Source organism: Streptomyces sp. NBC_01294 (assembly GCF_035917235.1).
Lineage (GTDB): Bacteria > Actinomycetota > Actinomycetes > Streptomycetales > Streptomycetaceae > Streptomyces > Streptomyces caledonius.
This window is the reverse complement of record NZ_CP108423.1, coordinates 6756214-6983451: the sequence shown is the minus strand read 5'-3', so window position 1 is coordinate 6983451 and position 227238 is coordinate 6756214. Positions and strand designations below refer to the sequence as shown.

At 71.6% G+C, this 227238-nt stretch carries 207 protein-coding genes, 3 rRNA genes, 6 pseudogenes and 1 riboswitch (2 of these 217 cut by a window edge); of the genes and pseudogenes, 98 read left to right on the top strand and 118 right to left on the bottom strand.

From position 1 onward, the window contains the following. Positions 1-2226, top strand: the 3' portion of a protein-coding gene (locus OG534_RS31640; RefSeq protein WP_326592588.1) for an nSTAND1 domain-containing NTPase. Its footprint begins 1590 nt before the window's first position; only the last 2226 of its 3816 coding nucleotides appear in the window; its start codon lies beyond the left edge, outside the window; the stop codon is at positions 2224-2226. Positions 2227-2241: 15 nt separating this feature from the next. Here OG534_RS31640 and OG534_RS31635 read toward each other — a convergent pair whose 3' ends face one another. Then, the gene (locus OG534_RS31635) at positions 2242-2811 is read right to left on the bottom strand and encodes a helix-turn-helix domain-containing protein (protein WP_326592587.1); all 570 of its coding nucleotides are present in this window, start codon (positions 2809-2811) and stop codon (positions 2242-2244) included. Between the two features lie 136 nt (positions 2812-2947). Here OG534_RS31635 and OG534_RS31630 point away from each other — a divergent pair, with 136 nt between their 5' ends. The 7 genes from OG534_RS31630 to OG534_RS31600 all read left to right on the top strand — a co-directional run bounded on the left by OG534_RS31630 (position 2948) and on the right by OG534_RS31600 (position 10705). Then, positions 2948-3727: an ABC transporter permease gene (locus OG534_RS31630; RefSeq protein ID WP_326592586.1), complete on the top strand. Its 780-nt coding sequence runs from the start codon at positions 2948-2950 to the stop codon at positions 3725-3727. Next, on the top strand, positions 3724-4440 hold the full coding sequence (locus OG534_RS31625; RefSeq protein WP_326592584.1) for an ABC transporter ATP-binding protein: 717 nt from the start codon (positions 3724-3726) through the stop codon (positions 4438-4440). The genes OG534_RS31630 and OG534_RS31625 overlap by 4 nt, the downstream gene beginning before the upstream one ends. A gap of 73 nt (positions 4441-4513) precedes the next feature. Beyond that, complete coding sequence (locus OG534_RS31620; RefSeq protein WP_326592582.1) at positions 4514-5509, top strand: ABC transporter substrate-binding protein; 996 nt, start codon at positions 4514-4516, stop codon at positions 5507-5509. A 70-nt stretch (positions 5510-5579) separates the two neighbouring features. Beyond that, the gene (locus OG534_RS31615; protein WP_326592580.1) at positions 5580-6689 is read left to right on the top strand and encodes an aryl-sulfate sulfotransferase; all 1110 of its coding nucleotides are present in this window, start codon (positions 5580-5582) and stop codon (positions 6687-6689) included. Between the two features lie 186 nt (positions 6690-6875). After that, positions 6876-8078, top strand: a complete 1203-nt coding sequence (locus OG534_RS31610) for an LLM class flavin-dependent oxidoreductase (RefSeq protein WP_326592578.1) — start codon at positions 6876-6878, stop codon at positions 8076-8078. A gap of 26 nt (positions 8079-8104) precedes the next feature. Further along, on the top strand, positions 8105-9481 hold the full coding sequence (locus tag OG534_RS31605) for an NtaA/DmoA family FMN-dependent monooxygenase (protein WP_326592577.1): 1377 nt from the start codon (positions 8105-8107) through the stop codon (positions 9479-9481). A gap of 78 nt (positions 9482-9559) precedes the next feature. Beyond that, positions 9560-10705, top strand: coding sequence for an LLM class flavin-dependent oxidoreductase (locus OG534_RS31600; protein ID WP_326592575.1), 1146 nt, complete (start codon positions 9560-9562; stop codon positions 10703-10705). A 113-nt stretch (positions 10706-10818) separates the two neighbouring features. Here OG534_RS31600 and OG534_RS31595 read toward each other — a convergent pair whose 3' ends face one another. From OG534_RS31595 to OG534_RS31560, 8 genes are all read right to left on the bottom strand, one after another. Next, positions 10819-10986 carry a hypothetical protein gene (locus tag OG534_RS31595; RefSeq protein WP_326592574.1) on the bottom strand — a complete coding sequence of 56 codons (168 nt, stop codon included), beginning with the start codon at positions 10984-10986 and terminating at the stop codon, positions 10819-10821. A gap of 36 nt (positions 10987-11022) precedes the next feature. Beyond that, positions 11023-12588, bottom strand: coding sequence for a hypothetical protein (locus OG534_RS31590; protein ID WP_326592573.1), 1566 nt, complete (start codon positions 12586-12588; stop codon positions 11023-11025). Positions 12589-12717: 129 nt separating this feature from the next. Continuing rightward, entirely contained in the window at positions 12718-12912 is a 195-nt protein-coding gene (locus tag OG534_RS31585; RefSeq protein WP_326592571.1) for a hypothetical protein, read from the bottom strand. Between the two features lie 98 nt (positions 12913-13010). Beyond that, complete coding sequence (locus OG534_RS31580; RefSeq protein ID WP_326592569.1) at positions 13011-13670, bottom strand: ABC transporter ATP-binding protein; 660 nt, start codon at positions 13668-13670, stop codon at positions 13011-13013. Then, entirely contained in the window at positions 13663-14781 is a 1119-nt protein-coding gene (locus OG534_RS31575) for an ABC transporter ATP-binding protein (RefSeq protein WP_442807173.1), read from the bottom strand. Before OG534_RS31575 ends, OG534_RS31580 begins: the two co-directional genes overlap by 8 nt. Continuing rightward, complete coding sequence (locus OG534_RS31570) at positions 14778-15644, bottom strand: ABC transporter permease (protein WP_326592567.1); 867 nt, start codon at positions 15642-15644, stop codon at positions 14778-14780. Before OG534_RS31570 ends, OG534_RS31575 begins: the two co-directional genes overlap by 4 nt. Beyond that, on the bottom strand, positions 15637-16602 hold the full coding sequence (locus OG534_RS31565) for an ABC transporter permease (RefSeq protein ID WP_326592566.1): 966 nt from the start codon (positions 16600-16602) through the stop codon (positions 15637-15639). Before OG534_RS31565 ends, OG534_RS31570 begins: the two co-directional genes overlap by 8 nt. Positions 16603-16634: 32 nt before the next feature. After that, positions 16635-18236, bottom strand: coding sequence for an ABC transporter substrate-binding protein (locus tag OG534_RS31560; protein ID WP_326592564.1), 1602 nt, complete (start codon positions 18234-18236; stop codon positions 16635-16637). 191 nt (positions 18237-18427) lie between these two features. Here OG534_RS31560 and OG534_RS31555 point away from each other — a divergent pair, with 191 nt between their 5' ends. Continuing rightward, on the top strand, positions 18428-19411 hold the full coding sequence (locus OG534_RS31555; protein WP_326592562.1) for a fibronectin type III domain-containing protein: 984 nt from the start codon (positions 18428-18430) through the stop codon (positions 19409-19411). Positions 19412-19474: 63 nt separating this feature from the next. After that, positions 19475-21571 carry an ATP-binding protein gene (locus tag OG534_RS31550; protein WP_326592560.1) on the top strand — a complete coding sequence of 699 codons (2097 nt, stop codon included), beginning with the start codon at positions 19475-19477 and terminating at the stop codon, positions 21569-21571. 144 nt (positions 21572-21715) lie between these two features. Here OG534_RS31550 and OG534_RS31545 read toward each other — a convergent pair whose 3' ends face one another. Next, entirely contained in the window at positions 21716-21901 is a 186-nt protein-coding gene (locus tag OG534_RS31545) for a DUF5999 family protein (RefSeq protein WP_326592559.1), read from the bottom strand. Between the two features lie 320 nt (positions 21902-22221). Between OG534_RS31545 and OG534_RS31540 the strand changes: the two genes are divergently transcribed. After that, complete coding sequence (locus OG534_RS31540) at positions 22222-22497, top strand: hypothetical protein (RefSeq protein WP_326592557.1); 276 nt, start codon at positions 22222-22224, stop codon at positions 22495-22497. A gap of 62 nt (positions 22498-22559) precedes the next feature. Further along, on the top strand, positions 22560-23168 hold the full coding sequence (locus OG534_RS31535) for a hypothetical protein (protein WP_326592555.1): 609 nt from the start codon (positions 22560-22562) through the stop codon (positions 23166-23168). A gap of 80 nt (positions 23169-23248) precedes the next feature. On the opposite strand, the gene OG534_RS31530 is transcribed toward OG534_RS31535, so the two are convergent. Next, positions 23249-24478: an acyl-CoA dehydrogenase family protein gene (locus OG534_RS31530; protein WP_326592553.1), complete on the bottom strand. Its 1230-nt coding sequence runs from the start codon at positions 24476-24478 to the stop codon at positions 23249-23251. A gap of 216 nt (positions 24479-24694) precedes the next feature. Here OG534_RS31530 and OG534_RS31525 point away from each other — a divergent pair, with 216 nt between their 5' ends. Next, positions 24695-25339 (top strand): TetR family transcriptional regulator, encoded by a 645-nt coding sequence (locus OG534_RS31525; RefSeq protein ID WP_326592550.1) that lies wholly within the window; start codon positions 24695-24697, stop codon positions 25337-25339. A gap of 377 nt (positions 25340-25716) precedes the next feature. Here the strand turns inward: OG534_RS31525 and def are convergent, their stop codons facing one another. Further along, complete coding sequence (def, locus tag OG534_RS31520) at positions 25717-26262, bottom strand: peptide deformylase (protein WP_326592549.1); 546 nt, start codon at positions 26260-26262, stop codon at positions 25717-25719. 123 nt (positions 26263-26385) lie between these two features. Between def and OG534_RS31515 the strand changes: the two genes are divergently transcribed. From OG534_RS31515 to OG534_RS31490, 6 genes are all read left to right on the top strand, one after another. Further along, the gene (locus OG534_RS31515; RefSeq protein ID WP_326592547.1) at positions 26386-27624 is read left to right on the top strand and encodes a MurT ligase domain-containing protein; all 1239 of its coding nucleotides are present in this window, start codon (positions 26386-26388) and stop codon (positions 27622-27624) included. Positions 27625-27644: 20 nt separating this feature from the next. Beyond that, the gene (locus tag OG534_RS31510) at positions 27645-28373 is read left to right on the top strand and encodes a type 1 glutamine amidotransferase (protein WP_326592546.1); all 729 of its coding nucleotides are present in this window, start codon (positions 27645-27647) and stop codon (positions 28371-28373) included. Between the two features lie 215 nt (positions 28374-28588). Then, a complete protein-coding gene (locus tag OG534_RS31505) occupies positions 28589-29614 on the top strand; it encodes a 6-phosphofructokinase (protein ID WP_326592545.1) in 1026 nt (341 codons plus the stop codon). Positions 29615-29716: 102 nt separating this feature from the next. Beyond that, entirely contained in the window at positions 29717-30673 is a 957-nt protein-coding gene (locus OG534_RS31500) for a cytochrome c oxidase assembly protein (RefSeq protein ID WP_326592543.1), read from the top strand. 32 nt (positions 30674-30705) lie between these two features. After that, a complete protein-coding gene (locus tag OG534_RS31495) occupies positions 30706-30864 on the top strand; it encodes a hypothetical protein (RefSeq protein ID WP_326592542.1) in 159 nt (52 codons plus the stop codon). Positions 30865-30950: 86 nt separating this feature from the next. Beyond that, positions 30951-31661, top strand: coding sequence for a lysophospholipid acyltransferase family protein (locus OG534_RS31490; RefSeq protein ID WP_326592541.1), 711 nt, complete (start codon positions 30951-30953; stop codon positions 31659-31661). A 27-nt stretch (positions 31662-31688) separates the two neighbouring features. On the opposite strand, the gene OG534_RS31485 is transcribed toward OG534_RS31490, so the two are convergent. The 8 genes from OG534_RS31485 to OG534_RS31450 all read right to left on the bottom strand — a co-directional run bounded on the left by OG534_RS31485 (position 31689) and on the right by OG534_RS31450 (position 39170). Next, on the bottom strand, positions 31689-33356 hold the full coding sequence (locus tag OG534_RS31485; protein WP_326592539.1) for an alpha/beta hydrolase: 1668 nt from the start codon (positions 33354-33356) through the stop codon (positions 31689-31691). Between the two features lie 254 nt (positions 33357-33610). After that, on the bottom strand, positions 33611-34330 hold the full coding sequence (locus OG534_RS31480) for an urease accessory protein UreD (RefSeq protein WP_326593969.1): 720 nt from the start codon (positions 34328-34330) through the stop codon (positions 33611-33613). 74 nt (positions 34331-34404) lie between these two features. Beyond that, positions 34405-35100, bottom strand: a complete 696-nt coding sequence (gene ureG, locus OG534_RS31475; RefSeq protein ID WP_326592538.1) for an urease accessory protein UreG — start codon at positions 35098-35100, stop codon at positions 34405-34407. Positions 35101-35167: 67 nt separating this feature from the next. Beyond that, positions 35168-35842, bottom strand: coding sequence for an urease accessory protein UreF (locus tag OG534_RS31470; protein WP_326592537.1), 675 nt, complete (start codon positions 35840-35842; stop codon positions 35168-35170). 31 nt (positions 35843-35873) lie between these two features. After that, positions 35874-37595, bottom strand: coding sequence for an urease subunit alpha (locus OG534_RS31465; RefSeq protein ID WP_326592536.1), 1722 nt, complete (start codon positions 37593-37595; stop codon positions 35874-35876). Beyond that, the gene (locus OG534_RS31460; RefSeq protein WP_326592534.1) at positions 37588-37899 is read right to left on the bottom strand and encodes an urease subunit beta; all 312 of its coding nucleotides are present in this window, start codon (positions 37897-37899) and stop codon (positions 37588-37590) included. The genes OG534_RS31465 and OG534_RS31460 overlap by 8 nt, the downstream gene beginning before the upstream one ends. 18 nt (positions 37900-37917) lie before the next feature. Beyond that, entirely contained in the window at positions 37918-38220 is a 303-nt protein-coding gene (locus OG534_RS31455) for an urease subunit gamma (protein ID WP_326592532.1), read from the bottom strand. 500 nt (positions 38221-38720) lie between these two features. After that, positions 38721-39170 (bottom strand): ATP-binding protein, encoded by a 450-nt coding sequence (locus OG534_RS31450; protein ID WP_326592531.1) that lies wholly within the window; start codon positions 39168-39170, stop codon positions 38721-38723. Positions 39171-39366: 196 nt separating this feature from the next. On the opposite strand from OG534_RS31450, the gene OG534_RS31445 reads away from it, so the two are divergent. Next, positions 39367-40251: a helix-turn-helix domain-containing protein gene (locus OG534_RS31445; RefSeq protein WP_326592530.1), complete on the top strand. Its 885-nt coding sequence runs from the start codon at positions 39367-39369 to the stop codon at positions 40249-40251. A gap of 12 nt (positions 40252-40263) precedes the next feature. Beyond that, positions 40264-40485 (top strand): DUF397 domain-containing protein, encoded by a 222-nt coding sequence (locus OG534_RS31440; protein WP_326592529.1) that lies wholly within the window; start codon positions 40264-40266, stop codon positions 40483-40485. 6 nt (positions 40486-40491) lie between these two features. Here the strand turns inward: OG534_RS31440 and OG534_RS31435 are convergent, their stop codons facing one another. Continuing rightward, complete coding sequence (locus OG534_RS31435; protein ID WP_326592528.1) at positions 40492-41664, bottom strand: 8-amino-7-oxononanoate synthase; 1173 nt, start codon at positions 41662-41664, stop codon at positions 40492-40494. Positions 41665-41820: 156 nt separating this feature from the next. On the opposite strand from OG534_RS31435, the gene bioB reads away from it, so the two are divergent. The 5 genes and pseudogenes from bioB (at position 41821) to OG534_RS31410 (ending at position 46610) form a co-directional block, all read left to right on the top strand. Further along, positions 41821-43095 (top strand): biotin synthase BioB, encoded by a 1275-nt coding sequence (gene bioB / locus OG534_RS31430; RefSeq protein WP_326592527.1) that lies wholly within the window; start codon positions 41821-41823, stop codon positions 43093-43095. After that, positions 43088-44416, top strand: a complete 1329-nt coding sequence (locus OG534_RS31425) for an adenosylmethionine--8-amino-7-oxononanoate transaminase (RefSeq protein ID WP_326592526.1) — start codon at positions 43088-43090, stop codon at positions 44414-44416. The genes bioB and OG534_RS31425 overlap by 8 nt, the downstream gene beginning before the upstream one ends. A gap of 1 nt (position 44417) precedes the next feature. Then, positions 44418-45158, top strand: a complete 741-nt coding sequence (bioD, locus tag OG534_RS31420; protein ID WP_326592525.1) for a dethiobiotin synthase — start codon at positions 44418-44420, stop codon at positions 45156-45158. A gap of 10 nt (positions 45159-45168) precedes the next feature. Continuing rightward, a pseudogene (locus OG534_RS31415) lies at positions 45169-45582 on the top strand (ankyrin repeat domain-containing protein); the annotation flags it as partial. A gap of 344 nt (positions 45583-45926) precedes the next feature. Continuing rightward, on the top strand, positions 45927-46610 hold the full coding sequence (locus tag OG534_RS31410; protein ID WP_326592524.1) for a class I SAM-dependent methyltransferase: 684 nt from the start codon (positions 45927-45929) through the stop codon (positions 46608-46610). Here the strand turns inward: OG534_RS31410 and OG534_RS31405 are convergent. Beyond that, positions 46582-47016: a GNAT family N-acetyltransferase gene (locus OG534_RS31405; protein WP_326592523.1), complete on the bottom strand. Its 435-nt coding sequence runs from the start codon at positions 47014-47016 to the stop codon at positions 46582-46584. The genes OG534_RS31410 and OG534_RS31405 overlap by 29 nt on opposite strands. A gap of 211 nt (positions 47017-47227) precedes the next feature. On the opposite strand from OG534_RS31405, the gene OG534_RS31400 reads away from it, so the two are divergent. The 5 genes from OG534_RS31400 to mug all read left to right on the top strand — a co-directional run bounded on the left by OG534_RS31400 (position 47228) and on the right by mug (position 52479). Further along, positions 47228-48562: a hemolysin family protein gene (locus OG534_RS31400; protein WP_326592522.1), complete on the top strand. Its 1335-nt coding sequence runs from the start codon at positions 47228-47230 to the stop codon at positions 48560-48562. Beyond that, positions 48559-49584, top strand: coding sequence for a hemolysin family protein (locus tag OG534_RS31395; RefSeq protein ID WP_326592521.1), 1026 nt, complete (start codon positions 48559-48561; stop codon positions 49582-49584). Before OG534_RS31400 ends, OG534_RS31395 begins: the two co-directional genes overlap by 4 nt. A 65-nt stretch (positions 49585-49649) precedes the next feature. Next, entirely contained in the window at positions 49650-50432 is a 783-nt protein-coding gene (locus tag OG534_RS31390; RefSeq protein WP_326592520.1) for an SGNH/GDSL hydrolase family protein, read from the top strand. Positions 50433-50503: 71 nt separating this feature from the next. Then, positions 50504-51937 (top strand): adenylosuccinate lyase, encoded by a 1434-nt coding sequence (gene purB, locus OG534_RS31385; protein WP_326592519.1) that lies wholly within the window; start codon positions 50504-50506, stop codon positions 51935-51937. After that, on the top strand, positions 51934-52479 hold the full coding sequence (mug, locus tag OG534_RS31380) for a G/U mismatch-specific DNA glycosylase (RefSeq protein WP_326593967.1): 546 nt from the start codon (positions 51934-51936) through the stop codon (positions 52477-52479). Before purB ends, mug begins: the two co-directional genes overlap by 4 nt. Here the strand turns inward: mug and OG534_RS31375 are convergent. The 4 genes from OG534_RS31375 to OG534_RS31360 all read right to left on the bottom strand — a co-directional run bounded on the left by OG534_RS31375 (position 52476) and on the right by OG534_RS31360 (position 55156). Beyond that, a complete protein-coding gene (locus OG534_RS31375) occupies positions 52476-52871 on the bottom strand; it encodes a hypothetical protein (protein WP_326592518.1) in 396 nt (131 codons plus the stop codon). The genes mug and OG534_RS31375 overlap by 4 nt on opposite strands. A gap of 108 nt (positions 52872-52979) precedes the next feature. Beyond that, entirely contained in the window at positions 52980-53417 is a 438-nt protein-coding gene (locus OG534_RS31370) for a hypothetical protein (RefSeq protein ID WP_326592517.1), read from the bottom strand. 40 nt (positions 53418-53457) lie between these two features. Then, the gene (locus OG534_RS31365) at positions 53458-54207 is read right to left on the bottom strand and encodes an ABC transporter permease (protein WP_326592516.1); all 750 of its coding nucleotides are present in this window, start codon (positions 54205-54207) and stop codon (positions 53458-53460) included. 37 nt (positions 54208-54244) lie between these two features. Next, positions 54245-55156, bottom strand: a complete 912-nt coding sequence (locus OG534_RS31360) for an ABC transporter ATP-binding protein (RefSeq protein WP_326592515.1) — start codon at positions 55154-55156, stop codon at positions 54245-54247. A gap of 108 nt (positions 55157-55264) precedes the next feature. Between OG534_RS31360 and OG534_RS31355 the strand changes: the two genes are divergently transcribed. From OG534_RS31355 to OG534_RS31345, 3 genes are all read left to right on the top strand, one after another. After that, positions 55265-56440, top strand: a complete 1176-nt coding sequence (locus OG534_RS31355; protein WP_326592514.1) for a sensor histidine kinase — start codon at positions 55265-55267, stop codon at positions 56438-56440. A gap of 4 nt (positions 56441-56444) precedes the next feature. After that, positions 56445-57095 (top strand): response regulator transcription factor, encoded by a 651-nt coding sequence (locus OG534_RS31350; protein ID WP_326592513.1) that lies wholly within the window; start codon positions 56445-56447, stop codon positions 57093-57095. A 143-nt stretch (positions 57096-57238) separates the two neighbouring features. Further along, positions 57239-58396: an ROK family transcriptional regulator gene (locus tag OG534_RS31345; protein ID WP_326592512.1), complete on the top strand. Its 1158-nt coding sequence runs from the start codon at positions 57239-57241 to the stop codon at positions 58394-58396. A 156-nt stretch (positions 58397-58552) separates the two neighbouring features. On the opposite strand, the gene OG534_RS31340 is transcribed toward OG534_RS31345, so the two are convergent. After that, on the bottom strand, positions 58553-59323 hold the full coding sequence (locus OG534_RS31340; RefSeq protein WP_326592511.1) for a GntR family transcriptional regulator: 771 nt from the start codon (positions 59321-59323) through the stop codon (positions 58553-58555). Between the two features lie 288 nt (positions 59324-59611). Here OG534_RS31340 and OG534_RS31335 point away from each other — a divergent pair, with 288 nt between their 5' ends. The 4 genes from OG534_RS31335 (at position 59612) to OG534_RS31320 (ending at position 65853) form a co-directional block, all read left to right on the top strand. Next, on the top strand, positions 59612-60463 hold the full coding sequence (locus tag OG534_RS31335; RefSeq protein ID WP_326592510.1) for an alpha/beta fold hydrolase: 852 nt from the start codon (positions 59612-59614) through the stop codon (positions 60461-60463). Between the two features lie 273 nt (positions 60464-60736). Further along, positions 60737-62305 (top strand): alkaline phosphatase D family protein, encoded by a 1569-nt coding sequence (locus OG534_RS31330; protein WP_442807172.1) that lies wholly within the window; start codon positions 60737-60739, stop codon positions 62303-62305. Between the two features lie 142 nt (positions 62306-62447). Next, the gene (locus OG534_RS31325) at positions 62448-63929 is read left to right on the top strand and encodes a GNAT family N-acetyltransferase (protein ID WP_326592509.1); all 1482 of its coding nucleotides are present in this window, start codon (positions 62448-62450) and stop codon (positions 63927-63929) included. A gap of 220 nt (positions 63930-64149) precedes the next feature. Continuing rightward, complete coding sequence (locus OG534_RS31320; protein ID WP_326592508.1) at positions 64150-65853, top strand: DUF885 domain-containing protein; 1704 nt, start codon at positions 64150-64152, stop codon at positions 65851-65853. A 115-nt stretch (positions 65854-65968) separates the two neighbouring features. Here OG534_RS31320 and OG534_RS31315 read toward each other — a convergent pair whose 3' ends face one another. After that, positions 65969-66499 (bottom strand): rhodanese-like domain-containing protein, encoded by a 531-nt coding sequence (locus tag OG534_RS31315; protein ID WP_326592507.1) that lies wholly within the window; start codon positions 66497-66499, stop codon positions 65969-65971. A 94-nt stretch (positions 66500-66593) separates the two neighbouring features. On the opposite strand from OG534_RS31315, the gene OG534_RS31310 reads away from it, so the two are divergent. After that, a complete protein-coding gene (locus OG534_RS31310; RefSeq protein WP_326592506.1) occupies positions 66594-67040 on the top strand; it encodes an Lrp/AsnC family transcriptional regulator in 447 nt (148 codons plus the stop codon). Between the two features lie 54 nt (positions 67041-67094). Here the strand turns inward: OG534_RS31310 and OG534_RS31305 are convergent, their stop codons facing one another. The 3 genes from OG534_RS31305 to OG534_RS31295 form a co-directional block, all read right to left on the bottom strand. Then, positions 67095-70106 carry an SMC family ATPase gene (locus OG534_RS31305; protein ID WP_326592505.1) on the bottom strand — a complete coding sequence of 1004 codons (3012 nt, stop codon included), beginning with the start codon at positions 70104-70106 and terminating at the stop codon, positions 67095-67097. Continuing rightward, complete coding sequence (locus OG534_RS31300) at positions 70103-71272, bottom strand: exonuclease SbcCD subunit D (RefSeq protein WP_326592504.1); 1170 nt, start codon at positions 71270-71272, stop codon at positions 70103-70105. Before OG534_RS31300 ends, OG534_RS31305 begins: the two co-directional genes overlap by 4 nt. Before the next feature lie 85 nt (positions 71273-71357). Beyond that, positions 71358-71984 carry a YigZ family protein gene (locus OG534_RS31295; RefSeq protein ID WP_326592503.1) on the bottom strand — a complete coding sequence of 209 codons (627 nt, stop codon included), beginning with the start codon at positions 71982-71984 and terminating at the stop codon, positions 71358-71360. 618 nt (positions 71985-72602) lie between these two features. Here OG534_RS31295 and OG534_RS31290 point away from each other — a divergent pair. Continuing rightward, complete coding sequence (locus OG534_RS31290) at positions 72603-73019, top strand: CoA-binding protein (RefSeq protein WP_326592502.1); 417 nt, start codon at positions 72603-72605, stop codon at positions 73017-73019. Positions 73020-73123: 104 nt separating this feature from the next. On the opposite strand, the gene OG534_RS31285 is transcribed toward OG534_RS31290, so the two are convergent. After that, positions 73124-73885, bottom strand: coding sequence for an acyltransferase (locus OG534_RS31285; RefSeq protein WP_326592501.1), 762 nt, complete (start codon positions 73883-73885; stop codon positions 73124-73126). Positions 73886-74055: 170 nt separating this feature from the next. On the opposite strand from OG534_RS31285, the gene OG534_RS31280 reads away from it, so the two are divergent. Next, positions 74056-74601: a gamma carbonic anhydrase family protein gene (locus OG534_RS31280; protein ID WP_326592500.1), complete on the top strand. Its 546-nt coding sequence runs from the start codon at positions 74056-74058 to the stop codon at positions 74599-74601. On the opposite strand, the gene OG534_RS31275 is transcribed toward OG534_RS31280, so the two are convergent. The 5 genes from OG534_RS31275 to OG534_RS31255 all read right to left on the bottom strand — a co-directional run bounded on the left by OG534_RS31275 (position 74585) and on the right by OG534_RS31255 (position 79342). Further along, positions 74585-75199 (bottom strand): ankyrin repeat domain-containing protein, encoded by a 615-nt coding sequence (locus tag OG534_RS31275; protein ID WP_326592499.1) that lies wholly within the window; start codon positions 75197-75199, stop codon positions 74585-74587. The two genes, OG534_RS31280 and OG534_RS31275, sit on opposite strands and share 17 nt — an antisense overlap. Then, entirely contained in the window at positions 75196-75888 is a 693-nt protein-coding gene (locus OG534_RS31270; RefSeq protein WP_326592498.1) for a DedA family protein, read from the bottom strand. The genes OG534_RS31275 and OG534_RS31270 overlap by 4 nt, the downstream gene beginning before the upstream one ends. Before the next feature lie 58 nt (positions 75889-75946). After that, positions 75947-78472 carry a beta-glucosidase family protein gene (locus tag OG534_RS31265; RefSeq protein WP_326592497.1) on the bottom strand — a complete coding sequence of 842 codons (2526 nt, stop codon included), beginning with the start codon at positions 78470-78472 and terminating at the stop codon, positions 75947-75949. Positions 78473-78616: 144 nt separating this feature from the next. Further along, positions 78617-78817 (bottom strand): type II toxin-antitoxin system VapB family antitoxin, encoded by a 201-nt coding sequence (locus OG534_RS31260; RefSeq protein WP_326593963.1) that lies wholly within the window; start codon positions 78815-78817, stop codon positions 78617-78619. Positions 78818-78883: 66 nt separating this feature from the next. Beyond that, entirely contained in the window at positions 78884-79342 is a 459-nt protein-coding gene (locus tag OG534_RS31255; RefSeq protein WP_326592496.1) for a DUF4442 domain-containing protein, read from the bottom strand. 96 nt (positions 79343-79438) lie between these two features. On the opposite strand from OG534_RS31255, the gene OG534_RS31250 reads away from it, so the two are divergent. Together OG534_RS31250 and OG534_RS31245 are read left to right on the top strand one after the other, a co-directional pair. Then, positions 79439-80458 (top strand): hypothetical protein, encoded by a 1020-nt coding sequence (locus tag OG534_RS31250; RefSeq protein ID WP_326592495.1) that lies wholly within the window; start codon positions 79439-79441, stop codon positions 80456-80458. Between the two features lie 68 nt (positions 80459-80526). Next, the gene (locus OG534_RS31245; protein WP_326592494.1) at positions 80527-81858 is read left to right on the top strand and encodes an MFS transporter; all 1332 of its coding nucleotides are present in this window, start codon (positions 80527-80529) and stop codon (positions 81856-81858) included. Between the two features lie 162 nt (positions 81859-82020). On the opposite strand, the gene OG534_RS31240 is transcribed toward OG534_RS31245, so the two are convergent. The 5 genes from OG534_RS31240 to OG534_RS31220 all read right to left on the bottom strand — a co-directional run bounded on the left by OG534_RS31240 (position 82021) and on the right by OG534_RS31220 (position 87338). Then, positions 82021-82812 (bottom strand): spermidine synthase, encoded by a 792-nt coding sequence (locus OG534_RS31240; protein ID WP_326593962.1) that lies wholly within the window; start codon positions 82810-82812, stop codon positions 82021-82023. Between the two features lie 92 nt (positions 82813-82904). Then, entirely contained in the window at positions 82905-83762 is an 858-nt protein-coding gene (locus OG534_RS31235; protein ID WP_326592493.1) for a patatin-like phospholipase family protein, read from the bottom strand. A 112-nt stretch (positions 83763-83874) separates the two neighbouring features. Beyond that, entirely contained in the window at positions 83875-85056 is a 1182-nt protein-coding gene (tuf, locus tag OG534_RS31230) for an elongation factor Tu (protein WP_326592492.1), read from the bottom strand. A 306-nt stretch (positions 85057-85362) separates the two neighbouring features. After that, a complete protein-coding gene (locus OG534_RS31225) occupies positions 85363-86490 on the bottom strand; it encodes an endonuclease/exonuclease/phosphatase family protein (protein WP_326592491.1) in 1128 nt (375 codons plus the stop codon). Between the two features lie 110 nt (positions 86491-86600). Then, positions 86601-87338 (bottom strand): DNA alkylation repair protein, encoded by a 738-nt coding sequence (locus OG534_RS31220; RefSeq protein WP_326592490.1) that lies wholly within the window; start codon positions 87336-87338, stop codon positions 86601-86603. A gap of 49 nt (positions 87339-87387) precedes the next feature. Between OG534_RS31220 and OG534_RS31215 the strand changes: the two genes are divergently transcribed. After that, positions 87388-88116: a TVP38/TMEM64 family protein gene (locus OG534_RS31215; RefSeq protein WP_326592489.1), complete on the top strand. Its 729-nt coding sequence runs from the start codon at positions 87388-87390 to the stop codon at positions 88114-88116. A gap of 48 nt (positions 88117-88164) precedes the next feature. Then, on the top strand, positions 88165-89043 hold the full coding sequence (locus tag OG534_RS31210) for an undecaprenyl-diphosphate phosphatase (protein WP_326592488.1): 879 nt from the start codon (positions 88165-88167) through the stop codon (positions 89041-89043). A 317-nt stretch (positions 89044-89360) separates the two neighbouring features. Here the strand turns inward: OG534_RS31210 and OG534_RS31205 are convergent, their stop codons facing one another. The 3 genes from OG534_RS31205 to OG534_RS31195 all read right to left on the bottom strand — a co-directional run bounded on the left by OG534_RS31205 (position 89361) and on the right by OG534_RS31195 (position 94709). Further along, positions 89361-89930 (bottom strand): carbamoyltransferase N-terminal domain-containing protein, encoded by a 570-nt coding sequence (locus OG534_RS31205; RefSeq protein ID WP_326592487.1) that lies wholly within the window; start codon positions 89928-89930, stop codon positions 89361-89363. A gap of 626 nt (positions 89931-90556) precedes the next feature. Then, complete coding sequence (locus tag OG534_RS31200; protein ID WP_442807256.1) at positions 90557-91825, bottom strand: IS256 family transposase; 1269 nt, start codon at positions 91823-91825, stop codon at positions 90557-90559. Between the two features lie 103 nt (positions 91826-91928). After that, complete coding sequence (locus OG534_RS31195) at positions 91929-94709, bottom strand: ATP-binding protein (RefSeq protein ID WP_326592486.1); 2781 nt, start codon at positions 94707-94709, stop codon at positions 91929-91931. 701 nt (positions 94710-95410) lie between these two features. Here OG534_RS31195 and OG534_RS31190 point away from each other — a divergent pair. After that, on the top strand, positions 95411-95857 hold the full coding sequence (locus OG534_RS31190; protein WP_326592485.1) for a DUF5709 domain-containing protein: 447 nt from the start codon (positions 95411-95413) through the stop codon (positions 95855-95857). A 266-nt stretch (positions 95858-96123) separates the two neighbouring features. Here the strand turns inward: OG534_RS31190 and OG534_RS31185 are convergent, their stop codons facing one another. Beyond that, the gene (locus tag OG534_RS31185) at positions 96124-96273 is read right to left on the bottom strand and encodes a hypothetical protein (protein ID WP_326592484.1); all 150 of its coding nucleotides are present in this window, start codon (positions 96271-96273) and stop codon (positions 96124-96126) included. Positions 96274-96371: 98 nt separating this feature from the next. Between OG534_RS31185 and OG534_RS31180 the strand changes: the two genes are divergently transcribed. Next, positions 96372-96851, top strand: a complete 480-nt coding sequence (locus OG534_RS31180; RefSeq protein WP_326592483.1) for a hypothetical protein — start codon at positions 96372-96374, stop codon at positions 96849-96851. Positions 96852-96887: 36 nt separating this feature from the next. Here OG534_RS31180 and msrA read toward each other — a convergent pair whose 3' ends face one another. Continuing rightward, positions 96888-97400: a peptide-methionine (S)-S-oxide reductase MsrA gene (gene msrA / locus OG534_RS31175; protein ID WP_326592482.1), complete on the bottom strand. Its 513-nt coding sequence runs from the start codon at positions 97398-97400 to the stop codon at positions 96888-96890. A gap of 301 nt (positions 97401-97701) precedes the next feature. On the opposite strand from msrA, the gene OG534_RS31170 reads away from it, so the two are divergent. Both OG534_RS31170 and OG534_RS38755 read left to right on the top strand, forming a co-directional pair. Next, complete coding sequence (locus OG534_RS31170; protein WP_326592481.1) at positions 97702-98766, top strand: IS630 family transposase; 1065 nt, start codon at positions 97702-97704, stop codon at positions 98764-98766. Between the two features lie 591 nt (positions 98767-99357). Continuing rightward, a pseudogene (locus OG534_RS38755) lies at positions 99358-100445 on the top strand (IS630 family transposase). A gap of 91 nt (positions 100446-100536) precedes the next feature. Here the strand turns inward: OG534_RS38755 and OG534_RS31155 are convergent. Then, positions 100537-101085 carry a GNAT family N-acetyltransferase gene (locus OG534_RS31155; protein ID WP_326592480.1) on the bottom strand — a complete coding sequence of 183 codons (549 nt, stop codon included), beginning with the start codon at positions 101083-101085 and terminating at the stop codon, positions 100537-100539. Positions 101086-101173: 88 nt separating this feature from the next. Beyond that, entirely contained in the window at positions 101174-102361 is a 1188-nt protein-coding gene (locus OG534_RS31150) for an epoxide hydrolase family protein (protein ID WP_326592479.1), read from the bottom strand. 1146 nt (positions 102362-103507) lie between these two features. Between OG534_RS31150 and OG534_RS31145 the strand changes: the two genes are divergently transcribed. The 3 genes and pseudogenes from OG534_RS31145 (at position 103508) to OG534_RS38750 (ending at position 104988) form a co-directional block, all read left to right on the top strand. Further along, a complete protein-coding gene (locus OG534_RS31145; RefSeq protein ID WP_326592478.1) occupies positions 103508-103714 on the top strand; it encodes a hypothetical protein in 207 nt (68 codons plus the stop codon). A 24-nt stretch (positions 103715-103738) separates the two neighbouring features. After that, positions 103739-104197 (top strand): annotated as a pseudogene (locus tag OG534_RS31140) (CU044_5270 family protein); the annotation flags it as partial. A 407-nt stretch (positions 104198-104604) separates the two neighbouring features. Further along, positions 104605-104988: an SsgA family sporulation/cell division regulator gene (locus OG534_RS38750; RefSeq protein WP_442807255.1), complete on the top strand. Its 384-nt coding sequence runs from the start codon at positions 104605-104607 to the stop codon at positions 104986-104988. A gap of 42 nt (positions 104989-105030) precedes the next feature. Here the strand turns inward: OG534_RS38750 and OG534_RS31135 are convergent, their stop codons facing one another. Further along, positions 105031-106362 (bottom strand): aminotransferase class I/II-fold pyridoxal phosphate-dependent enzyme, encoded by a 1332-nt coding sequence (locus tag OG534_RS31135; protein WP_326592477.1) that lies wholly within the window; start codon positions 106360-106362, stop codon positions 105031-105033. 926 nt (positions 106363-107288) lie between these two features. Between OG534_RS31135 and OG534_RS31130 the strand changes: the two genes are divergently transcribed. From OG534_RS31130 to OG534_RS31120, 3 genes are all read left to right on the top strand, one after another. Continuing rightward, positions 107289-110120, top strand: coding sequence for an ATP-binding protein (locus tag OG534_RS31130; protein ID WP_326592476.1), 2832 nt, complete (start codon positions 107289-107291; stop codon positions 110118-110120). A gap of 288 nt (positions 110121-110408) precedes the next feature. Then, entirely contained in the window at positions 110409-110588 is a 180-nt protein-coding gene (locus tag OG534_RS31125; RefSeq protein ID WP_326592475.1) for a hypothetical protein, read from the top strand. 602 nt (positions 110589-111190) lie between these two features. Continuing rightward, the gene (locus OG534_RS31120) at positions 111191-112390 is read left to right on the top strand and encodes an epoxide hydrolase family protein (RefSeq protein ID WP_326592474.1); all 1200 of its coding nucleotides are present in this window, start codon (positions 111191-111193) and stop codon (positions 112388-112390) included. A gap of 185 nt (positions 112391-112575) precedes the next feature. On the opposite strand, the gene msrB is transcribed toward OG534_RS31120, so the two are convergent. Next, positions 112576-112983, bottom strand: coding sequence for a peptide-methionine (R)-S-oxide reductase MsrB (gene msrB / locus OG534_RS31115; RefSeq protein WP_326593957.1), 408 nt, complete (start codon positions 112981-112983; stop codon positions 112576-112578). A 521-nt stretch (positions 112984-113504) separates the two neighbouring features. Here msrB and OG534_RS31110 point away from each other — a divergent pair. Continuing rightward, complete coding sequence (locus OG534_RS31110; protein WP_326592473.1) at positions 113505-114692, top strand: epoxide hydrolase family protein; 1188 nt, start codon at positions 113505-113507, stop codon at positions 114690-114692. A gap of 311 nt (positions 114693-115003) precedes the next feature. Here OG534_RS31110 and OG534_RS31105 read toward each other — a convergent pair whose 3' ends face one another. Together OG534_RS31105 and OG534_RS31100 are read right to left on the bottom strand one after the other, a co-directional pair. Continuing rightward, the gene (locus OG534_RS31105) at positions 115004-115471 is read right to left on the bottom strand and encodes a hypothetical protein (protein WP_326592472.1); all 468 of its coding nucleotides are present in this window, start codon (positions 115469-115471) and stop codon (positions 115004-115006) included. 43 nt (positions 115472-115514) lie between these two features. After that, a pseudogene (locus tag OG534_RS31100) lies at positions 115515-116342 on the bottom strand (IS5 family transposase). A gap of 194 nt (positions 116343-116536) precedes the next feature. Here OG534_RS31100 and OG534_RS38745 point away from each other — a divergent pair. The 5 genes and pseudogenes from OG534_RS38745 to lnt form a co-directional block, all read left to right on the top strand. Continuing rightward, positions 116537-116632, top strand: a pseudogene (locus OG534_RS38745) (IS5/IS1182 family transposase); the annotation flags it as partial. A gap of 403 nt (positions 116633-117035) precedes the next feature. Next, positions 117036-117167, top strand: a pseudogene (locus OG534_RS31095) (undecaprenyl-diphosphatase); the annotation flags it as partial. A gap of 124 nt (positions 117168-117291) precedes the next feature. After that, positions 117292-117468 carry a hypothetical protein gene (locus OG534_RS31090; RefSeq protein ID WP_319729209.1) on the top strand — a complete coding sequence of 59 codons (177 nt, stop codon included), beginning with the start codon at positions 117292-117294 and terminating at the stop codon, positions 117466-117468. 70 nt (positions 117469-117538) lie between these two features. After that, positions 117539-118006, top strand: coding sequence for a nuclear transport factor 2 family protein (locus OG534_RS31085; protein WP_326592471.1), 468 nt, complete (start codon positions 117539-117541; stop codon positions 118004-118006). 250 nt (positions 118007-118256) lie between these two features. After that, positions 118257-119822 (top strand): apolipoprotein N-acyltransferase, encoded by a 1566-nt coding sequence (lnt, locus tag OG534_RS31080; RefSeq protein ID WP_326592470.1) that lies wholly within the window; start codon positions 118257-118259, stop codon positions 119820-119822. On the opposite strand, the gene OG534_RS31075 is transcribed toward lnt, so the two are convergent. After that, positions 119767-120672, bottom strand: coding sequence for a Gfo/Idh/MocA family protein (locus OG534_RS31075; RefSeq protein ID WP_326592469.1), 906 nt, complete (start codon positions 120670-120672; stop codon positions 119767-119769). The genes lnt and OG534_RS31075 overlap by 56 nt on opposite strands. Before the next feature lie 84 nt (positions 120673-120756). Here OG534_RS31075 and OG534_RS31070 point away from each other — a divergent pair, with 84 nt between their 5' ends. Both OG534_RS31070 and OG534_RS31065 read left to right on the top strand, forming a co-directional pair. Continuing rightward, the gene (locus tag OG534_RS31070) at positions 120757-121281 is read left to right on the top strand and encodes a DinB family protein (protein WP_326592468.1); all 525 of its coding nucleotides are present in this window, start codon (positions 120757-120759) and stop codon (positions 121279-121281) included. A gap of 159 nt (positions 121282-121440) precedes the next feature. Beyond that, complete coding sequence (locus tag OG534_RS31065) at positions 121441-121902, top strand: hypothetical protein (RefSeq protein ID WP_326592467.1); 462 nt, start codon at positions 121441-121443, stop codon at positions 121900-121902. 79 nt (positions 121903-121981) lie between these two features. Here OG534_RS31065 and OG534_RS31060 read toward each other — a convergent pair whose 3' ends face one another. The 9 genes from OG534_RS31060 to OG534_RS31020 all read right to left on the bottom strand — a co-directional run bounded on the left by OG534_RS31060 (position 121982) and on the right by OG534_RS31020 (position 129224). Continuing rightward, the gene (locus tag OG534_RS31060) at positions 121982-122596 is read right to left on the bottom strand and encodes a hypothetical protein (RefSeq protein WP_326592465.1); all 615 of its coding nucleotides are present in this window, start codon (positions 122594-122596) and stop codon (positions 121982-121984) included. 50 nt (positions 122597-122646) lie between these two features. Further along, complete coding sequence (locus OG534_RS31055) at positions 122647-123315, bottom strand: uracil-DNA glycosylase (protein ID WP_326593956.1); 669 nt, start codon at positions 123313-123315, stop codon at positions 122647-122649. 112 nt (positions 123316-123427) lie between these two features. Then, positions 123428-125011: an ABC transporter substrate-binding protein gene (locus OG534_RS31050; RefSeq protein WP_326592463.1), complete on the bottom strand. Its 1584-nt coding sequence runs from the start codon at positions 125009-125011 to the stop codon at positions 123428-123430. Positions 125012-125163: 152 nt separating this feature from the next. Then, positions 125164-125925 carry an SDR family oxidoreductase gene (locus OG534_RS31045; RefSeq protein WP_326592461.1) on the bottom strand — a complete coding sequence of 254 codons (762 nt, stop codon included), beginning with the start codon at positions 125923-125925 and terminating at the stop codon, positions 125164-125166. A gap of 28 nt (positions 125926-125953) precedes the next feature. Then, complete coding sequence (gene fabG, locus OG534_RS31040; protein ID WP_326592460.1) at positions 125954-126715, bottom strand: 3-oxoacyl-ACP reductase FabG; 762 nt, start codon at positions 126713-126715, stop codon at positions 125954-125956. A gap of 296 nt (positions 126716-127011) precedes the next feature. Beyond that, entirely contained in the window at positions 127012-127395 is a 384-nt protein-coding gene (locus OG534_RS31035) for a DUF3037 domain-containing protein (RefSeq protein WP_326592459.1), read from the bottom strand. After that, positions 127392-128231, bottom strand: coding sequence for a HipA family kinase (locus tag OG534_RS31030; RefSeq protein ID WP_326592458.1), 840 nt, complete (start codon positions 128229-128231; stop codon positions 127392-127394). Before OG534_RS31030 ends, OG534_RS31035 begins: the two co-directional genes overlap by 4 nt. Before the next feature lie 128 nt (positions 128232-128359). Further along, a complete protein-coding gene (locus tag OG534_RS31025) occupies positions 128360-128536 on the bottom strand; it encodes a CsbD family protein (RefSeq protein ID WP_326592457.1) in 177 nt (58 codons plus the stop codon). A gap of 145 nt (positions 128537-128681) precedes the next feature. Further along, positions 128682-129224, bottom strand: a complete 543-nt coding sequence (locus OG534_RS31020) for a type 1 glutamine amidotransferase domain-containing protein (protein ID WP_326592455.1) — start codon at positions 129222-129224, stop codon at positions 128682-128684. 182 nt (positions 129225-129406) lie between these two features. On the opposite strand from OG534_RS31020, the gene OG534_RS31015 reads away from it, so the two are divergent. Both OG534_RS31015 and OG534_RS31010 read left to right on the top strand, forming a co-directional pair. Continuing rightward, positions 129407-129760 carry a PRC-barrel domain-containing protein gene (locus OG534_RS31015; protein WP_326592453.1) on the top strand — a complete coding sequence of 118 codons (354 nt, stop codon included), beginning with the start codon at positions 129407-129409 and terminating at the stop codon, positions 129758-129760. 63 nt (positions 129761-129823) lie between these two features. Then, positions 129824-130051 carry a hypothetical protein gene (locus OG534_RS31010; RefSeq protein WP_326592451.1) on the top strand — a complete coding sequence of 76 codons (228 nt, stop codon included), beginning with the start codon at positions 129824-129826 and terminating at the stop codon, positions 130049-130051. A 77-nt stretch (positions 130052-130128) separates the two neighbouring features. On the opposite strand, the gene OG534_RS31005 is transcribed toward OG534_RS31010, so the two are convergent. Beyond that, a complete protein-coding gene (locus OG534_RS31005; RefSeq protein ID WP_326592449.1) occupies positions 130129-130743 on the bottom strand; it encodes a cysteine hydrolase in 615 nt (204 codons plus the stop codon). Positions 130744-130819: 76 nt separating this feature from the next. Here OG534_RS31005 and OG534_RS31000 point away from each other — a divergent pair, with 76 nt between their 5' ends. Beyond that, positions 130820-131278 (top strand): pyridoxamine 5'-phosphate oxidase family protein, encoded by a 459-nt coding sequence (locus OG534_RS31000; RefSeq protein WP_326592447.1) that lies wholly within the window; start codon positions 130820-130822, stop codon positions 131276-131278. A 96-nt stretch (positions 131279-131374) separates the two neighbouring features. On the opposite strand, the gene OG534_RS30995 is transcribed toward OG534_RS31000, so the two are convergent. Then, positions 131375-132277 carry a LysR family transcriptional regulator gene (locus tag OG534_RS30995; RefSeq protein WP_326592446.1) on the bottom strand — a complete coding sequence of 301 codons (903 nt, stop codon included), beginning with the start codon at positions 132275-132277 and terminating at the stop codon, positions 131375-131377. A 74-nt stretch (positions 132278-132351) separates the two neighbouring features. Here OG534_RS30995 and OG534_RS30990 point away from each other — a divergent pair, with 74 nt between their 5' ends. Beyond that, positions 132352-133326 (top strand): DMT family transporter, encoded by a 975-nt coding sequence (locus OG534_RS30990; protein WP_326592445.1) that lies wholly within the window; start codon positions 132352-132354, stop codon positions 133324-133326. A 52-nt stretch (positions 133327-133378) separates the two neighbouring features. Next, positions 133379-133630 (top strand): hypothetical protein, encoded by a 252-nt coding sequence (locus tag OG534_RS30985; RefSeq protein ID WP_326592444.1) that lies wholly within the window; start codon positions 133379-133381, stop codon positions 133628-133630. A 136-nt stretch (positions 133631-133766) separates the two neighbouring features. On the opposite strand, the gene OG534_RS30980 is transcribed toward OG534_RS30985, so the two are convergent. After that, positions 133767-135101 carry an aminotransferase class I/II-fold pyridoxal phosphate-dependent enzyme gene (locus OG534_RS30980; protein WP_326592443.1) on the bottom strand — a complete coding sequence of 445 codons (1335 nt, stop codon included), beginning with the start codon at positions 135099-135101 and terminating at the stop codon, positions 133767-133769. A 37-nt stretch (positions 135102-135138) separates the two neighbouring features. On the opposite strand from OG534_RS30980, the gene OG534_RS30975 reads away from it, so the two are divergent. Next, positions 135139-135855, top strand: coding sequence for a pyridoxamine 5'-phosphate oxidase family protein (locus tag OG534_RS30975; RefSeq protein WP_326592442.1), 717 nt, complete (start codon positions 135139-135141; stop codon positions 135853-135855). Here the strand turns inward: OG534_RS30975 and OG534_RS30970 are convergent. Together OG534_RS30970 and OG534_RS30965 are read right to left on the bottom strand one after the other, a co-directional pair. Then, positions 135837-136814 (bottom strand): DMT family transporter, encoded by a 978-nt coding sequence (locus OG534_RS30970; protein WP_326593954.1) that lies wholly within the window; start codon positions 136812-136814, stop codon positions 135837-135839. The genes OG534_RS30975 and OG534_RS30970 overlap by 19 nt on opposite strands. 199 nt (positions 136815-137013) lie before the next feature. After that, positions 137014-138012 (bottom strand): EamA family transporter, encoded by a 999-nt coding sequence (locus OG534_RS30965; protein WP_326592441.1) that lies wholly within the window; start codon positions 138010-138012, stop codon positions 137014-137016. A gap of 172 nt (positions 138013-138184) precedes the next feature. Here OG534_RS30965 and OG534_RS30960 point away from each other — a divergent pair, with 172 nt between their 5' ends. Further along, positions 138185-138613, top strand: coding sequence for a type II toxin-antitoxin system Rv0910 family toxin (locus tag OG534_RS30960; RefSeq protein WP_326592440.1), 429 nt, complete (start codon positions 138185-138187; stop codon positions 138611-138613). A 138-nt stretch (positions 138614-138751) separates the two neighbouring features. Here OG534_RS30960 and OG534_RS30955 read toward each other — a convergent pair whose 3' ends face one another. Further along, positions 138752-139378, bottom strand: a complete 627-nt coding sequence (locus OG534_RS30955) for a PadR family transcriptional regulator (RefSeq protein WP_326592439.1) — start codon at positions 139376-139378, stop codon at positions 138752-138754. A 287-nt stretch (positions 139379-139665) separates the two neighbouring features. Between OG534_RS30955 and OG534_RS30950 the strand changes: the two genes are divergently transcribed. Beyond that, positions 139666-140202 (top strand): DoxX family protein, encoded by a 537-nt coding sequence (locus tag OG534_RS30950; protein ID WP_326592437.1) that lies wholly within the window; start codon positions 139666-139668, stop codon positions 140200-140202. Positions 140203-140358: 156 nt separating this feature from the next. Further along, positions 140359-141201 (top strand): PhzF family phenazine biosynthesis protein, encoded by an 843-nt coding sequence (locus tag OG534_RS30945; RefSeq protein ID WP_326592435.1) that lies wholly within the window; start codon positions 140359-140361, stop codon positions 141199-141201. Positions 141202-141241: 40 nt separating this feature from the next. On the opposite strand, the gene OG534_RS30940 is transcribed toward OG534_RS30945, so the two are convergent. The 3 genes from OG534_RS30940 to OG534_RS30930 all read right to left on the bottom strand — a co-directional run bounded on the left by OG534_RS30940 (position 141242) and on the right by OG534_RS30930 (position 144618). Beyond that, a complete protein-coding gene (locus OG534_RS30940; RefSeq protein WP_326592433.1) occupies positions 141242-141985 on the bottom strand; it encodes a hypothetical protein in 744 nt (247 codons plus the stop codon). 86 nt (positions 141986-142071) lie between these two features. Next, on the bottom strand, positions 142072-142893 hold the full coding sequence (locus tag OG534_RS30935; protein ID WP_326592432.1) for a CPBP family intramembrane glutamic endopeptidase: 822 nt from the start codon (positions 142891-142893) through the stop codon (positions 142072-142074). 192 nt (positions 142894-143085) lie between these two features. Beyond that, the gene (locus OG534_RS30930; RefSeq protein ID WP_326592430.1) at positions 143086-144618 is read right to left on the bottom strand and encodes a glutamate-cysteine ligase family protein; all 1533 of its coding nucleotides are present in this window, start codon (positions 144616-144618) and stop codon (positions 143086-143088) included. 496 nt (positions 144619-145114) lie between these two features. Here OG534_RS30930 and OG534_RS30925 point away from each other — a divergent pair, with 496 nt between their 5' ends. Next, the gene (locus OG534_RS30925) at positions 145115-145735 is read left to right on the top strand and encodes a hypothetical protein (RefSeq protein WP_326592429.1); all 621 of its coding nucleotides are present in this window, start codon (positions 145115-145117) and stop codon (positions 145733-145735) included. A gap of 261 nt (positions 145736-145996) precedes the next feature. Next, entirely contained in the window at positions 145997-146185 is a 189-nt protein-coding gene (locus OG534_RS30920) for a DUF5999 family protein (RefSeq protein ID WP_030009772.1), read from the top strand. A gap of 111 nt (positions 146186-146296) precedes the next feature. On the opposite strand, the gene gcvP is transcribed toward OG534_RS30920, so the two are convergent. Beyond that, complete coding sequence (gene gcvP / locus OG534_RS30915) at positions 146297-149182, bottom strand: aminomethyl-transferring glycine dehydrogenase (RefSeq protein ID WP_326592425.1); 2886 nt, start codon at positions 149180-149182, stop codon at positions 146297-146299. A gap of 196 nt (positions 149183-149378) precedes the next feature. Next, a riboswitch (glycine riboswitch) is annotated at positions 149379-149477 on the bottom strand. A 112-nt stretch (positions 149478-149589) separates the two neighbouring features. On the opposite strand from gcvP, the gene OG534_RS30910 reads away from it, so the two are divergent. After that, on the top strand, positions 149590-149955 hold the full coding sequence (locus OG534_RS30910; RefSeq protein WP_326592423.1) for a PRC-barrel domain-containing protein: 366 nt from the start codon (positions 149590-149592) through the stop codon (positions 149953-149955). Positions 149956-150044: 89 nt separating this feature from the next. On the opposite strand, the gene OG534_RS30905 is transcribed toward OG534_RS30910, so the two are convergent. The 13 genes from OG534_RS30905 to OG534_RS30845 form a co-directional block, all read right to left on the bottom strand. Then, entirely contained in the window at positions 150045-151550 is a 1506-nt protein-coding gene (locus OG534_RS30905) for a DNA polymerase IV (RefSeq protein WP_326592421.1), read from the bottom strand. 43 nt (positions 151551-151593) lie between these two features. Then, positions 151594-152232, bottom strand: coding sequence for a MerR family transcriptional regulator (locus OG534_RS30900; protein ID WP_326592419.1), 639 nt, complete (start codon positions 152230-152232; stop codon positions 151594-151596). 181 nt (positions 152233-152413) lie between these two features. Continuing rightward, the gene (locus tag OG534_RS30895; protein WP_030009777.1) at positions 152414-152887 is read right to left on the bottom strand and encodes a bifunctional nuclease family protein; all 474 of its coding nucleotides are present in this window, start codon (positions 152885-152887) and stop codon (positions 152414-152416) included. A gap of 52 nt (positions 152888-152939) precedes the next feature. Further along, complete coding sequence (ftsR, locus tag OG534_RS30890) at positions 152940-153704, bottom strand: transcriptional regulator FtsR (protein WP_326592417.1); 765 nt, start codon at positions 153702-153704, stop codon at positions 152940-152942. Between the two features lie 20 nt (positions 153705-153724). Then, positions 153725-154669, bottom strand: a complete 945-nt coding sequence (locus tag OG534_RS30885; RefSeq protein ID WP_326593953.1) for an FHA domain-containing protein — start codon at positions 154667-154669, stop codon at positions 153725-153727. An 85-nt stretch (positions 154670-154754) separates the two neighbouring features. Further along, positions 154755-155543: a DUF881 domain-containing protein gene (locus OG534_RS30880; RefSeq protein ID WP_326592416.1), complete on the bottom strand. Its 789-nt coding sequence runs from the start codon at positions 155541-155543 to the stop codon at positions 154755-154757. A 5-nt stretch (positions 155544-155548) separates the two neighbouring features. Further along, positions 155549-155881 carry a small basic family protein gene (locus OG534_RS30875; protein ID WP_326592415.1) on the bottom strand — a complete coding sequence of 111 codons (333 nt, stop codon included), beginning with the start codon at positions 155879-155881 and terminating at the stop codon, positions 155549-155551. Then, positions 155878-156786 (bottom strand): DUF881 domain-containing protein, encoded by a 909-nt coding sequence (locus OG534_RS30870; RefSeq protein WP_326592414.1) that lies wholly within the window; start codon positions 156784-156786, stop codon positions 155878-155880. The genes OG534_RS30875 and OG534_RS30870 overlap by 4 nt, the downstream gene beginning before the upstream one ends. 110 nt (positions 156787-156896) lie before the next feature. Then, positions 156897-159392 (bottom strand): mannose-1-phosphate guanyltransferase, encoded by a 2496-nt coding sequence (locus OG534_RS30865; RefSeq protein WP_326592413.1) that lies wholly within the window; start codon positions 159390-159392, stop codon positions 156897-156899. 100 nt (positions 159393-159492) lie between these two features. Further along, on the bottom strand, positions 159493-160083 hold the full coding sequence (locus OG534_RS30860) for a CDP-alcohol phosphatidyltransferase family protein (protein WP_326592412.1): 591 nt from the start codon (positions 160081-160083) through the stop codon (positions 159493-159495). Between the two features lie 138 nt (positions 160084-160221). After that, positions 160222-160338 (bottom strand): 5S ribosomal RNA (gene rrf / locus OG534_RS30855). Positions 160339-160414: 76 nt separating this feature from the next. Continuing rightward, a 23S ribosomal RNA gene (locus OG534_RS30850) occupies positions 160415-163538 on the bottom strand. Between the two features lie 282 nt (positions 163539-163820). After that, positions 163821-165345: ribosomal RNA gene (locus OG534_RS30845) — 16S ribosomal RNA — on the bottom strand. The 16S, 23S and 5S rRNA genes sit together here, the layout of an rRNA operon. Before the next feature lie 745 nt (positions 165346-166090). Between OG534_RS30845 and OG534_RS30840 the strand changes: the two genes are divergently transcribed. Both OG534_RS30840 and ptsP read left to right on the top strand, forming a co-directional pair. Then, positions 166091-166540, top strand: a complete 450-nt coding sequence (locus OG534_RS30840) for a PTS sugar transporter subunit IIA (RefSeq protein WP_326592410.1) — start codon at positions 166091-166093, stop codon at positions 166538-166540. Between the two features lie 74 nt (positions 166541-166614). Next, positions 166615-168285 carry a phosphoenolpyruvate--protein phosphotransferase gene (ptsP, locus tag OG534_RS30835; protein WP_326592409.1) on the top strand — a complete coding sequence of 557 codons (1671 nt, stop codon included), beginning with the start codon at positions 166615-166617 and terminating at the stop codon, positions 168283-168285. 61 nt (positions 168286-168346) lie between these two features. On the opposite strand, the gene OG534_RS30830 is transcribed toward ptsP, so the two are convergent. Further along, positions 168347-169270 carry a hypothetical protein gene (locus tag OG534_RS30830; RefSeq protein ID WP_326592407.1) on the bottom strand — a complete coding sequence of 308 codons (924 nt, stop codon included), beginning with the start codon at positions 169268-169270 and terminating at the stop codon, positions 168347-168349. A 63-nt stretch (positions 169271-169333) separates the two neighbouring features. Further along, the gene (locus tag OG534_RS30825; protein ID WP_326592406.1) at positions 169334-171310 is read right to left on the bottom strand and encodes an acetoacetate--CoA ligase; all 1977 of its coding nucleotides are present in this window, start codon (positions 171308-171310) and stop codon (positions 169334-169336) included. Positions 171311-171611: 301 nt separating this feature from the next. Here OG534_RS30825 and OG534_RS30820 point away from each other — a divergent pair, with 301 nt between their 5' ends. Further along, a complete protein-coding gene (locus OG534_RS30820) occupies positions 171612-174032 on the top strand; it encodes a glycoside hydrolase family 31 protein (protein WP_326592404.1) in 2421 nt (806 codons plus the stop codon). A gap of 343 nt (positions 174033-174375) precedes the next feature. Here the strand turns inward: OG534_RS30820 and OG534_RS30815 are convergent, their stop codons facing one another. After that, positions 174376-174888 carry an NUDIX domain-containing protein gene (locus OG534_RS30815; protein WP_326592403.1) on the bottom strand — a complete coding sequence of 171 codons (513 nt, stop codon included), beginning with the start codon at positions 174886-174888 and terminating at the stop codon, positions 174376-174378. Between the two features lie 29 nt (positions 174889-174917). Here OG534_RS30815 and OG534_RS30810 point away from each other — a divergent pair, with 29 nt between their 5' ends. The 4 genes from OG534_RS30810 (at position 174918) to OG534_RS30795 (ending at position 177655) form a co-directional block, all read left to right on the top strand. Beyond that, positions 174918-175598, top strand: a complete 681-nt coding sequence (locus OG534_RS30810) for a M15 family metallopeptidase (protein ID WP_326592401.1) — start codon at positions 174918-174920, stop codon at positions 175596-175598. A gap of 13 nt (positions 175599-175611) precedes the next feature. Further along, positions 175612-175950 carry a DUF962 domain-containing protein gene (locus OG534_RS30805; protein ID WP_326592399.1) on the top strand — a complete coding sequence of 113 codons (339 nt, stop codon included), beginning with the start codon at positions 175612-175614 and terminating at the stop codon, positions 175948-175950. Positions 175951-176012: 62 nt separating this feature from the next. After that, complete coding sequence (locus OG534_RS30800) at positions 176013-176468, top strand: Zn-ribbon domain-containing OB-fold protein (RefSeq protein WP_326592397.1); 456 nt, start codon at positions 176013-176015, stop codon at positions 176466-176468. Further along, a complete protein-coding gene (locus OG534_RS30795) occupies positions 176465-177655 on the top strand; it encodes a lipid-transfer protein (protein ID WP_326592396.1) in 1191 nt (396 codons plus the stop codon). Before OG534_RS30800 ends, OG534_RS30795 begins: the two co-directional genes overlap by 4 nt. A 261-nt stretch (positions 177656-177916) precedes the next feature. On the opposite strand, the gene OG534_RS30790 is transcribed toward OG534_RS30795, so the two are convergent. Genes OG534_RS30790 through OG534_RS30775 form a run of 4 tightly spaced genes read right to left on the bottom strand, consistent with a single transcriptional unit; the run spans position 177917 to position 182246 of the window. Continuing rightward, positions 177917-178543 (bottom strand): GTP-binding protein, encoded by a 627-nt coding sequence (locus tag OG534_RS30790; RefSeq protein ID WP_398566322.1) that lies wholly within the window; start codon positions 178541-178543, stop codon positions 177917-177919. After that, positions 178524-178931, bottom strand: a complete 408-nt coding sequence (locus OG534_RS30785) for a DUF742 domain-containing protein (RefSeq protein ID WP_326593951.1) — start codon at positions 178929-178931, stop codon at positions 178524-178526. Before OG534_RS30785 ends, OG534_RS30790 begins: the two co-directional genes overlap by 20 nt. 55 nt (positions 178932-178986) lie before the next feature. Then, positions 178987-179427: a roadblock/LC7 domain-containing protein gene (locus OG534_RS30780; protein WP_326592392.1), complete on the bottom strand. Its 441-nt coding sequence runs from the start codon at positions 179425-179427 to the stop codon at positions 178987-178989. After that, a complete protein-coding gene (locus tag OG534_RS30775) occupies positions 179424-182246 on the bottom strand; it encodes a nitrate- and nitrite sensing domain-containing protein (protein WP_442807170.1) in 2823 nt (940 codons plus the stop codon). The genes OG534_RS30780 and OG534_RS30775 overlap by 4 nt, the downstream gene beginning before the upstream one ends. A 422-nt stretch (positions 182247-182668) precedes the next feature. On the opposite strand from OG534_RS30775, the gene OG534_RS30770 reads away from it, so the two are divergent. Then, a complete protein-coding gene (locus OG534_RS30770) occupies positions 182669-183121 on the top strand; it encodes a hypothetical protein (RefSeq protein ID WP_326592388.1) in 453 nt (150 codons plus the stop codon). Positions 183122-183271: 150 nt separating this feature from the next. Here OG534_RS30770 and OG534_RS30765 read toward each other — a convergent pair whose 3' ends face one another. From OG534_RS30765 to OG534_RS30755, 3 genes are all read right to left on the bottom strand, one after another. After that, complete coding sequence (locus OG534_RS30765) at positions 183272-187966, bottom strand: hypothetical protein (protein ID WP_326592386.1); 4695 nt, start codon at positions 187964-187966, stop codon at positions 183272-183274. A 65-nt stretch (positions 187967-188031) separates the two neighbouring features. Further along, positions 188032-188931, bottom strand: a complete 900-nt coding sequence (locus tag OG534_RS30760) for a hypothetical protein (protein ID WP_326592385.1) — start codon at positions 188929-188931, stop codon at positions 188032-188034. 397 nt (positions 188932-189328) lie between these two features. Next, entirely contained in the window at positions 189329-190834 is a 1506-nt protein-coding gene (locus tag OG534_RS30755; protein ID WP_326592384.1) for a hypothetical protein, read from the bottom strand. Positions 190835-190949: 115 nt separating this feature from the next. Between OG534_RS30755 and OG534_RS30750 the strand changes: the two genes are divergently transcribed. The 5 genes from OG534_RS30750 to OG534_RS30730 all read left to right on the top strand — a co-directional run bounded on the left by OG534_RS30750 (position 190950) and on the right by OG534_RS30730 (position 194921). Beyond that, the gene (locus OG534_RS30750) at positions 190950-191738 is read left to right on the top strand and encodes a LamB/YcsF family protein (RefSeq protein ID WP_326593950.1); all 789 of its coding nucleotides are present in this window, start codon (positions 190950-190952) and stop codon (positions 191736-191738) included. Continuing rightward, on the top strand, positions 191735-192358 hold the full coding sequence (locus tag OG534_RS30745) for a 5-oxoprolinase subunit B family protein (RefSeq protein WP_326592383.1): 624 nt from the start codon (positions 191735-191737) through the stop codon (positions 192356-192358). Before OG534_RS30750 ends, OG534_RS30745 begins: the two co-directional genes overlap by 4 nt. Further along, on the top strand, positions 192351-193217 hold the full coding sequence (locus OG534_RS30740) for a biotin-dependent carboxyltransferase family protein (RefSeq protein ID WP_326592381.1): 867 nt from the start codon (positions 192351-192353) through the stop codon (positions 193215-193217). The genes OG534_RS30745 and OG534_RS30740 overlap by 8 nt, the downstream gene beginning before the upstream one ends. Positions 193218-193290: 73 nt before the next feature. After that, entirely contained in the window at positions 193291-193863 is a 573-nt protein-coding gene (locus OG534_RS30735) for an RNA polymerase sigma factor (protein WP_326592380.1), read from the top strand. After that, positions 193860-194921: a hypothetical protein gene (locus OG534_RS30730; protein WP_326592379.1), complete on the top strand. Its 1062-nt coding sequence runs from the start codon at positions 193860-193862 to the stop codon at positions 194919-194921. The genes OG534_RS30735 and OG534_RS30730 overlap by 4 nt, the downstream gene beginning before the upstream one ends. A gap of 159 nt (positions 194922-195080) precedes the next feature. On the opposite strand, the gene OG534_RS30725 is transcribed toward OG534_RS30730, so the two are convergent. Together OG534_RS30725 and OG534_RS30720 are read right to left on the bottom strand one after the other, a co-directional pair. Then, complete coding sequence (locus OG534_RS30725; protein WP_326592378.1) at positions 195081-196481, bottom strand: HEAT repeat domain-containing protein; 1401 nt, start codon at positions 196479-196481, stop codon at positions 195081-195083. Between the two features lie 342 nt (positions 196482-196823). After that, entirely contained in the window at positions 196824-197246 is a 423-nt protein-coding gene (locus OG534_RS30720; RefSeq protein ID WP_326592376.1) for an ankyrin repeat domain-containing protein, read from the bottom strand. Positions 197247-197562: 316 nt separating this feature from the next. Between OG534_RS30720 and OG534_RS30715 the strand changes: the two genes are divergently transcribed. Together OG534_RS30715 and OG534_RS30710 are read left to right on the top strand one after the other, a co-directional pair. Beyond that, entirely contained in the window at positions 197563-197757 is a 195-nt protein-coding gene (locus OG534_RS30715; RefSeq protein WP_007262923.1) for a hypothetical protein, read from the top strand. 70 nt (positions 197758-197827) lie between these two features. Next, the gene (locus OG534_RS30710) at positions 197828-199459 is read left to right on the top strand and encodes an ATP-binding protein (RefSeq protein WP_326592373.1); all 1632 of its coding nucleotides are present in this window, start codon (positions 197828-197830) and stop codon (positions 199457-199459) included. 46 nt (positions 199460-199505) lie between these two features. Here OG534_RS30710 and OG534_RS30705 read toward each other — a convergent pair whose 3' ends face one another. Beyond that, positions 199506-201008 carry an SCO1417 family MocR-like transcription factor gene (locus OG534_RS30705; RefSeq protein WP_326592371.1) on the bottom strand — a complete coding sequence of 501 codons (1503 nt, stop codon included), beginning with the start codon at positions 201006-201008 and terminating at the stop codon, positions 199506-199508. Between the two features lie 226 nt (positions 201009-201234). Here OG534_RS30705 and OG534_RS30700 point away from each other — a divergent pair, with 226 nt between their 5' ends. The 3 genes from OG534_RS30700 to OG534_RS30690 all read left to right on the top strand — a co-directional run bounded on the left by OG534_RS30700 (position 201235) and on the right by OG534_RS30690 (position 204181). After that, positions 201235-202005 carry a glycerophosphodiester phosphodiesterase family protein gene (locus OG534_RS30700; protein ID WP_326592369.1) on the top strand — a complete coding sequence of 257 codons (771 nt, stop codon included), beginning with the start codon at positions 201235-201237 and terminating at the stop codon, positions 202003-202005. A 69-nt stretch (positions 202006-202074) separates the two neighbouring features. Further along, positions 202075-203493: an MFS transporter gene (locus OG534_RS30695; protein ID WP_326592367.1), complete on the top strand. Its 1419-nt coding sequence runs from the start codon at positions 202075-202077 to the stop codon at positions 203491-203493. A 313-nt stretch (positions 203494-203806) separates the two neighbouring features. After that, positions 203807-204181 carry an RNA polymerase-binding protein RbpA gene (locus OG534_RS30690; RefSeq protein ID WP_007262928.1) on the top strand — a complete coding sequence of 125 codons (375 nt, stop codon included), beginning with the start codon at positions 203807-203809 and terminating at the stop codon, positions 204179-204181. A gap of 104 nt (positions 204182-204285) precedes the next feature. On the opposite strand, the gene fxsA is transcribed toward OG534_RS30690, so the two are convergent. From fxsA to OG534_RS30670, 4 genes are all read right to left on the bottom strand, one after another. Beyond that, positions 204286-204867 (bottom strand): FxsA family membrane protein, encoded by a 582-nt coding sequence (gene fxsA / locus OG534_RS30685; protein WP_326592359.1) that lies wholly within the window; start codon positions 204865-204867, stop codon positions 204286-204288. A gap of 75 nt (positions 204868-204942) precedes the next feature. Then, complete coding sequence (locus tag OG534_RS30680; RefSeq protein WP_326592357.1) at positions 204943-205758, bottom strand: polyprenol monophosphomannose synthase; 816 nt, start codon at positions 205756-205758, stop codon at positions 204943-204945. Between the two features lie 305 nt (positions 205759-206063). Further along, on the bottom strand, positions 206064-207683 hold the full coding sequence (locus tag OG534_RS30675; protein ID WP_326592356.1) for an amidohydrolase: 1620 nt from the start codon (positions 207681-207683) through the stop codon (positions 206064-206066). A 290-nt stretch (positions 207684-207973) separates the two neighbouring features. Continuing rightward, complete coding sequence (locus OG534_RS30670; RefSeq protein ID WP_326593949.1) at positions 207974-208414, bottom strand: Lrp/AsnC family transcriptional regulator; 441 nt, start codon at positions 208412-208414, stop codon at positions 207974-207976. A 217-nt stretch (positions 208415-208631) separates the two neighbouring features. Between OG534_RS30670 and OG534_RS30665 the strand changes: the two genes are divergently transcribed. After that, entirely contained in the window at positions 208632-209111 is a 480-nt protein-coding gene (locus OG534_RS30665) for a hypothetical protein (RefSeq protein WP_326592354.1), read from the top strand. A 50-nt stretch (positions 209112-209161) separates the two neighbouring features. Here OG534_RS30665 and OG534_RS30660 read toward each other — a convergent pair whose 3' ends face one another. Further along, positions 209162-210253, bottom strand: a complete 1092-nt coding sequence (locus OG534_RS30660) for a phosphotransferase family protein (RefSeq protein ID WP_326592352.1) — start codon at positions 210251-210253, stop codon at positions 209162-209164. Between the two features lie 15 nt (positions 210254-210268). Continuing rightward, the gene (locus OG534_RS30655; RefSeq protein ID WP_326592351.1) at positions 210269-211402 is read right to left on the bottom strand and encodes a hypothetical protein; all 1134 of its coding nucleotides are present in this window, start codon (positions 211400-211402) and stop codon (positions 210269-210271) included. Positions 211403-211808: 406 nt separating this feature from the next. Here OG534_RS30655 and OG534_RS30650 point away from each other — a divergent pair, with 406 nt between their 5' ends. Next, positions 211809-212126 carry a hypothetical protein gene (locus OG534_RS30650; protein WP_326592349.1) on the top strand — a complete coding sequence of 106 codons (318 nt, stop codon included), beginning with the start codon at positions 211809-211811 and terminating at the stop codon, positions 212124-212126. Positions 212127-212231: 105 nt separating this feature from the next. Then, on the top strand, positions 212232-212849 hold the full coding sequence (locus tag OG534_RS30645; protein WP_326592347.1) for a GNAT family N-acetyltransferase: 618 nt from the start codon (positions 212232-212234) through the stop codon (positions 212847-212849). 117 nt (positions 212850-212966) lie between these two features. Here the strand turns inward: OG534_RS30645 and OG534_RS30640 are convergent, their stop codons facing one another. The 5 genes from OG534_RS30640 to OG534_RS30620 form a co-directional block, all read right to left on the bottom strand. Next, on the bottom strand, positions 212967-214139 hold the full coding sequence (locus OG534_RS30640) for an acyl-CoA dehydrogenase family protein (protein WP_326592345.1): 1173 nt from the start codon (positions 214137-214139) through the stop codon (positions 212967-212969). A gap of 147 nt (positions 214140-214286) precedes the next feature. Next, entirely contained in the window at positions 214287-214982 is a 696-nt protein-coding gene (locus OG534_RS30635; RefSeq protein ID WP_442807169.1) for a TetR/AcrR family transcriptional regulator, read from the bottom strand. A gap of 172 nt (positions 214983-215154) precedes the next feature. After that, the gene (locus OG534_RS30630; RefSeq protein WP_326592343.1) at positions 215155-215307 is read right to left on the bottom strand and encodes an SCO1431 family membrane protein; all 153 of its coding nucleotides are present in this window, start codon (positions 215305-215307) and stop codon (positions 215155-215157) included. Between the two features lie 143 nt (positions 215308-215450). Further along, complete coding sequence (locus OG534_RS30625; RefSeq protein ID WP_326592341.1) at positions 215451-215882, bottom strand: SPW repeat protein; 432 nt, start codon at positions 215880-215882, stop codon at positions 215451-215453. Positions 215883-215978: 96 nt separating this feature from the next. Further along, a complete protein-coding gene (locus tag OG534_RS30620) occupies positions 215979-217346 on the bottom strand; it encodes a peptidase C39 family protein (protein ID WP_326592340.1) in 1368 nt (455 codons plus the stop codon). Positions 217347-217455: 109 nt separating this feature from the next. Between OG534_RS30620 and OG534_RS30615 the strand changes: the two genes are divergently transcribed. Both OG534_RS30615 and OG534_RS30610 read left to right on the top strand, forming a co-directional pair. Then, positions 217456-218091 carry a uridine kinase family protein gene (locus OG534_RS30615; protein WP_326592338.1) on the top strand — a complete coding sequence of 212 codons (636 nt, stop codon included), beginning with the start codon at positions 217456-217458 and terminating at the stop codon, positions 218089-218091. Positions 218092-218480: 389 nt separating this feature from the next. Next, positions 218481-220397, top strand: a complete 1917-nt coding sequence (locus tag OG534_RS30610; protein ID WP_326592336.1) for an AAA family ATPase — start codon at positions 218481-218483, stop codon at positions 220395-220397. Positions 220398-220551: 154 nt separating this feature from the next. Here the strand turns inward: OG534_RS30610 and OG534_RS30605 are convergent, their stop codons facing one another. From OG534_RS30605 to OG534_RS30570, 8 genes are all read right to left on the bottom strand, one after another. Then, complete coding sequence (locus tag OG534_RS30605) at positions 220552-221595, bottom strand: hemolysin family protein (protein ID WP_326592334.1); 1044 nt, start codon at positions 221593-221595, stop codon at positions 220552-220554. After that, positions 221592-223031 (bottom strand): hemolysin family protein, encoded by a 1440-nt coding sequence (locus OG534_RS30600; protein WP_326592333.1) that lies wholly within the window; start codon positions 223029-223031, stop codon positions 221592-221594. The genes OG534_RS30605 and OG534_RS30600 overlap by 4 nt, the downstream gene beginning before the upstream one ends. A gap of 200 nt (positions 223032-223231) precedes the next feature. Then, positions 223232-223699 carry a PH domain-containing protein gene (locus OG534_RS30595; RefSeq protein ID WP_326592332.1) on the bottom strand — a complete coding sequence of 156 codons (468 nt, stop codon included), beginning with the start codon at positions 223697-223699 and terminating at the stop codon, positions 223232-223234. A 71-nt stretch (positions 223700-223770) separates the two neighbouring features. Continuing rightward, the gene (gene hisG / locus OG534_RS30590; RefSeq protein WP_326592331.1) at positions 223771-224619 is read right to left on the bottom strand and encodes an ATP phosphoribosyltransferase; all 849 of its coding nucleotides are present in this window, start codon (positions 224617-224619) and stop codon (positions 223771-223773) included. Positions 224620-224675: 56 nt separating this feature from the next. Beyond that, positions 224676-224957, bottom strand: coding sequence for a phosphoribosyl-ATP diphosphatase (locus tag OG534_RS30585; protein ID WP_326592329.1), 282 nt, complete (start codon positions 224955-224957; stop codon positions 224676-224678). Positions 224958-224992: 35 nt separating this feature from the next. After that, on the bottom strand, positions 224993-225478 hold the full coding sequence (gene ribH / locus OG534_RS30580) for a 6,7-dimethyl-8-ribityllumazine synthase (RefSeq protein WP_007262951.1): 486 nt from the start codon (positions 225476-225478) through the stop codon (positions 224993-224995). Between the two features lie 81 nt (positions 225479-225559). Next, the gene (locus OG534_RS30575; protein ID WP_326592319.1) at positions 225560-226849 is read right to left on the bottom strand and encodes a bifunctional 3,4-dihydroxy-2-butanone-4-phosphate synthase/GTP cyclohydrolase II; all 1290 of its coding nucleotides are present in this window, start codon (positions 226847-226849) and stop codon (positions 225560-225562) included. After that, positions 226846-227238: the 3' portion of a nicotinamide mononucleotide transporter family protein gene (locus tag OG534_RS30570; RefSeq protein ID WP_326592317.1), read on the bottom strand. The gene runs 264 nt beyond the window's last position; 393 of the gene's 657 nt are visible here — the last part of the coding sequence; the start codon falls outside the window, past its right edge; its stop codon occupies positions 226846-226848. The genes OG534_RS30575 and OG534_RS30570 overlap by 4 nt, the downstream gene beginning before the upstream one ends.

Genomic DNA, 227238 nt, shown 5'->3' with positions numbered 1-227238 from the left:
GACCCGTCGGCGCTCTACCGCGGGACCCGGCTGGACACCGCCCGCTCCTGGGCCGACGAACTCGACGGCAGGAGCCGGCTCGGCCCCCGCGAGGCCGCCTTCCTCCGGGAAAGCCGGATCGCGCAGGACAGCCGCGAGCGGCAGGCCGGGCGCCAGGTGCGGGTGCGGCAGCGGATGCTGGCCACGCTCGTCGTCCTGCTGGTCCTCGCCGTGGGCGCCGGGGGCCTTGCCTACCAGCAGCGCGCGGGCGCGCTCGGCCAGGAGCGCGTCGCGCGTTCGCGGGCGCTCGCCCTGCAGTCCGCTGCGCTGGCCGCGGGTCAGCCGGAGGCCTCCATGCTGCTCGCCGAGGAGGCGTACCGGACGGCGGAGACGAGCGAGGCGCGGGGGGCGCTGCTGAGCACGCAGTCCCAGCCGTTCGTCGCCCGCCTGGGCGGGCACGGCGGGCCGGTCAACGCGGTGGCCTTCGGGCCGGGCAACGGCATGCTGGCGACGGCCAGTTCCGACGGGACGGTGACCCTGCGGCGGGTGGCCGACCGCCGGACGACGGCGACCTTCACCATGCCCGGCCGGGTGCGCGCGGTCGCCGTCAGCCCCGACGGGCGGACCCTCGCGGCCACCTCCACGGACGGGCCGGCCCGGCTCTGGGACATCGACGGCCACCGCGTGAGGGCGGTCCTGCCCGCGAGTACGGCGGGCGCGCGGGCCGTGGCCTTCGCGCCCGACGGGCGGACGCTGGCGATCGGTTGCCCCGACGGCACGGTCCGGCTGTGGGAGACCGCCGGGGACGGCCGCGCCGGGGCGTCCCTCGCCGGCCACACCGGGCGGGTCAACGCCCTGGCGTACGCCGCGGACGGCCGCACGCTGGTCTCGGCCGGCGCCGACCGGACCGTACGGCTGTGGGATCCGGTGGACGGCCGTCCGCTGGCCGCCCTGACCGGACACACCGACGAGGTGCTGGGGGCCGCCTTCGCCCCGGACGGCCGTACGGTCGCCACGGGCGGCGTCGACCGGACCGTACGGCTGTGGGACGTGGCCGGCCGCCGGACGTCCGCCACGCTGACCGGACACAGCGACGACGTCAACGGCGTCGCCTACACGCCGGACGGGACGACGGTCGTCAGCGCGGGCGGCGACGGTACGACCCGGCTGTGGGACGTGGCCGGCGGCCGGCTGACGGCGACGCTCGCCGGGCACACCGACTACGTGCTCGGGGTGGCGGTGGACAACGGTGGCGCGATGCTGGCCACGGCCGGTTTCGACCAGTCGGTGGTGCTGTGGGACCTGCGGGGGCCGGTGCTGACCTCGCGGCCGTTCACGGAGATCTGGCACGCCGCGTACAGCCCGGACGGCAGACTGCTGGCCACCGCGGAGGCCGATCACGCGGTGCGGCTGTGGGACGTGGCGGAGCGCCGGGTCCTGGCCATGTTCTCGGGGCACGGCGAGACGGTGTTCTCGGTGGCCTTCGCCCCGGACGGGCGGACCCTGGCCTCGGCCGGCTCCGACGGCACGATCCGGCTGTGGGACACCGCGGCGCGCACCGCGTCCGCCACCTTGACCGGCCAGGGCGGGACCGTGTTCTCGGTGGCCTTCGCCCCCGACGGGCGGACGCTGGCCTCGGCCGGCTCCGACGGCACCGTACGGCTGTGGGACGTGGCCGAGCGCCGCCCGCTCGCCGTCCTCACCGGACACACGGACTTCGCCAACGACGTGGCGTTCAGCCCGGACGGACGCACCCTGGCGAGCGCCGGCGACGATCTGACGGTCCGTCTCTGGGACGTCGCCGGGCGCCGCGCGCTGGCCGCCCTCACCGGACACACGGGCGCGGTACGGGGGGTGGCCTACAGCCCGGACGGACGGACCCTCGCCAGCAGCGGCAACGACGGGACCGTACGGCTGTGGGACGCGCGCCGCCACCGCTTCGAGGCGGCGCTGGCCGGCCACACCGGCTCCGCGCGGGGCATCGCCTTCTCCCCCGACGGCCGCACGCTCGCCAGCAGCGGCAACGACCGCACGGTGCGGCTGTGGGACGTGGCGGGCCGGCGGACGGCGGCCGCCCTGTCCGGCCATGAGAACGCGGTGTGGGGCGTCGCCTTCGCCCCCGACGGGCGGACGGTGGCCAGCAGCAGCACGGACGGCACGGTGCGGCTGTGGAACCTGGACGTCGGGGCGCGCCTGAAGACGATCGACCGCCTGCGGAAGGGAGCCGGCCCGAAGGACACGCCCTAGGAGGCGTTTCGTCCGTCACGCATGGGCGATGACGAGCAGCGTGCGCGCGGCGGCCGGGCCCGACAGGCGGCAGCGGTGCGGGACTTCGCCCCGGTGGTGGGCGCTCTGGCCGGCGCGCAGGGTCAGTGGTTCCTCGCCCTCGACCTCCAGGACGATCTCGCCCTCCAGGACGTAGAGGAAGTCCTCACCAGGGTGTTCGAACCAGCCGCGCTCTCCCCGGCCGGGCTGGAAGTGGTGCTCGTACGCCTCCATCACGGCGCTGCGCCCGCCGGGAATGAGCACCTGCGCGATCTGGCCCCCGGCCTCGCTCACCCGGATCACCTGTGGGTCGCTCTCGTGGCTGACCGTGCCAGGCCGGCCGGGCGGTCTCAGGAAGGTGCCCGGGGTGACGTCCAGGGCCTCGGCGATCCGGTAGATCGAGCTGAGGCTGGGCGTGGCGAGTCCGCGTTCCAGCTGGCTGAGGAAGGGCTGGGAAAGGCCCGAACGGGTGGCGAGTACGGCCATGGAGACCCCGCGCTGCTTGCGGCAGTCGCGGATCACCCGTCCGACCTCGATCGCTTCGGGCGTGGGTTCGGGGCGAGACACGCAGGTGAACGTACCTCATCGCGCATCCCGGCCCGGGTGGCCGCGGGAGGTTTCGCACTCCCGCAACACTCCCTTCATAAGCGTGGTCAATTATTGACCTCACTTATCAACGAGCGGCAGAACCGAGGAGCCCCCTGTGCACGCCACCCCCTCCCCACCCGGCCGGGCCCTCGGCCGGCTCGGCCCGGCCCTGGGCGCGGCCGGCGTCGTGTTCGCGCTGTGGTACCTCCTCGCCCGGTCCGGTGCGGTGGCTCCGGGACTGCTGCCCACGCCCGCCGAGACCGCGGCCGCCTTCGCGGACAGCGCCCGCAGCGGGATCCTGGCCGACGACCTCGCCGCCAGCCTGGCCCGCGCCGGACAGGGCTTCGCCCTGGGCGCGCTGATCGGCAGCGCGCTCGGGTTCGCCACCGGCTGCCTGCCCGGGCTGTCCGCCGCCGTCACCCCGGTGGTCTCCTTCCTCCGCCCGATCCCGGCCATCGCGCTGGTGCCCCTCGCGACCGCGTGGTTCGGCATCGGCGAGACCGCCAAGCGCCTGCTCATCGCGTACGCCGTCCTGCTCGCCGTATGGCTCTACGTGCACGACGGGGTGTCCCGGGTGCCGGTCTCCCACCTGCGGGCGGCCCGGTCGCTGGGGGCGCCGCTGCACCGGCGGTTCACCGAGGTGCTCCTGCCCGCCGCCGCTCCCGCCCTGCTCGCTGCGCTGCGGTACGGGGCCTCGGTGGCGCTGCTCGCCCTCGTGGCGGCGGAACTGGGCGGCGCGGACAGCGGGTTGGCGTACCGCCTCCAGGTGGACGGCCAGTTCCTGCGGGTGGACCGGATGTTCGCGGGGCTGCTCGTCCTGGGGCTGCTCGGCGTGGCCGTCGACCTCGTCCTGGCCTCGGTGGGCCGCCGGTTCGTGCACTGGAGCGCGTCATGAGCGTGGCGGTACGCCTGCGGGACCTGTCGGTCGGCTACGGGGCCGCGCCGGTGCTGGAGCGCACCGACCTGGAGTTCCCGGCGGGCTCGTTCACGGCGCTGCTGGGGCCCAGTGGCTGCGGCAAGTCCACGGTGCTGAACACGGTGGCGGGCTTCGTGCGCCCCACCGCCGGGCAGGTGACGGCCGGTTCCGCTCCGGTGCGCGGGCCGGGCCCGGAGCGGGGCGTGGTCTTCCAGCACTACGCGCTGTTCCCCTGGCGCACGGCCCGCGGCAACGTCGAGTTCGCCCTCAAGCGGCTGGGCCTGCCGCGTGCGGAACGCCGCCGACGGGCCCTCGCGGCGCTCGCCGAGGTCGGGCTCGCGGACGGTGCGGAGAAGTACCCGGCGCAGCTGTCGGGCGGCATGCAGCAACGGGTGGCACTGGCCCGCGCCCTGGCCGCCGAGCCCGAAGTGCTGCTGATGGACGAGCCGTTCGGGGCGCTGGACGCACTGACCCGGACCCGGATGCAGACCCTGCTGCGGGAGCTGTGGCAGCGCCGCGGCACGACCGTGCTGTTCGTCACGCACGACATCGACGAGGCCCTCGCCCTCGCCGGGCGCGTGGTCGTCCTCGGCGGGTCCCCCGGGCGGGTGCTCGCCGACCACACCGTGCCCGCCGGGCCGCCCGACCCGGACCTGCGCTCGCTGATCGCACGCCACCTCGGCTCCGAATGACCCTGACCTGACCTGACCTGACCTGACCTGACCTGCCCTGCCCCTGCCCATGTCCACGGAAGGACTGCTGACCATGTTCAGACCCCGCGCGGTGGCCGCCGTACTGCTGGCCGCCCTGCTCTCCCCGCTCGCCACGGCCTGCGCCGGCTCCTCGGCCGGCCCGGCCGGCGCCCGCCCCGCCGTCACCCTGGCGGGCAGCGACCACCTCGGCGGCGCTCCCGTCTACCTGGCCCAGGAACGGGGACTCTGGTCCGCCGAGGGCGTCGACGCGGACGTCACCACCCAGCCCACCGGCCGTGACGCGCTGAACGCCGTGCTGGGAGGCCAGGCACAGCTCGGCGTCGTCGGCGACCTGCCCGCCGTGACGGCCGCGCTGGGCGGGCGCGAGCTGAAGGTCGTCGCCGACCTGTCCCGGTTCTCCGACTGGCGCCTGCTCACCCGGACCGACCGGCAGATCACGGGCTTCGCCGCGCTGAAGGGCCGGAAGGTCGGCGTCCCGCAGGGCACGAACGTCGAGTACGCGCTGTCGCGCATGCTCGCCTCGGCGCAGCTGACGGCCGCGGACGTGACCGTGGTCAACCTCGCCCCCAACCAGGTCACTTCGGCACTGGCCCGCGGGGACATCGACGCGGGGGTCACCTTCCCCAGCTTCTACGACGCCGCGCGCACCACGCTCGGCGCCTCCTACGCCGAGCTGCCCTTCACCGGATACACGGCCCGTACCCTCCTCGTCGCCGGCCCGTCCGCGACCGCGGAGAGCACCGCGGCGGTGCTCCGTACGCTGCTGCGCGCCCAGCGCGAGCTCGGCTCCGACCCGGCCGGCGCGCGCAAGGCCGTACTCGCCCAGTCGAAGGGCGCGCTCCAGGCCGGCTACGTCGATGCCTTCCAGCCCCGCTACACGTACGGCGCCACCCTCTCTCCCGAGCTGCTGACGCAGCTGGAGGAGGAGGCCGCCTGGGCCAAGGCCGCCCAGGGCCTGCCGGGCGCCGCCGACCCCGCCACGGTGCTGCGGTACCTGGACCCCGGCCCCCTCACGGCCGTCGACCCGGCCGCCGTCACCGTTCGCTGAACCACACCCCGCACACGTCACGCGCCGCACGCGCCGCACGCGCCCCACGCACCCCGCTCAAGGAGATCCCATGACCGTCGACCAGAACACCCTGCGGCGCCGCGGCGTCGGCCTGATCGCCCACGACCCCGAGCGCAGCCACGGCGGCTACACCCTCTACACGCCGATCACCAGCGCCGGCGAGATCCACCTCGTCGACATCGAGGGCCGGCCCGTCCACACCTGGAACTCCCCTCACCCGCCTGGCCGCCAGGCGCAGATCCTCCCCAACGGGAACCTCTTCTACGCGGCCAAGGACACAAGCGGCCCGACCCTCTTCCCCATCTGGGACGTCTACCACGGCGGCATCTTCCAGGAGCTGGCCCCGGACTCCACGGTGCTGCGCGAAGTCCGGCACCCCTTCCACCACCACGACGCCTCGATCCTGCGCAACGGAAACCTGATCATCACCGTCGTCGAACCGCTGGCCCCGGCCGACGCGGCCCGCATCCGGGGTGGCATCCCCGGCTCCGAGGCGGCGGGCGGGGTGATCTACGGGGACGTGGTGTACGAACTGACCTGGGACGGGGAGGTGGTGTGGCGCTGGGCCGCCATCGAGCACCTCGACCCCGAAGAGGTCCCGCTGAACCCGCACTTCGCCCGGGAGCACTGGCCGATGGCCAACACCGTCAACGAGCTCGCCGACGGAGGGATCGTGGTGGGCTTCCGCAGTGCGTCCACCACGGTGGCCGTCGACCGGACAGACGGCTCGGTCCGCTGGCGCATCGGGCCCGACGTGCTGGCGCAGCAGCACCACCCGCACGAGCTGGCCGACGGCAACATCCTGGTCTTCGACAACGGCACCTACCGCGACACCACCTCCGTGCCCTACTCCCGGGTGCTGGAGCTCGATCCGCGCACGGGCAAGGAGGTGTGGTCCTACGAGGACAACCCGCCGCAGAACTTCTACAGCCCGTACATGTCCAGCGCGCAGCGCCTGCCCAACGGGAACACCTTCGTCGCGGAGGGCTCCTTCGGGCGGCTCTTCGAGGTGACCCCCGGCGGGGACGTGGTGTGGGAGTTCATGGTCCCGCAGTTCCGGTCGTTCGGCGAGGGCGTGGGCCTGGAGTCCTCGGCCGGTGCCCAGAACTCGGTCTTCCGCGCCTACCGGTACGCCGCCGCCCAACTCCCCTGGCTGTGACCGGGGCAGGGCCCCCTTCCCGGGGAGGGGACCAGGGCAACACCGCTGCCAAATGCTCTTAATACTGCGGTCATTGTATGGCCCCGGTATCGGCCGTAGCGTTTTGAGGGACATGGACGGCGGGCCGAATTCGCGACGCCGCATCGGCTTCCTTTCCGCACGCCGAGCAGGAAGGCGCAATTCGACGTGTCCGTTTCCTCATCCTCCCCATCCTCCCCATCCTCCCCGCAACCCCTGCACCTCGCCGTCTCCCTCGACGGCGCGGGCCGGCACCCGGCCGCCTGGCGCGAGCCGGGTGCCCGGCCCGCCGAGCTGTTCACCGCCCGCTACTGGGCCGGCGTCGTCGCCGAGGCCGAGGCCGGCCTGCTCGACTTCGTCACCTTCGAGGACGCACTCGCCCTCCAGTCCGCTTCGCCCGCCGGACCCGACGCGCGCACGGACCAGGTCCGCGGGCGGCTGGACGCGGTGCTCACGGCCGCCCGTGTCGCACCGCTGACCCGGCGCATCGGGCTGGTCCCGGCCGTGACCGCCACCCATACCGAGCCCTTCCACATCTCCAAGGCGATCGCCACGCTCGACCACGTGAGCCGCGGCCGCGCCGGCCTGCGGATCCTCGTGTCAGGACTCCCCCACGAGGCGAGGCACTTCGGGCGCCGCTCCACCCCGATCCCCGCCGGGGAGCTGTACGAGGAGGCCGCCGACCACGTCGAGGTGATCCGGCGGCTGTGGGACAGCTGGGAGGACGACGCGGAGATCCGGGACGTGGCCACAGGCCGGTTCGTCGACCGCGACAAGCTGCACTACATCGACTTCGAAGGCCGGCACTTCAGCGTCCGGGGGCCGTCGATCACTCCGCGACCGCCGCAGGGGCAGCCGCTGGTGAGCGCCCTCGGGGACGGCGTCGCGGCGTACGACCTCATCGCACGGTCCGCCGACGTCGGCTACGTCGCCGCGCGCGACGACGACGAGGCCCGTACCGCCGTCGCGGCGATCCGCCGGGCCCGGGAATCCTCCGGACTCGCGGCGCACCCGCTGCACCTCTTCGGGGACCTCACCGTGTTCCTGGACGAGGACGCCGCGGCCGCCGAAGACCGCCTGGACCGCCTGGACACGCGCGCGGGCCACCCGTACCGCGATGACACCGCGGTCTTCACCGGCACCCCACGGCAGTTGGCGGACCTGCTCCAGGAGCGGCGGACAGCGGGCCTGTCGGGCTTCCGGCTGCGGCCGGGCGTGATCGCCCACGACCTGCCCGCCATCACCCGGGGGCTGGTGCCGGAGCTCCAGCGGCGCGGGGTCTTCCGCCGGGAGTACGAGGCGGACACCCTGCGCGGCCTGCTCGGGCTGGACCGTCCGGCCGGCCGCCACGCCGCCCGGCCCGCGGCCTGATCCCGGACCAGTCGGAAGGACGAACCATGAGCACCGCGCCGATCAAGCAGATCCATCTCGCGGCCCACTTCCCGGGCGTCAACAACACCACCGTGTGGAGCGACCCGGCGGCCGGCAGCCACATCGACTTCGACTCGTTCGTCCACTTCGCGCGGACCGCCGAACGCGCCAAGCTGGACTTCCTCTTCCTCGCCGAGGGCCTGCGGCTGCGCGAACAGGGCGGGAAGATCTACGACTTGGACGTCGTGGGGCGTCCGGACACCTTCACGGTGCTCGCCGCCCTCGCGGCGGTCACCGACCGGATCGGTCTGACCGGCACCATCAACTCCACCTTCAACGAGCCTTACGAGGTGGCCCGCCAGTTCGCCTCGCTCGACCACCTCTCCGAGGGCCGGGCCGCCTGGAACGTCGTCACCTCCTGGGACGCCTTCACCGGTGAGAACTTCCGGCGGGGCGGTTTCCTGCCGCGCGGGGACCGCTATTCCCGCGCCCGGGAGTTCCTGGCCACCGCGAACGAGCTGTTCGACTCCTGGGACGGCTCCGAGATCGTCGCCGACGCCGGGTCGGGCGCCTTCCTGCGGGACGCGCGGGCCGGCGCCTTCGCCCACCGGGGACAGCACTTCGACATCGAGGGCCGGTTCAACGTGCCGCGCAGCCCGCAGGGCCGGCCGGTGATCTTCCAGGCGGGCGACTCCGAGGAGGGCCGCGAGTTCGCCGCCGCCGGCGCGGACGCGATCTTCGGCCGGTACGGGACCCTCGACGAGGGCCGTGCCTTCTACACCGACGTCAAGGGACGGCTGGCGAAGTACGGCCGCACGCACGACCAGCTGAAGATCCTTCCCGCGGCCACCTTCGTCCTCGGCGACACCGACGCCGAGGCCCACGAGAGCGCCCACGAGGTCCGCCGGCTCCAGGTCAGCGGGCAGACGGCGATCAAGTACCTGGAGCACGTCTGGAACCGGGACCTGTCCGCCTACGACCCGGACGGGCCGCTGCCCGCCATCGACCCCGAGGTCGGCGAGAACACCATCGCCCTCGGGCGTGCGAGCGTCCGCCAGTTCCGCGACCCCCTCGAAACGGCCCGGCAGTGGCGCGAGCTCGCCCGGGCCAAGAACCTGTCGATCCGCGAGCTCGTGATCGCCACCACCGCCGACCAGACCTTCGTCGGATCGGCCGCCACGATCGCCGAGTCGATCAACGAACTGGTGCAGGCGGACGCGGCCGACGGGTTCATCCTGGTCCCCCACATCACCCCGGGCGGCCTGGACGTCTTCGCCGACACCGTGATCCCGCTGCTCCAGGAGAAGGGCGTCTTCCGCACCGAGTACGAGGGCGCCACCCTGCGCGACCACCTCGGACTGTCGGTCCCGGTCCCGGATCCGGCCCGGCAGCCGGCGCCCTGACGCCGACGCGCCGCGAGAGGCCCGACCACCCTCCCTCCCCTCCTCCCCCTCTTTCCCCGACCTTCAAGGAGCGCGGCCATGTCCGGCATCCCCCTCGGGGTCCTCGACCTCGTCCCGGTCCCGTCCGGCTCCACCGCCGCCGAGGCCCTGCAGCACAGCATCGACCTCGCCCGGCAGACGGAGGCGTTCGGCTACACCCGCTACTGGTTCGCCGAGCACCACCTCAATCCGGGGGTCGCCGGGACCTCCCCGGCCGTCGTCATCGCACTGACCGCATCCGCGACCTCGACCATCCGGCTCGGTTCCGGCGCCGTTCAGCTCGGGCACCGCACCGCGCTGTCCACGGTCGAGGAGTTCGGGCTGATCGACGCGCTGCACCCCGGGCGCCTCGACCTGGGCCTGGGCCGCTCGGCGGGCCGGCCCCAGCCGCCGGCCGCCGAGAGCGCGCCGCCCGTCACGCCGGTCGTGGACGGGTACGCCCCGAACGGACTGCGCGTCCCGGCCCGCTTCTCCTTCGCCCACCTGCTGGGCCATCCGCGGGTCGCGCTCCAGCAGAAGCTGTTGAACCTGCCCGGCGCCCAGCCGCAGGACTACGCGGAGCAGGTGGACGACCTGCTCGCCCTGCTGCGCGGCGAGTACCGTTCCCCGGAGGGAGTGGAGGCGCACGCCGTGCCCGGCGAGGGGGCCGACGTACAGGTGTGGATCCTGGGCAGCAGCGGCGGCGTCAGCGCGCAGACCGCGGGCGCCAACGGGCTGCGGTTCGCGGCCAACTACCACGTCAGCCCCGCGTCGGTGCTGGAGGCGGCCGAGGGGTACCGGGCCGCCTTCAAGCCGTCGGCCGAGCTGGAGCGGCCCTACCTGACGGTGTCCGCCGACGTCGTGGTGGCCGAGGACGAGGAGCAGGCCCGCGAACTGGCCACCGGGTACGCGCCCTGGGTGCGCGGCATCCGGACCGCCGAGGGGGCCATCCCCTACCCCACGCCCGCCGAGGCGCGCGCCCTGCCCTGGACCGACGCGGACCGGGACCTCGTGGCCGACCGGGTGGAGACGCGCTTCGTCGGTTCCGCCCGGACCGTCGCCGATCACCTGGAGCGGCTCCAGGAGGCCACCGGAGCGGACGAGTTGCTGATCACCACCATCACGCACCGCCACGAGGACCGCGTGCGCTCGTACCGGCTGCTCGCCGAGGAATGGCGGCGCCGAGGCCGAGTTGACGACGTGTAGACACTTGTCAACGGAGGATTGGGCCATCCCGTGCTCCCGGGACCGTGTCCGTGTCCGTGTCCGGACAACTCCGTTGGCCGGACAGCCGATTCACCGATGAAGCATCATCATGATCACAGCACCATCAGCACGGACAGCACCACGTACAGGGAGCCCGCAATGCCGCACGGAACATCTCTCACCGACACGCCGGGCCCCTGCACCGGCGGGTCGCACCCGGCCGCCCGCCCGGCCGCCCGCCGGGGCTCCCTGGCGGTGGGCGCGACCGTGCGGACGGACACGGGATGGACCTTCACCTCGCAGAGGCCGGCTGTGCGTCAGCTGTCGCGGACCGCGACGATGCCGTTGAAGACGCCGACGTACGCCGTGCCGTCGGGGCCGAGCGTGATCGGGGCCCAGTTGTTGTCGTAGAGCGGGCCGGTGCCGGTCAGCTGCCGCCAGCGGCGCTCACCGGTGCGGAAGTCGACGGCCGTCAGGTACCAGGCGTCGATGCCCCAGAAGTTGGGCTCCTTCTCGTAGAAGTACAGCAGCCCGTTCGCGGTGGAGAGCTTCGGGACCACGGAGGGCGCACGGATGGCGCTCTCCCACACCGTGTCGCAGCCGCTGCCGTCGGCGCGCACGTCGATGCGGGCCACGCCGCCCACGACGGACTTGCCCAGCAGCAGGGTCGTGGGGTTCTCGTAGCCGTAGTTGTTCTCGACGACGATGCTGTTGCCCCAGGTGATCAGCGAGTTGTCGGTGGTCGAGGCGCCGGAGCCGAACACCGGCACCTTGCACACGAGCCGCTGGTCCGCGCGGACGTCCGCGCCCCGCTTGTAGACGAGGACGTTCATCCGGTCATCGGCGTTGTCGGTGATGGCGACGTAGCCGTTGCCGAAAAGGTCCGGTGTGGTGCCCGAACCCTGGTTGACGGAACCGGGTTTGGCGGCGGTCCCGCGGTCGTAGGTCTGGCGCCACTGCACCTCGGGAGTGCCGTCGGCGGCGGCGCGGAAGCTGTAGAGCGCGTGGTCGGAGACGATGGAGACGCCGTCCTCGGCGACCGAGAAGGAGTTCTGGATCTCCTCGCCCGGCAGCCGCACGGAGCGGATCTGCGAGGTGGCCGGGTCCACGGTGCCGACCCGTCCCTGGCGGGTGACCCACCAGATGCGGCCGCTCCAGTCGGGCATCACGGAGGTGACCGGGTCACAGGTGCCGCTGGGCCGCAGGTTGGTCCAGGTCACGCAGTCGTGCGGCACGTGGCCGGTGAGGTCCCAGTCGTCGGCGACCGTGAACGTCCAGCTGCCGTCCGGCTTCTGGGAGTGCGCGAGCCGCAGGACGTGCTGGCGGGAGTCGGCCAGCACGGCCCGGTCCTGGTTGTCGAGGTAGAAGTAGGCGCCGCCCGACGTGTCCTTGAAGATCTTCGCGAAGTCGAGCGAGGTGATCGCCTCGACGGTCGAGGAGCGCTGCGGGAGCTGGTACTCCGCGAGCGTGGCGAGCGTGCGGGGCTCCAGGAGCTTGACCTTGAAGCCCGAGAAGGTCCCGCACACCGTGACGAGCCGGCCGCCCGTGTCGAAGGTGGCGGTGGCGCACTCGCCGCCGAGGGCGGCGATCTTCTGGCTGGTCACCTGTGGGTTCTTGCCGAGCGGCCCGGACCAGGGGGACGTGGCGCTGCCCGCCGCGTCGGAGTGCATGCCGCTGCGGCCGTTGGGCGCGAGGTGGGGGTGCTGCGGCGGCGCCTCGCCGGGCAGCGGGGCGGCGGCCGCGGGGCTGCCCTCGTAGTGGCTGACCAGGCGGTGCCCGGGGGCCTTGGGTATCTCCTCGGCCTGGGCCGCCGAGCCGCCGTACATCACCGTGAAAGCGGCGACGACAGGCACCACAGCGCAGTTCAGCGCTCTTCGGAACATCCGGACTTCCTCCATGTCTCCTCGACTCTATTGACATTGCGTCTGACATCGCGCCGCCGCCGACGCTAGATCGCACTGCATGAGGAGTCCATGGACGGGCCGGATGATTCACGAAGGCGCAACAGTCGATCAAGGGTGGAGGCTGGACACCACGTTCGCCGTGGCCGTCAGGCCGTTGTGGATGGTCGCGGCCATGCTGCTGCTCGCGAGGTAGAAGCCGAGCAGCGCGCAGACGACGGCGTGCGAGAACTTGAGCCCGCCGCTGCGCAGGAAAATCCACGCCAGGATGAGGAGCAGGACGACCACCGAGAGGGAAATCACCATAGAAACCTCCTTGCTCGCCGCCATCGTGGCGCAGGAGGGGGTGCCTTCGGGCGAAAGACGTGTCCGCCGTACGGGTGTTGACCGTCCGTGACGGGCGGTCAGTCCTTGACGATCTCGTCCCAGTGGGTCGTACGGTCGCACCAGCGGCCCAGCAGGACCGGGTCGTGGCCGACGGCGAGGAGTCCGGCCCCCGTCCCGGCGCGGTACTCCTCGACGACCGCCACCAGCGCCGCCGTGGTGGAGGCGTCCAGCATCGCGGTCATCTCGTCGCAGACCAGCCAGCGCGGGCGCAGCACCAGCGCCCGTGCCAGGCAGGCGCGTTGCAGCTGGCCGTCGCTGACCTCGTGGGGCCGGCGGGCGAGCAGGTCGGCGCCGAGGCCGACCCGCTGCGTCAACTCGGGGACGATCCGGTCCGCTTCCGTACGGCGCCCCGTCGCACGGAGGGGTTCGGCAACGAGGTCGCGCAGCGTCAGGCGGGGATCGGCGGAGAGCCGGGGCTGCTGGAAGACGACGCCGACCGCGGTGCGCAGCGAGCGCGGGGCCCGGTGCGAGAAGCCGGTCACGGCGCGGCCGTCGAGCGCGACGGTTCCGCGGTCCGGCCGGTGCAGCAGGGCGGCGACCCGGGCCAGGGTGGACTTGCCGCAGCCGCTCGGCCCGAGCAGGCCGACGGACTCGCCGGGGCGCAGGGTGAGGTGCGCCCCGCGGACGACGGGGGCGCGGCGGTCGTAGCCCGCGGTGATGTCCTTGAGCTCAAGCATGGTGGCAGGCCACCCCTTCGGTGAGCAGGGGCCGCCGGGTACGGCAGTCCTGGTCGGCGGCCGAGCACCGGGCGGCGAAGGCGCAGCCGGCCGGGAGCGCGCCGAGCTCGGGCGGAACCCCGGGCACGGGGACGAAGGCGCGTTCGGGCAGGGCGTCGAGGAGGCCGCGGGCGTAGGGGTGGCGGGGACCGGGGCTGCCGAAGAAGACGTCGGCCGGGCCGAGTTCGACGATCCGCCCGGCGTACATGACGGCGACGGTGTCGGCGATCCGCTCGGCCGCGGCGAGGTCGTGCGTGATCATCAGCAGCGCACGGCCGGCGTCGCGGGTGTGGGCGCGCAGCTCGTCGACGGTCCGCTGGACGAGGTCGCGGTCGAGGCCGGTGGTCGGTTCGTCGGCGAGCAGCAGCGGGGCGTCGCCGACGAGGGCGAGGGCGGTGGCGGCCCGCTGGGCGAGCCCGCCGGAGAGCTGGTGGGGGTGGTGGTCGAGGTGGGTGGCCGGGAAGGCGGCCCGCTCGGCGGCCGCCTCCGCCGCCGCGCGCAGGGCGGCCCTGCCGAACCGCTTGCGGCGGGCGGGCCGGCCGGACCCGCCGGGACGCGCCCCGGGCGCGGAGTCCTGCCCGGCCGGGCCCGGCGGACGGGACCCGTCCGCCGTGGCCGGACGCGCGCGGCCGGAGCCGCCGAGCAGGTCGCGCACGGTCTCCTCCAGGTGGGCGCGGACGGTGCGGACCGGGGTGAGGTGTGCGGCCGGGCTCTGCGGGACCAGGCCGATGCGCCGGCCCCGTACGGTGCGGGCGAGGGTGCGCTCGTCCGCGGCGAGCACGTCCAGGCCGTCGGCGAGCCGGGCCGACCCTGCGGTCTCGGCGTTGCCGGGGAGCAGGCCCAGCAGGGCGGAGGCGAGGACGGACTTGCCGCAGCCGCTCTCGCCGACCAGGGCGAGGCACTCTCCGGGCGCCAGGGCGAAGGTGGCGTCGGAGACGGCCTCGACGTACCGGCCCGCGGGCATGCGGAAGCGGACGGAGAGGCCGTCGACGCGCAGGACGGGCTCGGCCTCGGCGGGGCGGGGGCCGTCGGCTCCGGCGGCGCGTGCGGGGGCGGTGGACGGCAGGGTCACAGGGTCAGCTCCGAGCGGCGGCGGGGGTTGAGGCGGTCGCGCCAGGCGCCCGCGAGGCCGGCGATCGCCAGGGTCGGGACGATCAGGAGGAGGCCGGGGAAGAGGGTGGGCCACCAGTCCCCGGCGAGCAGCGAACCGCGGGCGCTCTGGACGAGGCTGCCCAGGCTGGCCTGGTGGGCCGGGAGCCCGAGGCCCAGGAACGACAGGGCGGACTCGTGCCACATCGCGTGCGGGACCATCAGCACCGCGGCGAGGCCCGCCTGCGGGAGGACCCCCGGCACCAGGTGCCGTACGGCGACCCGCCACCGCGAGGCGCCGCCCGAGATGGCCGCGTCCACGTAGGGGCGGCCGCGCAGCGACAGGACCTCGGCGCGGACGATGCGGGCCGTCGACAGCCAGTGGGTCACGGCCACGGAGACCACCACCGGCCAGACGCCGGGCCGGAACATCGCCACGATGAAGATGCCCAGCAGCAGGTGCGGGATCGAGGACAGCGTGTCCACCGCCCGCATCGCCACCCGGTCCGTCCAGCCCCCGAGCGCGCCCGCGGCCGCGCCCACCGCCGTGCCGATCACGGTGGCGGCCAGCGCGGCCACCAGGCCGACGAGCAGGGAGACCCGCAGTCCGTACACGCACCGCAGCAGCAGGTCGCGCCCCACGTCGTCGGTGCCGAAGGGATGGGCCCACGAGGGGGGCAGGAGCTTCGCCGACAGGTCGACCGCCTGCTGGTCCAGCTGCGCCAGCGGGGGAACGGCCAGCGCCGCCAGCACGATCACCGCCACCACCACGGCCGAGACGCGCACGCGCAGGGTGCGCGTGGAGCGCCGCGCGCGCCCCTGCGGGCGCCAGGTCACCTCAGCCATCGAAGCCCACCCTCGGGTCCGCGAGCCCGTACAGCAGGTCGGACAGCAGGTTCCCGGCGAGCACCGCCGCCGTGGCCAGCACCGTGAGCGCCGCCAGCAGCGGGAAGTCCACCGAGGTGGCCGCCTGTACGGTCGCCGCCGCGATGCCCGGCCAGCTGAAGACGGTCTCGACGAGCAGCGCGCCGGTGATCAGCTCGGGTACCCGGGAGCCGATCAGCGTGAGCATCGGCAGCATGCCGGAGCGCAGTCCGTGCCCGAGCAGGACGCTGCGCTCGGCCAGACCCCGCGCGCGGGCCCCGCGTACGGGGTCCTCCGCGAGCGCGTCGGCCACGCCCTGGCGCACGTACAGGAAGAACCACGGGAGTTGGGAGACGCCCAGCACCAAGGCGGGCAGGACCAGGTGCGAGGCGACCTGCCCGAAGGTGACCGTGTCGCTGCCCGCGTCCGTCAGGCCGCCCGAGGGCAGCACCCCGAGCCGTACGGAGAAGAACCAGATGGCCAGCAGCGCCAGCCAGAAGGCCGGGGCGGCCTCCAGGGTGTAGGCGAGCGCGGACACGGCCCGGTCCGGCAGCCCGCCCGGCCGGCGCGCGGCCAGGACTCCGAGCAGCGTGCCCGCCAGCACCGCGACGGCGAAGGCGCAGACCGCGAGCAGGGCCGACCAGCCGACCCGCTCCGCGATCACGTCGGTGACGGGCTGGCGCATGACGGAGGAGGTCCCGAGGTCGCCGGTGAGCGCCGCGGTCAGCCAGTCCCACCAGCGCGCGACCAGGGGCTGGTCCACGGCGAGGTTGACCCGCAGCTGGTCGAGTTCGGCCTGCGAGGCCGTGAGGCCGGCGGTGCCGGCGTAGGCCTTGACGGGGTCGAAGGGGGAGAGCGCGGCGATGGCGAACACGCCGAAGGTGACGGCGAGCAGGACCGGGCCGGCGGACAGGGTCCGCCGGCCCGCCATGCGCGCCATCGGCCCCCAGGGGAGGCCGGCATGGCGAAACGTCACTTCTGCTTCGGCTTCCAGTTCTCGACGTTCCACCAGGGGCCGGAGCCGAGGCCGTGGTCGTGGGGCTCGACCTGGGTGCCGGGGCCGTCCCACCGGTCGTTCACGACGTACACGTGGTCGATGTGGGTGAGGAAGACGTAGCCCGGGTTCTTCACGAGCTCGCGCTGCACGGTGTCGTACGCCGCCTTGCGCGCCGCCGGGTCGCCGCTCCTGCGGGCGTCGTCCAGGGCCTGGTCGACGGCCTGGTTGTCGTACCGGGCCATGTTGTTGAAGCCGTCGCCGCCGAGCGAGGACTTCAGCAGCAGGTACTGGTCGAAGTCGGGGTCGGCCGGGGAGCCGCCGCCCGCGAGGACCGCGTCGGTCTTCATCCGGGGCTCGATGACCTCCCAGGTCCCGGCCTCGGTCCTGACGTCGATGCCGGCCTTCTTGGCGTTGGAGGCGAAGGCGAGCGCGTGGTCCTGGCGGATCTTGTCGCCGGAGGTGTACCAGAGCGGGAAGGAGGCGCGGACCCCGTCCTTGACGCGGATGCCGTCCTCGCCCGCCTTCCAGCCGGCGTCGTCGAGGATCTTCTTCGCCCCGTCGAGGTCGTGGCGGCGCTCGGTGCCTGCCGTGAACCAGGGGCTGTCGGTCGGCACCGGGCCGTAGGCGGGCCTGCCCGCGCCTTCCAGCAGCTTGTCGACCATGGCCGTGCGGTCCACCGCCAGGTCGAGTGCCTGCCGCACCGCCACGTCACCGGTGACGTCGTGGTGCGTCGGCAGGGTCACGTTGCGGTAGTCGAAGGTCTTGGCCTCGTGGATCCGGCGCGTCGCGTCCTTCTCGAAGCCCTTGGCGAGGTTCGGCGGCAGGATCGCCCCGTCCAGCTCGCCGGACCGCAGCCGGGTGGCGCGTACGTCGTCGTCCTTGACGACGGCCATGGTGAACTTCTTCACCGCCGGCTCGCCGCCCCAGTAGCCGGGGTTGGCCTTGAAGCCGAGCTTCTCGCCCTTGGACCAGCCGGTGAGCACGTACGGGCCGGTGCCGACGGGCCGGGTGGTGAAGTCGCCGCTGTTGACGTCCTGCCGGCCCGCGATGTGCTCGGGGGCGATCGGCAGCACGGTCCGCTCGGCGAACGGCGCGTAGGGGTACTTCAGCGTGAAGACGACGGTGTCCTCGCCGCGCGCCTCGACGCTCTCGATCGCGTCGAGCTCGGTCTTGGAGGCGTTGTTCGTCTTCGCGTCGAGGATCGTCCGGTACGTGAAGACGACGTCCTTGGCGGAGAAGGGCGCCCCGTCGCTGAACTTCACGCCCTGGCGCAGCTTGTAGGCGTAGGTGCGCCCGTCCGCGGAGACCTCCGGCAGCGCCTCGGCCAAGGCGGGCTTCAGCTTCATGTCCGCGTCGTGCGTGAGCAGCCCGTCGAAGATCTTGGAGTTGCCGTCCTTGCCGTAGCCCAGCAGCGGGCTGAGGCTCTCCGGCTCGGTCGCGATGCCGACCACGACCGCATCCGCGCCGCCCGCACCGCCCGCGCCCGCCGCGCCGGGCTGGGAGCAGGCCGCCGCGCCCGTGATGAGTGCGGCGGCCAGCGTCGTCCTGGCCGCTGCTCGTACTGTCCGGGCCGTCATGCGCTGCACATCCCTGTTCACGATCATCCGCTATTGCAAAGAGCTGGCAATAATGCCAGATGCGATCAGAAAGAGACGAACCGGGCCACATCGCAGGCCCATCGGCCGCGGGGGCCGCAGGGGTCTTGTCGCGCTCGCGCCTGCCGTGCCATATATGTCTAGACCTTTACGGAAGCCGAGGAAGGCACCCCGTGCGACGCAGCGCCCCCACGCTCGCCCTCCGCCTGGCCGTCGCAGGCCTCACCGCCCTCGCCGCCCTCGCCGGTCTCACCGGCCTCACGGCGTGCACCGCGCCGGACACCGAGCCCCCGCCCGCCCCCGCCGGGCTCACCGCACAGGCCGGCAGCGCCACCAGCGTGCACGTCATGTGGGACGCGGCGGCGGACCGCGACGGGGTGACCGGCTATCAGGTCTTCGAAGCCGACCGCCTCGTCCGGGAACTCCCCGCCGGCAAGACCATGGTGGACATCGCCGACCTCACCCCGCAGACCGCGTACGCGTTCACGGTCCGCGCGAAGGACGCCGCCGGGAACCTCTCCGGACCCGGCCCGGCCGCCCGGGTGACCACCCCCGCCGCCCGGGCCGAGGACCACCGGGCCCCCACCGCCCCCGCCTCCACCACCGCCCGCGCGACCGGACCCCGGGCCGCCCGGGTGTCCTGGACACCGTCGACCGACGACACGGGCGTGACGGCGTACGACGTCTACCAGGGCGGCGTCCGGATCCACACCGCGGGCCCCGGCGAGAGCGGCACTTCCCTGAGCGGCCTCCTGCCGGACACCGTCTACACCTTCACCGTCCGGGCCCGGGACGGGGCGGACAACTCCTCCCCCGACGGGCCGGCGGTGGACGTGACGACCCCGCCCGCCTCCGGCGACGGGCCGGGCACCGCCCCCGCCGACTTCACCGCGGCCGCCGCTCCGGGCACGGTCACGCTCGCCTGGACCGCCCCGGACACCGGCCGCGAGACCGCCGAGTACGAGCTGTACGTCAACGGACGGCCCACGACCGTCATCCAGTTCGGCGCGGGCGCCGTGCCCAGCGGCCGGGTGGAGCACCGGCTCACTGTGGCCGAGCCGACCGGTACGGTGTGGGCCGTGAAACTGCGCGCCAGGCTTCCCGACGGCAACTGGGGATCCTTCTCCGCGGAGCGGCGGATCACCCTCGTAGCGTGAATTTCAGGCACCGATCCGGCTTGAACGGCACGGTCGGATAAGAAGATCACGCACAATACATCCGTGTTCGGTGAGTACTCGTTCCATGACAGTGAGGCAGACTCGGCGGAGGGCAACCCCCCGCCGGGCTCCGGCGCCGCGCCGGGAAACCTGCCGCCGGAACCGGCGAGCTTCATCGGCCGGGAGCAAGAACTCCGGTTACTCGGAGACCTGTTGCGCGAGCGGAGGCTGATCACCCTCACCGGGGTGGGCGGTGTCGGCAAGTCTCGGCTCGCCCTGCGGGCCGTCGCCGACGCCCGCCAGACGCGCCCCGACGGCGTCTGGTGGGTGGAGCTGTCGCCGCTGCGCGATCCCGGGCTGCTCACCGCGACCGTCGCCCACGCCGTCGGCCTCGCCGACCACTCCCCGCGCCCCCTCGACGAGGAACTGTGCGCGTGGATGGCCGACAAGGAACTCCTCCTGGTCCTGGACACCTGCGAGCACCTGGTCGCCGACTGCCGCCATCTGGTCGGTGAACTCCTGCAGTCCGCACCCGGGTTGACGGTTCTGGTGACCTCCCGGGAGCCGCTCGGCTGCGCGGTCGAGCAGGTCGTCGACGTCCGCCCGCTGCCCTGCGAGGGACCCGACAGCGACGCCCTCGCCCTCTTCCGCGCCCGCGCCCTCGCCGCGACCCCGCAGGCGGCGGCCGTCTTCGCCGACCCCGGACGCACCGCGGTCGCCGCCGAGGTCTGCCGGCGCCTGGACGGCATCCCGCTCGCCCTCGAACTCGCGGGCGCCCGGCTGCGGTTGTGGACGCTGGAGCAGATGGCCGAGCGGATGGGCGAACGCTTCGCCGTGCTGTCGGACGCCCGGGCCGCCCTGCCGCGCCGGCACCAGACCATGCGGACCACGATCGGCTGGAGCCACGAGCTGTGCGAGCCGCTGGAGCGGCTGCTGTGGGCCCGGCTCTCGGTCTTCACGGGCGACTTCGACATCGCCGCGGCCCGCGCCGTGTGCGCGGGCGGCCCGCTGTCCGCCGCCCGGGTGGAGCGGGTGCTCGCGGGCCTGGCCGCCAAGTCGGTGGTGCTGCGCACCGACGAACGGGGCGCCGGCGCCCGCTACCGCCTGCTGGACACGATCCGCGAGTACGGGCAGGACTGGCTGGGCGAGCTCGGCGAGGTGCAGATCGTCACCGACCGGCACGCCCACTGGTACGCGGCGCTCTCCCAGGCCGCCGACCGGGGCTGGCTGGGCCCGGGGCAGGTGGACTGGTACCGCAGGATCACCGCCGAGCACGCGCAGCTGCGTACCGCCCTGGAGCACCTGCTCGCCGCCGACCCGACGGCGGCGATGGAGATGGCCGGGGCCCTGTGGTTCTACTGGTTCGCCTGCGGGCACGGGCACGAGGGCCGGGCCTTCCTGGAACGGGCGCTGCGGGCCGCTCCGCGCACGGGGGCCGCGCACAACCAGGCGCTGTGGGCCCTCGGGCTCACGACCCTGCTCCAGGGCGACATGGACGTGGCCCAGCGGCACGCCGAGGAGTGCACGCGGGACGCGGCCCGGCTCGCGGACCCCGAGCGGGAGCTGCGCGCGGCCTATCTGCAGGCGGCGTCGGTCCTCATGCCCGGCAACCCCCTGCGGGCCCTGACCCTGGCCGGTCCGCGGGCCCGGGCCGGCCGCGGCGGGCGCACCAGCGGCCCCGGCTGGCTCCTGTGCAAGCTGGCCACCGCCTACGCCCTGTGCGACCTGCGGCGCTTCGAGGAGGCGACCGAGGAGGCGCAGTCCCTGCGGGAGGCCTGCGCGGAGCTGGGCGAGCGCTGGCTGCGGGCGTACGCGGACTACGTCCTGGCGGTGGCCGCGCTGGGCCTGGGCGACCACGGGGAGGCGGCCCGGCACGTACGGGCGATGCTCTCCGGGAAGCGGCTGCTCGGCGACCGCTTCGGCATCGCGCTGGGCCTGGACCTGCTGGCCACGGCCGTGGCCGGGCTGGGCGACGGGGAACTGGCGGCGCGGCTGCTGGGCACCGGGCACGCCTGGTGGCGCACGGTGGGCCGGCCGCAGATGGGCTCGCCCTCGCTGACGGCCCTGCGGGACCAGGGCGAGCGGCAGGCCAGGGCGGCGATCGGCGACGCCGCGTACGAGGCGGCGTTCCTGGGCGGCGCGGCTGCGTCCACCGGCTGAGATCCAGCCGGTGGACCCGGTAACTCCTGGGCTCCCGTCAGTACGGGAGGGGTCTGCCCGACGGTGTGCGCAGATCCAGGTCTCGGGGGGCGGGCTTGGGAACGGGCTTGCGGATCAGCTGCTGGCGCATGCTGCCTCCTCGGCTCAGACCAGGGCCGGGCGGCGGGGTTCCACCGTGCGGCTGTCGGGGAGCAGTTCACCGGTGTCGTCGAAGATGACCACGCCGTTGCAGAGCAGGCTCCAGCCCTGTTCGGGGTGGGAGGCCACAATGCGGGCGGCGTCGTGATCGGCGCTGTCGGCGGTTGGGCAGGGGGGCTGGTGGGAGCACATGGCGCACCTCCTCGCGAAGTGGGGCGGGAAGGCCGGTGGTCACCCGGTCGAATCCGCGATCCACGGTGGCGGTGAGTATTACTGATCGCCGCCCCCGGACGGAACCCATATTCGCCGTCCAGTTCAGGGTGTGTATGCCCGATTACCATGCGCTCATGCCCGCTATCCGGATCGTTCACCGCACGTCTCTGCCGGCGTCCGAGACGTGGCTTCGGCTCACGGACTGGGAGCGCCAAGGGGCACAGGTCCCCTTCACGCGGACGATCATCGACACCGCGCCCCCGACGCGCGTCGGAACGGCCTTCACGGCGCGCACGGGAGTGAGTAGGATCACGTTCGACGACCCCATGGAGGTCGTCGTCTGGCGGCCGCCCGCGGAGGGCGGCCCGCCGGGGCTGGTCCGGCTGGAGAAGCGCGGCCGGTCGGTGACGGGCTGGGCGGAGATCGAGATCCGTCCCCTCGCCGGGGGCGGGACGGAGGTCCACTGGCGTGAGGACCTGCGCCTGCGTGGCCTCCCCCGCGCCCTGGATCCCGTGGTCGCGGCGGCGGGCCGCTTCCTCTTCGGACGGGCCGTGGCCCGGCTGCTGGCCCCCTGAGGACGGGGGCCGGGGTGCCGTGATCACCGCGCCGGTGATCACGACGCGACCGAGGAGTCCCCGTGGCCACTCCGCCACTGCCGCCGCAGCAGCCGGGAGCCGGCCCGTACGGCCCCTCCGTACCGGGGCGGGCCGACGCGTCCGGCGGCCCCGTGTTCACGGGCCCGCAGCAGCCGTACGGCGCGTACGCCGCCCACCCGCGGCCGGGCCGGTACGGCTGCACCCTGTGCGGGGCCTGGCCCGCCGCGCCCGCGACCGTACGCGGCCACCAGGGCCTGATCGTGCTGATGCGGTTCCTGAGCCTGCGCGGGCGCTCTGCCGCGACCGCGGACTCGCCACCTACCGCCGCATGCCCTCGGACACCCTGTGGCAGGGCTGGTGGGGTCCGCTCCTTCTTCATCACGCCGGTGACCCTGCTGATGAACCTCGGCCCGCGGGCGGCCTTCCGCCGGCTCACGCCCCCGGCGGGCGGCTACCGGCCCGCTCTCGCCCCGGGCAGGCCGGCGCCGGGCCCCGGCGCTGCTCTTCCCTCTGCCGGTCCTGCTCGTCCTCCTGGCCGTGCCGACCTTCCTCGTGCTCGGCCTGGTGTTCGGCGAACCGAAGCCGGCCACGGGGCAGTGCGCATCTCCGACCTGAAGTACGGCCGGGACGAGTTCACCATTTCTGCCTGACCCGGCTGGGCTGAGGCTCGGGGTGCGGGCCCGGCACCCCGCACCCTCGCCGCCGAGGCCCAGCGCCCAGCGCCCAGCGCCTAGCGGATCGGCATGCCGGAGATCGTGCGGGCGATCACGAGGCGCTGGATCTCGCTGGTCCCCTCGAAGATGGTGTAGATGGCGCTGTCCCGGTGCATGCGCTCCACCGGGTACTCGCGGGTGAAGCCGTTGCCGCCGAGGATCTGTATGGCCTGGGCGGTGACCTTCTTGGCGACCTCGCTCGCGAAGAGCTTCGACATCGAGCCCTCCGCCGAGTCGAACGGCCGGCCCGCGACCGCCATCCAGGAGGCCCGCCACACCAGCAGCCGGGCCGCGTCGATCTGCGTCCGCATGTCGGCGAGCTGGAAGGCCACGCCCTGGTTGTCGATGATCGGACGGCCGAACTGTGTACGGGTCTTGGCGTAGTCGAGGGCGACCTCGTACGCGGCGCGCGCGGTGCCCACGGCCATCGCGCCGACCGCCGGCCGGGAGGCCTCGAAGGTGGCCATGGCCGCGTTCTTCACGCGCTCGCCGCCGCCGCTGCGGGCGCGCTCGCGGGACCGCGCGAGGCGCTCGTCCAGCTTCTCCTTGCCGCCGAGCAGGCAGGAGCCCGGGATCCGTACGTCCTCCAGGACCACCTCGGCGGTGTGCGAGGCGCGGATGCCGTGCTTCTTGAACTTCTGGCCCTGCGAGAGCCCCGGGGTGCCCGGCGGCACGATGAAGGAGGCGTGCCCCTTGGTGCCCAGCTCCGGGTCGACGACGGCCACGACGATGTGGACGTTGGCGATGCCGCCGTTGGTCGCCCAGGTCTTGGTGCCGTTGAGCACCCACTCGTCCTTGGCCTGGTCGTAGACCGCGCGGGTGCGCATCGCGCCGACGTCGGAGCCGGCGTCCGGCTCGGAGGAACAGAAGGCGGCGACCTTCACGTCGTCGGGGGTGCCGTACATCTGCGGGATCCAGGTGCCGATCTGCTCCTCGGTGCCGTTGGCGACGACGCCGATGGCCGCGAGCCCGGTGCCGACGATCGACAGGGCGATGCCGGCGTCGCCCCAGAAGAGCTCCTCCATCGCCATCGGGATGCCGAGGCCCGTCGGGTCGAAGAACTGCTGGGCGTAGAAGTCCAGCGAGTAGATGCCGACCTTGGCGGCCTCCTGGATGACGGGCCAGGGAGTCTCTTCGCGCTCGTCCCATTCCGCGGCGGCGGGGCGCATCACATCGGCGGCGAAGCCGTGGATCCAGTCCCGCACCTGCTTCTGGTCGTCGTTGAGCTCCATGGTGAACTCCGCCATGTCCCCTCCACCTGTTCTGTACTCGTCCCTGCGAAGGTTACTAGCGGTAACCTATACGGGGCCACAGTCTGTTACTGGCGAGTAAGCACTGTCAAGCACCGGCGATACCGGCGCGGGCGCCCGGCTCGGTACCCGCCGATTCGATCGCCGGGGTGCGCCGGGTGTTACGTTGCGTGGGCGTCACGCACATCGCAAGGGCGGGGAGAGAAACACGTCATGGAGACCACTCAGCAGGCCGGCGAACCGGGAGCGGCCGAGCGCCGCCGGCGGGAGCTGCTCGAAGCCGCCGACCGGGTCGTGCTCAGGGACGGCCCCAAAGCCTCCATGAACGCCATCGCGGCGGAGGCCGGCATCACCAAGCCCATCCTCTACCGGCACTTCGGGGACAAGGCGGGCCTCTACCAGGCACTCGCCGTCCGGCACACCGACGCCCTGCTCGACTCGCTGCGCGCCGCGCTCGACGCCCCCGCCGAGCGGCGCCGCCGGGTGGAGGCGACCCTCGACACCTATCTCGCCGCGATCGAGGCCCGCCCGCAGGTCTACCGCTTCCTGATGCACCCGGCCGAGGACTCCCACAGCGCCGAGCGCGGCTTCGACGTCGGCCTGCACTCGGCCCCGCTGCTGCGCCGGCTCGGCGAGGAACTGGCCCAGGTGATCGGCGAGCGGGTGGACCTCGGGCCGGGCGGCGAGCGGCTCGCCCGGGTCTGGGGCCACGGCATCGTCGGCATGATGCACGCGGCCGGCGACTGGTGGCTGGGCGAACGCCCCTGCGAGCGCGCGGACCTGGTCACCGCCCTCACGGACCTCCTCTGGGGCCGCCTGGCCACAGCCGGCAACCGCGTCAACGGCCCGGGCTTCTGACCGATCCGGCGTCGCCGAGGCCCTTGGGCTTCGCCCAGGCAGGTTTCAGCCCCGCCGGCGTTCGAGGCGCGGGTCCGGGCAGAGCCTCGGCCCACTCCAGCCCCGCCGCCGTTTGAGGCGCGGGTCCGGGCAGAGCCTCGGCCCACTCCAGCCCCGCCGCCGGGCAGAGCCTCGGCCCACTCCAGCCCCGCCGGCGTTTGAGGCGCGGGTCCGGGCAGAGCCTCGGCCCACTCCAGCCCCGCCGGCGTTTGAGGCGCGGGTCCGGGCAGAGCCCGGTGCCCGGCGGAGCCGGGTTCCTGGGGCTCCGCCCCAGACCCCGCTCCTCAAACGCCGGAGGGGCTGGGTTTTGGCCCGGCGCAGCCGAGAAGAGGGCGGGCCTAGCCGCGAGCCGACCACGGGGCCTTACGGATCGCGCGCCGCAGGCGACGGGCCCGCAGCCCGGTCACGCGGTCCGCGTAAACGGTGCCCGCCAGGTGATCGCACTCATGCTGCAGGCACCGCGCGAAGAACCCCGTACCGGAGATCCGCACCGCCGCCCCGTCCGACGTCACCCCCTCGACGACCGCGTGGTCGTAGCGGGCCGTCCCCGCCTCCAGCCCCGGCAGCGACAGGCACCCCTCGGGCCCGAGGAACTCGTCCCCGTCGGCCGTCACCAGGCGCGGATTGACGATGTGCCCGACGTGGCGGACGTCCTCGTCGTCGGGGCAGTCGTAGACGAACACCCGCTGCCCGACGCCGATCTGGTTCGCGGCGAGCCCGACGCCCTCCGCGGCGTACATCGTCGCGAACATGTCCTCGATGAGCCGGTCGAGGGCCGGGCCGAATTCGGTGACTTCCGCGCACGCCGAGTGGAGCACCGGATCACCGAGCAGGCTCATGGTGCGGACGAGTCCGGTGGTACCGGGAATGAGGCGCTGTCGCATGGCCGTAAGCCTACGACGGGCGACTATATGAGGAGATCCGAGGCGGGGCGGGGGCGCCGCGGTCAAGGCTCCGGCCGGTACTGGATAGGCTGGGGGCGACCGACGCAAGGAGGACAAGGGACGATGGCAGGCAACACAGAGCCGCTTTCGCCGCGGGCCAAGCTGGCCGTGACGGCGGGCAAGGCCGCGGCGGCGGTGTCGCGGGCCGCGGGACGCGGAAGCGGATCGGTGATCGGCGGCAAGGTCGCACTCAGGCTCGACCCCGATCTTCTCGGCGCGCTGGCGCAACATCTCGACGTCGTCCTCGTCTCCGCGACGAACGGCAAGACCACGACGACCCGGCTGATCGCGGAGGCCCTGCGGGCCAGCGGTCCGGTCGTCTCCAACGCCCTCGGCGCCAACATGCCGGCCGGCATCACCTCGGCCCTGGCGGGCGGCTCGGACGCCAAGTACGGCGTCATCGAGGTCGACGAGAAGTACCTGGCCGGAGTGGCCCGGGACGTCACCCCCAAGGTGATCGCCCTGCTCAACCTCTCCCGCGACCAGCTGGACCGCGCCGCCGAGACCCGCATGCTCGCGGAGAAGTGGCGCGAGGGCCTCTCGGGCTCCAAGGCGGTCATCGTCGCCAACTGCGACGACCCGCTGATCGTCTGGTCCGCCTCCTCCTCGCAGAATGTGGTGTGGGTCGCGGCCGGCCAGGAGTGGAAGGACGACGCCTGGTCATGCCCCTCCTGCGGCGGTGTCATGCAGCGCCCGGGCGACGACTGGTTCTGCGGCGAGTGCGGCTTCCGGCGCCCCACCCCGACCTGGGTGCTCTCCGGCGACCACGTGCTGGACCCGCACGGCTCGGCCTGGCCGATCCACCTCCAGCTGCCCGGCCGCGCCAACAAGGCCAACGCGGCCACCTCGGCCGCCGTGGCCGCCGTCTTCGGCGTCCCGCCGCAGGTCGCGCTGGAGCGGATGTACCAGGTGCAGGCCGTCGCCGGCCGCTACGACGTGGTGAACTTCCAGGGCCGTGAGCTGCGGCTGCTGCTCGCGAAGAACCCGGCCGGCTGGCTCGAAACGTTTTCGCTGATCGACCCGCCGCCGACCCCGGTGATCCTCTCGGTGAACGCGCGCGGCGCCGACGGCACCGACACCTCCTGGCTGTGGGACGTGGACTACCCGCGTCTGGCGGGCCACCCGATCTTCGTGATCGGTGACCGCAAGCTGGACCTCGCGGTCCGCCTCGAGGTCGCGGGCCTGGACTTCCGGGTGTGCGAGACCCTCGACGAAGCCGTGCAGCTCGCGCCGCCGGGACAGATCGAGCTGATCGCCAACTACACCGCCTTCCAGGACGTGCGCCGCCGCGTCGGCAACTAGTACCCATAGAGGACAAGAGCATGAGCGACAACAGCCTGCGTCTGGTGTGGGTCTACCCCGACCTGCTGAGCACGTACGGAGACCAGGGCAACGCCCTCGTGGTGGAGCGCCGGGCGCGTCAGCGCGGCCTGGACGTGCAGCGCGTGGACGTGCGCAGCGACCAGCCGATCCCCACCTCGGGCGACATCTACCTGATCGGCGGCGGTGAGGACCGGCCGCAGCGCCTGGCCGCGGAGCGCCTGCTGCGCGACGGCGGTCTGGAGCGCGCCGTGTCGAACGGGGCGATCGTCTTCTCCGTCTGCGCCGGGTACCAGATCCTCGGCCAGGAGTTCGTCAACGACCAGGGGCAGCGCCAGGAGGGTCTCGGCCTCCTGGACGTGGTCACCGTGCGCGGTGAGGGCGAGCGGTGCGTCGGCGACGTCCTCGCCGACATCGACCCCCGCCTGGGCCTGCCGCAGCTGACGGGCTTCGAGAACCACCAGGGCGTCACGCACCTCGGCCCGACGGCCAAGCCGTTCGCCCGGGTGACCATGGGCCGCGGCAACGGCACCGGCGACGGCACCGAAGGCGCGTACAACGACACGGTGTTCGGCACCTACATGCACGGCCCCGTGATGGCCCGCAACCCGCAGATCGCGGACCTGCTGCTGAAGCTGGCCCTCGACGTGAACGCGCTGCCGGCCATAGACGACCGGTGGTACGAGGCGCTGCGCGCGGAGCGCATCGCCGCCGCGACGCAGCCCGCGTAGCACCCCGCGGACCGCTCATCGGGGCGGCCCCGTCATCATCTGTTCGGCCCGGTTTTCCCTAGGGGGAACCGGGCCGACGTGGTTTCGTACGACGAGTGCGACCAGCATGTGGAGGATGGTTCAGCCGACCGCTCCACCGCTTGTAGGGTGGCCGTAGTTCCAACCGGACGACGTGGTCCGGTCGTCGGCCCACGTTGCAAAGGTCCGTTCCTGCCATGCGCATAGGTGTGCTCACTTCCGGTGGCGATTGCCCCGGCCTCAATGCCGTCATCCGCTCCGTCGTGCACCGCGCGGTCGTCGACCACGGTGACGAGGTGATCGGCTTCCTCGACGGCTGGAAGGGCCTCCTGGAGGCGGACTACCGCAAGCTCGACCTCGACGCCGTCGGCGGCATCCTCGCCCGCGGCGGCACCATACTCGGCTCCTCCCGCGTCCAGCCCGCGCACCTGCGGGACGGCGTGGAGCGCGCCCGCGGCCACGTCGCGGACCTGGGCCTCGACGCGATCATCCCGATCGGCGGCGAGGGCACGCTGAAGGCGGCGAACCTGCTCTCGCAGGCCGGTCTGCCCATCGTCGGCGTCCCGAAGACCATCGACAACGACATCGCCTCCACCGACGTCACCTTCGGCTTCGACACGGCCGTCGGCGTGGCCACCGAGGCGCTGGACCGGCTGAAGACCACCGCCGAGTCCCACCAGCGCGTGATGGTCGTGGAGGTCATGGGCCGCCACACCGGCTGGATCGCCCTGCACTCGGGCATGGCGGCCGGCGCGCACGCGATCGTCGTGCCGGAGCGCCCCTTCGACATCGAGGAGCTGACGGCGATCGTCGGCGAGCGCTTCTCCGCGGGCAAGCGGTTCGCGATCGTCGTGGTCGCCGAGGGCGCCAAGCCGCGCCCCGGCTCGATGGACCTCGCGGAGGGCGGCGTCGACATGTACGGCCACGAGCGGTTCGCCGGCATCGGCAACCGGCTCGCCGTGGAGCTGGAGCACCGCCTGGGCAAGGAGGCCCGTCCAGTGATCCTGGGCCACGTCCAGCGCGGCGGCACGCCCACCGCGTACGACCGGGTCCTGGCCACCCGCTTCGGCTGGCACGCCGTGGAGGCGGCGCACCGCGGCGAGTTCGGCATGCTGACAGCGCTGCGCGGCACGGACATCGAGATGGTGCCGCTCGCCGAGGCCACCTCGACGCTCAAGACGGTGCCGGCGGCGCGGTACGACGAGGCCCAGACCGTTCTCTGACGCCCTGTCGTACGCCCCTTTTGTCATGAGCCGCCCCCGCGCGCACGAGCGTACGGGGGCGGCACTACTGTGGTGGGGCACCACGGTCAAGGGAGTGAACAGATGGATCACAGCGGGCACGGCACGGTCATGGACATGGACCTGCCGCCGTTCACTCTCGGACGCGGGCTGGAGTTCTCCTTCGACGCCTTCTTCCTGGTCAGCTCGCTGGCGGCGCTCGCGCTGTACGGGTGGGGCGTGCTGCGGCTGCGCCGGCGCGGGGACTCCTGGCCGCCGGGCCGGACCATCGCGTTCACCCTGGGCGTGCTGACCGTGGTCCTGATGATGTGCACCAAGCTGAACGACTACGGCATGGTCATGTTCAGCGTGCACATGGTCCAGCACATGGTGATCAGCATGGTCACCCCGATCCTGGTGCTGCTGGGCGCTCCGGTGACGCTGGCGCTGCGCGCGCTGCCGCCCGCCGCCCGTGGCCACAAGGGGCCGCGCGAGGTGCTGCTGATGCTGCTGCACAGCCGGTACATGAAGGTGGTCACCCACCCCGCCTTCACGATCCCGATGTTCATCGCGAGCCTTTACGGCCTGTACTTCACCCCGCTCTTCGACTTCCTGATGGAGAGCCGGACCGGGCACATCGCGATGATGGTCCACTTCCTCGCCGTCGGCCTGATCTTCTTCTGGCCGATCATGGGCATCGACCCGGGTCCGCACCGTCCGGGCTACGTGATGCGGATGCTGGAGCTCTTCGCGGGCATGCCCTTCCACGCCTTCTTCGGCATCGCCCTGATGATGGCGAGCCAGCCGATGATCAAGACGTACGCGAACCCGCCGGCCTCCCTCCGCATCGACGCGCTGCTCGACCAGCAGTGGGGCGGCGGCATCGCCTGGGCGTTCAGCGAGATCCCCTCGGTGCTGGTCCTGATCGCGCTGGTCTACCAGTGGTACCACTCCGAGCAGCGGGCCGCGAAGCGCTCCGACCGGGCCGAGGACCGCAACGGCGACCAGGAGCTGGCGGCGTACAACGCCTATCTCGCCTCGCTGCAAGCGCGTGGCCAGTAGCGGAACACCGCCTTCGCGCGTCACCATGGGGCATGACCGGATCCGTTAAGGCGATGGCCGTCATGACCTTCGCCGCACTGGTGGCCGTGGCCACGTATTCCGTGGTCCTCGGCAGCAACGGCTGGCTGTGGTTCGGCTGGGTGGTGCTGGGGCTGCTGACCGCCGGGATGGCCGCCTCGCGCAGCGTGTGAGGAAGGTTCCCGCCGCCCTCTGCCGGCCCGCGACTCACCGTCCGTAAAATGTCGGTGACAACGGGATATCGACAGGGAGCGGCCTGGTGTTCTACCACTTGCTCAAGCACGTGTTGCTCGGACCCCTGCTACGGCTGCTGTTCAGGCCTCGGATCGAGGGCCTGGAGAACATCCCGGCAGAGGGTGCCGCGATCGTCGCGGGCAATCACCTGTCGTTCTCCGACCACTTCCTGATGCCCGCGATCCTCAAGCGGCGGATCACCTTCCTCGCGAAGGCCGAGTACTTCACCGGCCCCGGGGTCAAGGGCCGGCTCACGGCCGCCTTCTTCCGCAGCGCCGGGCAGATCCCCGTGGACCGCTCCGGCAAGAACGCCGGGCAGGCGGCGCTGCGCGAGGGGCTGGCGGTGCTGGCCAAGGACGAGCTGCTGGGCATCTACCCGGAGGGGACCCGCTCGCACGACGGCCGGCTCTACAAGGGCAAGGTGGGCGTGGCCGCGATGGCCCTGGGCGCCGGGGTGCCCGTCGTGCCCTGCGCGATGGTCGGCACCTTCGAGATCCAGCCGCCCGGGCAGAAGATCCCGAACATCCGGCGGGTGACGATCCGCTTCGGCCGCCCGATGGACTTCTCCCGGTACGCCGGGATGGAAGGCGAGCGGGCCGTGCTGCGGGCGGTCACCGACGAGATCATGTACGCGATCCTCGAACTGTCCGGCCAGGAGTACGTCGACCGGTACGCGGCCGAGGTCAAGGCCGAGGAAGAGGAGGAACGGAAGAAGGCCCGGCGCAGGTCGCGCTGAGCCTCCTCCCGTACGAGCGGGCCGGACCTAGCGGACGGCCGGCAGCTCCTCACGCGCCGGCCAGCCGGCACCGGAGCCGTGGTCGAGCGAGAGCGCGGCGACCGGGGCCGGGACCGGGGCGACGGGGGCGGCGTGCGGGGCGCACGTCACGTCCTGGGCGTCGACCTTGCCGGTCAGCAGGTAGGTGTCCACCCGCGTGTTGATGCAGGGGTTGACCAGGCCCGTGACTCCGTGCGAGCCGGCGTTCTGCTCGGTGATCAGGCGCGAGCCCGCGAGGCGGCGGTGCAGCTCGACCGCGCCCTTGTACGGCGTGGCCGCGTCCCGCTCGGACTGGACGATCAGGACCGGCGGGATGCGCTTGGCGCCGACCGCGATCGGAGTGCTCTGCTTGGACTTCCAGGTCGCGCAGGGCAGGTTCATCCACGCGTTCGACCAGGTCAGGAACGGGTACTTCTCGTGGAGCCGGGTGTTGTCCCGGTCCCACTTGGCCCAGCTGGTGGGCCACTTGGCGTCCGCGCACTCGACCGCGGTGTAGACGGCGTTGCCGTTCTCCGAGGCCGCGTTGCCCTTGATGTCGCTCATGTCCGGGGCGATGGCGTCGACGAGCGCCTGCTCGTCACCGGCGGCGTAGGCGGCCCAGGTCCGGGCGACGGGCACCCAGGAGGAGTCGTAGTACGGGGCGCCCTGGAAGAAGCCGATGAGCTCGGCCGGGCCGACGACCCCGCCGATCGGGGCGGCCTTGGCCTTGCCCCGCAGCTCCTGCCACTTGGCCTCGACCTTGGCGCGGGTGTCGCCGAGGTGGAAGACCCCGTCGTTCTTGGCGACCCAGTCCTGCCAGTCGTTCCAGCGCATCTGGAAGGCGACGTCCTGGCCGAGGTTGGCCTCGTACCAGATGTTGTCCTGCGACGGGTCCACCACGCTGTCGACGACCATGCGGCGCACGTGGGTCGGGAACAGGGTCGCGTAGACCCCGCCGAGGTACGTGCCGTAGGAGACGCCGAGGAAGTTCAGCCTCGCCTCGCCGAGGGCGGCGCGGATCACGTCGAGGTCGCGCGCGGTGTTCGGCGTGGTCATGTGCGGCAGCATCTCGCCGCTGCGCTCCTTGCACCCGTCCGCGTACTCGGCGGCGAGCTTGCGCTGGGCGCGCTTGTCGGCCTCGTCGTCCGGGACCGGGTCGGCCTTGGGAGCCTTGACGAACTCCTGCGGGTCGATGCAGGAGATGGGCGCGGAGTGGCCGACACCGCGGGGGTCGAAGCCCACGAAGTCGTACGCCTTGGAGGTGTTGACCCACAGCGGGCTCTTGGTGGTCACGCGGCGCGGGAAGCGCATGCCGGAACCGCCGGGGCCGCCGGGGTTGTAGACGAGCGCGCCCTGGCGCTCCTGCCGGGTGCCCGTGCTGCCGATCCGGTCGACGGCGATCTCGATGGTCTTGCCGTACGGCTTCGCGTAGTCGAGCGGGACCTTCACCCAGCCGCACTGGATGGGCTTCTCCAGGCCCCAGTCCTCGGGGCAGTCCTTCCAGTCGATCCCCGTGCGGGCGGCGCGGGCGGCGGCGAGCTGCACGCCCAGCACCTCCGGCATCCGGAAGCCGGGGTCGGACGGGGCCGCCGCGGCCGGCGGGGCCAGCAGCAGGCTCGCCGCCAGCGTGCCGGTGATCAGTGTGGCGGCGCTCCCCAGCGCCGCGTTGCGTATCACGTGGTTGTTCCCCCTGCGTCAGATGCCGCCGTGGGCGGCCGGGTTGGTCGGGTTCGGTCGTCGGCGTGCAGGGGGATCCTGTCGTCTGACCCGGACCCGGCGACAGAGCGGGAGGGACTTCTTTGCCAACCCGATAACCGGCAACGCCTGTACCGCTGAGCGGTGTCCGACGCCCCGTTCCTCCGTTCCTCCGTTCCTCCGTCCCGCCCTTCCCCTTCCCTCCCCTCCCCTCCTCCTCGTCTCACTGCCCCGGTTCACCGGTGGTAGGTACGGCAGGCCGCGTCGAGCAGCTCGCGCAGCCGCAGGGCGTCCGGGGCCAGGGCCGTCACGAGGACGGCCGGACCGGCCAGCGGCGTCACCGCGGCGAACTCCCCCAGCACCGCCGCCGCGGGCGGGTCCTCGGCGAAGGCGGGGTCGACGACGAGGAGCTGGCCGAGCGCCCGGTGGCCGGCCAGGCCCGCCGGGCCGTCCCAGCCGCCGGGCGCGCCGGGTCCGCAGGCGAGTTCCTGGTCCAGCAGCGGACGGCCGCCGCGGGTGACGGTGAGGCGGCTGCGCAGCAGGCCCGGGGCCTCTCCGCACCGTCCCAGCACCTGTTCCTCGCGCAGCAGCAGGCGCGCCGTGGGGGCGACGTGGACGCGGGTGCGCACCCGCAGGTCGCTGCCGCGCACCGAGACCAGCGGTTCGGGCAGCCATCGCACCGACGCCCCGTCCTCCAGGGTCAGGTCCACGTCGTACCGCGCGGGCGCGCCGCCCCGGCCGGGCAGCGCCAGGGTGGCCGCCGCCGAGGCCAGGGCGAGGTTCGCCCCGGGCCCGGCGGTCGCCTCGACGGTGAGGTGGTCCCCGCCCAGCGGGGCGCTCATCGCACCGACCAGCATGACCCCGGCCTCGGCCGCGGACCCGCGGGTGCGGCGCAGCGCGAGCGGTCCCTCCCCGGCGAGCAGCGGCAGGGCGGTCCCGCCCCGGCCGTCGGCCATCGCTCGGATGCGGGCGGTGGCCCGCAGGCCCGCCAAAGGCGCCCCGGCGATGGCGGTCGTCGTGGCCGCGCTGGTCACCGTACGGACCAGGCGGCGATCCGCTCGCGCACCCAGGCGGCGACCGGGGCCACCCCGTCGGGGCCGCGCAGCGACTGGAAGGCGACGGGGAGTTCGCCGCGCTGCTCGGCGGCGTCGCGCGCCATCCGGTCGAGGTCGGAGCCGACGTGGGGGGCGAGGTCGGTCTTGTTGACGACGAGCAGGTCGGCGGTGGTGACGCCGGGGCCGCCCTTGCGGGGGATGTCGTCCCCGCCGGCCACGTCGATGACGAAGATCTGCGCGTCGACGAGGCCGCGGGAGAAGGTGGCGGTGAGGTTGTCCCCGCCGGACTCGACGAGGATCAGGTCGAGCGGGCCGCTCTCCCGGAAGGCCTCCTCCAGTTCCTCGACGGCCTCCAGGTTGGCGGAGATGTCGTCGCGGATTGCGGTGTGCGGGCAGGCGCCGGTCTCGACGGCGGTGATCCGCTCGGGCGGCAGGACGGCCTCGCGCAGCAGGAACTCGGCGTCCTCCCGCGTGTAGATGTCGTTGGTGACGACGGCCATCGAGAGCTCGGAGCGCAGGAGCCGGCACAGGGCTGCGACGGTGGCGGTCTTTCCGGAGCCGACCGGTCCGCCGAGCCCGATGCGCAGGGCGCGCCGGCTGCCGTCGGGCCGTACGGGCGCGGCGCTGTGGGTGTGCCGGTGGGGGTAGGTCACGGCGTGGTCGAGGTGCATGGGAGGTCTCCCTTGGGGGCGTTCAGGAGTGGGGGTTCGGGAAGGGACGAGGACGTGACGGTGGCGTTCAGGAGGCGAACAGGCGTACCGGCCAGTCGGCATGGGCCTGCGCCGAGATGTCCAGCAGCGGGGAGGAGGCCGCGGGCAGCGCCTGCGCCCCCTCGGCGCGGGCGCGCAGCGCGGCCCGCTCCGCCTCGGCGGCGACGGCGTCGAGGTCGGGGGCGAGCCGGGCCAGGACCCCGCTCGCCTCGAAGGGGTCCAGGCCGAGCAGCCGAACGGTGGCGGTGGCGGGCCCTCCGACGCTCTCGTACGCCGCCACGTGCGCGGCGTCGAGCGGCCCGAGTCCGGCCGCCCGGGCCGTGACGCCGAGCACCACGGGCTGGTGGGCCCCGCGCGGGAACGCCGCGGCCAGCGCCTCCAGTTCGGCGGCGGGCCAGGTGGCCCGGGCGGCCCGCAGCAGCTGCCGGCCCAGCCGCCGGGCCGCGGTGCGCAGCGCGGGCGACGGGGTGCGGGCGTCGGCGGCGGCGTCCAGCTCCGCCGGGTCGAGCCCGAGGGCGGCGGCCGCGGCGAGGCCGGCCGCGGTGAGGCCGGCGGTGTGCAGCCTGCCCCGGCAGAAGTCCTCCAGGGTGGCGGCGTCGTGGATCCGGCCCGCCTTGCAGGCGGCCTCGGCCCCGCCGGAGTGGGCGTGGCCCCCGGCGGGGAAGCGGCCGTCGGCGAGGACGAGCAGCGCGGCGCGGCTCATCGGCAGTGGCCTCTCATCAGGCTGCGCCCCATCAGAAGAGGAAGTAGCGCTGGGCCATGGGCAGTTCCGTCGCGGGGGCCGGTTCCACGGCCTCCCCGTCGATGGTGACCGTGAAGGTGTCGGCGTCGACCTCGACCCTCGGCATGGCGTCGTTGTTGCGCATGTCCGCCTTGGTCACCTTGCGGGTGTTCTCGATGGCCACGAACTCCTTGCCCAGTCCGAGCCGTTCGGGCAGTCCGTCGTCGAGCGCGGCCTGTGCGGTGAAGTTCAGCGAGTTCAGGCCGGGCGCGCGGCCGTGGCTGCCGAACATCGGCCGGGGCAGGACGGGCTGCGGGGTGGGGATGGAGGCGTTGGCGTCGCCCATCTGCGCATAGGCGATCTGTCCACCCTTGATGACGAGTTCGGGCTTGACCCCGAAGAAGGCGGGGTTCCACAGCACCAGGTCGGCGAGTTTGCCGGTCTCGACCGAGCCGATCTCGCGGGCGAGCCCCTGGGCCACCGCGGGGTTGATCGTGTACTTGGCGACGTAGCGGCGGGCCCGGTGGTTGTCTGCGGGTCCGTCGCCGGGGAGGGAGCCGCGCCGCTTCTTCATCACGTGGGCGGTCTGCCAGGTGCGCAGCACGACCTCGCCGACCCGGCCCATGGCCTGGGAGTCGGAGGAGATGATGGAGATGGCCCCGAGGTCGTGCAGGACGTCCTCGGCGGCGATGGTCGAGGGCCTGATCCGGGATTCGGCGAAGGCGAGGTCCTCGGGTACGGCCGGGTTGAGGTGGTGGCAGACCATCAGCATGTCGAGGTGTTCCTCGACGGTGTTGACGGTGTGCGGCCGGGTCGGATTGGTGGAGCTGGGCAGGATGTTGGGCTCGGAGACCACGGTGATGATGTCGGGTGCGTGCCCGCCGCCGGCGCCTTCGGTGTGGTACGAGTGGATGGTCCGCCCGGCGATGGCGGCGAGGGTGTCGGCGACGAAGCCGGCCTCGTTGAGGGTGTCGGTGTGGATGGCGACCTGGGCGCCGGTCTCCTCGCAGACGCTCAGGCAGGCGTCGATGACGGCAGGGGTGGAACCCCAGTCCTCGTGGATCTTGAACCCGAGTGCTCCGCCGCGCAGTTGGGAGTGCATGCCCTCGCGGGACATGGTGTTGCCCTTGCCGAGCAGGCCGATGTTGACCGGGTAGGCCTCCAGCGCCGCGAACATCCGGGCCAGGTGCCAGGGCCCCGGTGTGACGGTGGTGGCCTTGGTGCCTTCGGCCGGTCCGGTGCCGCCGCCGACCAGGGTGGTGATCCCGGAGGCGAGCGCCTCCTCGATGATCGTCGGGGAGATGAAGTGCACGTGGGCGTCGATGGCGCCGGCGGTGACGATCTTCCCGTTGCCCGCGATGATCTCGGTCTCGGGGCCGATGACCAGCGCGGGGTCGACCCCGTCCATGGTGTCGGGGTTGCCGGCCTTGCCGATGCCGCAGATCCGGCCGTCGCGGATGCCGAGGTCGGCCTTGACGATGCCCCAGTGGTCGAGGACGACGACCCCGGTGATCACGGTGTCCGCAGCGCCCTCGGCCCGGGTGGTGCGGGCCTGCCCCATGGATTCTCGGATCACCTTGCCGCCGCCGAAGACGGCCTCGTCGCCGGCCCGGCCGGGGCCGCCGCTGAGGTCCTGCTCGATCTCGACGAAGAGGTCGGTGTCGGCGAGCCGGATCCGGTCCCCGGCCGTCGGCCCGAAGAGGTCGGCGTACACCGGGCGGGAGATCTCAGCCATCGAGCGGCCCTCCGGTCTCCCCGCGCAGCCCCGGTACGGTGCGCAGGCCCCCCAGCGGTACGAGTTCCACCGCGACGGGGATGCCCGGCTCGAAGCGCACGGCCGTACCGGCGGCGACGTTCAGGCGCAGCCCGCGGGAGGCGGAACGGTCGAAGTCGAGGCCGGGGTTGGCCTCGGCGAAGTGGTAGTGGGAGCCGACCTGGACGGGACGGTCGGCGGTGTTGAGCACGGTGAGGCGGGTGACGGGACGGCCCTCGTTGAGGAGTACCGGGCCGTCCCCGTAAGCGATCTCGCCGGGGATCATGGGGGGTGGCACTCCCTTTCAGACGATCGGGTCGTGGACGGTGACGAGTTTGGTGCCGTCGGGGAAGGTCGCCTCGACCTGGACGTCGTGGATCATCTCGGGGATCCCCTCCATGACCTCGTCGCGGCCGAGGACGGTACGGCCGGAGGCCATCAGCTCGGCCACGGTCCGCCCGTCGCGGGCCCCTTCGAGGATGTGCGACGTGATCAGCGCGACCGCCTCCGGATGGTTGAGGCGGACCCCGCGCGCCCTTCGCTTCTCGGCCACGTCGGCGGCCACATGGATGAGCAGTCGCTCCTGCTCGTGCGGTGTCAGTTGCACGCGTATCACCAAGCTTCCGGGACAAGATCGACTTCGCGCCGAGGCGACCATAGCGGTGCTCAACACTCTGTTGACCTGCGCATATACGACCCAAGCGTCTCTTGCCCAACGCAGAGGAAGGCTTTTCGTTCCGACCACCGCCGCTTTACCGGATCATGGATGATCGTTGGTGGTCGCACGTGCCCGCCACGCTAAGGGCCGCTCTTTTCCGCTGAGTTAACGCACGTTTCGGGAAGGCACCCGGTTCGAACCCCGCGGTACCTCGGGCCCGACTTCCGTATACGGATTCGCCAGGCCGGGAATGGGCAGCCCTGCGTTCACGGACTGTTCAGCGGCACGTCGGGCGCGGCATCGCCGGGAGCGTGGCATCGCGCGGAGCGTGGGACACCCGGAGCGCGGCATGACCCGGAGCGCGGCATCGCAGAGAACCGCATGACCCGGAGCGCGGCATAGCGGAGGGCGCCCCGTCCGGGGCGCCCTCGTCCAGGTCCCCGGAGGGATCAGCAGCCGCGGGCGGTCGCGGCCGGGGCTCCGACCGTCCAGGGCAGCGCGATCGACACCGTCTTGCCGCCGTCCTCGGTCGGGGTGACCGAGAGCCGGCCGCCCGCCTCCGCGGTGAGCCAGCGGATGATGACCATGCCCCGGCCGTTGTCCTGCTGCACGGCGGCCGGGAGTCGCTTGGGCCAGCGCGGGTGGCTGTCGGTCACCCCGACGCGCAGCCACTCCTGGCGTTCCAGCCGGAGGTCGACGGTGAAGGTGGGCGACTGGCCGAATGTGTGCTGCACGGCGTTGGTGGCGAGCTCCGAGACGATCAGCCGGACGCTGTCGGCGGTCTCGGCGTCATCGGGGAGTCCCCATTCGCCCAGCACCTCCGCCACGTAGCGTCGGGCGGCGGCGACCGAGGCGGGATCGCTCGGCAGAGTGACGGATGCTTCCTGGTGGTCTGCCATGGCGACGGTCCCTTTCCCACCGGGGCGAAACGTCCCGGATCTGTGCTGGACGCCAGAGTGCCACTCATCGTGCCGCCGGATCCGCTGTTCCCCCAAGATATGCATATATCTGTCGCTCGATGCGGTGAACTCTGCTACGGAAGAGCGTATTTGGACGGCAGACTGGTGCGAGCTGTGCCGGTGGAAGGAGGCGGGTGTGCAGCACGGTCCCGCGGTGCGTCGGCGCAAGCTCGGCGAGGAACTGCGTGCCCTGCGTGACCGGTCCGGACTCACCAGTGGTGAGGCGGCCCGGATCATGGGATGGCACCAGTCGAAAATCAGCCGCATCGAGACAGGCCGCAGTGGCGTGAAACCGGAGGACATCCGGCTGCTCCTCGACGTCTACGGGGAGATCGTCAGCCCGGAGCAGCGCGCGCTGCTGGAGGCGCTGTCGGCCTCCGCCGCCGGCCCCGGACCGGGCGGCGACACCGGGCGGGGCCGCCAGTGGTGGCACGACTACCGGGGGCTGCTGCCGCAGGAGTACCGGGACTTCATCAGCCTGGAGGCGGGCGCCCGGTCGGCCCGCACCGTGGAACTGTCCGTGGTACCGGGGCTGCTGCAGACCCCCGAGTACGCGCGGGCCGTGACCCGGGCCGCGCTGGGCGGGCTGCCGGAGCCGAAGGTGGACGCGCTGGTCGACGTACGGCTGGCCCGGCAGTCGGTGCTGCGGGCCGATCCGCCGCTGGAGCTGAGCGCGGTGCTGGACGAGGCGGTGCTGCGCCGGCAGATCGGCGGGCCGGGGGTGATGACGGAGCAGTTGCGGCACCTGGCGCAGGTGGCGCGGCTTCCCCAAGTGCGCCTGCAGGTGCTGCCGTTCAGCGTGGGGGGACATCTCGGCCTCACGGGGCCGTTCGTCATTTTCTCATTTCCGAACATCGCCGATCTGGATGTGGTGGTACTCGACCATTTGACGAGTAGCCTCTATCTGGAGCGGAAGGAAGACCTTGAGGCGTACGGCGCCGCGTTCCGCACCATCCAGGCGCACGCCCTTTCGCCCCAGGACTCGTCGGATCTCATCAGCTCACTCGCTGACGACGCGTAAGGAGGCACCCCCGTGTCCGCAACCCCCTTATCCACCAGCGGACTTCTGATCGGCGCGCGGTGGCGGCGGAGCAGCCGCAGCACCGGAATGAACAACTGCGTGGAAGCGGCCGTCCTCGGCGGCGGCCTGCTGGCCGTCCGTGACTCCAAGCGGACGGACGGCCCGGCCGTGCTCTTCACCGGGCCCGCCTGGGACGGCTTCCTCGCCTCGGTACGGGCGGACGCGCGCGCGTGATCCCGCCTACCGGTCCGTGGCTCCGGCGGGCGCGGTCGCAAGGATCGTCCCGACCGCCCGGTTGATCTCCTCCCCCGTGAGATCGGCCCGAGCGGTCAGCCGCAGCCGGGAGATGCCGTCCGGCACCGACGGCGGGCGGAAGCACCCCACGGACAGACCTGCCTCGCGGCAGTCGGCGGCCCAGCGCAGTGCCGCCGAAGCCGACGGGGCCCGCACCGACACCACGGCCGCGTCCGGCCGGGCCGCGGTCAGGCCGGACGCGGTGAGCCGCTCGTACAGTTCGGCGGCCACCTCACGGGCGCGGCCCGCGCGCTCCGGTTCCCGCCGGAGCAGGCGCAGGCTCGCCAGTGCCGCGCCGGCGGCGGCCGGGGCCAGCCCGGTGTCGAAGATGAAGGTGCGCGCCGTGTTGACCAGGTGTCTGATCACCTTGGCCGGGCCGAGCACGGCTCCGCCCTGGCTGCCCAGGGACTTCGAGAGGGTCAGGGTCGCGACCACGTAGGGCGCCCCCGCGAGCCCGGCGGCGTGCAGCGCGCCGCGGCCTCCCTCGCCCAGCACGCCCAGCCCGTGGGCGTCGTCCACGAGCAGGACCGCGCCCTCGTCCCGGCAGACCCCGGCGTAGCCGGCGAGCGGGGCGGCGTCGCCGTCCACGGAGAACACCGAGTCGCTGACCAGCAGGCCCCGGCCCTCGTGCGCGGCCAGCGCCTTGCGCGCGGCCTCCGGGTCGGCGTGCGGAACCACGGCGGTCTCGGCGCGCGCGAGCCGGCAGCCGTCGACGATCGAGGCGTGGTTCCCGGCGTCGGAGACGACCAGCGTGCCCCAGGCGCCGAGCGCCGTGACGGCGGCGAGGTTGGCTGCGTACCCGGAGGACAGGACCAGCGCGGCCTCGAAACCGCAGAAGGCGGCGAGCTCCCGTTCCAGCTCCGCGTGCAGCTCGGTCGTCCCCGTGACAAGACGGGAACCGGTGGCTCCGGCGCCCCAGCACTCGGCCGCCTCCCGTGCCCCCCGGATGGTCTCGGGGTGCCGGGACAGCCCGAGGTAGTCGTTGCTCGCCAGGTCCAGCAGCGGCGACACCGGCGGGCGCGGGCGGAGCGTACGGACCAGACCGGCCTGCTCCCGGGCGCTCTCCGCGGCGTCGATCCAGGCGAAGACGTCCGCGGGGTCGGGAGTGTGCTGGGGCATGGGCATGTCCTCGTGTTTTGTCGGCAGTCCACAGACCTGCCCGACCCTAGCCGCCGTGACTTGTGCGCCAGGTGTGGTGATACACACACACCCATCCGGCCATGTTGTGCGATCTCTCCTTGGCCGGGAGTGGTCGTGTGGGACAGGATCGGGTCCATGGACCTGCTGAACACCCTGGTGGACAAGGGGCTGCGGCGCGAGCTGCCGACCCGCGAAGAGGCGCTCGCCGTACTGGCGACTTCTGACGACGAACTGCTCGACGTGGTGGCCGCTGCCGGCAAGGTGCGCCGCCAGTGGTTCGGGCGTCGCGTCAAGCTGAACTACCTGGTCAACCTGAAGTCGGGGCTGTGCCCCGAGGACTGCTCGTACTGCTCCCAGCGCCTGGGGTCGAAGGCCGAGATCCTCAAGTACACCTGGCTGAAGCCGGAGGAGGCCTCCCAGGCCGCCGCCGCCGGTGTCGCGGGCGGCGCGAAGCGGGTCTGCCTGGTCGCGAGCGGCCGCGGGCCGACGGACCGGGACGTGGACCGGGTCGGCAAGACGATCGCGGCGATCAAGGAGCAGAACGAGGGCATCGAGGTCTGCGCGTGCCTCGGCCTGCTCTCGGACGGCCAGGCGGAGCGGCTGCGGGACGCGGGCGCGGACGCCTACAACCACAACCTCAACACCTCCGAGGCGACGTACGGGCAGATCACCAAGACCCACACCTACGCGGACCGGGTCGACACGGTGGAGAAGGCGCACGCCGCCGGCCTGTCCGCGTGCTCCGGCCTGATCGCGGGCATGGGCGAGACCGACGAGGACCTGGTCGACGTCGTCTTCTCCCTGCGCGAACTGGACGCGGACTCGGTCCCGGTCAACTTCCTGATCCCCTTCGAGGGCACCCCGCTGGCCAAGGAGTGGAACCTCACCCCGCAGCGCTGCCTGCGGATCCTGGCGATGGCGCGCTTCGTCTGCCCCGACGTCGAGGTCCGGCTCGCGGGCGGGCGCGAGGTGCACCTGCGCTCGCTGCAGCCGCTGGCCCTGCACGTGGTCAACTCGATCTTCCTGGGCGACTACCTGACCAGTGAGGGCCAGGCCGGCCAGACCGACCTCGACATGATCGCGGACGCCGGTTTCGAGGTGGAGGGCGCCGGTACGACGACCCTTCCCGCGCACCGCTCCGACGTGGCGGCCGCGGCTCCCTCCGGAGGCTGCGGTTCGAACGGCGGCGCCTCCCTCTGCGGTTCGGGCGCCTCCACCGCCGAGGACGCCCCGGCCGCCGGCTGCGGCTCGGCGTGCGGCGGCTGCTCCGGGCACGAGCACGCGCAGGCGGCGCCCGTGGCGGCCCAGGCCGTGCCCCTGGCAGCCCAGGCCGTGCCCGGCGAGGTCCGCTCGGACCTGGTGGCGGTGCGCCGCCGCGGCGCGGGAACGGACATCGCGCCCAATGCCTGACCGGCTCGCACCCCCGTCGTCGGGCGCTTGCGAACTGCTCGCCCTGGACCGGCAGCACGTCTGGCACCCGTACGGTCCGATGCCCGGACGGCAGGAGCCGCTGGTCATCGCCTCCGCCTCGGGGGTGCGGCTGCGGCTCGCCGACCCGTCTCAGGGAGAGGGCGGCCACGAGGAGCTCGTCGACGGCATGTCCTCCTGGTGGTCGGCGATCCACGGGTACAACCACCCGGTGCTCAACGAGGCCGTGACCGCGCAGCTGGGCCAGATGTCGCACGTGATGTTCGGCGGGCTCACCCACGAGCCCGCCGTCCGGCTCGCCGCGAAGCTCGTCGAGATCACCCCGCCGGGACTGGAACACGTGTTCCTCTCCGACTCGGGCTCGGTCTCGGTCGAGGTCGCGGTGAAGATGTGCCTCCAGTACTGGCGTTCGGTGGGGCGCACCGGCAAGACCCGGCTGCTGACCTGGCGCGGCGGCTACCACGGGGACACCTGGCAGCCGATGGCCGTCTGCGACCCCGAGGGCGGGATGCACGAGCTGTGGCAGGGTCACCTGCCGCGGCAGGTCTTCGCGGACGCCCCGCCCGGTGGTTTCGACACGCCCGTGGACCCGGCGTACGCCGACCACCTGCGCTCCCTGATCGCCGCGCACGCGGACGAGCTGGCCGCCGTCATCGTGGAGCCGGTGGTGCAGGGCGCGGGCGGCATGCGCTTCCACAACCCGGCCTACCTCCGGGTGCTGCGCGACCTGTGCGACGAGTACGGCGTCCTCCTCATCCTGGACGAGATCGCCACGGGATTCGGCCGTACGGGTGCGCTCTTCGCGGCGGACCACGCGGGCATCACCCCGGACGTGATGTGCCTGGGCAAGTCGCTGACCGGCGGTTACCTCACGCTGGCGGCGACCCTGTGCACCGAGCGGGTGGCGGACGGGATCTCCCAGGGCGACGTCCCCGTACTCGCCCACGGTCCGACCTTCATGGGCAACCCGCTCGCGACGGCCGTGGCCCTCGCCTCCGTCGACCTCCTCCTCGGCCAGGACTGGACGACCGAGGTCAAGCGGATCGAGGCGGGGCTGCGCGAGGGCTTGGCGGCCGCGGCCGCGATCCCGGGCGTGCGGGACGTACGCGTGCTCGGCGCGATCGGCGTGGTCCAACTGGACCACGACGTCGACGTGGTGGCCGCCACGCGGGCGGCGGTGCGCGAGGGCGTGTGGGTGCGCCCGTTCCGGGACCTGATCTATGTCATGCCGCCGTTCGTCACCGGCGATGCGGACGTGACCCGTATCTGCCGTGCGGTGTGTGCGGCGGCGCAGGAAGGCTGACATGTCCGTGTTGATGGTGTCCGGGACGGGCACGGAGATCGGCAAGACGGTGGTCACGTCGGCGATCGCGGCCGCCGCGGTGGCGGCCGGCCGCAAGGTGGCGGTGCTCAAGCCCGCGCAGACGGGTGTCGGCCCGCAGGAGCCGGGGGACGCCGCGGAAGCGGTCCGCCTGGCCGGCCCGTCCGTCACGGCGGTCGAACTGGCCCGCTACCCGGAGCCCTTGGCCCCGGACACGGCGGCCCGCCGCGCGGGGCTGGCGACGCTCGCCCCGGCAGACATCGCGGAGGCCGCCCTGCGGTTGTCCGAGGACCACGACCTGGTCCTGGTGGAGGGCGCGGGCGGGCTGCTCGTCCGCTTCGACGAGGCGGGCCACACGCTGGCCGACGCGGCCCGCCTCCTGGACGCCCCGACGCTGATCGTCGCCCCGGCGGGACTCGGCACCCTCAACTCCACCACCCTCACGGCGCAGGCCCTGCGGGCACGGGACCTGACCGCGCTGGGCGTGGTGATCGGCAGCTGGCCCGAGTCCCCGGACCTGGCGGCCCGCTGCAACCTGGCGGACCTCACGAAGTCCTCGGGCCTCCCCCTCCTGGGCGCGGCCCCGGAGGGCGCGGGCACCCTCCCGCCGGACCGCTTCCGCACCGCGGCCCCCTCCTGGCTGGCCCCACCCCTGTCGGGCGCCTGGTCGGCGGACCGGTTCCTCGCCACCTGGGCCCCTCCGGCCTTCGCCCTGCAGAGCTGACCGGGCGACCGTGAACCGAAGACGGCAGAAGAAACTGTCGAGGCGGCTGGTCGCCGCCTCGGCGTTCGGGCGCACCGACCGTGTCCGAGCGCTGCTGCTGGCCGGCGCCCACCCGGACACGGCCGACCCCGAGGGCACCACTCCCCTGTACGCGGCGTCCGTTCAGGGATCCCTCGACACCGTCCGCTGCCTCCTGGCAGCGGGCGCCTCCCCGAACACGGAAAGCGGACACGGCACCGAGGGCACGCCATTGTGCGCGGCCGCGTCCTGGGGCCACACCGACACGGTCCGCGAACTCCTGGCCCACGGCGCCGACCCGAACCTCCCCGAAGACCAAGGCGCGGGCCTCACCCCCCTGGCCTGGTCCCTGAGAGCCCCCCACCCGGAAACAACCAAAACCCTCCTCACCGCAGGAGCCCTCCCCCCAACCCAACCCACCTCGCCGCGCAACTCCAGCCCCGCCGGCCCAATCCAGCCCCGCCGGCGTTTGAGGCGCGGGGCCCGGGGCAGAGCCCCGATCCTTTCCTGACACCGCCCCATCCAGCCCCGCCGCGCAACTCCAGCCCCGCCGGCGTTTGAGGCGCGGGGTCCGGGGCGGAGCCCCGATCCTTGACGTCCGCCACCCACCGGCCCCACCGACCCTCACGGCGCGCGCCCCGCCCCCCGCCCCCACCGGCGGAGCCACAGGCGGAGCCACCGGCCCAGGGATGACCCGCCACCCACCGGGCACCCTCAGGTACGGGAACGTCCGCCCCCGGGAGGTCCGTCATGCCACTGCCCCGCCGCCGCACCACCAGCACCACCACACCCCACGACCCCGTCCACCACCCCCTCTTCGCCCGCTTCTACGCCCGCGCCAGCACCGCCGCCGAGACCCGCGCCGGCATCGCCCCCCTCCGCCGCGAGCTGCTGCACGGCATCTCCGGCCGCGTCATCGAAATCGGCGCAGGCAACGGCCTGAACTTCCCGCACTACCCCCGCGCCGTCTCCGAAGTGGTCGCCGTCGAACCGGAGCGCACCCTCCGCCGCCTCGCGGCCTCCGCCGCCCTGCGCTGCGAGGTCCCCGTGGACGTCGTACCCGGCGCCGCCGAGGCCCTCCCCGTCAAGAGCGAGGCCTTCGACGCCGCCGTCGCCTCGCTGGTGCTGTGCACCGTACGGGACCTGCACCGCTCCCTCGCCGAACTGCACCGCGTGCTCCGCCCCGACGCCGAGCTGCGCTTCTTCGAGCACGCCCGCGCCCCCGGCCCTGGCATGGCCGCCCTCCAGCGCACCCTGGACCGCACCGTCTGGCCCCACCTCTTCGGCGGCTGCCACACCGCCCGCGACCCGCTCGCCGCCATCGAGGCCGCCGGCTTCCGGATCGTCTCGCAGCGCAGCCTCCGGCTGCCGGAGCGCGGCCCGGCCCTCCCCACCTCCTACTGCGTCATCGGGTCGGCCCGTCGAGTGGCTTGACCCAGCGCGTCCACTGCTCCTGGGGCCGGTAGCCCACCGCGTCCCACACCCGGTGCGCCCGCTCGTTGCGGTCGAGCACCATCGCGTCCCCGCGCCGCCCGCCGAGCGCCACGAAGCGGTCCTCGGCGGCGGCCAGCAGCGCGGCGCCTATCCCCCGCCTGCGGTGTCCGGGGTGCACGGCGAGCCGGTACAGGTGACAGCGCCAGCCGTCGAACCCGGCGATCACGGTCCCGACGAGCTCGCCGTCGCGCCGCGCGAGCAGCAGCGCCTCCGGATCGCGGGCGTGGAGCCGCTCGACCCCGGCCAGGTCGTCGCTGATACTCGTTCCCTCTGCGGCGCTCTTCCAGAAGTCCAGCACGGCGCCGAGGTCGGCGGCCGCCGCGGGGCCGATGTGAAGATCAGTCATGTCCGGATCCCATCATCCGGCCGCGCTCCGCCAAAAGAATGACCCGTTCCCTTTGCCCGTCCTTTACCATGTGTGCAAAGCGAAAGCCCCTCTCAAGTGAAAGGTGTGAGCGTCCGCCCATGGGCGAGCCTCCCAGTCCACGGCATACCCGTTCGCGACATCGCGCGGTCCCCCTCCTCCTGGCCGATCATGGGACGGAGGTGATCGACCGATGACCGAAGTGCTCCTCCTCGTCGTGGCACTGCTGCTCTGCATCACCTGCGGGGTCTTCGTCGCGGCCGAGTTCTCGCTGACGACCGTCGAGCGCAGCGAACTCGAGCGGGCCGTCGAGCGCGGCGAGCGCGGCGCCGAGAGCGCCCTGGCCGCCGTCCGCACCCTGACGTTCCAGCTCTCCGGCGCCCAGCTCGGCATCACGGTGACCGGCCTGGTCATCGGCATGATCTCCAAGCCGTCGATCTCCGCCCTGCTCCAGGGCCCGTTCGAGGCCATGGGCCTGTCCGCCGAGACGGCCTCCTCCGCCGCCCTGATCCTCGGCACGGCGGTCTCGACCGTCGTCCTGATGGTCGTCGGCGAGCTGGTGCCCAAGAACTGGGCCATCTCCTCCCCGCTGGCGATCGCCAAGCGGGTGGCGACGATGCAGCGGGTCTTCAGCCGGGCCTTCAGGCCCCTGATCAGCCACCTCAACACCACCGCGAACCACATGGTGCGCCGCTTCGGCATGGAGCCGACCGAGGAGCTGGCCTCGGCGCGCACCCCGCAGGAGCTGGTCGCCCTGGCGCGGCACTCCGCGAAGGCGGGCGCCCTGGAGAAGGACACCGCCGAGCTGTTCGTGCGGACCCTGAACCTGGCCGACCTGACCGCGGAGAACGTGATGACCCCGCGCGTGCAGGTCACGGCACTCGACGTGCAGACCACCGCCGAGGACGTGGCGAACGCGACGCTGGCCACCGGTCTGTCCCGCTTCCCGGTCTACCGGGGAAGCCTCGACACCGTCGTCGGCACCGTCCACATCAAGGACGTGCTGGCGCTGCCCGCCGAGGAGCGCCGCCGCCGGCCGGTGTCGCAGCTGCTGCGCGAGCCGCTCCTCGTACCGGAGTCGCTGACCGTGGACCGGCTGCTGGACCGGCTGTCCGGGAAGCAGACGATGGCCGTGGTCATCGACGAGTACGGCGGCACGGCCGGTGTGGCCACGCTGGAGGACATCGTCGAGGAGGTCGTCGGCGAGGTCCGCGACGAGCACGACCCGCACGAGACCCCGGACCTGGCCCCGGCCGGTACGGACGCCTCCGGGCGGGTGCTCTACTCGGCCGACGGCGCGGCCCGCACCGACCAGCTCCGGCGGATCGGGCTGCGGGTGCCGGACGGCCCGTACGAGACCCTGGCCGGCCTGATAGCGACCGAGCTGGGCCGCATCCCGGCCGTCGGCGACAGCATGGAGCTGGACGGCTGGCGGCTGGACGTGGTGGACGCGGTCGGGCGACGGGCCTCGCGGGTGCTGCTGCACGCCCCGACCGAGCCCGCCGACGGAACGGAGAAGGCCCGATGACCGCGGTCCAGCTGCTGATCGGCCTGTTGACCCTGGTCGTCAACGCCTTCTTCGTCGGCGCGGAGTTCGCGCTGATCTCGGTCCGGCGCAGCCAGATCGAGCCGTACGCCGAACAGGGCGATCGGCGGGCCCGCTCCGTCCTGTGGGGGCTGGAGCACCTGTCGGCGCTGATGGCGGCGGCCCAGCTGGGCATCACCCTGTGCACCCTTGTGCTGGGTGTGGTGGCCGAGCCGGCCATCGCCCATCTGCTGACCCCGCTGCTCGACCTGGTCGGCGTACCGCACGGAGTGACGCACGCGATCTCCTTCGTGGTGGCGCTGGCGCTGGCGACGTACCTGCACATGCTCTTCGGCGAGATGCTGCCGAAGAACGTGGCACTGTCCGAGCCGGTGCGCACCGCGCTGCTGCTGGGGCCGCCGCTGGTGACCCTCACGCGGGCGCTGCGGCCGGTGATCTTCGCGATCAACGCCTTCGCCAACGCCCTGCTGCGCCTGCTGCGGGTGGAGGTGAAGGACGAGGTGGGGGCGACCTTCTCGGACGACGAGCTGGCCCGCATGGTCAAGGACTCCAGTGACGCGGGGCTCCTCGACGACCGGGCGAGCGAGCGCCTGCACGACGCCCTGGAGCTGGGCCGACGGCCCGTGACCGATGTGGTGCTGCCGGCGGACCAGGTGGTTCCGGCCCGCGAGGGCATCACGCCGGCCGGACTGGAGCGCTTGTCGGCCGAGTCCGGGTACTCCCGGTTCCCGATGATCGACGCCGAGCACAGGATCCTGGGCTACCTGCACGTGAAGGACGCCCTGGACGCGGACGGGGAGGCGCGCGACGAGCCGTTCCCCCTGGCGTCGCTGCGGCCGATCGCGCAGGTGCGGGCGGAGACCCCGCTGGACGACGTGCTGACCGCCATGCGGCGCAGCCGTACGCACCTGGCGGCGGTCCTCGGGACGGACGGCGCCATGACGGGCCTGGTGACGATGGAGGACGTGCTGCGGGAGCTGTTCGGCAGGCCGACCTCCGCGTGATCCGTCGGGACGTGTGGTCCCCGGCCCTGCGGAGCCGGGGTACCGCGCGGTAACATCGCTCCGCCATGGAAATGAATGCCTCTTACACCAGTTTCGTCGCGGTCGGCGACTCCTTCACCGAGGGCATGTCCGACCTGCTCCCCGACGGCTCCTACCGGGGCTGGGCCGATCTGCTCGCCGCCCGCCTCGCGGCGCGCGAGCCGGGCTTCCGCTACGCGAACCTCGCGGTCCGCGGGAAGCTGATCGCGCAGATCGCCGAGGACCAGGCCCCGGTGGCGGCGGCGATGTGCGCCGACGTGGTGACCCTGGTGGGCGGGCTGAACGACACGCTGCGCCCCAATGTGGACATGGGCCGGGTCCGGGACCACCTGGAGTCGGCGGTGGAACTCCTCGCACCCTCCTGCAAGCGCCTCGTGCTGATGCGCTCGCCCGGGCGCAACGGGCCGGTGATGGAACGCTTCCGGCCCCGCATGGAGGAGCTCTTCGTCACCATCGGGGAGCTCGCCGACCGGCACGGCGCACTGGTGGTGGACCTGTACGGGGCCCCCGCCCTCGCCGACCCCCGGATGTGGGACGTCGACCGGCTGCACCTGACGGCCGAGGGCCACCACCGGGTGGCGGAGGCCGTCTGGCAGGCGCTGGGGCTGCCCGCCGAGCAGGACTGGCGCACCGCGCTGCCCGACACCGCACCCCTCGGCTGGACGGTGCGCCGGGCCCAGGACCTGGGCTTCGCCCGGCAGCACCTGATCCCCTGGATCGGCCGCCGCCTGACGGGGCGCTCGTCCGGGGACGGCCGCCCGGCCAAGCGCCCGGAGCTGCTGCCGTACGGGGACGCGCCGCTCTCGTAGCAAGCCACAATCACGAGCGGTGGCCCTACCTGCGTAAACACACAGCGGCGGCCCAAGTAGAATCCCTCCACGTGACTGCCAAGCCCCGCATCCCCAATGTCCTGGCCGGCCGCTACGCCTCCGCGGAGCTCGCCGTCCTGTGGTCCCCCGAGTACAAGGTGACGCTGGAGCGGCGGCTGTGGCTCGCCGTGCTGCGTGCCCAGAAGGACCTCGGTATCGAGGTCCCGGACGCGGCCCTCGCCGACTACGAGCGCGTCCTGGAGACCGTCGACCTCGCCTCCATCGCCGAGCGCGAGAAGGTCACCCGGCACGACGTGAAGGCCCGCATCGAGGAGTTCAACGCCCTCGCCGGTCACGAGCACGTCCACAAGGGCATGACCTCCCGCGACCTGACCGAGAACGTCGAGCAGCTGCAGATCCGGCTCTCGCTGGAGCTGGCCCGGGACCGCACGGTCGCCGTCCTGACCCGCCTCGGCAAGCTGGCCGGCGAGCACGCCGAGCTGGTCATGGCCGGCCGCTCCCACAACGTGGCCGCGCAGGCGACCACGCTGGGCAAGCGCTTCGCGACGGCGGCCGACGAGCTGCTCGTGGCCTACGACCGCCTGGAGGACCTCCTCGGCCGTTACCCGCTGCGCGGCATCAAGGGCCCCGTCGGCACCGCCCAGGACATGCTCGACCTGCTCGGCGGCGACGCCGCCAAGCTCGCCGACCTGGAGCAGCGGATCGCCGCCCACCTCGGCTTCGCCCAGGCCTTCACCTCGGTCGGCCAGGTCTACCCGCGCTCGCTCGACTACGACGTGGTCACCGCGCTGGTGCAGCTGGCCGCCGCTCCCTCGTCGATCGCCAAGACGATCCGCCTGATGGCCGGCCACGAGCTGGTCACCGAGGGCTTCAAGCCCGGCCAGGTCGGCTCCTCCGCGATGCCGCACAAGATGAACACCCGCTCCTGCGAGCGCGTGAACGGCCTGATGGTCATCCTGCGCGGCTACGCGTCGATGACCGGTGAGCTGGCCGGCGACCAGTGGAACGAGGGCGACGTCTCCTGCTCCGTGGTCCGCCGCGTGGCCCTGCCGGACGCCTTCTTCGCCTTCGACGGTCTGCTGGAGACCTTCCTGACGGTCCTCGACGAGTTCGGCGCCTTCCCGGCCGTCGTCGCCCGCGAGCTGGACCGTTACCTGCCCTTCCTCGCGACCACCAAGGTCCTGATGGGCGCGGTGCGGGCCGGGGTCGGCCGCGAGGCCGCCCACGAGGTCATCAAGGAGCACGCGGTGGCCTCGGCCCTCGCCATGCGCGAGCAGGGCGCCGAGCGCAACGAGCTGCTGGACAAGCTGGCCGCCGACGAGCGGATGCCGCTGGACCGGGCCCAGCTCGATGCCCTGATGGCCGACAAGCTGTCCTTCACGGGCGCCGCGGGCGACCAGGTCGCGGCGGTGGTCTCGCGCATCGAGGCGATCGCCAAGCAGCACCCGGAGGCCGCCGGGTACGCGCCGGGGTCGATCCTCTGACCCCCGACGAGCTGAACGCCGCCCGCGACCGCGTCCTCCCGGACGTGGTCGCGGGCGGTCTGCGTGTGCTGTTCTGCGGTATCAACCCAGGACTCCTCTCCGCCGCGACGGGCCACCATTTCGCCCGCCCCGGCAACCGGTTCTGGCCCGTCCTGCACCTTTCGGGCTTCACCCCGCGGCGGCTGGATCCCGCGGAGCAGGAGGAGCTGCTGACCTACCGTCTCGGCATCACCAACGTCGTGGCCCGCGCCACGGCCCGGGCCGACGAGCTGAGCGCCGAGGAGTTCCGCGAGGGCGGCCGTCTCCTGTCGGCCAAGGTGGAACTGCTGCGCCCCCAGTGGCTGGCCGTGGTCGGAGTCACGGCGTACCGCACCGCGTTCGGCGAACGCAAGGCCCAGATCGGCCCGCAGGAGCGCACCATCGGCTCCACCCGCATCTGGGCGCTGCCCAACCCCAGCGGGCTCAACGCCCACTGGACCGCCGAGTCCATGGCCCTGGAGTACGCCCGCCTCCGCGCAGCCGCCGAGTCCCCCGACCGTTAGGCGTCCTGTGGGCATGCCCGTCGTGCGCCGCGGGTGATGCGTCGGAGCGGCGACAGCGCGTACCCGGCCGTCACGTACCCCGCGGCGATCGACAGGAGGCCGAGCGCCACCAGGGCGAGCGGTGTGGACGACACCAGCGCGTCCCGGGTCTGCTGCTGCTGCGTCACGCAGGGGCTCATCCCGCTGCCGGCCGGCGCCGGCCCGACGCCGGACCCCGGCTCCGGACACACCGCGGACAGCAGCACACCCGAGGATTCCGAACCCAGTTGGAGGACCGGCTCGTTGCCCTTGTTCACGGCGTGCACCGCAAGCAGGGAGACGACTGCGAGCAGCACCGTCCCGGCCATCATGAACACCGCACCGTAGAGGCAGGTCAGTCGCAAGCGGGTCACGGAACGCCGCTGCGGCGAAGGCCACTCTGGGACTCGGATCGGCATCGGCACTTCCCCCCTCAAGGCGTGACAGCCCCCACTCTCTCCTGACCACCCCTAAGCGGCGCGTCAGGGCGGGTCGACGACCGTGACCCCTGCCATCAGCAGGTAGGGGTCCTCCTCGTTCCACTGCGTCACATAGGCCACCAGCCAGTGGGCCCCGGCCCGCCACAGGTGCACGTGGTCGGTGCTGTCGCTCAGCTCGTCCCACGGCGCCGGTATGTCCTCCCCGGCGAATCCGCGGTCCCGCAGCGTCCCCAGGCTGAAGATCTGCGGGTCCCCCCACCGGTCGGTCACGGCCTGGGCGAGCGCCCCGTACTCGGCGCCGATCTGGTCGACCGCCTCGATGCGGCCCGATCCGTCGTCTTCCCAGAAGTCCCGCGTCCGGGCCAGCCGGACCAGATGAAATCCCGGACCGCTGCTGCTGCCGACGGTCCGGACCGGCTCGGACGGGAATTCCTTCGCCCGGAGCCGGTCGATCGTGTCGAGGTGCTCTGCCGTGGTCATACCGTCAGTATCCCGAGGGGCACTGACAACTGGCCTGCCGTCACGTGTCGCGTCGCCGCACTGCGATCCAGCCGCAGACGAGCGCCGCCGCCGCCCACAGCGCCAGCACGCCCAGCCCGGTCCACGGGCCGAGGTCGCCGTACTGCTCGCTGCGCATCATCATCTGCCCGGCCCGGTCCGGCATGAACTGCCCCACTCCGGTCGCCGCCGCACCAACGACGAAGGACACCATGAGGACGAAGGGTATGAGGATGCTCAGGACGGCCACTCCGCTGCGCAGCACCGCCGTGAGCCCGGCCGCGAACAGGGTCATGAGGGTCAGGTAGAGACCGCAGCCGACCATGGCCCGCACGGTGCCGGGGGCGCCCGGTTCAAGGGCGTACGGGCCCATGAACGCCTGGCCGGCCAGGAAGGTCAGGAAGCCGGTGAGCTGGCCGACGACGAGGGCAAGTGCGCCCAGCGTCGAGATCTTCGACAGGTAGAACCGGGTGCGGTCGGGCACGGCGGTGAGGCTGGTGCGCAGGCCTCCGTTGTGGAACTCGGCGGAGAAGGCGGTCGCGCCGAAGGCTATGGCGGCCACCTGGCCGAAGTTGAGTCCGTAGAAGGCGGCGAGGAGCGGGTCGTCTCCCATGCTGCCCTCCTCGGCCTGGCCTATCGCCGCGGCCGTCAGCGCCTGGATTCCCACGGTGGCGACGAGGATGGATATCAGGGACCACAAGGTGCCCCGGAGAGACCGGATCTTGATCCATTCCGAGTGCAGTACGGGGGTTGTGGGCAGAGCGGCGCTCATGGCGAAGCCTCCTGAAAGAACCGGAACCGGTGGACGGTCAGTGGGTTGCGGTGAACTGGGCGTGGTCGGCGGTGAGATCCAGGTAGGCCTGCTCCAGCGAGGCGCGCTCGTCGGAGAGCTCCAGCATGGGGATGCCCTCACGGGCGGCCATGCCGCCGAGCTGTTCCGCCTGTATGCCGTCGACGGTCCAGCGCCCGCCGTCGGCGCCGACCATCTCGAAGCCGTCCCGTGCCAGGGCGGCCCGCAGGCGTATCGGATCCGAGGTCCGCAACCGCACGCGGGGGGTGCTGCGCGCGTCGATGAACTCCTCCGTCGAGGTGTCGGCCAGCAGCCTGCCCTGACCCAGCACGACCAAGTGGTCGGCCAGCGCGGCGGTCTCGGCCATGAGGTGGCTGGAGACCAGGACGGTCCGCCCCTCGGCGGCCAGTGCACGCATCAGCTCGCGGATCCAGATGATGCCCTCGGGGTCGAGGCCGTTGGTCGGCTCGTCCAGCAGGAGCACCCCGGGGTCGCCCAGCAGTGCGGCGGCTATGCCGAGGCGCTGGCGCATGCCGAGCGAGAAGGACTTGATCCGCCGCCTGGCCACGGAGGCTATGCCGGCCTGCTCCAGGACCTCGTCCACCCGGCGCACCGGAATGCGGCCGGCGGCGGCGAGGAAGCAGAGGTGGTCCCGGGCGGTGCGACCGCCGTGGGCCGACTGGGCGTCCAGCAGGGCGCCGACCCGGTGCAGCGGGTCCGGCAGGTCCAGGTAGCGCAGGCCGCCCAGGGTGGCCGCTCCGGAGGTGGGCCGGTCCAGGCCCAGCAGCAGACGCATGGTGGTGGACTTCCCGGCGCCGTTGGGGCCGAGGAATCCGGTGACCCTGCCGGGCAGGACATCGAAGGTGAGGCCGTCCACCGCACGGTGGGTGCCGTACTGCTTGGTGAGTTCTCGGATCTCGATGCTGTTCATGGCTCAAGACTCGCCGCCGGCCCCACCCCTCTCCCTCCCCCATGCGAGGGTGCCGTCTCCCCCACGTGGGGGAGACGGCCGCGGACAGGGTGCTGCCACCATGGAGTCATGTACCGACTGCTCAGGGCCCCGCTCCAACCAGTGACCTATTCACGCTGGTTGCACCTCTGCGTGCCCGCCCTGCTGCTGGCGCTCTGGATGTTCATAGAGCCCGCGGCGCCGTGGGCTCCGCTGCTCATCGTCATCCCGCTGGGTCTGGTGCCCTGGGTGCGGCTGGCGGAGGGGCTGCAGGCGCGGTTCCTGCTCACCCCGCACGACTGGGACCGCGAGGAGAGCACCATCAGCGCGGTCCCCTCCGCAGGGTGGAGCGACCGGTGGCGGACCCTGCTGTGGCTCGAGGTGCGGCTCGTCTTCACGGGGGCCGCCTGGGCCCCGACCGTGTGGCTCCCGATGATGACGGTCGAACTGGTCACGCTCGCGCTCGGGCACCCGCTGGAAAGCGATCCCATGCTGCCCTTCGTGCCCCCGCGGTGGGCCGCCGCACTGCTCGTGCCGGTGCCGCTCATCCTGCTCTTCGCCATGGTGATCGTGCTCGGGCAGCTGATCACCGCGGTCGCCCAGCGGTTGCTGGGGCCTTCGGCGGCCGAGCGGCTCACCGCGCTGGAGGCCCGGACCGAACAGCTGCTGGAGCGCACCCGGATCGCGCGGGAGCTGCACGACTCCATCGGGCACGCGCTGACGGTGGCGGTGGTGCAGGCCGGGGCCGCCCGGGCCGCCGGCGATCCGGAGTTCACCGACCGGGCGCTGTGCGCGATCGAGGAGACGGGCCGGGCCGCGCTGGAGGATCTGGAGCGGGTGCTGGGCGTACTGCGGGAGTCCAAACGGCCACCGTCCCAGGGGCCGACACTGGCGGAGGCGGACCGGCTGCTGGAGTCGGCCCGCGCCTCCGGTGCCGCCGTCGACGCACAACTGACCGGACCACTGGAGAAGTTGCCCGGACCGGTCACCCGGGAGGGGTACCGGATCCTGCAGGAGGCGCTGACCAACGTGCTGCGCCACTGCGGCCCCGTACCGGTCAGGGTGCGGGTGGAGATGACCGCGGGCCGGCTGGACCTGGAGGTGACGAATCCGCTGCCGGAGCGTTCCGGCGTCACGCTCGGCGGCGGCAGCGGGCTGCGCGGGATGCGGGAGCGGGCCGCGCTGCTCGGCGGCGAGACGGAGACCGGACCGCACGAGGGGGGCTGGAGAGTGCACGCACGGCTTCCGTTGGAGCGAATACGCTGACCGGATGCCGGTTACCGTACTGCTCGTCGACGACGAACCCCTGGTGCGCGCGGGTCTGCGCGCCGTCCTGGATGCCCAGCCCGACATCGAAGTGGTGGGTGAGGCAGCCGATGGCGCCTCCGTGATTCCGCTCGTACGGCAGTTGCGGCCGGACGTCGTGGCGATGGACGTGCGGATGCCGCTCCTCGACGGGATCGAGGCGACCCGTGCGGTCCTGCGGACGGTGGACTCCCCGCCGAAGATCCTCGTGGTGACCACCTTCGAGAACGACGAGTACGTCTACCAGGCGCTGCGGGCCGGGGCGGACGGGTTCCTGCTGAAGCGGGCCCGGCCGTCGGAGATCGTGCACGCGGTACGGCTCGTGGCGGAGGGCGAGACGCTGCTCTTCCCCGCGGCCGTACGGGCCCTGGCCGCGGAGTACGGGAACCGGCAGGCCCGGACGGTGCTGGAACGGGCCGCCCTGACCGAGCGGGAGGAGGCGGTCCTGCGGCTCATGGCGCGAGGGCTCACCAACGTGGAGATCGCGGCCGAGCTGATCATCGGCACCGAGACGGTCAAGTCCCACGTCAGCGCGATCCTCGCGAAGCTGGGGGCGCGGGACCGCACCCAGGCGGTGATCACGGCGTACGAGTCGGGCTTCGTCTCCCCGGCCTGAGGAGTGTCCGGCCGGTCCGGCCCCCTCGGCCGGACACTCCTCAGGGAGGGGCTGATTCCGGACGTTGGGGGGCTGCTTCTCGCCGCGGCACCGGGCGGGCAGTACGATCCGGCTGACAGGCTCGCTAGCTGGGAGGACACACGTTGGGGCAGCTGACCGGCGGGGACCCCTCCCTGCTCCGGCGGATCAACTCCGCCGTGGTGCTCCGGGCCCTGCGCTCGGCCGGATCGCCGACCCTCACCGACCTCACGCGGCTGACCGGGCTCTCCCGGCCGACCGTCGAGGGGGTCGTGGAGGGGCTGATGGCGACCGGGCTCGTCGTCGAGGCCGATGCCGAGGAGGGCGCGCGGCGGCAGGGCCGTCCGGCCAGGCGGTTCCGTTTCCGGGCCGAAGCGGGACATCTGCTCGGCATCGAGATCGGCTCGCACCGGATCGCGGTGCTGCTGTCCGGACTGGACGGACGCGTCATCGGCGCCGGCACCAAGGACGTCGCGGAGGCGGCGTCCGCCGACGAGCGGCTGGAGCGGGTGCGGGCGGCCGTCGCCGATCTGCTGCGCCGCGCCGGGGTGCCGCGGGACTCCCTGCGGGCGGTCGGGGTCGCCAGCCCCGGGATCGTGGAGGCGGACGGCACGGTCCACCTGGGCACCGCGCTGCCCGGCTGGACCGGGCTGCCGCTCGGGGAACGGCTGCAGCGCTCGTTCCGCTGCCCGGTTCAGGTGGAGAACGACGCCAATGCGGCGGCGGTCGCCGAGCACTGGAAGGGTGCCGCGCGGGACACCGGCGACATGGTGTTCGTGATGGCGGGGCTCAGTCCCGGCGCCGGTTCGCTGATCGGCGGCCGGCTGCACCGGGGCTTCGGCGGGGCGGCCGGCGAGATCGGCGCCCTGCACCTGCTGGGCCGCGAGGTCACGCCCGAGCGGCTGCTGTCGACCACCGGTGAACCGCTGCATCCGCTGGACGAGCCTGCCGTCGCCGAGGTCTTCGCGATGGCCAAGCGCGGCGACGAGCGGGCGGTAGCCGCCGTGGAGCGGTTCCTGCAGCGGCTGGTGCACGACGTGGCCGCGCTGGTCCTGGCGATGGATCCGGAGCTCGTGATCGTCGGCGGCTGGGCGGCCGGCCTGGACGGGGTCCTGGAGCCCCTGCGCCACGAGCTGGAACGCTACTGCCTTCGCCCGCCGCGGGTGGCCCTGTCGATGCTCGGCGAGGCCGCGGTGGCGACCGGGGCCCTGCGGCTCGCGCTGGACCACGTGGAAGAGGAACTGTTCGCCGTGGAGAAGACGGTCACGGCCCGCCCCCGCTGACCCCGCCACGACCGCGCGCGGTCGTGGCGGGGCCGGCCGCGCGGGCCCGGCACAACCCGAAGGGCACGCCCCGGACGCGAGACGGCCCGGGTCCGGCAGTTGCCGGACCCGGGCCGTACCCGAGCGCTCAGAAGCGACAAGCCCACCCTGGCAGTGTCAGGAGGCGACGCGGGGTTCGTGGGTGATCTCGACGTTGCCGGAGTCGCCGAAGGTGAGGCGGCAGGTGTCGGCGCGGTAGGTGGCCACCGAGACGGCGGCGGTGCCGGCGGCGGTGAAGTAGCGCGTGGTGACCAGGAGTACCGGGGCACCGGGCAGCCGGTCCAGTTCCTTGGCGTCGTCGGCGCGGGCGGATCCGAGCTCCACCGAGCGGTCCTGCCCGTCGAGGACCAGCCGCTGCAGTTCGCGCAGGACGGCGCGGGCGCGGGCGGGGCCGGCCGGGGCCTCGATGGCGGGGAGTCCGGGCACCGAGGCGGCCGGGACGTAGAGCAGTTCGGCGGCGACGGCCTGGCCGTGCGTGACCCGGGTGCGGCGCACCGTGTGGACCGGCTGGTCGGCGGCGAAGGCCCCGCCGGTACCGAGGAGCTTCAGGACCGCGACGGGCGGCAGGCTCTCGGCCGCGTCCAGCGGCTCCCAGCCGTCGGCGCTCTCGCCGGGCCAGCTGTGCTGCGCGGTGCCGACGGCGACGCCGACGCGCGGCGGGGCGACGGTGGTGCCGACGCCGCGGCGACGCTGCAGCCGGCCTTCGAGCTCCAGCTGCTCCAGCGCCTGGCGCAGGGTCGCGCGGGCGACTCCGAAACGGGCGGCGAGCTCACGCTCGTTGGGCAGCACCTCGCCGACGGCGAAGTCCTGGTCGAGCGCCTCGCTGAGGACGGTCTTCAGGTGCCAGTACTTCGGCTCCGGCGCCGTTTCGAGCTGCGTGGTCCCCACCCTGACTCCTCCTGCCATCGCTGCACTCGCCGTGTGTTCCAGCGGCAGTTCCGCGCCTTTGTTTATTAAAGGTTCCTGCACTATCCCTGCGACGATAGGACGGCGCACCCCCTTGGTCAAGACCAATGCTCGTACCTTTGCCGGGCAGATCGGGCATACGTATCAAGCCGTTCACGGGATGTTCTCGCGGGCCCCGAAGGCTTGTAGTCAAGGGCTACCGGACGGTAATCATGGCGGTAGGCACTACTGACAACCTGTCTCGCACGCGTCCAACCGACGAGGAGCAGCATGACCGCCACGGTCTCCTTCACGATCGATTCGCCGCTCGGCCCCCGCACCGCCACCGTCGCCTACGAGCGCAAGGGCGCGGGCGAACCGCTCCTCCTGCTGCACGGCATAGGCCACCACCTCCAGGCCTGGCACCCGGTGATCGACATCCTGGCCGCCGAGCACGACGTGATCGCCATCGACCTGCCCGGCTTCGGCACCTCGGCGCCGCTGCCCGAAGGGGTCCCGTACGACCTGGCCACCGTCGCCCCGGCGCTCGGAGCGCTCTGCACGGCCCTCGGCGTCGAACGCCCGCACGTCGCGGGCAACTCCCTCGGCGGGCTGCTCGCCCTCGAAATGGGCCGGACCAACCTCGTCCGCTCCGTCACCGCCCTCTCCCCCGCCGGGTTCTGGACGGAGGCCGAGCGCCGCTACGCCTTCGCCGCGCTCCTCACGATGCGCGCCGGCGCCAGGGCGCTGCCGGTCCCCGCGGTGCAGCGGCTCTCGCGCAACGCCGCCGGCCGCGCCGCGCTCACGGGCACCATCTACGCCCGCCCGTCCCGCCGTTCGCCCGAGGCCGTGGTCGCCGAGACCCTCGCCCTGCGCCACGCCACCGGCTTCGAGAACACCCTGGCCGCGGGTGGTTCCGTACGCTTCACCGACGACGTGCCCGGCCTGCCGGTCACCATCGCCTGGGGGACCCGCGACCGGCTGCTGCTGCGCCGCCAGGGCGTCCGCGCCAAGCACACCGTCCCCGGCGCCCGGCTGGTCCGGCTGCCGGGCTGCGGCCACGTCCCGATGAGCGACGACCCCGCCCTCGTCTCCCGGGTGGTGCTCGACACGGCCCGCAGCGCGAGCCCGGTGACCGCCTGAACGGGCGGGCGCCGCAACGGACGAGCACGGAGAGGGACGGGCGCCGACCCGATGAGCGCTCGCCCGGACGAGCGCCCGCCCGGACGAGCGCTCGCCCAGACGAGTGCCCGCCCGGATGTGCGGCTGACCCAATGAGCGCCTGACCGGACGGGCGTCCGACCGGATGAGCCGCTGACGGCTGTTCATCCGCGGTTCGCGTGGGCGACGCGGCCGGGCCGGTGTGCGGCGGCACGCTGGTCCGACCCGTCCTCGCCGGCCCCTGGAGACGCACCGATGGCATCGATGCCGCACACCCGACGGTCCCTCATCGGCGGTTCCCTCGCCCTGTCCTCCGCGCTGCTCGCCTCCCCGGCCCTCGCCGCCCCCGCGTTCGCCCGCTCCGGCCGGCCGAACGCGACCTGGGGCGTCCAGTCCGGCGAGATCACCGCGCACGCGGCCACCATCTGGACCCGTTCCGACCGCGTGGCGCGCATGTACGTGGAGACCTCCCCGAGCGAGGGGTTCCGCTACGCCGTGCGCCGCCACCGCGGGCCGCTCCTCGGCCCGTCGAGCGATTTCACCGGGACCACCGTCCTGCGCGACCTCCCGCCCGGACAGCAGATCCACTACCGGGTCGTCCTAGCCGACCCCGACGACCCCCGCCGCACCGGCGCGCCGGTCCACGGCACCTTCCGCACCGCCCCCGTCTCCCGCCGCCACGACGTGCGCTTCGTGTGGTCCGGGGACCTGGCGGGCCAGGGCTGGGGCATCAACCCCGACCTCGGCGGCTACCGCGTCTTCGAGGAGATGCGGCTGCGCAACCCCGACTTCTTCCTCTTCAGCGGCGACACGATCTACGCCGACGGACCGATCGCCTCCTCCGTGCCCCTGCGCGACGGCAGCCTCTGGCGCAACGTCACCACCGAGGAGAAGGCCAAGGTCGCCGAGACCCTCGCCGAGTTCCGCGGGAACTTCCGCTACAACCTGCTCGATCGCAACCTGCTCGGCTTCAACGCCCAGGTCCCGGTCCTCGCCCAGTGGGACGACCACGAGGTGCGCAACAACTGGTACCCGGGCCAGCTGATCGACGACCCCCGCTACACCGTCAAGGAGGCCGACACCCTCGCCGCCCGCGCCCGCCAGGCCTTCGGCGAGTACTTCCCCGTCACCGACCTGCGCGGCGGCCGCGCCGAGGGCCGGATGTACCGGGTGATGCGGTACGGCCCGCTGCTCGACGTCTTCGTGCTCGACATGCGCACCTACCGGGGCGCCAACTCCCCCGGTACCCAGACCGAGGACCCCATCGGCATCCTCGGCCCCGAGCAGCTGGCCTGGGTCAAGCGCGAGCTCTCCCGCTCCCGCGCCACCTGGAAGGTCATCGCCGCGGACATGCCGCTGGGCATCGTCGTCCCCGACGGGGCCGTGAACTTCGAGGCCGTCGCGCAGGGCGACCCCGGCGCCCCGCTGGGCCGCGAACTCCAGATCGCCGAGCTCCTGCGGCACGTCAAGCACCGGCGCATCACCGGCACGGTCTGGCTCACCGCCGACGTGCACTACACCGCCGCGAACCACTACGCGCCCGAGCGGGCCGCCTTCACCGACTTCGCGCCGTTCTGGGAGTTCGTTTCCGGCCCCATCGGCGCCGGCGGCTTCCCGGCCGGGCGGCTCGACGCCACTTTCGGCCCGCGGACGGCGTACGTCCAGTCGGCTCCCTTCGCCAACATGTCGCCGTCGGAGAACCCTCCGTACTACGGCGAGGTCGACATCGACGGCGGCAGCGGGGAACTCACCGTCCGGCTGCGCCACCAGGGAGGCGGCGTACTGTTCACCAAGACCCTCCAGCCCGGCCGCGTCGGCCAGTAGGACACCGGGAACCTGGGCGCCGGGTCGGGCCCGATCGGCTCGCCTTTCCGGAAAACAGGGTGAAATCGGCCAGATGGACACTTAACCAGTCGGTCACAGATCGTTCGTGATCACGCAACACCCCTGCGCCACAGTGGTGTGCATGACTGACCGTAACCCCACCTCCGCCCAGCGTTCCCACCGTCACCACTGGCGCCGCGACGTCGTCGAACTCGCCGCGCTGTTCTGCGCCGTCGCGGTCGCCGACGCCATCGCCAATCTCGTCGTGCACGGACCGAGGGGCCCGGTCCTGCTGGTCGCCTCGGCCGTGGCACTCCTCGTCACCGCGGCCTTCCACACCTGGTGGGCACGGCGCCACAGCCATGCGCCGCCGCCGGGCAGCACAGCGCCCGGCGATACGACGCCGGCGCCGCTCCCGCACGCCGCCCCCGGAGCCACCGGGAGCACCACCACGAGTACGACCACGACCACCACGACCACCACCGCCCTGTGGCGGATGCGCACGACCGTACGGGACGAACCCGGCTCCCTGGCCGCCCTCTGCACCGCCCTCGCCCGTAACGGCGTCGACATCCTGACCCTCCAGACGCATCCGCTCCCCGAGGGCGGCACCGTCGACGAGTTCCTGCTGCGCGCCCCGCAGCAGCTGCCCTCCGCCGACCTCACCCGTGCCATCGCCCGGTCCGGCGGCCACAGCACCTGGATCGAGCGCGCCGACGCCCACGACCTGGTCGACACCCCGACCCGGGTCCTCGGCCTGGCCACCCGCACCGCCCTGGACGCCGCCGAGCTCCCCCTCGCCCTGCGCCAGCTGCTCGGCCGCTGCACGATCCACTCGATCCCGGCGACCACCCTCTCCGGCCGCCCCAACGCCGGCGCGGACGCCCCGGTCGAGGGCGTCCTGGAGGCCACGGTCATGCGGCTGCGCGACCCCTCAGGCGGTGCGATCACCGTGGAGCGGCCCTACCTGCCCTTCACCCCCACCGAGTTCGCCCGCGCCCGCGCGCTCGTCGAGCTCGACGCCCGGCTCGGCCCGCGCGTCCCGCGCAGCCAGGACGTGCTGACCCTGCCCGAGGGCAACGAGATCACCGTGCGCCGCGCCGACGGCTCCGACCAGGCGGCGGCCCGCGCCATGCACGACCGCTGCTCCGAGCGCACCCTGTCGCTGCGCTACCACGGGCCCGTCTCCGACGCCGACCGCTACCTCGGCCACCTGCTGAGCCCCCGCTTCGGCCGCACCCTCGCCGCCACCACCGCCTCCGGGAAGCTCGTCGCCCTCGGCCACCTGCTGTGGGACGGCGACGAGACCGAGATCGCGCTGCTCATCGAGGACGACTGGCAGCGCCGCGGCATCGGCTCCGAGCTGCTGCGCCGGCTCGTCGCGATGGCCGTCGAGGCCGGGTGCGACAGCGTGTACGCCGTCACCCGCGCCGCCAACACCGGCATGGTCGCCGCGATGCGCGGCCTCGGCCTCCCCCTCGACTACCAGATCGAGGAGGGCACCCTGGTGATCACGGCCCGGCTGGACGCGACCCCGGTCCCCTCGCGCCTGCCCTGCGAACTCCCCCGCGAGCGCCCGCACGAGCTTCCGCACGAACGGCAGGCTCCGCGGCTCGGCCACTGAGCACCCGGGCCGGTTCCCTCCACCGGAACCGGCCCGGCCTGTTCCGGCCAAACTCCGGGCGCCCACCCCCGCACACTTCCCCTGCCGACCGCGAACTCGCCTGCACAGAAGGCAGGTTGGTGCCCTCCGTCGAGGGCGGCGGACCCGCCTCCGGCCCACGTCAGCAGCCCGGCGGCAAGGGGTGATGACGGGAGCCCGTCCCACAGACGAAGATGGCCGCATGTCAGAGATCCTCCACAACGGCAGCGCATCCCGGCTGCCCCGCCAGGTGGCCGACGCGTACGTCGACGACCTCATCGCCCTCGACCCGATCACGGGCACCTACCTCGGCGTCGCCGCGAGCTCCGGCAGGCTTCCGGACTTCTCCCCGGCGGGCCGGGAGGCCGTCGCCCGGCTCTCCCGCGAGACCCTCGCCCGCCTCGACGCCGCCGAGTCGCTGCCCGGCGCCGACAGCGACACCGAGCGCCGCTGCGCCCGCCTGCTGCGCGAGCGCCTCACCGCCGAGCTCGCGGTCCAGGAGGCCGACGAGGACCTGTGCGCGGTCAGCAACATCCACAGCCCCGCGCACTCCGTCCGCGACGTCTTCAGCCTGACCCCCGCCGACACCGACGAGGACTGGGCGGCGATCGCCGAGCGGCTGCGCGCCGTACCGGCCGCCTTCGAGGGCTACCGCGAGAGCCTGCGACTCGGCCTGGAACGGGGCCTGTACGGCGGCCCCCGCGCCACGGTCACCATGATCGGCCAGCTCACCACCTGGGCCGGCCAGGACGACGCCGGCACCGCCTTCTTCGAGGACTTCGCCTCCGCCGGCCCGGACGCCCTGCGCTCCGAGCTGGACGCGGCGGCCGCGGGCGCGACCGCCGCCGTCGTCGCGCTGCGCGACTGGATGAGCTCCGTGTACGCCCCGGCGGTCGAGGGCAGGCCGGACACCGTGGGCCGCGAGCGGTACGCCCGCTGGTCCCGGTACTTCAACGGCACGGACCTGGACCTGGACGAGGCGTACGCCTACGGCTGGTCGGAGTACCACCGGCTGCTCGCCGAGATGAAGACCGAGGCGGCCAAGATCCTCCCGGGCGCCGGCCCCTGGGAGGCGCTGGCGCACCTGGACGAGCACGGCACCCACATCGAGGGCGTGGACGAGGTCCAGGCCTGGCTGCAGGGCCTGATGGACGAGGCCATCGAGAACCTCGACGGCACCCACTTCGAACTCGCCGAGCGCGTCCGCAAGGTGGAGTCCCGGATCGCCCCGCCCGGCGGGCCCGCGGCCCCGTACTACTCCTCCCCCTCGGAGGACTTCTCCCGCCCGGGCCGCACCTGGCTGCCCACCATGGGCCAGACCCGCTTCCCCGTCTACGACCTGGTCTCCACCTGGTACCACGAGGGCGTGCCGGGCCACCACCTGCAGCTCGCGCAGTGGACGCACGTGGCGGACCAGCTCTCCCGCTACCAGGCCACCGTCGGCTGGGTCAGCGCCAACTGCGAGGGCTGGGCCCTGTACGCGGAGCGGCTGATGGACGAGCTGGGCTACCTCAAGGACGCCGAGCAGCGCCTGGGTTACCTGGACTGCCAGATGATGCGCGCGGCGCGGGTCATCGTGGACATCGGCATGCACCTGGGCCTGGAGATCCCGGCGGACTCGCCGTTCCACCCGGGCGAGACCTGGACGGTGGACCTGGCGCAGGAGTTCTTCGGCCTGCACAGCGGCCGGCCGGCGGACTTCATCGAGAGCGAGCTGACCCGCTACCTGTCGATGCCGGGGCAGGCGATCGGCTACAAGCTGGGCGAGCGCGCCTGGCTGCTGGGCCGCGACAACGCGCGCGCCGCGCACGGTGATTCCTTCGACCTGAAGGCCTGGCACATGGCGGCGCTGTCGCAGGGTTCGCTGGGACTGGACGACCTGGTGGACGAGCTGTCGAAGCTCTGACGGCACGGCCGCCGCACCACGAACGACGGACGGGCCGCTCGTCCCCCTGGGGATGAGCGGCCCGTCCGCGCCGGTCCGGTGTTCCGCGTCAGGTGCTCCTCGTCAGGCGCACACGTCAGCAGCCGCAGTCGTCCGAGTCGGTCGGCGCGGTCAGCGGGTCGGCCTCGGCGCGCTGACGGCTGCCCTCCCAGGTCTCGACCTCGAAGCCCTCGCGGATCCAGTACTCGATGCCGCCGAGCATCTCCTTGACCTGGAAGCCGAGTTCGGCCAGGGCGAGGGCGGAGCGGGTGCCACCGTTGCAGCCGGGGCCCCAGCAGTACGTCACCACGGGGAGGTTCTTGTCCAGGAGCCGCTCGGCCTGCTCGGGGACGAGGGCGGTGGGCAGGTGGACGGCGCCGGGCACGTGGGCCTGGTCCCAGGACGGGGTGGAGCGGGAGTCGACGAGCTGGAAGCCCAGCTCGGCACCCTGCTCGCGGTGGGCCTTGAAAGCGCTCGCCACGTCCGACACGTCGGCGTGGAAGGCCAGGCTGGCGGCGAAGTACGCGGCGGCCGCGGCCGGGGAGGCCGGCGGCACCCGGAGCACGGGGTTGGCGGGGGCGGGAGCGGTCGAGCCAGGCTGGTTCATGGGCGTCTGCGTCGTCGTCATGGCCAAAAATCTACGATCTGTTGATCATCGCCGGAAGTGACTTTCCCCGGCCTTTCTCTTGTCCGGCCGGGGATTTCCCTGCTAGTCCTGACACATGACCGACTATTCCCCTGACGCCACCGACTGGCGGATCCTCGAAGCCCTCCAGCGGGACGGGCGCGCCAGCTTCACCGAGCTCGCCCGCTCCGTGTCCATGTCCGCGAGCGCCGTCACCGAGCGGGTCCGCAGGCTGGAGGAGGTCGGCATCATCACCGGCTACACGGCGGTGGTGGACCCGGAGAAGCTCGGGAAGTCGATCCTCGCCCTGGTGCGGTTGCGCTATCCGCACGGCAACTACAAGCCGTTCCACGACTTCCTGGACGCCACCTCGGAGATCCTGGAGGCCCACCATGTCACCGGCGACGACTGTTTCGTGCTCAAGGTCGCGGCGCGTTCGATGGCACACCTGGAGGAAGTCACGGGCCGGATCGCGGGCCTCGGGCCGGTGACGACGAGCATCGTCTACTCCTCCCCACTGCCCCGCAGGCCGCTCAGCCCCTGAGCGCCAGCCCTGAGCGCCCGCCCTGACAGCCCTGAGCGTCGCCCCTGGAGGACCTCAGTCCGTGAACGCCGCCGTCCGGTGGCGCACCACGGAGCCGCCGCGCTGCTTGACGATCTCCAGCTGGGCCTGGACCCGGGTCCGCAGGTCGGCGACGTGGCTGACGATGCCGACGCTGCGGTCCCGCTCGCGCAGCGAGTCCAGGACGTCGAGCACCTCGTCCAGCGCCTGGTCGTCGAGGCTGCCGAAGCCCTCGTCGATGAAGAGGGTGTCCAGGCGCATGCCGCCCGCCTCGTCGGTGACCACGTCGGCGAGGCCCAGCGCGAGGGCGAGCGAGGCGAAGAAGGTCTCGCCGCCCGACAGGGTGGCGGTGTCGCGCTCGCTGCCGGTCCAGGCGTCGACCACGTGCAGTCCGAGGCCGGAGCGCCCCCGTCCGCTCGCGCGCGCGTCGGAGTGGACCAGGGTGTAGCGGCCGCCCGACATGCGCAGCAGCCGTACCGTCGCGGCGGCGGCCACCTGCTCCAGGCGTGCGGCCAGGACGTAGGCCTCCAGGCGCATCTTGCGCTCGTTGTCGGCGGAGGTGCCCGCGGTGAGTCCGGCCAGCCGGGCGACCCGGTCGTAGTCCTCCCGCAGCGGGCCGAGCGCGCGCAGTTCCTGCTCCGCCTGCCGGGAGAGCCGGTCCAGCTCCGTGCAGCGCACCCGGGCCGCGTCGGCCGCCGACCCTGCCGTACGAAGCTTCGCCGCGGCCGAGACCTCGTACGCCCCGGCCGCATCCGGTGCGGCCGGAGGCAGGGCTGCCGCTTCGGCGGTGCCGGTTTCGCCGCGGCGGTCCGCCAGCAGGGCCTCCTCCGTCTGCCAGGCGTCCAGCCGGTGTTGGAGCGCGGTGCGTTCGTACTCGGGGAGCACCGCGTCGGCGGCGTCCTCGATCGTGTCGAAGCCCGCCTTGAAGGCGGCGTCGGCGAGCTGGTCGTCGGCCTCCTTGAGCCGGCCGGCGGTGCTCTCGGCCCGGCGCAGCGAGACGGCGGCGGCCGAGACCATCCGGACCCGGTCCTCCAGGGTCCGGGCGCGGGCCGCGACCGTGGGCGCGCCGTCCCGCACCAGGGCGAGCTCGGCCTCCAGCCCGGCCTGTTCCCGGTCCAGGCCCTCACGGCGCGAGGCCCGGGCGGCGGCCCGGGTCTCGGCGCCCTGCCGGTCGGCGCTGCGCGCGGCGTGCTCCCGCTCGGCCCGGGCGAGCTGCTCCCGGGCGGCGTGCAGCCCGGCGGCCGCGGCGTGGGCGGCGGCGTGCCGGGCGCTGAGGTCCGAGGTGAGGGCGAGGAGTTCGCCGGTGGTGGCGTCCCCGGCGGCAGCCGCGGCCTCGGCGCGGGCCTCCTGGGCGGCGGCGAGCCGGCTCTCGACGGCGGCCCGGGCCCGCTCCGCCTGTTCGAAGAGCGCGTGGGCGGCGTCCTCGGCCGCGCGGTCCACGTGGCCGGGGGCCGGGCGGGCCGGGGCCGGGTGCTGCGCGGACCCGCACACGGTGCAGGCCTCCCCCGCCACCAGTGCCTCGGCGAGCTCGGCGGCGATGCCGCGCAGCCGGGCCTCCTTGAGCTCCAGCCAGCGCTCCCGGGCGGCCGTCGACTCCTCGCGCAGGGTGAGCAGTTCGGCCGCGGCGCGGTCCGCCTCGGCCGCGAGCTCGTCCCGCCGGCGGGCGGCCTTCAGGTGCATCCGGGCCGGTTCCAGCCGGCCCGCGAGCTGCTCGGCCAGGGTCGCGGCCTGCTGGGCGGCGTCCAGGCGGTCCTGCAGCGCGGTCCGGGTCGCCTCCCAGCGCTCCAGCCACTCGGCGGACTCCTGGTGCTGCTCCTCGGCGGCCCGGGACTCCCGTTCCAGGTCGGCGCGCTCGCGGCCGATCTCGGCGCTGCGCTGCTCGGCCCGGTGGGCGGCGCCCAGCGCGCCCAGGTCCTCGCGCAGCCGCTGCTCGACGGCGGCCAGCTGTTCGGTGCCCGCCTCCTTCAGCGGGAGCGGCAGCTCCGCCCGCGCGGCGGTCTCGGCGTGCGCGGCGGCGAGGTGCGCGGCGGAGGCCGCTCCGCGCAGTTCCAGTGCGGGGGCCACCAGGGCGCCCCGCCGGGCCCGGTCCAGCAGGCCGCGCACCCTTTCGCGCTCGGGCCCGGCCTCGGCGAGCAGGGCGGCCCGCCGGGTGGTCTCCGCGTGCCTGCGCTGGAGCCGGTCGAGCTCCCGCGCGTCCTCGGCGGCCCGCCGGGCGGCGGCGTGCCTGCTCTCGACCGCGGCCAGCGCGTACTCGGCGACGTCCAGCCGCTCCCGGGCCGAGCACCGGGCGACGGCCGCCCAGGCCCGGACGGCCGAGGCGAGCCCGGGGTCTCCCGGCTGGTGTGCGGGCAGCGGCCAGGCCCGCAGGTCGGCACTGTCCCCGGCGGCCTGGGCGAGCCGCTGCGCGGTGTGCAGCACCATCTCGTCGCCGGCCCGGACCTTGGCCTCGGCGGCCCGGCGGCGCTCCCCGAGCAGGGTCTCGACGGCGGCGAAGCGGCGGGTGTCGAAGAGCCGGCCGAGGAGCCGGCCGCGGGCCGCCTCGTCGGCCCGCAGAAACTTCGCGAACTCCCCCTGCGGCAGGAGCACGACCTGGCAGAACTGCTCACGGCTCATCCCGAGCAGCTGCTCGAGCTCCTCGCCGATCTCCTGGTGGGAGCGGCTCAGCGCCTCCCAGCCCGCGCCGGTGTGCTCCCGCAGCCGGCTCTGGGCCTTGTCCCTGGTCGTTCCGGTGCCGCGCTTCTTCGGGCGCTCCTGTTCGGGGCGCCGGGTGATCTCCAGGCGGCGGCCGCCCGCGGTGAGTTCGAGGGTGACCTCGGTCGGGGTGCCGGTGGAGGCGTGGTCGCTGCGCAGGCTGGTGCCGGGGGCCTGGCGGGGGCCGGGGACGGACCCGTAGAGCGCGTAGCAGACGGCGTCGAGCACGGAGGTCTTCCCCGCACCGGTGGGTCCGTGCAGCAGGAAGATCCCGGCGCCGGACAGCGCGTCGAAGTCGATCTCCTGGGGCTCGGCGAACGGCCCGAAGGCGGTGACCTTGAGCCGGTGCAGCCTCATCGGTGGGTCTCCTGACGGCTGTCGTCGGCCCGTACGTCGTCGAAGGCGCCCTGCAGCACGGCCCGTTCGGCCTCGTTCGCGTGACCGCCGCCGCGCACGTGGGCGACGAAGTCCTCGGCGATCTGCTGGTCGCTGCGGCCCCGCAGGCGCTGGGCGTAGGAGGCCCCGTCCTCCTCCTCGCGGCCCTCGGGGTCGAAGGCGAGGCTCAGGGTGTGCGGGAAGCGGACGGCGAGCCGGGCCATGGGGTCGTCGGGGCGGACGGCGTCGGTGAGGGTGGCCTCCACCCAGGCGTCCTCGTGCACGGCGTGCGCCGGGTCGTCCAGCAGGTCGTCGAGGCGTCCGCGCAGCCGCGCGAGGGCCCGCGGCACAGGAGTGCCGATCCGCTCGGCGCCGGCGATCTCCCCCTGCGCCCCCAGCTCGATCAGCCACATCGTCTTGCGGTGGTGGACTTCCGAGAAGGAGTAGGCGAGCGGGGAACCGGAGTAGCGGACCCGGTCGTTGATCGTCTGGCAGCCGTGGAGGTGGCCGAGGGCGGCGTAGTCCACCCCGTCGAAGACGGAGGCGGGCACGGCCTCGACCCCGCCGACGGTGATGTCGCGCTCGCTGTCGCTGGCCTGCCCGCCGGTGACGAAGGCGTGCGCCAGGACGATGGAGCGGGTGCCGGGCGGGCGGGTGGCCAGGTCGGCCCGGATCCGGTCCATGGCCGCGCCGAGGACCGCCTCGTGGCTGACCTTCTCCGCGCCGAACTCGTCCTTGACCAGCGCCGGTTCCAGGTACGGCAGCCCGTAGAGCGCCACCTCGCCGTGTACGTCGGCCAGCACCACCGGGTCGGCGCAGCCGGCCGGGTCGGTGCGCAGGTGGATCCCGGCCCGGTCGATCAGCCCGGCGCCGACCCCGAGCCGGCGGGCGGAATCGTGGTTGCCGGAGATCATCACGGTGGGCACGCCGAGGTCGGCGAGCCGGTGCAGGGCCCGGTCGTACAGGTCGACGGCGGGCAGCGGGGGCACGGCCCGGTCGTAGACGTCACCCGCGACGAGGACGGCGTCGACCTCGCGCTCGCGGACGGTCTCGACGAGGTGGTCGACGAAGGCCGCCTGGGCGCCGAGGAGGTTCACGCGGTGGAAGGCACGGCCGAGGTGCCAGTCGGAGGTGTGCAGGAACTTCACTCGCCGGCCCCGCCGCACATGCCGTCTCCCCCTGGTCGTCTCCCGCTCGCTGAACCCCTCTACGCTAACCCGTCCCCGAGGTCCCTCAAGGCGCGTACGTCTCTCCGCCGAGGGTGAGGACGGCGCTGCCCGCCGTGCTGTCGGCGAGCCAGGCCTCGAAGGCGGGCAGGTCCGCCTCCGGGAGGGCGACCTCGATCTCCACCGCGGACCCGTAGCGCAGGTCCACCACGATCCGGCCGGTGGCGCGCAGATCGTTCTGGGTCTTGCCGGCCCGCTGGTGGTCGACGGTGACGGTGGCCAGCCGGTAGCGGCGCCGGGTGACGGTGCCGAGCTCGTCGAGGGCCTCCCCGACGACCCCGCCGTAGGCCCTGATCAGCCCGCCGGCACCGAGCTTCACACCGCCGTAGTAGCGGGTGACCACGGCGACCGCGTAGCGGATGTCGCGGCGCATGAGCATCTGCAGCATGGGGACCCCGGCGGTGCCGCCGGGCTCGCCGTCGTCGCTGGCCTTCTGGACGGAGGCGTCGGCGCCGATGACGTAGGCGAAGCAGTTGTGCGTGGCGGTGGGGTGCTCCTTGCGGATGCGCGCGACGAACTCCTGCGCCTCCTGCTCGGTCGCGGCGGGCGCGAGCGAGCACAGGAAGCGCGAGCGGTTGATCTCCGACTCGTGCACGCCCTCACGGGCCACCGTCACGTACTGGTCTGCCTTCACCGCCCCACCCTAATCCGTGGTCGAGGACGGGCCGGCCGACCGCAAGGCGAGCAGACTGGTCGCGGCCGAGGCCATCACGTGATCGACTGCTGACTCCCGTCAGGCAACGTGCAGGTGGATTCCCTGTACGGGTTGTCCTTGACCTGTCCACCCGCGGCCGCGCACTCCTCCCCTGGTGATGGTCGGAGACGCGGCGGCCTGAGCGCTGACAGCACCGACCGCGCTCGCGCCGGCCAGGGTGGCTGCAGCCAAGGCGAGCCCCGGCATTCTTCTCATACGCATGACTTCCTCCTCTCAGCCGCCCCCATTCGGCCCTTTCAAGGACAAGTCCCGGGCCGACAGCGCCCTCCTCCTCAGCATGGGCGATGCACAGGAGGCCCGCGAGGCGAGTCCGGTGCCGCACTCTGCGCACCGTGATCTCCCCCGGCGAGGATTCGACGCGTTGGAGCCCTGAGGAGTCCACGGGGAATCGGGCATGTGTCTTTTCCGTTGACGCGGCAGAGCGACAGAGCGGCAGCGGAAGCACCGGTCCGAGCCGACCGTCCGAGGCAACGGTGCGAAGCGGCAGTGCGAAGCGGCAGACATGACAGCAGACGAGAACATCAGGAGGCGGCGCGCGTGTACGGCGATCCGGCAACCATCCGCAAGATCCTCACCGAGCTCGGCGACACCTGGGCCGTGGTGGGCCTCTCGAACAACAGGGACCGGGCGGCCTACGGGGTGGCCCGCGTGCTGCAGCAGTTCGGCAAGCGCGTGATCCCCGTACACCCGAAGGCCGAGACGGTGCACGGTGAGCCCGGGTACGCCTCGCTGGAGGAGATCCCGTTCAAGGTGGACGTGGTGGACGTCTTCGTGAACAGCGAACTGGCCGGACCGGTGGCCGACCAGGCGGCCGCCATCGGCGCCGACGCCGTCTGGTTCCAGCTCGGCGTGATCGACGAAGCAGCCTTCGACCGCACCCGCGAGGCCGGCCTGGCGATGGTCATGGACCGCTGCCCGGCGATCGAGATCCCCGCGCTCCAGGCCGTGTCCTAGCCACCCCTGCCCCGCGACCGCGCCGCTGTGCGCGGCCGGGGCCAGGCCGGCGCGCCGGCCTGGCCCCGGCCGGAACGGTTCTCCTGGTCGCGGGCCGACCGTCCCTACGCCTGCTCGGCCTCCGCCAGCTCGGCCTCCGTGAGCTCGGCCAGCCCGCGCAGCTGCTCCGGGGTCATCCCATCGGGGATCGGCACCGGCGTCGGCGTACGCAGCGGCGGCTGCCAGCCCGTCTCCGGCTGCCAGCGCCGTACGATGCGCGCCGGCGCCCCCGCCACCACGGCGTGGTCCGGCACCTCGCCCCGTACGACGGCCCCCGCGGCCACCACGACGTTGCGGCCGAGCCGGGCCCCCGGCAGGATCACCGCGCCTGTGCCGAGCCAGCACCCCGGGCCGATCTCCACCGGCGCGTTGCGCGGCCACTGCCGGCCGACGGGCTCGTGCGGGTCGTCGTAGCTGTGGTTCGTGGACGTGATGTAGACCCCGGGACCGCAGAACGTGTTCGCCCCGATCGTGATCCGGGCGTCGGCGATGACATGGCTGCCGCGTCCGATGACCACCCCGTCGCCGAGCACCAGCATCGGCTCCGCGCCCAGGTCGAGGTCCGGCATCATCCCGGCGGTGAGGGTGACCTGCTCGCCGATGATGCAGTGCCCGCCGAGCCGGATCCACGACTCGTTGAAGATCGTGCCCTGCGGGAAGGCGAGCCGGGTGCCGTGCCCGATCGCGCCGAACCGCAGCCGCCCCGGGGTCTGCGCGGTGACCGCACCGGCCTGCTGCATCCAGCGCCAGCCGGTGTGGACCACGCGGCTCGCCAGCCGGCGGCGCAGGGCCGTCAGAGATGAGAACGTGTTCTGTTTCTTCGGCACCCGGCCACGGTAGTGCGCCGGACCCCGGTCGTCCGGACCACGATCCTGTGATCTTCACCCCATCGCCGGTGCGGCGGGCCGCGTGCCCTACGGTGCCGTTAGCGCGCGGCACCCGGACGACGTACGGCGTACGACACGTACGGCGGACCACGACGACAGAGGAAGAGAACATGACGCACCAGGCGGCCCAGGCATTCGTGGCGGGTGTCGGCGGCAAGAACCCGGACATCGACCCGACGGCCTTCACGGCTCCCACCTCGGTCGTGGTCGGCGAGGTGACCCTCGCCGCCGGCGCGAGCATCTGGTACTCGGCGGTGCTGCGCGCCGACTGCGGCCCGATCACGCTCGGCGCCGACAGCAACGTGCAGGACAACTGCACGGTCCACGTGGACCCTGGCTTCCCGGTCTCGATCGGCGAGCGCGTCTCCATCGGGCACAACGCCGTCGTGCACGGCTGCACGGTCGAGGACGACTGCCTGATCGGCATGGGCGCGACCGTGCTCAACGGCGCGGTGATCGGCGCCGGTTCCCTGGTGGCCGCGCAGGCGCTGGTCCCGCAGGGCATGGTCGTGCCGCCCGGCTCGCTCGTCGCGGGCGTGCCCGCCAAGGTGCGCCGCGAGCTGACCGACGAGGAGCGCGAGGGCATCAAGGTCAACGCCCTGATGTACGTGGACCTGGCCAAGCAGCACAGCGCCCCGCTCACTCCGGAGGCGTAGCCCTCACCTGTCTCCAGGCCGCGAGCCGGAGGGCTTCGAGGACGGCCTCGTGCCGTCTCCCGTCCGACGCGGCCGCGCTCGTCTGCCGGACGAACCGCACGAGCGGGGGACTGACTGCGGCGCCCCGTGCGAGGAGGTGCTGCACCATGTCCAGCTGCGCGAAACCGGCCGCCCAGGCGAGCGTGGTGTGGCCCTTGAAGGCCGCCTCCAGGTCCGCGCCGCGGTCCAGCAGGAAGTCAACCGTCTCCGGGTGTCCGGGGCTGGATGTGGCCGCGAGGAGGAGCGCCGGGTACTCCGGCCTGCCGCACTTTCGGTTCGGGTCGCCCCCCGCGTCAAGGAGCACCGCGACCACGGCGGTATGACCGCGCATGGCCGCCAGGGCCATCGCGTCCAGCTCGTGGTAGGGGCCCGCGTCCGCCATCGGGTCGGCGCCGGCCTCCAGGAGCAGCCGGACGACCTCGGCGTGCCCGGCGTCCACCGCGAGGTCGAACGCGGTGCGCCCCTCCGGGCTCCGCTCGTCCGGCGCGGTGCCGGCGGCCAGCAGCTCGGCCACGCGCGCGGCGTCCCCGGCCCGCGCCGCCGGTATGAGCTCCGTCATGCGCGGGTGCGGGCCGCCTCGACGGGCTCCGGGAGCGCCGCCCCGGCGTCCGGTGCCGCATCCGCCGTCTCCGTGCGGACCGCCTCGGCCGCCTTCTTCATCCGGCTGCGCACCACCAGCGTCACCGCGAGCCCGAACACCACGGCGAGCCCCAGCGCCAGCCAGGAGAACCGCTTCAGCCACGGCTCCGCGACGATCCCGACCGAGTAGATGACGGCGGTGGTGCCGCCCGCCCAGAGGATCCCGCCGAGGATGTTGGCGATCAGGAAGCGCCAGTACGGCATGTGCAGCACGCCCGCCAGCGGCCCGGCGAAGATCCGCAGGAGCGCCACGAACCGCCCGAAGAAGACGGCCCACATGCCCCACTTCTCGAAGGAGCGTTCCGCCAGCGCCACCTGGTCCGGCCCGAAGTGCTTCGGGAAGCGCCGTCCCAGCCGCTCCAGCAGGGGCTTGCCGCCGCGGCGTCCGATCGCGTAGCCGATCGAGTCGCCCACGATCGCCCCGGTGATCGCGCAGAGCCCCAGGACCACGGGGTCGATCTCCCCGTGCTGCGAGGCCAGCAGAGCCGAGCTGACCAGGATGATCTCTCCCGGCAGCGGGATGCCGAGGCTCTCCAGCCCGATGACCAGTCCCACCAGGAGATAGATGCTGACCGCCGGAATCGTCTCCAGCCATTCCTGGATGTGCACCGGTTCGTCCTCCCGAGTCGTCCCCGGCGCGCCCCCTGTGACACGCCGAACGGGCAGCCTATCGGCTCGCCACCACGACCTTTGACCTCAGCGGCAGGTCGCGCGACGAACGGCCCGCGAAGACCTCCCGGCGGCCGGTGCCCAGCACCCAGGCGTGCCGCTCGGGGTCCCAGGACGACAGGGCCCGGGCGTCGACGTCGACGGTGACCCGCTGCGCCTGGCCCGGTGCCAGGGTGAGCCGCCGGTAGCCGGCGAGCGCGCGCACCGGCTGGTCGAGCTGCAGCTCGGGGGACGGGCCGACGTACACCTGGGCCACTTCGGTGCCCTTGCGGCGGCCGGTGTTGCGGACGGTGAACTCCACCCGCAGTGAGCCCCGTTGTCCACGGGCGCCGCCCGGCCGGACGGCGAGCCCCTCGTAGTGCCAGGTCGTGTACGAGAGCCCGTGCCCGAACGGGAACAGCGGGGTGACGTGCTGGGCGTCGTACCAGCGGTGGCCGACGTGGATCCCCTCGGAGTACTCCTGGCGGCCGCCCACGCCCGGGTAGCGCCGCGGGTCGCCGCCGACCGGCGTCGCCCGCTCGTCGGCCGGGAAGGTCTGGGTGAGCCGGCCCCCCGGGTCCACGTCCCCGAAGAGGAGGTCGGCGGTGGCTCCCGCGCCCTCCTGGCCCGGGTAGTACATCTGGAGGACCGCGCCGGTACGGGAGAGCCACGGCATCGTCGTACCGGAGGAGGTGTTGAGCACGACCGTCGTACGGGGGTTCGCGGCGGCCACCGCCTCGATCAGCCGCTCCTGCCCGCCCGGGAGCGCCAGCGAGGTCCGGTCCCTGCCCTCGGTGGCGTCCTCGTAGGCGAACAGGACCACGCTGCGGGCCGACTTCGCGGTCTTCACCGCCTCGGCGAGGTCCGCGGCCCGGATCGCACCGGTGATGTGCCGCAGCCGGAAGCGCTGCCCCTTGTCCCCGCCCGCGGCGGTCACGGCGAGCCGGTGGGTGCCCGCCTTCAGGGCGAGGGTGCGGCGGCGGACGGCCATACCGTCGGGTGCGGAGCCCAGCAGTCCGCCCGCGTAGTGCTCGGTGATGCCCTGGCGGACGGGGAACAGCTCCTCGCCGTCGAGGCGCACGCCGGGCCGCTGCCCGGTGTAGTGGACGAGCAGGGTCCACTCGTCGTCCGCCGCCAGGCGGAATTCGCCCTCGTGACGCCAGCCGCGCCCGGGGGCCACGACCCGGTGGTCCAGGTCGGCGGCCGGGGTCAGCAGCGTCGCCGGGAGCGGTCGCCCGTACAGGTCCTCGCCGAGGGCGTAGCGCACGGTGGAGCCGTTCCCGGCCCGCTGCCGGATGGCGGAGAGCGGGGCGGGCGCCCCGTCGGGGACCACGTGCGCGCTGCCCCCGCCGCCGACGAAGGGGACCTGGCCAGTGGGACCGATCACCGCGATCGAGCGGGCGGCGGCGCCGCTCAGGGGCAGGGTGCCGTGTTCGTTGCGCAGCAGCACGGCCCCGGCGGCGGCCACCTTGCGGGCGACCCGGGCCCCGGCGGCGGCGTTGCGCGGGGGCCGGGCGGCGGGCCGGGCCGCGAGCAGCCCGAAGCGGTCCATGGTGGTCAGGATCCGGTGGACGGCGAGGTCGACGGCGGCCTCCGGCACGGTCCCGCCGCGCACCGCCTCGCGCAGCGGCCGGCCGAAGTGGGTGCCGCCGGGCATCTCCATGTCGAGGCCGGCGCCGATGGCCGCGACGGTGCTGTGGGCGGCGTCCCAGTCGGACATCACCCAGCCGTCGAACCCCCAGCTCCCGCGCAGCAGTTCGTCGAGCAGCGGCTTGTTCTCGCAGGCGTGGACGCCGTTGACCCTGTTGTACGCGCCCATCACGGCGCCCGCTCCGGCGGCCACGGCGGCCTCGAAGCCCCGTAGCTCGGTCTCGTGCAGGGTCTGCTCGGCGGCGATCACGTCGACGGTGTCGCGGCCGTGTTCCTGGTTGTTGAGGGCGAAGTGCTTGACCGTGGCGATGAGGCCCTCTTCCTGGATCCCGCGGACCATCTCGCCCACCAGGTCGGCGGTCAGGCGCGGGTCCTCGGCGAAGGCCTCGAAGTTCCGGCCGGCGTACGGGGTGCGGATGAGGTTGGCCATCGGCGACAGCACGACGTCCTGGCCGAGCGCCCGGCCCTCTCGGCCGACGACCCGCCCGTACTCGCGGGCCAGCGCCGGGTCGAAGGCGGAGGCGAGCAGGACCGGTGCGGGCAGCGCGGTGGCGGTTTCGGTGACCCGCACGCCGGCGGACCCGTCGGCGAGGCGCAGCGCCGGGATGCCCAGGCGCGGTACGCCGGGCAGATAGCCGGCCTGCCCGAGGGAGGCGGGGTCCCGGGCGCCGTGCAGCAGGGCGGTCTTCTCGTCGAGGGTGAGCCGCTCCAGCAGGGCGTCGATCCGGTTCGCGCCCCCGGGCTCGGCGTCGGCCGGTGCGGCGGGGGCCGTCGAGCGGAGTCCCGCGCCCGGGGGCACGGTGGGGGCGCAGGCGCCTGCCCCGAGGGCCCCGCCCACCACGCCTGCCGCTCCGATCAGCCGCATCGCGGAACGTCTGGACACGGCCTCGTTCATGGGCGCTCCCTGCGCTGGGGGCACCCCCGGACGGAGTCTGGGGGAGGGTCGGCGGGAGCGGCCCCGCGCCGGACCGCTCCCGCGCCCACTGTGCGCCGCGCGCCCGCGGGTGCCCGCCGGGACGCGCCACCGGGGAGCCCAGGTTCAGCCCTCCGGCAGCGGGGGCACGCTGTCGGCGGTGCGCTTGAGCTCGTCCTGGCGCTGCACGCGCGCCTCGGTGCGGTGCCCGCGCGCGATGTAGTCCCGTACGACGGCTTCCACCGCGTCCTGCGGCGAGCCGACGCCGGCGAGCACCATCACCTCCACCACGAGCTCGGCATCGAGGCTGATGTTGACCTTGGCCACGGGCGCTCCCTCCATCGTCGTGTGACGGACTCTAGGGGGTGCCGGCCCGTGGCCGCAGTCCTTGACTCAAGCCGTCTGGTTGGGGCGCAGCGTCCAGACGACGGTCATCTCGCCCGTGACGGCCTCGTCCTCGCGCTGGATGGCGATGGTGACGGGGAACTCGGGGCGGCCGCCGGCGTCGAGTTCGGCGATGACCTCCGCCGCGGGGCGGCCGAGGGTGGCGGTGGCGGTGACGACGCCCTTGGCGAGCTTCTTGTAGCCGATCTCGGCCTTCACGGCGAGGGGCACGGCGCGCGAGAGCTGGTCGCCGAAGGCGGCCAGGACGATCGCGCCGCTCGCGGACTCGGCGAGGGTGAACATGGCGCCGGCGTGCGGGCCGCCGACGTGGTTGTGGAAGTCGGGCTGGTCCGGAAGCCGGACGACCGCGCGCTCGGGGGTGGTCTCCAGGAACTGGAGGTTCAGGGTCCGGGCCATCGGCACGGTCGCGGCGAGCAGTTCGCCCACGTTCATCTGATCTGCGCTCATGGACGGCGATGTTACCCGCGAGTAGACCCCCTTGGCCAGAGCTCCCACGGGGGCGGCCGTGGCTCCCGGGGGCCGCTCCCACTATCGTTACCGGCCATGTGGCCAGGACAGCAGCAGCCGCCCGGGGGCGAACAGAACCCTCAGGACGCGCATCAGAACCCGTACCAGCAGCAGCCGGGACAGCCGGGGCAGCCGAACCCGTACCAGCAGCAGCCCGGTTACGGATACCCGCAGCAGTCGGCGTACCAGCAGCCTCAGGGCGCTCCCGGCCAGCCGTGGGGTCCGCCCCAGGCGCCCCAGCAGCCCCAGGGCGGCGGGAGCCCGTACTCCACCAAGACCGTCGCCATCGTCGCGGCGGCCGCGGTCGTCGTGGCGGCCGCCGGAACCGGCGCGTTCGTCCTGACCCGGGACGACAAGAAGACCGAGGCCAACGACAAGCCGCCGGCCTCCTCCGCGCCGCCGGCCTCCAGTGAGCCCGCCCCGGCCGGGACCAGCCCCAACCCGCGGGCCGGCGGCGACGCGAAGCCCGTCATCCCGGGCTGGAAGGTCGTCGTCAACACGAAGTACGGCGTCGCCTACGACGTGCCGCCCGAGTGGAACGTCAACGAGTCCGGCGTGGTCCTCTTCTACGACGACGAGGTCAAGAACGACGGCAAGCCCGTCATCACGATGTCCGGGACCGCCACCTTCAAGCAGGAGTGGTGCACGGTCGACAAGGAGGCCGACGGCAGCCTCGAGAAGTTCTCGATCGCGGACGCCGGTGTCAAGGGTGCCCAGGGCGCCAAGGACACCGGCCAGGCGGCGACCGACAACACCGGCACGTGGGTCTGGGCGGGATTCGCCCAGAAGGAACCCAAGGGCACGGTCAAGGTGACCGATCCCAAGGAGTTCACGACCACCTCCGGCCTCAAGGGCCACATGGTGGTCGCCACCGCTCCGAACGTGAAGAAGGAGCACAAGTGCTCCACCGACGGCAAGGCGGTCGGCTTCGCCTTCAAGAACGCCGTCGGTGACTTCGCCAGTTTCGCCATGATCACTGCGGCGGGCGTGAAGGAAGAAGTTCCGACCGACGTCTCCGACAAGATCCTCAGCTCCATCCGGCTCTCCACCGGCTGATCACCACGTCCGTCGCCCGGGCCGGCAATCCGTTTGGATTCTCGGCCCGGGGCGGGGATAGTCCGGGGGTGAGTTCTCCCTTCGCCGCACCGCCCGGGTCACCCGCACGCCGTCGCCGACCCGCCTGGGCCGGCCGCAACTACACCCTGCTGACGGGCGCGGCGGTGGTCACGAACCTCGGCAGTCACGGAGCGCTCATCGCGGCCGCCTTCGCGGTCCTGGAGGCCGGCGGATCCGGCGGCGACGTCGGCCTGGTCGCCGCCGCCCGCACCCTGCCGCTCGTCCTCTTCCTCCTCGTCGGCGGCGCCATGGCCGACCGGTTGCCGCGCCACCACGTGATGGTCGCGGCCAACGCCCTGAACTGCGTCTCGCAGGCCGCCTTCGCCGTGCTCGTCCTCGCCGGCGACCCGCAGCTGTGGCAGATGATGCTGCTGACCGCGCTGTGCGGCACCGGAACGGCCTTCTTCAATCCCGCGGCCGAGGGCATGCTGCTGTCCACGGTCTCCGGCGAACACGCCAACCGCGCCTTCGCGCTCTTCCGCATGGCGATGAACGGCGCCGGCATCGGCGGCGCGGCCCTCGGCGGCGCGATGATCGCCGCGATGGGACCCGGCTGGGTGCTGGCCGTGGACGCGGCCGCGTTCGCGATCGCGGGTGCCCTGCGCGCCTTCCTCGACGTCAGCCACGTCACCGACCGGGCCCCCGGCGGCGGCCTGCTGGCCGACCTGCGCGAGGGCTGGGTGGAGGTCCGTACCCGCCCCTGGCTGTGGAGCATCGTGCTCCAGTTCTCCGTCGTCGTCGCGGTCGTCGGCGCCGCGGACGCGGTCTACGGACCGCTGGTCGCCCGGGACCGGTTGGGCGGGCCGGCACCCTGGGGCCTGGCCCTGGCCTTCTTCGGGGTCGGCACCATCGCCGGGGCCTTCCTGATGATGGCGTGGAAGCCGCGCCGGCTGCTCCTGGTCGGCACCCTGTGCGTGTTCCCGCTGGCGCTGCCGTCGGCGGGCCTGGCCGTGCCGCTGCCCGTGTGGGGGCTGTGCGTGGTGATGTTCGTCAGCGGAGCCGCGATCGAGGTCTTCGGCGTGAACTGGATGACCACGATGCACCAGGAGATCCCGGAGGAGAAGTTCTCCCGGGTCTCCGCCTACGACTGGTTCGGCTCGGTGTCGATGCTCCCGCTGGCCACCGCCCTGGCCGGCCCGGCCGAATCGGCCTTCGGCCGCACCACGGCCCTGTGGGGCTGCGCGGCCCTGGTCGTCCTGGTCACCGCCCTGGTCCTCCTGGTCCCGGACGTCCGCCGCATGACCCGCGCCCCCCACACCAAAACCACCACCCCCACCTTCCCCAGCCCGACCCCGTCCAGCCCCACCAGCCCCACCAACTCCAGCCCCGCCGGCGTTTGAGGCACTCTTCCAGCCCCGCCGGCGTTTGAGGCGCCCTTCCAGCCCTGCCGGCGTTTGAGGCGCGGGGTCCGGGGCGGAGCCCCAGGGTCCTTCAGCCCCGCCGGCGTTTGAGGCGCGGGGTCCGGGGCAGCGCCCCGGGAAGCGGCGCGCCCGCCAAGCTGCTCACCCCAGGCTGAACGCCCCCTCCGGCGGAGCCGGCGAGGCCACCGCGTCCGCGTCAGCCACCGGCACCGCCCCCTTCATGAACCGCACCACCCCGTCCCCGTACTCCACCCTGGCGGGAAACGCATCGGCCGCGCACCGCCGAGCCAACGCAGCCACCGGAAGCTCTCCATCGGAGGCCAGGAGCAGCGCGTTCCCGAACCGCCTCCCCCGCAGCACGGCCGGTTCCGCGATCAGCGCCAACTCCCCGAACGCCTCCGCGAAGTTCGCCACCTGCGCCCGCAGGAAGCCGAACGGCGCCCCGTCGGCCAGATTCGCCGCGTACAGCCCCCCGGGCCGCAGCACCCGCGCGGCCGCCCGCGCGTACTCCACCGACGTCAGCTGCGCCGGCACCCGCGAGCCCCCGAACACGTCGGCCACCACCACGTCCGCGCTCGCCGCGGGCGCCGCCTCCAGCCAGGCCCGGGCGTCGGCGGTGTGCACCGTGATCCCGGACCCCTCCGGCAGCGGCAGGTGTTCGGCGACCAGCTCGACCAGGCCCGCGTCGAACTCGACGACGGTCTGCCGGGAGCCGGCCCGGGTCGCCGCGGCGTACCGCGGCAGGGTGAGCGCGCCGCCGCCCAGGTGCAGGAGGTCCAGCGAGAGCCCCGGCTCCGCCGCGCAGTCCAGGACGTGCCCGAGGCGGCGTGCGTACTCGAATTCCAGGTGCTGCGGATCGTCCAGGTCCACGTACGACTGCGGGGCCCCGTCGACGGTCAGCAGCCAGGCCCGTTCGCCGTCGACGTCCGGCATCAGCTTGGCGGTGCCCTGGCCCACGTCCCGGACGACCGGGATCTGTTCGTCGCTCACCGCTCCATTGTCCGCCAGACGTCCGGCGGCTCCCCCTACCGGGCCGCCCCGTCCGACCAGACCTCGGCGGCCTCGGCGACGTGCTCCGCGGCCTGCGCCAGGCCGGCCCGCGCGGCCGGGTCGCGCCGGGCGGGGTCCAGTACGTTGCGCCCGAAGACCTTGCGGGCGGCCGCCGACGGGGTGATGAGCAGCACGCGCGCGCCGGCCTCCCGCAGCCGTGCGGCCTGCGCGGCCGGTGAGGGGACGAGTCCGGATCCGAGCGAGATCGGCGCGATGATCACGACGCGTTCGTGGCCGGCGGCGAGGTCGGCGTTGGTGGCGGAGCGGACGCCGCCGTCGATGAACCTTCGTCCGCCGACCGTCACCGGCGGCCAGACCCCGGGCACCGCGCAGCTCGCGGAGACCGCGTCGACGAGCCCGGCGCCGCTGTCCCGGTCGAAGTCGGCCGGCTCACCGGTGAGCGCGTCCACGGCCGTGACCACGAACCGGCGCTCGGGCCATTCGTGCGAGACCAGCCGGGCCGCCAGCACCTCGCGCCGCTGCGCCTCCGCCCCGGTGTCGGCGGCCAGTGCCATGGCGCCGACCCGCCGGCGGTAGGCCGTCGCGTTGCGGGAGCGGGCCATCGCGACGGCGTACCGGGCGATGACGCCCGCCCCCAGTTTCGCGGCGTGCTCCCCGGTGGCGGCGCCGAGCTGGCGTTCGTACAGCTCCTGGACGGAGAGCCGTCCGGAGGTGAGCTGGGCGCCGACCACCGAGCCGGCCGAGGTGCCGATGACGAGGTCGGCGGTGGTGAGGTCGACACCCGCGCGGGCGAGCCCGTACAGGATGCCGCACTCCCAGCCGATGCCGGTGAGTCCCCCGCCGCCCAGCACCAGTGCCGTGTCGCCGCCCATCGCCGTCCACCCCTCTGTCCCGCGCATGCCTGTGGTGACGGCAGTCTGACGCAGCAGCTCCGCCGTCACCACAGAGGGGTCCGGGTCGGATTCGGTCCGGGTCAGACCCGGGTCACCCGAGTACGGCCGTCACCGTCCCGGCGCCGACGGTCCGCCCGCCCTCGCGGATCGCGAAACCGAGGCCGGACTCCAGCGGGACGTCCCGCCCGAGCTCGACGGTCATCGTGACCGTCTCGCCCGGCCGGGCCGCGCCGGCCTCCCCCAGGTCCACGTCCCCGACCACGTCGGCGGTGCGGATGTAGAACTGCGGGCGGTAGCCGGTGGCGACCGGCGTCGTACGGCCGCCCTCGCGCCCGGAGAGCACGTACACCTGCGCCCGGAAGCGCCGCTTCGGCGTCACGCTGCCGGGAGCGGCCACCACGTGCCCGCGGCGCACGCCGTCGCGCGGCACCCCGCGCAGCAGCAGTGCGACGTTGTCCCCGGCCTCGGCGGACTCCATCGGCTTGCCGAAGGTCTCCAGGCCGGTGACGACCGTCTCGGCCGGCTCGCCGTCGGCGCCCAGGATCGCGACGCGGTCGCCGAGGCGTACGCTGCCGCGCTCGACGGCGCCGGTCACGACGGTCCCGCGGCCGGTGATGGTCAGTACGTTCTCCACCGGCAGCAGGAACGGCGCGTCCGTGTACCGCACCGGCGTCGGCACGTACGTGTCCACCGCGTCCAGCAGCGCCTCGATCGCCCCGGTCCACCGCGGGTCGCCCTCCAGCGCCCCGAGCCCGGAGACGCGGACGACCGGCGCGCCGTCACCGCCGTATCCGTGCGCGGTGAGCAGCTCGCGGACCTCCAGCTCGACCAGGTCGGTCAGCTCGGGGTCCCCGGCGTCGGCCTTGTTGAGCGCCACCACGATGTGGTCGACGCCGACCTGCCGGGCGAGCAGCACGTGCTCGGCGGTTTGTGGCATGACCCCGTCGAGCGCGGAGACGACGAGGATCGCCCCGTCGAGCTGCGCGGCCCCCGTGACCATGTTCTTGATGTAGTCCGCGTGACCGGGCATGTCCACGTGGGCGTAGTGCCGGGTGTCGGTCTCGTACTCGACGTGCGTGAGGTTGATGGTGATCCCGCGCCGGGCCTCCTCGGGCGCCCGGTCGATGCGGTCGAACGGCACGAAGGAGGCGCCGCCGCGCCCGGCGAGGACCTTGGTGATGGCGGCGGTGAGGGTGGTCTTGCCGTGGTCGACGTGACCCATGGTGCCGATGTTGAGGTGCGGCTTGGTGCGCACGAAGGCCGTCTTGGCCATGATTCTTTTCCCGTGTCTCGAAGCTGGAACGGGACCCCTGAACCGAGCCGACCCTCCCCCTGCGGGGTCCGCCGGACGATCCGGGAAGGGTCAGCTTCGTGCGCCGTCGAATGCGGCGAAGAGGGGTGCTTCTGCGAACACGGCAGCCTTCGGCGCGTCCGCGACTGCGGACGGCGCTGCGGGGAAGGCGAACCGGGACATGCCCCTGATCCTGCCGAACCGGTCCCGGACCGTCGAATGGTTTTCCGCGGGCGTGCCGATGCCTCGGGCGCCCGAACCGTCAGGTCACGGGGCCCGGTTCGCCGCTCACCGCAGTCGCAGCACGCTCCTGACACCCGCGTGGTCGGAGGGCCACAGGCCCGACGGGGTGCGGTCGGCCCGGGACTCGCCCAGTCGGTCGGTCGCCACTGCGGTGATCTTGCCGCGGTGGAGCACGTAGTCGATGCGCTGGCTGAGGCTGGAGGTGAGGTTGCGCAGGTCCGGGGCCTGGCAGCAGGTGAAGCCGGGGTTGCGGGGGCGGGTGCGGCTCCAGCCGTCCGTGAAGCCCGCGGCCAGGAGCTTGTTGTGGCTCTGGGTGGCGGTGCCCGGTGTTGCGCCGACGCCGCCGGCCGCGGAGTTGAGGTCGCCGAGGAGCACGGTGGGCAGTGTGGTGTTCAGCGGGCCGGCGAGCAGTTCGTCGGCCTGTGCCTCCTGGACGGTGGGCGAGGCGGGCTCCAGGTGGGTGGTCACCACCCGGGCGGTGTGGCCGCGCAGGGTGGCGTCGGCGGCGACCCAGCCGCGTCGGACCTGGAGAGGCGGATTGGGCGGGCAGCCGAGGACCGGGCGGCAGATGGGCAGGTGGCTCTGGAAGGTGGCGGCCTGCGCGTTGGCCACGGAGAAGACGCCCGCGGGCAGGTCGGTACGGGCCAGGAGCACGTCGCGGTCGGTGAGGCGGATGTCCTGCAGGCCGCTCGGCGTGGAGCGCGGGGCCTCGAAGTCGCTGCCGACGACGACGCTGGCCACGGCCGCGTAGTGCTTGCCGCGGGCGGCGAGCGCGTCGAGCAGGATCTGCAGGAAGTCGTACTCGACGTGGGTGGCGCTGCCCGGTCCGGCGGGGGTCTGGCTGCGCCACAGGACGGCTTCCTGCAGGCCCACGAGGTGGGGGCCGCTCTTGGCGATCTCGTCGGCGAGCGCCCCGGCGCGCTCGGGGAAGTTGGTGGCCTGGACGTTCGCGTACACGGCGGTCACGGCGGCGACGAGCGCCTGCGGACTGGTCGCGGCGAGGACGGGTGCGAGGTCGCCACCCAGATAGAGGTTACGCGTCAGGACCCGCAAGCGGGCCTGGCCGGCCTTTCCGGGATCCTCGGCGGCCGAGGCCGGCGTGAGTGACCCGGGTGCGCACAGCGCGAGTGCACACAGGGCGGCGGTGAACCAACGGCGACGCATGCGACGCATACGGGCAGACCTTTCGGCGAAAAGCGGGCGAAATCCCACACCTTCACCGAAACCTAGGGCGACCGACGCGACGCGGCGATCCGGATGTAGGCCGTGCGGCCGAGCGCCCGTCAGTCCCGCCCGGGCACGGGGGCGAGGTTCTTGAGCGCCTCGCGCACGGACAGCGGCGACAGGGAGCCGCGCTCGGCCTCGACGAAGGCGCGGACCGCGTCCGGGTCCGTCTTCGCGTACTCCCGCAGGGCCCAGCCGATGGCCTTGCGCAGGAAGAAGTCCGGGTGGGCGGCCTGCCGGCGGCAGTAGGCGAAGAGGCGCCCGGCGTCGGTGGCCTCCTTGTAGCGCAGCTGGTGGAGCAGGGCGGTGCGGGCGAGCCAGAGGTCCTCGTCCTCGATCCACCCGTCCATCACCTGCGCCGCCCGCGGGTCGGCGGCCACCAGCGAGCCGACCGTGTGCGCGGCCAGCAGGTCGACGGTGTCCCACCAGGGGACGGTGACGATCAGGTGCCGGGCCACCGGCAGGAAGCCGGAGGAGCACCGGGAGACGTGGCGGCGCAGGTAGTCCACCGCGAAGTACTGGTACTCACGCTCCGGGAGCCCCCAGCAGCGGAGCGCGAGCGCCGCGCAGTCCGCCTCCGACGGCTTGGGAGTGTCCTTGGTCACGTTCTTGGACAGGTCCCGGCGCAGCGGGGTGGGGATACCGAGGAAGGGTGCGACGTCCTTCATGTACGCGGCCATGGCCCGGGCCCGCACGGGGTCGGCGGCCGCCGCGTACGTCCCGGTCAGCCGCTCCAGCAGGGTGTCCGCGAGGGCGCTCTCCGGAACCCTCGGGGGGCGCCGGTCGTTCGGCAGCATGAGGTCCAGATTACGGCGCGACGCCGCATAGGTCGGCTAGTCTCCCGGGATGTCCCTCCTCCTCGCGCCGTGGACCCGGCTGTCGCTGCTCGTCGTGCTGCTCGCGGCGGCGGGCGTGTGCGTGCTGCTGTACGAGCCCCAGCGCATCCTCTCGGAGGGCTGGCCCCCGGGCCTCCCGGTGGGCACGGCGGTCCTGCTGTTCGCAGCCGCGTACGGAGTGTGCTCGGCGGCCTTCGTACCGCGCCCCCTGCTCAACCTGGCCGCGGGCGCCGTCTTCGGCACCCAGTTCGGCCTCGTCGCGGCGGTCGGCGGCACCGTCCTCGGCGCCGCCATCGCCTTCGGCCTCGGGCGGATCATGGGCCAGGACGCTTTGCGTCCGTTCCTGCGCGGGCGCTGGCTCGAGGCGGCCGACGGCCAGCTCAGCCGGCACGGCTTCCGCTCGATGCTCGCCGTCCGGCTCTTCCCCGGCGTGCCCTTCGTGGTGGCCAACTACGGCGCGGCGGTCTCCCGTTGCGGCTGGGGCCCCTTCCTCCTCGCCACGGCGATCGGCGTCGTCCCGAACACGACGGCGTACGTGATCGCGGGAGCGAACGCGTCCTCCCCCGGATCGCCCGCCTTCCTCGTCTCGTTCGGCTTCATCGTCGTCTCCGTGGCGGCCGCCGGAGTCGTCGCCTGGCGCAAGCGGCACCGTCTGGCACCCGCTCGAACCCGTGCGTCGACGTACGAACTGACGCCCCAGCACCCCCCTGTGGTCAGCGGCGCTTCGCACGGGCCCTAGCATCGGACGCGAACTGCCCGACGATCACAAGGACGAGCGCACCCCGACATGAGCTGGTTCGAATCCCTAATCCTCGGTCTCGTCCAGGGGCTTACGGAGTTCCTCCCGATCTCCTCCAGCGCCCACCTGCGGCTGACCGCGGCGTTCGCCGGCTGGCACGACCCGGGAGCGGCCTTCACCGCCATCACCCAGATCGGCACCGAGGCCGCCGTGCTGATCTACTTCCGCAAGGACATCGCACGGATCGTCTCCACCTGGTTCCGGTCCCTGTACACGAAGGCCCTCCGCTCCGAGCAGGACGCGAAGATGGGCTGGCTGGTGATCGTCGGATCGATCCCGATCGGTGTGCTCGGCCTCGTCTTCAAGGACGCGATCGTGGGCCCGGCCCGCGACCTGCGGCTGACGGCCACCACCCTCATCGTGATGGGCATCGTGCTGGGCATCGCCGACCGGCTGGCCGCGCGCGACGAGGAGGGCGGCCGGCACCGGGCGATCCGCGAGCGCAAGACGCTCCAGCAGCTGGGCGTCAAGGACGGTCTGGTCTTCGGTCTCTGCCAGGCGATGGCCCTGATCCCGGGCGTCTCCCGCTCCGGCGCGACGATCTCCGGCGGTCTGCTGCTGGGCTTCACCCGCGAGGCCGCGGCGCGCTACTCCTTCCTCCTCGCCATCCCGGCCGTACTGGCCTCGGGCGCGTTCGAGATCAAGGACGTGGTCGAGAACCCGGGTCACATCTCCTGGGGTCCGACGGTCTTCGCGACGGTCATCGCCTTCTTCGTGGGCTACGCCGTGATCGCGTGGTTCATGAAGTTCATCTCGACGAAGAGCTTCATGCCCTTCGTGATCTACCGGATCCTGCTCGGCATCCTGCTGTTCGTGCTGGTGGGAGCCGGTGTGCTGAGCCCGCACGCGGGTGAATCCGGCGGCTGAAACCGGGCCACACAGGTAGCGCTATCTAGCATTTCCTAGCGCCTGATTGCAGCACCACGCCATGATCATCTCCCACTTGTCTCCCACTCATCTTCCACCGGGGAGGCGGGATACACCCCACTAGGACGTGTGCGTCCGCAAAGTAGGGGATGACGCAGAAGGGCCCGCACGTCCGTGCGGGCCCTTCTGCGTGGCGGCCGGCCCGGGTCAGTCGAGGCTGAGGCGCGCCAGCAGGCCCTGGACACGGCCGGCGAGCGCCTTCTCCGGGTCCGGGCTGATGGTGGCAAGTGCCACTGCGGCCGTCACGATGACGTCGCTCAGCTCCTTCTCGACGAGCCGCCAGCGCGGGCGGTGAGGAAGTCGAGGGTGTAGCGGTCGGGGTTGCCGTAGTCGGCCAGGCCCATGAGCTTGCCGGAGCTGGTCCAGTTGCCGAGTCCGAGGTGTTCGGCGACGGTCTCGTAGAACCAGCCCAGCGACTGGCTGAACGGGAACTGGCGCAGGACCTTCAGTCCGTCGGCGGTACCGTGGGCGAGGGTGGCGGAGACGCCGTCGCCGGAGCCGTCGACCACCAGGACGGCGGCCTCGTCGAAGCCGCTGGGGTGGAAGGCGGAGGCAGCGTGCGCGAGGTGGTGCTCGACCACGGTGACCTGCCGGGGCCGGTGGTGGCCGAACAGGGCGGGGGCGAGGAGTTCGGCGATCAGCTCGGCGTCCGTGCAGATGTTGCTCGGCGTAGGCCAGGCCGGGTTGAATGCGATGGCGATCTCGTCAACGTCGGCCAGGGTGATGCCGGCCTCGGACAGGCAGTAGGCCGCGGCCACCGCGCAGGAGCGGGAGTCCTTGTGGTGCTTGCGGCGGGAGAAGCGCTCCTCCTCGGCGAAGGCGACCACCTTCCCTTCGATGACCAGGCAGGCGGAGGGGTGGAAGCAAAGGGGGCGGAGGGGGCGGCGGTACGGGCCGAATCGGCTGGTGCCCGTCGTCCCCGATCGGCGACCGGTGTTTCCCCTCCACGATCCTTGCCACAGCAGCCTCCTCAAGGCCTGGGTTCTCCACTGCAGAAGCGGAGGCCCGCGATGCACGAGGGCGCACATGCGCCTGTACGCCTGCTGCATACAACCCAGCGACTGGGTCGCTCGTCAGCCTTCGAGCGGGCGGCCCTGTGCTGCCCGCAGGCGGGCCAGACCGGAGATCCGCGTGCGAGCAAGTGGCAGTTCGTCTTCGGGGGTCGGGAGCGTGACGGGCATGGACCACACACCGCTGGTCTGGGAGGCGATGCCGAGCGCGACCATCACCTCGGCGAGTCCCGTGCCGTGGCCGGGACAGGGAGCCCGGCCACGGTGAGTACGTCGGTGCAGCCGGCCTCCTTCCCGGCAACCAAGGCGCGGATCTGGGCCTTGGTTGCCGTCCCGCGCAGCGGTAATCGCGGAGCCAACTCAGCCCTCTACCGCATTGCCCTCGTCCGCATGTCCAGAGAGGGTCTGTAAAGTTTTCGGTGTAACTGGGTTGGTTTGTAGGCTCAGATTCGGTTGTTGGTGAGGCGTCCGTCGAAGGCGATGTCGAAGGCTTGGAGGGCCCGCTTCCAGCGGGTGGTCCAGCGTTTGCGGCCGGCGCCGGTCGGGTCCAGTGACATCACCGCGAGGTAGACGCACTTCATGGCCGCGTTCTCCGAGGGGAAGTGGCCGCGGGCACGGACGGCCCGGCGGATCCTCGCGTTGACGGACTCGATCGCGTTCGTGGTGCAGACGATCCGGCGGATCTCGGCGTCGAACTGCAGGAACGGGACGAATTCGGCCCAGGCGTTCTCCCACAACCGCACGATCGCCGGGTATTTGCCGCCCCATTCCTCGCAGAACTCGAGGAACCGGCTGGTGGCAGCGTCTTCGGTCGGAGCGGTGTAGACAGGCTTGAGGGCTTTAGCGATCTTGTCCCAGTCCTGGCGGCCGGCATAGCGGAACGACGCTCGCAGCAGGTGAACGACGCAGGTCTGGACGACGGTCTGGGGCCAGACCTCGCCGACCGCGTCGGGCAGGCCCTTCAACCCGTCGCAGACCAGCATGAGGACGTCCTCGACGCCCCGGTTCTTCAGCTCGGTCAGGACCCGGAGCCAGTGCTTGGCGCCTTCGCCTCCCTCACCGCCGGCCCACAGGCCGAGGATGTCGCGGTGGCCTTCGGCCGTGACCGCCAACGCCATATAGATGGGGCGGTTGGCGACCTGGCCGTCGCGGATCTTCACGTTGATGCAGTCGATGAACACGACCGGATAGACACGGTCGAGCGGGCGGGCCTGCCATTCGGCCATGCCCTCCATCACCGAATCGGTGATCGTGGAGATGGTCTGCTTGGAGACCTCGGCTCCGTAGACCTCGGCCAGGTGGGCGGAGATCTCGCCGTGGGTGAGGCCCTTCGCGGAGAGCGACAGGACCATCTCGTCGACGCCGGACAGCCGGCGCTGACGCTTCTTGACGATCTGCGGCTCGAACGCTCCCTCGCGGTCCCGCGGCACGTCGATCTCGACCGGCCCTACGTCCGTGACGACTGTCTTGGAGCGTTTTCCGTTCCTCGAGTTGCCGCCGTTCTTCCCGGCCGGATCGTGCCGGTCATAGCCGAGATGATCTGTCATCTCGCCCTCGAGAGCGGACTCCAGCAGCCGCTTCGTCAGCTGCTGGAGCAGCCCGCCCTCACCGGTCAGCTGCAGGCCCTCGGCCTGAGCCCGGGCCACGAGCTCGTTCAGGAACCGGTCATCCACGCCCGCCGACGCGGCCTCCGCCTCAGACGGCGTGGCTATGTTCTCGCTGGTCACAGGTGCAATCCTCCATGATCGGAGTTACACCGTTTCTTTTACAGTCCCGAAACGGACTTAACGTCCACTCAGGGTTCCACTCCGTTGGTCACCCGACTTCGTGGGGCGGCATGGCTGCGTGTAGATGTCTGCGCGAGCTGACTCCGAGTTTGGCGAAGACGTTGCCGAGGTGCCACTCCACGGTGCGCGGGCTGATGAAGAGCTGCGCTGCTATCTCTCCATTGGTGAGCCCTTGTTCGGCAAGTCTTGCGATCTGAGCTTCCTGACTTGTGAGCTCCAGATCCGTGCCGACCGTGCGCTTTCGTGCGGTATCCCCAGTTACGGAAAGTTCCCTTCGGGCACGTTCCGCGAAGCAGTCGGCACCTGCTCGGCTGAAGGCCTCGTAGGCAGAGCGCAGGTACGCGCGGCTCTCCTGCCTGCGGTTCTCTCGACGAAGCCATTCACCGTACAGCAGTCGGGCACGAGCTAGTTGGAGAGCAATGCGGCAGGTAGCGAGTGCTTCGATCGCCTCCAGATAGAACGCCTCTGCTGTCCTGCCATCACTGAGCAGGGCGCGCGAGCATGCCTCCGTGCCACGAGCCCAGGCCGTGCCGCTGGCGCGCGTACGTTCGGCAAGTTTCGCCAACCCTGTTGCGGCTGCGTCCTGCTGTCCGCTCCGGCAGGCCGCCTCGATCAATTCGACCAAGGCCCAGCCATAGGAACCTAGGTCCTCGTACTGACATGCGCTTCGCGCGGCCGCCAACGCCGCATCGTAGCGGCCTAGGCCGTTATAGCGCAGTGCAGTCGCATACTCGGCAAGGCCAATTGCCCGGCCCTCACCTCTGGTGCCCGCATCCTTGATACTTGTTTCCACGAGCTCAAGGGCCTCCGGTTGCGCCGCCTTCCAGCCGCCGAGCACCAGAGCAGTGTGAATCACTGCCGGACTGCCCGTGACAGCCGAGATGGCTGCCGCCTCAGCGATCTCGCCAGCAGCCTTGTCGAACGCGCCGGCGTGCACATGGAAACAGGCCTGATCATTCAACGCGATGGGGAGAATGGCGAGGGCGCCCGCCGTGCGCGCCCTCACGACGGCGTTGGCGGCCAGATCCTCCCACGCTTCGTCGTCCCACAGCTCTACCGCGAGGGACTCGGGAAGAAGCGAGCAAGCCAGCCGGGGGTAGGGTTCGCCCTCCAGTACGGCGACTGCCTCCTCTTGCCGGACGGATTTCAAGGCCTCTTTGAGTGAGTTCGCGCATGCGGGGTAGCCATCAAGGGTCAGACTGGCCACGCCGTTCAAGAGCACGTCAACCGTTCTCGGCACTGGTTGAGGAGGCCCGGAACGGGCTGCGGCGGCCACCTGCCCCGGCACCTGACCCTCGTTCAGACGGCCTGCGAAGATCGCTGCCCCCACGGCTTCCAGCAAGGTGTCGCGGGCAGAAGCCGCGTCAAGCAGCGCCAAGCGGCTTGCCGATTCCAGAAGCATCTGGGGGGCGTCGCTCCCCCGTCCTTTGGCGAAGACCATTCGGGCTCGCAGCCGTTCGAGCCACGCCATCTGAAAGTCGTCGAGCGGACCGGCTTCAGCGGTGGCCAACATATCCTCCGCCCGATCGATCTCACCCGCATCAATCTCGACCTGGGCGGCCACAAGTGATCGTGTGACGCGACGCTCGGCGCTCGGCGTCAGTTCCGCGGAGCGACGGAGGAACGAGGCCTTGGCGGCAATCCCTCCCCTGTGCTGGGCTCGGCCGGCCGAAACCTCCAACTCGGAGGCGACCTCCTCGTCGGGCTGGGTGGCGGCATGCGCACGATGCCACGCTCTTCGGTCTGGGTCGAGTCTGCGCTCTGTTGCTTCGGCCAGCGCCTGGTGCACCGATCGGCGGGTCGGAGTAGAGAGGCGGCTGTAGATCACTGAGCGCACCAGCAGGTGACGGAAACGCACCCGGCTGCCGAACTCGACCAGCCCTGAAGCCTCTGCCGACATTCCGGCAGCGGCCACGGCTACCCCCTGCAGCCTCGCTGCACGGAAGAGAAGCCCCACATCTCCGGTCGGCTCGGCGGCAGCAGTTTGAAGAAGAAGCTGACTGTGTCCAGGAAGCGTCACGAACTGCTGGTAGAAGATGTTCTCAAGGTAACTCGCCATGGAAGGACTACTCGGGAGCCAGAAGCCGCCCGCCAGGTCGCCAGCTGTCAGTGTATGCGGCAGGTGCAGTAGGGCCGTCGGGTTTCCGTGTGCTTCGGAGACCATACGGTCTCGGACCGCGGGGTCCAGCGGGACGCCTACAGCTGACACCAGCAGGGCGCGGGCATCGGGTTCGCTGAGACCGTCCACGATCAACTGAGGCAAGCCGGCCATTTGCTCACCCTCGGACTTCTGCGACGCGAAGATCAGTGCCACAGGTTTACCGGACAGCCGCCTCGCGACGAACGTCAGCACCTCGATCGACGTCTCATCGAGCCACTGCGCGTCGTCGATGAGGCACACCAGCGGATGATCCTCGGCAGCTGCGGCAAGGAGACTCCCCACGGCCAGCCCGACAAGGAATCGGTTCACCGTTTTGCCCACCAGAAGCCCGAACGCAACGGACAATGCTTCACGCTGCGGACCGGGCAGGTCGTAGAGTCGGCCCAGCATGGGGGCACACAGCTGCTGAAGGCTCGCGTAGGGCATCGCCATCTCGGACTCGATGCCTGAGATTCCTAGCGTTCGGAACCCGGTGGCCTGGCCTTCTACGTAGTGCAGCAGGGAGGTCTTACCGACGCCTGCTTCCCCACGGAGTACCAGGACCGTGCTCTCTCCGGAGCGAGCTACGGCCAGCGCCTCTTCAAGAGCAACCATGTGGTCGGTCCGGCCGCGGAGAGAATCCTGTGCAATTACGGCGAGCTCATCCATGGGTCGATCTTCCCGGTCCGCTGGTAGGGGCGTTCCACGGTCTGATCAGGTGTAACGGCTTGGACTTGCCGATTAGATTAGGCTTCATGCGCCGCGTGGGCTGGCTTCGCGCTACGTGGTCCGCATGGGCTCTCGGCCCAAGATGGCCATCGGCTAAGTGCGCCAGGCGCCCGATTCCCAAAGGCTAACCCTTGAAAATAGCGACGGCTAGGGAGACGGCTCACAGCAGTGGACGTGACACTCACTGCAACCGACGTCGTCCCTCGCTTATAGGAACCCACAAGCTCATGGCGATACCACCCGTGGATTCCCTGGGGCCGAGCACTCACCTCCGATGGGTACTACTTCGGATACGGCGTCGCCTTCGTGCACAGGGCTCCCCGTCCTGGTTGGGGGATCCGTGATCCCGGGGTGACGGTGCCGGAACCCGCCGTCTCCGTCGTGCAGGCCTCACCGCCGCCTTGGTCGTCCCCTGATCCTTCCGTGATCAGACCGTTCATTCGGCGCGTGCACTGGCGTCGTCAGGGGGAACCGACTACTCGAGGCTCCGTCGGCTGGTCACTGCTCTTGGCGCAAGCCGCTGTACCTGGGCTGGGCGGACGCGCGTACCCACGGACTGTGTAATCCGCTGGTGCGTGGGGAAGCGCCCCAAGAGTCTGGATCAACCCCGGGGCGGGGACCCGGGGAGAGAGGCGGTACTGATGAGTGACTCCCACGCCCGCGGTGATGACGTTTACCAGCCCCAGCCCGAGGACGAGCCTTCCGAGGGCCAGCCGGACATGGAGAACAGCCTAGGGGAGCCCGACGCCGACGACATCCTCGATCAGGGCTATTCGCCGGCCGAGCGGCCCTATGCGAGCGACCGCTATGCCACCACGGGCGAAGAGCAGCGGGAGGGTGAGAGCCTCGACGAGCGTCTCGCTCGGGAACTTCCCGAATCGGCCCCCCAGGAAGGTGACGGAATCGGGGATCTGGTCGAGGGCGACGGCGAACCGGTGGACCCCCAAACGGGTGTCGCCCGCGCCGGACGACTGGCACCAGCCACTGCTTACCCGCATAGCAACGACGTACTGGCCCATGACCTAGGCATCGACGCCGGAGCCGCTTCCGCAGAGGAAGCCGCCGTATACATTATCGACGAGCCGTAGAAGCAATCCCGGGCAGCGATCGGTACGTGCAACGGGCCGGGCAGATCGGGGGTCAATCCCTATATGCAAGCGGTTGCTCGGCCGGCGAACCCGCGCCTATCACTACACCGGCCACGTCGATCCCCATCAGGCGATCGACCACTACCGGGCCGCGGCTCCGGCCTCGCGCTGCAAGGCCACCAGGCCCCGCCCGAAGGGCGCCCCCGGCTTCCTACGCAAGGACATTTGCTTACACAAGGAACCGAGCACTCGTCCTACGCCTGCGGTCACAGGGCGCGGGCTGCTTCGATGCTGTCGGCGGTGGGGAACAGCCGGTCGGCCTCGGTGAGTTCCAGGACCCGGCCCAGGGTGCGGGGAAGGGGCCCGGCCAGGACCAAGCGGCTGGTGCGGAGCAGGCTCAGCATCTCGTTGAGCACGGGGCGTGTCCTTGTGGGTGCCGTGGGCCGCCCAGTAGCCGAGCCGTGCTGCGGCGACCTCCAGCTGCCGAGCGGCCTTCACCACCGCGACCGGGGAGGTGCGGGCCAGCTTCTCGATCTCCTCCACCAACCGCTCCACCAAGTCGGTGACCTCGGCGGGCAGGGGAACGGTCGTCGCCTCGACGCCGGCGGTGTGGCCGTCCCAGTCCTGTAGGCAGGTGTCCGTCAGCGCCGCCTCACGGCAGACCGTCTCGCCGATCGACGCCCAGTCGATCGCGTGCTCCGGGCCGGTCCAGCCGCACGAGCAAACCGCCCGCAGCACCGCCGTTGACATCGAGCTGATCGAAGGCGCCATCGGCGAGATCTCCGCGCTGAACCGCGATGAGCGCACCGGCCCCACCCGGACCGCTTCAACGGCTGAACGACCCGAACGCCGCGCGGGCTGCACCAAGATCCTCCGGCAGGATGCAGCCCGCCGTGACCTGCGGGGCCCAACAGCCTCGGCCAGGACGATGTCCCGGAGCAACACTTCGTTCCAGGCCGCCTCGGGTCGGCGGGTGCCTCTTCGCCCTGGCTGACGCGCCTCCCCTGTCCGGGTCATGGGGCTCGAACGATCAGGAGTCGGTGCGCCTCGGCAGCCTCCAGCTCGGGCGCGGGAAGTGGCAGGTGTATCCATTGGGATAGCGCAGCAGGTAATCCTGACTCTCAGGCTCGGCTTCCCAGAACGCGTCAGCTGGTACGACTTCAGTCACGACCTTTCCAGGCCACAAGCCCGATGCCTCGACGTCGGCAATGGTCTCCTCAGCCACCCTCTGCTGCTCCTCATCCAAGTAGAAGATGACGGAACGGAAGTTGACACCCACGTCGAGCCCCTGCCGGTTCTTCGTGGTCGGATCGTGAATCTGGAAGAAGTACTCCAAGATGCCCCGGTAGTCGGTCACCGCGGGGTCGAAGACGATCTCTATCGCCTCCGCATGGTTTCCATGGTCGGCATAGGTGGGATGGGGGCCATCGCCGCCGCTGTAGCCCACTCGCGTTCCTGTGACGCCGGGAAGCGACCGGATCAGCCCTTGCATGCCCCAGAAGCAGCCACCCGCGAGCCACGCCCTCTGCTGAGTCTTTCTCATCACCGTTCGTCCTTCTTTCGCATCAGGAAGATGCATTGAGGGGGCACTCCATACCGCACGGAAGTCCTGCGTACCGCATGGTCAGATCGGCCAGTCGTGCTGCCTACCCACAGCGCCGTGGATGTGACTGGTCCGCCACAAAGTCCCAGGGAGAAGGGCCGTAGCCCCACATCTCCGCCGACTGCGCCAATGATCACACCAAAGTGGGATGCGGCCACACGTCCCACGTGGCTGCCGGACATGTTTCGCAGGCCCTAGTCTTCTGAGTCGGGAATTCTGTTCAGATGTATAAACTTGGTCTGTGGCACGTACTGGGCGGCCGAAGGCCGAGTTGATCCTGTCCGGCGAGGAACGGGCTGCGCTCGAGGGGTGGGTGCGGCGTCGTTCCACGCCGCAGGCGTGGGCTCTTCGGTGCCGGATCATCCTTGCCTGCGCCGAAGGCGCTTCCAACAAGGACGTCGCGGCTCAGCTCGGCTCGACTCCCCATGCGTGGGGCCGTTGGCGGGCAAGGTTCGTCGAGCATCGGATCGCCGGCCTGGGCGACATGCCACGTTCGGGTGGCCCCCGGTCGGTCACGGACGAGCAGGTGGCCGCGCTGATCGCCCGGACGCTGGAGTCCGCCCCGAAGAACGCGACGCACTGGTCGACACGGTCGATGGCGAAGGAGACCGGCCTGTCGCAGTCGACGGTCTCGCGGATCTGGCGGGCCTTCGGCCTGCAGCCTCACCGCTCGGAGACCTTCAAGCTGTCCACCGACCCGTACTTCATCGACAAGGTCCACGACGTCGTCGGGCTTTATCTGGACCCGCCGGAGCGGGCACTGGTCTTCTGCGTGGACGAGAAGTCGCAGATCCAGGCCCTGGACCGCTCGCAGCCCGTCCTGCCGATGATGCCCGGCGTCCCGCAAAGGGTCACGCACGACTACGTCCGCGCCGGCACCACCACCCTCTTCGCCGCTCTCGAGGTCGCCACCGGCAAGGTGATCGGCTCACTCCACCGCCGCCACCGGGCTGAGGAGTTCAAGAAGTTCCTCATCAAACTCGACAAGGAAGTACCGACCGGTCTCGAGGTCCACCTGGTGCTGGACAACTACGCCACCCACAAGACCCCGGCGATCAAGACCTGGCTGCTGGCCCACCCCCGGTTCCACCTGCACTTCACGCCGACCGGATCGTCCTGGCTCAACCTGGTGGAACGATGGTTCGCCGAGCTGACAAACAAGCAGATACGGCGAGGCGTCCACAAGAGCGTCCAGGCCCTGGAACAAGACATCCGGGCCTGGATCGCAGCCTGGAACACCGACCCCAAGCCCTACATCTGGACCAAAACCGCTGACGAGATCCTCGAACGCCTCGCTCATATCTGAACAGAATTCCCGACTCAGAAGACTAGTGCATGCCGCATCGGTGGCCGTACGGGCAGGTGCGATCCGTAGGTCCAGGTGGATTCGCCGCGAAACGCATGCCCTGTCCGCCTCCGTGTTTGAGGTGAGTCACCGACGCGTGGGGAGGGTGACGAATGTTGGGGAGGCGGGCCCCGCGCCGGAGTCCGGTGCCGACAGGCACCGGACCGCAGCCGGGGGTGTTGCGGGGCCCGCCGCTTGTGGGGCCGTGTGAGGGTCGGCCTGGTCCCAGGCGCCCAAGAGGCTCTGCACTCCTGGACGTACACCCGACGTGGTCGCGGTGTGGCGACCCATCCAGCGAGTCAGCTGGCCGGGTGGGATGGATCACACTAAACTCGGGCAGCGCTTTTGGGATTGCCCGCATCAGGTCGTCGGCGACCCTGACTTGCAGGACGTACGGGCGGTATCCCGTACGTCTGGCGCGGCTCGGGCGATCGAATGACTGGAATCACAGGCATTCGGCCGCTCCCTCGATCACGTCCGAGTGGATACTGACATTGAAGCTGCGTTGTCGTAAGGGCTGACGATCCGTGATCGTCGCGGTATGCCGGGTGTATGAGGTATCCGCAGGGTGGGGGTCTGACCGCGGAGAGGCAAGCCTTCCGCGAGCGGATCCGGATGGAGGCAGCGGTGATGTTCGCTGCCGGGCGGGGCAGTACGGACATCGCGAGGGAGTTACGGGTCAGCGTCCGGTCGGTCCAGCGATGGCGGCAGGCCTGGAAGGCGGCCGGCCTGATCGGGGTTCGGTCCCGCGGCCCGGCGTCCAAGCCCAAGCTGAGCGACGCACTGTTCGCCGTGCTTGAGGAAGAGCTGTTCAAGGGCCCGATCGTGCATGGCTGGCCGGACCAGAGATAGACGCTAGCCAGGATCAAGACCTTGATCGGCCGCAGGTTCCACAAGTCGAAGACGCTGTCGGGGATCTCGCAGATGCTACGCAGACACGGCTGGAGTCATCAGGTTCCGTCTCGTCGTGCCCTCGAGCGCGACGAGGCAGCGGTGGCCGGCTGGGTGAAGGAGGTGTGGCCGCGGGTGGGAAGAGCGCGGCGGCGCTCGGGGCCTGGATCGTCTTCGAGGACGAAGCCGGGTTCTCGATGACGCCGCCGACCTCCCGCACCTGGAGCCAGCGCGGCAGCACACCGGTCATCCGGGTCCGTGGCCGTTCCGAGCGCCGTTTCTCCATCGCCGCCCTGTGCTGCTACAAACCCGGGATGAGCTCTCGCCTGATCTACCGGCCCAAACGACACACGGATCACAAGGCCGGAGGCCGCAAGAGCTTCGCTTGGACCGAGTACCGCGACCTCCTCACAGCCGCCCACCAGCAACTCGGCGGACCCATCGTCCTCATCTGGGACAATCTGAACGTCCACAAGGACCGCCGCATGCGAGCCTTCATCGAGGCGCAGGACTGGCTCACGGCCTACCACCTGCCGTCTTACGCACCCGACCTCAACCCGGTGGAAGGCATCTGGTCGATCCTCCGCCGCACCACCCAGGCCAACACAGCCTTCACCGACCCTGACCACCTCATGCGCCGGCTCCGACACGGCCTCCGCCGGATCCAGTACCGCAGCGACATCATCGAGGGATGCCTCAGGGCTACCGGCCTCACCCTCACGCCCGTTTCCGACAGGACCATCATGTGATCCGCCGTAGCATGCGCACCTTTTGAAGTCCCGCCTCAAGCAACCGGGCGCGGAGCCCCGGCCGGTGGTCTCGTGGCAATCGACCATGAGCTCAACCGGACGGCAGGACCGAGGACCACACGCCAAACCTCTGCTCGGCGCCGAACTCCTCGAACCGCTCCACCTCGGTGAACCCCAGTTTCACCGCGACACGTACCGAGCGGTCGTTGGCGGCCTGGGTACAGAGCACCAGCGGGTCGCCGGGAAACGCGTTGGCGAACCAGCCGAGCGCCGCCGTGCATGCCTCAAGGGCGTACCCACGTCCCCATGCCTCCGGCAGGAGCATGTAGCTGAGCTCGGCCTCTCCGGCATCAGGATGGACGTGCCCAGGACGCTCAGCGTCCCGCCGGTCGAGCGTGACGATGCCGATCATCGCCCCGTCGTGATCGACCACGAACACGCCGGGGCGCCGCCCGGGCACTTCGGGCACTGCATTCTCAAGCTCAGCACGGGGTCGGGGGCCACCGAGGTACGTCCGCACCTCTGACGAGGCGAACAGGTCGATGAACGCCGCACGGTCGCGGGCCACAGACGCGCGGAGCACGAGCCGCTCGGTCCGCAACGGGGCGGGCGGCCAGACAACGGGCCCAAGCTCAGCCATGCCGGACAACCTACCCGACACCCCCTGGCGGGATCCTCAGACCCCGACATCACGCCTTCAACCTCAGTAGTTGTGCGGGTCCGGCTTCTTAGCGGACGGAGCGCAGACCCATACGGAGCTCGCTGACGAGAAGTTCCGGCTGCTCCCAGGCTGCGAAGTGACCGCCCTTGGGCAGCTTGTTGTAGTGGACGAGGTTAGGGTAGGCCTGTTCAGTCCAGGACTTCGGGGCCGGGTAGAGCTCGTCAGGGAAAACACTGACCGCTACCGGGATCGTGACACCCTTGACGCCGAAGAACGGGGTGTTGTTCTCAGCGTAGAGACGAGCTGCCGAAATGCCCGTGTTCGTCAGCCAGAAGAGCGTGATGTTGTCCAGGACGTCGTCGCGCGTCAGGCCCTCGGGCACGCCATCGAACGACCGGGTGATCAGCTCCAGGCTGGCGGCGTCATGGTCGATCAGGAAAGCTGCCAGGCCGACAGGCGAGTCAGCGATCCCGGCCAGAGCCTGCGGCCGGTCACCCATCATGTAGGCGTAGTAGACGTGCGAGTAGACGCTTTTCAGATGGTCGACCGCGGCCTTCTCGTCCTCCGTGAGGGGCGGGGTGCCGGCCGGGAGCGGCTGGCCCGCGGCAAGCGCTCCGTCAATCGCGGAAGGGATCACACCGGCCATGTTGGTGTGGATGGCGACCAGACCCTCGGGCGCCTGCACACCCATGAAGTCGGTGATGATCGCGCCCCAGTCGCCACCCTGCGCGGCATAGCGCGTGTAGCCAAGACGGCCCATCAGCTCGGCCCAGGCGCTTGCGACGTGCTGGGGGCCCCAACCAGTGGCCGTCGGCTTTCCGGAGAATCCGTAGCCGGGAATCGAGGGGATGACCACGTGGAAGGCGTCCGATGCGTCACCGCCGTGCTCCGTGGGGTTGACGAGCGGCTCGATGAGCTTCAGCTGCTCGACGACCGATCCCGGCCAACCGTGGGTGATGATCAGCGGCAGCGCGTTTTCGTGCTTCGAGCGGACGTGGATGAAGTGGATGTCCAGCCCGTCGATCTCGGTGATGAAGTTCGGGTGCGCGTTCACATGCGCCTCGACCCGGTTGAAATCATACTCTTCACCCCAATACCGGATAAGTTCCTTCAGAGTGGCGAGCTGCGGACCCTGAGACCGATCGGAAACAGTCTCCTTCTCCGCGAAACGCGTAGCTGCGATACGCATGCGCAGATCGGCGACGTCAGACTCAGCAAACTGCACGATAAAGGGTCGGATCGCAGGCGCAGACATAATAATCTCCAAATTCTTCAAAATGCGGCAGGCCTAAGTAGCCATTCGCACTGCCAAGGCGCAGATTCAACACGCGAAAGGAGAGGAGGTAAGCCACCCCGTTACAGAAGTTGGCTTGCAACCTGCTCCTGCGTGCCGTTGTGACTTCATAGTGGCCTGCCGAAGACTTCTGCGTAATCTGCCAGGTGACTTAGGTTATTGAGGGCGGGTTCAGCGACTCATAGGTAACCTGACCGAGCCGCCGACGGGCCGCACCCTTGCAGCACCCAGCCTGGACCAGGACGCCGCCGTGGTGCGCCGCCGGGCGGATCAACTCGACTGCCGAGACTCCTCAGCGGCGACCTTCCCGCATGACTCGTCGATCGCGCCTTCGTCTCCGGCACCTCACAGCACGCGATGCTGAGCGGCCCCTATGCAGACACACTCAGCGGCGCGCCCTCGAGGACTATCCAGCATGCGGAGGATGGTCTGGCGCGAAAAGCCGACGCCACGGTCCAGACCGACGACCTCAACGTCGCCTTGGACGTAGCCAATTCCTGCCCGCTGCCCGTCTAGTCTTCTGAGTCGGGAATTCTGTTCAGATGTATAAACTTGGTCCGTGGCACGTACTGGGCGGCCGAAGGCCGAGTTGATCCTGTCCGGCGAGGAACGGGCTGCGCTCGAGGGGTGGGTGCGGCGTCGTTCCACGCCGCAGGCGTGGGCTCTTCGGTGCCGGGAGGACCGCAACTTCGCGGCCCGGCCTAGGGAGGAAGGAACCCGGTGAACACGGACCAGAACCGTCTGACGCCCGAAGAGTGGCATGAGACCGCCAGTCTGGTCGGCACCGAAGAAGCCGACCTGCCAGCGGGCCGTCATACCTTCCACAGGGACATACTGATGACCCTCATTCACGAGAGCACCTCGTCGACCCCTCCAGCGCCTGTTCGGCGCCGCAGGTTCTTGCGACCACTGATCGTCGTACCGGCTTCGATCTGCTAGCTGGCCGTCATCGCCGCCGGTGTCCTCGTCCTCGGCGGCCCGTTCACCACAGCCCCGCTCGTCGAGGGATCGGCGCTCACCACCCAGGTCGGACCAAGCACCGGGCAGGGTGTCCCGCAGCTGCTCGAGCAGATCGCTCTCGCGGCAACGAACAGCTCCGTACCAACCGTGAGGGCGGGGCAGTACGTCTACATCGAAAGCAAAGTCGGCAGCACCTACGAGCACTCCGTCGGCGACAAGACCACCATCGTCAGCACCGGCATCTACCGCCGACAGATCTGGCAGTCCGCCGACGGCACCAAGGGCTGGCTCATCGACCCCCACGTCCCCCAGCATTCCCATGGCGGACCCCTCGACCGCGTCAACGAGAAGTGATCTTCCGAACCCGGACGCCTCAACGCCCCGACGCACGAGTACCTGACCACGCTGACCACGGACCCGGATGTACTCCTGAGGAAGATCTACGAGGAGACCAAGCGAATGGGCACCAGCGCGAACCAGCAGGCTTTCAGCACCATCGGGGGCCTCCTCAGCGAATCCATGCCCCCCAAGGAGCTCACCGCCGCCCTCTACAAGGCCGCAGCCAAGATCCCCGGCGTGGTCCAGGTGCATGACGCCGTTGACGCGGCCGGCCACCACGGCGTGGCAGCCGCACGACTCGACGAAGTCAGGGGCACCCGCACGGAATGGATCTTCGACGCCAAGACCCACGCCTACCTGGGGGAACGCACCGTCCAGGTACATCCCCAAGGCGGTGAATCCGGCAAGATCAAGCCCGGTACCATCATCTTCACCTCAGCCATCACAACCAAGCAGGTCGTGGACGAGCTGAAACAGGTCCCCTCGTCCGCCGCCTAACCCATGCCGGGTGTGTCTGCCCGCACCACAGGAGCAGGCATACCCGGCGTGGCACGTCCCCCTCCATTCACGCCGCCAGGGAGCTCGCTCTCGCGCCGTAACCGGTAGCGCAGTCGGGGGACGCCGTGCCCGATCTAATCCCTGGTCGTCATGGAAGGGGGCAAGATCCTCTGAGTCCGCTTCTCTTTCAGGGTGCGGGCGAGCCGGTCACTCGACCGCCATGGGCATGCCGGTCTCCCAGTGACCATCGACAGAGCAGTCAGGTGACTGATGCCCAGGACGGGGTCAAGAGGCAGGGTGGGAAAAACTCCTGATCCCTGAAAGGGGCACACCCCGTGCCATTCGGAAAGCTCGGCCGTCAGGCTCGCGACCGGTCTGATGAGTGCACGCGCTCGCTGCGCCTACGTATGGACAGGGTCGTGTGCCCTTCGATCCGCCTTCCGCTCAGAGCCGTGTTTCATTACACCCAGACGGATCCCCTCGTCGTACTGCTCGAGCTGCAACCGCCGGAGGGCGGCGGGGTCACGTGGACGATCTCACGTGATCTACTCTTCGACGGCACTGACGAACCAAGTGGCATGGGTGACGTACAGGTCTGGCCTGCGGTCGCCCGAGGACGACGTGTGCTGTACATCCATCTCGAGTCCCACGACGGGTCCTGCCTCCTCAAAGTTGATCGACGGCGCCTGGAAAAGTGGCTGCAGGGGATCTTCGACCTAGTCCATCCTGGCACGGAGTTCTGCCAGGTGGACTGGGATGCCGGTGCCGCAGCTCTCGTCGAGGGGCGATAGACCCCCTAGCAGGAGGACTTCCCCACGTCCGGGGATCACCCGTCAGCCAAAGCGACCGGTGTGGTGGGGCCGGATCGCCTCGGCGACCGCATCAGCCAGGATCGGCACTTCATCCACTGAGATGGGTGAGATGGTGACGCGAATGCCGGGTGGTGAGGAGAGCCGGAAGCGAGCGCCCGGCGCGACCGCCCAGCCGGCTTGCAGGAGCCTGGTCACCGCCCCGGTCTCGTCGGGGACCGGAATCCACACATTCATGCTGCTCCGGCCATAAGCCGCAACGCCACGTTCGGCGAGCGCCTGAACCAGGCCGTCACGTCGGACGGCGTAAGCCGCAGACACCACCGGGGTGTCCACCGCTTCGGTCCGCCAGAGATGAGCCACCGTGTGCTGGAGCAGGTGGCTGACCCAGCCCGGGCCGAGACGGTAGCGACCGCAGACTCGGTCCACGGTAACCGGGTCGCCTGTGAGCACCGCCAGGCGCAGATCGGGGCCGAAGGCCTTGGCGGTCGAGCGGACGAGCATCCAGTGCCGGGTGCAACCAGTGAGCGAATGAAGCGGCAGCTCAGTGAGCCCGTGAATGTGATCGTCATCGATAACGAGGGCCTGCGGATGCTCCGTGAGGAGGGCCCGCAATTCCTGGGCGCGGGCAGCCGAGATGGCGGCGCCGGTGGGGTTCTGTCCCCGATCGGTGACGATCAGCGCCCTCACACCCCGCTTCAGAGCAGCGTCCATGCTTGGGGGCAGGGGTCCCTCATCGTCGACACCGACCGGGATCAGTCTTAGTCCAATGGCGGGGACCAAGTCGAAGAGGCTTCCCCAGCCCGGGTCCTCTACAGCCACCTTGTCCCCTGGCCGCAGGTGGGCGAGGAGGGCTCGCTCCATGGAATCCAGTGATCCAGAGGTGAGCCCGATCGGCCCGTCGGGGATACCGTCCGCATCGAACACGGCACGGGCGAGTCGCCTCAGCTCGTCGTCGACTGGTGCGTGCCCATAGAGCATGGGTTTCCCGGCGTGCCGGGCAGCGGCCTGGGTCAACGCCTCTCCGAGCGGGGGGAGGAGCCGAATGTCGGGGTTACCGGAGGAGAGGTCCCTCACGCCAGAGGGCACCTCCAGGCCGATCTCGTCGTGCACGGTGGTGGCCGGCCGCGGCCGCACCCTGCTGCCGCGGCGGCCGGCCGTCTCGATGACGCCGCGATCGCGTAGAAGGCGGTATGCGGCCGCGACTGTATTCGGATTGACGCCGAGCTCGATGGCGAGCTCCCGCAGGGGTGGAAGTGCGGCGCCGGGCGCCAGCGCTCCTTCTCCGACAGCCCGCTCGACACTCGCGGCGATCTCCGCCGCACGCCGGCCAGTAAACGTGTACTCTCCTATCACAATTACCTACTATGCATTAGTTCAAACCGATTGCGTTGCACATCCCGCGTGCCGCGATCACAATTAGTACGCACTAGTTCAAAAGGATTGCGTTATACCCTCCCAGCCCTCCGTCAGCGTTGCGCAGAGCGCACCTGCGGACCGCTCTACACCACCCCGTGATCGCGAGAAGGCATCGCACACTGCTTTGCCGTCGATCTTCGGTGTGGAATACCCCGGACCCTTCGAATTTGCATGCGGCGGAGACCCAGTCTCGGCTCCGTCCCGCCACACTCGCGCGGCGGGACGCCTGCATGCGTACAGTTCCGCAGGTTCCGGGCCGGCCCGCAGCACTGGTGACGGCGTCGGATGCGTGCCGGGCCGCACCCATGGACGGACTCGTGCCGTGGCGGGCCTCCATCCGCCGCTCGACCCGAGTAGTCGGCCACGGCATCGCCCGCCAAGTCGCTGGCCTCGCAGAACGATCAACTGCGCTGGATCCGCTGATCGACCACGACGACCCCGGCCTTGTCGCGCGGCTGACGAGCTGGCCGGTAGGCGATAACAGCTGGCGCCCACACCTCACCTCTCCCCTCGATGCGCACGCCGGTGACCACGCCACGGCCCTCTCCGCTTGGGGCATGGTCGCTCCGGCCCGCATGCCGGCTGTACGGCGAATCCGGGAGATGCTGCGCCCGGCACATCAGGACGCGCGTGTCGTGGCGTGGCCGCCTCCGGATCACTGAAAGCAGTTTCCCGCGACGACCCCTTTCCCAGCTTCGCACTGGGCTGCTGCGGAATGACGGAGCCTGGTCACTGCCCATCCCTTTGTCTGTCTGACCCGCCCTTGACTCGTTGTTGCGCTCCCCCACGACGTGCGGCAATGAATTGGCGTCCCCCCACCTCGCGCGGCCCCTCAGGCCCGCGAACTGCAATGAGAGTGTGTAATGATCGACACCTACTCACCCCCACATAGCACGGCCGGCCGCCTGATCGGTCGTGTCCGCGACCTTCAGCAAATCCGGGCGCTTCTCAGCATCGGAGTCGGAGGCGGGGCCCTTCTCGTCTCCGGAGAGGCTGGCGTCGGCAAGACTGCGGTGCTGGACGCTGTTGCCGAGGCGGCGCAGACAGATGGGATCCAAGTTCTGCGCGCTGCCGGCGTGGAATTTGAAGCCAACTGCAGCTACTCGGGGCTGAACCAGGTCCTCTTCTCTTTCCAAGACGCCGTCAACGAACTCGATGCACCCTTCCGCGAAGCCCTAAGGGTCGCACTAGGTTTCGAGAGCGGAACGGCGCCAGAGCGGCTCATGGTCTCCAACGCCGTCCTGCTCCTCCTGAGCACGGTTGCAGCCGGCAGCCCACTTCTGCTCGTCATCGACGACCTGCCCTGGATCGACCGTGCCAGCGCAGCGGTGCTCGGTTTCGTCGCTCGAAGGGCGACGAGCATCCACGTGAGCTTCCTCGCCACGTCGCGTTCCGGCTCGCAGGGCCTTCACGACAGCGGTGTCCTGCCGGAATTCTGGCTGCAGCCGCTGGACGAGGCGGCAGCTGACCACCTCGTCAGCACCAGGTTCCCGGACCTGGTCCCCAGCGCCCGTCAGCGCCTTCTGACCGTGGCGCACGGCAATCCGCTGGCCCTTCTGGAACTGCCGTCCGCGCTGTCATCCATGCAGGGCCACGCAGGCGGCGAAATGCCCGCCGTGCTGCCGCTCAGCAAACGGCTGAAAGCTGTGTTCGGCACCCGGATCACGAGTCTGCCGCAGCCATCGCAGCGGCTTCTCCTGCTGGCCGCGCTCGAGGGTGAAGGCGACCTCGGCGTGTTGCAGGCATCATCTCGACAGGCAGATGACGGATACGAACTGAACGACCTGACTCCAGCTGAGCGTGACCAGCTTGTCTACATTGAAGAAGGGGCGCGACGACTGCGGTTCCGTCACCCCCTCATCCGTGCGGCTGCAGTCGAGAACTCCACCAGCGGCGAACGACGTGCGGTGCACGCAACGCTTGCCCATGTCCTTGTCGATCAGCCCGAACGGCGAGCGTGGCACCTGGGTGAGGCAACCCTGGAACCGGACGAGGAGGTAGCTGTTCTGCTGGAGCACGCGGCCCGAATAACGCTGCGCCGCGGCGATGCCTTCGGCGGGATGCAGACATTGATCCGGTCTGCGGATCTCACCCCACAGGGCCCCGACCGCGCCCGCCGGCTCGCGGAGGCTGCGTACATCGGAGCCGAGTCCGCCGGCGCGTTGCCCAGCGCGCAAAGGTTGCTGGACGACGCCCGGTACTCAACTCGGGAGCGGGAGAGCTCACTGCACTCGGCGGCCGCCGCCGCTCTTCTCCTGCTGAATGGTGACGGTGACGTCGACACAGCACACAGCCTGCTGGTCAACGCCATTGAAACAGGAACTCATGCCTACGACGCCGAAGACAAGACGCTCGTAGACGCTCTGCATACGCTGGCCCTGATCTGCTTCTTCGGCGCCCGACACGATCTGTGGCAGCCCTACCACCGAGCCCTGGCAAAGATGACGCCCGCAGCACCTGTCGTCCTGTCCGCGCTGGGCAAGACGTTCTCCGATCCGGCCCGCACCGGTCCTGCGGGTGCGGGCCAGGTGGACCAGCTCGTGGCGGGCCTGAGTGAGGTGACCGACCCCGTCGAACTCACACGGGCCGGGACGGCAGCCCTGTACCTCGACCGGCTCGGTGAAGTCCGCGACACCTCGTGGCGGGTGGTGCGTATGGGACGCGACGGCGGACCGGCTCGCCGGTACCTGTCGGGCCTGATCCATCTGTGCCTGGACGACTACCTCACCGGCATGTGGGACGAGGCCGAGCAACTGGCCGAAGAAGGAATCCAGCTCTGCGAGACACATGGTTACACCGCCTTCATCTGGTACTTCCTCTACGTACAGGCGATCCTCGATGCCGCACGTGGGAAACCAGACCGGGCAGATGAGACAGCCAATCGGATCATCCACTGGGCCACGCGACAGGGGGCCTACTGCGCCGCGCACTACGCTCAGCATGTTGCGACCGTGGCAGCCCTGGGGCGCACCGACTTCGGTGACGCCTACGAACATGCCAATGCCATCAGCCCTATAGGGACCCTCGCCTCCCACGCCCCGCACGCGCTGTGGGTCACCATGGACCTGGTCGAAGCCGCAGTCAGGACCAATCGGCAGGCAGAAGCGGCTGCGCATGTACGCGCCATGCGGCACGCCGATGTCGCCACCATTTCGTCTCGCCATGCCCTGCTGACGGAGGCCTGCGCGGCCTTGGCAACGTCGGACGACGATGAAGCCCTCACGCTGTTCGCCAATGCCTTGGCAGTCCCGGGTGCCGATCGCTGGCTGTTCGACTTCGCCCGCGTCCAACTCGCCTACGGCGAAAGGTTGCGGCGCGCCAGAGCAACCACCGAGTCCAGGGGGCCCCTCGGTGCAGCACTGTCCAGGTTCGCGCACCTCGGGGCACAGCCATGGGTGGAGCGAGCAGAGGCCGAGCTGAGGGCCTCGGGCGCCGGCAAGCGCCGACCGGGGGCACCCTCGGTGCAGACACTCACGCCTCAGGAACTGGAAATTGCTCGGCTCGCTGCCTCGGGCTTGACCAACAAGCAGGTGGCAGAGCGTCTGTACCTTTCGCACAGGACCGTCGGCGCTCACCTCTATCAGATCTATCCGAAACTCGGCATCACCTCCCGTGTCATGCTGCGAGATGCGCTGGATTCCTCATCCGCACCGGAGAACCCGCAGCAGACCAGGCCTCCAGCTCAAGGCCCTTGACTCTTGCTGTTCAGAGGAACATGTTTGTGGCTTCCACGGTGGAAGCTGTGTCAGACGAACACCAAGTAGCGCGCAGAACACGCATCGCCCGAAGCAGGGCCGCAACTGGGCTGCCCGGCAGATCGCGATGTGAGCTCACAGCGAAACAGCAAGCTGGGAGCGGTGTGAAGGCCTCACAGGGGCGCGTCACCGTCTTGATCAGTGACACGATGCGTGGGATTCTCCTATTCCGTTTGTTCAGACAAGCGCGTGGCTACACCTAGCGCGCGCACCAAGGAGACAGCCCGTATGGAAGAGCTGGGAACCTCAGCGGCACTGTCACCCGAGGATGTGCGGTCCCTGCGCTTCTCAACCCTGCCGGAGCGCATACGACTAGAGGACACCGTCGAAGAGCGCCCACCGCTGACTCACGATTCAGTGCGGGACGACTACAACGTGGACGAGTGGGTCGTACGTGTTGCGCTGTGACGCGCATCTTTCGTCCCGCGACGGCATGACAGCGGTCGCTTCTGATGACGACTCGCTCCACAGGAAGGTCCAGTGAAGATGCAGAGAACCCTGATCAAGCTGACGTCGATCGGAGCTGCGGGAGTGATCTCAATTGGATGCTTCCTGCACCTCTTCTGATCAATTTTGCAGTTCTCGCCTGCCCGCACGGTGGAGCGAACGCGGCTGACGCCGCACGATCGCGCCTTGTGCCACTCCGGCGGGTATCGGAGATCGGGACCGAGCCAGCGAGATCCTCGCGTGGACGAACCCGAGTGCCACAGTCCCAGCCTTCAATGTCGCCTCGGTGACCGAACGCGATGTCCACGTCTACCTCGACCGTCATGGGCAGCCGGCCCAGCCGGCCAGCCTGACAGGCAATCCCACCCCGAGCTCCCACGGCCCTGCGGCAGAGAAGATCGCCATGCGAGACACCGCCTTAGCCCATAAGCGGCTCCTCATCGGAAAGTACAACTACACCGGGGGCGACCCACGGGGTTTCCCCGGGGGCGAGCGCGCTTTACAGGGCCGAACCTGAATGGGTCACTGGCACACATCTTTGACATGCCGGCAAGGAGACTCACATGTCTGTCACCCAAGAGACGAAGGTGCAACCGTTCACCGTCGACTTCTCCGACGAGGACGTAGCCGACCTTCGACGCCGCCTCAAGGCAACTCGTTTCCCCGAAAAGGAGACGACCACAGATGTCGAGCAGGGCACGCCCCTCGCGACCATTCAGGCAATAGTTAAGTACTGGGGCAACGACTACGACTTCGGCAGGGTGCAGGCAAACGTCAACGCCTTCCCGAACTATGTGACCGAAATCGATGGGCTCGACATCCATTTCGTTCACGCCCCGTCGCCGCACGAAAATGCGCTTCCCATCATCGTCACTCATGGCTGGCCAGGATCGGTCGTAGAGCAGCTCAAGATCATCGAGCCGCTCAGGAACCCTACTGCGCACGGTGGATCTGCCGAGGACGCCTTCCACGTCGTGGTGCCCTGCATGCCCGGCTACGGGTTCTCGGGTAGGCCCAGCGAACCGGGCTGGTCCACGGAACGGATCGCCAAGGCTTGGGTTGTGCTGATGGAACGGCTCGGATACACGCGCTACGTGGCAGCAGGCGGCGACTGGGGTGCGGTCGTAACGGAGCTCATGGCCCTGGAGGGCGCTTCGGCTCTGGCCGGCATCCACGTCAACATGGCCGGTGTCGTCCCTCCAGCGATCGACCAGGCCCTCGCGACTGGCCAGCCTCTTCCGGCCGACACTCCGCCGCTGTCGGAGGAAGAACAGAAGACCGTAGACCAGCTCAAGTACGTGTACTCACACGTCTTCTACGCGTACATCATGGCATCGCGGCCTCAGTCGCTGACTGGACTCGCGGACTCACCCGCCGGGCTGGCCGCCTGGCTGACAGACCACGACCGGGACAGTCTGGAACTGATCAGCCGGGTCTTCGTGGACGGAGCGAACGAAGGGCTTTCACGCGACGACGTCTGCGACAACGCCACGCTGTTCTGGCTGACGAACACGGGCGTCTCCTCCGGACGCCTCTACAGGGAAAACAAGGCAGCCTTCTTCGCCGTTAAGGGCGTTACCATCCCAACGGCGGTGAGCGTCTTCCCTGACGAGCTCTACTCCGCTCCGCGGAGCTGGGCAGAGAAGGCATTCCCGAACCTCATCCACTACAACCGGCTGCCGAAGGGCGGACACTTCGCAGCTTGGGAGCAGCCGGAGCTCATGGTGAGCGAGCTGCGCACGGGATTCCGGTCACTTCGCTGAACCGACCCGTCTCCTCACCGCATAGCCCGGCACGGCGGCCGAGTCCACGCGCCACTCGGCCGCCTCCGGCTGCGCAAGCTACAGCTGGGCCCGGTTGGCGCGGCATGGGCCACAGGCGCCGTCATCGAGCAGCGGTGAGGCAGCCTCCGGACGGTAGTCCCAGGTCCTTCAGCAACGTGCCCTTGTCAGACCTCGTTGGACGCCAGACGCAGCGAACTGCTGTTGATGCAATACCTCTGGTCGGTCGGCGTAGCAACGCCCTCACCGTCGAACACATGTCCCAGATGGGACCCACGCCGAGCGCACCTGACTTCCGTCTGCACCACTCCGTAGGACCGATCTTCGGCCAGCTCAACGGCGTCTGAGTCCTTGGGGTCGAAGAACGAGGGCCAGCCGCATCCGGAGTCGAACTTCTCGCTGGACGTGAAGAGTTCGGCACCGCAGGCACGGCAGGAGTAGACGCCCTTCGCCTTCGTGTCGGTGTACTCCCCGGTGTACGGCAGCTCCGTAGCCGCGTGACGCAGGACCTGATACTCCTCGGTGGACAGCTCCGAACGCCACTGTTCATCAGTTTTCTCTATGTCGTACATCAGATTCAGTCCCTCAGTGGAGACGAAGACAGGGAAAGGAACTGCGGAAAAGATCACCTGAAAGCCGACGTTCACGAGATGCAATCCAGACGATCTTCCACTTACTTACTCGATGGGAATCTGAGTATCGCTGTCCCAACTGATCAGACGAGTCGCCCATCAAGCGGAACCGCACCGCCAGACGAACCACACAGAGAGGCGAATATGCGACACATAGGTCAGAGGCGAGAAGAATACCCCCGTACGATGCTTTTGGACAGCAAGCACTAAGTCGATCGGCCCGAAATATCGAAGCCACCTCGCCCGCAGCAGTCGAGTCAGCCACACCTTCAGGGAGCCCAGCCCAATCCCCGTCACCCCTGCCGTGCAACCTCGCCAGACTGCGACCAGGCCGACGCGGATGGGTGCGTCACGAAGCAGCGCATGCGAAAACCCGGGGAGCATTACGGGGGCGAAGAACACCCGTGAGCTGCAGCATCGAATGGTCACCAAACCAGGCAGGGACAGCGGCGAGGAGACCCCTCATGCCTTCCCGTACCGACGAAGCGATCCATCCATTCGAATTCAGTTTCCCTGACACTGAACTGAGAGATCTGCGCGCTCGCGTCAAAGCGACACACTGGCCGGACAAAGAGACGGTCCACGATCGGTCGCAGGGGACGCAACTCGCAACCATTAAGGATCTAGCGCGCTACTGGGAATTCGAGTACGACTGGCGCAGCGTAGAGGAAGACTTGAGGAGTGTCCCTCATTTCACAACCGAGATAGACGGGCTCGATATTCACTTCATTCACGTACGCTCCCGTCACGAAGATGCTCTGCCTCTCATCCTGACGCATGGCTGGCCTGGTTCGATCATTCAGCAACTGAAGATCATCGCCCCACTCACCAACCCGACGGAGCATGGCGGGGATGCTTCGGATGCGTTCCACCTCATTATGCCGTCGCTACCTGGGTACGGATTCTCCGGTAAGCCCACTGAGACTGGATGGAATCCAGAGCGCATTGCGCGCGCCTGGGCCGAACTGATGGCGCGCCTCGGATACGGACACTTCGCCGCGCAGGGCGGTGACTGGGGCGCAATCATCACGGAGTTGATGGGCGTACAGGCCCCTCAGGGACTGGTCGGCTTCCACACCAATATGGCCGGCGCCGTTCCGCCCGACATTGATCAGGCCCTCGCGAGCGGACAGCCGGTGCCCACTGGTACGGATCTCACCGCAGAGGAGCAACACGCGGTAGAGCAGCTCTCGTCCGCCTACTCACACGTCACGTACGCGTCCATGATGGCGTCGCTTCCCCAGTCTCTGACCGCCCTCGCAGACTCACCCGCAGGGCTTGCAGCGTTCATGCTCGACCCCGGACTGGAGCTCATCCCCAGGGCGTTCGGTGGAGAGTCCGATGGCCTCACTCGAGACGACGTCCTGGACAACATCACGTTCTTCTGGCTGACGAACACAGCGATCTCAGCGGCTCGCCTCTACGCGGAGAACAGAACGCCCTTCTTCAGCGCCAAGGGTGTCACCCTCCCCGTAGCCGTGAGCGCCTTCCCCGGTGAGCTCTATCAGCCTCCGAGAAGCTGGGCAGAGCGGGCGTATCCCCATCTCGTTCACTACAACCAGCCCCCCAGAGGAGGACACTTCCCGGCCTGGGAGCAGCCGGCCATCTTCGTGGATGAGGTACGCACGGGCCTCCGTTCTCTCCGACCGTGACATGGGGAATCACCTACAGAGAACAGCGGCGCACCACCCCGACGAGGCCGTCCCCGGCCACCCATGAGCCATTCCCGTGTGCGCGCGAAGCGGACTCCGCGCACGCGGGAATGTTCACTGCGGTTCACCAGGCTGAACGCGATGCCGGCCACTCGCCGCGCCCGCGCTGCGTGCCGCCGCATGCGCACCGGACACGCTCGACTGCACCCGCCCCAAAGGAATGGACACTCGGGAGTTCGGCTGACGGCCATCCACGCCCAACGGGGAGGCTCCACGGCCACGACCCTGGCATCGAACCAGCGGTGCACCGACTACAGCAGGAAGTCAACGGTGCAGTTGATCCGCTTTGCAAGATCATTGAGGGTGTATGCGGAGCTCGGCGCGAGCACGGAAAGGTCACTTCCACCATCGAGGCCGTACTGCACACGCCGATGATGTGCACCGACACCCTGAAAGACCAGTGGCACCATTTTGACCATCCGTACATCGGTCAAACCAGCGTTGATGAACCAACCATTTGGTATGGGAAAGAATCGATCGAAGGCCAGTAGCGCCGCCTGAATCTCATCTAGCGGGATTCCGGAGTACTTTGACATCCACTCAAACTCCTGCACCTCTCGATCACTGAGGTAGAAGCCTCCCCGCCCCCAGAGGAGCTGCTGCCAGAAGGTCGCGTAGCGCCGGAAGCTGGGTTGCTCCCGCAGCCACGCGATGCCGCTGTGAAACGTGGCCGGCAGGGCGTGATAGGTCGTGCCCTGGAAGGACCACGAGTCCGCCAACTCGCAGGACGCGAGTCTCCCAGGCGTAGAGCTCGTAACACGATCATGAGTCGGGCTTGTTGAGGCGTCGCCAGCAGATGAGGCTGCAGGCAAGGGAGACGAACGCGTCGTGCAGCTCGGTGCGGCGTTCCCAGCGGACGGCGAGTCGTTTGAACTGGTGGAGCAGGGCGAAGGTCTGCTTCACGACGTAGCGGAGCTTGCCCATGCCCTTGATGTTCGGGGCTCCCCTGCGGGAGATGACCGGCAGGATCCGGCGTTTACGCAGCTCCTCGCGGTTGGGGTTGGAGTCGTAGCCCTTGTCGCCGAGCAAGGCATCCGGGCGCCTGCGGGGACGGCCGGGACGCCCCGCCACGGCCGGGACGCCCCGCCACGGGCGGGATGCCGTCGACCAGGGCGAGGGTCTGGGTGACGTCGTTGACGTTCGCCGCGGTCGTGATGACCTTGAGCGGGGTGCCGCGTCCGTCGCAGATCAGGAGGTGCTTGCTGCCCGTCTTCCGCCGGTCGACCGGCGACGGACCGGTGTCGGCTCCCCCTTTTTCGCCCGGATGTGGGAGCCATCCACGCAGGCCCTGGACCAGTCGAGGCGGCCGGCCGCGTTCAGCTCGGCGAGCAGGAGTCGGTGCAGCTGGTCGAAGACCCCGGCCTGCTGCCAACGCTCCAGGCGTCGCCAGCAGGTCTGCCCCGAGCCGAACCCCAGCTCAGGGGGCAGGAGTTGCCACGCGATGTCGTTGCAGAGCACGTACAAGATGCCTTGCAGGCACAGCCGGTCAGCTACCGGCCGCGGCCCTGGTGACCTCGTCGGCCAGGGCGGCAGCAGCGGCTCAATCAGTGCCCACAAGTCGTCGTCCACGATCCACGGCCGAGTACTCACACCACCACGAACGGCCGAATCGTCACACCGGTCACGGCTGACCAGAACAACTCATCAAGATCCTGTTACGAGCTCATAGGTGACGTGGGCTGGCGGGCGCAGGGCAACTACGTGGTCGGAGCCGGCACTGACCTTGCCGGCGCACTCCAAACCTGGGGGGTCTCAGCGGGCCCGCCCCTGGCCCGAACGGGGCGGGCGGGGCTGGCGCGGGTGGCCAGATCGAAGGCCAGCAGGCCGTCAACCGGTCCCACGCGAAGATCCGGGCCCTGGTCGAGCAGGCCGTCGCGTCTCGCGCGGTCGACCGGCCTCCGCGGAGTTCACGAGGGTCCGCCTGAACCAGCCCCAGCTGGTCACCTCCCGCCGTCCCCTTCCGGGGGTCCCTGCGACCGCGTACGCCGGGAAGCGGCTGCACCTGCTTCGTCACGGCGGCAAGGAGTGGCTGGACGAAGATCGGCACAGTCGCATAGCCGTGGAGACCCGCATGGGCCACGAGGTCGCCGGCGTGGAAGGTCTCTGCTCGCACGTTCCCCTGACCATGGAGCAGGAGATTGCCGATTCGCTGAAACCAGGTGGCTGCGCTTCGTGGCCGGCGAGGGAGAGCACCGGAAAGTGCCATCTCCCACTGCTCTCCCATTCAATCTTGAAGAGTGGTGGAAACAGCAGGTCAGAGCCGCTCAGAACCTCGACTTGAACTGGTTCATGAAGTTCATCTCGACGAAGAGCTTCATGCCCTTCGTGATCTACCGGATCCTCCTGGGCATCCTGCTCTTCGTGCTGATCGGCACGGACGTGCTGAGCCCCCACGCGGGTGAGTCCGGCTCGTAACGGGCCCTGATCCACCACTTCGCGTGAACCGGAAGCCGCTCGGGAACGTTCCCGGGCGGCTTCCGCGTCGTTGTGCCTGAAGAGACCTGAAGAGACCGGAAGGCAAGCAAGCAGGGGGTGTCCCATGGGTCGAGTGGTGCTGGAGCGTTTTCCGGCCGGAAGTCCGAGGGGGAGCTGGCCGGCCGAGGAGTACGCGGCGCAGCGGATGCGCGAGGGCGTGCCGGCCGAGGTGGTCATGGATCTGGACAGCGACGCGTTCCTCGTCGTGGTCCGCCAGCGGGAGGCCCGTTCCGGTCACTGATCGTCCCGCAAGAAGATCCGGTGGGCGCACGCCCCTTGGCGTCGCGCCCGCGCAGCCCCACACTGTCCCGATGACTCAGCGTGTGGATCTCGCGACGGTGATGGACCGGCTGGCGATCGACGAAGTGGTCACGGGGTACGCGGTGGCCGTCGACGACGGCGACTGGGCCGCGTACCGCGCCCTGTTCACCGCCGGCGGTCGGGCCGACTACAGCTCGGCCGGCGGGATCGAGGGGCCGGCCGGGCAGGTCGCCGACTGGCTCGCGGAGACCATGAAGCTCTTCCCCGTGCGCCAGCACCTGATCGTCAACCGGCTGATCCGGCTCGAGGACCTGGGCGGTTCGCCCGGCGACAGCGCCGAGGTGCGGGCCGACTTCCTCAATCCGATGCGGCTGGAAGGGCCGGAGGCCGACGGTTCGGTGACCTCGCCCAACTTCGTCGCGGCCGGGCGCTACACCTTCGTGCTGGCCCGGACCCGCGACGGCTGGCGGCTCACCCGCGTCACCGTGCACGAGAAGTGGCGGCACATGACCGCGTGAGCCTGCCCGGGCGGCACCCGACCGCCCGGGCCTGCCCGGCCCGTCCTGCCCGCCCCTGCCCGCCCCTGCCCGCCCCTGGCCGTCCTGCCTGGCCGTCCTGCCTGGCCGTCCTGCCTGGCCGTCCTGCCTGGCCGTCCTGCGTGCGCGGCCCGCGTGCGCGGCCTGCTCGGGTCGCCCGGCTGTGATCCCCCGGATGCCCGCCGGCCCGGCCCGGTCGACCCGGCACTGCCACACTGGAAGCGGAGGCGCCATGGTCTCGATGCGGAACGGGTGGACCCGTCGGTGGCGTGTGCCCGCCGCGGTCGCCGTCGGCGCGCTGCCCGCCCTCGCCTTCCCCGCCCCCGCGCTCTGGTGGTTCGCCTACGTCGCCCTCGTGCCCTGGATGCTGCTCCTGAGGTCGGCCCCCACCGGGCGCCTGGCGGCCCTGGAGGGCTGGCTCGGCGGCGCCGGGTTCATCCTGGCCGTCCACCACTGGCTGCTGCCCAGCCTGCACGTGTTCCTGATCCCGGTCGCCGGGCTGCTGGGGCTGCTCTGGATCCCCTGGGCCCTCCTGGTGCGCGAGTTGCTCGGCGGACGCCCGTCGGCGCGCCGGGCGGCCTGCGCCCTGGTCCTCGTACCGGCAGGGTGGCTGCTGTCGGAGGTGGCCCGGTCCTGGCAGGGGCTGGGCGGGCCGTGGGGGCTGCTGGGGGCGAGCCAGTGGCAGGTGCCGCCGGCGCTGCGGCTGGCCTCGGTGGGCGGGGTGTGGCTGGTCAGCCTGCTGGTGGTGGCGGTGAACTGCGCCCTGGTGCTCCTGATCGCGGTGCCGCGGGCGCGGATCCCCGCGCTGGCGGGGCTCATGGGGTGCGCGGTGCTGACGGGGGCGGTGTGGGTGTGGGCGGCGCGCCCCGAGCCGTCGGGCGGGCTGCGCGTGGCCGTCGTACAGCCGGGCCCGGTGGCGGACGGCCCGGACAGTGCGGAGCGGCGGTTCGCCGCAGGTGAGCGGCTGACCCGGCCGCTGACCGGCCGGCCGGTCGACCTCGTGGTGTGGGGCGAGAGCAGTGTCGGCGAGGACCTGACGGCCCGCCCGGACCTGGCCCGGCGACTGGCCTCGCTGTCGGCGGAGGTGGGGGCTCCGCTGCTGGTGAACGTGGACGCGCGGCGGGCCGGCCACCCCGGGATCTACAAGAGCGCGGTGCTCGTCGGCCCCGGGGGGCTCACCGGCGACCGGTACGACAAGATGCGGCTCGTCCCCTTCGGCGAGTACGTGCCGGCCCGGTCGCTGCTCGGCTGGGCGACCTCCGTCGGCCGGGCGGCCGGCGAGGACCGCATGCGCGGCGCCGCCCCGGTGGTCATGGACCTGCCCGGGCGGCCGGACGGGCGCACCGGTGTGCGGATCGGCCCCCTGGTCTGCTTCGAGTCGGCCTTCCCCGACATGAGCCGGCGCCTGACCCTCGACGGGGCCTCCCTGCTCGTCGCGCAGTCGGCGACCTCGACCTTCCAGGAGAGCTGGGCGCCGGCCCAGCACGCCTCGCTGGCCGCCTTGCGCGCGGCCGAGAGCGGCCGCCCGATGGTGCACGCCACCCTCACGGGCGTCAGCGTCGTGCACGGTCCGTCCGGCGAGCGGGTCGGCGCCGCCCTGCCCACCTCGGCGAGCACGGCGGCGGTGTACGAGGTCCCCCTCGCCCGTGGCTCGACCCTCTACGTCCGCTTCGGCGACTGGCCGGTGGCCGCGGCCCTCGCCGCCCTGGCGGCGTACTGCGCGGTGGCGGGCGCCCGTTCGCTCAGGAGGCCTGCTCCAGAGCCGAGTTCACCACCCGCTCGCACAGCTCGTGGGTGAGCAGCGCGTCCCGGGCGCTGAGCGTCCTGCCCGCCGCGACGGCCTCCAGGAAGTGGTCCACGATCTGCTCGATGCCGCGCTGGCGGGCGACCGGGACCCAGTCGCCGCGGCGGCGCACGGTCGGCTGCCCCTTGTGGTCGATGACCTCCGCGAGGTTGACGACCTGCCGCTTGGTGTCGCGGCCGGACACCTCCAGGATCTCCTCGCCGGAGCCGGACAGCCGGTTCATGATGCCCAGCGCGGTGAAGTCGGAGCCGGACAGCTGGAGCACCACCTGGTGCATCAGCCCGTCGCGCACCACGGCCCGGACGTCGACGTGGTCGGCCTCGCCGGGCAGCAGGAAGCGCAGGGTGTCGACGACGTGGATGAAGTCGTCCAGCACCAGGGTGCGCGGGTCCTCGGGCAGTCCGATCCGGTTCTTCTGCATGACGATCAGATCGCGCGCGTGGTCGGCGCACTGCGCGTAGCCGGGCGCGTGGCGGCGGTTGAAGCCCACGACGAGCGAGACCCCGCGCTGCTCGGCCAGTTCCACCAGCCGCAGCGAGTCCGCGAACTCGTAGGCGAGCGGCTTGTCCACGTACGTCGGCACGCCGGCCTCCAGCAGCCGCGTGACGATCTGGGGGTGGGCCGTGGTCGCGGCGTGCACGAAGGCCGCGTCGAGCCCCTCGGCGAGCAGCGCGTCGAGGTCGGTGTGCCGGCGCGCGGCCGGGACGTGGTGGATCTCGCCGACCCGCTCCAGCGTGGATGGGTTTCGGGTCTGCAGGTGCAGCTCGAGGCCCGGGCGGGTGGTGAGGACGGGCAGGTACGCCTTCTGCGCGATGTCGCCGAGTCCGATGCAGCCGACCTTCACCGGGAACCTCCAGGTTCGTTCCTTGCGGGATTCCCGCAGCTTAATCCCTGGTGGCGGGGGCCCCGTTCGCCGAGGATGATCCACATGACCACCAGTTCCGGATCACATCGCAACGAGCCCGCCACCACCGCCGACGAGCGGGACATGCTGGACGGCTGGCTCGACTACCACCGCGCCACCCTCGCCTGGAAATGCGAGGGCCTCCGGGACGACCAGTTGCGGCGCGCCCCGCTCGCACCCTCCGAGCTCAGCCTCCTGGGCCTCGTACGGCACATGGCGGAGGTGGAGCGGTACTGGTTCCGGGAGATCATCCTGGGCGAGGAGCTTCCCGAGTTGTACTGCACGGGCGAAGACCCGGACGGCGACTTCCACTTCGACGACGAGGCCACCTGGGCCGCGACCGAGCAGGTGTGGCAGACCGAGGTCGAACTGGCCCGCCAGGCCGCCGCGGGCCGCTCGCTGGACCTGCGCTCGCAGGCCGAGAGCCACCACCGCGGCGAGGTGTTCAGCCTGCGCTGGGTCTACACCCACATGATCGAGGAGTACGCGCGCCACAACGGCCACGCGGACCTGCTGCGCGAGCAGATAGACGGCGCCACCGGCGATTAGCGGGTGTCCCCGTCACCCGTGCGGGGTGAATATCGGCCGCGGGTTTTCGCAACGGGGTCCTCGCACAGCAGAGTTGCGCGGGTGCATCCAACCCGAACCACGACAACGCTGCTGCTCGGAGTCGCCTGTGCCGTCTCGGCTGTCTCCGGCTGTGTGAATGTGAGCCCCGGACCCGTGCGGCCGACGGCGGCCCCCGCCACCGGCGGGCCACCCCGCCACGACCCGCGCGGCGGGCCCGCGGCCGCCCCCGTGGCCGTCCGGGCCCCCGCCCTGGAGGCGCTGGACGCGGTGGAGGCGGCCCCGGAGCGGCCCGCGCAGGAACCTGCCCCCGCCCCCGCCCGGCGGTCCGGCCAGCGCCCCGCCGAGGGCGGCTCCGACGGGCCCGCGCGGGACGCTCCGCCGGTCCCGGACATCCCGGAGCCCCGGCGGGCCTCGGAGCGCGGCTCCGGGCGTCCGGGCGGCCACCCGGAGCGTGCTCGGCCCGACGCCGAGGTGGAGCGTGAGCTGCTGCGGAAGCTGCCGGTGCGGCCGGCCGACGTGTGCGCGCTGGGCCGCAGCCACGGCCGCTGGCACCCCGACAGCCCGGAGGCCCGGATCTGCTCGGGCGTCCACGGGGGCTGACCACCGACCGCGCGGGGCGCCCTCAAGCCGCCCGCGCCGCCCGCGCGGGCTACGACCGGCCACAACCGGCCACGGCGGCCTACGGGGACTGTTCGGGGAACGGCCGGGGCCCGGCGCCCGGTTCCGCGGCCAGGCGCCGTTCGAGCCGCGCGATGGCCGCCCGTACGCCGTTCCCGTACCCGTCGTCGGGCAGCGCACCGGTGGCCGCGCGGGCCCGCGCCAGGTGGACCCGGGCCGCCTCCGGCCGCTGCAGCTTCACATAGTCGGCGGCGAGGCTCAGGTGCAGGGACGGGTAGAACACGCGCATCGCCAGGTGCGGCTCCTGCTGTGCGGGCCGCCCGTCCCGCGGCCCGGACTCCGGCCCGGGCCCTGCTTCGGACTCCGGCCCGGGCCCGTCGCGCAGGGCCTCGGCGGCGCCCAGGGCCCTCAGGTCCCAGGCCAGCTCGTCGCCCGGGTCGTCCTGGGCGTCGGCCATGTAGTGGGCGAGGGTGCACCGGTGGAGGGAGTGCCCCTCCTCGCCGATCTCCGACCAGATCTCGCCCAGCCGGTTGCGGGCCTCCTCCCGGTCCCCGGCGTGCAGCAGGATGACCGCCTGGCCGATCCTGGTCATGACGGCGTCCTCCGACGCCTCCTGCTGCTCCGTCACGGCGGCCTCCGGCTTGCTCTGCTGCCAGACCTGCTCCGGTCTGATCATCAAGAAGCTAGCCGGAGGTACCGGCAATGACGCCGAGGCGCGGTGGGCGGTCAGCCGAGGTCCGGGATCCGCCAGTCGATCGGCTCATGCCCCTGGGCGGCGATGGCCTCGTTGATCTGCGTGAAGGGGCGGGAGCCGAAGAACTTCTTGGCCGACAGCGGGGAGGGGTGGGCGCCCTTGACGACCACGTGCCGCTCCTCGTCGATCAGCGGGATCTTCTTCTGGGCGTAGGCGCCCCACAGGACGAAGACGGCCGGGTCGGGGCGCTCGGAGACCGCGCGGATCACGGCGTCGGTGAACTTCTCCCAGCCCTTGCCCTTGTGCGAATTGGGCTCGGCCTCACGGACGGTGAGCACCGCGTTGAGGAGCAGGACGCCCTGCTGCGCCCACGGCATCAGGTACCCGTTGTCCGGGACCGGCAGGCCGAGCTCCTCCTTCATCTCCTTGTAGATGTTGCGCAGGGAGGGCGGGGTCTTGACCCCGGGCTGCACGGAGAAGCACAGGCCGTGCCCCTGGCCGGCGCCGTGGTACGGGTCCTGGCCGAGGACGAGCACCTTCACCTGGTCGAAGGGCGTGGCCTCCAGGGCCGCGAACACCTGCTCGTGGGGCGGGTAGACCGGCCCGTTCGCCCGCTCCTTCTCGACGAACTCGGTGAGTTCCTGGAAGTAGGGCTGGTCCAGCTCTCCGCCGAGGACGGGGAGCCAGGACTCGGGCAGCATCTGGGTCACGGTGACAACCTCCGGTACAAGTTCGTGCAACTGCTCCTGAACCTACCGGGGGCCACTGACAATGCGTCGGCCGCCCGGGGCGGCCGACGCACCTGCACCGCGATTACCAGCTGGTCTTGCGGTACAGCTCCCACATCTGCATGGCGGTCTGCGGGTCCAGCGCCCGCTCGGCGCCCGCGATGTCCTCGCGCGCGGCGACGTACAGCTTGCCCTGCCACAGGGGCAGCAGACGGACGTCCTCGGCGAAGATCTGCTGCGCCTTCTCGAACTGCGCGACACCGGCCGAGCGCTCGCCTTCGCGGCGGGACTTGGGCAGCAGGTCGGTCAGGATCTCGGTGGGCTCGTAGGCGGTGCCGACCGCGTTCTCCTTGCCGACGAACGGCGCGATGAAGTTGTCCGGGTCCGGGAAGTCGGGGAACCACCCGCGGCCGAAGACCGGGTACTCGCCGCTCTTGTAGCCCTCCTGGAAGGTCTTCCAGGGCTGGCTGCGCAGGGTGATGTTGAACAGCTTGCTCTCGTCGAGCTGCCGCTTGATCTCGGTGAACTCGTCGGCGGTGGAGGAGCCGTACCGGTCGGTCGTGTACCAGAAGGTCAGGTCGACCTGCTGGGTGATCCCGGCGTCCTTGAGGATCTTCTTGGCCTTGCCCACGTCCGCGGCGCCGTACTTGTCGTAGAACGGCGTCTTGTGGCCGACCACGCCCTTGGGAACCATCGAATACAGCGGCTCCGCGGTGCCCTGGTAGACCTTGGAGACGAGGGTCCCCCGGTCGATGACCTGGGCGATGGCCTGGCGGACGGCGAGCTTGTTGACCGCCGGGTCCTTGGGGTTGAAGACCAGGTAGCGGATCTCGGCGCCGACGTTCTCGACGACCTGGACGCCCTCCGACTGCGCGTCGGGGGTCTGCAGCTCGGTGATCTGCGGGGCCGACAGGCCACGGTAGGTGGCGTCGATGTCCTTGGCCTTCAGGGCTGCGACCATCTTCGCGGAATCCGCGAAGTAGCGGATGGTCACCGCGCCGTTACGGCGGTTGGCGAAGCCCGTGTAGCTCCCGTTGCGGCTGAGGACGGCCTCGCTGCCCTCCTTGTACGAGTCGAGCACGTACGGGCCGGAGCCGGTGACCTTGCCGTCCCCGCGCACCTTGTCGGCGGGGTACTCCTTGGGCGCGACCAGCGAGGCGGCGGGCGAGCCGAGGACGTACGGGAAGGTGGCGTCCGAGTTCTTCAGGTGGAAGACCACCGTCAGCGGGTCCGGGGTCTCGATCTTCTCCAGGCTGCCGAAGAGGTCCTTCGGGCCGACCTTGGAGTTGATGGTCATGATCCGGTCGAGGGAGTGCTTGACCGCCTTGGAGTCGAGCGCCTCCCCGTTGGAGAACTTCAGGCCCTTGCGCAGGGTGCACCGGTACGCCTGGCTCGCCGAGTCCGTGAACTCGCAGTTCTGAGCGGCGTCCGGCTGGGGCTTGGTGGAGCCCGTCGGGAAGGCCAGCAGCGTCTGGTAGACGTTCCGGTACAGCTCCCAGGAGCCGTCCCACGCCGCGGCGGGATCGAGGGTGCTCGGTGCGCTCGTGGTACCGACGACGATCCTTTTGGTCTCGTCGCCGTCGTCCTCCGACAGCAGGCCGCATCCGGCGAGCAGGGATATGGACGCAAGGGCCGCAGTGATCTGCAGGCATCTGGTCCGGTTGAACACGTGCACGCTCCTCGATCAGCCAGGGGTGCGGCAGACCCTACCGCAGTGCCCCACGAATCCAATGGGGAGGTTTCGTGGGGCACTTGACCGGTTCCGTGCCTATTCGATACGCATTTACCTCCCTTCCGGAGGCAAATCCGTCCGATTATCGGTCAGTGCACCCCGGCATTGAGGAACATCCCTCCATCGACGACCAGAGTCTGACCCGTGATCCATTCCGCTTGTGCAGATGTAAGGAACGCCGCGGCCCCTCCGATGTCCTCCGGGAGCCCGAGCCGGCCGAGCGGGTAGGCGGCCGCGGCCTCCTGCTCCCGGCCCTCGTAGAGCGCCTGCGCGAACTTCGTCTTGACCACCGCGGGGGCGATCGCGTTGACCCGGACCCCGGGCGCCATCTCGTGCGCGAGCTGGAGCGTGAGGTTGACCATGGCGGCCTTGCTCATCCCGTACGCGCCGATGAAGGGCGAGGCGGAGACGCCGGCGATGGAGGCGATGTTCACGATCGCACCGCCGTTGTCCTTCTGCCAGGCGTGCCAGGTCCGCTGGGCGAAGCCGAGCGCCGAGATCACGTTGGTCTCGAAGACCTTGCGCGCGACCCCGAGGTCCAGGTCCGCGATCGGGCCGAAGACCGGGTTGGTGCCCGCGTTGTTCACCAGGAAGTCGACGCGGCCGAAGGCCTCCATCGTGCGTTCGACCGCGACGGCCTGGTGGGCCTCGTCGTGGGCCTTGCCGGCGACCCCGATCACCCGGTCCGCCCCGAGCCGCTCGACGGCCTCCTTGAGGGCGTCCTCGTTGCGCCCGGTGATGCAGAGCCGGTCGCCGCGGGCGACCAGCGCCTCGGCGATGCCGTAGCCGATGCCCCGGCTCGCCCCGGTGATCAGTGCGACCTTGCCGCTGTCGATACCGTCGTACGTCATGTCGTGCGCCCTGCCTCTCGGATGCGTTTCAGTTGAGCGGGCCGCCGGCCACGTACATGACCTGGCCGGAGACGAAGCCGGCGGCCTCGCCCGTGAAGAACGCGATGGCGTTGGCGATGTCGTCCGGACGGCCGACGCGCTGGACGGGGATCTGAGTGGCGGCCGCCGCCTGGAAGTCCTCGAAGCCCATGCCGACCCGGGCGGCCGTCTGGGCGGTCATCTCGGTCACGATGAAGCCGGGGGCGACGGCGTTGGCGGTGACGCCGAACTTGCCGAGCTCGATGGCCAGGGTCTTGGTGAAGCCCTGCAGGCCGGCCTTGGCGGCGGAGTAGTTGACCTGGCCGCGGTTGCCGAGCGCCGAGCTGCTGGAAAGGTTCACGATGCGGCCGAACTTGGCCTCCACCATGTACTTCTGACAGGCCTTGGACATCAGGAAGGCACCGCGCAGGTGCACGTTCATGACCGTGTCCCAGTCGGTCTCGCTCATCTTGAACAGCAGGTTGTCGCGCAGCACACCCGCGTTGTTGACCAGGATGGTCGGAGCGCCGAGCTCGCTCGCGACGCGCGCGACGGCCGCCTCCACCTGCGCGCCGTCGGAGACGTCGCAGCCGACCGCCAGGGCCTTGCCGCAGGCCGCGGTGATGGCCTCCACGGTGTCCTTGCAGGCGGCCTCGTCGAGGTCGAGTACGGCGACGGCCCGGCCCTCGGCGGCCAGGCGTACGGCGGTGGCCGCGCCGATGCCCCGGGCCGCCCCGGTCACGATCGCGACGCGCTGCTCGGTGGTGGACATGCTGGATCTCCTCGCCCTTGAGAGGCGGTCACCCAAAGGTGAGCAACCGCTTAGTAGCTTCAGCTGAGGAGACGCTAGGAGCCACGGCACCCGGTGTCAACGCCAACCGACCGGGCCCCGCTCACAACTACCCACGCCCCGCCGATCCAGCCCCGCCGACGTTTGAGACGCGGGGCACATCCAGCCCCGCCGGCGTTTGAGGCTCGGGGGCACATCCAGCCCCGCCGGCGTTTGAGGCGCGGGGGCCCGGGGGCGGAGCCCCCGCAACGGCGCCGCACCCGGCCGGCCGCCGGAGGTCAGCGCACCAGCAGGCTCAGCAGCCGCTCCACCTCCGCCGCCGGATCGGCCGTCAGGCCGGTGTGCACCGGCCCCGGCTGCACCACCGTGCTGCGCGGGGCGATCAGCCAGCGGAACCGCCGCCCCGCGTCGTCGCCCGCCGCCTGCCCCGCCTCGGTACCGCCGCTGCACACACCCTCGACCCCGCGCAGGGCTGCCCGTACGCCGGCCACATCCGCCCCGGGGTCCAGGGCGAGGAGCTTCGCCTCGTCGAGGTGGGTGCGCGCGGCGACGTAGGAATGCGCCCGGCAGTAGACGATCACGCCGGCGTTGAAACACTCGCCGCGTTCCATCCGGGGCACCACACGCACCAGCGCGTACTCGAACACGTCCCGCTTGATCACTCGCTGTCGCTCTTCTTCCGGTGGGGCTGGGGGGCGAGGCGCTCTGCGAGCCAGCCGGGCGGCCCGGACCGCGGCCTCACCTCGGCGGTCGTCGAGATCCTCTCGTGGATCGTGGCCGCGCGCGGCAACAGCGCCTCGACGTAGGCGCGGCGCAGCGCATCGGTGGAGTCAAAGCCCGGCTCGTCGACCAGCCACTCGTCGGGGACGTCGGCGGCGACCTCGGTGAGCAGTTCCTCGGTGACCAGCGGCGCGAGCGCGGCGGCAGCGGTCCCGATGTCCGGTCCCACGGGAGCGAGCACGTGGTCGGAGGCGTTGTACGGCTTGTCGGACGCGGCAGGGGCCGTGGGCCAGTTGTGGTGCCAGATCATGGTGGCGCCGTGGTCGATGAGCCACAGGTCGCCGTGCCAGACCAGCATGTTCGGGTTGCGCCAGGACCGGTCGACGTTGTTGATGAGGGCGTCGAACCAGACCACGCGCCCCGCCTCGACCGGGTCCACCTGGTACGCGAGCGGGTCGAAGCCGATCGAGCCGGGCAGGTAGTCCATGCCGAGGTTGAGCCCGCCGCTGGCCTTGAGCAGCTCCTGGACCTCCTGGTCGGGCTCGCCGAGCCCGATGACGGGGTCGAGCTGCATCTGCACCAGCCGCGGGACCCTCAGCCCCAGCCGCTGGGCCAGGCGGCCGCAGATGACCTCGGCGACCAGGGTCTTGCGGCCCTGGCCGGCGCCGGTGAATTTCATGACGTAGGTACCGAGGTCGTCGGCCTCGACGATTCCCGGGAGCGAGCCGCCCTCACGCAGGGGCGTGACGTAACGAGTCGCGATCACTTCTGTGAGCATTTTCCCAGGCTAACGGGCGGACCGGCTTCGCGATCAAAGGTTTTCCCGGAACCCCCGTCCCTCCTCGGACCCGGCGCGCCGGACGGGTCCCCGCCGCGCGACGGCGGGGACACCGGTCCGGTCAGGACCTACTTGCCCCTGGCCTTCTTCATCTGGTCGGAGGTCTTCGCCACCGTCTCCTCGGCCTTGCCGCTCATCCGCTCGGCGCTGCCCTCCGCCTGCATCTGCTTGTCGTCCATGGCGCTGCCGGCGGTCTCCTTGATCTTGCCCTTGACCTGCTTGGCCTTACCCTTTGCCTTGCTCATGACGAGCTCCTTTCGTTCCTGGACTTTCCTGGACTTCCTTGGACTTTCTGGATTTACCTGGACTTCCCGTGACTTTCCGGGAGGGGTCGTGCCCATCCTGCTGCCCTGACCGGCAGCCCGCACTTCGTGCCGGCCCGCCCTGCGGTCAGGGCCGGCGGCCCGCGAATTCCTTGACGAACGTCCCGCAGAAGGCGTCGAGGTCGCCCGGTTTCCGGCTGGTGACCAGCGTCGCGGGCGCCGCGTCACAGACCCGTACGGACTCGTCCACCCAGGTACCGCCCGCGTTGCGGATGTCGGTGGCCAGGCTCGGCCAGGAGGTCAGCGTGCGGCCTCGGACCACGTCCGCCTCCACCAGGAGCCACGGGGCGTGGCAGATCGCCGCGACGGGCTTGCCCGCGTCGAAGAAGCTGCGGGCGAAGCCGACGGCCCGCTCGTTCATGCGCAGCGCGTCGGGGTTGGCGACCCCTCCGGGCAGCACGAGCGCGTCGAAGGCGTCCGACGTGTCACCGGCGAGGACGTGGTCGACGGGGAAGGTGCCCGCCTTGTCGAGATGGTGGTACGCGCGGACCCGGCCGGGTGCCGTCGAGACCAGCTGGGGGTTCCATCCGGCCTGTTCGACGGCCTTCCAGGGCTCGGTGAGTTCGATCTCCTCCACGCCCTCGGGCGCGGTCAGAAAGGCGATGCGCACCGGGTACACCTCCTTCGGTGGGGCTTCGGCACCACGGGCCGCCCGCTCGGGCGCGGCTCGCGCACACCCTCTGCGCCTGCCCCGTCGCACGCGCCTCAAGCAGAGCCGGCCCGGGTCCGCGCGCGTACCCGCGCCTATTCTGGAGAGACGCCTGAGGAACGGGTGACAGAGAGGCATGCGCCATGGCTGAGAAGGGCATCTGGGACTACCACCAGGACGCGGGATACCGGCTGGGGATCGACCTGATCGGCTACAAGGTCGAAGCCACCGACGGCAGCATCGGGAAGATCGACAAACACTCCGAGGACATGGACACCGCCCACCTCGTCGTCGACACCGGCCACTGGATCTTCGGCAGGCACGTGCTGCTCCCGGCGGGCACCATCTCGCGCATCGACACGGCCGAGGAGAAGGTGTACGTCAACCGGACCAAGGAGCAGATCAAGAACGCCCCCGAGTACGACGAGGCCAAGTACGTCGGCGAGTCCGGCTACATGGAGCAGCTCGGGCGCTACTACAACCAGCCCCACATGTAGGGCCGGCACGGCGGAGAGGACGAATGACCGCGGGGGGCTCCCGGACACGGCAGAGGACGACCCATGGACACCAACCCGTTGACGCGGTTCATCAAGGCCCTGGCCCCGGATCGGCAGGCAGAGGTCGAAGCGCTGCCCCGCCCGCAGCAGGAGGCCATGGCGGAGGACTGGGAGCGGCGTCTGCGCGACGACGTATCGCTCCTCACCCTGAGTGAGCTCGACCCCCACAGGGCGGAGACCCAGGCGGCGCAGGACGTCGTCGGCTCGGCCGGCGAACGCCTCGCGGGCTGAGCCGCTGCCCTTCCGCGGCGTCCCGTCGACGCCGAAGCCTCCCGGGCCACGCGAGCCGGTCAGGGCTAAGGGGGCCGTCAGGCCGCGGGAGTCCACTGCTTGAGCAGGTCCTCGGCGGTGGTGATGGCCGCCACCAGTGCCAGGGAGTTGCGGATCACCTCCGCGGTGCAGGAGGCGGGCACGCCCGCGATCGCGTCGGCCGGAACCACGACCTGGTAGCCGAGGTTCACGGCGTCGAAGACGGTGTTCGGGATCGCGATGTTCGAGGAGACCCCGGTGACGACGAGGGTGCGGATGCCGAGGTTGCGCAGCAGCGCGTCCAGATCGGTGCCGGCCATCGGGGAGAGCCCGTGCAGGCGGCGCACCACCATGTCCCGTTCGGCCACGACGATGGGGGCTGCCACCTCCACCGCCCGGCTCCCGGTCAACTGACGTACAGGCAGCCTCCCGGCGGCCCGGAACAGCCGTGCGTTGCTGTTCGCCCCGAGCCCGTCCGGCCGCCGCTCGGCGACCGCGTGCAGCACCTGTACGCCGGCCCCGCGCGCGGCGTCGACCAGCGCGGCCACCCGCCCCAGCATCCCCGAGTCCCTGGCCTCCTTGGCGAGTTCGGGCAGCGCGCTCTCCTCGCCCACGACACCGTTCTGGCATTCGACGGTGAGCAGCGCGGTGGTGGCGGGATCGAGATCCGGCATGGCTCCCCCTGGCGTGGCGACGGAAGAGCCCTCATGATTCCTGACACACAGTCAGATGTGAAGGGGCGCGGGACGCATGGACGAGACTCAGCGGCGGGGCCGCCGCATCATGATGAGCGACGCGGAAGTGGACGCCTTCCTGCGCGAGCAGAAGACCTGCCGGGTGGCGACGGTCTCCCCCGACGGGCGCCCCCACGTGGGCGCCCTGTGGTTCGCGTGGGATGGCGGCTCGCTGTGGCTGTACTCGATCACGCGCAGCCGGCGCTGGTCCGACCTGCGCAAGGACCCGCGGATCTCGGTGGTCGTGGACGCGGGCGAGGCGTACGACGAACTGCGCGGGGTGGAACTGTCCGGCAGCGCCGTCTTCGTGGGCGAGGCCCCGCGCACCGGCAAGCCGTGCCCCGAACTCGCCGAGCCCGAGCGGATCTTCCCCGTCAAGAACTTCGGCATCGAGGAGATGCCGCACGACGGGCGGCACGCCTGGATCCGCCTCACCCCGGAGTCGGTCGTCTCCTGGGACTTCCGCAAGATCTAACGGTGCCGGGCGCTGCCGGGCGTCCCACCGATCGGCAGGACACCCCGGAGCGCCCCAGAGCGGCCCCACAGCACCCCCAGGGCGCGTCCCTGCGGGTCACTGCAGTCCGGCGGCCACCTTCTGCAAGGCGTCGACCGCAGCCCGGATGGAGGGCCGCCGGTCGGCGTCCGCGCGCCAGACGGCGTACACGTGGCGGCGTACGGTGTCGCAGACCGGCAGCAGCCGCACCCCCGGCGGCACCGGGCCGCGGCCCAGCTTCGGCGCCACGCACACGCCGAGTCCGGCCTCCACGAAGGCCAGCTGGGTGTGGTGCTCCTCGGCGATGTGGGCGATGCGCGGCTCGATGCCCGTGCCGCGCAGGGTGTAGACCAGCCACTCGTGGCAGAACTGCCCCTCGTTCCAGGAGATCCAGTCGTCGTCGGCGAATTCGGCCAGGGAGATCTCGCTCCGGTCGGCCAGCCGGTGACCGGCCGGGACCGCGATGTCGACGGAGTCGTCCAGCAGATGGGCCCGGGTGAGCTCGGAGGGCACCGGCATCCGCTTGTTGTGCCAGTCGATCGCCAGCGCCAGGTCGAGGTCCCCGCGCACGACGGCGGTCATGCTTTCCTCGGGCTCCTGCTCGCGCACCAGGGCCCGCAGCTCGGGATGTCCGGTGCGCAGCACGGACAGGACCTGGGGCAGCAGCCCGCGCATGGCGGTCGGGAAGGCGCCGATCCGCAACTCGCCGACGGCGCACCCCCGCTGGGCCTCGACGTCGGCCTGGGCCAGCTCCACCTGGGAGATGATCCGGGCCGCGTGATCGGCGAGCAGCCGCCCGGCGTCGGTGAGCCGGACCCCGCGCCCGCTCTTGGCCAGCAGCGGCTGGCCGACCTCCCGCTCCAGCTTGGCCATCTGCTGGGAGACGGCGGATGTGGTGACATGGAGCCCGTCGGCCGCGCCGCTGACCGAACCGTGGCGGGCGAGGGCGTCGAGGGTACGCAGGCGCTCCAAGTTCAACATGTAAGCAATGCTACGTCGTCACTCAGAGAAAGTCTCGCTTGTCCTACGAAGTTGACACGAGCACAGTAGGGGTCATGAGCGCACCCACAGCCCCCGGCCCGGCCGTTTCGGCCGCCTCGTCGACCGCAGCCGCCTCGACGACGGCCACCACCCGACGGGGCGGTCTGCGCGACTGGCGCGTCCGGTTCGCCGTCCTCTCGGTCGTCTGGGGCTTCAGCTTCCTGCTGATCAAGGTCGGCACGGAGGCGTACGCGCCGTTCCAGGTGGCCCTGGGCCGGGTCCTGTTCGGCGCGCTCGCCCTGGTCGCCGTGCTGCTGGTCCGCCGCGAGCCGCTCCCCCGCGGGCTGCGCACCTGGGGCCACCTGAGCGTGGCGGCGCTCCTGCTCAACACCGCCCCCTTCTCGCTCTTCGCGTACGCGGAGCTGAGCATCCCCTCCAGCCTGGCCGGCATCTGCAACGCCACCTCTCCCCTGTGGGGCATGGCGCTGTCCATGGTCGCCCTGTCCGAGGACCGCCCGACGCGCCGCCGCTTCGCCGGCCTGGGCCTGGGGTTCCTGGGCGTGCTGACCGTCCTCGGCGCCTGGCACGGCTTCTCCGGCGTCGACGCCAAGGGCACCGCGTACGCCCTGCTGGCCGCGCTCTGCTACCCCATCGGCTGGATCTACGTCCGCCGCACGCTGGCCGGCACCCCCGGCTCCCCGGTGGCCCTGACCGGCGGCCAGCTCATGGTCTCCACGCTCCAGCTCGCCCTGGTGAGCGCCCTGTTCACGTCGGCGCCCACGTCGTTCCCGCTCTGGCCGACCCTGTCGGTGATCGCGCTGGGCGCCCTCGGCACGGGCATGGCCCTGCAGATGCAGTACGGCCTGGTGACGGAGGTCGGCCCGACGACCGCCCAGATGGTCACCTACTTCATCCCGGTCATCGCCACCACGGCGGGCGTCCTGGTCCTGGGCGAGCAGCTCCACTGGAACACCCCGGTCGGTGCGGCGATCATCCTGGCCGGCGCGGCCCTCACCCAGACCCGCCCCACGCCCCGAAAGACCGCCTGACCAGTGCTAACCTCCGGACGATCACACTCTTTCCGGAGGCTGCACCATGGGTATGGGCGTCTTGCTGCTGGCGTTCGGCCTGATCTGTGCGACCGGGGCCGGCTGGGTCGCACTCGACGTGCGCGCATCGGCCACGCGCCTGGAGCACTGGGCCGCGACCAACGCGGACCTGCGCATGCAGGCCCGGGGCTCCCTGGGCCCGGCGCCGATGCACATGTCGCGCGCGGTGTTCCGCGTCTTCGGCACGGTGATCTCTCTGGGCGGGTGCGTCCTCACCCTGGCCGGCCTGGCGGAAGTAGCCTGACCGCCCCTCCCCGGGCCTTCGGGGCGCGGACCCGCCCAGCCGGCCACACCGGGCGGAGCCCCGGGCGCGTGCGGGATCGCCCGGACGGTGCCTCTGCCCCCGCCGGCCGCGCCTGCGCGAACCGCTCGACCCGGCGTCAGTCGTACCGGACGCCCGCCACACCCGAGCGGACCGCCGCGGCCACCGCGTCCGCCAGCGCCGGCACCTCCTCGACCGTCAGCTGCGACACCGTCAGCCGTACTCCCGGTCCCGCCTCGACCCGGAAGATGGCCCCGGCGGACACCGCCCATCCCGCGGCCAGCAGCCTCGCGACCACCACCGTCTCGTCGGCCACCGGCACCCAGACGTTCAGCCCGCTCCGCCCGTACGCCCGCACCCCCCGCTCCCGCAGCGCCCCGACCAGCCCGTCCCGCCGTTCCGCGTAGGAGCGGGCCACCGCCGCCGGGTCCACCGCGCCCGAGGTCCACAGGTCCACCACCGCGTACTGCAGCAGCCGGCTGACCCACCCCGGCCCCAGCCGCTGCCGCCCCCGTACCCGGTCCAGCGTCACCGCGTCCCCCGTGAGCACGGCGAGCCGCAGGTCCGGCCCGTACGCCTTCGCCGTCGAGCGGATCAGCGCCCAGTGCCCGGTCACCCCGCCCAGCGAGTGCAACGGCAGGTCGACGATCCCGTGACCGTGGTCGTCCTCGATCACCAGCACGTGGGGATGGTCCGCCAGCAGCTCCCGCAGCTCCCCCGCCCGCTCCGCGCTCACCGCGGCCCCCGTCGGGTTCTGCGCCCGCGAGGTCACCAGCAGCGCCCGCGCCCCGGCGGCCAGCGCCCGGGCCACCGCGTCGGCCCGCGGCCCGTCCTCGTCCACCGCCACCGGCAGCACCCGCAGGCCGAGCGCCGGGACCAGGTCCAGCACCCCGCCCCACCCCGGGTCCTCGACCGCCACCGCGTCCCCCGGCCGCAGGTGGGCGACCAGGACGCGTTCCATCCCGTCCAGCGCACCCGAGGTCACCGCCACCGGCCCGGGCGCCACCCCGTCCGCGTCGAGGCCGGCCCGGGCGAGGCGGGCGAGATCCGGAACGACCGGGTCCTCCCCGTAGAGGGTCGGGCTCTGCGCGTACCGCCGGGCGGCCGCCGCCAGCGCCCCGTCCAGGGCCGGGAGCAGCGCCACGTCCGGATTGCCCTGCGCGAGGTCCCGCACGCCCGCCGGCACCGCCATCCGCAACGCGTCCCGCGGCGTGCTGGAGGGGCGGGCCCGCACCCGGCTGCCGCGCCGCCCGTCGGTCTCGATGACCCCGCGCTCGCGCAGCGTCCGGTACGCGGCGGCCACGGTGTTGGGGTTGACCCCCAGGTGGCCGGCCAGCTCCCGCATCGGCGGCAGCAGCGATCCCGGCGGAAGCGCGCCCGACGCCACGCCCGCCTCGACGCTCGCCGCAATATCCGCTGTACGCCGCCCAGTGATCCGATACTCTCCTAGCACAAAGACAAGTATGCACTAGTGCAATGGAGAACGCGCCATGACCGCCACGCCTGTCACGAAGACGACCGGGCCGGCCGATGCGCCGGGGCCGACCGAATCGGCCGGCGCGTACGAGCCCACCGCCCTCACCGTCCCCAGCCGCTCCCGGGACCGGGCGCGCTACGACCGCGAGACGGTGCACTCGATACTCGACCAGGCCTACATCTGCCACCTCGGCTTCGTCCGCGACGGCGCGCCCGTGGTGCTGCCGACGCTGTACGCCCGGGTCGGCGAAGCGCTCTACATGCACGGCTCCACCGGCTCCCGCCCGCTGCTGGCGGCCGGCCAGGCCGATCCGGGTCTGGCCGTCTGCGTGACCGTGACCCACCTCGACGGCCTGGTGCTGGCCCGCTCCGCCTTCCACCACTCGCTCAACTACCGCTCGGTGGTCGTGCACGGCACCGCCCGCCAGGTCACCGACGAGGCGGAATGCCGGATGGCCCTGGACGCGATGGTCGACGCCGTCGTCCCGGGCCGCTCCCGCGACGTGCGGCCCGCCAACACCAGGGAGCTCGCCGCGACGGCGGTGATCCGCGTGGACCTGGACGAGGTGTCGGCGAAGCTCCGCACCGGCGGACCGAACGACGACGCCGAGGACCTGAACCTGCCCTACTGGTCGGGCGTGGTTCCGGTCGCGCCGGCCTACGGGACCCCCGTGCCCGCCGCGGACCTGGCCCCCGGCATCGCCGTCCCGGACTACGTCAGCGCACTCTGAGCGCTCTCAGGACTCTGCGTGCTCCGAGTGCTCCGAGTGCTCCGAGTGCTCCGAGGACGTTGCGGCACGGCGGTGGGACCAGCCGCCGGACGCCGGGCTTCCGCGGCGATCAGGGCTCCCACCGCCGTCAGCAGCAGTACGGTGCCCAGCACCACGGCGAAGGTCAGCCGCTCCCCGAGGAGCGCGACGGCGATGACCGCCGCGCTCACCGGCTCGATCAGCATGATCACCGACACGGTCGCGGCCCGTACGGCCGCGGCCCCGGTGAAGTAGAGCGCGTACGCCAGCGCCGTCGGCACGGTGGCCACGTACACCAGCAGCCAGAGCACCCGCCCGAGGTCGGCGGTGTGCGGCAGCAGCCCCTCCACCGCGGCGAGCGGCAGCAGGCACACCGTGCCCACGGCGACCGACCAGGCGGTGGTCACCAGCGGGTCCCCGCCCGCACCGCGCTGCCCGAGCCACCGGGCCCGCAGGGTCATCCCCGCGTACCCGCCGGCCGACAGCAGCGCCCAGCCGACGCCGAGCGGCCGCACCTCACCGCCCCCGCTGCCCAGCACCAGGACGGCCAGCCCGGCCAGCGCCCCGACGACGGCGACCAGGCCGCCGCGGCCGAGCCGCTCGCCCATCCAGCGGCGCGCCCCCAGCGCGATGAGCACGGGCCCGGCGCCGAGGGTGACCACGGTGCCGACCGCGAGGCCGGTCTCCTGCACGGCGGCGAAGTAGGCGGCCTGGAAGAGCGTGAACAGCAGGCCCGTCCCGATCAGCGAGCCCGCCGAGGGCCGCACCCGCCCCGTGCCGGGCCGGGGCCTGCGTACGGCGAGCACCCCCAGCAGCACCACGAGCCCGCCCGCGCACCGCCAGAACGACAGGGAGAGCGGGCCGAGGTCACTGGCCAGGAAGAGGAGCGAGGCGGCCGCCCCGGCGGTGCCCCAGGCGGCTCCGGCGACGACGAGGTACATCAGACTGCGCCCGGCAGCGGGCGAATGGTTCGACACGAGAAGTCTCCGCGCATGCGTGAAGGATGAAAGAAGCAGGTCATCGCTTCGCGGGCAGCGCGCACCCGCCCGGGGACTCCCCGGGCCGGGTGGTCTTCGTGAGGGGCGCCGCCCGCGCTAGGCGGCGGGAGGCGGAAGCACGGTCGACGGCATGATCGCCACCCTAGGCGGTGGTGGTCTCGCGGTCCAGCGCGGCCTGGTCGGCCGGGGCCGCGGCCGGTGAAACGGCGGCCGGGGGACCCGCGGCCGGCGGGCCGGCGGCCGCCCGGGAGGACTGGGCGATGAAGGCACCGCCCAGCACCAGACCGCCGCCGACGATCTGCCAGGTCGAGAGGTGCTCGCCGAGCAGGATCCAGGCCAGCACGGTGGCGACGACCGCCTCGAGGAAGGCCACGACGCCCGCGACCTGGGGCGACAGCCGGCGCACCGAGACCACCCCGGTCAGATAGGCGAAGACGGTCGCGACGAGCACCACCCAGGCGAGCAGCACCGGCGCGGGCATCATCGTGCCGCCCATGGAGGCCTGCCCGCCCAGCACTTGCCAGTCGATCTCCCACGGCCGGGCGATCACCGTCATCACCAGGGTGCCGACGAGCATGCCGTACGCGATCACCCCGAGCGGGTCGGGTGCGTCTTCGCCGTCGGAGCCCTGGTCCGCGAAGACGAAGTAGAAGGCCTGGCAGCAGGCGGCGGCGAGGCCGAAGAGCACGCCGAGCAGGTCCAGGCTCAGCCCGGCCCAGATCTCGACCACGCAGGCCAGGCCCACGACGGCCACAGCCGCGCCCGCGGCGGCGCCGCGCGTCACGGGCTTGCGCTGCACGAAGCGGATGTAGCCGAGCAGCAGCGCCGGGCCCAGGTACTCCAGCAGCAGGGCCACGCCGACCGGGATCCGGGACAGGGAGGCGAAGTAGAAGGCCTGCACGCCCGCGACCGCGACCAGCCCGAAGCCCGCGAGCAGCGCGGGCCTGCGCAGGACGAGGTCACGGTGGCGCCAGGCAAGCGGGGACAGCACGAGCGCTGCCCCGGCCACCCTGAGCCACACCATGTGGAGGGGGTCCAGACCCGCCTCGATCAGCGGCTTCGCCGCCACTCCGGAACCACCGAACGCGAACGCCGAGACGAGGGCGAGGCCCAGTCCGGCATTTCTCCCTGACGCTTGCATCCGGCCATCATGTCAGGACGGGTCAGGAGCGTCACGGGCGTGACACCTGTTGAGATGCACCCGACACCACGCCCTGTCCGAGTCCACAGTTTCTGACAGGTCGTCAGCATTGAATGTTCCGCCCACCGGGGCTACCTTCCGCCGCACGTACCCGACGAGAAGGGGTGGTCGCATGGCTGAAGTCACCGCGGAATCACGCATCGAGGCGTCCGCCGCGCAGCTCTGGTCCCAGCTGACGGACTGGGACGCGTACGGGCAGTGGAGCATGACCCACACCAATTTCCCGAAGGGCGGCCCGGAGACCCTGGCGGTCGGATCCACCTTCGCCGAGAACATGAAGATGATGGGCTTCCCGGCCGAGGTCGTCTGGACCGTCTCGGAGCTGGAGGACGAGCGCCTCTTCGCCATCACCGGCAAGGGCCCGATGGGCGTGGCCGTCCTCACCCGGTACACCCTGACCCCGGACGGCGGGGCCACCACGGTCCGCATCGACGGCGAGTTCACCGGGGCCGCCGTCTCCCTGATGGCGGGCAAGCTCAAGGACTCGGCGACCGCCGCCCTGAACGAGTCGCTGCGCAAGCTGGCCGGCCTGGTCGCCTGACCCCGCCGGCCGCGACGCACGCACACCCCCGGACACGCGGACACCCGCACACCCGGACCACCCCCTTACCCGCACGCGACGGCGCGCCCCGCGAGAAGACTCGCGGGGCGCGCCGCCCGGTCCGGGGACCGGCCGTGATCAGTGCTCGTCGGCCAGGATCAGGTAGAGCTTCTTGCGGGCGTCGTTGATGACCCCCACCGCCTTCTCCCGCTGCTCGGGCGTGCCGGTCTTGAAGACCTGCCCGAAGGCCTCCATCAGGCCGATCCCGGCCGTCCGGACCTCCTGCATCGCCTCGAAGTCGAAGCCGCGCCCGGCATCCGCCCACGGGGCGTCCGGGCCCGACTCGGCCTCGGCGCGGCCGGCGTCGGTGAGCGTGAACAGCTTCTTGCCGCCCTCGCTCTCGTTGGTGATGAGCCCCTCGTCCTCGAGCAGCTGCAGGGTCGGATAGACCGAGCCCGGGCTGGGCTTCCAGGCCCCGCCGCTGCGCTCGCCGATCTCCTGGATCATCTCGTAGCCGTGCATCGGCCGGTCGGCGAGGAGCGCCAGGATCGAGGCGCGCACGTCACCGCGCCGCGCCCGGCCCCGCGGCCCCCCGCGCCCGCCGCGGCCACCGAAGGGCCCACCGCCGAAGGGCGGCCCGAACGGCCCAAAGGCGGCGCGCCGTCCCGGAAACCCCTCCCGACGATCGGGCCCGCAGTGACCGTGGCCCCGCCCGTGCTCATGCCCGTGGTCGGGGCCGTGTCCGTGCTGTCCGTGTGAACGCATGACCGCGCTCCTTTCGTCACGTCGTGATGTGGTCATCGGTTTTCCGATATCTCCACTATCGATGAGCGATCGCGATGCGTCAACGATATATCGGCAACTGTTTCAGCGAACATCGCTCGCGCTGCGCACGCCGGGCGATCCATCCCGTTCTTCGTCACTCTGGGTGCAATGGACGTGACCGGAAGCCTCGCCGCCCGCACCACACCCCCTGGGCGGCATCTGGACGGGCCTCGCCCAGCGTTCCCTCCAGTCCGGCCGTCCCCTCGCCCCCGACAGAAAGCGCCACGATGACCGCGACCCTCTTCCCCACCGTTCCCCGCACCACGTCCGGCGGCAGCATCACCCCCTGTGACGTCGGTCTGCCCGTGCTGCGCGTCGTACTCGGCGTGATCATGGCCGTCCACGGAACGCAGAAGCTGTTCCAGTGGTTCGACGGCCCCGGCATCAGGGCCACGGGCATGTTCTTCAGCAAGGCCGGCTACCCGGCGGGCGAGAGCATGGCGGTGATCGCGGGCCTGACCGAGACCCTCGGCGGCCTGGGCCTGATCCTCGGCCTGCTCACCCCACTGGCCGCCGCCGGCATCGTCGGCGTGATGATCAACGCCGTCGCGGTCAAGTGGACCGGATCGGTGATCGGCCAGGAAGGCGTCGAGTTCGAGTGCCTGATCATCGCGGGGGCCGTCACCCTCGCGCTGACCGGCCCGGGCCTCTTCGCCCTGGACCGGTTCGTGCCGGTGCTCCGCGACCACCGGGTGGTCCACGGCGTCCTCGCCCTCGCCCTGGGAGTCGTCCTGGCGGCCGTGGTGCTGCTGGTACGGGACTGATCCGGACTGATCCGGACTGATCCGCAAGCCGGCGGAGCGGAGAGCACGGGCCCCGTCCGCACGAGGGCGGCACGCGCCGGCCTCCGCCGGGACAGGAGACCAGTCACCCCGGATTGGCCTTTGTCGGCGATCGGGGAACCGCCCTAACGTCGGTGCATGCGCATCCGAATCGTCGACGCCTTCACCGACCGCCCCTTTCACGGGAACCCCGCCGGAGTCCTGCTCTTCGACACCGCGTTCCCCCCGGACGCCTGGCTCCAGCAGGTCGCCGCCGAGGTGAACCTCTCCGAGACCGCCTTCGCCCACCCGCTGCCGCCCGGCGGGGACGCCGACTGGGCGCTGCGCTGGTTCACCCCGGCAGCCGAGGTCGACATGTGCGGCCACGCCACGCTCGCCACGGCGCACGTGCTGGCCACCGGCGGCCTCGCCACGGGACTGATCCGTTTCTCCGCGCGCTGCGGCGTCCTCACGGCCGAGACCGCCGAGGACGGCACGATCACGATGGACTTCCCGACGTCGTCACTGACGCCGGTCCAGGCACCGACCGCCGTGGACCACGCGCTCGGCGGGGCGCCGATCCTCTCCGTGCACGACACGTCCGCGCACCTCGGCGACCTGCTGATCGAGCTCGCCGACGAGAAGACCGTCCGCGAACTGGATCCGGACCACGGCGCCCTGCGCGCCTTCGCCAAGCGGGGGGTGATCGTCACCGCGGCGGCCGAGGACCCCTCCCTCGGGTACGACTTCGTCTCCCGGGGCTTCTTCCCGGCCTTCGGGATCGACGAGGACCCGGTGACCGGCAGCGCCCACACCGCGCTCGCCCCGTTCTGGGCGCAGCGCCTGGGCCGTACCGAGCTGACCGGCCTCCAGGGAGGTGCGCGACAGGGGCTCGTACGGGTGACCCTGGCGGGCGACCGCACCCTGCTGACGGGGCACGCGGTCACCGTGCTCGACGGAGAGCTGTTCGCGTCCCCGCCCGGGGCCGGACGGGCGGGATGACCACGGGGCGCGGACGCGGGCGGCGGGCGACGGGGCCGGGTCAGCCCGCGGACCCGCCCCCGTCGCCCTTCTCGCCACCCTCTGACCGCGCCTTCGACCGGGACTTCGACCGCGCCTTGGCATCCGCCTTCGCGCGCGCGGCACTCCGCCGCTTCTGCTCCTGCTCCGCCCAGGCGGCCGAGTCGATCCGCTTGCGGTAGACCTGCTCCGGCTCCGCCGCCCCGAGGTGCACCGTCCACGCCCACAGGACGGCCGACACGACGAAGAAGACGCCCGCCAACCCCAGATAGGAGCCGAGTTCCTCGGACTCCGAGACACCCTCCTCGTGCGCGAAGCCGGGTACGCCCGCGACGAGCGCGTTCACCCACCACGCGAGCGCCACGTTGAACAGGACGAGGGAGATCCAGTACACGACCCGCATGCTCTTCGCCGGGCCGCTCACCTCCCCCAGCAGCAGGAGGCGCCGCAGCGAGACCGGCCCCGTCCGGTGACGGCCGCCCGTATCCGCCCTGGCGCGGCGCACCGACGCGTAGCACTCGTCCAGCCAGCGCCCCGGCTCCGGGTCGGGGGCCGGGGAGTCGGTCGGCGCCAGCTGCTTGGCCTGGATCCAGCCGGTGAGGAACTGGACCTCCAGCTGGGCCTTCTCCAGTCGCCTGCGGTAGTGGTGGTCGGAGGTGCGTGCCTCGCGGCGGTCCCGGATGAGGAGGCTGGCCCCGCCCACCAGGCCGCTGACCACGGGCACGAAGAACGGCGCGAACGGCACCAGGGAGTCCAGAACAGCCACCGGGCGCGCCTCCTCACTCCCCTCCAGCGTCGCACCGGTTCGCCCTCCGCCCCCGCCCGGCAGGGCCGACCGGGTGCGCCGCCGCGTCACGGCGTCGGCAGCCAGCCCACCTTGCCCGCGAGCAGGGCGTACCCGCCGAAGGCCACGATGTCGAGCAGCGCATGGGCGACGACGAGCGGCCCCACCCGTCCCCAGCGGCGGTAGGCGAGGACGAAGACGACGCCCATCACCACGTTGCCGATGAATCCGCCGATGCCCTGGTAGAGGTGGTAGGAGCCGCGCAGCACGGAGCTGGCCAGCAGCGCGGCCATCGGCGACCAGCCCAGCTGGTCGAGCCGGCGCAGCAGGTAGGCCAGCACGATGACCTCCTCCACCACGGAGTTCTGGATCGCGGAGAGGATCAGTACGGGGAACTTCCACCACACGTCGGGCAGCGCCTCCGGCACGACCGTGAGGTTGAATCCGGTGGCCCGGGCCCCCAGGTAGAAGGCCAGCCCCGCGCTCCCGATCCCGGCCGCGACGAGAGCGCCCCGGCCCAGGTCCCACAGGGGCCGGGTGCGGTCGAAGCCCAGGACCCGCAGCCCGGGCGCGCCCTCGCGGGTCAGGAAGTGCGCCACCAGCAGGACGGGGACCAGCGCGGTCGCGATGCCGAACAGCTGCCAGGCCAGGTCCAGCCAGGGGCGGCCGGGGGCGTACGAGCCGTTGAGCGTGGCGGCCTGGTCCTTGAGGCCGCCCGGTTTGGTGAGCGAGCCTATGAAGCTGATCAGCGCCGAGAACCCGCTCGCGCCCAGCGACAGCGCCAGGACGAGCAGTGTCTCGGTGCGCAGGAGGCTGCGCCGTCCGTCCTCGCCCAGTCCCACGAACACCGGCTCCGGCTCCGCCCGCACGCCCGACTCCCGTCCTGCCATCCCGTTGCGACCACCCCATACTGCCTCCTCGGCGGGCCGGGAGGATCACTGCGGGGGGATCAGCGGGACGAGCGGACGGCGGCCGGGCGCGCGGCGGCCCACGGCCGGGCGGCCCTGCACACCGCCGGACCGCCGCACCGCCGGACGGCGGGACCGTCGGAGCGCCGGACGACCCGGCACGGAGCGGCCTGCTCAGCGCACGACCGGCACCGAGGCGCTCACCTCCTCCGCCAGGCCCACGGGCCAGGTGTGCACGGGGTCGCCCTTGTGCATCAGCTCGGTGTACCTGCGGGTGGTCGCGGCCAGGGCCTCGTCGCGCTCCAGCCCGGTCGCGAGCGCCCGGTGGTAGGTGTCCACCTGCCAGGTCGCCCCGTTCACCCGCCGCCGGCAGCGCTCCTCGATGATGCCGAGGTAGTGGTCCCGGTCCGCGGGCTCGATGCCCCAGGCGTCCAGCCCCGCCGCCGCCATCGGCAGCAGCTCGTCCAGGATCAGCCGCACGGCGGGCACGCTCGCCAGCCCGCCGGCCCGGCCCCGGCGCGGCCACCGCAGCCGCGCGTCGATCCCGTACCTGCAGGCCGCGTCGAAGTTCGCCTCGGCCTCGGCGAAGGGGAGCCGGGTCCACACCGGGCGCGGCTCGTCGGCGAGCGTGCGGACGAGGCCGTAGTAGAACGCGGCGTTGGCGACGACGTCGGCGACCGTCGGCCCGGCCGGCAGCACCCGGTTCTCCACCCGCAGGTGCGGCACCCCGTCCGCGACCCCGTAGACGGGCCGGTTCCACCGGTAGACGGTGCCGTTGTGCAGGACCAGCTCCTGCAGCCCCGGCACCCCGCCCTCGGCGAGCACCCTCAGCGGCTCCTCCTCGTCGCATATCGGCAGCAGGGAGGGGAAGTAGCGGACGTTCTCGGCGAAGAGCTCGTACGCCGAGTCCACCCACCGCTCCCCGAACCAGGTGCGCGGCCGGACCCCCTGCGCCTGGAGCTCGGGCGGCCGGGTGTCGGTGGCCTGCGTGAACAGCGGTGGCCGCGACTCCCGCCACAGCTCGCGCCCGAACAGGAAGGGCGAGTTGGCGCCGACGGCTATCTGCGCCGCGGCCACCGCCTGGGCCGCGTTCCACACCGCCGAGAACCGGGCCGGCGTCACCTGCAGGTGCAGTTGTACGGAGGTGCAGGCGGCCTCCGGCACGATCGACCCGGAGGTCCAGATCAGCCGCTCCACACCGTCGATGTCGAGCGTGAAGTCCTCCCCGCGCATCATCAGGATCTGCTCGTTCAGCAGCGAGTAGCGGTCCACCGCCGAGAGGTTCGCGGTGACCAGGTCGGCGCGGGAGATCGTCGGCAGAATACCGATCATCACCACACCGGCGTCGATCTCCGCGGCCTGCCGGTGGGCATACCCCAGCCCCGCACTGAGTTCCTCGGCGAGCTGATCGAATACCCGGCCGCCGAGCCGGTGCGGAAGGACGTTGACCTCAAGATTGAACATTCCCAGTTCGGTCTGGAAATCGGGGCTCGCAATCCGCTCCAGCACCTGGGCATTCACCATTCTCGGCAACCCGTCGGCGCCCGCGAGATTCAGCTCGATCTCCAGTCCCATCATGTTCTTCGGGCGATCGAACCTCTTCTCCGCCAGGAGTATCTCCAGTCCCTCCAGACACTCGTGAAGCTTCCTTCGATACCGCTGCCGATCGGACAGGTCGAATCCGCCCGCCACGACCTTCTCCCCCATCGAAGCGTCCCTCCTCGAGTGCGGCCTGGCCCTGGGCACCCAGGCGCGCGTGTACGGTCGATGATGCCCCGGCATCGTGATCCATAACGCGGAGGGGGCGTGCGTGGCGAGGAGCGCGCGCCGGTTTGGCCGAAGGGCGCTTCGGCACATTCACCTGGCAAGTCGCGTTGCGCAAATTCCGCTTCGACTTTGCCCGTTCCGTAAAACCGGCGCTTTCCAGCCGAGCCCCCTTCCGGTAGCCTCCGAGGTCAGCGCGGCACGTTCGCGCACATCCGCCATGAATGGCACGTCAGCGGGACCGGTAAGCGCCTTGCCAGAAATAGGCGGGACAGCTAGCCGAAACACTGCGTGAACACATGTCGTATAAACTCCGCAAACGAGGCAGAGAGTTGGCGCGCGGCCATTGCCCCTCAGCCCCCCTCTGGCCCCAGAATGCGACAGCGCCGTCCGCACCTGCCCCCGTTCCACAGGTCTCCCAAGTGAGAGGCGACCCACCATGCCGCTGCATGTCCCTCCGGCCCCCGCGCCCGCCCTGCGCAGCGTCCTCGCGGCACTCGGTTCCCCCACCGCCGTCCACGAGGTGCACACTCCGGCCCTGCGCGCGGTCCAGGGGCCGCTGACCGCCGAATTGGCCCTTCCGGTCCACGTCCTCGACCGGCTGAACATGTCCGGCCTCACGGCCGGCGGCAGGCCGCCCCGTACGCGGCTGACCGGCTGGCGGTTCCTGATCCGCAGCGGGGACCGCCACGTCGCGGCGGCCGAGACCCGGCTGACCCCCGACGGCTGGGCCTTCTCCCACTTCTTCGAGGGGCCCTACGTCGCCGCCACCGAACGCGCCCTGCGCCAGGCGGAGTCCCTCGGCACGAGCTACCAGCCGCGACTGCTGTCCGTACCGGAGCTCTACATGCTGACCCTGTGGCTGCACGGCGCGGTGGGAGCCGATCCTTCCGCCGGCCTGCCCGCCGGCGAGGACCTGCTGGTGCCCCTGGCACCGGCCCCGCCGGGCATCGCCGCGTACCGTCCACATCCGGTCTCCGAGCTGCTGCCCGTGCTGACCCACCGGCTGACGCCCGCGACGGCGCCGGCCCCTCCTTCGCTGGCCGCGCCCGCCGCCTGACCCGAATCACCCATTCGGCCTAGTCCCCTGGGGTCATCCGCGAACCATCCAAAATGACAGGGGAGTTGGCCTGAACCGCCCGCACGAGTGATGCGTCTTCAATCTGTGAGGACAGCTGCCGGGAAATACCTGCGAAGCGGCTGTCGTGGGGGAAGACTGAGGACATGCTCCCCGCGGGTGCGGGGATGACCCAGGGGGACGGCCATGAATCACGCATCGAGCCGTAGCACGCAGACCACACCGCAGCGAAAGAACGCATCCATGTGCCAGCACCAGCCTGCCTGCCCGTCAGCCGAATCCGCCGACCGGGAGGCCGCGCGCCCTGTGGCCAACCACCCGGAACAGGGCTGGAGCCTGCTGTGCAATGGCGTCCTGCTCTTCGAGGACACCGGTGAGCTGCTGCCGGACGGCCAGATCATCGCCCCGCACCGACCGCTCGCGGCCGCGTAGGCGAAGAACGGGCCCGACCGACGGTGACCACGACGAAGGGGCCGGTCCGGGAGACTCTCCCGGACCGGCCCCTCGCTCATGTCATACGACGCTCATCCGTCGCGGGACGACTCAGTTGTCGTACTCGTCCAACGGCGGGCAGGAGCACACCAGGTTGCGGTCGCCGAACGCACCGTCGATGCGGCGCACCGGCGGCCAGTACTTCTCGGCGGCCGTGACCCCGCCCGGGAAGACGGCCTCGTCCCGGGTGTACGGGTGGTTCCACTCGCCGCCCAGCGCGGCCGCGGTGTGCGGGGAGTTCGCCAGCGGGTTGTCGTCGACCGGCCACTCGCCGCCCGCGACCCGCTCGATCTCGCCGCGGATCGCGATCATCGCGTCGCAGAAGCGGTCGATCTCGGCGAGGTCCTCGGACTCCGTCGGCTCGATCATCAGCGTGCCGGCGACCGGGAAGGACATCGTCGGCGCGTGGAAGCCGTAGTCGATCAGACGCTTGGCGATGTCGTCCACGCTCACGCCCGTGGCCTTCGACAGCGGGCGCAGGTCGATGATGCACTCGTGCGCGACCAGGTTGCCCGGGCCGGTGTACAGCACCGGGTAGTGCGGCTCCAGGCGCTTGGCGATGTAGTTCGCGCCGAGCACCGCCACCTGGGTGGCGCGCTTGAGGCCCTCGCCGCCCATGAGGCGCACGTACGACCAGGAGATCGGCAGGATGCCGGCCGAGCCCCACGGCGCCGCCGAGATCGGGCCGACGCCCGTCTCCGGGCCCGCGGTCGGCTGGAGCGGGTGGTTCGGCAGGTACGGGGCCAGGTGCGCCCGGACACCGACCGGGCCGACGCCCGGACCGCCGCCGCCGTGCGGGATGCAGAAGGTCTTGTGCAGGTTCAGGTGCGAGACGTCGCCGCCGAAGTGACCCGGCTTGGCGAGGCCGACCAGGGCGTTCAGGTTGGCGCCGTCGACGTAGACCTGGCCGCCGGCCTCGTGCACCTGGGCGCAGATGTCGGCGACGTGCTCCTCGAACACACCGTGCGTGGACGGGTACGTGATCATCAGCACGGCGAGCTCGTCGCGGTGCTGCTCGATCTTGGCGCGCAGGTCGGCCGCGTCCACCTCGCCGTCGTCGGCGGTCTTGACGACGACGACCTTCATGCCGGCCATCACGGCGCTGGCGGCGTTGGTGCCGTGCGCGGAGGACGGGATGAGGCAGATGGTGCGCTGCTCGTCGCCGTTCGCGCGGTGGTAGGCGCGGACGGCCAGCAGACCGGCGAGCTCACCCTGGGAGCCGGCGTTCGGCTGGATGGAGACCTTGTCGTAGCCGGTGACCTCGCAGAGACGTTCCTCCAGCTCGTTGATGAGCGTGAGGTAGCCCTCGGCCTGCTCCACCGGGGCGAAGGGGTGCAGCTGGCCGAACTCGGGCCAGGTCACCGGCTCCATCTCGGTGGTCGCGTTGAGCTTCATGGTGCAGGAGCCCAGCGGGATCATGCCGCGGTCCAGCGCGTAGTCCTTGTCCGAGAGCTTGCGCAGGTAGCGCAGCATCGCGGTCTCGGAACGGTGCTGGTGGAAGACCGGGTGCGTCAGGTACTCGTCCGAACGCAGCAGGCCCTCGGGCAGCGTGTCGGCGGTGGTCGCGTCGAGCGCCTCGATGTCGGCGGTGACCCCGAAGGCGGCCCAGACGGCCTCGACGTCGGCGCGCAGGGTGGTCTCGTCACAGGCGACGGAGACGAGGTCGGCGTCGACCTGGTACAGGTTGACCCCGCCCTCACGGGCGGCGGCGACGACCTCGGCGGCACGGCCCGCAACGCGGGCGGTGATCGTGTCGAAGTAGGAGCCGTGCACGATCTCGACCCCGCCGGCCTGCAGACCGGCGGCGAGCAGGCCCGCGTAGCGGTGGGTCCGGCGGGCGATCGTCCGCAGGCCGTCCGGGCCGTGGTAGACGGCGTACATGCCGGCCATGACGGCGAGCAGCACCTGCGCGGTACAGATGTTGCTGGTGGCCTTCTCACGGCGGATGTGCTGCTCACGGGTCTGCAGCGCCAGGCGGTACGCCCTGTTGCCGTCCGCGTCCACCGAGACGCCCACGAGGCGGCCGGGCAGCGAGCGGGCGTGCTTGTCCTGGACGGCCATGTAGCCGGCGTGCGGTCCGCCGAAGCCCATCGGGACACCGAAGCGCTGGGTGGTGCCGACGGCGATGTCCGCGCCCAGCGCGCCCGGGGAGGTCAGCAGGGTCAGCGCGAGCAGGTCCGCGGAGACGGCGACGATCGCGCCGAGCCCGTGCGCCTGGTCGATGACCGGCTTGATGTCCCGCACGGCACCGGAGGCGCCGGGGTACTGGACCAGGACACCGTAGATGCCGCGCTCGGCGATCTCGGCGGGGATGCCGTCGGACAGGTCGGCGACGACGATCTCGATGCCGATCGGCTCGGCACGGGTCTCGATGACCGCGATGGTCTGCGGCAGCGCGTCGGCGTCCACGAGGAAGACGTTCCCCTTGGCCTTGCCCACGCGGCGGGCCAGCGTCATGGCCTCGGCGGCCGCGGTGCCCTCGTCCAGCAGCGAGGCGCCCGAGGTCGGCAGCCCGGTGAGGTCGGCGACGACGGTCTGGAAGTTCAGGAGGGCCTCGAGGCGGCCCTGCGAGATCTCCGGCTGGTAGGGCGTGTACGCCGTGTACCAGGCCGGGTTCTCCATGACGTTGCGCAGGATGACCGGCGGGGTGAAGGTCCCGTAGTAGCCGAGACCGATCATGGAGGAGAGGACCTGGTTGCGGTCGGCGAGCGAGCGAAGCTCGGCGAGCACCTCGGCCTCGGTACGCGCCTCGGGCAGGTTCAGCGCCTCGGCGGTCTTGATCACATCCGGGACCGCGGCGGCGGTCAGCTCGTCCAGGGAGCCGTAGCCCACCTGGGCGAGCATCTTCGCCTGCGCCTCGGCATCAGGGCCGATGTGGCGCTGTTCGAAGGGGATGCCTCGCTCCAGCTGGGAGAGCGGAATGCGGTTGGCGGTCATGTACGGAGGCCTCCTGGTCGTATGACCTGCGAGGGGCACCACGGCGCGGGCACCCGGACGGCCTCCCCCTCTGTCATCTCAACCTGAGAGTTTCACCGGAGTCAGGGGGGTCGCCCGAGAGCTCCGGCTTTCACCGTCGGTGAGGAGGGGAACCGGCACTGCGCGCCCGGTACCCGCCCCTGCTTTCCAGAGTGGCCTCGTCCGTGCGGTACGTATGCCTGAGAGATTCCGGGGAGGATTTGCTCCTTCGGCGCCTCCGTCTCGTTCACTCGGAGGACTCTCCCGCACAGGGTCGACAGCCGTCACCCAGCCTACCAGCGAGGATCCGGACCCTCCCCGAGTGGCCTCCACTGCGGATATGCACTTCTGTAGTCATTACGGAGGAGTTGCGACCATTTGGAGGGACCGTGCAGACCGACATCGATCCGCGCAGCCTGATCGGCCGCAAGGCGTTCGACCGCAACGGCACCAAGATCGGCACCATCGACGAGGTCTACCTCGACGATGCCACGGGCGTCCCGGAATGGGCGGCCGTCCGCACGGGCATGTTCAGCCGGGACGCCTTCGTCCCGCTGGAGCCGAGCGAGATGGTGGGCGACACCCTGCGGGTGCCCTTCGACCGCTCCCTCATCAGGGACGCCCCGGACTTCGGCGTCGGCCGCCACCTCTCCCCCGAACAGGAGCTGCAGCTTTACCACCACTACGGCCTGGACACGACCCTCCCGAGCGAGTTCCACAGCGACTTCGGCCGGCTGGCGGGCGACGAGGGCTGAGCGGGCGGGCTGCGGAGGGCCGGGGCTGCGGGACCGTCGGGGTCCCGGGGCCCGGGCTCGCGGAATCCCCGGGTCCCGGGCCTCGCGGATCATTCCGGACCCGCGGCCCCCGGCTCCGCGGCCCCCGGACCCGCGTCCCCCACCAGCGGCAGCGGATCGGACGGCTCCAGCTCGGGGTCGTCCACCAGGAAGGTCCGCACCCGGCCGGGCTCCGATCCGGGCTGCTCGAACCGTACGGTCACCCTCCCGACCCCGCTGCCCTGCACCCACCCGGGCCCGTACACCGCGTGCCGTACGTCGCTCCCGGCGGCCCACCGCCGCTCCGGAGCCGGCTCGGGCCCCCCGGCCGGCTCCGCACCCCTCAGGGCCCCTGCGGCCCCGTCGGAGACTTCCGGCTCGGCCGCCCTGGCCACCCCTGCAGACCCGGCCTCCCCGACCACCCCAGCCGCCCCACCTCCACCGCTGTCACCTCCCGCACCTGCCACTGCACCTGCCACTGCAGCTGCCTCCTCCGCCTCGGCGGCGAGCACCTGTGCGAAGAGATCCTCCTGCGTGTAGTCCGCCAGCCCGGTCACCCCCACTCCCAGCAGTCGCACGCCGCCGGTGGTGTCCACGCCTTCCAGCAGCCTCGCGGCCGCCTCCCGCACCACTCCGGGGTCGTCCGTGGGCCCGCGCAGCGTCTCGGACCGCGTCAGCGTGGAGAAGTCGTACCGGCGCACCTTGAGCACGATCGTGCGCCCCGAGTGCCCCGACCCCTTGAGCCGCTGCACACAGCGGTCGGCGAGCCGCTGCACCTCGTTCCGGATCCGTACGCGGTCGTGCAGGTCCACGTCGAAGGTGTCCTCGACCGACACCGACTTCGCGTCCCGCTCCGCGACCACCGGCCGGTCGTCGAGCCCCAGCGCCATCCGGTACAGGCCCGTACCGTGCGCGCGGCCGACCATCCGGACCAGCTCGTCCTCCCCGGCCTCCACCAGCTCGCCCACCGTGGTGATCCCGGCGCGGCGCAGGTGCTCGCCGGTGGCCGGCCCCACCCCGGGCAGCGTCCGTACCGACATCGGCGCGAGCAGCTCCCGCTCCGTCCCCGGCTCGATCAGCAGCAGCCCGGCCGGTTTGGCCTCCTCGGAGGCCACCTTGGCCAGCATCTTCGACCCGGCCAGTCCGACCGAGCCGCTGAGCCCGGTGGCGGCCCTGATGTCCGCCCGCAGCCGCTCCCCCGTGGCCCGCGCGGCCGGCGAGTCGAAGGCGACCCCGCCCGCCTCCAGGTCCACGAAGGCCTCGTCCAGGCTGAGCGGCTCCACCAGCGGCGACAGCTCGCGCAGCATGGCCATCACCACGTCGCTGACCTGCCGGTAGAGGCTGAAGCGCGGAATCAGACAGGCGCCGTTCGGGCAGAGCCGGCGCGCCTGCGCCATCGGCATCGCCGAGTGCACCCCGAACCGCCTGGCCTCGTACGACGCCGTGGCGACGACGCCGCGCGGCCCGAGCCCGCCGACGATGACGGCCTTGCCCCGCAGGCTGGGTTTCGACGCCTGTTCGACCGAGGCGTAGAAGGCGTCCATGTCCAGATGCAGGATGGTCGGCGCGGCTCTCACAGCCCCGATGCTGCCCTACGGCACTGACATTTCCGGGGCGGGATCAGACGGCACGGTTGCGGCGGGCCGCCAGCTCGTCCGTCGGGTTGTGTCTGACCACGGTCTCGCCGGTCTCCACGCGCTCCCCGTGCAGCTGCGACAGCGCACTCTCGACGTCGCGCCAGACCACGCCCACGGCGATGCCGAAGACGCCCTGCCCGCCCTGGAGCAGGCTCACGACCTGGTCCGGCGAGGTGCACTCGTACACGGTGGCGCCGTCGCTCATCAGCGTCATCCGCTCGAGGTCCGAGAACTCGCGGTCGTGCAGGTGCTGCACGGCCGTGCGGATGTTCTGCAGCGCCACCCCGGTGTCCAGGAAGCGCTTGACGATCTTGAGGACCACGACGTCGCGGAAGCTGTAGAGCCGCTGCGTGCCCGACCCGTACGCGGCCCGCACGCTGGGCTCCACCAGCCCGGTGCGTGCCCAGTAGTCGAGTTGCCGGTAGGTGATGCCGGCCGCGGCGCACGCCGTCGGCCCGCGGTATCCGATCTGCTCGGGCGCCGGGTCCCCGCCCACCGGTCCGACCGGCGTCGACTCCGGCTGACGGCGCGCGGAACCGACCGCACCGCCGTGCAGCGGGTACGGCCCAGCGTCACTCCGTACGGGGGTGCCCCCGGTCGTACCGTCGCCCGTGATCCTCACGCCGACCCTCCGTCCTTGACCTGCCCACCTTGAAGGTAGGCAGTCACCAGGGGTGCGTCAACGATCGCCACACTCGGCACGCCGAGTGATAATCACCCTGAGAGTGGTTTCCCGTATCCCTTTGCGGGGAAAGGCTACTCGAATGGGCCGGAAGATCCCCGTGGACGACGCGTCCGACACCTCACTGCGGGCCGGTGCCGAAGTCCTCGGGGGAGATCTGATCGAGGAACTCGCGGAACTTCTCCACCTCGTCCTCCTGCTCGTCCGGAATGGCGATTCCGGCGTCGTCCAGCACGCCGTCACTGCCGTAGATCGGCGTCCCCGTCCGCAGGGCGAGCGCTATGGCGTCGGAAGGCCGCGCACTCACCTCGACCCCGCTGGCGAAGACGAGCTCCGCGTAGAAGACGCCCTCCCGCAGATCCGTGATCCGGACCTCGGTGAGCTCCTCGCCGATCGCCTCCAGCACGTCCTTGAACAGGTCGTGCGTCAGCGGCCGGGCAGGGGCCATCCCCTGCTGCGCGAAGGCAATGGCGGTCGCCTCCCCTGGTCCGATCCAGATGGGGAGGTACCGGTCGCCTCCCACTTCACGCAGGAGCACGATCGGTTGGTTGGAGGGCATTTCCACCCGGACACCCACAACGTCGAGCTCGTTCACACAGCAACCCTAGGACCTGCCCGGCAGGTTTGGGTAGTCGGGCCCCCCTGCGTCACCGCAGTCGAACCCCGAGAGCGGTCTGTACGAGCGCCTCGTGGAGCCGTACGGAGAGCCCCGCGAGCTCTTTCATGGTGGCCTCCGCATGCGCCCTGGTCTGCGGATTGCGGTGCCGGCGCAGCGGTGCCACGACCTGCTCCACCAGGCCCGCCTCGCGGTCCGCGGCGGCCTTCATCGCGCGCAGGTGCCGGGGCTCCAGTCCGAAGCGCCCCAGGTCGGCCACCAGGCGGGCCACCGTGACCGCCTCGGCGTCGAACCCGCCGTCCGGGCCCTCGGCGAGCAGCCCGTACGACTCCCACTCGGCCAGCTGGACCTCGTCCACCTCGGCGGCCGCGAGCAGCTCGGCGCGGCCCACACGGGCCACGGTGGGCCGTTCGCGCCCCACCTCGCCGTAGACGGCCGCCTGACCGGTGGGATCGGTTGTGTCCCCGTGCGCCGTGGGCGCCGGGATGCGGATCTGCTCACCGCGTGCGAGCGCGTCGAGCTGCTCGCGGATGACCTTCAGCGGCAGGTAGTGGTCGCGCTGCAGCCGCAGGATGCGGGCGAGCCGCTCCACGTCGTCGGTGCTGAACTTGCGGTATCCGGAAGGTGTGCGCCGGGGCTCGACGAGCCCCTCCGCCTCCAGGAAACGGATCTTCGAGATCGTGACTTCGGGGAACTCGTCACGCAGCGTGGTGAGCACGGTGCCGATGCTCACCAGCCGCCCGGCGGTGCCGGCGGTGCCGTTCTTCGGGGCACCGCCGGTCGGGGTACGCAGCATGGAACCTTCCCTTGGCAGGGTCAGATGCCCCGCAGGCTCGCGTAGAAGACCAGCCGGTACTTGCCGATCTGCACCTCGTCGCCGTTGTGCAGGGCGACGGAGTCGATCGGTTCACGGTTCACGTACGTGCCGTTGAGGCTGCCCACATCGGAGACGGTGAATCCGCCGTCCTGGCTCCTGCGGAATTCGACATGGCGCCGGGAGACGGTGACGTCGTCCAGGAAGATGTCGCTCTGCGGGTGCCGGCCGGCCGTGGTCAGCTCGCCGTCCAGCAGGAAGCGGCTACCGGAGTTGGGACCGCGCCGCACGATGAGCAGAGCGGAACCGGGGGGCAGTGCTTCCACCGCGGCCTGGGCCTCGGGAGACAGTGAGGACGACACGTGCGGTTGTCCCGACACCTCGGCCTCGTAGGCCTCCAGGCCCGAGATCGAGATGGTGGACGTGGTCTCCGAGGCACGCTCCGGCGTCAGACCCGCCCGCAGCGGCGCGCCGCAGTTGGAGCAGAACCGACTGGCCGCATCGCTGCGGTGTCCGCACCTGCTGCAAATCTGCTCGGCCGACATGGACGGCTCCTCGCGCCGCGGCTGCCCCGCGGAGGCATTGGTGGCGTACGGGTCGGGGGCAAACCCTCCACCCGCACTTGAGGTTGATGGTTCACCGAAACCTATGCGTCCGGTACCAGCAGGGTCAACAGCCGACGCGCCGGGGGCGCCGGAAACATCACCCGCACCGGCAACCTCGTCGCGGAAGAGCGGCCGGTCGCCCTGCCCTTCCACGTCGCCGTGCCCCGCGCGGTGCCGTGCCGCGCCGCTTTCCTCGCGGTTCTTCTTGCCGAACAACTTCTCAAACAACTTCACGGGCGATTCCCCTTGACCGAAACAGACCCGCCCGTGGGGCAGGACGAACTCCGAATGCAGACACCTGCCGACCCGGACATTCTCACAACGTCCGTAACCACCAGACAGTTTCCACCACGCACCGCGACTTCGGTGCGCCGACCCCCCGCAGGCCTCAGCCCGCGTGAGCCGCTCCACTCTCCACTCCGCATCATCACGATGACGACCGAGCGTAGTCAGGCTGCTTCGCAGCCCGCAAGGCATCCACAACGATCTTCGCCGACCGTGTGACGGCGACGGTGGCCTGCTCCTTCTCCAGCGTCTGCACGACACCGCCGGGAATGTTGAGCGCCGGCTCCAGATCCTGGGGCTTGCCGATCACCCTGAACTCGTAGGGCTGTGTGATCTTCTTACCGTCGATCGCCACCCCGCCGTTCTCGTCCGAGAAGTACGAGCCCGCCACGATGCGCACCCCGTTGATCTGGATCGCCTCGGCCCCGGCCGCCCGCAGCTCCTGGAGGGTGTCCAGCAGCTGGTCGGACTGCACCTGGCCCGTGGTATCGGTGATCTTCAGCGTGATACCGGGACCCTGCGCTGCCACCGTACCGGCCAGGATCCCGAGTTGACGCTCCTTCTCCACGGTCTGCCTGCGGGCCTCTTCCGCCTGGTTGGAGCTGCTCTCCAGCTCCCGCCGCTGGTCCTCCAGCCGCTGCTTCTCGTCCTCCAGGCGCTGGGTCCGCCCGTCGAGCTCGTCGAGGATCCGTACGAGGTCCTCCTGACGGGCCCCGCGCAGCGCGCCGGAGTCGTTCGACCGGACCTGGATGGCCAGACCCAGGCCCAGGACGAACAGCAGCAGCGCCACGATCAGTTGGGCGCGGCTCACCCGCGGCGGCCACAGCCCGGCCGCGAGCCGCTGCCGGCCCGTCTCCTCGGGCTGCCCCGGGGCGTCCTGCGGCGGACGCCCGGCACCCGCCGGCTCTTCGGGACTCTCGTTCGTACTCATCGGCCTCACGCCCGGAACACGTGCCGGCGGATGGCCGCCGCGTTGGAGAAGATGCGGATGCCGAGGACCACGACCACACCCGTGGACAGCTGGGAGCCGACGCCCAGCTGGTCGCCGAGGAAGACGATCAGCGCGGCCACGACCACGTTCGACAGGAACGACACCACGAAGACCTTGTCCACGAAGATGCCGTCGAGCATCGCGCGCAGACCGCCGAACACCGCGTCCAGCGCCGCCACCACGGCGATCGGCAGATATGGCTCCACCACGGCCGGTACTTCGGGCCGGACCAGAAGTCCGACCACCACTCCGGCCAAGAGGCCCAGTACCGCGATCACGATGCACCCTTCTGCTGCTCTACCGGTGTAGCTGTACGTACGGTCAGGCTGGAGGCGGCCGGCAGCGTCACCTCGTCCGCGGCGGACAGGGTGTAGCGAATCCCGTAGCTCTCCTGCAGCACGTGCAGGTACTGGCCGTCCACCGAGTCCTGGAAGGCCGTCCCGAGCCGCTTCTTGTCCCCCACCGCCAGCACTTCGTACGGCGGCACCAGCGGCCGGTTGTCGACCAGTATCGCGTCACCCGCGGCCCTGATCGCCGACAAGGCCGTCAGCCGCTGACCGTTGATGGAGACGGCCTCCGCCCCGGACTGCCACAGCCCGTTGACGATCTTCTGCATGTCGCGGTCGCGGAGCCGGCCGGTGTCCGAGAAGCCGGCGCTCTCGCGCGGTCCGCCACCGCCGCCCGAGGACGCGCCCTTCGCGTCGTCCACCACCAGCTTGACCCCCGGCCCACGGACCTCCGTGGCACCGGACAGCAGCGCCACGAGCTCGCCCTGTCCCCCGCCGGGCTGCTTGAGGGCCGCCCGCTGGCGCGCGGCGACATCCGTCCTCAGCCGGTCGATGTCCCGCTCCAGACCGTGCACGCGCCCGTCGGAACGCTCCACCCGGTCGATCAGTTCCTGACGCTCCTTGGCCAGCACCGGCGCGTCTATCTGCGCCTCGGCGGCACCGAGCGTGACGACCATGGCGGCGACCACGAGCCCGGCGGCGAGCCCCAGTTTCGCCTTGAGCGTGCGGGGCAGACCCGCCGTACCGTCCGCCTCGCGCCGGGCCGAGGCCTCCGCGTAGCCCTCGTCGAGACTGTGGTCCATCACGTGCGTCAGCAGCGACATGGAAGCGTCCGGGCGCGCAGGCGCAGAAGACGCCGGAGTCCGGTTGTGGGGCGGCTGCGACATGCCGCACATCGTCGCATGTCGGCGCCGTACACACCCAATGCGCCCATCCGGTGGGCAGGACGGGGAACTCCCCGTCCTGCCCACCGGACTCATGGCCTACCTCACCGCGTGCCCGGCACTCAGTGCCCGGCCCCGTCCACCACGGCCGCCCACTCGTCGAGCAGGGCCTGCGCGGAAGCGTCGTCGGGGCCTTCGGCCCACAGGTGGGTGACGGCTTCCGCCGGGTCCGGCAGGACCAGCGCCCACCGTCCGTCGGCCTCGACCACCCGCACCCCGTCCGTCGTGTCCACCTGCCGGTCTCCGGCGACTTCCACGACCCGCCGCATGACGAGCCCCTTCACCGCCCACGGCGTCGGCACGTCCCGCTTGAGCACGTGGGCCCGCGGAATCCGGGCGTCGATCTGGCTCAGCGTGAGCTGTGTGCGCGCCACCAGCCCGAGCAGCTGCACGAAGGCCGCCGACCCGTCGAAGACACTGCTGAACTCCGGAACGATGAAACCGCCCCGGCCGTCCCCGCCGAAGATGGTGTTCTCCGCCCGGCCCACCCGGGTCAGGTCGTCCGGCGAGGTCGTCGTCCACTCCACCTGTGTGCCGTGGTACGCCGCCACCTGCTCGGCGACCCGCGTCGTGGTCACCGGCAGGGCGACCTTGCCGCTGCGCTTCTCCGCGGCCACCAGGTCGAGCATCACCAGGAGCGCCCGGTCGTCCTCGATGATCCGCCCGCGCTCGTCCACGAGGGAGATCCGCTCGCCCACCGGGTCGAAACGCACCCCGAAGGCCGCCCGCGCCGAGGCCACGATCTCCCCGAGCCGTACCAGCCCGGCCCGCCGGGACTCAGCGGTCTCCGTCGGCCTGGACTCGTCGAGCCCGGGATTGATCGTCAGGGCGTCCACGCCGAGCCGTCCCAGCAAGCTCGGCAGAACGAGCCCGGCGCTGCCGTTGGAGGCGTCCACGACCACCTTGAGCCCGGCGTCACCGATCCCGGTGGTGTCCACCCGCCGCAGCAGCGAGCCCGTGTAGGCGTCGAAGACGCTGCCCGGGAACTGCAGGTCGCCGATCTCGCCGGGGAACGCCCTCCGGTACTCCTGGCGCGCGTACACCCGGTCGAGCTTGCGCTGCTGCTGGAGCGAGAGGTCGGCTCCCCGCTCGTCCAGGAACATGATGTCGACGGAGTCCGGCACGCCCGGCGAGGTCCGCAGGACGATCCCGCCGGCGCTGCCGCGCGCGGTCTGCTGCCGCGCCACCGGAAGCGGGACGTTCTCCAGGTCCCGTACGTTGATGGCGCTTGCCTGGAGCGCGGAGATCACGGCCCGCTTGAGCGCTCGGGCGCCTCGGGAGTGGTCACGGGCCGTGGTGACGATCGCCCCCTTCTTCAGGGTCGTCGCATAGGCGCCGGCGAGCCGGACCACCACCTCGGGGGTGATCTCGACGTTCAGGATCCCGGAGACTCCCCGCGCACCGAACAGATGCGCCTGTCCGCGGGACTCCCAGATGACGGAGGTGTTGACGAAGGCGCCGGCCTCGATCGTCTTGAAGGGGTAGACCCGCACGTTCCCCTGAACGATCGATTCCTCGCCGACGAGGCACTCGTCACCGATGACGGCCCCGTCCTCGATCCGCGCGGCACGCATGATGTCGGTGTTCTTGCCGATGACGCAGCCGCGGAGATTGCTGTGGGGTCCGATGTACACGTTGTCGTGGACGACGGCCCGGTGCAGGAAGGCGCCGCTCTTGACGACGACGTTCGACCCGATGACGGTGTGCTCGCGGATCTCCGCGCCGGCCTCGACCTTGGCGTAGTCCCCGATGTACAGCGGCCCGCGCAGCACCGCGTCAGGGCTCACCTCGGCCCCTTCTGCGATCCACACCCCGGGCGAGATCTCGAAGCCGTCCATGTCGACCTGGACCTTGCCCTCGAGCACGTCGGCCTGCGCCTTGACGTAGCTCTCGTGGGTGCCCACGTCCTCCCAGTAGCCCTCGGCCACATAGCCGTAGATCGGCCGGCCTTCCTTCATCAGCTGAGGGAAGACATCGCCGGACCAGTCCACGGAGACATCCGCGTCCACGTAATTGAAGACCTCGGGCTCCATGACGTAGATGCCGGTGTTGACGGTGTCCGAGAACACCTGGCCCCAGGTCGGCTTCTCCAGGAAGCGCTCGACCTTGCCTTCCTCGTCGACGATCGTGATGCCGAATTCCAGCGGGTTCGGCACCCGGGTCAGGCACACCGTGACGAGTGCGCCCTTCTCCTTGTGGAAGCGAATCAGATCGGTGAGGTCGAAGTCGGTGAGCGCGTCGCCGGAAATGACGAGGAACGCGTCATCCTTCAAGGCCTCCTCGGCATTCTTCACGCTGCCGGCGGTGCCGAGTGGCTTCTCCTCGTTGGCATAGGTGAGCTCCATCCCGAGCTCTTCGCCATCCCCGAAATAGTTCTTGACGAGCGACGCCAGGAACTGCACGGTGACCACGGTCTCGCTGAGCCCATGCCGCTTGAGCAGCCTGAGCACATGCTCCATGATCGGCCGGTTCGCCACCGGCAGGAGCGGCTTGGGCATGCTCGAGGTCATAGGGCGAAGGCGTGTGCCTTCGCCACCGGCCATCACGACGGCCTTCATGTCGGAAGAGTCCTCCTTGAGAGATGACAGTCGTGCCGACTCCCGCCCGTCTCGGTCGGTGACTCCGCAACTCCTCCGCGTCATCCGTCGCCGCTCGGGCTCAATCGGCCGTGGCGTCAGCCTTCACCAGACGGCGGACTTGAACCACGTAAAGGATTCCTGCCCACCAGTAGAGGGTTGTACCCCATCCCGCGAACGCCCATCCGAAAACTGACCCCACCCAGGCCAACCAGCCCGTGCCATCACTCAGCAGGAGCAAGGGAAACGCGTACATCAGGTTGAAGGTCGCGGCCTTGCCGAGGAAGTTGACCTGCGGCGGCGGATAGCCGTGACGGCGCAGGATCCACACCATGACCAGCAACATCAGCTCACGCGCCAGCAGCGCTCCGGTGAGCCACAGCGGCAGGATCTCGCGATAGGTCAGACCGAAGAGCGTCGACAGGATGTAGAGGCGGTCCGCGGCCGGGTCCAGCAGCCGGCCGAGGTTGCTGATCTGATTCCAGCGCCGCGCAAGCTTCCCGTCGAGGTAGTCACTGATCCCGCTGAGCATGAGGACGGCCAGGGCCCATCCGTCGTACTCGGCGAGGATGAGCCACAGGAACAAGGGCACGCCGGCCAGGCGAGCCATGCTCAGGACGTTCGGAATGGTGAAAATTCGGTCAGTCTGAACCCGAGTCTCCTGGACCTCCACCCGGGGGCCTCCACTGTGACTGTAGAAATGGTCGTTCGATGCCCCCTGACCTTACAGGAGACCGCACACATGTCCTGAACGCAGAAAAGCCCCGCACCGGACCCCGAAGGGTCTGGTGCGGGGCTTCCCGCAATGATTGTTCGGCGGCGTCCTACTCTCCCACAGGGTCCCCCCTGCAGTACCATCGGCGCTGAAAGGCTTAGCTTCCGGGTTCGGAATGTAACCGGGCGTTTCCCTAACGCTATGACCACCGAAACACTATGAAATTTGAACGCTGGCATGAACACAGCTGTTCGTTATTTCAGAACTAACACAGTGGACGCGAGCAACTGAGGACAAGCCCTCGGCCTATTAGTACCAGTCAGCTTCACCCGTTACCGGGCTTCCACATCTGGCCTATCAACCCAGTCGTCTACTGGGAGCCTTACCCTCTCAAGGAGGTGGGAATACTCATCTTGAAGCAGGCTTCCCGCTTAGATGCTTTCAGCGGTTATCCCTCCCGAACGTAGCCAACCAGCCATGCCCTTGGCAGGACAACTGGCACACCAGAGGTTCGTCCGTCCCGGTCCTCTCGTACTAGGGACAGCCCTTCTCAATATTCCTACGCGCACAGCGGATAGGGACCGAACTGTCTCACGACGTTCTAAACCCAGCTCGCGTACCGCTTTAATGGGCGAACAGCCCAACCCTTGGGACCGACTCCAGCCCCAGGATGCGACGAGCCGACATCGAGGTGCCAAACCATCCCGTCGATATGGACTCTTGGGGAAGATCAGCCTGTTATCCCCGGGGTACCTTTTATCCGTTGAGCGACGGCGCTTCCACAAGCCACCGCCGGATCACTAGTCCCGACTTTCGTCCCTGCTCGACCCGTCGGTCTCACAGTCAAGCTCCCTTGTGCACTTACACTCAACACCTGATTGCCAACCAGGCTGAGGGAACCTTTGGGCGCCTCCGTTACTCTTTGGGAGGCAACCGCCCCAGTTAAACTACCCATCAGACACTGTCCCTGATCCGGATCACGGACCGAGGTTAGACATCCAGCACGACCAGAGTGGTATTTCAACGACGACTCCACCCCAACTGGCGTTGGGGTTTCAAAGTCTCCCACCTATCCTACACAAGCCGAACCGAACACCAATATCAAACTATAGTAAAGGTCCCGGGGTCTTTCCGTCCTGCTGCGCGAAACGAGCATCTTTACTCGTAGTGCAATTTCACCGGGCCTATGGTTGAGACAGTCGAGAAGTCGTTACGCCATTCGTGCAGGTCGGAACTTACCCGACAAGGAATTTCGCTACCTTAGGATGGTTATAGTTACCACCGCCGTTTACTGGCGCTTAAGTTCTCAGCTTCGCACGCCCGAAAGCGCACTAACCGGTCCCCTTAACGTTCCAGCACCGGGCAGGCGTCAGTCCGTATACATCGCCTTACGGCTTCGCACGGACCTGTGTTTTTAGTAAACAGTCGCTTCTCGCTGGTCTCTGCGGCCACCCCCAGCTCACGGAGTAAATCCGATCACCAGTGATGGCCCCCCTTCTCCCGAAGTTACGGGGGCATTTTGCCGAGTTCCTTAACCATAGTTCACCCGAACGCCTCGGTATTCTCTACCTGACCACCTGAGTCGGTTTAGGGTACGGGCCGCCATGAAACTCGCTAGAGGCTTTTCTCGACAGCATAGGATCATCCACTTCACCACAATCGGCTCGGCATCAGGTCTCAGCCTTATATGAGGGACGGATTTGCCTACCCCTCGGCCTACACCCTTACCCCGGGACAACCACCGCCCGGGCTGGACTACCTTCCTGCGTCACCCCATCGCTTACCTACTACCACCTTGGATCGGCGGCTCCACCACTTTCCCTTGCCCGAAGGCTCCGGAACGGCTTCACGGCCTTAGCATTAGAGGATTCGATATTGGGCGTTTCAAAGCGGGTACCGGAATATCAACCGGTTGTCCATCGACTACGCCTGTCGGCCTCGCCTTAGGTCCCGACTTACCCTGGGCAGATCAGCTTGACCCAGGAACCCTTAGTCAATCGGCGCACACGTTTCTCACGTGTGTATCGCTACTCATGCCTGCATTCTCACTCGTGAACCGTCCACAACTAGCTTCCGCTGCTGCTTCACCCGGCACACGACGCTCCCCTACCCATCACAGCGGGCGTTGGCCCTATTGCTGCAATGACACGACTTCGGCGGTACGCTTGAGCCCCGCTACATTGTCGGCGCGGAATCACTTGACCAGTGAGCTATTACGCACTCTTTCAAGGGTGGCTGCTTCTAAGCCAACCTCCTGGTTGTCTCTGCGACTCCACATCCTTTCCCACTTAGCGTACGCTTAGGGGCCTTAGTCGATGCTCTGGGCTGTTTCCCTCTCGACCATGGAGCTTATCCCCCACAGTCTCACTGCCACGCTCTCACTTACCGGCATTCGGAGTTTGGCTAAGGTCAGTAACCCGGTAGGGCCCATCGCCTATCCAGTGCTCTACCTCCGGCAAGAAACACGTGACGCTGCACCTAAATGCATTTCGGGGAGAACCAGCTATCACGGAGTTTGATTGGCCTTTCACCCCTAACCACAGGTCATCCCCCAGGTTTTCAACCCTGGTGGGTTCGGTCCTCCACGAAGTCTTACCTCCGCTTCAACCTGCCCATGGCTAGATCACTCCGCTTCGGGTCTAGAGCGTGCAACTCAATCGCCCTATTCGGACTCGCTTTCGCTACGGCTTCCCCACACGGGTTAACCTCGCTACACACCGCTAACTCGCAGGCTCATTCTTCAAAAGGCACGCAGTCACGACTGTATGTGCAAGCACATACAGCGACGCTCCCACGGCTTGTAGGCACACGGTTTCAGGTACTATTTCACTCCGCTCCCGCGGTACTTTTCACCATTCCCTCACGGTACTATCCGCTATCGGTCACCAGGGAATATTTAGGCTTAGCGGGTGGTCCCGCCAGATTCACACGGGATTTCTCGGGCCCCGTGCTACTTGGGAGATTCTTAAGCAAGCCGCTGATGTTTCGTCTACGGGGGTCTTACCCTCTACGCCGGACCTTTCGCATGTCCTTCGACTACATCAACGGTTTCTGACTCGCCGACCGGCCGGCAGACCGATCAAAAGAATTCCCACAACCCCGCATGCGCAACCCCTGCCGGGTATCACACGCATACGGTTTGGCCTCATCCGGTTTCGCTCGCCACTACTCCCGGAATCACGGTTGTTTTCTCTTCCTGCGGGTACTGAGATGTTTCACTTCCCCGCGTTCCCTCCACACTGCCTATGTGTTCAGCAGTGGGTGACAGCCCATGACGACTGCCGGGTTTCCCCATTCGGACACCCCCGGATCAAAGCTCAGTTGGCAGCTCCCCGGGGCCTATCGCGGCCTCTCACGTCCTTCATCGGTTCCTGGTGCCAAGGCATCCACCGTGCGCCCTTAAAAACTTGGCCACAGATGCTCGCGTCCACTGTGTAGTTCTCAAACAACGACCAGCCACCCACCACCCCACCGGACAAACCGATGAGTTCACTGGGGCCGGCACTGAAGACATGACCTTACGGCCGTACCTTCAGGACCCAACAACGTGCCAGGCACGATCCCGTCCACCATCGCTGTTTTCCACGCCGAAGCAGTACTCACAGGAGGTTTCAGAAACCGTGCCAACTAATCAACGTTCCACCCTGAGCTGACCGTGCAGAACGTTTGTCTGCAATCGGTACTGTGCTCCTTAGAAAGGAGGTGATCCAGCCGCACCTTCCGGTACGGCTACCTTGTTACGACTTCGTCCCAATCGCCAGTCCCACCTTCGACAGCTCCCTCCCTTACGGGTTGGGCCACCGGCTTCGGGTGTTACCGACTTTCGTGACGTGACGGGCGGTGTGTACAAGGCCCGGGAACGTATTCACCGCAGCAATGCTGATCTGCGATTACTAGCAACTCCGACTTCATGGGGTCGAGTTGCAGACCCCAATCCGAACTGAGACCGGCTTTTTGAGATTCGCTCCACCTCACGGTATCGCAGCTCATTGTACCGGCCATTGTAGCACGTGTGCAGCCCAAGACATAAGGGGCATGATGACTTGACGTCGTCCCCACCTTCCTCCGAGTTGACCCCGGCGGTCTCCTGTGAGTCCCCATCACCCCGAAGGGCATGCTGGCAACACAGGACAAGGGTTGCGCTCGTTGCGGGACTTAACCCAACATCTCACGACACGAGCTGACGACAGCCATGCACCACCTGTATACCGACCACAAGGGGGGCACTATCTCTAATGCTTTCCGGTATATGTCAAGCCTTGGTAAGGTTCTTCGCGTTGCGTCGAATTAAGCCACATGCTCCGCTGCTTGTGCGGGCCCCCGTCAATTCCTTTGAGTTTTAGCCTTGCGGCCGTACTCCCCAGGCGGGGAACTTAATGCGTTAGCTGCGGCACCGACGACGTGGAATGTCGCCAACACCTAGTTCCCAACGTTTACGGCGTGGACTACCAGGGTATCTAATCCTGTTCGCTCCCCACGCTTTCGCTCCTCAGCGTCAGTAATGGCCCAGAGATCCGCCTTCGCCACCGGTGTTCCTCCTGATATCTGCGCATTTCACCGCTACACCAGGAATTCCGATCTCCCCTACCACACTCTAGCTAGCCCGTATCGAATGCAGACCCGAGGTTAAGCCTCGGGCTTTCACATCCGACGTGACAAGCCGCCTACGAGCTCTTTACGCCCAATAATTCCGGACAACGCTTGCGCCCTACGTATTACCGCGGCTGCTGGCACGTAGTTAGCCGGCGCTTCTTCTGCAGGTACCGTCACTTTCGCTTCTTCCCTGCTGAAAGAGGTTTACAACCCGAAGGCCGTCATCCCTCACGCGGCGTCGCTGCATCAGGCTTTCGCCCATTGTGCAATATTCCCCACTGCTGCCTCCCGTAGGAGTCTGGGCCGTGTCTCAGTCCCAGTGTGGCCGGTCGCCCTCTCAGGCCGGCTACCCGTCGTCGCCTTGGTGGGCCATTACCCCACCAACAAGCTGATAGGCCGCGGGCTCATCCTTCACCGCCGGAGCTTTCAACCCCTACCCATGCGGGCAGGAGTGGTATCCGGTATTAGACCCCGTTTCCAGGGCTTGTCCCAGAGTGAAGGGCAGATTGCCCACGTGTTACTCACCCGTTCGCCACTAATCCACCCCGAAGGGCTTCATCGTTCGACTTGCATGTGTTAAGCACGCCGCCAGCGTTCGTCCTGAGCCAGGATCAAACTCTCCATGAATGTTTACCCGTAATCGGGTGCACACATCACTTAGAGCGGGCACGTCAGGTCGGAATAAGACCGACGCGCCACAACGTCCTCGCTGTGTAATTGCCTGCGAGCATCATCCAAAGACGACCCCGCAGGTCTTTTTCAAAGGAACCTCATCCACTGAAATGGACGGGGTATCAACTTTTGGCGTTGATTTTTGGCACGCTGTTGAGTTCTCAAGGAACGGACGCTTCCTTTGTACTCACCCGCAGCTACATTCGCTGGGGCTTTCCTCCGGGCTTTCGTTCTGTTCTTGCGTTTCCGACTCTATCAGACTCTTTCGTGTCCGATTTCCTCGGCGCTTTCCAGGTATTCGCTTTCGCGTTTCCCTTTCCGGCGATTCCGACTCTATCAGCGATTTCCCGTCCCCCTGACCACTCGCCGCATTACCGAAAGGGCATGCAAGAGTGATCTTGAGATCAAGATCGATACTGGAGAGTTGGAGTCCCGTCCATCGGCCGTTCGCGAAAAGTTCACACGAGGCGTCCCGGCAGGAGTCACGACAGTACCGCTCTGGGGGTGCCCAAGCAAATCGATTCAGGCGTATGGTCTAGTCCACCGGTCTAGTCCACTAGTCTCCGTGCCGAAGGGCCAGCCCGGATCGGGATCGACATCGGGCGAACCCGAACATCTTGTGCCATATCCTTCTGAAGAGTACGCCGTTCGCAACAGGCAGTGACGGCGACACGAAGAGCCCCACCCCTGGGAGGCCCCCATGACCAGCGTGACGTCCCCACTTGCCGGGCGCGCCATCGGACTCGCGGCAGTGCCCGATCCGGTGTTCTCCGGCGCGATGGTGGGACCGGGCACTGCCATTGATCCCGTGCGCGAGCCCTCGGAGGCGGTGTCCCCCGTCGACGGTGTGGTCGTCTCCCTGCACCCGCACGCGTACGTAGTCGTCGACGGCGAGGGTCACGGTGTCCTCACGCACCTCGGGATCGACACGGTCCAGCTCAACGGCGAGGGCTTCGAGCTCCTCGTGAACAAGGGCGACACCGTGACCCGCGGCCAGGCCGTCATCCGTTGGAACCCCACTGCGGTCGAGGCCGCCGGCAAGTCGCCGATCTGCCCCGTCGTGGCGCTCGAGGCGACGGCCGACTCCCTCGCCGACGTCGTCGAGTCCGGCGACGTGAAGGCTGACGACGCTCTCTTCAGCTGGCAGTGACGCGTCCGCCTGCAGAGGCGAGTCGGACATCCACCGCGGCGGGTCGGACCGCCGCTCAATCGGAGACGGGTGAAATGGAGACAACGCTGCGAGGCGTCGGCGTGAGCCACGGTGTGGCGATCGGCGAGGTTCGGCACATGGGTACGGCGGTGCTCGAACCGCCGGCCAAGCAGATCACCGCGGATGAGGCGGCGCGCGAACAGGGGCGCGCCCGTCAGGCCGTGAGTGCGGTGGCCGCCGACCTGATCGCGCGTGGCCAGCTGGCCGGTGGCGAGGCCCAGCACGTGCTCGAGGCCCAGGCGATGATCGCCGAGGACCCCGAGCTGATGGCGGACGTCGACCGGCGCATCGCCGTCGGCAGCACCGCCGAACGCGGTGTGTACGACGCCTTCGCCTCCTACCGCGATCTGCTCGCGGGGGCCGGTGAGTACATGGCCGGCCGGGTGGCCGACCTGGACGACGTGCGCAACCGCATCGTGGCGCGGCTGCTGGGCGTGCCGATGCCGGGCGTGCCCGACAGCGACGAGCCGTACGTGCTCATCGCGCGGGACCTGGCTCCCGCCGACACGGCTCTGCTCGACCCGGCGCTCGTCCTCGGTTTCGTGACCGAGGAGGGCGGGCCGACCAGCCACAGCGCGATCCTCGCGAGGGCGCTGGGCGTACCGGCGATCGTGGCGCTGCCGGGTGCCGGTGAGATCGCCGAGGGCACCCTGATCGCCGTGGACGGCAGCACGGGTGACCTGTTCGTCGACCCGTCCCCGGAGAAGCGGGCCGAGCTGGAGGCCTCGGCCGCCGAGCGCAAGGCGGCTCTGGCCGCCTCGTCCGGTCCGGGCGCGACCTCCGACGGTCACAAGGTGCCGCTGCTGGCCAACGTCGGCGGTCCCGCGGACGTACCGGCGGCCGTCGAGGCGGGGGCGGAGGGTGTGGGTCTGTTCCGCACCGAGTTCCTGTTCCTGGACGACAGCAAGAAGGCGCCGTCCGAGGAGAAGCAGATCGAGTCCTACCGCAAGGTGCTCGAAGCCTTCCCCGAGGGCCGTGTCGTCGTACGTGTGCTCGATGCCGGCGCCGACAAGCCGCTGGACTTCCTGACGCCGGCCGACGAACCGAACCCGGCGCTGGGCGTGCGCGGGCTGCGCTCGCTCCTGGACCACCCGGACGTGCTGCGTACGCAGCTCACCGCCCTGGCCAAGGCGGCCGAGGGGCTGCCGGTCTACCTCGAGGTCATGGCCCCGATGGTGGCGGACCGGATCGACGCCAAGGCGTTCGCCGACGCGTGCCGGGAGGCCGGTCTGCGCGCGAAGTTCGGCGCGATGGTGGAGATCCCCTCCGCCGCGCTCCGGGCGCGTTCCATCCTCCAGGAAGTCGAGTTCCTGTCGCTGGGCACCAATGACCTGGCCCAGTACGCCTTCGCCGCCGACCGTCAGGTCGGTGCCGTCTCCCGGCTGCAGGACCCGTGGCAGCCCGCGCTGCTCGACCTCGTCGCCATGTCGGCCGATGCGGCCAAGGCGGAGGGCAAGAGCTGCGGTGTCTGCGGCGAGGCCGCTTCCGACCCGCTGCTGGCCTGTGTGCTGACGGGTCTGGGTGTCACCTCCCTGTCGATGGGTGCCGCTTCGATTCCCTATGTGCGGGCGACGCTCGCCAAGTACACGCTGGCGCAGTGCGAGCGTGCCGCGGCGGCGGCTCGTGCGTCGGACAGTGCCGAGGAGGCCCGCGTGGCCGCCCAGGCGGTGCTCTCCGGCGAGTAGCCGCAGGGTGTGGTGTGGATGATCGAGGGGCCTTCGCCGGTGGCGAAGGCCCCTCGATCGTCTAGTGGTGCGGGCCCGGGGCGTCGACCTCGTAGCCGGGGCAGTATTCGACGCCCGGTTCGGGGGCGACGGGGTCGCCGGTGTCGGCGTCCGTGCAGTAGGCGTTGAAGACGGCCGCCGCGGAGAGCACGGTGAGGCGGCCGCGGTCCAGGCGCCAGCCGTGGACCCGGTCGCGGTGGCCCTCGGTGGTGCTGCGCACCACCAGTCCCCCGGGTCCGCCGAGGGCGAGCCCGGCGGCGAGGACCGTCACGAAGTCGAGGCCGTCACGGCCCTCGACGCGGGGCGGGGTGTCCGGATCGTCGGTGGTCTCGGCGTGCAGGACGGCGACGAGCTGCTGCGTATAGGTCGGGATGCTGCAGACGAAGTGGTGATGGCCGGGGCCGGCGCCGGCCACGAGGCGTGTGAGCGCTTCGGTGGCCCGCTCGAAGGAGGCGTGGCCGATGTCCTCGCCGCAGTCCGCGCAGCGGCCGACTTCGGCGAGGAGGGTGGTGGCGTACTCCCAGGTGGCCTGGCGGACGGCCTCGTCGACGAGGAGCGGGACGAGTTCGTCGATGGGCTGGCCGGTGTAGGGCAGAACGGCGCCGCTGCCGGCCAGGTCCGCGGTGAAGCGGCTGCGGGTCTCGGCCGTGTCCGGGTCGAGGCCGTTCTCCCCGCAGTAGTCGGCGTACTCCTCTGGATCGAAGAGGGCGACGGTGGTGTGGATGCCCTGGGCCGCGAGGGACCGGAGCAGGCCCTCGACGTGGCGGAGGTAGTCGGTGTAGTCGTCGTGGTCGTCGAAGGTGAAGCTGCGGTAGCCGCGCATGGCCGCGAAGTCCCCGGCGTCGGCGAGCAGGCCGACGGTGCTGGGGACCTCGCGGCGCAGCGTGCGGCGCCGGTCGGTGGTGCGGGTCCGGTGCGTACCGGTGTCGTTCGTCTTGCGTGGCATGGCTCCCCCTGAGTGCCGCAATCACTTGCTCACTCAGAGTAATCAGCGCCACTGACAGTGGCCTCAGCCGCGGGTGCGGGCCAGCTCCTCGTAGAAGCGGAGGAGGTCGAGGTTGTCGACGGAGCCCGGGTTGACCGCCTTGGCCAGCGGGGCGCCCTGGAGGAGTCGCTTGACCGGGACCTCGATGCGCTTGCCGGTGAGGGTGTGCGGGATGCCCGGGACCTCGATGACCTCGTCGGGGACGTGGCGCGGGGAGAGCTCCTCGCGGATCGTCGCCTTGATCCGGGCGCGCAGGTCGTCGTCGAGGGTGGCGCCGGGGGCGAGGTGGACGAAGAGCGGCATCCAGTAGCCGCCGTTCGGCTCCTCCAGGCCGATGACCAGGGACTCCTTGATCTCGGGGAGGCGTTCGACGGCCTCGTAGATGTCGGCGGAGCCCATCCGGACGCCCTGGCGGTTGAGCGTGGAGTCGGAGCGGCCGTGGATGATCACCGAGCCGTGGTCGGTAATCGTGATCCAGTCTCCGTGGCGCCAGACGCCGGGGAACATCTCGAAGTAGCTGTCGCGGTAGCGGCTGCCGTCGGGGTCGTTCCAGAAGTGGATCGGCATGGACGGCATGGGGTTGGCGACGACGAGCTCGCCGACCTCGCCGATGACCGGCTTGCCGGACGGGTCCCAGGACTGGAGGTCCGTGCCGAGGCAGGCGGCCTGGAGCTCGCCGATGTGGACCGGGAGCGTGGGGACGGCGCCGGCGAAGCAGCTGCAGACGTCGGTGCCGCCGCTGACGGAGGCGATCCAGAGGTCCTCGGCGACCTCGTCGTGGAGCCAGCGGAAGCCGTCGGGCGGGAGCGGGGAGCCGGTGGTGGCCACGCACTTGACTGCGGAGAGGTCGAAGTCGCGGGAGGGGTGGACCTCGGCCTTGCGGCAGGCCATGACGTAGGCGGCGGAGGTCCCGTACAGGGTCGCCCCGGTGCGCTCGGCGATGCGCCACTGGGCGCCCGTGTCGGGGTAGCCCGGGCTGCCGTCGTAGAGGACGACGGTGGTGCCGGTGAGCAGGCCGGAGATGAGGAAGTTCCACATCATCCAGCCGGTGGAGGTGTACCAGAAGAACCGGTCCTCCGGGCCGAGGTCGCAGTGCAGGCCCAGCTGCTTGAGGTGTTCGAGGAGGATCCCGCCCTGGGACTGGACGATGGCCTTGGGCAGGCCCGTCGTACCGGAGGAGTAGAGGACCCAGAGGGGGTGGTCGAAGGGGACCGGCTCGAAGACGGGCTCGGTGGCCGCCTCGGTGAGGGCGGACCATTCGAGGGCGCCCTCGGGGGCGGGCGTGCCGAGGAGCGGGATGTGGACGACGGCGCGCAGGGAGGGGAGCTCCTCGCGCAGCTCGGCGACGGCGTCGCGGCGGTCGTGTTCCTTGCCGCCGTAGCGGTAGCCGTCCACGGTGAACAGGACGACGGGCTCGACCTGCTGGAAGCGGTCGAGGACCGCGCGGGCGCCGAAGTCGGGGGCGCAGGAGGTCCAGACGCCGCCGACCGCGGCGGTGGCGAGGAGGGCGACGGCGGCCTCGGGGATGTTGGGGAGGTAGCCGCTGATCCGGTCGCCGGGGCGTACGCCGAGGGCGCGCAGTTCGGCGGCGAGCGACCCGACCTGGCGGCGGAGCTCGGCCCAGGTGACGGGGACGGACTCGTGGGTCTCGTCCACGTACAGCAGGGCGGGGTCGTCGGCGCGGGCCGGGTCCTCCGCGGCGCGCAGCGCGTGCTCGGCGTAGTTGAGGGTGGATCCCGTGAACCAGCGTGCGCCGGGCATGGAGCGGTCGGCGAGGACGGATGCGTACGGGGTGGTGAACCGGACGTCGAACCACTCGGCGACGGCCTGCCAGAAGGTGTCGAGCTCGTCGACGGACCAGCGGTGCAGGGCGGGGTAGCCACCGTCGGCGGGGGCTCCGAAGCGCTGCGCGGCCCAGGCCTGGAAGGCGGTGATCCGGGCCGCGGCGATCCGGTCGGGGCCCGGCGCCCAGAGGGGTTCCGGCTGCGTGGCTGAGGTCATGGATCGGCTCCCGGTCAAGTCTGCGGCTCGCGCGTCGTGTGCGTACGGTGCCGGCGCGCGGAGGGTGTGCGCGTGGCGGCTCACAGGGACGATGCCATGTGATCGACCGCTGCACCAGGGTCGACCTGGCCGGTCGGGTGATGGCCTCGGGGGTGTCCTGCCGATCAGGCCGGATCAGGGCGCGGTGCCGGACGCCGCGAGCCCGGCCTGATCGGCGGGACACCCCCGGGAGTGCCGCTGCCGGGTGAACGGGAGTTGAACGCCGTCTCTTCGGCCGGGGGCCGGTGGCAGGGTGATCGGCATGGACGGTCGTGATCTGGTACGTGCGGTCAAGGACATCGGTACGGAGCGCGGTCGGCGCGCCTGGCTCTCGGCGTGGCGCCACCGGCGCACGGACGCGGTGGGGCTCCCGCGCCGGGGCGCGGAGCGGGCGCGCGTACCGGGGCTGCTGACCGGTACGGAGCCCCGGCCCGGCGGGGGTGTGCTGCGGTTCGCGCGCTCGGAGCTGCTGGTGCGGGTGATGGTGGGCGGCACGGTGTTCTGGAGCTGGGACGGCGCCGGGCCGACGCCCTCGTACGCGGTGGTGGGCAGCGGGCCGGAGCCGGACCCCCGGGCCGTGCTGGAGCCGGACACCGGGGGCGGCTGGCGGGTGGTGTCGGAGCGGGTGACGGTGGCGGTGTCCCGGCACGGGGCGCTGGAGGTGCGCACCCCGGGCGGGACGGTGCTGCGGCGGGAGGCGCCGCCGCGGTGGTGGGAGCCGGCGGACGCCGCGCAGGGCGTGGGGCCGGATCGGGTGCCGGGCCCGGGGCCGGAAGGAACGCCGGGCGGGGTGCGGGGAGGGGTGCCGGGCGGGGCCCGGTGGTCGCTGCGGAGCGAGGTGCCGGCCGACGCGCGGTTCTTCGGGCTGGGCGGGCGGGCCACGGGGCCGAGGCTGCGCGACGGGACGTACCGGCTGTGGAACACGGACCCGAAGGGGGGCTTCGGGCCGGGGGTCGATCCGCTGTACCTCACGATGCCGGTGCAGATGGTGGTCGCGGACGCGGGCACGCACCTGGTGTTCCACGACAACTCCTGGGACGGGCGGGTGGTGCTGCGCGAGGGCGAGGAGGGCGCGGGCTCGGGGGCGGACCGCCCGGGGGCGAGCCAACTGCGCATGGAGGGCGGGCCGCTGCGGTGCTGGGTGCTGGTGGGGACTCCGGCGCGGGTGCTGCAGGGCTGGTCGGCGCTGACGGGCGCGGCTGCCGTGCCGCCGGAGTGGGCGCTGGGGTACCAGCACGCGCGGTGGGGGTTCGGGAGCGCGGCGGAGGTGCGGCGGGTGGCCGCGGGGTACGCGTCGCGCGGGCTCGCGCTGTCGGCGGTGCATCTGGACATCGACCACTACGACGGGCACCGGGTGTTCACGGTGGACGAGGAGAAGTTCCCCGATCTGCCGGGGCTGGCGGCGGAGTTGCGGGAGCAGGGGGTGCGGCTCGTCTCGATCGTGGACCCGGCGGTGAAAGTGGGCGACGCGGTGCACTCGACGGGGCTGGCGGTGGGGACGGCGGGCGCCTTCGTGCGGGACGCGCAGGGCGAGGAGGTGCGCGGTGAGGTCTGGCCGGGCGAGTGCGCGTATCCGGACTTCACGGATCCGGAGGTGCGGGAGTGGTGGGGCGGGCTGTACGAGGAGCGGCTCGCGCAGGGCTTCGCCGGCTTCTGGCACGACATGAACGAGCCGGTGTCCTTCACGGCGTTCGGGGACGCCACGCTGCCGAGGTCGGCGCGGCACGCGATGGACGGGGCGGGCGGTGACCACCGCGAGGGGCACAACGTGTACGCGCTCGGGATGGCGCGGGCGGGGTGGGAGGGGCTGGTGCGGCTGCGGCCGGACGAGCGGCCGTTCCTGTTCTCCCGGTCGGGGTGGGCGGGCATGCAGCGGTACGGGGGCACGTGGTCGGGCGATGTGGAGACCAGCTGGGAGGGGCTGCGGGCCTCGCTGGCGCTGGTCCTGGGGCTCGGGCTGTGCGGGGTGCCGTACTCGGGGCCGGACGTGGGCGGCTTCGGTGGGTCCCCGTCGCCGGAGCTGTACGTGCGGTGGCTGCAGCTGGGGGCGTACCTGCCGCTGTTCCGGACGCACTCGGCGATCTGGGCGGGGCGGCGGGAGCCGTGGGAGTTCGGGCCCGAGGTGGAGGAGCAGGCGCGGGCGGTGATGGCGGAGCGGGAGCGGTTGCGGCCGTATTTCGTGACGCTGGCCCATCTGGCGCGGCGGACGGGCGCGCCGTACGTGCGGCCGGTGTGGTGGGGGGCGCCGGAGGAGCGGAAGCTGCGGGACTGCGAGGACGCGTTCCTGCTGGGCGATGCGCTGCTGGTCGCGCCGGTGCTGGAGTGCGGGGCGGACCGGCGGGCGGTGCGGCTGCCGCGGGGGCGGTGGTACGACACGGCGACCGGGGCGGCGTACGAGGGGCCGGGGCAGATCCTGCTGGACGCGCCGCAGGGGCGGATCCCGGTGCTGGCGCGGGCGGGGTCTGTGCTGCCGGTCCGCTCCGCGGGGGGTGCCGGGGTGACCCTGGAGGTCTGGGCGCCGGCGCGGGGGCGGACGGGCGGTGGGGTGGTGATCCGGGACCCGGGGCCGGGGTTCGGGGCGGGTGAGGTGGAGCGGTACACCGTGCGGTGGGAGGGGGACGCGGTGGTGGTGGAGGACGAGGCGGGGGTGGCGGTGCCGGGGGTCTGCGTGCGGGGGCGCTAGCGCGCGGCCTTGCGGTGGGGGGTGGCCTGGGCGGGGGGGCCGCTTCAGGACCGGGGCTCCGCCCCGAACCCCGCGCCTCAAACGCCGGCGGGGCTGGATGGGGGAGGCCGAGCCAAGGATCGGGCGGGCATGGCCGAGGAGTGGCCGGGCGAGTGGGGCTGAGTGCCGCTTCAAGACCGGGGCTCCGCCCCGAACCCCGCGCCTCAAACGCCGGCGAGGCTGAAATGGGGCCGGGCGGGTGGGGTGGGTGCCGCTTCAAGACCGGGGCTCCGCCCCGAACCCCGCGCCTCAAACGCCGGCGAGGCTGGATTCGGCCCGGCGGGGCTGGAATGGGCCGAGGGGGCTATTGGGTGTAGTGGCCCTTGAACCAGGCGGTGGCTGCCTGGGTGTGGAGGGGGAAGGCCAGGGGGGTTGGGGTGCGGAGGGTGTGCCAGCCCGTGGTTTCGTCCGTTGGCTGAGAGGCGGGGAGGTCGGACGCGGGGCGGGGCGGGAGGAGGCCGAAGAGGAGGAGGTGGCCCGCCGGGGAGCTCAGGGCGTCGGCCAGGGTGACGTCCGAGGCGGACGCCGTGATGCCGGTCTCCTCGCGCAGTTCGCGGACGACCGCGTCGCGCCAGTCCTCGCCGAAGTCGATGAACCCGCCGGGCAGGGCGACGCCGCCGAGGGCGGGTTCGATCGTGCGCGTGATGACCACGAGGCCGGTGCCGTCCGCGTCCTCGACGGGGAGGAGGGTGACGGCCACCGGGAGCGGGTTGCGGTAGGCGGTCGCTCCGCAGGCCGTGCAGGTGCGGGGCCACGTAGGAGTGGAGTACGGCGCTCCGCAGGTGGAGCAGTGCGAGTCCTTCAGGTGTGCCGGCATCCGGCGATGGTATGCCAAGGGGTATGCGGATGGCGGCTGTTGTGGGTCTGCTCGCAGTGCTGGCCGGAGGGGCTACCGCGCCCGACGGGTTCGTGGTGCTGCGCGAGGTGGATCCGGGCATCGGGCAGGACATGCGGTACGCCGGTGCGCGGAACTTCACCGGCGGGGTCGTGGACGGGTACGAGGAGCCGGAGTGCCTGCTGGCCCGGCCCGCCGCCGAGGCGTTGCGGCGGGCGCAGCGGAGGCTGTTGCGCCGCGGGTACTCGCTGCGGGTGTACGACTGCTACCGGCCGCAGCGGGCGGTCGACCGGTTCGTGTGGTGGGCCCGGCAGCAGGACGGGCCGGGCGACCGGGAGAGGAAGGCGGAGTTCTATCCGCACGTGGAGCGGAGCCGGCTGATTCCCGACGGGTACATCGCGGAGAAGTCCGGGCACAGCCGCGGGAGCACGGTCGACGTGACCCTGGAGGAACTCTCGGGCCGGGAGGTCGACATGGGGACCGCCTTCGACTTCTTCGACCCGCTCTCGCACACCGACGATCCGCGGGTCACGGGCGCCGTCCGGGCCAACCGGCAGCTGCTGAAGCGGGTGCTGGCCGAGCAGGGGTTCGTGAACCTTCCCGAGGAGTGGTGGCACTTCACGTACAAGCCCGAGGCGTACCCGGACACGTATTTCGATTTCCCGGTCGCTGTCGCCGCGGTCCGGCCGTGAGTACCGTGCCCGCATGACTTTCAGCTCGTACGAGGAATTCTGGCCGTATTACGTCGCGATGCACTCCCGCGCCGCCACCCGCTGGGTCCATCTCGCCGGCACGCTCACCGGTCTGGCCGTGACCGCCTACGGGCTGGCGCGCGGCCGCAAGCGCTACCTCGCCGCCCTGCCCCTCATCGGCTACGGGACGGCCTGGCCCGCGCACTTCCTGATCGAGGGGAACAATCCGGCCACCTTCGGCAATCCGGGATGGTCGCTGCGCGGGGACGCGCAGATGATCCGGATGATGCTGGCCGGGCGGGACGCGGAGCTGGGCGAGATCGCGCGGAAGTGGCTCGCCGAGAACGGGTGACCCGGCCGCCCTCCCGTGACAGACTTCTGACGATCCGTCAGTTCTCTGGCATGGGAGGGGTCTTGGAACGCACACGTACACCCGTCGTGAGCGGGTGGTTCACCGAGGACGCGGCCGGAGGCGGCTTCCGGCTGCTCGGCACCCGGTGCTCGGCCTGCACCGCGGTGTTCTTCCCGCGCGAGGACGCGTACTGCCGCAACCCGCACTGCCCCGGCGGGGGCGAGCTGGCCGAGGTGCCGCTGTCCCCGCGGGGCCGGGTCTGGTCCTACACCGACGGGCGCTACCGGCCGCCCGCCCCGTACGTCTCCGACCCGGCCGCGCCCTGGGACCCGTACACGCTGGTCGCGGTGGAGCTGGAGGCCGAGGGGATGGTCGTGCTGGGGCAGGCCGTGCCCGGGGTGGGGGTCGCCGATCTGGCGGTGGGGATGGAGGTCGAGGTGGTCGGCGGCGTGCTGAACGAGGACGCCGGGACCTCCTGGACCACCTGGCGGTTCAAGCCGGTGGGAGGGGCGGCATGAGCGCCGACATCGCCGTCCTCGGGGCGGGCATGCACCCCTGGGGCAAATGGGGCCGCAGCTTCGTCGAGTACGGGCGGGCCGCCGCGCGGGCAGCGCTCGCCGACGCCGGACTGGACTGGACGGACGTGCAGTCGATCGTGGGCGCCGACACCGTGCGCTCCGGATACCCCGGTTACGTGGCCGGCGCGACCTTCGCGCGGGCCCTCGGCTGGCAGGGTGCGCGGGTGACCAGCGTGTACGCGGCCTGCGCGTCCGGGGCGCAGGCGATCGGGGCGGCCCGTGCCCAGATCCTGGCGGGCCTGGCCGACGTGGTCCTCGTGGTCGGCGCGGACGCGGCGCCCAAGGGGTTCTTCGCACCGGCGGGGGGCGACCGGCCGGACGATCCGGACTGGCTGCGGTTCCGGGTGCTGGGCGCCACCAACCCGGCCTACTTCGCGCTCTACGCCCGTCGCCGGATGGCCGTCCACGGGGACACCCCGGAGGACTTCGCGCTGGTCAAGGTGAAGAACGCGGCGGCCGGGCGGCTCAACCCGAACGCCCGATACCGCAAGGGCGTCACCGCCGAGGAGGTCGCGGCCTCCGCGGTGGTCGCCGATCCGCTCCGGCTGCTCGACATCTGCGCCACCTCCGACGGGGGCGCCGCGCTGGTGCTCACCAGCATGGACTTCGCGCGCTCGCGCGGGGTGGCCGATCCGGTGCGGATCCGGGCTGTGTCGACGGTGACGCCCACCTACCCGCGGACGGTGCTGGACCTGCCGGACATCGCCACCGACTCGGCGGTGGCCGTGGAGCCGGCCGCCGGATCCTTCCGCTCCTCGATCGCGCGCGCCGCCTACGAGGAGGCGGGGCTCGGTCCGGACGACCTGTCGCTCGCCGAGGTCTACGACCTGTCCACCGCCCTGGAGCTGGAGTGGTACGAGGACATCGGCCTGTGCGGGGAGGGCGAGGGGGCGAAGCTCCTGCGCGAGGGGGCGACGGCCCTCGGGGGACGGATCCCGGTCAACACCAGCGGTGGGCTGGCCTCCTTCGGGGAGGCGGTCCCGGCGCAGGCCATCGCACAGGTGTGCGAGTTGACGTGGCAGCTGCGCGGGACGGCCGGGGAGCGGCAGGTGCCGGGTGCGCGCGCCGGGATCACCGCCAACCAGGGGCTGTTCGGGCACGGTTCGGCCGTCGTCGCCGTGCGCTGAACAGCGCGTGTTGTCCGAACGCTTGACGGCCCCCGGCAGCAGGTTCACACTCGCTCCACAGTCCCGCGGCCACCGGGACCCCGGAACCCCCCGTGAGAGCTGCGGCCCGTACCCCAGTCGGCGGGGGTACGGGTCGCCTCCATGTCGGGCCCGTCGAGCAGGCCCCGTACGCGGCTCCTCGTACGGGCTGTTGAACGGGTTCTCGTACGGGCCCCCCTTGCCGGCCCCCGCGCGGTCCGGTGCGCGGCGTGCGCGGCGGTGTCAGGCCCCCGCCGAGAGGCTCCGGCGCCGTTCGCGGGCCAGGGACATCGCGTGTTCCACGACCCCCACCAGCACGTCCTTCACGGATTCCCGGTCCCGCGCGTCGCACAGCAGCACCGGAACCCCCGGATCGAGGTCGAGTGCCGTCCGTACGGTCATCACGGGGTGCCGGTCCGCGCCGTCGAAGCAGTTGACCGCGACGACGAACGGGATCGAGCGCCGCTCGAAGTAGTCGATGGCGGCGAAGCAGTCGGCGAGGCGGCGGGTGTCCGCGAGGACCACCGCGCCGAGCGAGCCCTGGGCCAGCTCGTCCCACAGGAACCAGAAGCGGTCCTGCCCGGGCGTGCCGAACAGGTACAGCACCAGGTCCTCGCGGAGCGTGATGCGCCCGAAGTCCATGGCCACCGTCGTGGTGCTCTTGCCCTCCACTCCCCCGGTGTCGTCGACACCGACGCCCGGCTCGGAGAGCCGTTCCTCGGTCCGCAGCGGTCTGATCTCGCTCACCGCACTGACCAGGGTGGTTTTGCCCACCCCGAAGCCGCCCGCGACCAGGATCTTCAAGGTCAGCGGTTCGACCGGCGACACCGCGTGCATGGCACCGGTGCGGCTAAAGCGCCCGAAGGCCATCGATCACCTCACGCAGAATGGATTCATCGGGCAGTTCGGCCGGGGGTACCGGCCTGGTCACATGGACCAGTTCCTCGTCGACCAGGTCGCCGATCAGGACACGGACGACCCCGACCGCGAGGTCGAGGTCGGCCGCGAGTTCGGCGACCGACTGTGGTCGGCCCCGGCACAGCCCGAGGATGTGGGCGTGTTCCGGAGAGAGGGTCATGTCCCAGACCGGATCGGCTGCCGCCGCTTCGGCGACGACGAGCGCGATCAGGTCGAGGCGGTGCTGGCCCGCGTGGCTGGTCCGGCCGCGGGTCATCGCGTACGGGCGTACAACGGGACCCGCATCGTCGTCGAACCAGTGCGCGTGGTCTAAGGCAGGGAGGAACGGGTCGACGGGCATGCCGTCGGGTGTGTCGGCGGGATGGTCCTGGCCTGGATCGCTCATGCCGTACGACTCACCCTCCGGCTGGCAGCCCGGTGCGCGGGGCGGTCGCCAGGTGGTCGCCCACTCGCTTGACCATCAGGGTCATCTCGTACGCGACCTGCCCGACGTCGGAGTCGGCGTCGGCCAGTACGGCCAGGCAGCTGCCGTCGCCCGCGGCCATGACGAACAGGAAGGCCTCGTCGAGCTCGACCACGGTCTGACGGACCCGGCCGGACTCGAAGTGCCGGCCGACGCCCTTGGCCAGGCTGTGGAAGCCGGAGGCCACCGCCGCCAGGTGCTCGCTGTCCTCACGGGTCAGGTCCTTGGAGCTGCCGGTGGGCAGGCCGTCGCCGGAGAGCACCACCGCCTTGCGGATGGAACCCACCCGGTCGACCAGCTCGTCGAGGAGCCAGTTGAGCGGGCCGGAGCCGCGGCCCCTGGTGTCGTTGCTGCCGGTCTGCGGTGCGGTCATCGACCGTCCCCCTCGTTCTCGTTCGCGGGACCGCCGGCGGCGGATGTGCCTGCCCCGGTCTCGGTCTGCTGCTGTGCGTGCTGGTTGCGGCCCGCCGTCCAGCCACGCTGGAGTGCGGACATGCGCGTGCGTACGTCATCCGCATCGCGGTCGGCCGCCTGGTCGGGGGCGGCGTCGGCGGGTGCGGACGACGGGGCGTTCTTGAGCTGGGGCGCCAGGCTGGCCTGGCGGACCCGGCGGGGCAGTCCGCCGATGACGGGGCCGGGCGCGGCGTCCGTGTCGTCGGATCCGGCCGCGGAGCCGGAGGCGGGCTGCGGGACCGCTGACACCGGGCGGGGCTCCACGCGGCGGCCGTGCTCGGCGACCAGGGTCGGCGCGGGACGGCGGCGCGGCAGCGGTACGGCGCCCGGGGAGCGGGGGCCGTCGGGGCGCGGGGCCTCCCTGTGCGGAGTGTCCCTGTGCGGAGTGTCCCTGCGCGGAGTGTCCCTGCGCGGGGCGTCCAGCCGGACCGGGCCGCCCGGGGTCTGCGACTCGCCGTCGCGTTCGCCCTTGCGGGAGCCGTTGCGCTCGGCGTGCCGGTCGGTGTGCGGCCGGTCCGCCGGGCGCAGGCCCAGCAGGGCGCTGCGCGGGGTGCCGTTCGGCGGGGTCTCGTCGTCGAGGGTCGCCATGACCGGGCGGGCGGCGCCGCGGCCGTTGATCCCGGTGGGGGCCTCGTCCAGGACGACGGGGTCGTCCAGGCCGTCCAGGCCGCGGCCGACGAGCGGGGCTTCCAGCTCGACCGGGCCGCGCAGGTCGCCGGCCGGCAGCGAGCGGCCGGCGTGCGCGCGCTCCATGGCCGCCGGGGTCAGCCGTTCGGCCGGTATCCGGCCGGGCTGGCCCTGCGGGGCGGGCCGTCCGGGGCGGGCGGACTTGTCGGCGGCCCGGGGGCCGTCGAGCCGTACGCCCGTGCCGTTGGTCTCGGGAGCCTCGGTCAGCAGGGCCACCGGGAGGAAGACCACCGCGGTGGTGCCCCCGTACGGGCTGGGCTGGAGGACCACCTTGACGCTATGGCGCTGCGCGAGGCGGCTGACGACGAAGAGGCCGAGCCGGTCGGTGTCGGAGAGCTCGAACTCGGGGGTCTCGGCGAGCCGGAGGTTCGCGTCGAGCAGCGCCTCCGGGGTCATGCCGAGGCCGCGGTCGTGGATCTCCAGGGTGAAACCGTTCGCCACGCGCTCGCCGTGCACCTGGACCGCGGTGTGCGGCGGTGAGAACACGGTGGCGTTCTCCAGGAGTTCGGCGATGAGGTGGGTGACGTCGGCGACGGCGGGGCCGACGATGCCCAGGCGGGTGAGGCGGCGCACCTCGATGCGCTCGTAGTCCTCGACCTCGGCGACGGCGGCCCGTACGACGTCCATCAGCTGGACGGGCTTGCGCCACTGGCGGGAGGGTGCGGCGCCGGAGAGGATCACCAGGCCCTCGGCGTGGCGGCGCATGCGGGTGGTCATGTGGTCGAGGCGGAAGAGGTCGGCCAGCTCCTCGGTGTCCTCGGTACGGCGTTCCATGGTGTCGAGGAGGGTCAGCTGGCGGTGCAGCAGCACCTGGTTGCGGCGGGCCAGGTTGACGAACACCTCGGAGACGCCGCGGCGCAGGTCGGCCTGCTTGACGGCGGCCTCGACGGCGGCGCGCTGGAGGGTGTTGAGGGCCTGGCCGACCTGGCCGACCTCGTCCTTCTCGTACTCGAGGTGGGGTGCCTCGGTCTCCACGTCCACGTGCTCGCCCGCGGCGAGGCGGCGCATCACGCCGGGCAGGCGGACGCCGGAGGCCTCGTGGGCCTCCTTGCGCAGCCGCGACAGGTCGCGGACGAGGTCGCGGCCGATGCGGACGGAGAGGATCAGGGACACGGTCAGGGCGATGAAGCCGAGGATGCCGGCGGCGGCGGCCTGGATCATGACGTCCATGGCGACCGGCTCGATGCGCTGCTGGTAGCGGTCGCCGGACTCGGTGTTCATGGCGGCCAGGTCGTCGAGGACCCTGGCCGCGGCCTCGTCCCACTGGGCGGCGGTGAGGTTGCGCGGCTTGTTGACCGCGCCGCCGGCGATGAACCGCTCCTCGGCGTCGCGCAGGGGCTGGCTCTCGGGCGCCTTCCAGTACTCCTCGAAGAGCTCCCGGTCCTCGGCGGGGAGGGTCACGAGGTTGAACTCGTAGAGCAGCGTGCGCTTCGCGGCGAAGTCGGAGACGCGGCGGACGTCGGGGGCGGTGATGTTGCGCGCGGCGAGCGCGGAGGCGACGACGGCGTCCTCGCGGGAGAGCAGCTCGCGGGCGCGGCTGATGCCGACGAGGGCGCGGCCCTCCTTGTCGACCTCCACGTTGTCCAGGCCGTGGAGGTTCATCAGGAAGTCGTAGCAGGGGTCGACCAGGCGGTTGTAGAGCTCCAGGGCCTGGGTGGGGTCGAGGGCGTTCTGGTCCACGGCGCGGCGCATGGAGCCGATGCCCTGGAAGGCGGAGACGATCGAGCGCAGGCGGTGGGCGCTCTGCGGGCTCAGTTCGTCGACGACCTTGGCGTCGCGGGCGCTCACGCTGATCTTCTCGACGACCAGGTCGGTTTCGGCGCGGCGCTTGGCGAGTTCGGCCGTGGCGGTGGACGCCCGGGGGTCGCCGAGGACGACGAGGGTCTGGCGCCGTTCCTTCTGGATCACGCGGGCGGCGTCCTCGATGGGGTAGCCGACCTTGTCGATGATGTAGGCCACGTCGAAGAGTTGGATCGCCTCACGGCCGGTGATGACCGTGGCGAAGCCCCAGAGGGCGGTCAGGGAGACGAGCGGCACAAGGAGCAACGCCACGATCTTCCGGCGGATGGATTTCCCGCGAAAGCGCATGGCCTCCCCAGCCTCCCCCAGCTCAACCCCGTTACCGGGGGTCAGTGTTCCGTCATTTAAACGGCGTGAGCCTACTACTGCTGTGGAGTAGGTTCGAAGGCGTGTCCGGACGTTTTCGGCCGGACCCCCGTGCGAAGATCGCCAGTTGTCCGACACATCCGGTCAAGACCGGCCCGATATGTGGCAGATGACACTTGGTGAGGCGTCGATTCCCGCAACCTGATGGATGGCTGGAATTATTCGTTCCGCGATCATTTCCGCCGGTGGAGGTGTCCGTGATGCGGGAATCTCTCGGCGCCGTCGGACGTCTGTCTGTTCAAGGGATCACGCCGGGGTAGACGTGATGGGGAAGCACGGCGGACCGCGCGGTGGGGAGTGAGCGGACCATGGACCGATACGAGAGCGGCGGAGCGGGCTCGGGTGCGGGTGCGGCGGCGGATGCCGGGCGGGGGCTGTGGGTGGAGGAGCCGGCCCGGCGGCGCCGGATGCCCGATCCGGTGCGGAGCTCCGCGGTGCGGGCGGTGTTGATCGTGGCCGTCACCCTGACCCAGGCGACGATCACGTTCTTCCTGACGCTGACCACGTCCTGGCTCGCCTTCCCGATGGCGCTCGGCGCGGTCGCGGGGACGATCGTGGCCACGTGGGGCGTGCTGGACGTGCTGATCACCCGGCAGGCGTGGAACCAGCGCTACGGGGTCCTGTCGGAGCCGAGCAGCACGGCGCGCGCCCGCCGCCGCGAGGCACGCCGGACCGCCGCGGCCGAACGGGCGGCCCGGAAGGCCGCCCCGGCCCGCATATCCCGCGAGGACGGCCCCCTCGCAGGCTTCGGCCGCCGCTGACCGGCACCGGGCCGCCCGACGACTCCCAGCGGGCGCGGCGACGCCGGACGGCGCCCGTGGAGGGCACCCCTGCGCCGATCCGCCCATGGCGCCCACACCCTCCGCCCGCGCGCCCTCCACCCCGTGCGGGGGGGCGGCGCGGGGCTCGCGTCAGGAGGTGACTGCGCTGCGGCGGAACATGCGGGTCGCCGTGATCTCGCCGTGGATGGTCTCCTCGTCCGGGGACTGCTGCGGCAGACCGGGGCGGAGGTGCTCCTCGACGCTGATGTACTTCAGGCCCGCCCGCAGGTCCGCGTCGTTGCGCAGGCGGATCACCAGCGGGAACTCGGCGAGGGCCGTGGTGTCGAACAGGCCGGTCGTGTAGAGCAGCTGGACGCCGAGCGCGTCGGAGACGGCCCGCTGCAGCTCCAGCAGGTACGTGGCGTTCGCGCGGCCGATCGGGTTGTCGAGGAACAGCGTGCCCGCGTGGCGGTGCTTGTCGCGGCCCCGGTCGTTGCTGCGCAGCGCGGCCATCGTGCAGTACAGCGCGATCGCGGCGGTGAGCAGCTGCCCGCCGGAGAACACGTCGCCCATCTGCCCCACCGGCACCCGCTCGGCGCGCAGCACCGCGTCCGGCTTGAGGATCTCCACGGCGATGCCCTTGGGTTCGAGGGCCGCCTGGACACCCCTCAGCAGCAGGGACATGCCGTCGCGGCGGCCCTCGCCGAAGGAGGCGCTGCTGTTCTTCTTCACGGCCGCACGGGTCGCCTCGTCGATGACCTCGCCGAGCCGCTCGGTGAGCGTGGCCTGGTCCGGCTCCTCGAAGCGGATCCGCAGGAACTCCTGGCCCGACCATTCGCCGAGGCCTTCCGGCAGCTGGGAGAGGCGCTGCGCGGAGCGGAGCGTGGCCAGGGCCGATTCGACGAGGCCGCGCAGGCGGTCGACGATGCTGTCGCGGTTGCGCTCCAGCTGCGCCAGTTCGTCGGTGAGGACGCGCAGCCGGGGGGCGAAGGCCGTGGCCCAGGCCGCCGCGTGCTCGGGCAGGGCGGAGGCGGGCAGTTCGCGGATCTGCTGGCGCGCGGGGGTGCGTACCTGCTCGTAGCGGGTGGCGTTGGCGTGCCGGACCAGGATGTCGCTCGCCTCGCGCACCGCGGACTCGGCGGCCGAGAGGTCGGCCGCGCAGCCGCGCAGGGAGCGGCGGGCCTCGGTGGCCGACTGGCGGGCCTCCTCCAGGGTGCCCGCGTGGGCCACCGGCTCCTGCTCGTCGTCCTGGTGGGTGTGGTCGCGGAGCAGGTCGCGCAGCAGCGCCGCGGTCTCGTCGAAGCCGCCGGCGCCGTCCTCGGCGGTGCGGTGGGCGCGCAGCAGGTCCGCGTGGGCGGCCCGGGCGCCCTCCACGGCCGCGGAGTGGGCGGCGAGCTGGGCGGTGGCGGTGCGCAGCAGGGCCTGGGCCTGCTCGACGTCCCCGGGGATCAGTTCCTCGGGCAGCTCGGTGTGCGCCTCGCCCTCGGCGGGGGCGTGCCGTTCGGCCTCGCCGCGCAGCCGGCCGAGCTGCTCGCTGGCGGTGGACGCGCGAGTCTCCAGCATCTGTACGAGGGACTCGGCGCGGGCCGCCGCGGCCTGCCGGGAGGGGCCGTCGGCACCGTCGGTGCCCTCGAGGAGCTGGGCGGCGCGGGTACGGACCTTGTTGGTGAGGCGGTCGAGTTCGGCCAGGGCGGCGCTCTCGTCGCTCTCGGCGCGGGCCTGTTCGGCGCGCAGGTCGGCGCCGACGCCGACCTTCTCGTAGAGCTGGGAGGCCGCGCGGTAGGCCTCGCGCAGGTCGGGCAGGGGTGCGCGCGGGCCGCCGTCACCCTCGGGCAGCTGGTCGGGGGCGCCGGCGATCTCGGCACGCTCGGCGCGCAGGGCACGGGCGGTGCGGCGGGCGTCGTCGGCGGCGCGCTGGGCGGCGCGGCGGTCCTCGTCGGCGGCGCGGGCCCGGTCCAGGCAGACCTCGGCGCGGGCCTCGGACTCGGCGGCGTCGTCGGCGAGTTCGCGGAGCCGGGCCTGCCAGCCGGCGCGCTCGCGCAGCCGGAAGGCGAGCCCGGCGAGGGCGTCGGCGGCTCGGCGGACGCGCTGGGCGTGGTCTTGGCGCTCCTCGCGGACGCGGGCGGCGTCGGCGGCGGCCTCGTCGGCCTCGGCGCGTACGGTACGGGCCTCCGCGAGCTCGGCGTCGGTCTCCTCGGCGAACATCCGGGCGGCCGCGGCCTGCTCGGCGAGCTCGGTGAGGCGGCCGGGCGGGCAGCCGGTGCGCCAGGACGCCAGGCGGGCGGCGAGCTCGCGGTCACCGGCGAGGCGGGCGGCGAGGTCGCGGATCTCGGTGTCGCGGGCGCCGGCCCGGGCGCGCAGCGCCTGCCGCTCCTCGTCGGCGGCGTGCTCGTCGTGCATGGCCGGGTTCGGCGAGACGATGAAGATGTCGGCGACGGCCGTGTCGCCGTGATCCGGGGGCAGGGGGGCCAGCAGGGCCGCGGCCGTGCCGACGGCGACGGTGGAGCGGGGCAGCAGGGCCGCGCCGGAGAGGACCTCGCGGGCCCGGCCGTGGGTGTCGGGGTCGGTGATGACGACGCCGTCGACGAGTTCGGGGCGGGCGGAGAGGACGGCCGCGTGGTCGGCGGGGTCCACGGACTGGGCGAGGTAGCGCCAGCCGGGCAGGGCCGGGATGCCGTGTTCGCCGAGGTACTCGACGGTGGCGAGGACGTCGGGGCCGGGCGGCAGCAGGCCGCCGTCGCCGAGCGCGCCGAGGATGCGGGCGTCGTCGGCGGCGGCGGTGCGCAGCTCGAACAGCTGGCGTTCGGCGGAGGTGACGCCGTCGGTCAGCATGCGGCGCAGGTCGTCGGCGTTGCGGTCGAGGTCCTCGACGGTGAGCCCGCCGGCCGCCGGGGCGGGGGCCTGGGCCGCGCCCGGCGCCGCGGAGCCGACGCCGGCGGGCGCGGCCGGGCCGTCGCCGGAGCGCGGGTGCGGGAACGGTGCCGGGGCCGATTCCCGGGCGTCCGGGAGGCCCAGGAGGGCCGCCAGGCGGGGGGCTGCGGCAAGGGAGGCGGCGGCGCGGTGCTCGGCGTCGTGGGCCGCCTCGGCGGCGTCTGCGGCGTCGGCCGCGCGGGCGGCGGTGAGTTCGGCGCGGGATTCCGCCGCGGCGGCTTCGCGGGAGGCTTCGGCGGCGGCGCGCGCGGCTTCCCGGGACTCGTCCCAGGCTGCCACGGCGGTCTTCTCGGCGTCGGTGGCGGCGAGCGCCGCGCGGGCCGGGTCGGCGTCGGGGGCGGTGTCGTCGAGCCAGCCGGCCCGGACGGCCTCGGCGGTCTCCTGCTGGACCTCGGCCAGGCGCGAGCGGAGGTGCTCGGCCTCGCTGCGGGCCCGCTGGGCGGCCGTGGCGGCGGCGGTGGCGTCGCGGTGGGAGTCCTCGCCGGTGGCCTGGAGGGCGGCGGAACGCTCCTCCTCCTCGTTGGCGAGCCGCTCGCCGTGCTCGGCGGCCGTGTGCAGGGCCCGTACGAGCTCGCCGGCGGCCGTGGCGCGGGCGGCCAGCGCCGGGGCGGCGTCCCGCTCGGCCTCCAGGATCGCGGCGGCGACGCGGGCGGAGCGGTCGGCGGCGGCACGGTGGCGCAGCACGATCTCGGCGGCCTGCCAGGCGGAGTGCAGCGTGCGGGCTTCGAGGAGCTCGCGGCGCTGCGCGGCGGCGGCCTTGTCGGCGACGGTCAGGGCCAGCGAGGCGTGCCGGTAGGCGAGTTCGGCGGAGACGGCGGCGCTGCGGGTGCGGGCGGACTCGGCGGCGGTGACCTCGTGGGCGGCGCCGGTGACCCGCTGGGCGAGGTCGGCGGCCCGGCCGCGCTCCTCGGCGGCGCGGCCGGACAGCCGCCGGGCGAGGGTGCGCGTACGGCGTTCCGCGCCCGCGTGGACGTCGCGCAGCCGGGAACGGGCCTGGGCGGCCTCGACGATCCGGGTGAGCAGGTCCACCGAGCCGGCGGTGAAGTCGCGTTCGGCCATCAGCTCGGCGCGGCGGCCGAGTTTGTTGCCGAAGCCGTGGACGAGGTCGGCGAGGCCGTCCGTGTCGCGGGTGTCGGTGACGGCGCGCAGCAGGAGGTCGGTGAAGTCGGAGTCCTTCTTGACCGCGAAGAGGCCGGCCGCCTCGCCCTCGTCGGCGTTCATCTCGCGCTGGTAGCGGAAGAGTTCGGGGTCAAGGCCGAGTTCGGTGAGGTGCTCGTTCCAGCGGTCGTGGATCTCCTCGAAGTACACCTCGAGGTGCGGGTACGCCTTGCCGGCCTCGGTGAGGGCGTCGCGGAAGCCCTTCATGGTGCGGCGGCGGCCCTGGGCGCCGGAGGCGCCTTCGACGGGCGCGCGCACGGCGGTGGCCTCGGCGACCGGCAGGCTGTCGAGGCTCAGGCCCGGGCCGGGGCGGAAGGAGTACCAGGCCTCGGCGAACTTGCGGGGGTCGTTGGAGACCTGGCGGCCGCGCCATTCGCTGACCTTGCCGACGACCACGCACTCGCCGGTCTGGGTGTGCTGCCACTCCAGGGCGACGTGGCCGCAGTCGTCGGCGAGCAGGAACTTGCGCAGCACGCCGGAGCTGGCGCCGCCGAGGGTGTTGCGGTGGCCGGGGAGCATCACCGAGAAGATCAGCTTGAGCAGGACGGACTTGCCGCCGCCGTTCTCCAGGAAGAGCACGCCGGCGGGCGCGGGGCGGCGCGGCGGGCCGGTGGGCTCGTCCTCGAAGAACTCCGCCTGGGTCGGCGCCGGGTGGGGCACCGGCTCGCCGACTCCGCGCAGGTCGAGCACGGTGTCGGCGTAGCGCGCACCGGCGGGCCCGATGGAGTAGAGGCGGATCCGGGACAGCTCGTACATGGCGGCGGACTCTCGTGGTGTCTGGGTGAGGCGGGACGTACGGGGATCGGGGCTCGGGCCGAGGATCAGGCGTGGAACGGGAGTCCGGCGTCGGCGGCCAGGTCCAGGTCGTCGCCCTCGGGCGGCGGCAGGAGGGTGGCGGAGCCGTCGCTGACGGGGACCACGCCGAGTTCCAGGAGCTCGGCCATGGCCGCGCTGCCCGCCATGTCGCGGACCTGGAGCTGGTAGCGGGGGGTGGTGCGGTAGGTGCCGCCGGACTCGTCGCCGGTGCGCTGGAGGAAACCGGATTCGGTGAGGAAGGCGGCGGCCTTGCCGACGATGCCGGTGGTGGAGCCGGCGAGGCGGCGGGCGTCCTTGGTGGCGCCGGTCGCGCTGCGGCGGGCGTAGACGCGCCAGGCGGCCTCCAGGCCGGGGGCGTCCGAGGCCGGGTCGGTGTTCTCGCCGAGTTCCTCGGCGCGCTCCTCCAAGCGGCGGCAGGTCTGCCGGACGAAGGCGTCGACGCCGTTGACGGTGATGCGGCCGATGTAGCCGTCGTCGGCGAGGTCCTCGGGGCGCGGGAACGCGAGGGCTGCGACGGCCAGGTGGGCCAGGCCGTGCAGGAAGCGGTCCGCGGAGTCGGCGGCGGTGCGGCGGGCGTAGTCGCCCATCCGGACGGCGAAGACGGAGTCCTCGCCGGCGGCCACGGCCATGCCGGCGCGCGGCGAGACCTCCAGGACGATCAGGCCGAGGCCGGTGGCGACGGCGTCGGCGAGGCGGCCGAAGGCGGGGTCCTCGCGGTAGCGGCGGAGCAGCTCGGCGTACTCGGCGTCACGGGCGGGGAGCAGCTTGGGCTGCAGCCCGAAGGCGACGAGCCGGGCCGCGTCGGCGGCGTCGGCGGGGGTCACCGCGGGGTTCGCGGCCGCGACGGGGGTGGCGGGAGCCGCGGGCTCGCTCCACGCGGGGTGCTCGGCGTGGTGGTCGCTCACGGGTGGGTCTCCTCGGCGGTGCGGGTGGTTCGGGTGCGGGTGCAGGTGTCCCTGGCGGCGGCTCCGCCCGATTCGGCCCTGCCGGTGTGCCTCGTGCCGCGCGGGCACGTCGGCAGCGGCTCGGCCAGCTTCAGCCTCGCCGGCGTTTGAGGCGCGGGGTCCGGGGCGGCGCCCCGCTCTTTAAGCCTCGCCGGCGTTTGAGGCGCGGGGGCTGGGGCGGCGCCCCGGGAAACCCGGCTCCGCCGGGCACCGGGCTCTGCCCGGACCCGCGCCTCAAACGCCGGCGAGGCTGAAGCTGGCCCCGGCGAAGCTGGGATCGGTCCAGGCAGGCCCGGGCTTGGCGCCGGCGAGGCTGAATTCGGCCGCGTCCAGGCTGGGCCGGTCAGGGCACGCGTGGTCATGCCGCCTCCGCGCGGTCGGCGGCCATGCCGGCGGCGTCCAGGAGGGCGGTGCCGACGATGAGGTCGGCGCCGCCGAACTCGGGGTCGTCCAGCTGCGTGCCGTCGTCCACCGCGAAGAGCAGGCGCTCCTCCCCCTGGCGGTACGCCGTGCCGACGGCCGGGCTCGCCGCGTGGACGGCCAGCAGGGCCACCAGGTACGGCAGGTCCGGATCGCTGCGGCGGGCCTCCGCGAGGAGCCCGGACAGCCGGCGCGGGGCGTCGTGCGGGAGGTCGAGGAGCTGCATCGCGGCGGCGAGCTGCTCCTCGCTGAAGCGGCTGTCGTCCGGGGTGGCGATGAGGTCCGGCTCGGGCATCTCGGCGCCGAGGTGCTCACGCTCCACGGGCGGGGTGAGCAGGATCTCGACCAGGTCGGACACCCGTACCGAGACGGGCGTGCGCAGCCCGGCGCCGGCGGCGAAGAAGGCGCCGGTCACCCGGCGTGCCTGCTCCAGGGGCAGCGGCAGGAGCGGGGCGACGAGCTGGCCGTACAGGTCGATGCCGGAGCGCGGCGCCGGGGCCGCGAAGGCCTGGCGGTCCTGCTCGGCGCGGAACAGCGGGCCCGCGTCCAGCAGCCGGGACTGGAGCTGGGTGTGACGGCGGATGCAGTCCTTGACGATGTCGACGAGCTCGGCCGCGCGGCGCTTGTTCTCCGGCTCCTCCGCCTCGTCGCGCGCCTTGCGGATGTTGGTCAGGATCGCGTTCTCGTGGCGGTAGCGGTCGGCGACGTGGTCGAGGGCCTCGGCGATCATGTCGGGAACGGCCTGGAGCCAGTCCACCGCGCGGACGTTGCGCCGGGTGGCGTCCAGGGTCCGGCGCAGGGTCTCGGCGTACTGGACGGTCCGGTAGCGGGCCTGTTCGGCGGCCAGCTGGGCGTCCGCCAGCCGCCCGCGGCTGATCAGCACCTCCAGCTTGACCTCGGCGGCGATCTGGGCGCTCGTGACGTCGGTGTCCAGGGCTCCGACCAGCACGTTGACGGCCTCGTCGGTGGTGCGCAGGTAGACCACGCCGCCGTGGCCGGGGACCTCTTCGATCAGCTTGAAGTCGTAGTCCCGGCGGACGTACACCCCGTCCGGGCCGAAGGTGCCGTAGATCGCGCGGAAGCCGCGGTCGACGCTGCCGACGTTGATCAGGTTCTCCAGCACCCAGCGGGCCACCCGCTCGTGCTCGGCCACCGGGCGGGACGGGGCCTGGGCCGCGACGCGCGGCAGCAGCCTGGCCACTATCTGCTCGTGGTCGGCGCCGGTGTCGAAGTCCATGTTGAGCGTGACCAGGTCGATCGCGGCCAGCGCGACCTCCGCCATCGCGTAGATCCCGTACTCGCCCGCCAGATTGGCCTTGCGTACGTCGAGGTCGTGCAACGGGGCGGTGCAGGCGAGGGCGCGCAGCCGCCGGGCCAGGCCCTCGTCGGCGGCCGGGCCCGGCGCCGGGGACGGAAGGGTCTTCGCCGGGGCGGGGAGAGTCACGGACAAAGAGTAGGCGCTGTCACGGACAACAACCCAAACGGCATGGTTCGGGCGGATCGTCCCCGCGGTCGGGAGGACGGCCCGCCCGCTGTTCTACGCTCACCGCATGGCTTCCATGATCACACCTCCGGCGGCGGCGATCGACCTCAACGCCGACCTCGGCGAGGGCTTCGGGCGCTGGACGCTCACCGACGACGAGGCCCTGCTCTCCGTGGTGACGAGCGCGAACGTGGCCTGCGGCTTCCACGCCGGGGACCCGTCCATCATGCGCCGGGTCTGCGAACTGGCCGCCGAGCGGGGCGTACGGATCGGCGCGCAGGTCTCCTACCGCGACCTGGCCGGCTTCGGGCGGCGCTCCATGGACGTGCCCGCGGGCGAGCTGGCGGACGAGGTGGCCTACCAGATCGGTGCGCTGGAGGTGTTCGCGCGGGCGGCCGGCTCCCGGGTGTCGTACGTGAAACCGCACGGTGCGCTCTACAACCGCACCGTGCACGACGCCGACCAGGCCGGCGCCGTGGTCGCGGGCGTCCGGCTGGCGGCCGGGTCCGGTGCCACGGGCGGCCTGCCGGTGCTGGGGCTGCCCGGGTCACTGCTGCTGGCGGCCGCCGACGAAGCCGGGCTGGCGCCCGTACCGGAGGCCTTCGCCGACCGCGCCTACACCCCGGCCGGGACGCTCGTGCCGCGCGGCGAGCCGGGATCGGTGCTGCACGACCCGGACGCGGTGGTCGCGCGGGCCGTGCGGATGGCGGCCGAGGGGGCGGTGGCGGCGGCCGACGGGTCGCAGGTACGCGTCGCCGCCCGCTCGCTGTGCCTGCACGGGGACACCCCGGGGGCGGCCGGGCTCGCCCGGCGGGTCCGCGAGGCGCTGGGCGCGGCCGGGGTCCGGGTGGAGGCCTTCGCGTGAGGACCCTCGTGGTGGGCGGCGAAGCGCTGCTGATCGAGCTCGACTCGGCCGCGGAGGTGGCCGCGCTCCACGCCGAACTGCTGCGGCGGCGGGACGCCGGCGAGCTGGGCGCCGTACGCGACCTCGTGCCGGCGGCGCGGACCGTGCTGCTGGACGGGGTACGGGACCCGGCCGCGCTCGGCGCCCGGATCGCGCGGTGGGAGGTGCCCCCGCTCGCGGAGACCGAAGGGCCGCTGGTCAGCGTCCCGGTGCGGTACGACGGGCCGGACCTGGAGGAGGTGGCCGAGCGGTGGGGGGTGTGCCCGCAGGAGGTCGCGGGGATCGTCGGCGGCACCGTCTTCCGGGTGGCCTTCTGCGGTTTCGCCCCCGGCTTCGGCTATCTGACGGGGCTCGCGGAGCGCTTCCACCTGCCCCGCCGGGACACGCCCCGCACGGCCGTCCCGGCGGGTTCGCTGGCCCTCGCCGGCGAGTACGCGGGGGTGTACCCGCGCTCCTCCCCCGGCGGCTGGCAGCTGATCGGCTCCACGGACGCGGTGCTCTGGGATCCGGGGCGCGAACCGGCGGCGCTGTTCGCGCCGGGGGTCCGGGTGCGGTTCACGGAGGGCGGCGGCCGTGGCTGAGCTGCTCGTCGTGCGGCCGGGGGCGCTGACCACGGTCCAGGACCGGGGGCGCCCGGGGTACGCGCACCTGGGGGTCCCCCGCTCGGGAGCGCTGGACACGGCGGCGTACGCGCTGGCCAACCGGCTGCTCGGCAACCCTCCGGACGCGGCGGCGCTGGAGACGACCCTCGACGGGGTCGGGCTCCGGGCTCTCGCCGCGACGACGGTGGCGGTCACGGGCGCGCCCTGTTCGGTACGGATCTCCGGTCGCCCGGTGGCCTGGGGGGCTCCGGTCAGGCTCCCGGCCGGGGCGGAGCTCGAGGTGGGCCGGGCGGAGTCCGGGCTGCGCGGCTACGTCGCGGTGCGGGGCGGCCTGGCCGTCCCGCCGGTCCTGGGCAGTCGCTCCACGGACCTGTTGTCGGGCCTGGGCCCGCCGGTCCTGTCGGCCGGGATGCCGCTGCCGGTGGGGCCCGCCGGGCCGGACCCGGCCCCGGGGGCGGACGCCTGCGGCCTGCCCGGGGCGCCCGCGGAACTGCTGCTCCCGCTCCGCCTCGGCCCCCGGGCGGACTGGTTCACCGGAGACTCCCTGTCCGGGCTGTGGCGTTCGGCGTTCCGGGTGTCGGCGCGGTCCAACCGCATCGGCCTGCGCACCGAGGCGGGGGCCCCGCTGGTCCGGAGCCGGGCGGGCGAGCTGCCGAGCGAGGGCATGGTGCTGGGCGCGGTCCAAGTCCCCCCGGACGGCCTGCCGGTGGTGTTCCTGGCCGACCATCCCGTGACGGGCGGCTACCCGGTGGTGGGCGTGGTCCCGCCGGGCCCGGCCCTGGACGCGGCGGCGCAGGCCCGGCCCGGGATCCCGGTGCGGTTCACGAGGGCCCGATGAAACGTTCGAGGGGGCTGCGGCCAAGTACGGAGTGAGGGGGCCGGCCGGGTCCCCCACGCAGGGGAGGAACCGGGTGCGCAGCCCACGACACGAGACCGGACCGCCGGATCTCACCACGCCCGAGGGGTTCGGCGCGTTCTACGAGGAACACATCGACGCGGTGCTCGGGTTCGTCACCCGACGGGTCGCCGACCCGCACCTGGCGGCGGATCTGACGGCCGACATCTTCCTCGCCGCGATGGGCTCGGCCTCCGGCTATCGGCCCAGCAGGGGAGCGCCGATCGCCTGGCTGTTCGGGATAGCCCGCAACGTCCTGTCGGGCCACGCCCGCGGACTGGCCCGCGAGAGCGGCGCGCTGGCGCGGCTGAGCGGGCGCCGGCTCCTCGACGAGGAGGACGTCGCCGCGCTGGAGGAGCGCATCGACGCCGAGCGGGCCTTCCGCGACCTGGCCGAGCGCCACGCCGCCCTGTCCGAGCCGCTGCGCGCCGCCCTCGACCTGGTCGTGCTCGACCAGCTCACCCCGGCCGAGGCCGCACAGGCCCTCGGCGTCACCCAGGCGACGATCCGCGTCCGCCTGCACCGGGCCCGGCGCGCCCTGCGCGGCCCGGGCTCCGTCACCGAACACCAGTTGGAGGTAGCCCGATGAGCACCCGGCCCAGCGGCTTCGAGGACCGGCTGAAGGCCGCGCTCCTGGCCCGCCTCCCCGAGGTCCCGCCCGCGGCCCCCGCCCGGTCCTTCGCCCGGCGCTACGGCGTCCCCCTCGCGGTGGGCGTCGCCACGGCATCCGTGGTCACCGTCATGGCGCTGCCCGGCAGCACCCGCAACGGCCCGCTGCCGGCCGGATCGCCGAGTGCCGCGCCCGAGATCAAGAAGGATCCGGACGGATCACTCCGGTTCGGCCTGCCCAAGAACGACCAGATCCCGGCCCTGGTGGACCGGCTCAAGGCCCTGGGGGTCCAGGTCGCCCTGGTCCCGAAGCGGCCGCCGTCCCAGTGCTCCGAGCCCGGCGGCGGGGGCCGCGGTCCGCAGGCCGATCCCGAGGCCGAGGTCCTGCAGCGCGGCGATGACGACTTCGTCCTCAAGGTCAACGCGAAGACGGTCCCGCCGGGCCACACGCTCATGTTCACGTGGGCGGACTACCACCCGCTGGGTGCGCGGGGGGTCGGCATCGGTGTGGTCGAGACCTCCAAGGTCCCGTCCTGCGCGGTCGACTACTCCGAGGGCCTGGACGAAGCGCTGAAAGCACGCTCCGAGCCCCCGAAGGACCCCGGCAAGACGATCGAGGTCGCCGTGCCGACGCCTGCCGAACTGCCCGCGCTGGTGCAAAGGCTCCAGGCGCAGGGGGTCAGGGTCGCGTTGGTCGAGAAGAAGCCCGCGTCGGAGTGCACGCACATGGGTGGCGGGTACCGCGGTACGCAGGCCGACCCCGAGGCCGAGCTGGGCTTCGGGAGGGACACGCTGAAGATCAACTCGAGGACGGTCCCGCCGGGGTACACGCTCGTGTTCACCAAGCCGGCGAACCCGTCGAGCCCTCACGCGAGCGTCGGGTACGGCGTGAAGGAGACGTCGAAGGTCACGCCCTGCGAGATCGACTTCTCCCCGAGCGACGAGGAGCGGGCCAGGATGAACGCGGAGCTGCAGGACAAGCTCAAGGAGCAGCAGGGCGTCCCGGTCGCACCGCCGGCCGGCACGTCCTCGCGGTAGGACCGGACTCCGCCGTCCGCCCCGGCCCCAGGAGGGCCGGGGCGGACGCGCGTGCGCGAGCCGGCACGCGCTCCGCCCGACGGGCGTTCCCCGCCGTTCCCCGCGCCCGGGCCCGCCACCGCGGAGCCCGGGTTCCGGGGATCGCCTCCCCGAAGGGTCCTACACGGCCGACTCCGGGGCGTCGATGCGGCTGCGTACCGCGGACTGGACGTCCTCTTCCTCGGCGGGGTCGGCCGCCAGGTGCCGCAGCCGGGGTGCCACGCGGGCGTCGGCCGTCTCCGCGTGCCGGGCCGCCACCTCGCGGGTGGTCTCCTCGCAGTCCCAGAGGCATTCGACCGCGAAGCCCGCCGCGAAGGAGGGGTCCGTGCTGGCGAGGGCCCGCGCGGCCCGGCCGCGCAGGTGGGACGAGGCCGTCTCGCGGTAGACGTGGCGCAGTACGGGGGCCGCGCAGGCGATGGCGAGGCGGCCCGCCCCGTCCACCAGGGCGAACAGGAGCCGGGTGTCGGGGCCCGAGCCGCGGACCGTGGAGCGCAGGGCGCCCAGGACCAGGGCCGCGTCCTCGGCTCCGCCGCGGGCGGCCAGGATGGCCGCGGCTGCCGCGCCCAGGGCGTCGGGGCGGTGGATCCAGCGCCGGGCCCGTTCGACGGCCTCAGGGCCGCACATGCGCTCGTAGGCGGCCACGGCGGGCTCGTCGGCGGCGGCTTCGATGAGGTCCAGCACGGCCGGGTTGTCCGGTTCGGCGAGGACCAGGTGGTGCAGGGCCGTGGCGCGGGCCGCCTCGCCGGAGGCGCCGGCGGCGGCCGCGAGGATCGCGGCGCGGTCCTCGGGCGCCGCCACGGCGGCCAGGCATCTGGCGGCGGGGACGTGCAGGGGCGTGCCGCGGCTCAGGCCGTCGGCGGCCCAGTCGAAGACGGCCTGGACGCCCCAGCCGGGCCGGGGGCCGCTCGGGGTGAGCTGACGCTGCCAGCGGTCGAAGGAGCCCTGCTGACGGGCGGCGCGCAGGCGCTCCCCGTACTGCGGCGACTCCTCCCACAGGCACCAGGGCCGGGGCTCGTAGGCGTCGCGGACGGCGGCGGCCAGCCGCGCCTCGCCCTCCGCCGTGGCGGGGAAGCGGGCGAGCACGGGTGCGGCCAGGGACCGCAGCCCCTCGTCGTCGTCGCGCAGGGCCAGCTCGTCGAGGGCCCAGGCCCAGTTCGCCCCGGAGGCGGCGTACCGGCGCAGCAGCATGAGCGCGTCGTCGCGGCCGTACGAGGCCAGGTGGCCCAGGACGGACAGGGCGAGGCCCGTCCGGTGGTCCTCTTCGTCGACAAGGTCGTCGGGGCTGAAGAGGTGGGCCTCGATCTCGCCCAGGGGACCGGCGAGGTCCAGGTACAGCCGGGCGTAGTACAGGGAGCGGTTCTCGACCTGCCAGTCCTGGCGCGGGTCGCGGAGCACGCACTGGTCGAGGGCCTCGAGGGCCTCCGCCCTGGGTGCCGCGAGTGCGTGCAGCGTGCCGTCGCCACGGCCCCGCTGGAGGAGCCCGAGCAGGGTGCCGCTCGGCGCTATGACTGGTTCGAACATGGGAATGGCCTCAAATCAAGCTGGGGACGCAACCGGGAATCGGGATTCACAGGGCCGCGTAACAGCATGTGAGGACGTCCGCCGTCATGTTCCGCTCGATGTAGACCATTGCCTTCTCACTCTCGTCGGTGCTTCGTGATCATGGGTAGCCGGTTGCGCAGGCCCGGGCCGGGACACCCTTCGTGTCCTGCCCGCTCCTGCCCGTCCCCCGTGCTCGCGAATCGAATCCGACGCCATGATGACCCAGCCGGTTTGTGCACCGCGACCACATTTACGGCCGCCGTGATCAACCTGTGAGGTCGGGACCCGGACGGGCCCGGCCAGATGCCCGGCAAAAACGGACTACTCGGCTCCGAAAAGTTCCAGCAGGTCGGCCTTGGCGAACATGCGCGCCGTGTCCACGGCGGAGGGGGTGCCGGCCTTCGGGTCGGCCCCTCCGGCGAGCAGCGCGCGGATGACGGCCTCCTCGCCCTTGAAGACCGCTCCGGCGAGCGGGGTCTGGCCGCGGTCGTTGGCACGGTCGGCCTCGGCGCCGCGGGCCAGCAGGGCCGACACGGCGTCGGCGTGGCCGTGGTAGGCGGCGAGCATGACGAGGGTGTCGCCGCGGTCGTTGGTGAGGTTCGCGGGGACACCGGCGTCGAGGTAGGCGGTGAGCGTCTCGGTCTCGCCCTGGCGGGCCAGGTCGAAGATCTTGGTGGCCAGTTCGATGACGTCCTCGTCGGGGCCGTCCTGGGAAGCGGGGCCTTCTGCGGCGTGCTCGCTCATCGTTCGTACCGCCTTTCACTCGGTGCTGACATGACCCGCCCCGAAGACCCGGCCCCGGGCCGGGCGGGCAGGGGGGTGCACGGCGCTGCGTCCGTACGGGTGAATCGCCAGGGTAGCGCCCTGGCCTGCACATGTCCGGGTCGGGCCGAGGCAAGGATCAGCCTCGACCCCCTGCGCGCCGGACGCGCCAGCCGGGGTGAGCCGGTCAAGTGAAAAACCTCTGAATTCACCCGTATGCACCTTTTGTCGCATTGATACTTCCTGTGAGCCTGGAACAACTGATGGTGACTGTCCCCACCAACCAGGAGAACCCCTCATGGTCCTGTCCATCTCAGGCGTAGTCCTGCTCGGCATCATCTGCTTCCTCTTCTTCAAGAAGGACGGGATGAAGCTGACGCACGCGTTCGTCTGCGCGCTCTTCGGCTTCTTCCTCGCCGGCTCCGCCATCGCCCCGAGCATCACGGCGAGCACCGCGAGCCTCGCGAGCCTCCTCGGCGGGATCAAGCTCTAGCCCGGCCATCGCGCAGAGACACCAGCAGCACCCGAAACACCCGTCACACCCACAACTCCAGGAGACGCCCGTGGCCCGGCGCCCACTTCCCCGCATCCTCAGCAGCGGCACCGCGTCGCTGGTCCGGGGCCGCGACCTCGCTCGCACGGCCGCCGACACCGCCACGGACGTCCTCCATCCGCTCCTCACCATCGGACGCGGCCTGCGCATCCTGGCCTCGGCCGGGCGGCGCAGATGGTCCGAGACCCCCAAGGACAAGCGTGGTCCCGCGCTGTTCCTGGGGGCCGCCTGCGTCCTCGTGGTCGCACTCGTCCCCTACGGCCCGCTCCTCGCCCTGATCACGCTCATGGCGGCGGCGGCCTGGCAGGGGCGCGACCGCACCCCGGTGAAGACCGGGCCCAGCGAAGCCGAGGCCGAACGGCTCGGCTCCCTCTACGAAGCCCTCGTGCCGTACTTCTCCATCCCGGAGGATCCGAGTCCGCTCTTCGCCCACGGCGGCGACTGGGACAAGGCCTTCAGCGGCTACGAGTTCGACGAGGCGGGCCGCGTCACCCGGCTCCACATCCGCTACCCGGCCTACTTCACCGATGGCGAGGCCGCCTCACGGGCCCGGATCGAGGCACTGCTGCACGCCAAGTCCGGGCGCGGACGGGAGTATCTCTTCGACTGGGACGAGGAGGGCAACCAGCTCGACCTGAGGGTGCTGGCGGCGTTGCCGACGGGCATCGCCGCCCAGCCGTTCGTCACCTCGCCCGGCGAGACCGTGCTCGGCTTCACGGACACCGGCAGCGTGCAGCGCACCCTGCCCGTCGTGGAGGGCGACGAGCCCCGCGACGTGCCGCCGGTGATCTGGCGCACCGGGCCCCGCTCCACCGAACCGCACCTGCTGGCCGTCGGCCAGCCCGGCAGCGGCACCTCCACCCTGCTCCGCTCCGTCGCCCTGCAGGCCCTGCGGCACGGGGGCGAGGTCCTGGTCGTGGACGGCGGCGGCAGCGGGGAGTACGCCTGTCTGTCCGGGCGCAGCGGGGTCATCGCCGTGGAATGCGGGCCGACCGGGGCGCAGGCCACCCTGGAGTGGGCCGCGCAGGAGACCGAGCGGCGGCTCATCGCCACCCACCGGGCCCGCGAGGGCGGGCGGCCGGCGCCCGAGGACACCCGGCGCCCGCTGTGGATCCTGCTGGACCAGCCGAGCGTGCTGGCCCACCTCGCGATCGCCGAAGGGGGCCCCGACCCGCTGGCCCAGCTGCAGGTGCCGCTGCGGCACGGGCGGCCCGCGCACGTCACGGTGGTGGTGGCCGAGCAGTTCGACCACCTGGAACTCCTGAACGACGCCGTCTGGCAGCACACCCGCGCCCGGATCGTGCTCGGGCCCGCCGCGATCCAGCAGATCGCCGACGTCCTGGGGCTGCCGCCGCACACCACCCCGACGCCCCACGTGCCGCCGGGCCGCGGCTACGCCCGGCTGGGCACGGGTCCCGTGCACCGGTTGCAGGTGCCCGCGACCCCGGACCCGTACGACGAGGCCACGCACCCGGCGTACCGCCAGGCCGTGATGGAACTCCTGCCGGAGCGGGCGGCGCCGGGCGCGGGCAGCGGCAGCACCGGCCAGGGCACGGCGAGGCCGCTCCAGGGTCAGCCGCCCGCGCAGGGCTCCGCCCTTGACGCCTCGGAGGCTCCGGAGGTGCCCGCGGAGGCACCGTGACCCCGGCGGGGAACCGGCAGCGCCGGGGCCGGAGTGGGCCCCGGTCCTACGCCACGAACGTGCGCGGGGGCTCCGCGCCGCTGCCGCCCGCACCCGTACCCACGAGCCGGGCCGCCGCCGCCAGCCGGGAGGCGGCCTCATCGGCCACCGGCCCGCCCACGGTGAACGGCAGCCGCACGTACCCCTCGAAGGCCCCGTCCACCCCGAACCGCGGCCCGGAGGGGACCCGTACGCCGACCCGCTCCCCCACCTCGGCCAGCCGCGATCCGGACAGCCCGCCCGCGCGGGCCCACAGGGTCAGACCGCCGCGGGGGACCTCGAACTCCCAGTCCGGCAGCTCCCGGCGCACCGCCGCGACCAGCGCGTCGCGGTTCTCCCGAGCCTGATCCCGGCGGATCCCGACGGCCTCCTGCCAGCCCCCGGTCCGCATCAGCCAGTTCACCGCGAGCTGTTCCAGCACGGGCGTGCCCAGGTCGGCGTAGGCGCGCGCGGCGACCAGGCTGCGGATCACGTCGGGAGCGGCGCGGACCCAGCCGATCCGCATGCCCGCCCAGAAGGCCTTGCTGGCGGAGCCCACGGTGATCACCGTGCTGCCGGACGGGTCGAAGGAACAGACCGGCCGGGGCATGGCGAGCTCGGGGTCCAGCTGGAGCTCCACCATGGTCTCGTCGGCGACCAGGACGGTGCCGGCCGACCGGGCGGCCTCCACCATGGCGCGGCGCTGCTCCTCGGAGGCCAGCGCCCCGGTCGGGTTGTGGAAGTCGGCGACGACATAGGCGAGACGCGGGGCCGAGTCGCGCAGCACCTGCCGCCAGACGTCCATGTCCCAGCCGGTGAGCCCGTCGGCCATGGCGACGGGGACCAGGCGCACCCCGGCGGCGCGCATGAGCTGGAGGATGTTGGCGTAGGAGGGGGACTCGACGGCGATCCGCTCCCCCCGGCCGGCGAAGAGGCTGCAGATGGCGTCGATGGCGCCCATCGCGCCGGTGGTGACCATGATCTGCTCGGGCATGGTGGGGATGCCCTGCTCGGTGTAGCGGTCGGCGAGCATCCGGCGCAGCGCGGGCAGGCCCGCCGGGTAGTCCCCGTGCGTGTGCGCGTACGGCGGCAGCTCCTCCAGCGCGCCCTGCACGGCCCTGGTCAGCCAGGGCTCGGGGGCGGGCAGGGCGGCGCAGCCGAGGTCGATCATCGAGCCGAGGGACTCGGGCGGCAGCGGCTCCAGGCCGCGGGCGGGCAGCGGGTTGCCGGCCGGGACGGAGGTCCAGCTGCCGGAGCCCCGGCGGGACTCCAGGAACCCCTCCCCGCGCAGGGCCTCGTACGCGGCGGCGACGGTGGTGCGGCTGAGGGAGAGGGCGACGGCCAGCTCCCGCTCGGCGGGGAGCCGGGCGGCGACCGGGACGCGGCCTTCGAGGACGAGGAGGCGGATCCCGTCGGCGAGGGTGCGGTAGGCGGGCGGCTTGCGGGCGCCGGGCACGGCCGTCCGCTCCTGCTGCGAGGTGATCAGACGGGCGAGCTGCGCGGCACCGACCGCTGAGGTCCATTCGGCCATGACGTCCGGTCCACTTCGTCGGATTGGCCTCGACGGTGCTCGTCGCGGGCCGGTATTGGATTGATGTCTGCGGTCACAGACTGCCACGCGCCAGTCCACTTGCACCAGGGGCGAGTGCGCGGTGGGGCCGCCCCGGCACGGGGACGGGGTGACGGAAGCGAGCGACGCCGTCCGCCATTCACCTCGCGGACCACCGTCCCCACGCGCCACGGGGGATACTGCCGCCGTGACGCACGTACGCCTTCGCCATCCGTATCTGGACCACCCGGCTCCGATCCCCTTCGCACACCGGGGAGGCGCCGCGGACGGGCTGGAGAACACCGCCGCCGCCTTCCGCCGGGCCGCCGAAGCGGGCTACCGGTACTTCGAGACCGATGTGCACGCCACGGCCGACGGGAAGCTCGTCGCCTTCCACGACTCCACCCTGGGCCGGGTCACCGACGGCCGGGGCCGGATCGCCGCGCTGCCCTGGAAGCAGGTCCGGGAGGCCCGCGTGGCGGGCACCGAGCCCCTGCCGCTCTTCGAGGAGCTGCTGGAGGAGTTCCCGGACGCCCGCTGGAACATCGACGTCAAGGCCGAGTCCGCCCTGCACCCGCTCGTCAACCTGATCGCGCGGACCGGGATCTGGGACCGGGTGTGCGTGGGCTCCTTCTCGGAGGGCCGCGTGGCCCGCGCGCAGAAGATCGCCGGCCCCCGGCTGGCGACCTCCTACGGCGTACGCGGGGTGGTCGGCCTGCGGCTGCGCTCGTACGCGATCCCGGCGGCGCTGCGGGTGGGCGCGGTGGCGGCGCAGGTTCCGGAGACCCAGGCGGGCATCCGCGTGGTCGACCGGCGGTTCGTACGGACCGCGCACGAGCGGGGTCTGCAGGTCCACGTGTGGACCGTGAACGAACCGGAACGTATGGAGGCTCTCCTCGACCTGGGTGTCGATGGCATCATGACCGACCGGATCGACATCTTGCGCACGGTGCTGGACCGGCGCGGGGCCTGGGCCTGACACGCTCTTCGGGCCCCCGCGCGGGCCGGGCGGCCGCTGCGGTACGGGGACCAGCGAGGGGGGCACCACGTGGGTGCGGAAGACAGCAGGAAGACCGAGGAAGCGGAAGCCGGGGCCGAGGACGGGAGATCGTCCGCGGCCACGAAGGCCACGGCGGCCACCACCGCCGAGGCGGCCGCGCGCAAGCGCGAGCAGCGGGGCTGGTACTTCTACGACTTCGCCGTCTCGGTGTACTCGGCGAGTGTCCTCACGGTGTTCCTCGGGCCGTACCTGACCTCGGTGGCCAAGGCCGCCGCGGACGCCGAGGGCTTCGTGCACCCGCTGGGCATCCCGGTACGGGCCGGGTCCTTCTTCGCCTACTCGGTCTCGGCCTCGGTGATCCTGGCCGTCCTGATGATGCCGCTGGTGGGGGCCATCGCCGACCGGACCGGCCGCAAGAAGCCCATGCTGGCGGCGGCCGCGTACACGGGCGCCGCCGCGACGGCCGGGATGTTCTTCCTCGGCGGTGAGCGCTACCTGCTGGGCGGGCTGCTGCTGATCGTGGCGAACGCCTCGCTGTCCGTCTCGATGGTGCTCTACAACGCCTACCTGCCGCAGATCTCCACTCCGGACGAGCGGGACACCGTCTCCTCGCGGGGCTGGGCCTTCGGCTACACCGCGGGCTCCCTGATGCTCGTGATGAACCTGGTGCTCTACATGGGCCACGACTCCTTCGGCCTCACCGAGGGCATGGCGGTACGGATCTGCCTGGCCTCGGCGGGCCTGTGGTGGGGCGCCTTCGCGCTGATCCCGCTGCGCAGGCTGCGGGACCGCGCCGTGGTCCGGGAGCCGGGGGCGGGCCAGCCCGTCAACGGCTGGAAGCAGCTCGTCGCCACCCTGAAGGACATGCGGCGCTACCCGCTGACCCTGTCGTTCCTGCTGGCGTACCTGATCTACAACGACGGCGTGCAGACGGTGATCTCGCAGGCCTCCATCTACGGCTCGGAGGAGCTGGAGCTGGACCAGGCCACCCTGATCGGCGCGGTGTTGCTGGTACAGGTCCTGGCGGTGGCCGGTGCGCTGGGGATGGGCCGCCTCGCACGGATCTACGGAGCCAAGCGGACGATCCTCGGCTCGCTCGCGGCATGGGCGGTGACGCTGGCGGCCGGCTACTTCCTGCCGGCCCGGACCCCGGTGTGGTTCTTCGCGCTCGCCGCGATGATCGGACTGGTGCTCGGCGGCAGCCAGGCGCTGTCGCGCTCGCTGTTCTCGCACCTGGTGCCGGCGGGCAAGGAGGCCGAGTACTTCTCCGCGTACGAGATGAGCGACCGCGGCCTGAGCTGGGTGGGCCCCCTCGTTTTCGGCCTGACCTACCAGCTCACGGGGAGCTACCGGGACGCGATCATCTCGCTGGTGGTCTTCTTCGCACTGGGATTCGTGCTGCTGGCGCGAGTGCCGGTGCGGCGCGCGGTGGAGGCGGCAGGCAATCCTGTACCGGAACGGATCTGAGAGCGGGTCCCAGCGTGCGCCCGGCCCGGATCCGCGAACGAATTCCGAACGAATTTAGACGTTGAAGCAAAGGGCCGGTAGTGTACGCCTTTGGCCTGCCAGGCGGACCGTTACTGCGCGCTAAAGAATTCTAGACGTTGGGTGACATCTGCTGCCAGATGTGACAAAACGGGCACTGGTGGGTACAACAAGGGGCGGTACGACGGGCGACGCATGACCCGGAGCGGGAATCTATACCGCCGACCGGACGTTGACCGGATGACGACGACAGCGACACCTGTCCTGTGGGCGACAAGCCCGGGAGGCACGATTCATGAGTGAGCGAGCTCTCCGCGGTACGCGCCTCGTGGTTACCAGCTACGAGACGGACCGCGGCATCGATCTGGCCCCGCGCCAGGCGGTGGAGTACGCATGCCAGAACGGACATCGATTTGAGATGCCGTTCTCGGTTGAGGCAGAAATTCCGCCGGAGTGGGAGTGCAAGGCGTGCGGCGCCATGGCACTCCTGGTGGACGGGGACGGGCCCGAAGAGAAGAAGGGCAAGCCTGCGCGAACGCACTGGGACATGCTCATGGAGCGACGCACCCGCGAGGAGCTGGAGGAAGTGCTGGCCGAAAGGCTTGCGGTCCTTCGTTCCGGCGCCATGAACATTGCCGTGCATCCGCGGGACAGCCGCAAGTCCGCCTGACAGCCGGACGGATACACAAGCCGAGGGGCCCCGCCACACAGTGTGGCGGGGCCCCTCGGCTTTCCCGTGCGCTACGGACTGCGGGGTGCGCTACGGACTGCGGGTCACGGCGTCAGCGGCGGGCGGTACGTCGTGTCCGGGCCGTCCTGCCGCCCGGGCCGGTCCTCGTCGCGGATGACCTCGCCCTGGACGACCTTGCCGTCGGGGTAGTGGATGCGTGCCTGCTGGAAGGCGTCACCGAAGCTGCCGGCGGGGGCCGAGGCCATCTTCCGCTCCAGCGAGCGGGTCGCCCGGCGGCCGATCCAGGCCCGGACGGGCGGGAGCAGCAGGAACAGGCCCGCCACGTCGGAGAGCAGGCCCGGCATCATCAGGAGCAGGCCCGCCAGCATGGTGAGGCCGTTGCCCCGGCCGGGCTGCTGCGGGGTGGGCTGCCGCCCCTGCTGAGCCTGCTGGAAGGTGTCCGACAGGTTCTTGAAGGCACGTCGCCCGGCCCGTTTGATGACCACCGCGCCCAGGACGATCCCGCCCGCGAGCAGCGCGGCCACGGCCAGCCCGCCGGCCACGTCCGCGACCACCGTGAGCAGCCAGATCTCCAGGATCAGCCAGGCGGCGACCGCCAGGGGGAGGAAGGTTCGGGCGGGCGAGCGCCGCCGGGGGGCCGTCGAGGTCGGAACGCCGGTCGTCATACCCACCAGTGTGCCTGGGGCCGCGTAAAAGTGTCCTCAGCCGGAGGTACGGGACGGCCCCTAGGGGTCAGGCGGTCACGCGCTGCCGCCGCGGGCGCCCGTTCCCTTGCCGGTGCCCTTGCCCGCGCCCTTGACGCCGCCCAGCAGCTTGGCCGCCTGGGCCTTGATGCCCCACTGGGTGACCCGCCACAGGGCCTCCACCACGATGTCCTTGCTCATCTTGCTGTCGCCGAACTCACGCTCGACGAACGTGATGGGCACCTCCACCACGCGGAAGCCCTTCTGCACGGCCCTGCGGGCCAGGTCCACCTGGAAGCAGTAGCCCGCGGAGGCCACGTCGTCCAGGCCCAGGCCCTCCAGGGTCTCGCGGCGGAAGGCGCGGTAGCCGCCGGTCACGTCGCGGATCGGGACGTCCAGCATCAGCCGGGAGTACGTCGAACCGCCGCGCGAGAGGAACTCGCGGCTCTTGGGCCAGTTGACGACGCGTCCGCCCGGCACCCAGCGGGAGCCCAGGACCAGGTCGGCGCCGGCCAGCGCGGTGAGCAGGCGGGGCAGTTCCTCGGGCTGGTGGGAGCCGTCGGCGTCCATCTCGACGATCACGCCGTAGCCGGCGTCCAGGGCCCAGAGGAAGCCCGCCAGGTAGGCGGCGCCGAGCCCCTCCTTGCCCTTGCGGTGCAGGACGTGGACGTGGTCGTCGCCGGCCGCGAGCTCGTCGGCGAGCTTGCCGGTGCCGTCGGGGCTGTTGTCGTCGGCGACCAGGATGTGGGCCTCGGGCACCGCCGCGCGGACGCGGCCGACGATCAGCCCGATGTTCTCCGACTCGTTGTAGGTCGGAATGATCACCAAGGCCGTACCGAGCGGCCCGTAGGTCCGCTGTCCGCCGTCGCTCACTGGGTCCCCTTTTGTGCTCTTGCACGTCCTGTACGTCTGGTCGCAGGGAATGACTGTAGAACAGTGGTCGGGGCCCGCGGTCCTTCGGGCCGGTCGGACACCCGCTGGCTGCGGGCCGCCCTGACCGTTGTCTACTGGACCGCCGAGCCCCGACCCGGGGCCACCCGCCGCCCGGCGAAACCTTCCCTCGCCCCCGAGGCGCGGGCGCGCTGAGCAGACGGATCCGTCCGGCACGGACATCCTGTGGTGGACCCGGCCGAACTTATCCGGGTCCGACCGCCCGTACCGAACCGAGGCCGACCGGATCACCCCTGTGGGCGTACGAATACCTCCCGCCCGCCGACGACGGTGGCGAGGCACACCGGCAGCTCGGATCCGGGGGTCAGGTCGGGCAGTCCGGGGGTGCCGGAGCGGGGGTCCGTGGACCAGCGGGCGACCCGGTCGTCGGGTGCCTGGACGACCAGTTCGCCGGTTTCCCAGACCGCGTAGTCGGCGGGCGCGCCCGGCACGAGGATCCCCGCGTCGTCGCGGCCCAGGGCCCGCCAGCCGCCCCGGGTGTGGGCGGTGAAGGCGGCCCGTACGGAGATGCGGTGCTCGGGCGTCCGGTGGAACGCGGCCGCGCGGACGGTGCCCCAGGGGTCGAGCGGGGTGACCGGGGCGTCCGAGCCGAAGGCCAGCGGGACGCCCGCCTTGAGCATGGCCGCGTACGGGTTCAGGGTGCGGGCGCGCTCGGCCCCGAGCCGGTCGGCGTACATGCCGTCCTCGCCGCCCCAGGCCGCGTCGAACGCGGGCTGCACGGAGGCGGTGAGCCCCAGCTCGGCGAAGGCGGCGATGGCGGCGGGGGTCATCATCTCGGCGTGCTCGACCCGGTGGCGGGCGGCGCGGACCCGGGCCAGGCCGACCTTCTCGGCGGCCGCCCGTACGCCCTCCACCACGGCGGTGATCGCGGCGTCGCCGATGGCGTGGAAACCGGCCTGGAGGCCCGCCTCGGTGCAGGCGGCCACGTGTTCGGTGACGGCGTGTACGTCGAGGTAGCCGGTGCCGGTGTGCGGGGCGTCGGCGTACGGGGCGTGCAGGCAGGCGGTGTGCGAGCCGAGGGCGCCGTCGACGAAGAGGTCGCCGGCGGCCCCGACGGCCCCCAGCTCCCTGGCCAGTTCGAGGTCCCGGTCGGCCCAGTACCCGAAGACGCGCGGCCCGGGCCGCTCGGCGGCCAGCGCGAGCAGGCCGGTGAAGTCCTCGGCGGAGGAGATGTCGGGCCCGCCGCACTCGTGCACGGATCCGATGCCCAGGGAGGCGGCCCGGTCGAGGGCGGCCCGCTGGGCCTCGGCGCGCTGCGCGGGGGTGACGGCGGCCAGGGCGGCCCGCCGCACGGCGTGGTGGTCGTCGGCGGTCAGCGGCAGGTCGCCGTCGGGCCGCACTCCGGGGACGAGGTCGAGCAGGGCGGTGGTGACCACGGCCGAGTGCACGTCGATGCGGCTGAGGTAGAGCGGGCGGCCCCCGGCGGCCTCGTCGAGCTCGGCCCGGCGCGGCGCGCGCCGCTCGGGCCAGCGGGCGGCGTCCCAGCCGTGCCCGAGGAGCACCCGGTCCGCGGGTCGGCTCGCGGCGTACGCGCGTACGAGGTCCAGCGCGGCGGACAGGGAGCGTGCTCCGGTGAGGTCCAGCCCGGTCAGGGCCAGGCCGGCGGAGGTGGTGTGGACGTGGGCGTCCGTGAAGGCGGGGGTGACGAGCGCGCCGCCGAGGTCGACGACCTCGTCCACGCCCTGGGCGAAGGCGTCGGCCGCACCTTCGGAACCGACCCAGGCGACGTGGCCGCGCTCGACGACCATCGCGGTGGCGAAGGGGTCGGCGGGGCTGTGGACCTCGCCCCCGCGGAGGAGGACGGTGCGGGTGGGATCGGTGGGGGCGGGTGTCGCGCGCTCGGTCATGGTGACAAGTTTCGCGCGTTCGCCGGGCGCGGATGGACGCGGGTGCGGGGCGGGCCCTGCGGGGCGGTCTTCGGGGCCGCTCTCTTCACCGGGCGGGGCAGGGCCCGGACCCCCTGGGCCCCGCGCCGGCCCCCTTGCCCCGATCACCGGCGCGAGTGAGGCACGGCCTGCGCCCCGGGTCCGGTGCGGCGGACGGGGTCCGGTGCGGCGGCGGCTCGAGGCCGACGAGGGACCGGGGCGAGTCGTGCGAGGGCGCACGTGGGGTGCGTGCGGCCGGGGCGCGTGCAGAGTCAGACGCGGGGCGGGCGGGCTTCGTAGGGGGTGGAGAGGACCACCGTCGTGCGCGTCGAGACGTGGGCGAGGGCGCGCAGGCGGCCCAGCAGGTCTTCCAGCTCCAGGGGGGTGGCGACGCGCACCTTCAGGATGTAGTTCTCGTCGCCCGCGACGCTGTGGCAGGCCTCGATCTCGGGAACGCCGGACAGCCGGTCGGCGATGTCGTCCGGGGCGCTCGGGTCGAAGGGCTTGACCGAGATGAACGCGGTCAACGGCAGGCCGACGGCCTCCGGGTCGACCACGGCCGCATAGCCGCGGATCACCCCGCGCTGTTCCAGACGGCGTACTCGCTGATGGACTGCCGACGTGGACAGTCCCGTTGCCTTGCCCAGATCCGTGTAACTCATCCGCCCGTCCCGTACGAGCAGATCCACGATCTGGCGGTCCAGCTCCTCCATTGCGCTCATAGCCGCACAACCTAAGGCCCAACGGCACTCCAGGCACAGCGCTGTCCGCCCACTGGAGGCATCTGCGGCAGGCATGTGACCAAGGCCACAGGGGTATGCACGTGGAGGCCGGTCTGTTGTGGTTACTCGTGCCGCTCGACGGGAAGTGCTTGCTGTGGCCGAGGCCGTAGATCCTGCCCGCCCGGCCCACCCAAGGGGGAGTACATCCATGCTGAACACCAAGCGCGCCGGTCGCACCGAACCGGAGCCCCTGGAACCGCTCGATTCCGGGGACGGCACCTTCGCGGGGGACGCCGAATACGCCGACTACCTCGACGACATCGAGGGATTCGAGATCCACCACGCGATCTGCCCCGACTGCGGCCAGTCCATCGCCCTCGTCGCGGACGAGGAGTACCTGCCGCAGCACGCGCTCTGCCTGACCCCGTGGAACCCCTTCGGGCTCACCGTGTGCGCGGGCACCGGGCGGCCCGCCACCGACGCGCTGCCCACCGTCGGCATGATCCAGCCGGTGGAGGAGGCCCAGGAGCCCGACACCGTCGTCCTGTCGACCCTGCCCCAGGGCCTGGACTGGCGGACGCAGCCCTTCTCGCACGTCGGCGGTCCGGGCTCGCGTCCGGTCCGGGTGGTGAGCCCCGTGCTCCCGCAGCAGGCGCAGACGCGCCAGCAGCACGCGCAGGCGGCCTGACGGCCGCCCGGCGCCGGGCTTCCCTCCCGCTGACCCTGCTCTCTGCTCCCCTACCAGTACGTTCCCTGCACCATGGCGGCCAGGCTGGCGTGGTGCAGGATCAGGCTGTCCGGGTCCGCCGGGATCTCGACCTCGCCGAAGTGGGCCTGCCGGTAGGCGATGCGCAGCATCACGATCCCGTGCCGCAGGGCGGCGTAGAGGGTGTGGAACTCCATGTCCCGCGGCGTGTGGCCGGTCAGTTCGGCGTACCGGCGCTCCAGGTCCTCGCGGCGCAGGAAGTCCGGCAGACCGGGCTGGCCGAAGCCGACGGTGAGGTCCTGGAAGAAGCGGTGGAGGTACACGGTCCAGCCGAGGTCCACCTCGCGCGGGGCGTACGCCGCCATCTCCCAGTCCAGCACGGCCACCGGCGTGAAGCCGTCGTAGATGACGTTGCCGATGCGGGCGTCGCCCCAGTTGAGGACCGCGGGGCCCTCGTCCGCCGGCCACAGCTCCTCCAGGCGGGCGAACGCCCGCTCGATGAGCGGGGACGGGGCGAGTCCGCCCACCACCCAGGAGTAGTAGGCGCGTTGGGCGTCCACGTGCCGGCGCAAGGGGGTCCCCTCGCCGTCGGGCAGCAGGAACTCGGCCTCCTTCGCGGGGAATTGGTCGTGCAGCCGGGCCAGCAGCGAGATGCTCGCCTCCTGCAGTGCGCCGCGTTCGGCGTCGGTCGCGGCGTGCAGCCAATTGCCCTCGTAGGTGTAGGGCATGACGTCGGGCGGCACCCGGCCGTCGGCGCGGGCCATCACGAAGAACGGCGCCCCCAGCGGCCCCGGATCCTCCTCCAGCCACTGCACGCGCGGGACGGGCAGGTCCGTGTGCTCGGCGACGAGACTCATCACGCGGTGCTGGCGCGGCATGTCGTACGTCGGGAAGACGGTGTAGGCCGCCGGGTCGGCGGCGAGCCGCAGCGCGCAGGCGCGGAGCGGGGTGTCCGGGTGCTCTATGTCGAAGAGCAGGGTCTCGCTGGACATCCCGTTGGAACCGGGAACCGAGACGTTGGTGACCTTCGCGCCGGGGAGCCTGGTGTCCAGCCAGGCGGCCAGGCGCCGGCCGAGCTCTTCGGGCTCTCGGGTGGAGGTGCGCGGACGCGGTGCAGTGGCCATGCGTGAGCCCCTTCCCTACTGGGCGACGGAGGAGTAGTCGGTGAAGCCGCTCGGGTCGTGGCGGCCGAAACTGCCGTGCTCGAAGATGCCGTATCCGGTCTGCCCGTCGAGGGTGAAGCGGGCTGCGTGGTCGGTCACCCCGAAGGCGGCCATCGGGTGGGCCGCGGGGTCGGAGAGGTCGTAGACGCGGCGGTCGGTCCAGCCGCGGCCCTGCCAGGTGCCGTGCTGCCAGTCGGCCGCGGGCGGGTAGCCGGCGCCGACGGCCAGGGGGGAGGAGTTGAGTATCTCCACGCCCAGTTCGAGGGGCTTGCGGGCCGGGTCGGTGAGGTGGACGACGGCGCTCTCGGGATGGCGGCTCCCCGGCCGGTAGCGGATCTCGGTGTGCGGCCAGCCGAGCTGGACGTCGTGGCGCCCGCTGCCCTCGGGGAAGACCTGCACGGCTTCGTTCAGGGTGCGGTGGCCGTCGGCGTCCTCCTGGGCGATCACCATCACGAAGCGGTCCTCGAAGCGGACCGGGATCCAGAGCCAGTGGAAGCCCTCGGGGCGGTGCTCCTCGGCCGCGCGGCCCCCCTCCTCCCCGGGGATCGGACGCACGCCCCAGCTCCGGTCGCGGGTGCCGCTCCACTCCCCCGGCGTGAGCACGAACTCCTCGCCCTTGGCCCGGACGGTCCCGGTGACGTTGCCGGCCTGGACGAAGCGGCGGCCCTCCAGCATGAGGCGGTCGCCGCGCCGCTGGATGTGGTGGGGTTCCCAGACGGCGGGGAACTCGGCGGTCCAGGTGACGTCGTACGAAAGCCCGTGCGGGTCGGCCGGGTCGGGGGCGCAGCGCAGCGTGAGCTGCTTGAGCGGGACGTCGACGGTGATGGACAGGGGTCCCACCGAGAGGTTCATCCTGTCGTCGCCGAGGGCGTCGGAAGCCCGGACGGCGAGGAGCTCGTCGCCGATGCGGAGGGTGGCGTAGGCGTCGATGACCCCGGCGTTGGGGTAGACGCCGAGGCCGAGGATCAGAACGGCGCGCCCGGCGTGGTCGAAGACGTGGAAGATGCAGCGGTCGTAGGCGTTGCGGTCACCGCTGACGAGGTGCTTCATCGACAAGGGAGCCTGATGGATGGGGTACTCGTCGAGCGCAACGGGCCGGTCGGCGGGCATGGCGGACCTCCAGGAGGGCGACTTGGTGGGTGCGGCTTCGGGAGTGCGGCTTAGGGAGTGCGGGGGGCAGCCCGGGCGGATATGACGGTACGTCAGAAACCACACCGAGGGCCACCCTTCTGGCACGCTCTGACACCCCGGCACGCTGCGCCGGGGAGGCGGGGGCTTCGGGGGGCAGGGGCCAGGCAGGCAGGGTCGGGACCCGGGGCGGGGGCGGCGGGAGCCGGGAGCCGGCGGGGCGGGATTCCGCCACTCGCAGCCCCGCCCGCACCACCCGCCCCCGACCCGCCCCCGGGGACGGGTCGAACGGAAACGCGTGTCGTGGGGGCGGTTACTCGGGGCTTCGGTTCCGCGTTGGCCCTGTATGACCATGCTTCAGTCTTCAACGGGCCGAAGGCGCCGCCCGATGCCGCCGGGTTGCGAAGAATCGGTTCAGCAACAGCGCGAGCAACAGCGCGAGCAGCAGCATGAGCAACCGCGAGAGGCGCAGCGCGAGCCGCAGCATCAGGCGCCCGATCCGCCGATCTACCACGACCTGCTGGCCCGGTGGGCCGACGCCGGGCGGACGCTGCCCGGGCGGCGCGACCCGGAGTGGTCCCGGCTCACGTCCTCCCCGATCTGGCCCACCACCAGCAGCGGCCTGTACTGGGACGTGTCCGACGAGCCGGGTGACGGACGACCCGCCGGTCAGACCACGACCACGCACCACCACGGCCGCCGCTGACGCGTCTCGCCGCGGCCCGTCCCGAACTTCAGCGCCCGGCCGTCTCCTTGCTCCGGCCGACGGACCCGGACCCCCACCGCACGGTCCAAGATCATCGGGTGCAGAATGGCCGGTATGCCGATAACGAATGCGCCGAAAACGGCAACGGTCGACGATGCGCCACTGATCAGCCGAATCCTGACCAGGGCCTTCGACGACGACCCGATGATGCGCTGGTTCTTCCCCGACGACGCCTCGCGCGACGCGGCTCTGGGCCGCTACTTCACCACGATCTACACCCGGCAGTACGTCCGGCACAGCGTCTGCGAGCGCACCGACGCGGCGGCTGCGTTCTGGGTGCCCCCGGAGGCGGGGGAGAAGGCCGTTCCCGACGCGGAGACCATCGCGGAGCTCCAGGACATCCTCGGCGACCGGGCCCCGCTGTTCCGGGACGCCGTCGAGACGGCCGCCCTGCACACCCCCGAGGAACCGCACTGGTACCTGGCGGTCATCGGCGCCGACCCGGCCGCCCAGGGCCAGGGCCAGGGCGCCGCCCTGCTGCGCTCGGGGCTGGCCAAGGCCGACGCGGCGGGCCTGCCCGCCTACCTGGAGTCCTCCAAGCCGTCCAACCTGCCGTTCTACGAGCACTTCGGCTTCACCGTGCGCAAGGAGCTGCAGCTGCCGGGCGAGGGTCCGACGCTGTGGGCGATGTGGCGCGAGCCGCGCCGCCCGGCCGACGCCTGAGGCGCGTCCGCACGGCAGCGCCGGACGCCCGCCCCGGGCGGCAACGCCGGTGCGGTGGCGGGGATCCCGCCGCCGCACCGGCCACGCCACCGGCCGCGCCACCGCCGTGCGCTGCGGTCAGCGCGTCTCAGGGCCCGCCAGGTGGCGGGCGATGACCATGCGCTGGATCTGGTTGGTGCCCTCCACGATCTGGAGCACCTTCGCCTCGCGCATCAGGCGCTCGACGGGGAAGTCCGCCGTGTAGCCGTAGCCGCCGAGGACCTGCACCGCGTCCGTGGTGACGGCCATCGCCGCGTCGGTGCAGAACAGCTTGGCCATCGCCGCCTGGCGGGAGAACGGCTTGCCCGCGTCCCGCAGCCGCGCCGCCGCGAGGTACAGCGCCCGTCCGGCCTCGATCTTGGTGGCCATGTCGGCCAGCATGAAGCGCAGCCCCTGGAAGTCCGCGATCGGGTGCCCGAACTGCTTGCGGTCCAGGGCGTAGGCCAGTGCCTCGTCCAGCGCCGCCTGGGCGACGCCGATGGCGCAGGCGGCGATGCCCAGACGCCCCGCGTCCAGTGCGGCCAGGGCGATGGTGAAGCCCTGCCCCTCCTCGCCGATGCGGCGCGCGTCCGGCACCCGTACGCCGTCGAAGTGCAGCTGGGCGGTGGGCGAGCCCTTCATGCCCATCTTCTTCTCGGGCACGGCGGCGGTCAGGCCCGCCGCGTCCCCGGGGACCAGGAAGGCCGTGATGCCCTTGGGGCCCTCGGCGCCGGTGCGCGCGAGGACGGTGTAGAAGTCGGCGACTCCGCCGTGGGTGATCCAGGCCTTGGTGCCAGTGATGATCCAGTCGTCGCCGTCGCGCACCGCCTTGGTGGTGAGCGAGGCGGCGTCGGAGCCGGCGGCCGGCTCGGAGAGGCAGTAGGCGCCCAGCAGGCCGCCGCCGAGCATCGCGGGCAGGTGCGCTCCCTGCTGCTCCTTGGTGCCGTAGCCGGCGAGGCCGTGGCAGGCCAGCGAGTGCACGCTGACGCCGAGGCCGACGGTCAGGCGGGCCGCGGCCAGCTCTTCCAGGACCTGGAGATAGACCTCGTACGGCTGCTCGCCGCCGCCGAATTCCCCGGGGTACGGGAGGCCGAGCAGTCCGGCCTCCGACAGGAGGGTGAAGACCTCGCGGGGGAACCGCCCGGAGTCCTCCTCCTCGGCGGCCTTGGGACGGATCTCGCGCTGCGCGATCTCGCGTACGAGGGCGAGGAGGTCCCGGGACTCCTCGGTGGGCAGCTGTCGGTCCACCGGCTGCGGGGCGCGGTCTGTCATGGCGGCGCTCTCCTCCCTGGTCGGGCACGGCGGCGACGCGTGAGGTGTGGGACGCGCCGCCGGGTCTCGGTGCTCTCACAGCCGATGCTGCCCTTCCGGATCACGGAAGGGCCTGTTCAGCGGCTGCGGCGGCTTGAGTATGCCCGATCAGGGGCTTCCCGTCACCGGGGCAAGATCACCAAGCTGGTCGAACGGCTCTTCGGGTGCGGGAGGTGCCGGACACTCCGGGACGAACTCCTCGATCACCGTCAGTGTGGTGCGCAGCTGGCGCACCAGCAGGGCCCCGACCTCGGCCCGGTCGGGCTGGTCGGCTCGGTCGGGCTGGCCGGCTCGGTCGGGCTGGCCGGCTCGGTCGGGCTGGCCGGGTTGGCCGGCCCGGTCCGCCCGGTCCGGGGCGCGCTGCCCGCCGATCCATTCCAGGGTGATCCCTTCGACCGCGGAGAGCCAGCCCAGGAGGGCGAGGCGGGCGATCGGGGGCACGGTGCGGCGGCCGTACGCGCCTTCGGCGATGGTGGCGACCAGTTCCTCGCGGACGGCGTCGCGGATCGCGAGCACCTCGGCGTCGGAGCCGACGCCGCCGGCGGCGATGGTGCGGTACGCGGCATGGTGGTTCTCGGCGTAGTGGAGGAAGCCGTCGATGGTGCGGCGGACCCGCTCGGCGCCGGGGAGGTGGCTGTCGCCGCCGGCGCGGGCGATCAGCTCGGCCACGGAGTCCTCGACGATGGCGAGGTAGTAGCCGCGCTTGCTCTTGAAGTAGTAGTAGATCAGCCCCTTGGCGACGCCCGCCTGCTGGGCGATGTCGTCCACGGAGAGCGCGTCGTACGAGGTGTCGGCGAACAACATGCGGCCGATTGTTATGAGTTCGGCCCGGCGAACCTGCGATCGCCCGGTCGTTGCACGTTGTTGACTATGATTCAAATCCGACCCTCGCCTCGACCCGCCACAGGATGCCCGCAGTATGGCAGAGGCCGGGCAGCACACCGACCAGTCGGCCGGGCCCGCTCGGGCGGGCCGGCTACAGCCAGCCGACCTGGGTCACGAACATGGCGACGACGACCACGAGGGTCCAGCCGAGGACGTGCTCCAGCCATGAGGAGCCGTCCTTGGGACCTCCGGTGCGAACGAGGGTCCGGGCGGGGGCGGTCGGGGCGGCGCTGTCGGCAGTCATGGTGTCCAATGTGCCAGCATTCGCGGCCTTCGCGGTAGAGACGAGGGTCACGGGTGGCGCGCGTCACGCACCCGGGCCCCGGCCGCTCCGGACGTGTCCGGTGCGGCCGGGGCCCGGTCGGCCGGCCCCTTGCGGCGTCCGCGTCAGACGCGGGACTCGCGGTTGCGGCCCGCCATGCCCGCCATCGCGAGGCCGAGGCAGAGTGCGACGGCTCCGGTGATCACATTGCTGACGACGGCGCGCGTCGCGTCCATCTCACCGGCGATGGCCCACGGGGCGATGATCGTCCAGGCTCCGAGGGCGACCGCCGTCCACGCCATCGCGTGGGTGCGCTCGTAGGCGGAACCCAGACCACCCATGCACAGGCAGAAGGCCAGACCGGCGATCAGGTTGTTGATCGCCAGGGGGGTCAGGACGCTGAATCCCACGATCCACGGCGAGGCGGCCAGGTACAGACCCGTGATCAGGGCCAGTGCCTCGACGGCCTGCGCGGCGGGGGTGCTGGTCACCCGCTCGAACCGAGTGCGCATCTCGGCGAGGTCGGGGTGGTGCTCGATGCTCGGATGGGTGGTCATGGCTGGCCGCCTCCTACTGAGAAGCCTTTATGTGCCATTTACCCCATTATGTTCCGCTTATCCGCGCCACTTGGCCAACCGGGGATTCCGGCTCCTTCACAGCACCCCGACCGCCCGCAGGGCCCGGATCTGCGCCGCGCCCGGCAGCGCCGGGACGTAGAGGTAGCAGATGCCGCCGCTGCCCGAGGTGACCTTGCCGGCGGTTGCCGTGCGCTTGGTGCGCAGCCAGATCGTCTCCCACTCGGCGCGCTTGTAGACGCGGCGGACGGCGGGGTTGTCGGGCGCGTGGGGGTCGTTGGCGATCACGTCCCCGGCGGCGGTGAAGCCGACCACGGTCATCAGGTGGCCCGCGGTGCCGTAGCCCGCGCCCGTGAGCTCCTCCCGGCGGAAGGACTGGGAGGTGATGACCGGGATGCCGGCCCTGACCAGGGTCTCCAGGTCGGTCAGCGACGTGAGGCGGGTGACGACGCCGGCGAGCTCCCGGTACGTGGCGGCGTACGCGGCGTTGAACGGCCAGTTGCCGCAGCCCTTGTAGGCGGCGTCGTAGGTGGAACGGGCCGCGTGGCAGATCTGCGGGTCGGAGTAGCCCGGCTTCACCCAGGTCAGGGCTGTGGCGCTGGCCTTGCGGCCCCAGAACTCGACGACCATCTGGGAGGAGGTGGGGCTGCACCAGGCCTCGCCGCCGTTGTCGTACTCGGGGTACCGGCCGATGTGGACCTCCTGCGAGTAGCGCGGGACCTTCAGCTCGTGGGCCGTGCCAGAGGGGGCGGAGGCGGGGACGGTGAAGCGGTCCGGGACGTCGGAGGCCATCGCGCCCGCCAGCCACACCGTGGGGCCGCGGTCGGCGCCCGGCCTGCGGTGGAGGGTCAGGCGCAGCTGCCAGTCCGTGATCCGCAGGCCGGCGGCCGCGGCGGGGGCGTCGATGGCCAGGGCGTCGGTCCAGACCGTGGACTTGCCGTCGGTCTGGCCGTCCACGGAGGTGCGGCGGATGTCGCCGTCGCGGGAGGCCCACCGGCCCATCACGTACCAGGGGCTGACGGCGCCGTCGGTGTAGGTGCCGCGCAGTTCGATCTGGATCCAGGTGCCGGCCGGGGTACGGGCGTTCCAGGAGGCGATGGCCTCGGTGGCGGGCACGGTGGAGCGGTGCACCGGGGAGGTCCAGGTCGCGTACTCCCAGGTGCTCTTCTTCCCGGTGTGCGGATCGGCGTACTCGGTGCGGCCGGCGGCCGTCCCGATCTCCAGGCCGGGGCGGGCGCCGGGGACGGCGGTGGTGCCGCGGTGAGTGCCGGCCCGCCAGTGGTCGTACGAGAACCAGAAGCGGTTGTCGACGGTACGGCCCTGCGCCCGCGGGGTGGGCGCGGCGGAAGCGGAGGCGCTGCCGCCGGAGAAGGTGGCGGCGGTGGCCGCGGTGGCGACCGCGAGTGCGGCGACGAGTACGGCCCTGCGTGGCGTGGGTGCGGTCATCGCGAGGTTCCCCCGGGGTGGGTCGGCGCTTCGGTGGCTTCACCCTTCCAGTTCCCGGCCGTCGCGGACCGAAGCCACGGGTCGTGTCGGGCTTGTCTACGCTGGTCGGGTGGAGCCACACCAGTCACTTGAGTCACTCGCACGGGAGCTCGCCGCGCTGCCGCTCTCCCTCGGCCCAGTGCGCCTGATCGCCATCGACGGGCACGCCGGATCGGGGAAGAGCACCTTCGCGGGCCGGATCGCCCGGGCGCTGGGCGGTGCGCCCGTGCTGCACCTGGACGACGTGGCCACCCACGAGGAGCTCTTCGGCTGGGAGGAGCGGCTGCGCGCGCAGGTGCTGGAGCCGCTCGCCGCCGGACGGCCCGCCCACTGGGCCCCGTACGACTGGGTGGAGCGCCGCTTCGGGCCCGATCGGCTGCTGGAGCCCGCGCCGGTGCTCCTGGTCGAGGGGGTCGGCGCCGGGCGGCGGGCGCTGCGCCCGCATCTGGCGCGGCTCCTGTGGATGGAGACGCCGCGTGCGCAGTCCTGGCTGCGGGGGCGAAACCGGGACGGGCATGAACTTTCCGACTTCTGGGACGGATGGGAGCGCGCGGAGCACGCGCACTTCCTCGGTGACCCTTCGCGCCCCTTCGCCGACACCCTGGTACGCCAGAGCGGTACGGGATACGAGTGGACTTCCGGGACAGGAGCGACGGCGGGAACCTCCGCTTCCGTCACCGAGGGTGACGAACTCCCCCGGGCCTGAGCGGCCCCGGATTTCCGCTCCACCGGGCCTCGACCGACCTGCTTGACCTGGGGCCCGCACCGGCCTTACGTTCTGAATGCGCGGCCTTTGCGGCTGCCGCGGACACGAAGCCCCCGATTGTTCCCCCGTGATCGGGGGCTTCGTTCTGCCCGCGAACCCCCTCCCCGAGGGTGTCACGTGAGGCGATCGCGCCCCGATCCTTCACCCTGAGTCACCGGAGGCGCCTGGGGCGCACGCCCAAACGGAGGCTGTCGCGCCCTACGTAAGGTGCGAAACCGCAGGTACGATGCAGCCCTGATTTCAGCAGCGCCAGCCGGGGGCACCGGTCAACTCGCGCGCTCGAAGCGGGGGTTGCCGCGTACCACGGGGGCAGGCTTGTGGGGGACGTGATGGATTTCGGCACGCCGGGCAGCAGGCAAGCCCCGGCCGAACTCGCCTGGCTGCGCGGAGTCGACGCCTGCACCATGGGCGCCTACCCGCAGGCCGAGGAGGAGTTCCGGGCGGCCGTACGACTCGACCCCTCGATGGCGGACGCATGGCTCGGCCTGCACGCGCTGCGGGTCGACACCGGCACCGCGTTATTGCGCATGTACGCGCACCGGGACCGGTTCGGCGAACAGCGGGCCCGGCACCGCAGGATGCTGAACTCCTGGTACTGGCTGGGCTGGTGGGTGCAGCCGGTGCTGGAGAGCCGGCGGGACCTGCTGCTCGCCCACGCCTCGCACTGGCTGGACGGCCGCCACGTGCCCGAGCTGGACCAGGCCCTCGCGGCGCTGCCGCCGGTGGACACCGACGCGCAGGTGCGGTTCCTGCACGCCTGCCGGGCCTACCTGGTCAAGGACTGGGAGCAGCTGGTGCGGCACACCGAGCCGCTGGTGAACGATCCGCTGCTGGGGATCGAGGCCGGGCTGTTCGGCGGGATGGCGCGGGTCCGGCTGGAGATGTACGGGCAGGCGGAGCCGATGCTGGCGGCGGCGCTGATGCGCTGCCGCAGCGAGCAGCCCCAGCGCAAGGAGCTGCGGTACTGGCTGGCGCGGGCGCACGAGGGCACCGGGCGCAGCGCGGCGGCGCTGCCGCTGTACCGGGCGGTGCACCGGGTGGACGCCTCGTTCATGGACACCGCGGCCCGGCTCACGGCCATCGAGGACGGCGACGACACCGACGGCATGGCCGATCTGGCGGGCCTGGCGGGGTACGCCGGGTACGGGGGCTACGGCGGACACGGCCCGTCCCCGGCCGGCGGGGACTTCGCGGCGGTCGCGCTGGGCGGCGGGCCCGTCCAGGACATCGCCGCGGACGGCCAGGTGGAGCCGGACCCGCTGGCGCCGCCCACTCCCCCGGCGGGACGGGCGGAGGGCGCACGGCGCAAGGTGTCCGTCCCGCCGCAGGGCGCGCCCGAGGGCCTGCCGGCCGGGCCGGCCGATCCGGCGGCCCTCGCCGAGGCGCTGGCGGAGCTGGAGCGGATGGTGGGACTGGAGCCGGTCAAGCGGCAGGTGAAGGCGCTCTCCGCGCAGCTCCACATGGCGCGGCTGAGGGCAGGGCAGGGGCTGCCGGTGCAGCCGCCGAAACGCCACTTCGTCTTCTCTGGGCCGTCGGGCACGGGCAAGACGACGGTGGCGCGGATCCTGGGGCGGGTCTTCTACGCGCTGGGGCTGCTGGGCGGCGACCATCTGGTGGAGGCCCAGCGGGCGGACCTCGTGGGCGAGTTCCTCGGGCAGACCGCGGTGAAGGCGAACGAGCTGATCGATTCGGCGATCGGCGGGGTGCTGTTCGTGGACGAGGCGTACTCGCTGTCGAACTCGGGCTACAGCAAGGGCGACGCGTACGGCGACGAGGCGCTGCAGGTGCTGCTGAAGCGGGCCGAGGACAACCGGGACCACCTGGTGGTGATCCTGGCGGGCTACCCGGCCGGGATGGACCGGCTGCTGGCCGCCAATCCGGGGCTGTCCTCGCGGTTCACCACCCGGGTGGACTTCCCCAGCTACCGGCCGCTGGAGCTGACCGCGATCGGCGGGGTGCTGGCGGACTCGAACGGGGATCGCTGGGACGAGGAGGCGCTGGAGGAGCTGCGCAGCATCAGCGGGCACGTGGTGGAGCAGGGCTGGATCGACGAGCTCGGGAACGGGCGGTTCCTGCGCACGCTGTACGAGAAGAGCTGCGCGTACCGGGATCTGCGGCTGGCGGGTTTCGCGGGGGAGCCGTCGCGGGACGATCTGTCGACGCTGCGGCTGCCGGATCTGATGCAGGCGTACGGGGAGGTGCTGTCGGGGCGGGGGCCGCAGGAACGGCCGGAGCCGCCCTTGTGACCCCGGCGGTGTGCGGGGTGCCGCTGCGCGGAGCCGTCTCCCCGCCCCGCCCTTTCTCCGTTTCCCGGAAATCCGCCCCGGACCCGTACGTGCGCTGCGCGCCCGTGCCCTCAAACGCCGGGCGGGCTGGAACATCCAGCCCGCCCGGCAGCGGCTACGCGCCCCGGACGTAGGCCCGGTGAGACGGGTCGCGGACTTCGCCGACCAGCATTTCCAGGACATCCTCCAGGGTGACCAGGCCGAGGACCCGGCCGCTCTGGTCCGCGACCTGGGCCAGGTGGGTGGCGTCGCGGCGCATGACGCCGAGCGCGTCGTCCAGGGGGACGGTCGCGCACAGCGTGGTCATCCGGCGCCAGACCCGCTGGGGAACGGCCCGCTCCCGGTCCTCCAGGTCCAGTACGTCCTTGACGTGCAGGTAGCCCATGAAGGCGCCGCTGTCGGCACGGACGGGGAACCGGGAGTATCCGGTGCGCACCGTCAGCTGCTCGATCTGGCGCGGGGTGACGGCGGGGCCGACCGTGACCAGGCGGTCCCGGTCGAGGAGGACGTCGGTGACGGGGCGGCTGCCCAGTTCCAGGGCGTCCTCCAGCCGCTCCTGCTCGACCGGCTCCAGGAGCCCGGCCTGCCGGGAGTCCTTGAGGAGCCGGCCCAGCTGGGCGGAGGTGTAGACGGCCTCGACCTCGTCCTTGGGTTCGACCTTGAAGAGCTTCAGGACGAGCTTGGCGCAGGCACCGAGCGCGGTGGTGACCGGTCCGCAGACGCGGGCGAAGGCGACCAGGCCGGGGCTGAACCACAGGGCGGTCTTCTCGGGGGCGGCCATCGCGAGGTTCTTGGGGAGCATCTCGCCGATGACCAGGTGCAGGAAGATCACGGCGGCGAGCGCGACGGCGTAGCCGAGGGGGTGGATCAGGCCCTGCGGTACGTGGACGGCATGGAAGACGGGCTCCAGCAGCCGGGCCACGGTGGGTTCGGCGACCGCGCCGAGGGTGAGGGAGCAGATGGTGATGCCGAACTGCGCGGCGGCCATCATGCGGGGCAGGTTCTCCAGGCCGTGGAGCACCTGTCGGGCCCGCTTGGAGCTCGCCGCGAGGGGCTCGATCTGGCTGCGCCGTACGGAGACGAGTGCGAACTCGGCGCCGACGAAGAAGCCGTTGGCGAGGACCAGGAGCAGGGCGAAGAGGAGCTGGAGCGCGTTCATCGGGCGGCGCCTTCCAGCTCGGCGTGCTGCGGGGCGGGGTCGCCGTGGCGGCCGGGGCCGAGCACGCCGACGCCGTCGGCCTGCGGGGCGGGCCGGTAGGGGCCGGCCGCGGGCACCGCGGGCAGCGCGGTCATCCGGACCAGGCGCACACGCTCCGCGCGGTTGCGGCCGACGCGGCGGACGGACAGCTTCCAGCCGGGGAGGTCGGCGCGGTCCCCAGGTGCGGGGATCCGGCCCAGCAGGTCGGCGACGAGGCCGGCGACGGTCTCGTAGGGGCCTTCGGGCACCTCCAGGCCTATCCGGCGCAGGGTCTGCACCCGGCAGCTGCCGTCGGCCTCCCAGGAGGGGCGGCCGTCCTCGGCCGGTACGGCGGCCAGTTCGGGGGTCTCGTCCTCGGCGAGGTCGTGCTCGTCGCGGACCTCTCCGACGAGTTCCTCCACGATGTCCTCCAGCGTGACCACGCCGGCGGTGCCGCCGTACTCGTCGACGACGACGGCCATCGGCTGTTCGCTGCGCAGTCGCTCCAGCAGCGGCTGCACCGGCAGGGAGCCGGGCACCAGCAGCGGGGGGACGCAGATCCGGCTCACGGTGGTGCGGTCGCGTTCGGACTCGGGCACGGCGAGGGCGTCCTTGAGGTGGACCACGCCGGTGACCTCGTCGATGCGGTCGCGGTAGACCGGGAACCGGGACAGGCCCGTGGCGCGGGTCAGGTTCAGCACGTCGGCCGCGGTGGCCGTGTGCTGGAGGGCGCTGACCCTCACCCGGGGGGTCATCACGTGCTGGGCCGTGAGCTCGCCCAGCGAGAGGGTCCGTACGAAGAGGTCGGCGGTGTCCTGTTCGAGGGCGCCGGCCTGGGCCGAATGGCGGACCAGGGAGACCAGTTCCCCGGGGGTGCGGGCGGAGGCCATCTCCTCGGTCGGCTCCACGCCGAGCGCCCGCACGAGGCGGTTGGCCACGGCGTTGAGGCCGGCGATGACCGGCCGCAGGACGCGGGAGAAGGCGTACTGGGGGCCGGCGACGAAGCGGGCCACCTGGAGGGGCCGGGAGACCGCCCAGTTCTTCGGGACGAGCTCGCCGACGACCATCTGGACGGCGGAGGCGAGCAGCATGCCGATGACGACGGCGGCGCCGGTGACGGCTCCCTCGGGGAGGCCTGTCGCGGTGAGCGGCCCGGCCAGCAGTGCGGCGAGGGCGGGCTCGGCGAGCATGCCGACCACGAGGGAGGTGATGGTGATGCCGAGCTGGGTGCCGGAGAGCTGGAAGGACAGCTCCCGCAGGGCCTTGACGACCGTACGGGCACGGCGGTCGCCTTCGGCTGCGGCGCGCTCGGCGTCGGGACGCTCCACGGTGACGAGGCCGAACTCGGCGGCCACGAAGAAACCGTTGGCGAGGATCAGGGCGAAAGCCGCCCCGAGCAGGAGTAGCGGGATGGTCATGCCGCCGCCTCCGTGGGGAGGGCGGCGCGGGTATTACCGGACGATCCGTCCATTGCTGGAGGGAGTCACTCCTCAAGTTGCAGGTGCCCACGGACCACGGGGTCCCAAGGCCGGTGGGAGGGCGCACTGCTGCGCCCCGCCACCAGGGTAGTCATTGAGATCCCGGCCGCAACGGTACGCAGCGACGAGGATCGGACGGCTCAGTGGTCGTTTGTGCCGGTTCCGCGGCTCTCGGCGAGGGCGCGCAGGGCGCGGGCGTCGCCGATCGCCTGCTGCTTGGCGACGCCCGGCTGGATGCCGAGTGCGGGCAGGCTGGTGCCGTCGCTGAGGTCCAGGAACACCCACGGGTCGCCGGGGCGGAGGTTGACCCGCAGGATCTCCGCCCAGGCCAGACGGCGGGTGTTGGTCAGGTTGACGACGGTGACGCCGGCCTCGTCCGCGACCACCTTGGGGCGGCTGAGCAGGACGAGGACGGAGCTCAGCAGGACGGCGACGAAGATGAAGCTGATCCGCTCGCCGGGCTGCAGGCGTTCCAGCGTCACGGCGATGAACGTGATGGTGGCGAACATGGCGAGGCCGACGCCCAGCAGGACGGCCCGGGTGCGGGTCGGCCGGAAGGTGACCGGCAGGGCGGGCGGTACGGGGGGCTGGGCGGCGGACTCGGCCATGGTGCGTTGCCTTCTGGAGGTGGCGTGCGGATCGGGTGGTGGCGTGCCGGTGCGGCACGCCGGGACACCGTCTAGAGGCGGCAGGCGTGGATCGAGGTGGTGAGGATCGCGCGGGCGCCGAGCTCGTACAGGTCGTCCATGATCCGCTGGGCTTCCTTGGCCGGGACCATGGCGCGGACCGCGACCCAGCCCTCGTTGTGCAGCGGGGAGACGGTCGGCGACTCCAGGCCCGGGGTGAGGGCGACCGCGCGCTCCAGGTGCTCGGCGCGGCAGTCGTAGTCCATCATCACGTAGCTGCGGGCCACCAGGACGCCCTGCAGGCGCCGCAGGAACTGCTGGACCTGCGGGTCCTCGCCGTCGGCCCCGTTGCCGCGGATCACGACGGCCTCGGAGGTGAGGATCGGCTCGCCGATGACCTCCAGGCCCGCGTTGCGCAGGCTGGTGCCGGTCTCGACGACGTCCGCGATGATCTGGGCGACGCCGAGCTGGATGGCGGTCTCGACCGCGCCGTCCAGGTGCACGACGGCGGCGTCGATCCCCTTCTCGGCGAGGTGCTTGGCGACGATTCCCTCGTACGAGGTCGCGATCGTCATCCCGTGGAAGTCCTCGGGGCCCTTCGCCGTGCCGGGGGTGGTGGCGTAGCGGAAGGTGGACCGGCCGAAGTTCAGCGGCAGGATCTCCTCGGCGCTGGCGCCGGAGTCGAGCAGCAGGTCGCGGCCGGTGATACCGATGTCGAGCTTCCCGGAGGAGACGTAGATCGCGATGTCCTTGGGGCGGAGGTAGAAGAACTCCACCTCGTTCTCGGGGTCGACGACCACGAGTTCCTTGGACTCCTTGCGCATCCGGTAGCCGGCCTCATGGAGCATCGCCGACGCCGGTCCGGAGAGTGAACCCTTGTTGGGGACGGCGATGCGCAGCATGGGGCTTCCTTTGGTGCGTGGATTACGTGGTTACGGGCGGGTGTGCGTGCCGTGGATCAGAGGTGCACGTAGACGTCGTCGAGGGAGATCCCGCGCGCCACCATCATCACCTGAACGTGGTAGAGCAGCTGGGAGATCTCCTCGGCGGCGGCTTCCTTGCTCTCGTACTCGGCGGCCATCCAGACCTCGGCGGCCTCCTCGACGACCTTCTTGCCGATGGCATGGACGCCCTTGTGGACGAGCTCGGCGGTGCGGGAGGTGCTGGGGTCGCCTTCGGCGGCCTTGAGCTGGAGCTCGGTGAAGAGCTCTTCGAAGCTCTTGGAGGGATTGTTCGCCATGATGGTCCTCAGAATACGGGGTAGCCCGTCGCCACTCAGCGCCAGGGTTCGCTGACGGTGCGCAGGGTCATGGCGGTGGAGACGGCGGCGGTGACCGCTTCGTGCCCCTTGTCCTCGTTCGACCCCTCGAGCCCGGCGCGGTCCAGCGCCTGCTCGTCGTTGTCGCAGGTCAGTACTCCGAAGCCGACGGGGACTCCGGTGTCGATCGACACCTGTACCAGGCCCTGGGTGACGCCCTGGCAGACGTAGTCGAAGTGCGGGGTGCCGCCGCGGATGACCACACCGAGCGCGACGATGGCATCGTAACCGCGACCGGCGAGTACCTTCGCCACGACCGGGAGCTCGAAGCTGCCGGGGACGCGCAGCAGGGTGGGCTCGTCGATGCCCAGCTCGTGCAGGGCCCGCAGGGCTCCGTCGACCAGTCCGTCCATGACCTTCTCGTGCCACTGGGCCGCGATCACGGCGACTCGGAGGTCTCCGCAGTTCTTCACGCTCAGTTCGGGTGCGCCCTTGCCGCTCACAGCTCTGCTCCTCGGTGGTTCGTGGATGTTCGTAGGGGGTGGTGCGTGCGTGGGGTGCGCGCGGGTGCGGTGCGCGCGGTCCTACTGGTTGCCGCAGGCGGACGTGGTCACGGCCCCGTCCAGCCAGGGCAGGTCGTGGCCCATCCGGTCCCGCTTGGTGCGCAGGTACCGCAGATTGTGCTCGCCCGCCTCCATCGGCATCGGCTCCCGGCTGGTGACCTCGATGCCGTGCCGGACGAGGGCGGCGGACTTGTCGGGGTTGTTGGTCAGCAGCCGGACGCTGTGCACGCCGAGGTCGGCGAGGATCTGCGCGCCGGCGCCGTAGTCGCGGGCGTCGGCCGGCAGGCCCAGCTCCAGGTTGGCGTCGAGGGTGTCGCGGCCGCGCTCCTGGAGCTCGTACGCGCGCAGCTTGGACAGCAGTCCGATGCCGCGACCCTCGTGGCCGCGCAGGTAGACGACGATCCCGCGGCCCTCGGTCTTGATCCGCTCCATGGAGGCGTGCAGCTGGGGGCCGCAGTCGCAGCGCTGGGAGGCGAAGATGTCGCCGGTCAGGCACTCGGAGTGCATGCGGACCAGGATGTCGGCGCCGTCGCCGATCTCTCCGTGGACGAGGGCGACGTGCTCGACCCCGTCGACGGTGGAGCGGTAGCCGTAGGCGGTGAAGTCGCCGAAGGCGGTCGGCAGGTTGACCTCGGCCTCGCGGCGCACGGTGGGCTCGGCGGAGCGGCGGTAGGCGATCAGGTCCTCGATGGAGATGATCGTCAGGCCGTGCTTGCGGGCGAAGGGGATCAGCTCGGGCAGGCGCAGCATGACGCCGTCCTCGCCGGCGATCTCCACGATGGCGCCGGCCGGGCGCAGGCCCGCGAGGCGGGCGAGGTCGACGGCGGCCTCGGTGTGGCCGTTGCGGACCAGGACGCCGCCGGGCTTGGCGCGCAGCGGGAAGATGTGGCCGGGGCGGACGAAGTCGCCGGGCTGGGAGACCCCGTCGGCGAGCATCCGCAGGGTGGTGGCGCGGTCGGCGGCCGAGATGCCGGTGGAGACGCCGTGGGCGGCGCTCGCGTCGACGGAGACGGTGAAGGCGGTCTTCATCGACTCGGTGTTGTTCTGAACCATCTGCGGGAGTTCGAGCCGCTCCAGCTCGGGGCCCTCCATGGGGGCGCAGATCAGGCCGCGGCACTCGCTCATCATGAAGGCGACGATCTCGGGGGTGGCCATCTCCGCGGCGATGACGAGGTCGCCCTCGTTCTCGCGGTCCTCGTCGTCGACGACGACGACGGGCCGGCCCGCCGCGATGTCGCGGATGGCCTGCTCGACGGGGTCGAGGCGGAAGGTCTCTTCGGGGATGTCGGGCACGGGCTTGAGGCTGGTCATGCCGTTGCTCCTTCCGGGGCCTGGGCGGCGGTGATGGTGCGCGAGCGCTGGTACCAGTCGTAGGCGCCCCACAGCACGAGGGCGAAGTAGACGACGTAGACGAGGCCGGAGAAGGCCAGGCCGTTGTTGAAGGCGAGGGGGACGCCGACCAGGTCGACGAGGAGCCAGGCGAACCAGAACTCGACGAGGCCGCGGGCCTGGGCGACCATCGCGACGATGGTGCCGACGAAGATGTAGGCGTCGGCCCACGGGCTCCAGGACAGGTCCGGGTAGCGCGTGAACAGGCCGCCGACGGCGAGGGTGCCCGCCGCCGCGCCGGCGAGGAGCAGTCCGCGCTCCTTCCAGCTCGCGGTGCGCACGGCGATGGAGCCGTCCTGGGCCTGCTTGCG

Excerpts from the sequence above, each read along its gene's own strand:
- OG534_RS31060 (WP_326592465.1), bottom strand. The coding sequence starts at position 122,596 with ATGATCAGACCGGAGCAGGTCTGGCAGCAGAGCAAGCCGGAGGCCGCC.
- OG534_RS30575 (WP_326592319.1), bottom strand. The coding sequence starts at position 226,849 with ATGACCAGCCTCAAGCCCGTGCCCGACATCCCCGAAGAGACCTTCCGC.
- OG534_RS30970 (WP_326593954.1), bottom strand. The coding sequence starts at position 136,814 with ATGTACCTCGTCGTCGCCGGAGCCGCCTGGGGCACCGCCGGGGCGGCC.
- OG534_RS30825 (WP_326592406.1), bottom strand. The coding sequence starts at position 171,310 with ATGACCTCAGCCACGCAGCCGGAACCCCTCTGGGCGCCGGGCCCCGAC.
- OG534_RS31405 (WP_326592523.1), bottom strand. The coding sequence starts at position 47,016 with ATGACTGATCTTCACATCGGCCCCGCGGCGGCCGCCGACCTCGGCGCC.
- OG534_RS30730 (WP_326592379.1), top strand. The coding sequence starts at position 193,860 with ATGAGCACCCGGCCCAGCGGCTTCGAGGACCGGCTGAAGGCCGCGCTC.
- OG534_RS30770 (WP_326592388.1), top strand. The coding sequence starts at position 182,669 with ATGGACCGATACGAGAGCGGCGGAGCGGGCTCGGGTGCGGGTGCGGCG.
- ureG (WP_326592538.1), bottom strand. The coding sequence starts at position 35,100 with ATGCACCTCGACCACGCCGTGACCTACCCCCACCGGCACACCCACAGC.
- OG534_RS31030 (WP_326592458.1), bottom strand. The coding sequence starts at position 128,231 with ATGCTCACAGAAGTGATCGCGACTCGTTACGTCACGCCCCTGCGTGAG.
- OG534_RS31085 (WP_326592471.1), top strand. The coding sequence starts at position 117,539 with ATGACTCAGCGTGTGGATCTCGCGACGGTGATGGACCGGCTGGCGATC.
- OG534_RS30585 (WP_326592329.1), bottom strand. The coding sequence starts at position 224,957 with ATGGCGAACAATCCCTCCAAGAGCTTCGAAGAGCTCTTCACCGAGCTC.
- OG534_RS31110 (WP_326592473.1), top strand. The coding sequence starts at position 113,505 with ATGCCTTCCCGTACCGACGAAGCGATCCATCCATTCGAATTCAGTTTC.
- OG534_RS30765 (WP_326592386.1), bottom strand. The coding sequence starts at position 187,966 with ATGTACGAGCTGTCCCGGATCCGCCTCTACTCCATCGGGCCCGCCGGT.
- OG534_RS31045 (WP_326592461.1), bottom strand. The coding sequence starts at position 125,925 with ATGACGTACGACGGTATCGACAGCGGCAAGGTCGCACTGATCACCGGG.
- OG534_RS30965 (WP_326592441.1), bottom strand. The coding sequence starts at position 138,012 with ATGCAAGCGTCAGGGAGAAATGCCGGACTGGGCCTCGCCCTCGTCTCG.
- OG534_RS31265 (WP_326592497.1), bottom strand. The coding sequence starts at position 78,472 with ATGAACGAGGCCGTGTCCAGACGTTCCGCGATGCGGCTGATCGGAGCG.
- OG534_RS31280 (WP_326592500.1), top strand. The coding sequence starts at position 74,056 with ATGACGCACCAGGCGGCCCAGGCATTCGTGGCGGGTGTCGGCGGCAAG.
- OG534_RS30955 (WP_326592439.1), bottom strand. The coding sequence starts at position 139,378 with ATGCGTTCACACGGACAGCACGGACACGGCCCCGACCACGGGCATGAG.
- OG534_RS31005 (WP_326592449.1), bottom strand. The coding sequence starts at position 130,743 with ATGCCGGATCTCGATCCCGCCACCACCGCGCTGCTCACCGTCGAATGC.
- OG534_RS31315 (WP_326592507.1), bottom strand. The coding sequence starts at position 66,499 with ATGACGACGACGCAGACGCCCATGAACCAGCCTGGCTCGACCGCTCCC.
- OG534_RS31055 (WP_326593956.1), bottom strand. The coding sequence starts at position 123,315 with ATGCTGCCCGAGTCCTGGCTCCCCGTCCTCGGCGGAGAGCTGGACCAG.
- OG534_RS30840 (WP_326592410.1), top strand. The coding sequence starts at position 166,091 with ATGACCAGCGTGACGTCCCCACTTGCCGGGCGCGCCATCGGACTCGCG.
- OG534_RS30930 (WP_326592430.1), bottom strand. The coding sequence starts at position 144,618 with ATGGGGGAGAAGGTCGTGGCGGGCGGATTCGACCTGTCCGATCGGCAG.
- OG534_RS31305 (WP_326592505.1), bottom strand. The coding sequence starts at position 70,106 with ATGAGGCTGCACCGGCTCAAGGTCACCGCCTTCGGGCCGTTCGCCGAG.
- OG534_RS31090 (WP_319729209.1), top strand. The coding sequence starts at position 117,292 with ATGGGTCGAGTGGTGCTGGAGCGTTTTCCGGCCGGAAGTCCGAGGGGG.
- OG534_RS31400 (WP_326592522.1), top strand. The coding sequence starts at position 47,228 with ATGACCGAAGTGCTCCTCCTCGTCGTGGCACTGCTGCTCTGCATCACC.
- OG534_RS30595 (WP_326592332.1), bottom strand. The coding sequence starts at position 223,699 with ATGGCCGAGTCCGCCGCCCAGCCCCCCGTACCGCCCGCCCTGCCGGTC.
- OG534_RS31220 (WP_326592490.1), bottom strand. The coding sequence starts at position 87,338 with ATGCTGCCGAACGACCGGCGCCCCCCGAGGGTTCCGGAGAGCGCCCTC.
- OG534_RS30650 (WP_326592349.1), top strand. The coding sequence starts at position 211,809 with ATGCCGCCGGGTTGCGAAGAATCGGTTCAGCAACAGCGCGAGCAACAG.
- OG534_RS30925 (WP_326592429.1), top strand. The coding sequence starts at position 145,115 with ATGCCGCTGCATGTCCCTCCGGCCCCCGCGCCCGCCCTGCGCAGCGTC.
- OG534_RS31010 (WP_326592451.1), top strand. The coding sequence starts at position 129,824 with ATGGACACCAACCCGTTGACGCGGTTCATCAAGGCCCTGGCCCCGGAT.
- OG534_RS31450 (WP_326592531.1), bottom strand. The coding sequence starts at position 39,170 with ATGGCAGACCACCAGGAAGCATCCGTCACTCTGCCGAGCGATCCCGCC.
- OG534_RS30610 (WP_326592336.1), top strand. The coding sequence starts at position 218,481 with ATGGATTTCGGCACGCCGGGCAGCAGGCAAGCCCCGGCCGAACTCGCC.
- OG534_RS31570 (WP_326592567.1), bottom strand. The coding sequence starts at position 15,644 with ATGGCTGAGGTGACCTGGCGCCCGCAGGGGCGCGCGCGGCGCTCCACG.
- OG534_RS30640 (WP_326592345.1), bottom strand. The coding sequence starts at position 214,139 with ATGACAGACCGCGCCCCGCAGCCGGTGGACCGACAGCTGCCCACCGAG.
- OG534_RS30630 (WP_326592343.1), bottom strand. The coding sequence starts at position 215,307 with ATGACTGCCGACAGCGCCGCCCCGACCGCCCCCGCCCGGACCCTCGTT.
- OG534_RS30815 (WP_326592403.1), bottom strand. The coding sequence starts at position 174,888 with ATGCCGGCACACCTGAAGGACTCGCACTGCTCCACCTGCGGAGCGCCG.
- OG534_RS30790 (WP_398566322.1), bottom strand. The coding sequence starts at position 178,543 with ATGGCCTTCGGGCGCTTTAGCCGCACCGGTGCCATGCACGCGGTGTCG.
- OG534_RS31625 (WP_326592584.1), top strand. The coding sequence starts at position 3,724 with ATGAGCGTGGCGGTACGCCTGCGGGACCTGTCGGTCGGCTACGGGGCC.
- OG534_RS31605 (WP_326592577.1), top strand. The coding sequence starts at position 8,105 with ATGAGCACCGCGCCGATCAAGCAGATCCATCTCGCGGCCCACTTCCCG.
- OG534_RS30865 (WP_326592413.1), bottom strand. The coding sequence starts at position 159,392 with ATGAAGGCCGTCGTGATGGCCGGTGGCGAAGGCACACGCCTTCGCCCT.
- OG534_RS30670 (WP_326593949.1), bottom strand. The coding sequence starts at position 208,414 with ATGGAGGAGCTGGACCGCCAGATCGTGGATCTGCTCGTACGGGACGGG.
- OG534_RS31000 (WP_326592447.1), top strand. The coding sequence starts at position 130,820 with ATGGACGAGACTCAGCGGCGGGGCCGCCGCATCATGATGAGCGACGCG.
- OG534_RS30715 (WP_007262923.1), top strand. The coding sequence starts at position 197,563 with ATGGTCCTGTCCATCTCAGGCGTAGTCCTGCTCGGCATCATCTGCTTC.
- OG534_RS31530 (WP_326592553.1), bottom strand. The coding sequence starts at position 24,478 with ATGGCGGAGTTCACCATGGAGCTCAACGACGACCAGAAGCAGGTGCGG.
- OG534_RS31545 (WP_326592559.1), bottom strand. The coding sequence starts at position 21,901 with ATGTGCTCCCACCAGCCCCCCTGCCCAACCGCCGACAGCGCCGATCAC.
- OG534_RS31425 (WP_326592526.1), top strand. The coding sequence starts at position 43,088 with ATGCCTGACCGGCTCGCACCCCCGTCGTCGGGCGCTTGCGAACTGCTC.
- OG534_RS30690 (WP_007262928.1), top strand. The coding sequence starts at position 203,807 with ATGAGTGAGCGAGCTCTCCGCGGTACGCGCCTCGTGGTTACCAGCTAC.
- OG534_RS31250 (WP_326592495.1), top strand. The coding sequence starts at position 79,439 with ATGTGGCCAGGACAGCAGCAGCCGCCCGGGGGCGAACAGAACCCTCAG.
- OG534_RS31330 (WP_442807172.1), top strand. The coding sequence starts at position 60,737 with ATGGCATCGATGCCGCACACCCGACGGTCCCTCATCGGCGGTTCCCTC.
- OG534_RS31590 (WP_326592573.1), bottom strand. The coding sequence starts at position 12,588 with ATGTTCCGAAGAGCGCTGAACTGCGCTGTGGTGCCTGTCGTCGCCGCT.
- OG534_RS31015 (WP_326592453.1), top strand. The coding sequence starts at position 129,407 with ATGGCTGAGAAGGGCATCTGGGACTACCACCAGGACGCGGGATACCGG.
- OG534_RS31215 (WP_326592489.1), top strand. The coding sequence starts at position 87,388 with ATGTCCCTCCTCCTCGCGCCGTGGACCCGGCTGTCGCTGCTCGTCGTG.
- hisG (WP_326592331.1), bottom strand. The coding sequence starts at position 224,619 with ATGCTGCGCATCGCCGTCCCCAACAAGGGTTCACTCTCCGGACCGGCG.
- OG534_RS31600 (WP_326592575.1), top strand. The coding sequence starts at position 9,560 with ATGTCCGGCATCCCCCTCGGGGTCCTCGACCTCGTCCCGGTCCCGTCC.
- OG534_RS31155 (WP_326592480.1), bottom strand. The coding sequence starts at position 101,085 with ATGGCTGAGCTTGGGCCCGTTGTCTGGCCGCCCGCCCCGTTGCGGACC.
- OG534_RS31190 (WP_326592485.1), top strand. The coding sequence starts at position 95,411 with ATGAGTGACTCCCACGCCCGCGGTGATGACGTTTACCAGCCCCAGCCC.
- OG534_RS31120 (WP_326592474.1), top strand. The coding sequence starts at position 111,191 with ATGTCTGTCACCCAAGAGACGAAGGTGCAACCGTTCACCGTCGACTTC.
- OG534_RS31130 (WP_326592476.1), top strand. The coding sequence starts at position 107,289 with ATGATCGACACCTACTCACCCCCACATAGCACGGCCGGCCGCCTGATC.
- OG534_RS31235 (WP_326592493.1), bottom strand. The coding sequence starts at position 83,762 with ATGGGCGGCGACACGGCACTGGTGCTGGGCGGCGGGGGACTCACCGGC.
- OG534_RS30985 (WP_326592444.1), top strand. The coding sequence starts at position 133,379 with ATGGGCGTCTTGCTGCTGGCGTTCGGCCTGATCTGTGCGACCGGGGCC.
- OG534_RS30750 (WP_326593950.1), top strand. The coding sequence starts at position 190,950 with ATGATCACACCTCCGGCGGCGGCGATCGACCTCAACGCCGACCTCGGC.
- OG534_RS30605 (WP_326592334.1), bottom strand. The coding sequence starts at position 221,595 with ATGAACGCGCTCCAGCTCCTCTTCGCCCTGCTCCTGGTCCTCGCCAAC.
- OG534_RS30880 (WP_326592416.1), bottom strand. The coding sequence starts at position 155,543 with ATGAGTACGAACGAGAGTCCCGAAGAGCCGGCGGGTGCCGGGCGTCCG.
- OG534_RS30785 (WP_326593951.1), bottom strand. The coding sequence starts at position 178,931 with ATGCCCGTCGACCCGTTCCTCCCTGCCTTAGACCACGCGCACTGGTTC.
- tuf (WP_326592492.1), bottom strand. The coding sequence starts at position 85,056 with ATGGCCAAGACGGCCTTCGTGCGCACCAAGCCGCACCTCAACATCGGC.
- OG534_RS30945 (WP_326592435.1), top strand. The coding sequence starts at position 140,359 with ATGCGCATCCGAATCGTCGACGCCTTCACCGACCGCCCCTTTCACGGG.
- OG534_RS31410 (WP_326592524.1), top strand. The coding sequence starts at position 45,927 with ATGCCACTGCCCCGCCGCCGCACCACCAGCACCACCACACCCCACGAC.
- OG534_RS30725 (WP_326592378.1), bottom strand. The coding sequence starts at position 196,481 with ATGTTCGAACCAGTCATAGCGCCGAGCGGCACCCTGCTCGGGCTCCTC.
- OG534_RS31150 (WP_326592479.1), bottom strand. The coding sequence starts at position 102,361 with ATGTCTGCGCCTGCGATCCGACCCTTTATCGTGCAGTTTGCTGAGTCT.
- OG534_RS30920 (WP_030009772.1), top strand. The coding sequence starts at position 145,997 with ATGTGCCAGCACCAGCCTGCCTGCCCGTCAGCCGAATCCGCCGACCGG.
- def (WP_326592549.1), bottom strand. The coding sequence starts at position 26,262 with ATGCGACAGCGCCTCATTCCCGGTACCACCGGACTCGTCCGCACCATG.
- gcvP (WP_326592425.1), bottom strand. The coding sequence starts at position 149,182 with ATGACCGCCAACCGCATTCCGCTCTCCCAGCTGGAGCGAGGCATCCCC.
- OG534_RS30635 (WP_442807169.1), bottom strand. The coding sequence starts at position 214,982 with ATGTTGTTCGCCGACACCTCGTACGACGCGCTCTCCGTGGACGACATC.
- OG534_RS31240 (WP_326593962.1), bottom strand. The coding sequence starts at position 82,812 with ATGCCGGACGTCGACGGCGAACGGGCCTGGCTGCTGACCGTCGACGGG.
- OG534_RS30960 (WP_326592440.1), top strand. The coding sequence starts at position 138,185 with ATGGCTGAAGTCACCGCGGAATCACGCATCGAGGCGTCCGCCGCGCAG.
- OG534_RS31360 (WP_326592515.1), bottom strand. The coding sequence starts at position 55,156 with ATGAACAGCATCGAGATCCGAGAACTCACCAAGCAGTACGGCACCCAC.
- OG534_RS31320 (WP_326592508.1), top strand. The coding sequence starts at position 64,150 with ATGTCAGAGATCCTCCACAACGGCAGCGCATCCCGGCTGCCCCGCCAG.
- OG534_RS31275 (WP_326592499.1), bottom strand. The coding sequence starts at position 75,199 with ATGACGGAGCTCATACCGGCGGCGCGGGCCGGGGACGCCGCGCGCGTG.
- OG534_RS31255 (WP_326592496.1), bottom strand. The coding sequence starts at position 79,342 with ATGAGCGCAGATCAGATGAACGTGGGCGAACTGCTCGCCGCGACCGTG.
- OG534_RS31565 (WP_326592566.1), bottom strand. The coding sequence starts at position 16,602 with ATGGCGCGCATGGCGGGCCGGCGGACCCTGTCCGCCGGCCCGGTCCTG.
- OG534_RS31510 (WP_326592546.1), top strand. The coding sequence starts at position 27,645 with ATGAGCGACAACAGCCTGCGTCTGGTGTGGGTCTACCCCGACCTGCTG.
- OG534_RS31500 (WP_326592543.1), top strand. The coding sequence starts at position 29,717 with ATGGATCACAGCGGGCACGGCACGGTCATGGACATGGACCTGCCGCCG.
- OG534_RS31615 (WP_326592580.1), top strand. The coding sequence starts at position 5,580 with ATGACCGTCGACCAGAACACCCTGCGGCGCCGCGGCGTCGGCCTGATC.
- OG534_RS30795 (WP_326592396.1), top strand. The coding sequence starts at position 176,465 with ATGAGCGCCGACATCGCCGTCCTCGGGGCGGGCATGCACCCCTGGGGC.
- OG534_RS31495 (WP_326592542.1), top strand. The coding sequence starts at position 30,706 with ATGACCGGATCCGTTAAGGCGATGGCCGTCATGACCTTCGCCGCACTG.
- bioB (WP_326592527.1), top strand. The coding sequence starts at position 41,821 with ATGGACCTGCTGAACACCCTGGTGGACAAGGGGCTGCGGCGCGAGCTG.
- OG534_RS30950 (WP_326592437.1), top strand. The coding sequence starts at position 139,666 with ATGACCGCGACCCTCTTCCCCACCGTTCCCCGCACCACGTCCGGCGGC.
- OG534_RS31515 (WP_326592547.1), top strand. The coding sequence starts at position 26,386 with ATGGCAGGCAACACAGAGCCGCTTTCGCCGCGGGCCAAGCTGGCCGTG.
- OG534_RS30720 (WP_326592376.1), bottom strand. The coding sequence starts at position 197,246 with ATGAGCGAGCACGCCGCAGAAGGCCCCGCTTCCCAGGACGGCCCCGAC.
- OG534_RS31365 (WP_326592516.1), bottom strand. The coding sequence starts at position 54,207 with ATGAGCGCCGCTCTGCCCACAACCCCCGTACTGCACTCGGAATGGATC.
- OG534_RS31370 (WP_326592517.1), bottom strand. The coding sequence starts at position 53,417 with ATGACCACGGCAGAGCACCTCGACACGATCGACCGGCTCCGGGCGAAG.
- OG534_RS30705 (WP_326592371.1), bottom strand. The coding sequence starts at position 201,008 with ATGGCCGAATGGACCTCAGCGGTCGGTGCCGCGCAGCTCGCCCGTCTG.
- OG534_RS30805 (WP_326592399.1), top strand. The coding sequence starts at position 175,612 with ATGACTTTCAGCTCGTACGAGGAATTCTGGCCGTATTACGTCGCGATG.
- ptsP (WP_326592409.1), top strand. The coding sequence starts at position 166,615 with ATGGAGACAACGCTGCGAGGCGTCGGCGTGAGCCACGGTGTGGCGATC.
- OG534_RS31350 (WP_326592513.1), top strand. The coding sequence starts at position 56,445 with ATGCCGGTTACCGTACTGCTCGTCGACGACGAACCCCTGGTGCGCGCG.
- OG534_RS31335 (WP_326592510.1), top strand. The coding sequence starts at position 59,612 with ATGACCGCCACGGTCTCCTTCACGATCGATTCGCCGCTCGGCCCCCGC.
- OG534_RS30830 (WP_326592407.1), bottom strand. The coding sequence starts at position 169,270 with ATGCCACGCAAGACGAACGACACCGGTACGCACCGGACCCGCACCACC.
- OG534_RS31505 (WP_326592545.1), top strand. The coding sequence starts at position 28,589 with ATGCGCATAGGTGTGCTCACTTCCGGTGGCGATTGCCCCGGCCTCAAT.
- OG534_RS31560 (WP_326592564.1), bottom strand. The coding sequence starts at position 18,236 with ATGACGGCCCGGACAGTACGAGCAGCGGCCAGGACGACGCTGGCCGCC.
- OG534_RS31580 (WP_326592569.1), bottom strand. The coding sequence starts at position 13,670 with ATGCTTGAGCTCAAGGACATCACCGCGGGCTACGACCGCCGCGCCCCC.
- OG534_RS30820 (WP_326592404.1), top strand. The coding sequence starts at position 171,612 with ATGGACGGTCGTGATCTGGTACGTGCGGTCAAGGACATCGGTACGGAG.
- OG534_RS30665 (WP_326592354.1), top strand. The coding sequence starts at position 208,632 with ATGCTGAACACCAAGCGCGCCGGTCGCACCGAACCGGAGCCCCTGGAA.
- OG534_RS30675 (WP_326592356.1), bottom strand. The coding sequence starts at position 207,683 with ATGACCGAGCGCGCGACACCCGCCCCCACCGATCCCACCCGCACCGTC.
- OG534_RS31470 (WP_326592537.1), bottom strand. The coding sequence starts at position 35,842 with ATGAGCCGCGCCGCGCTGCTCGTCCTCGCCGACGGCCGCTTCCCCGCC.
- OG534_RS31070 (WP_326592468.1), top strand. The coding sequence starts at position 120,757 with ATGACCACCAGTTCCGGATCACATCGCAACGAGCCCGCCACCACCGCC.
- OG534_RS31025 (WP_326592457.1), bottom strand. The coding sequence starts at position 128,536 with ATGAGCAAGGCAAAGGGTAAGGCCAAGCAGGTCAAGGGCAAGATCAAG.
- OG534_RS31585 (WP_326592571.1), bottom strand. The coding sequence starts at position 12,912 with ATGGTGATTTCCCTCTCGGTGGTCGTCCTGCTCCTCATCCTGGCGTGG.
- OG534_RS31355 (WP_326592514.1), top strand. The coding sequence starts at position 55,265 with ATGTACCGACTGCTCAGGGCCCCGCTCCAACCAGTGACCTATTCACGC.
- OG534_RS31225 (WP_326592491.1), bottom strand. The coding sequence starts at position 86,490 with ATGCGTCGCATGCGTCGCCGTTGGTTCACCGCCGCCCTGTGTGCACTC.
- OG534_RS31125 (WP_326592475.1), top strand. The coding sequence starts at position 110,409 with ATGGAAGAGCTGGGAACCTCAGCGGCACTGTCACCCGAGGATGTGCGG.
- OG534_RS31395 (WP_326592521.1), top strand. The coding sequence starts at position 48,559 with ATGACCGCGGTCCAGCTGCTGATCGGCCTGTTGACCCTGGTCGTCAAC.
- OG534_RS30620 (WP_326592340.1), bottom strand. The coding sequence starts at position 217,346 with ATGACCGCACCCACGCCACGCAGGGCCGTACTCGTCGCCGCACTCGCG.
- OG534_RS31620 (WP_326592582.1), top strand. The coding sequence starts at position 4,514 with ATGTTCAGACCCCGCGCGGTGGCCGCCGTACTGCTGGCCGCCCTGCTC.
- OG534_RS30990 (WP_326592445.1), top strand. The coding sequence starts at position 132,352 with ATGAGCGCACCCACAGCCCCCGGCCCGGCCGTTTCGGCCGCCTCGTCG.
- OG534_RS30975 (WP_326592442.1), top strand. The coding sequence starts at position 135,139 with ATGACCGCCACGCCTGTCACGAAGACGACCGGGCCGGCCGATGCGCCG.
- OG534_RS31195 (WP_326592486.1), bottom strand. The coding sequence starts at position 94,709 with ATGGATGAGCTCGCCGTAATTGCACAGGATTCTCTCCGCGGCCGGACC.
- OG534_RS30625 (WP_326592341.1), bottom strand. The coding sequence starts at position 215,882 with ATGACCACCCATCCGAGCATCGAGCACCACCCCGACCTCGCCGAGATG.
- bioD (WP_326592525.1), top strand. The coding sequence starts at position 44,418 with ATGTCCGTGTTGATGGTGTCCGGGACGGGCACGGAGATCGGCAAGACG.
- OG534_RS30870 (WP_326592414.1), bottom strand. The coding sequence starts at position 156,786 with ATGTGCGGCATGTCGCAGCCGCCCCACAACCGGACTCCGGCGTCTTCT.
- fxsA (WP_326592359.1), bottom strand. The coding sequence starts at position 204,867 with ATGACGACCGGCGTTCCGACCTCGACGGCCCCCCGGCGGCGCTCGCCC.
- OG534_RS30655 (WP_326592351.1), bottom strand. The coding sequence starts at position 211,402 with ATGCCCGCCGACCGGCCCGTTGCGCTCGACGAGTACCCCATCCATCAG.
- OG534_RS31210 (WP_326592488.1), top strand. The coding sequence starts at position 88,165 with ATGAGCTGGTTCGAATCCCTAATCCTCGGTCTCGTCCAGGGGCTTACG.
- OG534_RS31325 (WP_326592509.1), top strand. The coding sequence starts at position 62,448 with ATGACTGACCGTAACCCCACCTCCGCCCAGCGTTCCCACCGTCACCAC.
- OG534_RS31525 (WP_326592550.1), top strand. The coding sequence starts at position 24,695 with ATGGAGACCACTCAGCAGGCCGGCGAACCGGGAGCGGCCGAGCGCCGC.
- msrA (WP_326592482.1), bottom strand. The coding sequence starts at position 97,400 with ATGAGAAAGACTCAGCAGAGGGCGTGGCTCGCGGGTGGCTGCTTCTGG.
- ftsR (WP_326592417.1), bottom strand. The coding sequence starts at position 153,704 with ATGCTGCGTACCCCGACCGGCGGTGCCCCGAAGAACGGCACCGCCGGC.
- OG534_RS30995 (WP_326592446.1), bottom strand. The coding sequence starts at position 132,277 with ATGTTGAACTTGGAGCGCCTGCGTACCCTCGACGCCCTCGCCCGCCAC.
- OG534_RS31480 (WP_326593969.1), bottom strand. The coding sequence starts at position 34,330 with ATGGCCGACGGCCGGGGCGGGACCGCCCTGCCGCTGCTCGCCGGGGAG.
- OG534_RS30935 (WP_326592432.1), bottom strand. The coding sequence starts at position 142,893 with ATGGCAGGACGGGAGTCGGGCGTGCGGGCGGAGCCGGAGCCGGTGTTC.
- OG534_RS30780 (WP_326592392.1), bottom strand. The coding sequence starts at position 179,427 with ATGACCGCACCGCAGACCGGCAGCAACGACACCAGGGGCCGCGGCTCC.
- OG534_RS30600 (WP_326592333.1), bottom strand. The coding sequence starts at position 223,031 with ATGACCATCCCGCTACTCCTGCTCGGGGCGGCTTTCGCCCTGATCCTC.
- OG534_RS30810 (WP_326592401.1), top strand. The coding sequence starts at position 174,918 with ATGGCGGCTGTTGTGGGTCTGCTCGCAGTGCTGGCCGGAGGGGCTACC.
- lnt (WP_326592470.1), top strand. The coding sequence starts at position 118,257 with ATGGTCTCGATGCGGAACGGGTGGACCCGTCGGTGGCGTGTGCCCGCC.
- OG534_RS31390 (WP_326592520.1), top strand. The coding sequence starts at position 49,650 with ATGGAAATGAATGCCTCTTACACCAGTTTCGTCGCGGTCGGCGACTCC.
- OG534_RS31465 (WP_326592536.1), bottom strand. The coding sequence starts at position 37,595 with ATGGCTGAGATCTCCCGCCCGGTGTACGCCGACCTCTTCGGGCCGACG.
- OG534_RS31310 (WP_326592506.1), top strand. The coding sequence starts at position 66,594 with ATGACCGACTATTCCCCTGACGCCACCGACTGGCGGATCCTCGAAGCC.
- OG534_RS30645 (WP_326592347.1), top strand. The coding sequence starts at position 212,232 with ATGGCCGGTATGCCGATAACGAATGCGCCGAAAACGGCAACGGTCGAC.
- OG534_RS31460 (WP_326592534.1), bottom strand. The coding sequence starts at position 37,899 with ATGATCCCCGGCGAGATCGCTTACGGGGACGGCCCGGTACTCCTCAAC.
- OG534_RS31435 (WP_326592528.1), bottom strand. The coding sequence starts at position 41,664 with ATGCCCCAGCACACTCCCGACCCCGCGGACGTCTTCGCCTGGATCGAC.
- OG534_RS38750 (WP_442807255.1), top strand. The coding sequence starts at position 104,605 with ATGGACAGGGTCGTGTGCCCTTCGATCCGCCTTCCGCTCAGAGCCGTG.
- fabG (WP_326592460.1), bottom strand. The coding sequence starts at position 126,715 with ATGTCCACCACCGAGCAGCGCGTCGCGATCGTGACCGGGGCGGCCCGG.
- OG534_RS30660 (WP_326592352.1), bottom strand. The coding sequence starts at position 210,253 with ATGGCCACTGCACCGCGTCCGCGCACCTCCACCCGAGAGCCCGAAGAG.